The sequence below is a fragment of the Serratia sp. H402Y genome, assembly GCF_051172415.1.
GTDB classification, from domain to species: Bacteria; Pseudomonadota; Gammaproteobacteria; order Enterobacterales; family Enterobacteriaceae; genus Serratia; species Serratia ureilytica.
Window position 1 is genome coordinate 1 of sequence record NZ_JBPIYZ010000001.1, and the last position, 221,299, is coordinate 221,299.

Annotated in this window: 225 protein-coding genes, 3 tRNA genes, 1 rRNA gene, 1 other RNA gene and 1 other annotated feature (1 of these 231 cut by a window edge); of the genes, 148 read left to right on the forward strand and 82 right to left on the reverse strand. The window is 59.9% G+C overall.

All coding sequences use genetic code 11. From position 1 onward, the window contains the following. Positions 1 to 5: 5 nt before the first annotated feature. From rrf to dkgB, 3 genes are all read left to right on the forward strand, one after another. Positions 6 to 121 (forward strand): 5S ribosomal RNA (rrf, locus tag ACSBQS_RS00005). 94 nt (positions 122 to 215) lie between these two features. Continuing rightward, positions 216 to 292, forward strand: a tRNA-Asp gene (locus ACSBQS_RS00010). A 213-nt stretch (positions 293 to 505) separates the two neighbouring features. After that, a complete protein-coding gene (gene dkgB / locus ACSBQS_RS00015; protein ID WP_033650993.1) occupies positions 506 to 1,309 on the forward strand; it encodes a 2,5-didehydrogluconate reductase DkgB in 804 nt (267 codons plus the stop codon). 47 nt (positions 1,310 to 1,356) lie between these two features. Here the strand turns inward: dkgB and yafC are convergent, their stop codons facing one another. Beyond that, the gene (gene yafC, locus ACSBQS_RS00020) at positions 1,357 to 2,244 is read right to left on the reverse strand and encodes a DNA-binding transcriptional regulator YafC (RefSeq protein ID WP_004930183.1); all 888 of its coding nucleotides are present in this window, start codon (positions 2,242 to 2,244) and stop codon (positions 1,357 to 1,359) included. Between the two features lie 105 nt (positions 2,245 to 2,349). Here yafC and ACSBQS_RS00025 point away from each other — a divergent pair, with 105 nt between their 5' ends. Together ACSBQS_RS00025 and ACSBQS_RS00030 are read left to right on the forward strand one after the other, a co-directional pair. Then, positions 2,350 to 3,525: an MFS transporter gene (locus ACSBQS_RS00025; protein ID WP_033650994.1), complete on the forward strand. Its 1,176-nt coding sequence runs from the start codon at positions 2,350 to 2,352 to the stop codon at positions 3,523 to 3,525. A gap of 241 nt (positions 3,526 to 3,766) precedes the next feature. Beyond that, entirely contained in the window at positions 3,767 to 4,561 is a 795-nt protein-coding gene (locus tag ACSBQS_RS00030; protein WP_025160092.1) for an endonuclease/exonuclease/phosphatase family protein, read from the forward strand. Positions 4,562 to 4,613: 52 nt separating this feature from the next. Here ACSBQS_RS00030 and mltD read toward each other — a convergent pair whose 3' ends face one another. Together mltD and gloB are read right to left on the reverse strand one after the other, a co-directional pair. Continuing rightward, positions 4,614 to 5,996, reverse strand: coding sequence for a murein transglycosylase D (mltD, locus tag ACSBQS_RS00035; RefSeq protein WP_033650995.1), 1,383 nt, complete (start codon positions 5,994 to 5,996; stop codon positions 4,614 to 4,616). Positions 5,997 to 6,067: 71 nt separating this feature from the next. Beyond that, positions 6,068 to 6,823, reverse strand: coding sequence for a hydroxyacylglutathione hydrolase (gene gloB / locus ACSBQS_RS00040; RefSeq protein WP_197666173.1), 756 nt, complete (start codon positions 6,821 to 6,823; stop codon positions 6,068 to 6,070). A 44-nt stretch (positions 6,824 to 6,867) separates the two neighbouring features. Here gloB and ACSBQS_RS00045 point away from each other — a divergent pair, with 44 nt between their 5' ends. Next, entirely contained in the window at positions 6,868 to 7,587 is a 720-nt protein-coding gene (locus ACSBQS_RS00045) for a class I SAM-dependent methyltransferase (RefSeq protein ID WP_434989388.1), read from the forward strand. On the opposite strand, the gene rnhA is transcribed toward ACSBQS_RS00045, so the two are convergent. Then, a complete protein-coding gene (gene rnhA, locus ACSBQS_RS00050) occupies positions 7,584 to 8,051 on the reverse strand; it encodes a ribonuclease HI (protein ID WP_033641944.1) in 468 nt (155 codons plus the stop codon). The genes ACSBQS_RS00045 and rnhA overlap by 4 nt on opposite strands. Before the next feature lie 72 nt (positions 8,052 to 8,123). Between rnhA and dnaQ the strand changes: the two genes are divergently transcribed. Both dnaQ and ACSBQS_RS00060 read left to right on the forward strand, forming a co-directional pair. Further along, positions 8,124 to 8,867 (forward strand): DNA polymerase III subunit epsilon, encoded by a 744-nt coding sequence (gene dnaQ / locus ACSBQS_RS00055; protein WP_033641945.1) that lies wholly within the window; start codon positions 8,124 to 8,126, stop codon positions 8,865 to 8,867. A gap of 144 nt (positions 8,868 to 9,011) precedes the next feature. Beyond that, positions 9,012 to 9,088: transfer RNA gene (locus tag ACSBQS_RS00060), tRNA-Asp, on the forward strand. Positions 9,089 to 9,193: 105 nt separating this feature from the next. Here the strand turns inward: ACSBQS_RS00060 and ACSBQS_RS00065 are convergent. After that, positions 9,194 to 11,434, reverse strand: a complete 2,241-nt coding sequence (locus tag ACSBQS_RS00065; protein ID WP_434989391.1) for a TonB-dependent siderophore receptor — start codon at positions 11,432 to 11,434, stop codon at positions 9,194 to 9,196. A gap of 227 nt (positions 11,435 to 11,661) precedes the next feature. Between ACSBQS_RS00065 and ACSBQS_RS00070 the strand changes: the two genes are divergently transcribed. After that, complete coding sequence (locus ACSBQS_RS00070) at positions 11,662 to 12,540, forward strand: siderophore-interacting protein (protein ID WP_042783720.1); 879 nt, start codon at positions 11,662 to 11,664, stop codon at positions 12,538 to 12,540. Between the two features lie 48 nt (positions 12,541 to 12,588). On the opposite strand, the gene hpxZ is transcribed toward ACSBQS_RS00070, so the two are convergent. Genes hpxZ through ACSBQS_RS00090 form a run of 4 tightly spaced genes read right to left on the reverse strand, consistent with a single transcriptional unit; the run spans position 12,589 to position 16,175 of the window. Continuing rightward, positions 12,589 to 12,978, reverse strand: a complete 390-nt coding sequence (gene hpxZ / locus ACSBQS_RS00075; RefSeq protein ID WP_047025817.1) for an oxalurate catabolism protein HpxZ — start codon at positions 12,976 to 12,978, stop codon at positions 12,589 to 12,591. Between the two features lie 3 nt (positions 12,979 to 12,981). After that, positions 12,982 to 14,376, reverse strand: a complete 1,395-nt coding sequence (locus ACSBQS_RS00080; protein ID WP_047025816.1) for an AtzE family amidohydrolase — start codon at positions 14,374 to 14,376, stop codon at positions 12,982 to 12,984. Beyond that, positions 14,373 to 14,564 (reverse strand): oxalurate catabolism protein HpxX, encoded by a 192-nt coding sequence (gene hpxX, locus ACSBQS_RS00085; RefSeq protein WP_033651000.1) that lies wholly within the window; start codon positions 14,562 to 14,564, stop codon positions 14,373 to 14,375. Before hpxX ends, ACSBQS_RS00080 begins: the two co-directional genes overlap by 4 nt. 24 nt (positions 14,565 to 14,588) lie before the next feature. After that, positions 14,589 to 16,175: a gamma-glutamyltransferase family protein gene (locus ACSBQS_RS00090; RefSeq protein ID WP_033641951.1), complete on the reverse strand. Its 1,587-nt coding sequence runs from the start codon at positions 16,173 to 16,175 to the stop codon at positions 14,589 to 14,591. Positions 16,176 to 16,317: 142 nt separating this feature from the next. On the opposite strand from ACSBQS_RS00090, the gene ACSBQS_RS00095 reads away from it, so the two are divergent. The 7 genes from ACSBQS_RS00095 to hpxK all read left to right on the forward strand — a co-directional run bounded on the left by ACSBQS_RS00095 (position 16,318) and on the right by hpxK (position 22,755). Then, positions 16,318 to 17,157: a MurR/RpiR family transcriptional regulator gene (locus tag ACSBQS_RS00095; protein WP_197666305.1), complete on the forward strand. Its 840-nt coding sequence runs from the start codon at positions 16,318 to 16,320 to the stop codon at positions 17,155 to 17,157. A gap of 216 nt (positions 17,158 to 17,373) precedes the next feature. Further along, the gene (locus ACSBQS_RS00100) at positions 17,374 to 18,165 is read left to right on the forward strand and encodes a transporter substrate-binding domain-containing protein (RefSeq protein ID WP_434989393.1); all 792 of its coding nucleotides are present in this window, start codon (positions 17,374 to 17,376) and stop codon (positions 18,163 to 18,165) included. A 12-nt stretch (positions 18,166 to 18,177) separates the two neighbouring features. Beyond that, a complete protein-coding gene (locus tag ACSBQS_RS00105; protein ID WP_434989394.1) occupies positions 18,178 to 18,843 on the forward strand; it encodes an amino acid ABC transporter permease in 666 nt (221 codons plus the stop codon). Then, on the forward strand, positions 18,843 to 19,499 hold the full coding sequence (locus tag ACSBQS_RS00110; protein WP_033641953.1) for an amino acid ABC transporter permease: 657 nt from the start codon (positions 18,843 to 18,845) through the stop codon (positions 19,497 to 19,499). Before ACSBQS_RS00105 ends, ACSBQS_RS00110 begins: the two co-directional genes overlap by 1 nt. After that, positions 19,480 to 20,223: an amino acid ABC transporter ATP-binding protein gene (locus tag ACSBQS_RS00115; RefSeq protein ID WP_434989396.1), complete on the forward strand. Its 744-nt coding sequence runs from the start codon at positions 19,480 to 19,482 to the stop codon at positions 20,221 to 20,223. The genes ACSBQS_RS00110 and ACSBQS_RS00115 overlap by 20 nt, the downstream gene beginning before the upstream one ends. Before the next feature lie 46 nt (positions 20,224 to 20,269). Continuing rightward, positions 20,270 to 21,514, forward strand: a complete 1,245-nt coding sequence (locus ACSBQS_RS00120; RefSeq protein WP_033651003.1) for a pyridoxal-phosphate-dependent aminotransferase family protein — start codon at positions 20,270 to 20,272, stop codon at positions 21,512 to 21,514. After that, entirely contained in the window at positions 21,511 to 22,755 is a 1,245-nt protein-coding gene (gene hpxK / locus ACSBQS_RS00125) for an allantoate amidohydrolase (protein WP_342164374.1), read from the forward strand. Before ACSBQS_RS00120 ends, hpxK begins: the two co-directional genes overlap by 4 nt. Here hpxK and ACSBQS_RS00130 read toward each other — a convergent pair whose 3' ends face one another. Continuing rightward, entirely contained in the window at positions 22,756 to 23,529 is a 774-nt protein-coding gene (locus ACSBQS_RS00130; RefSeq protein WP_047025813.1) for an amidohydrolase, read from the reverse strand. Next, positions 23,517 to 24,677 (reverse strand): pyridoxal phosphate-dependent aminotransferase, encoded by a 1,161-nt coding sequence (locus ACSBQS_RS00135; protein ID WP_197666176.1) that lies wholly within the window; start codon positions 24,675 to 24,677, stop codon positions 23,517 to 23,519. The genes ACSBQS_RS00130 and ACSBQS_RS00135 overlap by 13 nt, the downstream gene beginning before the upstream one ends. Before the next feature lie 164 nt (positions 24,678 to 24,841). Here ACSBQS_RS00135 and ACSBQS_RS00140 point away from each other — a divergent pair, with 164 nt between their 5' ends. The 3 genes from ACSBQS_RS00140 to ACSBQS_RS00150 are packed head-to-tail and all read left to right on the forward strand — an operon-like array spanning position 24,842 to position 26,681. Continuing rightward, positions 24,842 to 25,456 (forward strand): methylthioribulose 1-phosphate dehydratase, encoded by a 615-nt coding sequence (locus tag ACSBQS_RS00140; protein WP_033651006.1) that lies wholly within the window; start codon positions 24,842 to 24,844, stop codon positions 25,454 to 25,456. Continuing rightward, positions 25,453 to 26,142 carry an acireductone synthase gene (gene mtnC, locus ACSBQS_RS00145; RefSeq protein ID WP_046688277.1) on the forward strand — a complete coding sequence of 230 codons (690 nt, stop codon included), beginning with the start codon at positions 25,453 to 25,455 and terminating at the stop codon, positions 26,140 to 26,142. The genes ACSBQS_RS00140 and mtnC overlap by 4 nt, the downstream gene beginning before the upstream one ends. Further along, entirely contained in the window at positions 26,139 to 26,681 is a 543-nt protein-coding gene (locus ACSBQS_RS00150) for a 1,2-dihydroxy-3-keto-5-methylthiopentene dioxygenase (RefSeq protein WP_033641961.1), read from the forward strand. The genes mtnC and ACSBQS_RS00150 overlap by 4 nt, the downstream gene beginning before the upstream one ends. Before the next feature lie 17 nt (positions 26,682 to 26,698). On the opposite strand, the gene mtnA is transcribed toward ACSBQS_RS00150, so the two are convergent. Then, positions 26,699 to 27,727 carry an S-methyl-5-thioribose-1-phosphate isomerase gene (mtnA, locus tag ACSBQS_RS00155; RefSeq protein ID WP_197666177.1) on the reverse strand — a complete coding sequence of 343 codons (1,029 nt, stop codon included), beginning with the start codon at positions 27,725 to 27,727 and terminating at the stop codon, positions 26,699 to 26,701. A 146-nt stretch (positions 27,728 to 27,873) separates the two neighbouring features. On the opposite strand from mtnA, the gene mtnK reads away from it, so the two are divergent. From mtnK to ACSBQS_RS00205, 10 genes are all read left to right on the forward strand, one after another. Then, positions 27,874 to 29,073 (forward strand): S-methyl-5-thioribose kinase, encoded by a 1,200-nt coding sequence (gene mtnK / locus ACSBQS_RS00160; protein ID WP_047572570.1) that lies wholly within the window; start codon positions 27,874 to 27,876, stop codon positions 29,071 to 29,073. Positions 29,074 to 29,584: 511 nt separating this feature from the next. Beyond that, the gene (locus ACSBQS_RS00165) at positions 29,585 to 29,887 is read left to right on the forward strand and encodes an urease subunit gamma (RefSeq protein ID WP_025160087.1); all 303 of its coding nucleotides are present in this window, start codon (positions 29,585 to 29,587) and stop codon (positions 29,885 to 29,887) included. A 55-nt stretch (positions 29,888 to 29,942) separates the two neighbouring features. After that, complete coding sequence (locus ACSBQS_RS00170; protein ID WP_033641965.1) at positions 29,943 to 30,389, forward strand: urease subunit beta; 447 nt, start codon at positions 29,943 to 29,945, stop codon at positions 30,387 to 30,389. A gap of 3 nt (positions 30,390 to 30,392) precedes the next feature. Then, entirely contained in the window at positions 30,393 to 32,108 is a 1,716-nt protein-coding gene (locus ACSBQS_RS00175; protein ID WP_042783732.1) for an urease subunit alpha, read from the forward strand. Between the two features lie 12 nt (positions 32,109 to 32,120). Beyond that, positions 32,121 to 32,717, forward strand: a complete 597-nt coding sequence (gene ureE, locus ACSBQS_RS00180) for an urease accessory protein UreE (RefSeq protein WP_047025806.1) — start codon at positions 32,121 to 32,123, stop codon at positions 32,715 to 32,717. Further along, on the forward strand, positions 32,714 to 33,400 hold the full coding sequence (locus ACSBQS_RS00185) for an urease accessory protein UreF (RefSeq protein WP_042783734.1): 687 nt from the start codon (positions 32,714 to 32,716) through the stop codon (positions 33,398 to 33,400). Before ureE ends, ACSBQS_RS00185 begins: the two co-directional genes overlap by 4 nt. A 19-nt stretch (positions 33,401 to 33,419) precedes the next feature. Continuing rightward, positions 33,420 to 34,055 carry an urease accessory protein UreG gene (gene ureG, locus ACSBQS_RS00190; RefSeq protein ID WP_033641969.1) on the forward strand — a complete coding sequence of 212 codons (636 nt, stop codon included), beginning with the start codon at positions 33,420 to 33,422 and terminating at the stop codon, positions 34,053 to 34,055. Continuing rightward, positions 34,052 to 34,999 (forward strand): urease accessory protein UreD, encoded by a 948-nt coding sequence (locus tag ACSBQS_RS00195; protein ID WP_047025805.1) that lies wholly within the window; start codon positions 34,052 to 34,054, stop codon positions 34,997 to 34,999. The genes ureG and ACSBQS_RS00195 overlap by 4 nt, the downstream gene beginning before the upstream one ends. A 19-nt stretch (positions 35,000 to 35,018) precedes the next feature. Further along, entirely contained in the window at positions 35,019 to 35,996 is a 978-nt protein-coding gene (gene yut, locus ACSBQS_RS00200; RefSeq protein ID WP_197666179.1) for an urea transporter, read from the forward strand. A gap of 40 nt (positions 35,997 to 36,036) precedes the next feature. Continuing rightward, a complete protein-coding gene (locus ACSBQS_RS00205; RefSeq protein ID WP_046688284.1) occupies positions 36,037 to 37,080 on the forward strand; it encodes a HoxN/HupN/NixA family nickel/cobalt transporter in 1,044 nt (347 codons plus the stop codon). A gap of 73 nt (positions 37,081 to 37,153) precedes the next feature. Here the strand turns inward: ACSBQS_RS00205 and ACSBQS_RS00210 are convergent, their stop codons facing one another. Then, positions 37,154 to 37,306 (reverse strand): Hok/Gef family protein, encoded by a 153-nt coding sequence (locus ACSBQS_RS00210; protein ID WP_434989403.1) that lies wholly within the window; start codon positions 37,304 to 37,306, stop codon positions 37,154 to 37,156. Positions 37,307 to 37,595: 289 nt separating this feature from the next. Then, positions 37,596 to 40,052: an acyl-CoA dehydrogenase FadE gene (gene fadE / locus ACSBQS_RS00215; RefSeq protein ID WP_060659917.1), complete on the reverse strand. Its 2,457-nt coding sequence runs from the start codon at positions 40,050 to 40,052 to the stop codon at positions 37,596 to 37,598. Positions 40,053 to 40,298: 246 nt separating this feature from the next. On the opposite strand from fadE, the gene lpcA reads away from it, so the two are divergent. Together lpcA and ACSBQS_RS00225 are read left to right on the forward strand one after the other, a co-directional pair. After that, positions 40,299 to 40,880 carry a D-sedoheptulose 7-phosphate isomerase gene (lpcA, locus tag ACSBQS_RS00220; RefSeq protein WP_004930220.1) on the forward strand — a complete coding sequence of 194 codons (582 nt, stop codon included), beginning with the start codon at positions 40,299 to 40,301 and terminating at the stop codon, positions 40,878 to 40,880. Positions 40,881 to 40,983: 103 nt separating this feature from the next. Then, a complete protein-coding gene (locus ACSBQS_RS00225; RefSeq protein WP_019454310.1) occupies positions 40,984 to 41,787 on the forward strand; it encodes a class II glutamine amidotransferase in 804 nt (267 codons plus the stop codon). On the opposite strand, the gene dpaA is transcribed toward ACSBQS_RS00225, so the two are convergent. Next, a complete protein-coding gene (gene dpaA, locus ACSBQS_RS00230; protein WP_434989409.1) occupies positions 41,722 to 42,489 on the reverse strand; it encodes a peptidoglycan meso-diaminopimelic acid protein amidase in 768 nt (255 codons plus the stop codon). The two genes, ACSBQS_RS00225 and dpaA, sit on opposite strands and share 66 nt — an antisense overlap. Positions 42,490 to 43,041: 552 nt before the next feature. Here dpaA and ACSBQS_RS00235 point away from each other — a divergent pair. The 9 genes from ACSBQS_RS00235 (at position 43,042) to ACSBQS_RS00275 (ending at position 50,747) form a co-directional block, all read left to right on the forward strand. Beyond that, entirely contained in the window at positions 43,042 to 44,391 is a 1,350-nt protein-coding gene (locus ACSBQS_RS00235) for a Na(+)-translocating NADH-quinone reductase subunit A (protein WP_069099962.1), read from the forward strand. A gap of 3 nt (positions 44,392 to 44,394) precedes the next feature. Further along, complete coding sequence (locus ACSBQS_RS00240; RefSeq protein ID WP_016928991.1) at positions 44,395 to 45,636, forward strand: NADH:ubiquinone reductase (Na(+)-transporting) subunit B; 1,242 nt, start codon at positions 44,395 to 44,397, stop codon at positions 45,634 to 45,636. After that, a complete protein-coding gene (locus tag ACSBQS_RS00245; RefSeq protein ID WP_033641975.1) occupies positions 45,626 to 46,420 on the forward strand; it encodes a Na(+)-translocating NADH-quinone reductase subunit C in 795 nt (264 codons plus the stop codon). The genes ACSBQS_RS00240 and ACSBQS_RS00245 overlap by 11 nt, the downstream gene beginning before the upstream one ends. Continuing rightward, positions 46,413 to 47,042 carry an NADH:ubiquinone reductase (Na(+)-transporting) subunit D gene (locus ACSBQS_RS00250; protein ID WP_004930232.1) on the forward strand — a complete coding sequence of 210 codons (630 nt, stop codon included), beginning with the start codon at positions 46,413 to 46,415 and terminating at the stop codon, positions 47,040 to 47,042. Before ACSBQS_RS00245 ends, ACSBQS_RS00250 begins: the two co-directional genes overlap by 8 nt. A 6-nt stretch (positions 47,043 to 47,048) precedes the next feature. Next, positions 47,049 to 47,645, forward strand: a complete 597-nt coding sequence (nqrE, locus tag ACSBQS_RS00255; RefSeq protein ID WP_004930235.1) for an NADH:ubiquinone reductase (Na(+)-transporting) subunit E — start codon at positions 47,049 to 47,051, stop codon at positions 47,643 to 47,645. A 15-nt stretch (positions 47,646 to 47,660) separates the two neighbouring features. Then, positions 47,661 to 48,884, forward strand: coding sequence for an NADH:ubiquinone reductase (Na(+)-transporting) subunit F (gene nqrF / locus ACSBQS_RS00260; protein WP_434989412.1), 1,224 nt, complete (start codon positions 47,661 to 47,663; stop codon positions 48,882 to 48,884). Further along, a complete protein-coding gene (locus ACSBQS_RS00265) occupies positions 48,885 to 49,916 on the forward strand; it encodes an FAD:protein FMN transferase (protein WP_099785063.1) in 1,032 nt (343 codons plus the stop codon). 7 nt (positions 49,917 to 49,923) lie between these two features. Then, positions 49,924 to 50,151: a (Na+)-NQR maturation NqrM gene (gene nqrM, locus ACSBQS_RS00270; RefSeq protein ID WP_016928987.1), complete on the forward strand. Its 228-nt coding sequence runs from the start codon at positions 49,924 to 49,926 to the stop codon at positions 50,149 to 50,151. A 176-nt stretch (positions 50,152 to 50,327) separates the two neighbouring features. Continuing rightward, entirely contained in the window at positions 50,328 to 50,747 is a 420-nt protein-coding gene (locus tag ACSBQS_RS00275) for a putative T6SS immunity periplasmic lipoprotein (protein ID WP_047572539.1), read from the forward strand. A 136-nt stretch (positions 50,748 to 50,883) separates the two neighbouring features. Here the strand turns inward: ACSBQS_RS00275 and ACSBQS_RS00280 are convergent, their stop codons facing one another. The 3 genes from ACSBQS_RS00280 to ACSBQS_RS00290 form a co-directional block, all read right to left on the reverse strand. Then, positions 50,884 to 51,093 carry a hypothetical protein gene (locus tag ACSBQS_RS00280; RefSeq protein WP_033651022.1) on the reverse strand — a complete coding sequence of 70 codons (210 nt, stop codon included), beginning with the start codon at positions 51,091 to 51,093 and terminating at the stop codon, positions 50,884 to 50,886. After that, complete coding sequence (locus tag ACSBQS_RS00285) at positions 51,090 to 51,608, reverse strand: type VI secretion system amidase effector protein Tae4 (protein WP_072022492.1); 519 nt, start codon at positions 51,606 to 51,608, stop codon at positions 51,090 to 51,092. Before ACSBQS_RS00285 ends, ACSBQS_RS00280 begins: the two co-directional genes overlap by 4 nt. 388 nt (positions 51,609 to 51,996) lie before the next feature. After that, the gene (locus ACSBQS_RS00290; RefSeq protein ID WP_033651023.1) at positions 51,997 to 52,893 is read right to left on the reverse strand and encodes a glycerophosphodiester phosphodiesterase family protein; all 897 of its coding nucleotides are present in this window, start codon (positions 52,891 to 52,893) and stop codon (positions 51,997 to 51,999) included. 183 nt (positions 52,894 to 53,076) lie between these two features. Here ACSBQS_RS00290 and dinB point away from each other — a divergent pair, with 183 nt between their 5' ends. Further along, positions 53,077 to 54,138: a DNA polymerase IV gene (dinB, locus tag ACSBQS_RS00295; RefSeq protein WP_042783740.1), complete on the forward strand. Its 1,062-nt coding sequence runs from the start codon at positions 53,077 to 53,079 to the stop codon at positions 54,136 to 54,138. Between the two features lie 42 nt (positions 54,139 to 54,180). Here dinB and pepD read toward each other — a convergent pair whose 3' ends face one another. Further along, complete coding sequence (gene pepD, locus ACSBQS_RS00300) at positions 54,181 to 55,641, reverse strand: beta-Ala-His dipeptidase (RefSeq protein WP_042783741.1); 1,461 nt, start codon at positions 55,639 to 55,641, stop codon at positions 54,181 to 54,183. 339 nt (positions 55,642 to 55,980) lie between these two features. Between pepD and gpt the strand changes: the two genes are divergently transcribed. The 8 genes from gpt (at position 55,981) to ACSBQS_RS00340 (ending at position 62,891) form a co-directional block, all read left to right on the forward strand. Further along, complete coding sequence (gpt, locus tag ACSBQS_RS00305) at positions 55,981 to 56,439, forward strand: xanthine phosphoribosyltransferase (RefSeq protein WP_033651025.1); 459 nt, start codon at positions 55,981 to 55,983, stop codon at positions 56,437 to 56,439. A 303-nt stretch (positions 56,440 to 56,742) separates the two neighbouring features. Further along, positions 56,743 to 57,990 carry an esterase FrsA gene (gene frsA, locus ACSBQS_RS00310; RefSeq protein WP_434989417.1) on the forward strand — a complete coding sequence of 416 codons (1,248 nt, stop codon included), beginning with the start codon at positions 56,743 to 56,745 and terminating at the stop codon, positions 57,988 to 57,990. 60 nt (positions 57,991 to 58,050) lie between these two features. Beyond that, on the forward strand, positions 58,051 to 58,452 hold the full coding sequence (gene crl, locus ACSBQS_RS00315; protein WP_033641981.1) for a sigma factor-binding protein Crl: 402 nt from the start codon (positions 58,051 to 58,053) through the stop codon (positions 58,450 to 58,452). A 116-nt stretch (positions 58,453 to 58,568) separates the two neighbouring features. Next, positions 58,569 to 59,672 (forward strand): glutamate 5-kinase, encoded by a 1,104-nt coding sequence (gene proB / locus ACSBQS_RS00320; RefSeq protein ID WP_033651028.1) that lies wholly within the window; start codon positions 58,569 to 58,571, stop codon positions 59,670 to 59,672. 9 nt (positions 59,673 to 59,681) lie between these two features. After that, positions 59,682 to 60,935 carry a glutamate-5-semialdehyde dehydrogenase gene (gene proA, locus ACSBQS_RS00325; RefSeq protein ID WP_342164351.1) on the forward strand — a complete coding sequence of 418 codons (1,254 nt, stop codon included), beginning with the start codon at positions 59,682 to 59,684 and terminating at the stop codon, positions 60,933 to 60,935. A gap of 191 nt (positions 60,936 to 61,126) precedes the next feature. Continuing rightward, positions 61,127 to 61,202 (forward strand) — tRNA-Thr (locus tag ACSBQS_RS00330). 261 nt (positions 61,203 to 61,463) lie between these two features. Further along, positions 61,464 to 62,243: an alpha/beta hydrolase gene (locus tag ACSBQS_RS00335; protein WP_089196618.1), complete on the forward strand. Its 780-nt coding sequence runs from the start codon at positions 61,464 to 61,466 to the stop codon at positions 62,241 to 62,243. Between the two features lie 429 nt (positions 62,244 to 62,672). Then, the gene (locus ACSBQS_RS00340) at positions 62,673 to 62,891 is read left to right on the forward strand and encodes a TM2 domain-containing protein (RefSeq protein WP_033641985.1); all 219 of its coding nucleotides are present in this window, start codon (positions 62,673 to 62,675) and stop codon (positions 62,889 to 62,891) included. A 50-nt stretch (positions 62,892 to 62,941) separates the two neighbouring features. Here the strand turns inward: ACSBQS_RS00340 and ACSBQS_RS00345 are convergent, their stop codons facing one another. Continuing rightward, positions 62,942 to 63,475 (reverse strand): hypothetical protein, encoded by a 534-nt coding sequence (locus ACSBQS_RS00345; RefSeq protein WP_033651031.1) that lies wholly within the window; start codon positions 63,473 to 63,475, stop codon positions 62,942 to 62,944. A 501-nt stretch (positions 63,476 to 63,976) separates the two neighbouring features. Here ACSBQS_RS00345 and ACSBQS_RS00350 point away from each other — a divergent pair. Then, the gene (locus ACSBQS_RS00350) at positions 63,977 to 65,074 is read left to right on the forward strand and encodes a hypothetical protein (RefSeq protein ID WP_047025794.1); all 1,098 of its coding nucleotides are present in this window, start codon (positions 63,977 to 63,979) and stop codon (positions 65,072 to 65,074) included. Positions 65,075 to 65,084: 10 nt separating this feature from the next. Here ACSBQS_RS00350 and ACSBQS_RS00355 read toward each other — a convergent pair whose 3' ends face one another. From ACSBQS_RS00355 to ACSBQS_RS00380, 6 genes are all read right to left on the reverse strand, one after another. Beyond that, the gene (locus ACSBQS_RS00355; protein ID WP_434989421.1) at positions 65,085 to 65,789 is read right to left on the reverse strand and encodes a hypothetical protein; all 705 of its coding nucleotides are present in this window, start codon (positions 65,787 to 65,789) and stop codon (positions 65,085 to 65,087) included. A gap of 16 nt (positions 65,790 to 65,805) precedes the next feature. Beyond that, positions 65,806 to 66,981: a hypothetical protein gene (locus ACSBQS_RS00360; protein WP_434989423.1), complete on the reverse strand. Its 1,176-nt coding sequence runs from the start codon at positions 66,979 to 66,981 to the stop codon at positions 65,806 to 65,808. After that, positions 66,978 to 68,264: a hypothetical protein gene (locus ACSBQS_RS00365; RefSeq protein ID WP_047025792.1), complete on the reverse strand. Its 1,287-nt coding sequence runs from the start codon at positions 68,262 to 68,264 to the stop codon at positions 66,978 to 66,980. The genes ACSBQS_RS00360 and ACSBQS_RS00365 overlap by 4 nt, the downstream gene beginning before the upstream one ends. Before the next feature lie 53 nt (positions 68,265 to 68,317). Then, a complete protein-coding gene (gene cybB, locus ACSBQS_RS00370) occupies positions 68,318 to 68,842 on the reverse strand; it encodes a cytochrome b561 (RefSeq protein WP_434990841.1) in 525 nt (174 codons plus the stop codon). A 277-nt stretch (positions 68,843 to 69,119) separates the two neighbouring features. Next, a complete protein-coding gene (locus ACSBQS_RS00375) occupies positions 69,120 to 70,721 on the reverse strand; it encodes an ABC transporter substrate-binding protein (protein WP_033651036.1) in 1,602 nt (533 codons plus the stop codon). Between the two features lie 128 nt (positions 70,722 to 70,849). Continuing rightward, positions 70,850 to 71,230 carry a winged helix-turn-helix transcriptional regulator gene (locus ACSBQS_RS00380; RefSeq protein WP_033651037.1) on the reverse strand — a complete coding sequence of 127 codons (381 nt, stop codon included), beginning with the start codon at positions 71,228 to 71,230 and terminating at the stop codon, positions 70,850 to 70,852. A gap of 84 nt (positions 71,231 to 71,314) precedes the next feature. On the opposite strand from ACSBQS_RS00380, the gene ACSBQS_RS00385 reads away from it, so the two are divergent. Beyond that, positions 71,315 to 72,082: an NAD(P)H-dependent oxidoreductase gene (locus ACSBQS_RS00385; protein WP_033651038.1), complete on the forward strand. Its 768-nt coding sequence runs from the start codon at positions 71,315 to 71,317 to the stop codon at positions 72,080 to 72,082. Here ACSBQS_RS00385 and ACSBQS_RS00390 read toward each other — a convergent pair. Beyond that, positions 72,079 to 72,327 carry a hypothetical protein gene (locus ACSBQS_RS00390; RefSeq protein WP_004940639.1) on the reverse strand — a complete coding sequence of 83 codons (249 nt, stop codon included), beginning with the start codon at positions 72,325 to 72,327 and terminating at the stop codon, positions 72,079 to 72,081. The two genes, ACSBQS_RS00385 and ACSBQS_RS00390, sit on opposite strands and share 4 nt — an antisense overlap. Positions 72,328 to 72,520: 193 nt before the next feature. Between ACSBQS_RS00390 and ACSBQS_RS00395 the strand changes: the two genes are divergently transcribed. The 3 genes from ACSBQS_RS00395 to feaR all read left to right on the forward strand — a co-directional run bounded on the left by ACSBQS_RS00395 (position 72,521) and on the right by feaR (position 74,839). Beyond that, positions 72,521 to 72,925 (forward strand): Exc2 family lipoprotein, encoded by a 405-nt coding sequence (locus ACSBQS_RS00395; protein WP_033651039.1) that lies wholly within the window; start codon positions 72,521 to 72,523, stop codon positions 72,923 to 72,925. A 233-nt stretch (positions 72,926 to 73,158) separates the two neighbouring features. After that, positions 73,159 to 73,800, forward strand: a complete 642-nt coding sequence (locus ACSBQS_RS00400; RefSeq protein WP_033651040.1) for a DsbA family protein — start codon at positions 73,159 to 73,161, stop codon at positions 73,798 to 73,800. 139 nt (positions 73,801 to 73,939) lie between these two features. After that, positions 73,940 to 74,839 (forward strand): transcriptional regulator FeaR, encoded by a 900-nt coding sequence (gene feaR, locus ACSBQS_RS00405; protein ID WP_033651181.1) that lies wholly within the window; start codon positions 73,940 to 73,942, stop codon positions 74,837 to 74,839. Positions 74,840 to 74,872: 33 nt separating this feature from the next. On the opposite strand, the gene ACSBQS_RS00410 is transcribed toward feaR, so the two are convergent. Then, the gene (locus tag ACSBQS_RS00410; RefSeq protein WP_047025790.1) at positions 74,873 to 76,372 is read right to left on the reverse strand and encodes an aldehyde dehydrogenase family protein; all 1,500 of its coding nucleotides are present in this window, start codon (positions 76,370 to 76,372) and stop codon (positions 74,873 to 74,875) included. Positions 76,373 to 76,531: 159 nt separating this feature from the next. Further along, the gene (leuE, locus tag ACSBQS_RS00415; protein ID WP_033641999.1) at positions 76,532 to 77,170 is read right to left on the reverse strand and encodes a leucine efflux protein LeuE; all 639 of its coding nucleotides are present in this window, start codon (positions 77,168 to 77,170) and stop codon (positions 76,532 to 76,534) included. A 237-nt stretch (positions 77,171 to 77,407) separates the two neighbouring features. Here leuE and ada point away from each other — a divergent pair, with 237 nt between their 5' ends. Both ada and ACSBQS_RS00425 read left to right on the forward strand, forming a co-directional pair. Then, positions 77,408 to 78,463: a bifunctional DNA-binding transcriptional regulator/O6-methylguanine-DNA methyltransferase Ada gene (gene ada, locus ACSBQS_RS00420; protein ID WP_342164393.1), complete on the forward strand. Its 1,056-nt coding sequence runs from the start codon at positions 77,408 to 77,410 to the stop codon at positions 78,461 to 78,463. Then, a complete protein-coding gene (locus ACSBQS_RS00425; RefSeq protein WP_342164342.1) occupies positions 78,460 to 79,173 on the forward strand; it encodes a 2OG-Fe(II) oxygenase in 714 nt (237 codons plus the stop codon). The genes ada and ACSBQS_RS00425 overlap by 4 nt, the downstream gene beginning before the upstream one ends. On the opposite strand, the gene tehB is transcribed toward ACSBQS_RS00425, so the two are convergent. Continuing rightward, positions 79,168 to 80,031 carry an SAM-dependent methyltransferase TehB gene (gene tehB, locus ACSBQS_RS00430; protein WP_353440020.1) on the reverse strand — a complete coding sequence of 288 codons (864 nt, stop codon included), beginning with the start codon at positions 80,029 to 80,031 and terminating at the stop codon, positions 79,168 to 79,170. The genes ACSBQS_RS00425 and tehB overlap by 6 nt on opposite strands. A gap of 178 nt (positions 80,032 to 80,209) precedes the next feature. On the opposite strand from tehB, the gene ACSBQS_RS00435 reads away from it, so the two are divergent. Next, a complete protein-coding gene (locus ACSBQS_RS00435) occupies positions 80,210 to 81,313 on the forward strand; it encodes a DUF1615 domain-containing protein (RefSeq protein WP_046897586.1) in 1,104 nt (367 codons plus the stop codon). A gap of 52 nt (positions 81,314 to 81,365) precedes the next feature. On the opposite strand, the gene ACSBQS_RS00440 is transcribed toward ACSBQS_RS00435, so the two are convergent. Then, positions 81,366 to 83,045: an alpha-keto acid decarboxylase family protein gene (locus ACSBQS_RS00440; protein ID WP_033642005.1), complete on the reverse strand. Its 1,680-nt coding sequence runs from the start codon at positions 83,043 to 83,045 to the stop codon at positions 81,366 to 81,368. Positions 83,046 to 84,092: 1,047 nt separating this feature from the next. Between ACSBQS_RS00440 and pagP the strand changes: the two genes are divergently transcribed. The 3 genes from pagP (at position 84,093) to ACSBQS_RS00455 (ending at position 85,613) form a co-directional block, all read left to right on the forward strand. After that, positions 84,093 to 84,683, forward strand: a complete 591-nt coding sequence (gene pagP, locus ACSBQS_RS00445) for a lipid IV(A) palmitoyltransferase PagP (protein WP_033642007.1) — start codon at positions 84,093 to 84,095, stop codon at positions 84,681 to 84,683. A 126-nt stretch (positions 84,684 to 84,809) separates the two neighbouring features. Then, complete coding sequence (locus ACSBQS_RS00450; protein WP_033642008.1) at positions 84,810 to 85,298, forward strand: DUF2501 domain-containing protein; 489 nt, start codon at positions 84,810 to 84,812, stop codon at positions 85,296 to 85,298. Positions 85,299 to 85,349: 51 nt separating this feature from the next. Beyond that, the gene (locus ACSBQS_RS00455) at positions 85,350 to 85,613 is read left to right on the forward strand and encodes a putative hemolysin (protein WP_019454261.1); all 264 of its coding nucleotides are present in this window, start codon (positions 85,350 to 85,352) and stop codon (positions 85,611 to 85,613) included. Between the two features lie 35 nt (positions 85,614 to 85,648). Here the strand turns inward: ACSBQS_RS00455 and ACSBQS_RS00460 are convergent, their stop codons facing one another. Both ACSBQS_RS00460 and ACSBQS_RS00465 read right to left on the reverse strand, forming a co-directional pair. After that, positions 85,649 to 86,266 (reverse strand): hypothetical protein, encoded by a 618-nt coding sequence (locus ACSBQS_RS00460; protein WP_033642009.1) that lies wholly within the window; start codon positions 86,264 to 86,266, stop codon positions 85,649 to 85,651. Between the two features lie 106 nt (positions 86,267 to 86,372). Continuing rightward, on the reverse strand, positions 86,373 to 87,062 hold the full coding sequence (locus ACSBQS_RS00465) for a hypothetical protein (RefSeq protein WP_033651048.1): 690 nt from the start codon (positions 87,060 to 87,062) through the stop codon (positions 86,373 to 86,375). 138 nt (positions 87,063 to 87,200) lie between these two features. Between ACSBQS_RS00465 and ACSBQS_RS00470 the strand changes: the two genes are divergently transcribed. Continuing rightward, positions 87,201 to 87,983 (forward strand): DeoR/GlpR family DNA-binding transcription regulator, encoded by a 783-nt coding sequence (locus tag ACSBQS_RS00470; RefSeq protein WP_033642011.1) that lies wholly within the window; start codon positions 87,201 to 87,203, stop codon positions 87,981 to 87,983. Positions 87,984 to 87,985: 2 nt separating this feature from the next. Then, the gene (locus tag ACSBQS_RS00475; RefSeq protein WP_033642012.1) at positions 87,986 to 88,369 is read left to right on the forward strand and encodes a VOC family protein; all 384 of its coding nucleotides are present in this window, start codon (positions 87,986 to 87,988) and stop codon (positions 88,367 to 88,369) included. Here the strand turns inward: ACSBQS_RS00475 and ACSBQS_RS00480 are convergent, their stop codons facing one another. Further along, on the reverse strand, positions 88,370 to 89,278 hold the full coding sequence (locus tag ACSBQS_RS00480; RefSeq protein WP_004940584.1) for a LysR family transcriptional regulator: 909 nt from the start codon (positions 89,276 to 89,278) through the stop codon (positions 88,370 to 88,372). It abuts the gene before it with no gap. Between the two features lie 125 nt (positions 89,279 to 89,403). Here ACSBQS_RS00480 and ACSBQS_RS00485 point away from each other — a divergent pair, with 125 nt between their 5' ends. From ACSBQS_RS00485 to ACSBQS_RS00505, 5 genes are all read left to right on the forward strand, one after another. Continuing rightward, positions 89,404 to 90,285 carry a pirin family protein gene (locus ACSBQS_RS00485; protein WP_016928920.1) on the forward strand — a complete coding sequence of 294 codons (882 nt, stop codon included), beginning with the start codon at positions 89,404 to 89,406 and terminating at the stop codon, positions 90,283 to 90,285. Positions 90,286 to 90,401: 116 nt separating this feature from the next. Beyond that, positions 90,402 to 91,028, forward strand: a complete 627-nt coding sequence (ycaC, locus tag ACSBQS_RS00490; RefSeq protein ID WP_004928476.1) for an isochorismate family cysteine hydrolase YcaC — start codon at positions 90,402 to 90,404, stop codon at positions 91,026 to 91,028. 151 nt (positions 91,029 to 91,179) lie between these two features. Then, a complete protein-coding gene (locus ACSBQS_RS00495; protein ID WP_042783760.1) occupies positions 91,180 to 91,509 on the forward strand; it encodes a hypothetical protein in 330 nt (109 codons plus the stop codon). Positions 91,510 to 91,584: 75 nt separating this feature from the next. Continuing rightward, positions 91,585 to 92,037: a thiol-disulfide oxidoreductase DCC family protein gene (locus tag ACSBQS_RS00500; RefSeq protein ID WP_342164330.1), complete on the forward strand. Its 453-nt coding sequence runs from the start codon at positions 91,585 to 91,587 to the stop codon at positions 92,035 to 92,037. An 86-nt stretch (positions 92,038 to 92,123) separates the two neighbouring features. Then, the gene (locus ACSBQS_RS00505; RefSeq protein ID WP_033642017.1) at positions 92,124 to 92,375 is read left to right on the forward strand and encodes a hypothetical protein; all 252 of its coding nucleotides are present in this window, start codon (positions 92,124 to 92,126) and stop codon (positions 92,373 to 92,375) included. Here ACSBQS_RS00505 and ACSBQS_RS00510 read toward each other — a convergent pair. From ACSBQS_RS00510 to ACSBQS_RS00520, 3 genes are all read right to left on the reverse strand, one after another. Then, complete coding sequence (locus ACSBQS_RS00510; RefSeq protein ID WP_046688330.1) at positions 92,366 to 92,914, reverse strand: GNAT family N-acetyltransferase; 549 nt, start codon at positions 92,912 to 92,914, stop codon at positions 92,366 to 92,368. The genes ACSBQS_RS00505 and ACSBQS_RS00510 overlap by 10 nt on opposite strands. Before the next feature lie 95 nt (positions 92,915 to 93,009). Further along, the gene (locus ACSBQS_RS00515) at positions 93,010 to 93,750 is read right to left on the reverse strand and encodes a DUF2076 domain-containing protein (protein ID WP_197749707.1); all 741 of its coding nucleotides are present in this window, start codon (positions 93,748 to 93,750) and stop codon (positions 93,010 to 93,012) included. Positions 93,751 to 93,857: 107 nt separating this feature from the next. Continuing rightward, complete coding sequence (locus tag ACSBQS_RS00520) at positions 93,858 to 94,661, reverse strand: helix-turn-helix transcriptional regulator (protein WP_047025784.1); 804 nt, start codon at positions 94,659 to 94,661, stop codon at positions 93,858 to 93,860. 117 nt (positions 94,662 to 94,778) lie between these two features. Between ACSBQS_RS00520 and ACSBQS_RS00525 the strand changes: the two genes are divergently transcribed. Beyond that, complete coding sequence (locus tag ACSBQS_RS00525) at positions 94,779 to 95,549, forward strand: class I SAM-dependent methyltransferase (RefSeq protein WP_089191238.1); 771 nt, start codon at positions 94,779 to 94,781, stop codon at positions 95,547 to 95,549. Between the two features lie 57 nt (positions 95,550 to 95,606). On the opposite strand, the gene aqpZ is transcribed toward ACSBQS_RS00525, so the two are convergent. Next, entirely contained in the window at positions 95,607 to 96,302 is a 696-nt protein-coding gene (aqpZ, locus tag ACSBQS_RS00530) for an aquaporin Z (RefSeq protein WP_033642023.1), read from the reverse strand. Between the two features lie 426 nt (positions 96,303 to 96,728). Here aqpZ and ACSBQS_RS00535 point away from each other — a divergent pair, with 426 nt between their 5' ends. After that, positions 96,729 to 98,090: an esterase-like activity of phytase family protein gene (locus tag ACSBQS_RS00535; protein WP_197749706.1), complete on the forward strand. Its 1,362-nt coding sequence runs from the start codon at positions 96,729 to 96,731 to the stop codon at positions 98,088 to 98,090. A 200-nt stretch (positions 98,091 to 98,290) separates the two neighbouring features. Here the strand turns inward: ACSBQS_RS00535 and ACSBQS_RS00540 are convergent, their stop codons facing one another. After that, complete coding sequence (locus ACSBQS_RS00540) at positions 98,291 to 99,466, reverse strand: low temperature requirement protein A (RefSeq protein WP_434989434.1); 1,176 nt, start codon at positions 99,464 to 99,466, stop codon at positions 98,291 to 98,293. Between the two features lie 310 nt (positions 99,467 to 99,776). On the opposite strand from ACSBQS_RS00540, the gene ACSBQS_RS00545 reads away from it, so the two are divergent. Both ACSBQS_RS00545 and ACSBQS_RS00550 read left to right on the forward strand, forming a co-directional pair. Further along, entirely contained in the window at positions 99,777 to 100,061 is a 285-nt protein-coding gene (locus ACSBQS_RS00545; RefSeq protein ID WP_033634035.1) for a YdgH/BhsA/McbA-like domain containing protein, read from the forward strand. A gap of 240 nt (positions 100,062 to 100,301) precedes the next feature. Beyond that, the gene (locus ACSBQS_RS00550; protein ID WP_033642027.1) at positions 100,302 to 100,859 is read left to right on the forward strand and encodes a class I SAM-dependent methyltransferase; all 558 of its coding nucleotides are present in this window, start codon (positions 100,302 to 100,304) and stop codon (positions 100,857 to 100,859) included. On the opposite strand, the gene ACSBQS_RS00555 is transcribed toward ACSBQS_RS00550, so the two are convergent. Beyond that, a complete protein-coding gene (locus tag ACSBQS_RS00555; protein WP_033642028.1) occupies positions 100,860 to 101,321 on the reverse strand; it encodes a GNAT family N-acetyltransferase in 462 nt (153 codons plus the stop codon). A gap of 216 nt (positions 101,322 to 101,537) precedes the next feature. On the opposite strand from ACSBQS_RS00555, the gene ACSBQS_RS00560 reads away from it, so the two are divergent. The 4 genes from ACSBQS_RS00560 to aroL all read left to right on the forward strand — a co-directional run bounded on the left by ACSBQS_RS00560 (position 101,538) and on the right by aroL (position 105,975). Further along, positions 101,538 to 102,653 carry an ABC transporter substrate-binding protein gene (locus ACSBQS_RS00560; RefSeq protein WP_163964527.1) on the forward strand — a complete coding sequence of 372 codons (1,116 nt, stop codon included), beginning with the start codon at positions 101,538 to 101,540 and terminating at the stop codon, positions 102,651 to 102,653. Then, positions 102,646 to 104,769 carry a TonB-dependent siderophore receptor gene (locus ACSBQS_RS00565; protein ID WP_434989437.1) on the forward strand — a complete coding sequence of 708 codons (2,124 nt, stop codon included), beginning with the start codon at positions 102,646 to 102,648 and terminating at the stop codon, positions 104,767 to 104,769. Before ACSBQS_RS00560 ends, ACSBQS_RS00565 begins: the two co-directional genes overlap by 8 nt. 53 nt (positions 104,770 to 104,822) lie before the next feature. Beyond that, complete coding sequence (locus ACSBQS_RS00570; protein ID WP_047572482.1) at positions 104,823 to 105,341, forward strand: GNAT family N-acetyltransferase; 519 nt, start codon at positions 104,823 to 104,825, stop codon at positions 105,339 to 105,341. A 109-nt stretch (positions 105,342 to 105,450) separates the two neighbouring features. After that, the gene (gene aroL / locus ACSBQS_RS00575) at positions 105,451 to 105,975 is read left to right on the forward strand and encodes a shikimate kinase AroL (protein ID WP_033642032.1); all 525 of its coding nucleotides are present in this window, start codon (positions 105,451 to 105,453) and stop codon (positions 105,973 to 105,975) included. Positions 105,976 to 106,011: 36 nt separating this feature from the next. Here aroL and ACSBQS_RS00580 read toward each other — a convergent pair whose 3' ends face one another. After that, a complete protein-coding gene (locus ACSBQS_RS00580; RefSeq protein WP_197666195.1) occupies positions 106,012 to 106,755 on the reverse strand; it encodes a helix-turn-helix domain-containing protein in 744 nt (247 codons plus the stop codon). A 96-nt stretch (positions 106,756 to 106,851) separates the two neighbouring features. Here ACSBQS_RS00580 and ACSBQS_RS00585 point away from each other — a divergent pair, with 96 nt between their 5' ends. The 3 genes from ACSBQS_RS00585 (at position 106,852) to ppnP (ending at position 108,068) form a co-directional block, all read left to right on the forward strand. Beyond that, positions 106,852 to 107,256 carry a nuclear transport factor 2 family protein gene (locus ACSBQS_RS00585; protein WP_047025776.1) on the forward strand — a complete coding sequence of 135 codons (405 nt, stop codon included), beginning with the start codon at positions 106,852 to 106,854 and terminating at the stop codon, positions 107,254 to 107,256. 47 nt (positions 107,257 to 107,303) lie between these two features. Further along, a complete protein-coding gene (locus tag ACSBQS_RS00590; protein WP_015376810.1) occupies positions 107,304 to 107,504 on the forward strand; it encodes a YaiA family protein in 201 nt (66 codons plus the stop codon). Between the two features lie 273 nt (positions 107,505 to 107,777). Beyond that, the gene (ppnP, locus tag ACSBQS_RS00595) at positions 107,778 to 108,068 is read left to right on the forward strand and encodes a pyrimidine/purine nucleoside phosphorylase (RefSeq protein ID WP_004940463.1); all 291 of its coding nucleotides are present in this window, start codon (positions 107,778 to 107,780) and stop codon (positions 108,066 to 108,068) included. A gap of 65 nt (positions 108,069 to 108,133) precedes the next feature. Here ppnP and rdgC read toward each other — a convergent pair whose 3' ends face one another. Continuing rightward, positions 108,134 to 109,045 (reverse strand): recombination-associated protein RdgC, encoded by a 912-nt coding sequence (gene rdgC, locus ACSBQS_RS00600; RefSeq protein WP_004940461.1) that lies wholly within the window; start codon positions 109,043 to 109,045, stop codon positions 108,134 to 108,136. Between the two features lie 216 nt (positions 109,046 to 109,261). Between rdgC and mak the strand changes: the two genes are divergently transcribed. The 3 genes from mak (at position 109,262) to ACSBQS_RS00615 (ending at position 110,895) form a co-directional block, all read left to right on the forward strand. Further along, positions 109,262 to 110,176, forward strand: a complete 915-nt coding sequence (gene mak, locus ACSBQS_RS00605) for a fructokinase (RefSeq protein WP_197749703.1) — start codon at positions 109,262 to 109,264, stop codon at positions 110,174 to 110,176. A gap of 102 nt (positions 110,177 to 110,278) precedes the next feature. Beyond that, on the forward strand, positions 110,279 to 110,512 hold the full coding sequence (locus ACSBQS_RS00610) for a type II toxin-antitoxin system Phd/YefM family antitoxin (RefSeq protein WP_004940455.1): 234 nt from the start codon (positions 110,279 to 110,281) through the stop codon (positions 110,510 to 110,512). Further along, positions 110,509 to 110,895, forward strand: a complete 387-nt coding sequence (locus tag ACSBQS_RS00615) for a type II toxin-antitoxin system VapC family toxin (RefSeq protein WP_033651066.1) — start codon at positions 110,509 to 110,511, stop codon at positions 110,893 to 110,895. The genes ACSBQS_RS00610 and ACSBQS_RS00615 overlap by 4 nt, the downstream gene beginning before the upstream one ends. Here ACSBQS_RS00615 and licT read toward each other — a convergent pair. The 3 genes from licT to sbcD all read right to left on the reverse strand — a co-directional run bounded on the left by licT (position 110,892) and on the right by sbcD (position 116,452). Continuing rightward, positions 110,892 to 111,740: a BglG family transcription antiterminator LicT gene (gene licT / locus ACSBQS_RS00620; RefSeq protein ID WP_042783774.1), complete on the reverse strand. Its 849-nt coding sequence runs from the start codon at positions 111,738 to 111,740 to the stop codon at positions 110,892 to 110,894. The genes ACSBQS_RS00615 and licT overlap by 4 nt on opposite strands. A 231-nt stretch (positions 111,741 to 111,971) precedes the next feature. Continuing rightward, the gene (gene sbcC, locus ACSBQS_RS00625) at positions 111,972 to 115,223 is read right to left on the reverse strand and encodes an exonuclease subunit SbcC (protein ID WP_197749702.1); all 3,252 of its coding nucleotides are present in this window, start codon (positions 115,221 to 115,223) and stop codon (positions 111,972 to 111,974) included. Further along, positions 115,220 to 116,452: an exonuclease subunit SbcD gene (gene sbcD / locus ACSBQS_RS00630; protein WP_172755600.1), complete on the reverse strand. Its 1,233-nt coding sequence runs from the start codon at positions 116,450 to 116,452 to the stop codon at positions 115,220 to 115,222. Before sbcD ends, sbcC begins: the two co-directional genes overlap by 4 nt. A 215-nt stretch (positions 116,453 to 116,667) precedes the next feature. On the opposite strand from sbcD, the gene phoB reads away from it, so the two are divergent. The 5 genes from phoB to proY all read left to right on the forward strand — a co-directional run bounded on the left by phoB (position 116,668) and on the right by proY (position 122,958). After that, on the forward strand, positions 116,668 to 117,357 hold the full coding sequence (gene phoB / locus ACSBQS_RS00635) for a phosphate response regulator transcription factor PhoB (RefSeq protein WP_004940438.1): 690 nt from the start codon (positions 116,668 to 116,670) through the stop codon (positions 117,355 to 117,357). A gap of 24 nt (positions 117,358 to 117,381) precedes the next feature. Beyond that, positions 117,382 to 118,698: a phosphate regulon sensor histidine kinase PhoR gene (gene phoR / locus ACSBQS_RS00640; RefSeq protein ID WP_004940434.1), complete on the forward strand. Its 1,317-nt coding sequence runs from the start codon at positions 117,382 to 117,384 to the stop codon at positions 118,696 to 118,698. A gap of 14 nt (positions 118,699 to 118,712) precedes the next feature. Further along, the gene (locus ACSBQS_RS00645) at positions 118,713 to 119,675 is read left to right on the forward strand and encodes a PstS family phosphate ABC transporter substrate-binding protein (RefSeq protein WP_197666200.1); all 963 of its coding nucleotides are present in this window, start codon (positions 118,713 to 118,715) and stop codon (positions 119,673 to 119,675) included. Positions 119,676 to 120,161: 486 nt separating this feature from the next. Further along, positions 120,162 to 121,478: a branched-chain amino acid transport system II carrier protein gene (gene brnQ, locus ACSBQS_RS00650; RefSeq protein WP_182074079.1), complete on the forward strand. Its 1,317-nt coding sequence runs from the start codon at positions 120,162 to 120,164 to the stop codon at positions 121,476 to 121,478. Positions 121,479 to 121,551: 73 nt separating this feature from the next. Continuing rightward, on the forward strand, positions 121,552 to 122,958 hold the full coding sequence (gene proY / locus ACSBQS_RS00655; RefSeq protein WP_197749700.1) for a proline-specific permease ProY: 1,407 nt from the start codon (positions 121,552 to 121,554) through the stop codon (positions 122,956 to 122,958). Between the two features lie 45 nt (positions 122,959 to 123,003). Here the strand turns inward: proY and ACSBQS_RS00660 are convergent, their stop codons facing one another. The 4 genes from ACSBQS_RS00660 to ACSBQS_RS00675 form a co-directional block, all read right to left on the reverse strand. Then, the gene (locus ACSBQS_RS00660; protein ID WP_025160069.1) at positions 123,004 to 123,291 is read right to left on the reverse strand and encodes a HigA family addiction module antitoxin; all 288 of its coding nucleotides are present in this window, start codon (positions 123,289 to 123,291) and stop codon (positions 123,004 to 123,006) included. Further along, complete coding sequence (locus ACSBQS_RS00665; protein WP_033651073.1) at positions 123,291 to 123,569, reverse strand: type II toxin-antitoxin system RelE/ParE family toxin; 279 nt, start codon at positions 123,567 to 123,569, stop codon at positions 123,291 to 123,293. Before ACSBQS_RS00665 ends, ACSBQS_RS00660 begins: the two co-directional genes overlap by 1 nt. Before the next feature lie 85 nt (positions 123,570 to 123,654). Further along, positions 123,655 to 123,924 (reverse strand): hypothetical protein, encoded by a 270-nt coding sequence (locus ACSBQS_RS00670; RefSeq protein ID WP_033651074.1) that lies wholly within the window; start codon positions 123,922 to 123,924, stop codon positions 123,655 to 123,657. 132 nt (positions 123,925 to 124,056) lie between these two features. After that, complete coding sequence (locus ACSBQS_RS00675) at positions 124,057 to 125,313, reverse strand: mechanosensitive ion channel family protein (RefSeq protein WP_016928882.1); 1,257 nt, start codon at positions 125,311 to 125,313, stop codon at positions 124,057 to 124,059. Positions 125,314 to 125,559: 246 nt separating this feature from the next. Between ACSBQS_RS00675 and malZ the strand changes: the two genes are divergently transcribed. Further along, complete coding sequence (gene malZ, locus ACSBQS_RS00680) at positions 125,560 to 127,383, forward strand: maltodextrin glucosidase (protein WP_342164315.1); 1,824 nt, start codon at positions 125,560 to 125,562, stop codon at positions 127,381 to 127,383. A gap of 53 nt (positions 127,384 to 127,436) precedes the next feature. On the opposite strand, the gene ggt is transcribed toward malZ, so the two are convergent. The 3 genes from ggt to ACSBQS_RS00695 form a co-directional block, all read right to left on the reverse strand. Continuing rightward, a complete protein-coding gene (ggt, locus tag ACSBQS_RS00685) occupies positions 127,437 to 129,200 on the reverse strand; it encodes a gamma-glutamyltransferase (RefSeq protein WP_072628292.1) in 1,764 nt (587 codons plus the stop codon). A gap of 235 nt (positions 129,201 to 129,435) precedes the next feature. After that, positions 129,436 to 130,038 carry a peroxiredoxin C gene (locus ACSBQS_RS00690; RefSeq protein ID WP_004940403.1) on the reverse strand — a complete coding sequence of 201 codons (603 nt, stop codon included), beginning with the start codon at positions 130,036 to 130,038 and terminating at the stop codon, positions 129,436 to 129,438. Positions 130,039 to 130,267: 229 nt separating this feature from the next. Then, positions 130,268 to 130,849: an ACP phosphodiesterase gene (locus ACSBQS_RS00695; RefSeq protein ID WP_033651078.1), complete on the reverse strand. Its 582-nt coding sequence runs from the start codon at positions 130,847 to 130,849 to the stop codon at positions 130,268 to 130,270. Positions 130,850 to 130,969: 120 nt separating this feature from the next. Between ACSBQS_RS00695 and queA the strand changes: the two genes are divergently transcribed. From queA to secF, 5 genes are all read left to right on the forward strand, one after another. Continuing rightward, entirely contained in the window at positions 130,970 to 132,040 is a 1,071-nt protein-coding gene (gene queA / locus ACSBQS_RS00700) for a tRNA preQ1(34) S-adenosylmethionine ribosyltransferase-isomerase QueA (RefSeq protein WP_033651079.1), read from the forward strand. Positions 132,041 to 132,112: 72 nt separating this feature from the next. Beyond that, positions 132,113 to 133,237, forward strand: a complete 1,125-nt coding sequence (gene tgt / locus ACSBQS_RS00705; RefSeq protein ID WP_016928877.1) for a tRNA guanosine(34) transglycosylase Tgt — start codon at positions 132,113 to 132,115, stop codon at positions 133,235 to 133,237. Positions 133,238 to 133,270: 33 nt separating this feature from the next. After that, a complete protein-coding gene (yajC, locus tag ACSBQS_RS00710; protein ID WP_004940391.1) occupies positions 133,271 to 133,603 on the forward strand; it encodes a preprotein translocase subunit YajC in 333 nt (110 codons plus the stop codon). Positions 133,604 to 133,627: 24 nt separating this feature from the next. Next, positions 133,628 to 135,475, forward strand: coding sequence for a protein translocase subunit SecD (gene secD, locus ACSBQS_RS00715; protein WP_342187014.1), 1,848 nt, complete (start codon positions 133,628 to 133,630; stop codon positions 135,473 to 135,475). A 10-nt stretch (positions 135,476 to 135,485) separates the two neighbouring features. Then, positions 135,486 to 136,454 (forward strand): protein translocase subunit SecF, encoded by a 969-nt coding sequence (gene secF, locus ACSBQS_RS00720; protein WP_019454209.1) that lies wholly within the window; start codon positions 135,486 to 135,488, stop codon positions 136,452 to 136,454. Between the two features lie 66 nt (positions 136,455 to 136,520). Here the strand turns inward: secF and ACSBQS_RS00725 are convergent, their stop codons facing one another. Beyond that, positions 136,521 to 137,081, reverse strand: a complete 561-nt coding sequence (locus ACSBQS_RS00725) for a DUF3251 domain-containing protein (RefSeq protein WP_353440026.1) — start codon at positions 137,079 to 137,081, stop codon at positions 136,521 to 136,523. Positions 137,082 to 137,257: 176 nt separating this feature from the next. Between ACSBQS_RS00725 and nrdR the strand changes: the two genes are divergently transcribed. The 6 genes from nrdR (at position 137,258) to pgpA (ending at position 141,374) form a co-directional block, all read left to right on the forward strand. Beyond that, positions 137,258 to 137,707, forward strand: a complete 450-nt coding sequence (gene nrdR / locus ACSBQS_RS00730) for a transcriptional regulator NrdR (RefSeq protein ID WP_004940387.1) — start codon at positions 137,258 to 137,260, stop codon at positions 137,705 to 137,707. A 10-nt stretch (positions 137,708 to 137,717) separates the two neighbouring features. Beyond that, positions 137,718 to 138,827, forward strand: a complete 1,110-nt coding sequence (gene ribD / locus ACSBQS_RS00735) for a bifunctional diaminohydroxyphosphoribosylaminopyrimidine deaminase/5-amino-6-(5-phosphoribosylamino)uracil reductase RibD (protein ID WP_033642057.1) — start codon at positions 137,718 to 137,720, stop codon at positions 138,825 to 138,827. Between the two features lie 107 nt (positions 138,828 to 138,934). Next, positions 138,935 to 139,405 (forward strand): 6,7-dimethyl-8-ribityllumazine synthase, encoded by a 471-nt coding sequence (gene ribH / locus ACSBQS_RS00740; protein WP_004940385.1) that lies wholly within the window; start codon positions 138,935 to 138,937, stop codon positions 139,403 to 139,405. A gap of 20 nt (positions 139,406 to 139,425) precedes the next feature. Then, the gene (nusB, locus tag ACSBQS_RS00745; RefSeq protein ID WP_004940384.1) at positions 139,426 to 139,842 is read left to right on the forward strand and encodes a transcription antitermination factor NusB; all 417 of its coding nucleotides are present in this window, start codon (positions 139,426 to 139,428) and stop codon (positions 139,840 to 139,842) included. A gap of 52 nt (positions 139,843 to 139,894) precedes the next feature. Further along, complete coding sequence (gene thiL, locus ACSBQS_RS00750) at positions 139,895 to 140,887, forward strand: thiamine-phosphate kinase (protein WP_033642058.1); 993 nt, start codon at positions 139,895 to 139,897, stop codon at positions 140,885 to 140,887. Then, positions 140,880 to 141,374 (forward strand): phosphatidylglycerophosphatase A, encoded by a 495-nt coding sequence (gene pgpA / locus ACSBQS_RS00755; RefSeq protein WP_033634010.1) that lies wholly within the window; start codon positions 140,880 to 140,882, stop codon positions 141,372 to 141,374. The genes thiL and pgpA overlap by 8 nt, the downstream gene beginning before the upstream one ends. 32 nt (positions 141,375 to 141,406) lie before the next feature. Here the strand turns inward: pgpA and ACSBQS_RS00760 are convergent, their stop codons facing one another. The 4 genes from ACSBQS_RS00760 to xseB all read right to left on the reverse strand — a co-directional run bounded on the left by ACSBQS_RS00760 (position 141,407) and on the right by xseB (position 145,579). After that, positions 141,407 to 142,381 (reverse strand): aldo/keto reductase, encoded by a 975-nt coding sequence (locus ACSBQS_RS00760; RefSeq protein WP_434989454.1) that lies wholly within the window; start codon positions 142,379 to 142,381, stop codon positions 141,407 to 141,409. Positions 142,382 to 142,489: 108 nt separating this feature from the next. Continuing rightward, on the reverse strand, positions 142,490 to 144,355 hold the full coding sequence (dxs, locus tag ACSBQS_RS00765; protein ID WP_033651082.1) for a 1-deoxy-D-xylulose-5-phosphate synthase: 1,866 nt from the start codon (positions 144,353 to 144,355) through the stop codon (positions 142,490 to 142,492). Between the two features lie 34 nt (positions 144,356 to 144,389). Further along, a complete protein-coding gene (ispA, locus tag ACSBQS_RS00770) occupies positions 144,390 to 145,310 on the reverse strand; it encodes a (2E,6E)-farnesyl diphosphate synthase (protein ID WP_033651083.1) in 921 nt (306 codons plus the stop codon). 5 nt (positions 145,311 to 145,315) lie between these two features. Continuing rightward, positions 145,316 to 145,579, reverse strand: a complete 264-nt coding sequence (gene xseB, locus ACSBQS_RS00775) for an exodeoxyribonuclease VII small subunit (protein ID WP_033642062.1) — start codon at positions 145,577 to 145,579, stop codon at positions 145,316 to 145,318. A gap of 160 nt (positions 145,580 to 145,739) precedes the next feature. Between xseB and thiI the strand changes: the two genes are divergently transcribed. After that, the gene (thiI, locus tag ACSBQS_RS00780; protein ID WP_033642063.1) at positions 145,740 to 147,188 is read left to right on the forward strand and encodes a tRNA uracil 4-sulfurtransferase ThiI; all 1,449 of its coding nucleotides are present in this window, start codon (positions 145,740 to 145,742) and stop codon (positions 147,186 to 147,188) included. Between the two features lie 66 nt (positions 147,189 to 147,254). On the opposite strand, the gene yajL is transcribed toward thiI, so the two are convergent. Further along, positions 147,255 to 147,845, reverse strand: a complete 591-nt coding sequence (yajL, locus tag ACSBQS_RS00785) for a protein deglycase YajL (protein WP_033642064.1) — start codon at positions 147,843 to 147,845, stop codon at positions 147,255 to 147,257. Continuing rightward, a complete protein-coding gene (gene panE / locus ACSBQS_RS00790; protein ID WP_033642065.1) occupies positions 147,808 to 148,719 on the reverse strand; it encodes a 2-dehydropantoate 2-reductase in 912 nt (303 codons plus the stop codon). The genes yajL and panE overlap by 38 nt, the downstream gene beginning before the upstream one ends. A gap of 182 nt (positions 148,720 to 148,901) precedes the next feature. Here panE and ACSBQS_RS00795 point away from each other — a divergent pair, with 182 nt between their 5' ends. Continuing rightward, the gene (locus tag ACSBQS_RS00795; RefSeq protein WP_004940373.1) at positions 148,902 to 149,393 is read left to right on the forward strand and encodes a YajQ family cyclic di-GMP-binding protein; all 492 of its coding nucleotides are present in this window, start codon (positions 148,902 to 148,904) and stop codon (positions 149,391 to 149,393) included. Positions 149,394 to 149,427: 34 nt separating this feature from the next. Here the strand turns inward: ACSBQS_RS00795 and ACSBQS_RS00800 are convergent, their stop codons facing one another. The 8 genes from ACSBQS_RS00800 to ACSBQS_RS00835 all read right to left on the reverse strand — a co-directional run bounded on the left by ACSBQS_RS00800 (position 149,428) and on the right by ACSBQS_RS00835 (position 158,344). Next, a complete protein-coding gene (locus tag ACSBQS_RS00800; RefSeq protein WP_025301760.1) occupies positions 149,428 to 150,792 on the reverse strand; it encodes an MFS transporter in 1,365 nt (454 codons plus the stop codon). A gap of 198 nt (positions 150,793 to 150,990) precedes the next feature. Then, positions 150,991 to 151,881, reverse strand: a complete 891-nt coding sequence (cyoE, locus tag ACSBQS_RS00805) for a heme o synthase (RefSeq protein ID WP_025301761.1) — start codon at positions 151,879 to 151,881, stop codon at positions 150,991 to 150,993. Between the two features lie 17 nt (positions 151,882 to 151,898). Then, a complete protein-coding gene (locus tag ACSBQS_RS00810; protein ID WP_031300021.1) occupies positions 151,899 to 152,246 on the reverse strand; it encodes a cytochrome o ubiquinol oxidase subunit IV in 348 nt (115 codons plus the stop codon). Next, positions 152,243 to 152,860: a cytochrome o ubiquinol oxidase subunit III gene (locus ACSBQS_RS00815; RefSeq protein WP_434989459.1), complete on the reverse strand. Its 618-nt coding sequence runs from the start codon at positions 152,858 to 152,860 to the stop codon at positions 152,243 to 152,245. Before ACSBQS_RS00815 ends, ACSBQS_RS00810 begins: the two co-directional genes overlap by 4 nt. Next, the gene (gene cyoB, locus ACSBQS_RS00820; protein WP_060659870.1) at positions 152,850 to 154,841 is read right to left on the reverse strand and encodes a cytochrome o ubiquinol oxidase subunit I; all 1,992 of its coding nucleotides are present in this window, start codon (positions 154,839 to 154,841) and stop codon (positions 152,850 to 152,852) included. The genes ACSBQS_RS00815 and cyoB overlap by 11 nt, the downstream gene beginning before the upstream one ends. A 3-nt stretch (positions 154,842 to 154,844) precedes the next feature. Continuing rightward, positions 154,845 to 155,795, reverse strand: coding sequence for a cytochrome o ubiquinol oxidase subunit II (gene cyoA / locus ACSBQS_RS00825; protein WP_434989460.1), 951 nt, complete (start codon positions 155,793 to 155,795; stop codon positions 154,845 to 154,847). 440 nt (positions 155,796 to 156,235) lie between these two features. After that, a complete protein-coding gene (gene ampG, locus ACSBQS_RS00830) occupies positions 156,236 to 157,714 on the reverse strand; it encodes a muropeptide MFS transporter AmpG (RefSeq protein ID WP_033642070.1) in 1,479 nt (492 codons plus the stop codon). Positions 157,715 to 157,765: 51 nt separating this feature from the next. Next, the gene (locus ACSBQS_RS00835) at positions 157,766 to 158,344 is read right to left on the reverse strand and encodes a lipoprotein (RefSeq protein ID WP_033642071.1); all 579 of its coding nucleotides are present in this window, start codon (positions 158,342 to 158,344) and stop codon (positions 157,766 to 157,768) included. Positions 158,345 to 158,658: 314 nt separating this feature from the next. On the opposite strand from ACSBQS_RS00835, the gene bolA reads away from it, so the two are divergent. The 9 genes from bolA to ACSBQS_RS00880 all read left to right on the forward strand — a co-directional run bounded on the left by bolA (position 158,659) and on the right by ACSBQS_RS00880 (position 169,297). Further along, positions 158,659 to 158,973, forward strand: coding sequence for a transcriptional regulator BolA (bolA, locus tag ACSBQS_RS00840; RefSeq protein ID WP_004940361.1), 315 nt, complete (start codon positions 158,659 to 158,661; stop codon positions 158,971 to 158,973). A 367-nt stretch (positions 158,974 to 159,340) separates the two neighbouring features. Next, positions 159,341 to 160,645, forward strand: coding sequence for a trigger factor (tig, locus tag ACSBQS_RS00845; protein ID WP_031300019.1), 1,305 nt, complete (start codon positions 159,341 to 159,343; stop codon positions 160,643 to 160,645). 438 nt (positions 160,646 to 161,083) lie between these two features. After that, positions 161,084 to 161,707 carry an ATP-dependent Clp endopeptidase proteolytic subunit ClpP gene (clpP, locus tag ACSBQS_RS00850; RefSeq protein WP_016928858.1) on the forward strand — a complete coding sequence of 208 codons (624 nt, stop codon included), beginning with the start codon at positions 161,084 to 161,086 and terminating at the stop codon, positions 161,705 to 161,707. Positions 161,708 to 161,850: 143 nt separating this feature from the next. Then, positions 161,851 to 163,122, forward strand: coding sequence for an ATP-dependent protease ATP-binding subunit ClpX (gene clpX / locus ACSBQS_RS00855; protein WP_004940354.1), 1,272 nt, complete (start codon positions 161,851 to 161,853; stop codon positions 163,120 to 163,122). Positions 163,123 to 163,316: 194 nt separating this feature from the next. Beyond that, positions 163,317 to 165,671 (forward strand): endopeptidase La, encoded by a 2,355-nt coding sequence (gene lon, locus ACSBQS_RS00860; protein WP_019454189.1) that lies wholly within the window; start codon positions 163,317 to 163,319, stop codon positions 165,669 to 165,671. A gap of 216 nt (positions 165,672 to 165,887) precedes the next feature. Then, on the forward strand, positions 165,888 to 166,160 hold the full coding sequence (hupB, locus tag ACSBQS_RS00865; RefSeq protein WP_004940351.1) for a nucleoid-associated protein HU-beta: 273 nt from the start codon (positions 165,888 to 165,890) through the stop codon (positions 166,158 to 166,160). 178 nt (positions 166,161 to 166,338) lie between these two features. Further along, positions 166,339 to 168,222 carry a peptidylprolyl isomerase gene (ppiD, locus tag ACSBQS_RS00870; RefSeq protein WP_129993221.1) on the forward strand — a complete coding sequence of 628 codons (1,884 nt, stop codon included), beginning with the start codon at positions 166,339 to 166,341 and terminating at the stop codon, positions 168,220 to 168,222. Positions 168,223 to 168,360: 138 nt separating this feature from the next. Then, positions 168,361 to 168,741, forward strand: coding sequence for a ComEA family DNA-binding protein (locus ACSBQS_RS00875; RefSeq protein WP_033642074.1), 381 nt, complete (start codon positions 168,361 to 168,363; stop codon positions 168,739 to 168,741). A 154-nt stretch (positions 168,742 to 168,895) separates the two neighbouring features. After that, positions 168,896 to 169,297 (forward strand): acyl-CoA thioesterase, encoded by a 402-nt coding sequence (locus ACSBQS_RS00880; RefSeq protein WP_033642075.1) that lies wholly within the window; start codon positions 168,896 to 168,898, stop codon positions 169,295 to 169,297. A gap of 47 nt (positions 169,298 to 169,344) precedes the next feature. Here ACSBQS_RS00880 and queC read toward each other — a convergent pair whose 3' ends face one another. Both queC and ACSBQS_RS00890 read right to left on the reverse strand, forming a co-directional pair. Then, entirely contained in the window at positions 169,345 to 170,043 is a 699-nt protein-coding gene (gene queC, locus ACSBQS_RS00885; protein ID WP_047575348.1) for a 7-cyano-7-deazaguanine synthase QueC, read from the reverse strand. Positions 170,044 to 170,137: 94 nt separating this feature from the next. After that, positions 170,138 to 171,874 carry an SgrR family transcriptional regulator gene (locus ACSBQS_RS00890; protein WP_434989467.1) on the reverse strand — a complete coding sequence of 579 codons (1,737 nt, stop codon included), beginning with the start codon at positions 171,872 to 171,874 and terminating at the stop codon, positions 170,138 to 170,140. 104 nt (positions 171,875 to 171,978) lie between these two features. On the opposite strand from ACSBQS_RS00890, the gene cof reads away from it, so the two are divergent. Further along, a complete protein-coding gene (gene cof, locus ACSBQS_RS00895; RefSeq protein WP_047025761.1) occupies positions 171,979 to 172,800 on the forward strand; it encodes an HMP-PP phosphatase in 822 nt (273 codons plus the stop codon). Positions 172,801 to 172,863: 63 nt separating this feature from the next. Here cof and ACSBQS_RS00900 read toward each other — a convergent pair whose 3' ends face one another. Continuing rightward, complete coding sequence (locus tag ACSBQS_RS00900; protein ID WP_033642080.1) at positions 172,864 to 173,904, reverse strand: PLP-dependent cysteine synthase family protein; 1,041 nt, start codon at positions 173,902 to 173,904, stop codon at positions 172,864 to 172,866. Positions 173,905 to 174,026: 122 nt separating this feature from the next. On the opposite strand from ACSBQS_RS00900, the gene ACSBQS_RS00905 reads away from it, so the two are divergent. The 5 genes from ACSBQS_RS00905 (at position 174,027) to amtB (ending at position 180,066) form a co-directional block, all read left to right on the forward strand. Further along, entirely contained in the window at positions 174,027 to 174,488 is a 462-nt protein-coding gene (locus ACSBQS_RS00905; RefSeq protein ID WP_004940330.1) for an Lrp/AsnC family transcriptional regulator, read from the forward strand. Between the two features lie 92 nt (positions 174,489 to 174,580). After that, on the forward strand, positions 174,581 to 176,356 hold the full coding sequence (gene smdA, locus ACSBQS_RS00910; RefSeq protein ID WP_033642081.1) for a multidrug efflux ABC transporter permease/ATP-binding subunit SmdA: 1,776 nt from the start codon (positions 174,581 to 174,583) through the stop codon (positions 176,354 to 176,356). Then, a complete protein-coding gene (gene smdB, locus ACSBQS_RS00915; RefSeq protein ID WP_033642082.1) occupies positions 176,349 to 178,127 on the forward strand; it encodes a multidrug efflux ABC transporter permease/ATP-binding subunit SmdB in 1,779 nt (592 codons plus the stop codon). The genes smdA and smdB overlap by 8 nt, the downstream gene beginning before the upstream one ends. A 278-nt stretch (positions 178,128 to 178,405) precedes the next feature. After that, complete coding sequence (gene glnK, locus ACSBQS_RS00920; RefSeq protein ID WP_004940327.1) at positions 178,406 to 178,744, forward strand: P-II family nitrogen regulator; 339 nt, start codon at positions 178,406 to 178,408, stop codon at positions 178,742 to 178,744. Between the two features lie 35 nt (positions 178,745 to 178,779). After that, positions 178,780 to 180,066, forward strand: coding sequence for an ammonium transporter AmtB (gene amtB / locus ACSBQS_RS00925; protein ID WP_033642085.1), 1,287 nt, complete (start codon positions 178,780 to 178,782; stop codon positions 180,064 to 180,066). A gap of 90 nt (positions 180,067 to 180,156) precedes the next feature. Here amtB and tesB read toward each other — a convergent pair whose 3' ends face one another. Next, entirely contained in the window at positions 180,157 to 181,020 is an 864-nt protein-coding gene (gene tesB / locus ACSBQS_RS00930; RefSeq protein WP_197749695.1) for an acyl-CoA thioesterase II, read from the reverse strand. A gap of 231 nt (positions 181,021 to 181,251) precedes the next feature. Here tesB and ACSBQS_RS00935 point away from each other — a divergent pair, with 231 nt between their 5' ends. Continuing rightward, positions 181,252 to 181,743: a YbaY family lipoprotein gene (locus tag ACSBQS_RS00935; RefSeq protein WP_033642087.1), complete on the forward strand. Its 492-nt coding sequence runs from the start codon at positions 181,252 to 181,254 to the stop codon at positions 181,741 to 181,743. A gap of 64 nt (positions 181,744 to 181,807) precedes the next feature. Here ACSBQS_RS00935 and ACSBQS_RS00940 read toward each other — a convergent pair whose 3' ends face one another. After that, entirely contained in the window at positions 181,808 to 182,122 is a 315-nt protein-coding gene (locus ACSBQS_RS00940; protein WP_033642088.1) for an MGMT family protein, read from the reverse strand. Positions 182,123 to 182,278: 156 nt separating this feature from the next. Here ACSBQS_RS00940 and ffs point away from each other — a divergent pair. The 16 genes from ffs (at position 182,279) to ACSBQS_RS01020 (ending at position 195,380) form a co-directional block, all read left to right on the forward strand. Continuing rightward, positions 182,279 to 182,375, forward strand: an RNA gene (gene ffs / locus ACSBQS_RS00945) — signal recognition particle sRNA small type. Between the two features lie 367 nt (positions 182,376 to 182,742). Next, positions 182,743 to 183,540, forward strand: a complete 798-nt coding sequence (locus ACSBQS_RS00950) for a winged helix-turn-helix domain-containing protein (protein WP_047025758.1) — start codon at positions 182,743 to 182,745, stop codon at positions 183,538 to 183,540. Continuing rightward, positions 183,525 to 184,019 (forward strand): FidL-like protein, encoded by a 495-nt coding sequence (locus tag ACSBQS_RS00955; RefSeq protein WP_147838724.1) that lies wholly within the window; start codon positions 183,525 to 183,527, stop codon positions 184,017 to 184,019. Before ACSBQS_RS00950 ends, ACSBQS_RS00955 begins: the two co-directional genes overlap by 16 nt. A gap of 398 nt (positions 184,020 to 184,417) precedes the next feature. Next, the gene (locus ACSBQS_RS00960; protein ID WP_033642091.1) at positions 184,418 to 184,897 is read left to right on the forward strand and encodes a winged helix-turn-helix domain-containing protein; all 480 of its coding nucleotides are present in this window, start codon (positions 184,418 to 184,420) and stop codon (positions 184,895 to 184,897) included. A gap of 30 nt (positions 184,898 to 184,927) precedes the next feature. Beyond that, positions 184,928 to 185,431: a type II secretion system protein N gene (locus ACSBQS_RS00965; protein WP_332107744.1), complete on the forward strand. Its 504-nt coding sequence runs from the start codon at positions 184,928 to 184,930 to the stop codon at positions 185,429 to 185,431. A gap of 51 nt (positions 185,432 to 185,482) precedes the next feature. Beyond that, the gene (gspD, locus tag ACSBQS_RS00970) at positions 185,483 to 187,447 is read left to right on the forward strand and encodes a type II secretion system secretin GspD (protein ID WP_084819342.1); all 1,965 of its coding nucleotides are present in this window, start codon (positions 185,483 to 185,485) and stop codon (positions 187,445 to 187,447) included. Next, positions 187,444 to 188,940 carry a type II secretion system ATPase GspE gene (gene gspE, locus ACSBQS_RS00975; protein ID WP_434989474.1) on the forward strand — a complete coding sequence of 499 codons (1,497 nt, stop codon included), beginning with the start codon at positions 187,444 to 187,446 and terminating at the stop codon, positions 188,938 to 188,940. The genes gspD and gspE overlap by 4 nt, the downstream gene beginning before the upstream one ends. Further along, positions 188,930 to 190,141: a type II secretion system inner membrane protein GspF gene (gene gspF / locus ACSBQS_RS00980; protein ID WP_080301926.1), complete on the forward strand. Its 1,212-nt coding sequence runs from the start codon at positions 188,930 to 188,932 to the stop codon at positions 190,139 to 190,141. Before gspE ends, gspF begins: the two co-directional genes overlap by 11 nt. Before the next feature lie 41 nt (positions 190,142 to 190,182). Further along, complete coding sequence (gene gspG, locus ACSBQS_RS00985; RefSeq protein WP_033644207.1) at positions 190,183 to 190,611, forward strand: type II secretion system major pseudopilin GspG; 429 nt, start codon at positions 190,183 to 190,185, stop codon at positions 190,609 to 190,611. After that, entirely contained in the window at positions 190,608 to 191,183 is a 576-nt protein-coding gene (locus ACSBQS_RS00990; protein WP_434989476.1) for a prepilin-type N-terminal cleavage/methylation domain-containing protein, read from the forward strand. Before gspG ends, ACSBQS_RS00990 begins: the two co-directional genes overlap by 4 nt. After that, positions 191,095 to 191,442 carry a type II secretion system minor pseudopilin GspI gene (gene gspI, locus ACSBQS_RS00995; RefSeq protein ID WP_047025754.1) on the forward strand — a complete coding sequence of 116 codons (348 nt, stop codon included), beginning with the start codon at positions 191,095 to 191,097 and terminating at the stop codon, positions 191,440 to 191,442. The genes ACSBQS_RS00990 and gspI overlap by 89 nt, the downstream gene beginning before the upstream one ends. Beyond that, positions 191,439 to 192,053: a type II secretion system minor pseudopilin GspJ gene (gspJ, locus tag ACSBQS_RS01000; RefSeq protein WP_033651097.1), complete on the forward strand. Its 615-nt coding sequence runs from the start codon at positions 191,439 to 191,441 to the stop codon at positions 192,051 to 192,053. Before gspI ends, gspJ begins: the two co-directional genes overlap by 4 nt. Further along, positions 192,050 to 192,952, forward strand: a complete 903-nt coding sequence (gspK, locus tag ACSBQS_RS01005) for a type II secretion system minor pseudopilin GspK (RefSeq protein ID WP_033651098.1) — start codon at positions 192,050 to 192,052, stop codon at positions 192,950 to 192,952. The genes gspJ and gspK overlap by 4 nt, the downstream gene beginning before the upstream one ends. Before the next feature lie 3 nt (positions 192,953 to 192,955). Continuing rightward, on the forward strand, positions 192,956 to 194,089 hold the full coding sequence (gene gspL, locus ACSBQS_RS01010; RefSeq protein ID WP_033651099.1) for a type II secretion system protein GspL: 1,134 nt from the start codon (positions 192,956 to 192,958) through the stop codon (positions 194,087 to 194,089). After that, complete coding sequence (gspM, locus tag ACSBQS_RS01015; RefSeq protein ID WP_197666209.1) at positions 194,086 to 194,550, forward strand: type II secretion system protein GspM; 465 nt, start codon at positions 194,086 to 194,088, stop codon at positions 194,548 to 194,550. Before gspL ends, gspM begins: the two co-directional genes overlap by 4 nt. A 14-nt stretch (positions 194,551 to 194,564) precedes the next feature. Continuing rightward, complete coding sequence (locus tag ACSBQS_RS01020; protein ID WP_049866650.1) at positions 194,565 to 195,380, forward strand: prepilin peptidase; 816 nt, start codon at positions 194,565 to 194,567, stop codon at positions 195,378 to 195,380. On the opposite strand, the gene gspS is transcribed toward ACSBQS_RS01020, so the two are convergent. Next, positions 195,377 to 195,739, reverse strand: a complete 363-nt coding sequence (gspS, locus tag ACSBQS_RS01025) for a type II secretion system pilot lipoprotein GspS (protein ID WP_197666210.1) — start codon at positions 195,737 to 195,739, stop codon at positions 195,377 to 195,379. The two genes, ACSBQS_RS01020 and gspS, sit on opposite strands and share 4 nt — an antisense overlap. A gap of 257 nt (positions 195,740 to 195,996) precedes the next feature. On the opposite strand from gspS, the gene gbpA reads away from it, so the two are divergent. Continuing rightward, positions 195,997 to 197,424: an N-acetylglucosamine-binding protein GbpA gene (gene gbpA, locus ACSBQS_RS01030; protein ID WP_142002003.1), complete on the forward strand. Its 1,428-nt coding sequence runs from the start codon at positions 195,997 to 195,999 to the stop codon at positions 197,422 to 197,424. A gap of 52 nt (positions 197,425 to 197,476) precedes the next feature. Continuing rightward, complete coding sequence (locus tag ACSBQS_RS01035; RefSeq protein WP_033651103.1) at positions 197,477 to 197,995, forward strand: cytochrome b; 519 nt, start codon at positions 197,477 to 197,479, stop codon at positions 197,993 to 197,995. A gap of 281 nt (positions 197,996 to 198,276) precedes the next feature. Here the strand turns inward: ACSBQS_RS01035 and ACSBQS_RS01040 are convergent, their stop codons facing one another. The 3 genes from ACSBQS_RS01040 to ACSBQS_RS01050 form a co-directional block, all read right to left on the reverse strand. Then, on the reverse strand, positions 198,277 to 198,480 hold the full coding sequence (locus ACSBQS_RS01040) for an HHA domain-containing protein (RefSeq protein WP_004940313.1): 204 nt from the start codon (positions 198,478 to 198,480) through the stop codon (positions 198,277 to 198,279). A 50-nt stretch (positions 198,481 to 198,530) separates the two neighbouring features. Beyond that, on the reverse strand, positions 198,531 to 198,899 hold the full coding sequence (tomB, locus tag ACSBQS_RS01045) for an Hha toxicity modulator TomB (RefSeq protein WP_004940312.1): 369 nt from the start codon (positions 198,897 to 198,899) through the stop codon (positions 198,531 to 198,533). A gap of 159 nt (positions 198,900 to 199,058) precedes the next feature. Beyond that, a complete protein-coding gene (locus ACSBQS_RS01050) occupies positions 199,059 to 199,412 on the reverse strand; it encodes a hypothetical protein (RefSeq protein WP_033642103.1) in 354 nt (117 codons plus the stop codon). 406 nt (positions 199,413 to 199,818) lie between these two features. Here ACSBQS_RS01050 and ACSBQS_RS01055 point away from each other — a divergent pair, with 406 nt between their 5' ends. The 3 genes from ACSBQS_RS01055 to ACSBQS_RS01065 are packed head-to-tail and all read left to right on the forward strand — an operon-like array spanning position 199,819 to position 202,290. Further along, positions 199,819 to 200,532: a metal ABC transporter ATP-binding protein gene (locus tag ACSBQS_RS01055; RefSeq protein ID WP_434989483.1), complete on the forward strand. Its 714-nt coding sequence runs from the start codon at positions 199,819 to 199,821 to the stop codon at positions 200,530 to 200,532. Then, positions 200,529 to 201,386, forward strand: coding sequence for a metal ABC transporter permease (locus ACSBQS_RS01060; RefSeq protein WP_047572431.1), 858 nt, complete (start codon positions 200,529 to 200,531; stop codon positions 201,384 to 201,386). The genes ACSBQS_RS01055 and ACSBQS_RS01060 overlap by 4 nt, the downstream gene beginning before the upstream one ends. Before the next feature lie 25 nt (positions 201,387 to 201,411). Then, complete coding sequence (locus ACSBQS_RS01065) at positions 201,412 to 202,290, forward strand: metal ABC transporter substrate-binding protein (RefSeq protein ID WP_169539416.1); 879 nt, start codon at positions 201,412 to 201,414, stop codon at positions 202,288 to 202,290. A gap of 105 nt (positions 202,291 to 202,395) precedes the next feature. On the opposite strand, the gene ykgO is transcribed toward ACSBQS_RS01065, so the two are convergent. From ykgO to sdeX, 4 genes are all read right to left on the reverse strand, one after another. After that, entirely contained in the window at positions 202,396 to 202,536 is a 141-nt protein-coding gene (ykgO, locus tag ACSBQS_RS01070) for a type B 50S ribosomal protein L36 (protein WP_004940304.1), read from the reverse strand. A gap of 12 nt (positions 202,537 to 202,548) precedes the next feature. After that, positions 202,549 to 202,803 carry a type B 50S ribosomal protein L31 gene (locus ACSBQS_RS01075; protein WP_004940303.1) on the reverse strand — a complete coding sequence of 85 codons (255 nt, stop codon included), beginning with the start codon at positions 202,801 to 202,803 and terminating at the stop codon, positions 202,549 to 202,551. Between the two features lie 186 nt (positions 202,804 to 202,989). Beyond that, on the reverse strand, positions 202,990 to 206,136 hold the full coding sequence (gene sdeY / locus ACSBQS_RS01080) for a multidrug efflux RND transporter permease subunit SdeY (protein ID WP_033651107.1): 3,147 nt from the start codon (positions 206,134 to 206,136) through the stop codon (positions 202,990 to 202,992). Positions 206,137 to 206,153: 17 nt separating this feature from the next. After that, the gene (sdeX, locus tag ACSBQS_RS01085; protein WP_033642108.1) at positions 206,154 to 207,341 is read right to left on the reverse strand and encodes a multidrug efflux RND transporter periplasmic adaptor subunit SdeX; all 1,188 of its coding nucleotides are present in this window, start codon (positions 207,339 to 207,341) and stop codon (positions 206,154 to 206,156) included. Between the two features lie 142 nt (positions 207,342 to 207,483). On the opposite strand from sdeX, the gene acrR reads away from it, so the two are divergent. The 3 genes from acrR (at position 207,484) to mscK (ending at position 212,001) form a co-directional block, all read left to right on the forward strand. Beyond that, positions 207,484 to 208,143, forward strand: coding sequence for a multidrug efflux transporter transcriptional repressor AcrR (gene acrR / locus ACSBQS_RS01090; RefSeq protein ID WP_033642109.1), 660 nt, complete (start codon positions 207,484 to 207,486; stop codon positions 208,141 to 208,143). A gap of 11 nt (positions 208,144 to 208,154) precedes the next feature. Further along, on the forward strand, positions 208,155 to 208,508 hold the full coding sequence (locus tag ACSBQS_RS01095; RefSeq protein WP_042783805.1) for a DsrE/DsrF/TusD sulfur relay family protein: 354 nt from the start codon (positions 208,155 to 208,157) through the stop codon (positions 208,506 to 208,508). Between the two features lie 100 nt (positions 208,509 to 208,608). Then, positions 208,609 to 212,001, forward strand: a complete 3,393-nt coding sequence (gene mscK / locus ACSBQS_RS01100; protein WP_060659857.1) for a mechanosensitive channel MscK — start codon at positions 208,609 to 208,611, stop codon at positions 211,999 to 212,001. Positions 212,002 to 212,032: 31 nt separating this feature from the next. On the opposite strand, the gene rsmS is transcribed toward mscK, so the two are convergent. Beyond that, positions 212,033 to 212,212, reverse strand: coding sequence for a pleiotropic regulatory protein RsmS (gene rsmS, locus ACSBQS_RS01105; protein WP_016928837.1), 180 nt, complete (start codon positions 212,210 to 212,212; stop codon positions 212,033 to 212,035). A gap of 108 nt (positions 212,213 to 212,320) precedes the next feature. Then, positions 212,321 to 212,857 carry a primosomal replication protein PriC gene (gene priC / locus ACSBQS_RS01110; protein WP_033642112.1) on the reverse strand — a complete coding sequence of 179 codons (537 nt, stop codon included), beginning with the start codon at positions 212,855 to 212,857 and terminating at the stop codon, positions 212,321 to 212,323. A 134-nt stretch (positions 212,858 to 212,991) separates the two neighbouring features. Between priC and ACSBQS_RS01115 the strand changes: the two genes are divergently transcribed. From ACSBQS_RS01115 to ACSBQS_RS01150, 8 genes are all read left to right on the forward strand, one after another. Further along, complete coding sequence (locus ACSBQS_RS01115; RefSeq protein WP_434989489.1) at positions 212,992 to 213,372, forward strand: DUF454 family protein; 381 nt, start codon at positions 212,992 to 212,994, stop codon at positions 213,370 to 213,372. A gap of 268 nt (positions 213,373 to 213,640) precedes the next feature. Beyond that, positions 213,641 to 214,192 (forward strand): adenine phosphoribosyltransferase, encoded by a 552-nt coding sequence (gene apt, locus ACSBQS_RS01120; protein ID WP_019454166.1) that lies wholly within the window; start codon positions 213,641 to 213,643, stop codon positions 214,190 to 214,192. A 92-nt stretch (positions 214,193 to 214,284) separates the two neighbouring features. Next, positions 214,285 to 216,243, forward strand: coding sequence for a DNA polymerase III subunit gamma/tau (dnaX, locus tag ACSBQS_RS01125; RefSeq protein ID WP_047025747.1), 1,959 nt, complete (start codon positions 214,285 to 214,287; stop codon positions 216,241 to 216,243). Beyond that, positions 215,576 to 215,640 (forward strand) — a sequence feature (DnaX frameshifting element). Its footprint overlaps the gene before it by 65 nt. A 41-nt stretch (positions 216,244 to 216,284) precedes the next feature. Beyond that, the gene (locus ACSBQS_RS01130) at positions 216,285 to 216,614 is read left to right on the forward strand and encodes a YbaB/EbfC family nucleoid-associated protein (RefSeq protein ID WP_004940264.1); all 330 of its coding nucleotides are present in this window, start codon (positions 216,285 to 216,287) and stop codon (positions 216,612 to 216,614) included. Continuing rightward, positions 216,614 to 217,219, forward strand: a complete 606-nt coding sequence (recR, locus tag ACSBQS_RS01135) for a recombination mediator RecR (protein ID WP_004940263.1) — start codon at positions 216,614 to 216,616, stop codon at positions 217,217 to 217,219. Before ACSBQS_RS01130 ends, recR begins: the two co-directional genes overlap by 1 nt. A gap of 142 nt (positions 217,220 to 217,361) precedes the next feature. Then, complete coding sequence (htpG, locus tag ACSBQS_RS01140) at positions 217,362 to 219,227, forward strand: molecular chaperone HtpG (protein WP_033651110.1); 1,866 nt, start codon at positions 217,362 to 217,364, stop codon at positions 219,225 to 219,227. A 202-nt stretch (positions 219,228 to 219,429) separates the two neighbouring features. Continuing rightward, on the forward strand, positions 219,430 to 220,074 hold the full coding sequence (gene adk, locus ACSBQS_RS01145; protein WP_004940261.1) for an adenylate kinase: 645 nt from the start codon (positions 219,430 to 219,432) through the stop codon (positions 220,072 to 220,074). Positions 220,075 to 220,240: 166 nt separating this feature from the next. Further along, positions 220,241 to 221,299, forward strand: partial view of a sugar diacid recognition domain-containing protein gene (locus tag ACSBQS_RS01150; protein WP_197666214.1) — the 5' portion only. It continues 75 nt past the right edge of the window; 1,059 of the gene's 1,134 nt are visible here — the first part of the coding sequence; it begins with the start codon at positions 220,241 to 220,243; its stop codon lies beyond the right edge, outside the window.

The following is a 221,299-nucleotide window of genomic DNA, read 5'->3' on the forward strand; positions in this document are numbered from 1 at the left end:
ATTTGCCTGGCGGCAATAGCGCGGTGGTCCCACCTGACCCCATGCCGAACTCAGAAGTGAAACGCCGTAGCGCCGATGGTAGTGTGGGGTCTCCCCATGCGAGAGTAGGACACTGCCAGGCATCAAATAAACGTTATCAGTGTGACGACTGGTAATGCGCAAGTCGCAGAGCGCGATATTGCCGGTATCGAAAGATACAACGTAAAAGAATCGGTGGAGCGGTAGTTCAGTTGGTTAGAATACCTGCCTGTCACGCAGGGGGTCGCGGGTTCGAGCCCCGTCCGTTCCGCCACTTAATTGATAAGCCCTGAGTCTCTGACTCAGGGCTTTTTCATATCTATATTTTGCGCTTTTCAGGCCGGAATTGTTCTTCCTTACAGCCTTATCTTCCAATATTGTTGCCTTTAGATCAAAAGTCTTATGCCGAACCAGGCGTTTTTGATCAATAAAAAAGTTGCCATAATCTTCCTCATACCACATTTACCCGTTAATGAGAGAAAACATTATGAGCATCCCTGCATTTGGTTTAGGTACTTTCCGCCTTCAGGATCAGGTTGTTATCGATTCTGTCAGCACCGCACTTGAGCTGGGCTACCGTACTATCGATACCGCACAGATCTATGAAAACGAAGCGGCTGTTGGCCAGGCTATCGCTGCCAGCGGCGTGAAACGTGAAGATCTGTTCATCACCACCAAGATTTGGATCGCGAACCTGGCGAAAGGCGCGCTGATCCCAAGCCTGCAAGAAAGCCTGAAAAAACTGCAAACGTCCTACGTTGATCTGACGTTGATCCACTGGCCGTCACCCCACGACGAAGTGCCGGTTGCCGAATTTATGGCTGAGCTGCTGGAAGCGAAAAAGCTGGGGCTGACCCGTCAAATTGGCGTATCTAACTTCACCATCGATTTGATGCAGCAAGCGATTGACGCGATTGGCGCCGATGAAATCGCCACCAACCAAATCGAGCTGTCACCGTTCTTGCAGAACCGCAAGGTGGTCGAATTTGCACAGCAGCACGGCATCGCCATCACCTCTTACATGACGTTGGCCTACGGCAAAGCGCTGCAGGATGAAACGATCAAAAGCATCGCTGCTCGTCACAATGCGACCCCAGCACAGGTGGTTCTGGCTTGGGCATTGAAGCTGGGTTATGCGGTGATCCCTTCCTCGACCAAGCGTGAAAATCTGGCGAGCAACCTATTGGCGCAGCAACTGACGCTGACCGACGAAGATATGGCGCAGATCGCCGCACTGGAGTGCAACGGCCGTCTGGTTAGTCCGGAAGGCCTGGCGCCAAACTGGGATTAATCATTCCTCGCCGTAGTCAGCATAAGGCGTCCATCGGGGCGCCTTTTTTATCGTTTCAGGTATTCACTCACAAAATCAATAAAGCTGCGCAGACGGTTGCTGACGGCGCTGTCGCTGTAGTAAACCGCGTTGATCGGCATGGCGACCGGCAGTGTCGCTTCCACCAGAATCGGGACCAAATCTCCACGTTTGATATCTTCGTCGCTCATAAAGTCCGACAGGCAGGCGATACCGTTGCCATGCAGACAGAGATGGCGCTGGGTTTCTCCACTATTGGTGGTCAAACCGGGGGTGATTTCCAACTGGCTGCCATCTGAACAAGCCAGTGGCCAGCGGTTCAAGCTGGGCAGGTCGTTGAAACCGATACAGCAGTGATGTGCAAGATCTTCTACCGTTAGCGGCGTGCCGTGCTGAGCCAGATAAGCGGGGGAGGCGAGCACATGTCGGTAGCTGGTCATCAATTTGCGTGCTTTCAGCGTAGAATCGGTCAGCTCGCCTACGCGGATCGCGATATCCACTTTTCGCTCGATCAGATTGATAAAGTTTTCCGAAGACACCAGCGATAACGACATTTCTGGATAACGTTCGCGGAACTCGGCCACTAAAGGCGTCAGCATATGCAGCACCACCGGCGTTGCCGCATCGACGCGCAGCAGGCCTTGCGGGCGCTGGCGGCTTTCCATCAGCGCATTTTCCGCCGCGGCCATGTCGTTCAGTACCTTCTGCACCTGGCGAAAGTAATTCTCTCCTTCCTGAGTCAGGCTGATTTGGCGCGTGGTGCGGTTGAGCAACGTTACGCCCAGTTTGCTTTCCAGTTTTTTCACCGTTCGGCTGACTACGGAGTTCGCTTGTTCCAGGCGTTCGGCCGCCCGGCTGAAGCTGCCGCTTTCTACGACGGTGACAAAGGTGATCAGCTCGTCAGAGTTTGCTTTCATTTTTGCTCCGATAGCAAAGTTAATTTGAAATTTTGAGCATTTTTATCATTTAAGCATAGGCCGATAATAGCCGTCATCAACTTGAATGCTATTTCGGAGTAAAAAATGCCACTCGCATTACTTGCCTTAACCATCAGCGCTTTTGCTATCGGCACGACCGAGTTCGTGATTGTCGGGTTGATCCCGACTATCGCGGAGCAGCTTGGGGTGACCGTACCGTCCGCTGGATTGCTGGTGACTATCTATGCCCTCGGCGTAGCCATTGGCGCGCCGGTGCTGACGGCCCTGACCAGCCGCATACCGCGCAAACTGCTGCTGGTTGGCCTGATGGTGCTGTTCACTCTCGGCAACCTGCTGGCCTGGCAGTCACCCAGCTATGAATCGCTGGTAGTGGCTCGGTTGTTGACCGGCCTGGCGCACGGCGTGTTCTTCTCTATCGGCTCCACTATCGCCACTAGCCTGGTGGCGAAAGAGAAAGCGGCCTCCGCCATCGCCATCATGTTTGGTGGCCTGACGGTGGCGTTGGTGACCGGCGTACCGCTGGGGACGTTCATCGGCCAGCAGTTTGGCTGGCGTGAGACCTTCCTGGCCGTTTCTCTGATTGGCGCTGTCGCCACGCTGGCCAGCGTTATTCTGGTACCGAGCAATATCAAGAACCAGGGCAGCGCCGGCGTGCGGGAACAGCTGAAAGTGCTGACTCATCCTCGTCTGCTGCTGATTTACGCGATTACCGCATTGGGGTACGGCGGGGTCTTCACGACCTTTACCTTCCTTGCGCCGATGATGCAGGAACTGGCCGGCTTCTCTGCTCCGACCGTGAGCTGGATACTGTTGGCTTATGGCGTCGCGGTGGCGGTGGGTAACATCTGGGGAGGCAAGCTGGCCGATCGTCATGGGGCCGTGCGTGCGCTGAGCTTTATCTTTGCCGCGTTGGCCGTTTTGTTGCTGGTGTTCCAGTTTACCGCCAGCCACAGTATTGCCGCGTTGCTGACGGTGATTGTGATGGGCGTGTTCGCTTTCGGCAACGTGCCGGGGCTGCAGGTGTATGTGGTGCAGAAAGCCGCGCAATACACACCAAATGCGGTGGATGTGGCGTCCGGTCTCAACATCGCGGCGTTCAACATCGGCATTGCGCTCGGCTCGGTGATTGGCGGCCAGACCGTTGCCTCACTGGGGCTGGCGCAGACCCCCTGGATTGGCGCGTTGATCGTGGTGGTTGCATTGTTACTGGTTAGCTTCAGCGGTCGCCTGGATAAAAAGTCTCAGCTGCAAACGGCTTAATACCTAAAACCCCTGCTGCCTGGCCCGCATTTTGCGGGCATTTTCGCATTTTTCACCTATTACCCCTCACCTTTACACAGCTATACCGTCAGAAGATTGAAATCGCTGCAGGCGGCCCCTATAACTGAAAAGGTGATGCCCGCAAAAGCCATGCCCTCTATGCAGGGTAGGCGTATAATCAATTCATCGTTGGCGAGTGTTCATCGCCAGTTTTCATGTTAATGGGTAATAGGCGAATCGCGTGCCGAAACGAACTTATGCAATGAGGTATGTTGCAGGTCAGCCAGTTGAGCGAATCTTTCCTGGTGCCGTTAACCAGCCGTTGCCGCCAGGGGCGGCGCTGCCGACGACCGGCGCCCTGCGCGTCATGGTATGGAATATTTTCAAACAGCAGCGAGCCGACTGGCTTTCGGTGCTGAAGAACCATGGCAAAGACGCGCAGCTGGTATTGTTGCAAGAGGCGCAAACCACGCCAGAGTTGGTGAGCTACGCTACCGCCAACTATCTGGCGGCCGATCAGGTGCCGGCCTTTGTGCTGCCGCAGCACCCTTCCGGCGTGATGACGCTGGCTGCCGCTCATCCTGTTTACTGTTGCCCGCTGCGCGAGCGAGAGCCGCTGCTGCGGCTTTCCAAGTCGGCCCTGATCACCGTTTATCCGCTGTACAACGGCGAGCTGTTGATGGTGGTGAATATCCATGCGGTGAACTTTAGCCTGGGTGTCGACGTCTACAGCAAGCAGTTGGGGCCGATAGGCGAACAGATCGCCAGTCACCGGGGGCCGGTGATTATGGCGGGGGATTTCAACGCCTGGAGCCGCAAGCGCATCAATGCGCTGTATGACTTTGCCGGAGAGATGGCGCTGCGCGAGGTGAGTTTCACCGACGACCATCGCCGCAAGGCCTTCGGTCGTCCACTGGATTTCGTATTTTATCGCAATCTGGGAGTGGTGGAGGCGTCGGTGCTGGTGACCAGCGCGTCGGATCACAACCCGCTGTTGGTGGAGTTTCATCCGGAGAAAGACTCGCCGGTATGGTGAATCGCAGCTAATAAAAAAGCACCCCGAAGGGTGCTTTTTTTGTGCCGAACATTTAAGTATCCGGCGTCATCTTGTTGCCGACAAACAGGGTCAGCTTCAGACCTGGCTGCAGGTTGCCTTTGGCGAGCGTTGAATTCCAACGCATCACGTCGTTAATATCGACGCCGTGACGACGTGCGATACTGGCGAGCGAATCACCTTTACGAACCTGGTAGGTGATACTGCTGTTACTGCCAGTATTGCTGGCCACTTGCAGGGTTTGCCCAACTTTTAAGGCGCTCTTGGCGCGTAAGTTGTTCCAACTCTGCAAATCGCTGGTCTTAACGTTCAGCCGCTTGGCTATGGCCGATAAGGTGTCGCCGGAGCGCACTTTATACGAACTGCCACCGGACAAACCGCTGTTCTTCGCCAACTGCGTCGTTGGCTGAGTCACGGCGATCTGGCCATCGGCCAGCGAGTCTTTCAGCTGATCGGCATGCCCTTTGGGAACCATGATGTAATGGGGCCCGTTGGGTGCCGTAACGCCTTTTTTGTAGCCTGGGTTATACGCTTTCATCTTGGTGACTGAAAGCCCAGCCATCTCAGCCGCCTGAGTCAGCTGGATCTGCTGCCCGACATCGATACGAGCCAGCGCACGGGTTTCATCCGTTTTCGGGAGTTTCACGCCGTACTTCTTGCTGTTCTTGATGATGTCGCTCAGCGCCAGCATTTTCGGGACATAGATTGACGTTTCACGCGGAAGCGACAATGCCCAGAAATTGGTTGGCTTACCCTGGCGTTTGTTTGCCTTCACCGCTTGCATCACGCGGCCTTCACCACTGTTATAGGCGGCTACGGTCAGTAACCAGTCGCCGTTAAACATGCGGTTCAAGCGCTGCATCATGTTAAGCGCAGCGGTTGTCGAGGCGACGACATCGCGTCGACCGTCATACCACTGATTGTTTTTCAAACCATAATTGCGACCCGTTTGCGGCACGATTTGCCATAGCCCTGCGGCGTTGGCACTTGACGTGGCGTGTGGGTCAAAAGCGCTCTCCACTATGGGTAGCAGTACCAGTTCCATCGGCATATTACGTTTCTTAATCTGCCCGACTATCCAGTACATGTACGGCTCTGCCCGTAATGTTACATCGTGGAGATAGCTCTTACTTTTTAAGTACTTTCTTTTCTGATCACGGATCCGGGAATTTTCCGGAACCTCCATCTTCAGCTCGTCGCTAATGAAGTTCCACAGGTCCTGTTGCGCGGCGGGACTGTTGTTATCCAACCACCGCGCCGAGCTCGCTCGGCCATTACCTGTGTACTCTCCTGCTTCACCATCTTGACCAGCCGAAGACAAACTCTGTGCATGCTGTTCTGGCGCCGGTGCGTCCTGCCTGGACGACTGGCAACCCACTAGCAAGACCGAGGCGAGAAATATCGCTTTAGCCTTCATGTGTGTGTCAATGTAGTTGCTTAAAAGACGAGCAATAATACTTTGCTTCGCCAAATAACACAACTAAAAGCTTAGAAGTTATCTTTCCGCAGGCGTAATTCGGAAAAAACTGAATGAAGGCTTTCCGGTGGTGAATTAAAGCCTAATTTATTTTGTAAATCAGTGTCATAGCAACGTAAAAACAGGTTAATTTTGCGCTCTAATTGCAATGTGGTCGGCACGCTAGCTTGGCCTTTTGCCCTTAACGCTTCAACATGTTGTTGATATGTTTCAATCTCTCGATCTTCCGGCAAAATAGCCCGCGCAAACTTAAGATTTGAAAGAGTATATTCATGCGCGCAGCAAATTAAGGTGTTATCGGGAAGTTGCGCGAGTTGTTGAAATGAGTCGTACATTTGTTTTGCGGTGCCTTCAAACAGCCTGCCGCAGCCGGCGGAGAAAATGGTGTCGCCGCAGAACAGATAAGGGGCACTATAGAATGCCACATGGCCCAGCGTATGGCCGGGAACGGCGATAGTCCTGTATTGGCGGCCATCGATATCAAAGGTGTCGCCGTCGTGGACGACGTGGTTGGCGCCTTTGCCAGCGGTTTCCTGCGGCCCGTAGACCGCCAGGCCCGGGTATTGTGAGACAATCTGCGCCACGCCACCGACGTGATCGTGGTGGTGGTGGGTCAGCAGGATCGCCGACGGCGCCAGCTGCAGGCGCTGCAGCGCCTCGAGCACCGGCCGCGCTTCACCCGGATCGACGATAATGCAGCGCCCCTGCCGGTCATCCAATAACCAAATGTAATTGTCCTGGAAGGCGGGAATGCTGATAAGATTCATGGTGTACCTCTCGTTGGCAACGGCTTGAAAGAAGATAATAAATCATGAAACCAGCCCATACTCTACAAAAGCTCACCGGCCCGCAGTCCTGGGCTGAGCTGCCGTGGGGGGAGTACTATCGTGAAGCGCTCGAGCGGCAGTTGCAACCCTGGTGGCCCAAGCTGTTCGGTTTCCATCTGCTGAAGATGGGCATGCTCAGCGCCGAGCTGGCCACGGATAAATGCGCAATCTCCCACCAGGTCAACGTAGGGCTGGAGGGGGAAGGGCTGCAGGTGATCGCCGACGCCTATCAACTGCCGTTCGCCGCCAAATCGGTGGATGCCTGCCTGTTGGCGCATACGCTGTCCTACGCGGACGATCCGCATCGGATGCTGCGTGAGGTGGATAGGGTGTTGATCGACGACGGCTGGCTGGTTGTCAGCAGCTTCAATCCGTTCAGCCTGCTGGGATTGTGCAAACTGGTGCCCGGATTGCGCCATCGTCAGCCCTATGTCAGCCGCATGTTTACCCAGATGCGGTTGTTGGATTGGCTCAGCCTGCTGAATTACGAGGTGTTGCACCAGGCGCGTTTTCACGTGCTGCCGTGGCACCGCAAGGGCGGCAAGTTTTTATGCACCCATTTGCCGGCGCTGGGCTGCATGAGCGTGATTGTGGCGCGCAAGCGCACCTTGCCGCTGACGCCCACGCCGATGAAACTGGGGGCGAGAAAGCCGTCTCTCAGCCGCGCGGTGGGCGCGACCAAGAGTTATCGCAAGCTGCCTTAGGCTTCCGGTTGGTAGCCGACGTCATCCTGCGTCGGTTTACCCGCCGCCTCGCGCGCCAGCTCGTCGCAGCGTTCGTTCTCCGGGTGGCCGGCGTGGCCCTTGACCCACTCCCATTTTACGGTGTGGCGCTGAATGGCCTGATCCAGCCGCTGCCACAGATCGACATTCTTGACCGGTTTTTTGTCGGCGGTTTTCCAACCGCGTTTCTTCCAGTTATGGATCCAGCTGGTAATGCCCTGGCGCACGTACTGGCTGTCGGTGCTGAGCGTCACGGCGCAAGGCACCGTCAGCGCTTCCAGCGCCACGATCGCCGCCATCATTTCCATGCGGTTATTGGTGGTCAGACGAAATCCTTCGCTGAAGGTTTTTTCCGTCTGCTTATAGCGCAGTATCGCGCCGTAGCCACCGGGGCCAGGGTTGCCAAGGCAGGAGCCGTCGGTGAAAATTTCTACCTGTTTGAGCATCTCTGGTAGACTCTTCCTATCAGTTTTATAAAAGCCAAGTCTGACATAAACGAGCGCTGTGAGCACTGCAATATGATCTCTACAACCACCAGACAGATTGTCCTCGATACCGAAACCACCGGTATGAACAAGCTTGGGGTGCACTACGAAGGGCACCGCATCATCGAAATCGGTGCGGTGGAAGTGATTAACCGCCGCCTGACCGGGCGCAACTTCCACGTATACATCAAGCCGGATCGGCTGGTGGATCCGGAAGCGTACGGCGTACACGGCATCAGCGACGACTTCCTGGCCGACAAACCGACCTTCGATCAGGTTGCCGACGAATTCCTCGACTTTATCCGCGGCGGCGAGCTGGTGATCCATAACGCGGCGTTCGATATCGGCTTTATGGATCACGAATTCCGCATGCTGCAGCAGGGGATCCCGAAGACCGAGACCTTCTGCACCATCACCGACAGCCTGATGATGGCGCGCCGCCTGTTCCCGGGCAAGCGCAACAACCTCGATGCCTTGTGCAGCCGCTATGAGATAGACAACAGCAAGCGTACGCTGCACGGCGCATTGCTCGATGCCGAGATCCTGGCGGAAGTCTATCTGGCGATGACCGGCGGTCAGACGTCGATAGCGTTCCAAATGGAAGGCGACACCCAGCAAAACGATGCCGCGCAAGAAATACAGCGTATCGTCCGCCCGGCTACGGCGATGAAAGTGGTCTACGCCAGCGACGAAGAAATAAAGGCGCACGAGGCGCGTCTGGATCTGGTGGCGAAGAAGGGCGGCAGCTGCCTGTGGCGCGGGGCGCCGGCGGAATAACGGCGTTTTTGCACGAAAAAAACGCACCGGGCGACCCTTCGTTGAAAAACTGTGCAAACGGTTCATTTGCGGAGAAAAAGGCGTTGACGGAACCGAGAGGCGTCCGTAATATGCGCCTCGTTCCCCCGCAAGAGGGAATGGCGCGGAGCGGTAGTTCAGTTGGTTAGAATACCTGCCTGTCACGCAGGGGGTCGCGGGTTCGAGCCCCGTCCGTTCCGCCACTATTCAGAAGCCCTGAGTTAGCGATAACTCAGGGCTTCGTCGTTTCCGCTCTCGGCAAAACGGTGCGGCCCAGGGAACGGGGCCGGCAGACCGGCCCCTTATCCTCAGAACAACACCGAGTAATTCAAACCGAAGGTGCGTCCGCGGCCTTTATAGCTGTACAGCTCAGGTGAGCCGTAGGTCGGGCTGTACAGGATCGGCGCGCGTTGGCCCCAAACGGTGGTGTACTCCTTATCCAACAGGTTTTCCACGCTGAAGCTGATTTTCCCCACCGGCAGGGCATAGCTGCCGAGGAAATCGAGGGTGTTGTAGCCATCTATTTTGCGGCCTTGGGGGGAGTTGGCCTTGGTATAATCGCCGTCGTCCGACACGTCGAAGGTTTGCTGCGACTGCAAGCGCAGATTCCAGTCGCCCGGCGCCCAGCCGACGTAAGCGGTGACTTTCGATGGGCTGGCGGTATCGACCACCAGCTTCTTCCATTCGCCGTTGACCTTGGTTTCAGAACGGATGAAGTTGAAGTTGGTGCCGGCGCTCCAGTCGCTGTCTTCGAAGAAGTAGTCCACCGCACCTTCCAGCCCATAGATGCGCCGCTTGTCCGCATTGACGTTAATGGTCATGTCGGTTTTGTTGATGGCGATGCTCTTGTCGGACAACGAGTAGTAGGCGGCGATTTGCGTGCGCAGGTTATCGCCGGTAAAGCGCCAGCCCAGCTCGTAGGCGTTGACCTTGATGCCTTCCAGCTTGGAATCGCCGACGTTGACGCTCTTCAGCAACTGGTAATGGCCGCCGTTCAACGCGTAGGTGCCGTTGCCGTAATACTTGCCCGGATCCGGGATCTCGAAGCCCTGAGAGAAGTTGAACCAGGTTTGCTGACGCTCGGTCAAGTGCGCCAACAGACCGGCGTTGAACAGCGCATTGTTGTAGTCGGTTTTCCCTCCCGGGATGGCGTCGGCGGAGGCGGCGGCGCCGGTGGCGATCGCCTGCTGCTGGTTATAGCCGACGAAGTCGTCGATCTTGTTTTCGGTGTACTGGTAACGCACGCCGCCGCTCAGGGTGAAGATGGGATTGATGTCGTAACTGGCCTGCAGGAACGACGCCAGGTTGCTGGTGGTATAGCTCGGGTAGCGGCCGGTGCCGTAAGCGTTCTCCAGCGTCATGCCGCCGGACTGTTGGGCCTTCGCCAGGTTGAAGAACTGCTGGTTGGCGTTGAAGCTTTCATGCTCGGCGTCGATGCCGTAAGTCAGCGTCAGCGCGTCGACAGGTTTGCTGTTTAACGTCAGTTTGCCGCCGTAAAAATCGGTTTTTTGCTGCGAAGCGCCAATGCTGCTGACGTAATAGTTCGGCGCTTTGCCCGCCAGCGTTGGGAAGGGGTAGAAGGTCAACGTTTCGTCGCGATAGTAGACCTGCGCCACCAGATCCTGGCCGAGGAAATCGGTGTTGGAATATTGCAGGTTGATCAGGTGGCGCTCGGTGCCGGGGATGCGATCGGAGTTTAAGTTACCGCTGTTGTACGCCTTGGCGTTGCCGGTCACCGCCGCGAAGTTTTCCCCCAGAAACAGGCCGTGATCGCCGTCGGACTGGCTTTTGTAGTATTGGGTGGTCAGCTGCAGCTGTTGATGATCGTCGATGTTGAGGGTGCCGGTGCCCATCACATCGAGGCGATTGGAATACTGCAGGCCGGTTTGAGTATTGTCGATCAGCACCTCGTTGCCTTTGCCGTCGTACCAGCCGCCGTAACGCTGGTAAGAAACGGACAGCCGCCCCGAGGCGTTGTCGTTGCCACCGCTGACCGCCGCCGCCACGTTCTCGTCGTGATCGTTATGGCCGCCGAAGCCGGTTTTGCCGCCGACCTGCAATTCGACCTGCTGCTCTTTCTGTCCTTTCTTGGTCACGATATTGATCAGGCCGCCGGTGCTGCCGCCGCCGTACAGTGCGGTCGCGCCGGAAATCACCTCAATATGGTCGATATTGAACGGGTCGATCGAATCCAACTGGCGGCTGTCGCTGCGCGACGAGTTCAGGCGTACGCCGTCGATCATCACCATCATCGAACGGCCGCGCATATTCATGCCGTAGTTGGTGCGGCCCTGGCCGCTGACGTCCATGCCGGGGATCAGCTGCGCCAACATGTCCTTGATCTCTTTGCCGCCCTGGACCTGCTGTTCGATCTCCTGACTTTCGATCACCCATGTCGTCTGCGCCATTTCCGCCGCGCTGCGGTGTGAACGGCTGGCGGAGACCACCACCTGCTCTTCGCTGCCGTTTTTCTGATCTTCTGCCCAGGCCGCCGGCGCAAGCAACGCCAGCAGACATGGGTTTAATACCCAAAGAGGTTTGCGTTTCATCGTTATTTCCCAGGTGATATTGTCGTTACGTTTTTTTGAGAATGCTTCTTTTATCAATAACGTTTCTTGTTATCAATAAAATCATGATATGATTTTTTGCGATGCATTAACGTAATTAATTAGTTTTATTAACATTTATCCGCTGCGCGATCGCGCGGCCACGCCGCCAACACGGCAGCCGATCGGTCATACGTAAAAGCGACAGCCGTTGCCGGAGAGTCGAGAACATGTCCGCCAGCTACAGAATTTTTGATATCACCCTGAAAAGCAAAACGCTGATTTCGCCCTCGCTGCTGCGCTGCGTGTTTGAAGGTGCGGATGTTCATCGCATGAAGCTGGAAGCGCCTGACCAGCGCATCAAACTGCTGTTCCCGGCGGCGGACGGCAAGATCACGCCGTTGGCCAACGGCCCGGACTGGTACGGCGATTACATGGCGCTCCCCAAAGAACAGCGTCCGGTAATGCGCACCTATACGCTGCGTGCGCTGCGCCGCGAGCAGAATCAGATGGACGTCGAGTTCGTGCTGCATGGCGTGAACGGCCCGGCTTCAGCCTGGGCGACCCATGCCGAACCCGGAGACACGATTCAAACGGTCGCCCCCAACGGTGACTTCGACGGCGACAGCGGCGGTTACGAATGGGCGCCGCCGGCGCAGTTGCAACAGGCGTTGCTGATCGCCGATGAGACGGCGGTGCCGGCGGCGATGGCGATTCTGGAACAGCTGGCGCAGCAGGCCAATCCGCCGCGGGTGCAGGCGTTTTTCGAGGTGCCGGTGGCGGCGGATTGCCTGGATTTGGCGCATTTCCCGTTCGCCGACGTTTATTGGCTGCCGCGCGACGTCGGCCGCCAGCTGGCGCACGGCACGCTGCTGGTGGAAGCGGTGCGCCAGCGGGTGGATATCCCCGCATCGGCCTGTGCGCAAGCGCAGTCCCTGGCGGAAAGCAGCCTGAGCGATGAGGTGTTGTGGGAGCGGGCGGCCGGCAGCAACGCTTTCTATGCCTGGGTGGCGGCCGAGTCTTCCGCGGTGAAAACGCTGCGGCGTTACCTGATTGGCGAACGCGATCTGGATCGCTCCACCGTTAACTTCATGGCCTATTGGTGCTGAGTCGGCCGCCGCCGTGCGCCTTCATCATGGGCTCTACCGCCTGGAGGCCTAAGGCGCGTCGAGCAGGCTGACGTGCGCCGCTACGATGCGCCAGCCACAGGGCAGCTTGACCCAGGTTTGCATTTGCCGCCCCCTGCGGTTGCTGCCCGGCCGATGAAATTCCGTGCTGGCCACCGCCATATCCTCACCAAAAGTCGTGATTTGGGTGTTTTCCAACAGCCGCTGCAGTCCGTTGGCCGGGCGCCGTTGACGAAAATCGCGGATCTCGTCGATACCGTAGAGGCTTTCGGTGGCGCCATAGCGCACCGTGCGCGCGTCGTGCCAGAACAACTCGTCCAGCACATCGATGTCATTGCTGATTAACGCCTGCTCATAGCGGTAAAAGGCGGCGTTGACCTCCGCCAGCACCGCCGGCCGATCGATATGTTCACTGTTCATTGATTACTCCTGTTTGCAGACGCAAGTGGCGATGCCGGCGCATTCCAGCGCATAGGCGGCGCGCAGCGCCAAATCTTCGCGCCACGGTGGGGCGATCAGTTGCAGGCCGATCGGCAGACCGGATGCGCTTTTCAAAGGAACCGTCACGACCGGCAGGCCAAGGAAGGAAATCGGCTGCGTCAGCATGCCCATACTGGCGCGGATCGGCAGATCGACGCCGTTGATGCGCATCGTTTCCTGGCCGATCGGCGTGGCGCTGCATGGCGTCGCCGGGGCGATCAAAATGTCCCAGTGCTTGAACAGCGGCGCGGCTTGCCGGCGAAACGCGTGACGAAAGCGTTGTGCCTGCAAATACCAGGTGGCGGGGAGCATGGCGCCGGCCAGCAGTCGTTCTCGCGACAGTGGCTCGAAGCGTTCGGGTTGGCTGCGCAACTGCGGCAGATAGCGATGGCCGCCCTCTGAGGCGCTGAGGATAAAGGCCGCCGATCGGGCCAGCTCGGCCTGCGGCAGCTCGACTTCGGCGCTGGCTGCCAGCGCTTGCGCCACCTGGTTGACTGCGGCTTTGGCGTCATCATTGCACCATTGCAGGAAATAGCCGCCTAACACGGCGCAGCGCAGGTTCTGGCTGCCCTGCGCCAGCAACGCTTCGGTGCGGGAAATCGGCCGATCGCTCTGGAACGGATCCTCGGTGTCGATGCCCTGCATCGCATCATACACCGTCGCGAGATCGTGCACCCGGCGGGCGAACGGGCCGATGTGATCCAGGCTGTCGACAAACGGCTGGCTGCCGCTGCGCGAAAGACGGCCGAAGGTCGGTTTCAGACCATAAATGCCGCACAGCGAGGCGGGCACGCGTATTGAGCCATTGGTGTCGCTGCCGAGCGAAAAGGTCACCAGGCCGGCCGCCACCGCTGCGGCCGAGCCGCCCGAAGAGCCGCCGGCGATGCGCCCGAGGTCATGCGGGTTTCGGGTGGCGCCGTAATGGCTGTTCTCGGTGGTGAAACCGTAGGCGTAGGCGTCCATGTTCAACATGCCGCAAAGCAACGCGCCTTGATCCGCCAGCCGGGAGACGCCCCAGGCGTCGCGGCCGGCCGGTGGCCGATCGCTGAACAGGCGGGCGCCGGCCAGCGTGGTTTCACCGGCGACGTCGAACAGATTTTTTACCGCATAGGGAATGCCGGCCAAAGCGGGCAGCGTTTGCCCAAGCGCGCGCGAACGGTCAAGGCGATCGGCTTCTTTTTGCATGCGTTCCCGGGTGATGTGCGTAAAGGCGTTCAGCGCGGGATTCTGACGGTCGATGTGATCGAGCGTATGCCGGACGATCTCGCGCGCCGAGAGCGCGCCGCGTTCAAGGGCCGTACGGATCTCGGCGAGCGACAGGGCGCTTAAGGGATTCATGGGCGATATACCCCCGCGATTTCCTGGCGCGGATCCAGCGGGAAGGCCATCAGCGGTTCGGCCAGCGCGGCGATGCGTTCGATCTGTTTCAACAGTTCCCGGCGGCGGACATCGTCCAGTTCCACGGCCAGCACGGTTTCCATCTGGTGGATATAGGCCGCCCAATCGGCGGCGTGTTGATTGTTCATAAACGATCCCGATAAATAAGAGAGTCAGAAGCCGGCGGCGCTGCCGTTGCTTCGCGGATCGAAAGCGCCTTCGAACATGCCGTTGGTGTGGCGTACGATGGCGCCGGCATGGCCGACCGTTTCGCTGAACGCCGGCAGCAGTTCAACGGCGTGGCCGCGCTGTCGCAGATAGTCGAGGGTCGCCGCGTTAAAGCGCCCCTCAAGCTTCAACGAGTCCGAACTTTCGCCCCAGGTTCGCCCCAGCAGCCAGCGCGGCGCGCTGATCGCCTGCTGCAGCGGCAACCCTTGCACCACATGCCGCACGAATAACGCCGCTTGAGTCTGCGGCTGGCCGTCACCGCCCATCGAGCCGTAGATCAGCGTGCGTCCGTCATACAGCCGGGCGGCGGCCGGGTTCAGCGTATGGAACGGCTGCTTGCCCGGCGCCAGCGCCAGCAGATGATCGGCGTCCAGGCTGAAAGAGGCGCCGCGGTTTTGCCACAGGACGCCGCTGTTCGGCAGTACCATGCCGCTGCCGAATTCGTGGTAGATGCTCTGAATGAAGGAGACCGCCAGCCCGCTGCTGTCCATCACCCCCATCCAGACCGTATCGCCGGGTCCTTTGCCCTGGCCCCAGTCGGCCGCTTTTTGGCCGTCGATGCGCCCGGCCAGCCTATCCAAATGGTCGGCCGCCAGCAGCGCCTGCGGATCCTGCGTCATGTGGCGCGGATCGGTGATGAAACGGTCGCGCAGATCGAACGCCAGCTTGGTGGCCTCGACCACGGCGTGCACCACGGCGCCTTCGCTCTGTCCGACCAGCGGCAGACGGTCGGTCAGCCCGAGGATGGCAAGCGACACCAGCCCTTGGGTCGGGGGAGCCAGATTGAATATTTCACCTTTTTGGTGTTCCAGGCGCAGCGGAGGACGGCGGCATGGCCGATAACTCGCCAGATCATGAGCGGTGAGCGGCATGCCCAACATCGCCATGTCCGCCGCCATGCTCTCAGCCAGCGGCCCGCGATAAAAACTGTCGAGCCCGTCCTCACTCAGTGCGATCAGCGTATCGGCCAGCTGCGGTTGGCAGAATCGTTGGCCGGCAAGCGGGATCTTTCCCTGCGGCAGGTAAATGCGGGCGAAGGGGGCGAACTCCTCCAGCTCGTGGCGTTTGCTGCGCGTCGCCGCCTCTTGGGAGGCGGTGACCGGAATGCCGTCGGCGGCGTAGCGTATGGCGTCGGCGAGCAACCGCGACAGCGGCAGCGGCGTTTCGCCCAGTTCGGCCGAATAGGCCAACGCCTCCTGCCAGCCGCCGACGGTGCCGGCCACGGTCAACGCCGCTTTTGGGCCGCGCTGCGGGATGCGGCTTTCTCCGGCGTACAGCGCCGGCGTCGCCAGCGAGCCGGCGGCGCCGCTGGCGTCGATGGTCAGCGGCTCGCCCTGCGGCGGCACGATCAGCCAGAAACCGTCACCGCCGATGCCGTTCATGTGCGGATAGACCACGGCGATGGTCGCGGCGGCGGCCACCATCGCCTCAATGGCGTTGCCGCCTTCGCGCAGCACCGCCAGCGCGCTTTCGCTGGCGAGATGGTGTGGCGTGACCGCCATGCCCTGTGGCGCGGTATTGCTGTTAATCATGTTTCTGCCCTTGTCTGAGGTGAGCGTTCGGGTAACAGAAGCAAGAGGCGTTCCACTTTTAATCAGGACGATTAATTGCTTGTCAGAGAGGGGCCGGGGCGTGCTATGTTCCGGTGAAACAAAAGTTACAGCGAGAGTGATGATGCAGCCCTTCGATGAACGCCTGCGCAACGAATATCCGCAATTGGCGCCGCAGGAACAGCGCGTCGCCGACTTTATCCTCGATCATTTCGATGACCTGATCAGTTACAACAGCGCCGAGCTGGCGCGCTTGAGCGGGGTTTCTAAAGCCACGGTCAGCAGGCTGTTCAAGCGGTTGGGGTATCGCAGCTACAAGGACATGCGCGCTGAGCTGCGCACCCTGCGCCAGAGCGGCATGCCGGTGACCGACGAGAGGCATGCGGTGCAGGGCAATACGCTGCTGGCGCGGCATTACAAGCAGGAAATGGCTAACCTCTCGCACTGGGTGAGCCATCTCGATGTGGAGCAATTCGGCGCGGTGATCGCCGCGTTGGCGCGGGCGCGGCGGGTCGCGCTGCTGGGATTTCGCAACAGCTATCCGATAGCCATGCATCTGCGTCAGCAGCTGATGCAGGTGCGGGAGCGGGTGCTGCTGATGCCGCAGCCCGGCCAGACGCTGGCGGAGGAGCTGGTGGATCTCGCGCCGCAGGATATGGCGGTGGTGGTGGCGTTTCGGCGCCGGCCGCATCAGCTCAAGGCGATACTGACGCAACTGCAAACTCGCCGGGTGCCGACGCTGTTGATCTGCGAACCGCAGGCGCAGTCGCTGATCCCGCTGGCGGACTGGCATTTGGCCGCTTCGCTGGACAGCGTCTCCGCCTTCGACAGCTATTCAGCCGCCATGAGCTTATGTAACCTGCTCAGTAACGCCCTGCTGCATGAGATGTTGGAGCAGGGGCGATCGCGTATTCATCATATTGCCGGTCTGTATCAGGATTTGGACGAACTGGAACCGCGCTAACCGGCGCTTTTTTGGTGCTGATGCACATTTTTAGTGCATCTCTGGCCTGCCTGCTTTCCCTTTCTCCGTCGCCGGCCCGCTGAGGCCGGCAGGTTTTTTCTCGTTAATCAGCGCCAGTTAAGGCATGGGTTCGACGTATCTTCGATTGGCACATTAGTTGCAGAGCCTGCGGTGTAAGAATCTTTTGTTTCATCTTTTCACCATCGGGGATACGCTATGAACATCAAAAAAACGCTGTGGACGGTTTTCACTGGGATCGCCTTGCTGGCGCAGGCCGCGCCGACCATGGCGGATCAATTGCAAGAGATCCGGCAGCGCGGCGTCCTGCGCGTGGCGGTGCCGCAGGATTTCCCGCCATTCGGCTCGGTGGGCACCGATCTGCAGCCCCAGGGTTATGACATCGATATGGCGCGTTATCTGGCCGATAAGATGAAACTTAAATTGCAGTTGGTGCCGGTCACCAGCGCCAACCGGGTGCCTTATCTGCAGACCAATAAAGTGGATCTGGTGATCTCCAGCCTGGGCAAAAATCCGGAGCGTGAAAAGACCATCGCCTTCAGCCGCGCCTATGCGCCGTTCTTCCTGGGGGTCTTTGGTCCTAAAGACGGCGCGTTGGCGGACATGGCGCAGCTCGATGGCAAGACCGTCGGCGTCACGCGCGGTGCGGTGGAGGATATGGTTCTGAGCGACGGCGCGCCTAAAGGGGCGCAGATCAAGCGTTATGAGGATAACAACACGACGCTGTCGGCCTATCTCTCCGGGCAGGTGCAGTACATCGCCACCGGTAACATGGTGGTGAGCGCCCTGACGCGCCAGAATCCGGACAAGGCGCCGGCCGCCAAGTTCATGTTGAAAGATTCGCCGTGCTTCGTGGGGTTGCGCCAGGGAGAACCGGCCTTGAAAGCGGCGGTGGATGCGCTGATTGGACAGGCGCTGGCGGACACGACGCTGAATGGCCTGTCGGAGAAATGGTTGAAGGCGCCGCTGCCCGATGGTTTTGGCGCATAACGGGAGCGGCGGATGACCTATCAGCTGAATTTCTCCGCGCTCTGGCCCTACATGCCTGAGCTGTTGGCGGGGTTACTGACGACGATGGCGCTGACGGCGCTGGCGACGTTGATGGGGGTTGCGCTGGGCATTTGCGGCGCGGCGATCCGCAGCGGCCGGGCCGGCGCGCTGAGCCGCCTCTGGGGCGTTTACGTCGAAGTGGTGCGCAACACGCCGTTCGTCGTGCAGTTGTTCTTCATCGTGTTCGGCCTGCCGAGCCTGGGCTGGAAACTGACGGCCGGGCAGGCGGCGCTGCTGGCGATGGTGATTAACCTTGGCGCCTACAGCACCGAAATTATTCGCGCCAGCATTCAGGTCACGCCGAAGGGGCAGTGGGAAGCGGGGCGCGTGTTGGGGCTCAGCCGCAGCCAGACCTTTTTACGCATCGTACTGCCGCCGTCGCTGCAGCGTATTTATCCGGCGTTGGTGAGCCAGTGCATCATCGTGATGCTGGGATCCTCGGTGGTGTCGCAGGTCTCGTTCGAAGAGCTGACCTTCGCCGCCAACCTGATCCAGTCGCGCACCTTCCTCAGCTTTGAAGTCTATCTGGTGACGGCGCTGCTTTATCTGTTGTTGTCGCTGTTGATGCGTCAACTGTTGCTGGCCGCCGGGCGGCGTTTTTTAGGGAGCCGGAACTGATGCTGACGTTTACCGATTGGGACATCGTGCGCAATCTGCTGTTGGCGGCTCGCTGGACGCTGCTGCTGTCGTTGACGGCATTTTTCGGCGGCACGCTGGTGGCGCTGCCGCTGGTGTTGATGCGCCTGAGCAAGCGCCGCTGGGCAATGCGTTTTGTCCGCGTTTACGCTGAACTGTTTCAGGGCACGCCGCTGCTGATGCAGCTGTTTTTGGCGTTTTTCGGTCTGGCGCTGTTCGGCGTCGACGTCAGCCCATGGACCGCGGCCGCGCTGGCGCTGACGCTATTCACCAGCGCTTTTCTGGTGGATATCTGGTCCGGCAGCATCGCCGCCTTGCCGAAAGGTCAGTGGGAGGCAGCCCGTTGTCTCGGGCTGAGTTTCACGCAGACACTGATGCGCGTCATCACGCCGCAGGCGGTGCGTATCGCCATTGCGCCGACCGTCGGTTTCTCGGTTCAGGTGATCAAGGGCACCGCCTTGGCGTCGATCATTGGCTTCGTCGAGCTGACCAAGGCCGGCACCATGCTGAACAATGTGACTTATCAGCCCTTCAAGGTATTTGGTCTGGTCGCGTTGGGCTATTTCCTGATGTGCTATCCCTTGTCGCGTTACAGCCATTATCTGGAGAAGAAATGCCATGCCGATCATCACCATTAATCAGGTTCAAAAATATTACGGTCAGAATCATGTGTTGAAGGGCGTGGATCTGGATATCGACATGGGGCAGGTGGTCTCGATCATCGGCCGCAGCGGGTCTGGTAAAAGCACGCTATTGCGCTGCATCAACGGGCTGGAAGGGTATCAGGAAGGGAGCATCAAACTGGGCGGCATGACCATCACCGATCGCGATTCGCAGGCGCGTGAAATCAGCCGCTCGATTGGCATGGTGTTTCAGAACTTTAACCTGTTCCCGCATATGACGGCGCTGGAAAACGTGATGCTGGCGCCGCGCCGGGTGCTGAAAAAAAACGCTGCCGAGTGCCGCGAGTTGGCCGAACAGATGCTGAACAAGGTGGGGTTGGGTGAGCGCATGCATTACGCGCCGGCCAACCTTTCCGGCGGGCAACAGCAGCGGGTGGCGATCGCCCGGGCGCTGGCGATGAAACCGAAGGTGTTGCTGTGCGATGAGATCACCTCGGCACTGGATCCCGAGCTGGTGGGTGAAGTCCTGAAGGTGCTGGAACAGTTGGCGCGAGAGGGCATGACGCTGATTCTGGTCACTCATGAAATGAGCTTCGCCCGCGAGGTGGGCGACCGGGTGGTATTTATGCACCAGGGCAAGGTGTGGGAGCAGGGAAATAGCCGCACGCTGTTCGCCAATCCGCAAACGCAGGAATTGAAACAGTTTATCGCTTCTGTGCGCGGGTTGTCAGAAGCCTGATTTCGGCAAATAAAATGACAAGTTATTAAGCTGGTAAGGAAATAACATGCTAACTACTCCGCAGTTCGAACAGATTAACCCGCCGGCGCGCCTGCTGATGGGGCCGGGGCCGATCAACGCCGATCCGCGCGTGCTGCGCGCCATGTCGAGCCAACTGATCGGCCAGTACGATCCGGCAATGACCGGTTACATGAATCAGGTCATGGCGCTGTATCGCGCGCTGTTCCGCACCGAAAACCGCTGGACGATGCTGGTGGACGGCACCTCGCGCGCCGGCATCGAGGCGCTGCTGGTTTCCGCCATTCGTCCGGGCGATAAGGTGCTGGTGCCGGTATTCGGCCGCTTCGGACATCTGCTGTGCGAAATTGCCCGCCGTTGTCGCGCCGAGGTACACACGATCGACGCGCCGTGGGGCGAGGTGTTCAGCGCCGATCGCATCGAAGACGCGATTAAGCGGGTGCGCCCGCGCCTGCTGCTGACGGTGCAGGGCGACACGTCCACCACCATGCTGCAGCCGCTGCATGAGCTGGGCGATATCTGCCGCCGCCACGGCGTGCTGTTCTATACCGATGCGACGGCGTCCTTTGGCGGCAACCCGCTGGAGACCGACGCCTGGGGGCTGGATGCGGTCTCCGCCGGGCTGCAGAAGTGCCTGGGCGGCCCTTCCGGCAGTTCGCCGGTCACCCTCAGCCCGCAGTTTGAAGAGATCGTGCGCCGTCGCAAATGCGTGGAGGAGGGGATCCGCACCGCCGAACATGCCGACGGCGACGACGAGATGATCTACTCCAACTATTTCGACCTCGGCATGATCATGGATTATTGGGGGCCGGAACGCCTGAATCACCATACCGAAGCCACCAGCATGTTGTTCGCGGCACGAGAATGCGCGCGGGTGATCCTCGAGGAAGGGCTGGATCAGGCCATTGCCCGCCACCGGCTGCACGGCGCGGCGATGCTGGCGGGCATCCAAGGCATGGGGCTGGCGGTGTTCGGCGATCTCGATCACCGTATGAATAACGTGCTCGGCGTGATGATCCCGCCGCAGGTGCACGGCGAGCAGGTGCGGCAGATGATGCTGAACGATTTCGCCATCGAAATCGGCACCTCTTTCGGCCCGCTGCAGGGCAAGATCTGGCGCATCGGCACCATGGGCTACAACGCGCGCAAAGATTGCGTGCTGCAAACGCTGGCGGCGCTGGAGGCGGTGTTGAACCGGTTGGGCTTCGCCACGCAACAGGGGGAGGCCCTCCAGGCGGCCTGGAACCTGTACGATGCAGGACGGCCAGAATGACGCCGCAGGAGGCGCAGCAGGCCGCCGCGCGGGTGATGGCGCGCTGTGACGAGCTGGCGGCGATCAGCGCGGAGCCCGGTAAACTGACGCGTCTTTATCTGTCTGTGGAACATCGGCGCGCCAACGTTCTGGTGGGCGAATGGATGCGCGAGAGCGGCATGCGGGTGTGGCAAGACAGCGTCGGCAATATCTGTGGCCGTTATGAAGGGCTAACGCCCGGCGCCCCCGCGCTGCTGCTCGGTTCGCATCTGGACACGGTGCGCAACGCCGGGCGTTATGACGGCATGCTCGGCGTGCTCACGGCGCTGGAAACGGTGGCGCAATACCACCGCCAGGGGCGTCGTTTGCCGCTGGCGCTGGAGGTGATCGGCTTTGCCGACGAAGAGGGCGCTCGCTTCGGCGTGACGTTGCTGGGCAGCCGCGGCTTGACCGGCCAATGGCCGCAGGAATGGCTGGCGCAGACTGACGCGGACGGAGTGAGCATCGCGCAGGCCATGCGCGACTTTGGGCTGGAGCCGACGGCGATCGCGCAGGCGCGCCGCGCGCCGCAGGAAATCCGCGCTTATCTGGAATTGCATATCGAACAGGGCCCATGTCTGGAGGCGGCCGACCTGGCGCTGGGGGTGGTGACGGCGATCAACGGCGCGCGTCGGCTTAACTGCGTCTTTAGCGGGGAGGCGGGCCATGCCGGTACGGTGCCGATGGGGCAGCGCAAAGACGCGCTGGCGGCCGCGGCGGAATGGATAGCGGCGGTTGAAACGTTGACCCGCGCCGCCGATCCGCATCTGGTGGCCACCGTCGGCTGCATCGAGAGCCTGCCGGGCGCGGCCAACGTGATCCCGGGCGAAGTGCGATTGACGCTCGACGTGCGCGGCCCGCAGGATGCGCCGCTGGCGGCGCTGTTGGCGACGTTGCTGGCGCAGGCGCAGACGATCTGCGCACGCCGCGGAGCGCGCTTCGCCAGCGAGGAATTCTACCGCATTGACGCCACCGCCTGCGATAGCGATCTGCAGCGCCGCTGGCAGGCGGCCGTCGAGCAGGTACAGGGGCAGAGTCTGGCGCTGCCGAGCGGCGCCGGTCATGACGCCATCGCCGTGGCGGCGCAATGGCCGGTCGGCATGCTGTTCGTGCGTTGCGCCGGCGGCGTCAGCCATCATCCGGCTGAAGCGGTGCGGCAGGCGGACGTAGCGCTGGCGATCCAGGCCTATTGCCTGACGATCGCCGGCTGGGACCGTGTTTAATCAATCAAGACGCAGAAAGCTGTCGGCATCGCGCCAGGCCGGGAAGGCGCTGCGGTAACTCTGCAGGGTTTCCAGCGACAGCTCGGCGTCCAGCCGCGCGGCTGCGCCGGGCTCGGCATCCGCCAGGATCTCGCCCTGCGGGCTGATGATCAGGCTGTCTCCGCTGTAGTTCAGGCCGTTCGGATCGTCGCCCACCCGGTTGCAGCCCGCCACATACACCTGATTTTCAATCGCCCGCGCCGCCAGCAGCGTTTGCCAATGGCGGCTGCGCGGCGCCGGCCAGTTGGCGACGTACAGCGCAAGATCGTAATCCTGCTGATAGCGCGCCCAGACCGGGAAACGCAGGTCGTAGCAGATCTGCGGCAGGATGCGCCAGCCGCGCCACTCGACGATTTCGCGCCGGTTGCCGGCCTGATAGTGCAGGTGTTCGCCGGCCATGCGGAACAGATGGCGTTTATCATAGGCATGCACCTGGCCGCCCGGCTCCACCAGCAGGAAGCGATTGACCGCGCCTTCGGTGGTTTTCAGCGCCACGCTGCCGCCGATCAACGCGTGGATTTTCACCGCCCAACCGTGCAGCCAATCGATCACCTGCTGTTCGGGCAGGGCGCTCTCGCCGGCATCCATGGCAAAACCGGTGGTGAACATTTCCGGCAAGACGATGAGATCGCGCCCGACGATCGGCGCCAGCAACGCGTCGAAGGCGGCCAGGTTAGCGAGGCCGTCGCGCCAGACCAGAGGTTGCTGCAACAGGGTAATTTTTAAAGTCGACATAACCGCTCCGCAGCTGCATCCAGCGTGGCGTCCTGTTTAGCGAAGCACAGCCGGATCAATTTATGGGGGAAAGGATCGGCACAGAAGACCGACAGCGGAATGGCCGCCACGCCCACGTGCTCGGTTAACCAATGGCAGAACGCCACATCGTCCAGATCGGAGATGGCGCTGTAGTCCGCCAGCAAGAAGTATGTACCGGCGCAGGGTAATATTTCCAGTCGGCTGTTCGCCAGCGCTTGCACGAAGCGGTCGCGCTTGGCGCGGTAGAATGCCGGCAGCTGTCGCCAGTGCTCCGGCTCGGCGCGCAGGCTATCCGCCAGCGCCAGCTGCGCCGGGGTGTTGACCGAGAAGGTCAGGTATTGATGCACCTTGCGCACCTCGGCGCTCAGCGCAGCGGGCGCCACGCAGTAACCCACTTTCCAGCCGGTCATGTGGAAGGTTTTACCGAAGGAGGACACCGCGATCGCCCGTTGGCGCAATTGTGGGTGGGCCAATACGCTGGCGTGCCCGCCTTTGGCGAAGCAGATATGTTCGTAGACTTCGTCGCTGAGCACGTAGATCTCGCGTTCGGCGATGGCGTGCCACAGCTGCTGCATGTCTTCCGCCTGCCAGGCGGTGGCGGACGGGTTGTGCGGCGTATTGACGATCACCAGGCGGGTGCGCGGCGACAGCGCGGCGGCGAACCGTTGCCAATCCACGGCAAATGCGGGCGGCTGCAGGGCGAGGCGTTTGAATACGCCGCCGGCCAGCGTCACCGCCGGCGCGTAGCTGTCGTAGCTCGGATCGAAACAGACCACCTCATCGCCGGAGCGCACCAGCGCGGTGATGGCGGCGAACAGCGCTTCGGTAGCGCCGGCGGTGACGGTCACTTCGCTGCCGGCATCCGGCTGCCAGCCATACAGCTCGGCGGTTTTGTCGGCGATGGCTTCGCGCAGCGCCGCCACGCCGGTCATTGGCGCATATTGGTTGGCGCCCTGGGCGACGTGCCAGGCCAGGCGTGCTTTCAGGTAGTCCGGCCCGTCAAAATCAGGGAAGCCCTGCGACAGGTTGATCGCCTGATGCTGCTGCGCCAGCGCGCTCATTTGGGTGAAGATGGTGGTGCCCAGGGCAGGCAGTTTACTGTCGGGAATCAATGCGGAAGTGCTCATAGCAGGTGAATACTCCAGGCGCTTATATTGCCGTCAATATAACACGATGCTAGTATTTGGCAATCAAGACGCTTAGATGGCTAAATGCGAAAAAGTGCTTAGCCTGTCGCGCAGCCGGCTAAGCCTCACCTGCTGACCGCTATACCGAACGGGAAACGATAACAATGACGGAGAATCCGCAACTTAACGCATTACTGGCGGCCTGCCACTGGATTGGCGACAAAGGCTGGTGTCCGGCGACCGGCGGCAACATGTCGCTGCGCCTCGACGAACGCCAGTGCCTGGTCACCGAGTCCGGCAAAGACAAAGGGAGTCTGAGCGCCGCCGATTTTCTGCGGGTGGATATCGCTGACAATCACGTGCCGAGCGGCCGTACGCCGTCGGCGGAAACCGGGCTGCATACGCTGCTCTATCGTTTGTACCCGCACCTTGGCGCGGTGTTGCATACCCATTCCGTCAACGCCACCGTGTTGTCGCGGGTGGAACGCGGCGATGCGTTGGTGCTGCAGGGGTACGAAATGCAAAAGTCGCTCGCCGGTCAGCGCAGCCACCTGGACAGCGTGGCGATCCCTATTTTCGATAACGATCAGGACATTCCCCGGCTGGCGTCGCGCGTCGCGGCCTATGCCGAGGTCACGCCGCTGCAGTACGGTTTTCTGGTGCGCGGCCACGGTCTCTATTGCTGGGGAAGCCAGGTGGCGGAAGCCCGCCGCCATCTCGAAGGGCTGGAATTCCTGTTCCAGTGTGAACTGCAACGTCGCTTGCTGGAGGCGAAATGATCCGCGCTATCGTGACCGATATTGAAGGCACCACCAGCGATATTCGCTTCGTGCATCAGGTGCTGTTTCCCTATGCCCGCGAGCGGCTGGCGGATTTTGTACGCCGTCACGCCACGGAGAGCGAAGTCGCCGCGCCGTTGGCGGCGCTGCGCGCTGAAATTGACCAGCCGCAGGCGGATCTCGATGCGCTGATCGCCGCGCTGTATCGCTTTATGGATGAAGATCGCAAATCCACCGCGCTCAAGGCGCTGCAGGGCATCATCTGGCGCAGCGGCTATCGCGAGGGCGACTTCCGCGGACATCTTTATCCGGAGGTCGCCGGGCAGTTGGCCGCCTGGCAGCGCCAGGGGCTGAAGCTTTACGTTTATTCCTCCGGTTCGGTGGAGGCGCAGAAGCTGCTGTTCGGCCACAGCGACGCCGGCGATCTGCAGCCGCTGTTCAGCGGCTATTTCGACACCCGCGTCGGCGCCAAGCGTGAAACCGCGTCGTACCGCAACATCGCGCAGGCTATCGGCATCGCGCCCGACGAACTGCTGTTCCTGTCCGATATTCACCAGGAGCTGGACGCCGCGCAGGCCGCCGGCTGGCATACCTGCCAGCTGATCCGCGATGAGGCGGACGCACAGAGCCGGCATCCGCAGGTCAGCCGTTTTGATCACATCGATTTAGGGGAGTTTGTCTCATGAGTGGATTGACCATTTTCAGTGATACAGCACCGCAGCAGCCGCTGTGGCAGAGCCGCGACGCGCAGGAAATCCAGCGCCAGCTGGCGCAGATCGGCGTGCGCTTTGAGCGTTGGCAGGCGGATCGCGAGTTGGGCGACAACCCGCAGCCGGAGGCGGTGATCGCCGCCTACCAGCATGAGATCGACCGGCTGGTGGCGGAAAAGGGCTACCAAAGCTGGGACGTGATCAGCATGCGGCCGGACCACGAGCAGCGTCAGGCGCTGCGCGAAAAATTCCTGTCCGAACATACGCACGGCGAGGATGAAGTGCGCTTTTTCGTTGAAGGGGCGGGGCTGTTTTGCCTGCATCTGGACGGCAAGATCTTCCAGATCCTGTGCGAAAAGAACGATCTGATCTCGGTGCCGGCCAACACCCGTCACTGGTTCGATATGGGCTCGGCGCCGCACTTTACCGCGATCCGGGTATTTGACAACCCGGAAGGCTGGGTGGCGCATTTCACCGGCGACACGATCGCCGATGCCTATCCGCGTCTGGACTGATCGTCAACCGGCGGGCGTTAACCCAGCGCCCGCTGGAAAATCCCCGCTTCAACCTGCTGCGGCGTGATCACGCCGCTGTCGAACACCCACCCGCTGATAAGCTTGGCCGGCGTGACGTCGAACGCCGGATTGCAGACCGGCGCATCGGCCGGCGCCCACTGGCAGGCGCCGAAACTGCCTGAAACGCCGGTGACTTCGGCCGTCGCGCGTTGCTCGATCGGGATGGCGGCGCCGTCCGGACAGTGCGGATCGTGGGTGGTATGCGGGGCAGCCACATAGAATGGAATGCCATGGTAGTGCGCCAGCACCGCCAGGCTGTAGGTGCCAATCTTGTTGGCGACGTCGCCGTTGGCGGCGATGCGATCCGCGCCGACCCACACCGCATCGACCTGGCCCTGCGCCATCAGGCTGGCGGCCATCGAATCGCAGATCAGACGATAGGGAATGCCCAGCTCGCCCAGTTCCCAGGCGGTCAGACGGCCGCCCTGCAGCAGCGGCCGGGTTTCATCAACCCATACCTGTTGCACTTTGCCCTGCTGGTGGGCGCGCAGCAGCACGCCGATGGCGGTGCCGACGCCGGCGGTGGCCAACCCGCCGGTATTGCAGTGGGTCAGCAGGCGGCTGCCGGGCTTGACCAGCCCAGCGCCGTGATCGGCGATGCGATCGCACAGCCGGCGATCTTCCTCCACCAGCCGCAGCGCTTCGTTCACCATCGCCGGCGCCCAGTCCGGCTCCGCCAGCGCCAGCTTCATGCGATCCAGATTGTTCATCAGGTTAACCGCCGTCGGGCGGGCGGCGCGTAGCGTGTGCAGCGCCTGTTCCAGCTCGGCGCGTGGCACACCGCGTTCCGCCAGCAGCGCCAACAGCAGGCTGGCGGACAGCCCGATCAGCGGCGCGCCGCGCACCCGCAGGCTGTGAATGTGCCCGACCAACTCCTCCACGCTGTCGCAGGCGCACCACCGCTTTTCCTGCGGCAGGGCTTGCTGATCGAGGATCCAAAGGCGGTTGTCCCGCAGGGACAAACTGGTGGTGTTAAGCGCTTGCATCGTCGGTTAATTCCTTGTTGCGAGGTTATTGCATCTGAAACGCTATTCTGCCAACATGACTTCCAGATGTATAGACGTCCAAATGCTTTTACGTCTAAATAAACAGAATCGCTGGGGGCAGCGAGAGAGAACAGAGGGGTTGGGGAATGTCGCTTTATCGTACGTTTACGGCTGCCGATGCCGTTGAATACGCCCGCCAATACGGGCAGGTGGCCGATCCGCAGGCGCTGGTCAGCGCCGACGAGATCGGCGACGGCAACCTGAACCTGGTGTTCAAGATCCGCGATCGCGAAGGCGTGAGCCGGGTGATCGTCAAACAGGCGTTGCCGTACGTGCGCTGCGTGGGCGAATCCTGGCCGCTGACGCTGGATCGGGCGCGCATCGAAGCGGAAACGCTGTTGATCCACGGCGGTTTCTGCCCGCGACATACGGTAAAAGTCCTGCACCACGATCCCGAGTTGGCGGTGATGGTGCAGGAAGATCTCTCCGATCATCGCATTTGGCGCAGCGAACTGGTGCAGGGGAACTATCATCCGCTGGCGGCCGGTCAGCTGGCGGAATACCTGGCGCAGACGCTGTTCCACACCTCCGATTTTTATCAGTCGGCGCAGCAGAAAAAAGCGGAAGTCAGCCGCTTCACCAACCCCGAGCTGTGCCAGATCACCGAAGATCTGTTCTTTACCGATCCCTATATCGACCATGAGCGCAATCAGTTCGAGGCGGCGCTGTTGCCGCAGGTGCAGGCGCTGCGTGAGGATGCGCCGCTGAAGCTGGCGGTCGCCGGCCTGAAACACCGCTTTCTCAGCAAGGCGGAGGCGTTGTTGCACGGGGATATCCACAGCGGTTCAATTTTCGTGGCGGAAGGGCGATTGAAAGCGATCGACGCTGAATTCGGTTTCTACGGCCCGATCGGTTTCGATGTCGGCACTGCGTTAGGCAATCTGCTGCTCAACTATTGCGGCCAGCCTGGGCTGTTCGGGCCGCGCGACGCCGCCGCCGGGCGCGAGCAGCGTCTGCAGGATGTGCGCGAGCTGTGGCTGATCTTTGCCGATCGTTTCCTGGCGCTGTGCCATCAGCAAAGCCGTGATGCGGCGCTGGCGACGCCGGGTTACGCCGAGCAGTTCCTGCAGCAGGTCTGGATTGATGCGGTAGGGTACTGCGGCACCGAGCTGATTCGGCGCACTATCGGCCTGGCGCACGTCGCCGATCTGGACAGCATCGCCGACGCCGACATGCGCCTCGACTGTCAGCGTCATGCGCTGGGTTTGGGGCGCACGCTGATCGTCAATGCGCCGCAGATCGAGCATATCGACGCGCTGTTGGCGCGCATTCGTCAGCAAGGCTGAAGAGCCCGACAGTAATGAGGCAAACCCGGCTGCGGCCGGTTTTTTTTTTAATAACTTATTGGCATCAGTAACAGAATAGATAAATTGTTTTTAACTAAAAAGGTATTTTTACTCGCGTCTTATTTGTAAATTTAATTATATTTTCTGACCGTTGGTTACATGTCTTTAATATTAATGCCATCCATAAGGATAGTGCTTATTTATCTGACTTTCATGACGGTAATTAAAATAAAAAAAAGCCATCCGTTCTTTTTTTGATCGTTTTATTGTGGGAGTGGGAAGATGAAAAAAGACTTTTTATCGATAAAAACTATCACGTCGCCGTTACTTTTTTAGGAAATGGGATAGCTCATGCTCGGGTTTGAATAAAGCAGCGGGTTGATTATCTCAATATTACCCCCTAGATTATTCGAGTGTCGGACAATCGTAAATAAATAACGCAAGGTTATTAACTATAAGTAACCTTTGGCCTCACTTTGTCTGATTATTTCTATCGAGATCGGAGTGCTCCATGCAATTAACGCCAAGAGAAATCGAAAAGCTGATGGTCTATACCCTGGCTGACGTCGCATTAAAACGAAAATCCAGAGGGATAAAGCTTAATTATCCCGAGGCGGTGGCCATTATTACCACCGCGGCGCTGGAGGGCGCCCGCGAGGGAAAAACGCTGGAAGAAGTCATGAACGACACGCGGCAGGTTTTGAGCCGCGATGACGTCATGGACGGCGTGGCGGACTTGATCCCGCATGTGCAGGTCGAGGCGATATTCAGCGACGGCAGCCGCCTGGTGACGGTGCACGATCCTATTCAATAAGCGCCGATGGCCTTCCTGAATCCCATGGACGAATCTTATCAGCACAGGTATTCCGATGAAAAAGCATGACAAAGAAAAGCACGTGCCGCCAGGCGGCTATATCCTGTCCGAAAGTCCCATCACCTTCAATGAAGATCGCGAGACGGTTATTTTAACGGTGCGCAATACCGGCGACAGGCCTATTCAGGTCGGCTCACACTTTCATTTCTTCGAAGCCAACAAAGCGCTGCAGTTCGATCGCGCCGCCGCCTTTGGCAAACGGTTAAATATCACCGCCACGACGGCGATCCGTTTTGAACCCGGCGATGAAATCGAGGTGGCGCTTATTGCCATCGGCGGCAAGCAAACGGTTTATGGTTTTAATAATCTGGTGGACGGTTGGGCGGGCGACAGCCCGGTAGCCGCCGGTGAAAGAGTAAAGAAAACTATAGATGTAAAGCGAGCTATTGAGCTGGGTTATAAAAACCGCGATCAGGCGCCCATCAAGACGGACGAGGAATAAAGCATGCCAACGATCTCCAGGCAGGAATATGCCGGGCTGTTTGGCCCGACCACCGGCGATAAAATTCGCTTGGGCGATACGCAACTGTTTATTGAAATAGAAAAAGATCTGCGCGGTTACGGTGAGGAATCGGTCTACGGCGGCGGTAAGTCGCTGCGCGACGGCATGGGCGCCGATAACCGATTAACCAGCGACAATGTGTTGGATCTGGTCATTACCAATGTGACCATTCTGGACGCCCGGCAAGGGGTGATCAAGGCGGACGTCGGCATTAAAAACGGCCTGATCGCCGGCATTGGCAAAAGCGGCAACCCGGCGATGATGAACGGCGTCACGCCCGGCATGGTGGTGGGGGTCAGCACCGACGCCATCTCGGGCGAACACCTGATCCTGACCGCCGCCGGCATCGATACGCACATTCATTTCATTTCGCCGCAGCAGGCCGCACATGCGCTCTCCAACGGCGTGACGACCTTCTTCGGCGGCGGCGTCGGGCCGACCGACGGTTCCAACGGCACCACGGTGACCGCCGGGCCCTGGCATATCCACCGCATGCTGCGCGCCTTCGAGAACATGCCGGTCAACGTGGGAATGCTCGGCAAGGGGCACGCTTCGCACGCTGCGCCGCTGGTCGAACAAATCGCCGCCGGCGTGGCCGGGCTGAAGGTGCATGAGGACTGGGGCGCCACCAACTCCGCGCTGCGCCACGCGCTGCGGGTGGCCGACGACATGGATATTCAGGTGGCGGTGCATACCGACAGCCTGAACGAGGGCGGCTACGTCGAGGACACCATCGACGCCTTCGAAGGGCGCACTATCCACACCTTCCACACCGAAGGCGCCGGCGGCGGGCACTCGCCGGATATCATCAAGGTCGCCGCGCAGATGAACGTCTTGCCGAGCTCCACCAACCCCACGCTGCCGTTCGGCATCAACAGTCAGGCCGAACTGTTCGATATGATCATGGTGTGCCACAACCTCAACCCCAATGTGCCGGCCGACGTGGCGTTTTCCGAAAGCCGGGTGCGGCCGGAAACCATCGCCGCGGAAAACGTGCTGCACGACATGGGCGTGCTGTCGATGTTTTCCAGCGACTCCCAGGCGATGGGGCGGGTTGGCGAAAACTGGCTGCGGGTGATGCAGACGGCGCACGCGATGAAAGCCGCGCGCGGCAAGCTGCCGGAAGATGCGGCGGAACACGATAACTTCCGCGTGCTGCGCTACGTGGCGAAGATCACCATCAACCCGGCGATCGCGCAGGGCATCAGCCACGTGCTGGGTTCGGTCGAGGTCGGCAAGATGGCCGATCTGGTGTTGTGGGAGCCGCGCTTCTTCGGCGCCAAGCCGAAGCTGGTGATCAAGGGCGGGATGATTAACTGGGCGGTGATGGGCGATCCCAACGCGTCGTTGCCGACGCCGCAGCCCACGTTCTACCGACCGATGTTCGGCGCCATGGGCAAATCGCTGCAGGAAACCTGCGTCACCTTCGTCTCCGGCGCGGCGTTGCATGACGGCATCAAAGAGAAACTGGGGCTGGAGCGGCAGGTGATGGCAGTGCATAACTGCCGCGCGATCTCCAAGCAGGACATGGTGCGCAACGCGGAAACGCCGCATATCGAGGTGGACCCCGAAACCTTCGCCGTCAAGGTCAACGGCGAACACGCCACGGTGAAACCGATCGCCACCGCCGTGCTTAATCAACGCTACTTTTTCAGCTAGGAACCGCCGCTCATGATCGTGATTGAAAAGATACTCGGCAATATCAAACGGGATGCCGACTGGCGTGAGCGCTTGCAACACGCCTCGCTGGACGTGCTGGCGCTCTCGCAGTGGGAGGCGCAGAAAAGCCGCTGCCGCAAAACCACCCGCGACGGCCAGGACCTCGGTATTTCCCTCGATCGTCACCAGGTGCTGGCCGACGGCGACGTGTTGCTCTGGGACGAAGCGAACCGTAGCGCGGTGGTGGTGCAGATGAACCTGCGCGATGTGATGGTAATCCATCTTGAGTCGCTGCTGGCGACCGATATAGCGACGGTGCTGAAGACCGCGTTCGAACTGGGGCATGCCCTGGGCAATCAGCACTGGAAATCGGTCATCAAAGGGAATCGCATCTTTATTCCGCTGACGGTGGCGACCAAGGTGATGGATTCGGTGATGAAAACCCACGGCTTTCATGCGCTGCCTTATTCGTTCGTGAAGGGCGAAAGCATTTTGCCGCATCTGACCCAGCCCGAAGCGCGCCTGCTGTTCGGCGGCGCGGAGGATTCCGCGACCCATGTGCATGTTGACAGCCCATTCCTCGGTCAGCATGTGATCAAATTGAAATGAACGCTGTTCAGCTGATTCGCATCCTGCAGTTTGCCGACTCGGTGCTGCCGGTGGGGGCGTTTGCCTTTTCCAATGGCGTCGAGTCGGCGATCCAGGCCGGCATCGTGCGCGATGTCGACACGCTGAAATCGTTCACCCGCACCGCTTTGCAACAGGCGGCGGGCGGCGACGGCCGGGCGGTCGCGGCGGCCTGCCGGGCGCTGCAGGGGGGCGATCGCGAGGCGGTTATCGGGCACGACTGGGCGCTGTTCAACCGCAAGCTGAATGAAGAAGGCCGCAGCATGGTGGTGAGGATGGGAAAGAAGCTGGCGGAAATGACGGCGGCCATCTGTGATGAGCCCCAGGTGGTCTGGTGGCTTGAGCAGATCAAAACCGGCCGCGCCGCCGGCACCTATCCGGTGACGCAGGCGGTAGTGATGACGGCGCTGGGCGCGGGGCCGCGCGAGGTGGCGGTGATGCATCAGTACGGCGTGGCGATGACCATTCTCAGCGCCGCCATGCGCCTGATGCGCGTCACCCATATCGACACCCAACGCATCCTGTTTCAACTCAACCGGGACATCGACGTTTTTTGTGACGAAGCCGAACGCGGCGGCGTTGAACAAATGGCCTCTTACGCGCCGGTGACCGACGTCCTGGCCGCGCTGCACGTCGGCGCATTTACCCGACTGTTCAGCAACTAATGATAAAGGAACGAGCAGAGTGAAGAAAATTACCCGCATTGGCATCGGCGGCCCGGTAGGCTCGGGCAAGACCGCGATTATCGAAGTCATTACGCCGCGTCTGATCGAACGGGGCATCAGCCCGTTAATCATCACCAACGACATCGTCACTACCGAAGACGCCAAACAGGTCAAGCGCACGCTCAAGGGGATCCTCGACGAGGAGAAAATTCTGGGCGTGGAAACCGGCGCCTGCCCGCATACCGCGGTGCGCGAGGATCCGAGCATGAATATCGCCGCGGTGGAGGAGATGGAGGCCCGTTTCCCGGACAGCGACGTGGTGATGATCGAGAGCGGCGGCGATAACCTGACGTTGACCTTCAGCCCGGCGCTGGCGGACTTTTACATCTACGTTATCGACGTCGCCGAAGGGGAAAAGATCCCGCGCAAAAACGGCCCGGGCCTGGTTCAGGCCGACATCCTGGTGATCAACAAAATCGATTTGGCGCCGTACGTCGGCGCCAGCCTGGCGGTGATGGAACACGATACGCGCGTGGTGCGCGGCGAGCGGCCTTATATCCTCACCAACTGCAAAACCGGCGAAGGCATCGACGAACTGGTGGATATGATCATGCGTGATTTCCTGTTCACCCACGCGCCGTCGGCGGCGGTATGACGGCCGTCAGCGAAGCGGCGAGGCGCGTGGCGCAACTCGGCGCCGACGCGCCGGAGTTGGCCGCCTACCAGGACGAACCGCCGCAGATGGCCAGCGGCGGCGTGGGCAAAACCGGCTATCTGCGGCTGGGGTTCGCGCTGAACGGGCATCGCAGCGTGCTGCGGCAAATGGAGCGGCGCGTGCCGTTTCTGGTGCAGCGGGCGCTGTATTGGGACGAGGCGCTGCCGCAGATGCCGTGCGTATTCGTCATCTCCACCTCGGGCTGCATCTTGCAGGGCGATCGCCTGACGCTCGAGGTGCAGGTCGCCCCCCGGGCCTGCGGGCATGTCACCACTCAATCGGCGACCAAGATCCACGCCATGGAAAATAACTACGCGGCGCAGATGCAGACGCTGACGCTCGAAGAGGGCAGCTATCTGGAGATGATGCCCGATCCGGTGATCCCTCACTGCGGCTCGCGCTTCATTACCGATACCCGCATTACGCTGCACCCCACGGCGACGCTGCTCTATGGCGAGATCCTGATGTCGGGACGCAAACACCATCAGGCGGATCGCGGTTTCAGATTCGACGTTTACTCTTCGCGCATCAGCGCCTGTCGCCCCGAGGGCAACACGCTGTTTGTCGAGCGCTATGTGCTGGAACCGCATAAACACCCGCTGAATGGGGTCGGCGTGATGGGGCCGTTCGATGTGTTCGGCAATGTGATCCTGCTGACGCCGCCCGAGCATCATCAGCGGATCCTCGATCGCATCGCGCCCCGCTATGACGAGGCTGAGGGGATCGCCAGCGGCGTCAGCCGGTTGCCCAATGAGTGCGGGCTGATCTTTAAGGCTTTGGGCAAAGAGGCGCGCCAGGTGAAGGCGGCGATTCGCGCTTTCTGGCGCATCGCCCGGGAGGAAATCCTGGGCGTGACGCTGCCCGAGCCTTTTATCTGGCGCTAGTCTGCAGCGGGAAGCGGTCATGACCACAAAGTGGAGTTGGGCGGCGTTGTGCGCCCGCAGCCGAATAGCGGCGGTGACGGATGCGGTGCTGCGCGGCTGTTCGCAGGTGATGTTTCAAAATAACCCGTTGACCGGATTATTTTTTTTCATCGCCATTTTCGTGGGCGCCTGGGAAGAGGGGCTGCCGCAGGTGGCCTTCGGCTGCCTGCTGGGCACGGTGGCGGCGACGCTCAGCGCGGCGTGGTTGGTGGACGATCGCACAGCGTTGCGCACCGGTCTCTATGGCTACAACGGCTGCCTGGTCGGCGCCGCGCTGCCGACCTTTTTGCTGCCCTCAGTCTGGCTGTGGATCGGCGTGATCTTCAGCAGCGCGATCTCGGTGATCGTCACCGTCGGCCTCAATCGGCTGCTGCGTACCTGGAAGATCGCGGCGCTGACCGCGCCTTTCGTGCTGACCACCTGGACGGTGCTGCTGGCCAGCTACCCGTTCAGCCATCTGCGGCATGTGCGGTTGCCGCCGGCGGCCATCCCGGCCGACGGCGCGGTGTTCAACCCGCATCCCGACCTGGCGGAGGTGTTGAGCGGTGCGTTGCACGGCGTCTCCCAGGTCTTTTTGTGCAGCAGCGTGAGCGGCGGCGTGCTGCTGTTGCTCGGGCTGGCGGTTTCGTCGCCGCGCGCGATGGCGCTGGGTTTTTTCGGCGCCTTGCTGGCGGTGATCACCGCGCTGGCGATCGGCGCCGATCCGCAGGCGGTCTTCGCCGGGCTGTATGCTTTCAGCGCGGTGCTGACGGCGGTGGCGCTGGGTTCCGTCTTCAACCCGCCCGGCCGGCGGGTGCTTATCTATACGCTGCTCGGCGTGATTTTCACGGTGCTGGTGCAGGGGGCTTTCAATACCTTGCTGGCTCCGCTGGGGATGCCGTCGTTGACCATGCCGTTCGTGATCGCGTCCTGGCTGTTTTTGAGCGCCAATCCGGCGGTGATCGCGGCGCGGCGCTAATCCATTGATTTCAACATAACGAGAAAACGGGAGTGTGGGTATGGCGGTAATTTCCGAAGGATTGCATGGCGCAGCCCGGCGGCGGGCGGTATCCCTGCTGCTGGGGCTGGTGGCGGTCAACGTCGTTGTCTGGCTGCTGGCGCTGGCGGTGTTCAAAGACAATGCGGCGCTGATGGGCACCGCATTGCTGGCCTACAGTTTTGGTCTGCGCCATGCGGTGGATGCCGATCACATCGCCGCGATCGACAACGTGACCCGCAAGCTGATGCAACAGGGCAAAACGCCGGTGGCGGTCGGCACCTTCTTCTCGCTCGGCCACTCGACCATCGTGGTGCTGGCCTCGGCCGCCATTGCCGCCACGGCGATGATGTTCAGCCGACAGATGGGCTGGTTTCACGAAACCGGCGGTTTGATCGGCACGCTGGTGTCCGCGCTGTTTCTGCTGACGGTGGCCTTTATCAACCTGCTGGTGCTGATCTCCGTGTGGCGCGCTTTCCGGCAGGTGAAGGCGGGCGAGCTGCCTGCGCATCAATCGCTGGATCTGTTGATGAGCGGCGGCGGTGCGCTGGCGCGCTGCTTCCGCCCGCTGTTCAGGCTGGTGAATCAGAGCTGGCACATGTACCTGGTGGGCTTCTTGTTTGGCCTGGGCTTCGACACCGCCACCGAGGTCGGGTTGTTGGGGATTTCGGCTGCCGGCGCCGGCCACGGCATGAACCTGTGGAGCATCATGCTGTTCCCGGCGCTGTTCGCCGCCGGCATGGCGCTGATCGACTCCATCGACAACTTCGTGATGATTGGCGCTTACGGCTGGGCGTTCTCCAAACCGATCCGCAAACTGTACTACAACATGACCATCACGGCGGCGTCGGTGATCATCGCGGTGTTTATCGGCGGCATCGAAGCGCTCGGACTTATCGCCGACAAGCTGGCGCTGTCCGGCCCGCTGTGGGACGCCGTCGCGCGGCTCAACGATCATCTGGGGGAGATGGGCTATTGGGTGATCGCCGTGTTCATTTTCTGCTGGCTGGTGTCGGTGGTGAATTACCGCCTGCGCGGTTATGACAAGCTGACGGTCAGCGGCTGAAAAGGCGGGTGCTCGTGGATCCTGCCTGACACCATCAGCCAACGGGCGGGGCGAACCCCGCCGTTGGGTTGCCTTACCGTTCGGATTCGTAAGCCAAAGTGGCCGCAACCTCCGAGTCTCCCAACCTGATGCGCAGTTCGCACAGCGAACCGCGGGTTAGCCAGATGAACGCTATCAGCGTCATACAGACGATCACCAGCTCAAGCACGACCCGTTTTTGCTGCATTTTTGACCTCCCTATCCTTGCCTTGCGGCGGGTAAGAGGCTAACCTGATGTTGCTAGGCATCAGAGTGGCCTCGGGTTGATAATATCGACTCGGGGCCTTTCTCTTTCTCTCCTTTGCCAAGGCGCCGGACAGAAAGATCCAGAGCACCCGCTGCGCAGTCTACCCGAACTTCCTTCCCGTGAAATTCGCCGTTGCGCCAACCTGCGGCGCGGTGCGCAGTTCGTGATGCAAGAAAAGAAAAAGGGGCGATGATGATCGCCCCTTGGATGCGTGGAGTAGGAATTGGCGTTAAGCCGCTTCGGTCTGCTGTTGGCGCTTAGACTGCGCCGCCGGCTTTTCCTGCTTGGCGGCCGCCAGCGCATCCGGCGCAAAGTCGTCCACGTTGATGGAGCGCAGACGGCTCTCTTCGGCTTTCACCAGGATCTTCGCTTCGTCGGCGCTGATCTTGCCTTCTTCCAGCGCGCGTTCCGCCAAACGATCCAGACGGGTGAACGGCAGGTTTTTGCCGGCCGCCTTGCACAGACGTTCGTGAATCGGCTCGGCGGCCATCACGTCGGCCAGCGCCGCTTCCAGCAGGCCGATTGGGTTATGCTCGCTCGGCGTCAGGTACTGGCCGCGCCCCAGACGGCTGCGGGTGGCGGAAGGCACCTGCAGGATCTTGGCCAGCTGATGATCCAGGCGATCGGACGGTGCGGTATGCACGCGTCCGAACGGGAAGACCACGAAGCGCAGCGCGCCGGCGATAAAGCGGTTCGGGAAGTTGCGCAGCAGATCATCCAGCGCCTGTTCGGCTTTATGCAGGCTGTCTTGCACGCCCCAATGCACCAGCGGCAGATCTTCTTTCTGACGGCCTTCGTCGTCAAAGCGTTTCAGCACGGCGGAAGCCAGGTACATCTGGCTGAGGATATCCCCCAGGCGAGCGGAGATGCGCTCGCGGCGCTTCAGGCTGCCGCCCAGCACGCCCATGGAAACGTCCGACAGCAACGCCAGGTTGGCGCTCAGGCGGTTCAACTGCTGATAGTAACGACGGGTCGCGTCCTTGGTCGGCGTGGCGCTGGTGCGGCCGTTGGTCAGGCCCAGCCAGAAGCTGCGTACCTTGTTGCTGCCGACGTGGCCCAGGTGGCCGAACAGCGATTTATCGAAGGCGTTCAGATCGTTGTTCTGCGCCGCCGCCATTTCATCCAGCACATAAGGATGGCAGCGGATCGCGCCCTGACCGAAGATCATCATGGTGCGGGTCAGGATGTTCGCGCCTTCCACCGTGATGGCGATCGGTGCGCCCTGATAAGCGCGAGCCAGGAAGTTGGATTCGCCCAGCATAATGCCTTTACCGCCGGCGATGTCCATGGCGTCAACGATCGACTGCTGGCCGCGGTGCGTACAGTGGTATTTGACGATGGCCGACAGCACGGCCGGTTTCTCGCCCTGCACCAGCGCGTAGGTGATCAGCGAAGCGGCGGCGTCCATCACATAGGTGTTGCCGGCGATGCGCGCCAACGGCTCTTCGATCCCTTCCATCTTACCGATGGAGATCTTGAACTGACGGCGAATGTGCGCGTAGGCGCCGGTCGCCAGGGCGATGGATTTCAGGCTGCCGGTGGAGTTGGACGGCAGGGTGATGCCGCGACCGACCGACAGGCATTCAACCAGCATGCGCCAGCCCTGGCCGGCCATTTTCGGGCCGCCGATGATGTAATCGATCGGCACGAACACGTCGGTGCCGCGGGTCGGGCCGTTCTGGAACGGCACGTTCAGCGGGAAGTGGCGGTTGCCGATTTCCACGCCCGGCGTGCTGGTCGGGATCAGCGCGCAGGTGATGCCCGGGGATTCGTTGTCGCTCAGCAGGCGGTTAGGGTCATGCAGTTTGAATGCTAAACCCAGTACGGTGGCGACCGGCGCCAGCGTGATGTAGCGCTTGTTCCAGGTCAGGCGCATGCCCAGCACCTGCTTGCCTTGCCATTCGCCCATGCACACGGTGCCGACGTCTGGAATGGCACCGGCATCGGAGCCCGCTTCCGGGCTGGTCAGCGCGAAGCAAGGAATTTCGTCGCCGCGCGCCAGGCCCGGCAGATAGTGGTTTTTCTGTTCTTCGGTACCGTAGTGCTGCAGCAGTTCGCCTGGGCCGAGGGAGTTCGGCACGCCGACGGTGATCGCCAGGATGCCGGAAACGCCGGCCAGTTTTTGCAGCACCATCGCCTGAGCGTAAGGTGAGAATTCCAGACCGCCGTACTCTTTCTTGATGATCATCGCGAAGAAACGGTGTTCTTTCAGGTACGCCCAGAGTTCAGGCGGCAGATCGGCCAGTTCGTGGGTGATCTGGAAGTCGTTGGCCATGCGGCAGGCTTCTTCCACCGGGCCGTCGATAAACGCTTGCTCTTCTTCCGTCAGGCGCGGTTTCGGGTAGCTGTGCAGCTTGTTCCAGTCCGGCGCGCCGCGGAACAGATCGCCTTCCCACCAGGTGGTGCCCGCGTCGATCGCTTCCTTCTCGGTGGTGGACATCGGCGGCATCACCTTGCGGAAGGCGCGCAGCGCCGGCGCGGAGAGCAGAGAGCGACGCACAGAGGAAAGGTTCAGCGGCAGCAGCACGATCGCCAGCGGCAGCAACAGCCAGAAGCTCCACAGGCCGATCGCGCCCATGGCGGCGGTGTACGCCACCAGGATCAGGCTGCTGAGGGTAAGGTTCACTCGGTGGTAGAACACCACGCCGAGGAGAGCCAGTAAAACGACAATACTAAGAACCATCATAAGAAGCTCCGAAGTAGTAAGAGGTCTGACCTGTTGTGTGTATGTAATAGGTTTTAGTACAAGGCAGAATTTTTATCAATGCGTTTACAGTTTAATTACAACTCAGGTCACAAACTGACAGCACCAATCATCAAAAACCTCTCCGCTTCCTTAACCGGCGCGCTGTTTGGCTGAGAATGCTTCTCGCTGTTTCCGCGATCCGGTACACTGCGGAGCGGAAGATTTGACGATAACAAGAGGTTCCTCATGTACCACGACCTTATTCGCAGTGAACTGAACGAAGCGGCTGATACCCTGGCGAAATTTATCAATGACGACGCCAACATCGACGCCATCCAACGCGCGGCGGTGCTGCTGGCGGACTCCTTCAAAGCCGGCGGTAAAGTGATCTCCTGCGGCAACGGCGGTTCCCATTGCGACGCGATGCACTTCGCCGAAGAGCTGACCGGCCGCTACCGTGAAAACCGCCCGGGCTACCCGGCGATTGCCATCTCGGACGTGAGCCATCTGTCCTGCGTCAGCAACGACTTCGGCTATGAGTATGTGTTCTCCCGCTATGTGGAAGCGGTGGGCCGCGAAGGCGACGTGCTGCTGGGCATTTCCACCTCCGGCAACTCCGGCAACATCATCAAGGCCATCGACGCGGCGCGCGCCAAGGGGATGAAAGTGATCACCCTGACCGGCAAGGACGGCGGCAAAATGGCGGGTTCCGCCGATGTGGAAATCCGTGTGCCGCACTTCGGCTACGCCGATCGCATTCAGGAAATCCACATCAAAGCGATTCACATCTTGATTCAGCTGATCGAAAAAGAGATGGTTAAGGCTTGATAGCCTTCGGGGGGGCTCCGGCTCCCCCAGGAATAAGACAGCGGGCGCCGCATGCATGCCGCGCCCGCACAGCGTATGTCAGTGTGGTTAAGGAGTGCTGGCGATGTGTGAACTGCTCGGGATGAGCGCAAACGTACCGACCGATATCTGCTTCAGCTTTACCGGCCTGGTACAGCGCGGCGGCCGCACCGGGCCGCATAAGGATGGCTGGGGCATTACCTTCTATGAAGGGAACGGCTGCCGCACATTCAAGGATCCGCAGCCGAGCTTCAACTCGCCGATCGCCCGCCTGGTGCAGGACTATCCGATCAAGTCTTGCGCGGTGGTGTCCCATATTCGCCAGGCCAACCGCGGCGAAGTGGCGCTGGAAAACACCCATCCGTTCACCCGCGAACTGTGGGGCCGCAACTGGACCTACGCGCACAACGGCCAATTGAAAGGCTATCGCCAGCTGGATACCGGCACGTTTCGCCCGGTCGGCCAGACCGACAGCGAATACGCGTTTTGCTGGCTGCTGCATCAGCTGGCGTTGAAATACCCGCGCACGCCGAGCCAGTGGCCGGCGGTGTTCCGCTATATCGGCCTGTTGGCGAGCCAGCTGCGCAAGAAAGGGGTATTTAACATGCTGTTGTCGGACGGGCGCTTCGTGATGGCCTATTGCTCCACCAACCTGTATTGGATCACGCGCCGCGCGCCGTTCGGCAAGGCGACGCTACTGGATCAGGACGTGGAGATCGATTTTCAGCAGCAGACCACACCGAACGATGTGGTCACGGTGATCGCCACCCAACCGCTGACCGCCAACGAAACCTGGCACAAGATTGAGCCAGGCGAGTTCGCGTTATTTCACTTCGGTGAGCGGCTTGTTCTGAGCGAAGGGATTGGTGTTGGGCGTCGGGCTGGTTGACGCGTACTGCGTCATCTGGCCGCTGCTCATCAACGGTTGACCCAGCACATACTGGCCGTTGTCCACGGTCATCATCGGCGGCTGGTGGTTCTTCGCGAAGTAGTCATAGCCCGGCTTCAGCTGGCGCCAGAAGGCGATATAGCTGGATGACGCATGGCGCTTCAGGTTCTGTTCGGTCATGCGGAACGGGTAGATGCTGATGTCGACGCGGCTTTGGCCATAGGCGAAGGCGGCTTCGACGTAGCGATAGATCTCATCCATATAGGTGTTGGTCATCGCGTAACAGCCGATCGATTTACATTCGCCGTGGATCATCAGATAAGCGCCGGAATAGCCCTGCGACTTATCGTACTCATTAGGGAAACCGATATTGATCGCCCGATAATACTTGCTGTCGGGTTTCAGATGGCGCGCGTCAACGCTATAAAAGCCTTCCGGACTTTTAAAGTCGCCTTCACGACGTTTAGGACCCAGCCCGCCGGAGAAATTACAGATCGGGAACGTATTGACCAAGCGGAATTCATTGCCCATTTTGGCATACAATTCCAGCTTGCGTTCCTCTTTGAAGATCTGAATATAGACCGGCGACCCCAATAATTGCTGTTTAACTACCGGCGCTTCGGGTACCTGCTCGCTGGCGCTGCAGGCCGTGATCATCGGCATAGAAACAAGCATCGCAAACAACAGCGCGATTTTGCTCATTATTATTCCTGCTTATATTTATCTGCCGGCGCAATGAGATTGGCCAGCGTGCCACTGATTATTGTTTTTACTGCTGCAAAACACCGCCAGATTACCAGCGCGTTTATTTTTAGCAATACGTGATATGTATAAAAAAACGACAAAGCTCGATAAAAGTGAAATGACCGGCAGATTTTAACGATAAGTAGTGAAAAACAGGCGAAATTTAATTGCGTTTGCTTGACACAAGTCACGACGGAACGCAGAACAATGTTGCGAACAATGTTAATATTCTCTCTTCAATTTAACGCGCTGTGGCGATTGAAGCGGCAAGAGTTATGGCATATAACCCGGCCGTTTTGATGGTTATTTGGCTACATGCCGTTAACACATCGACTGTCGCGCAAACAACGGAAGGGGGATTCAAGGGAATGCGCGTTACCCCAGTTTTTCACTGCGAGAAAGTTCATGTTGGGCGTGCCGTTGTGCGCACTGCCCGGCAATCCTGGCATCGTCAGCACCCGCCTCTGGGGCCGGTCAGACGTGTAAACCAAACTACATCGTATAAATCCTATGATTAAGATCAGAAAAGGGTTAGATCTGCCGATAGCCGGAGCCCCGGTTCAGGCGATCCAAGATGGCCCGAACATTCAGCATGTCGCCCTGCTTGGGGAAGAGTATGTCGGAATGCGTCCCTCCATGCTGGTGCAGGAAGGCGATACCGTTAAGAAAGGCCAGGCGTTGTTCGAAGATAAGAAAAACCCCGGGGTTTTCTTCACGGCTCCCGCCAGCGGCCGCATCGTCGCGATTAACCGCGGCGAGCGGCGCGTCTTGCAATCGGTGGTGATTGCGCTGGAAAACGGCGGCGACGATCAGCTCGAGTTTGCGCATTATCCGTTGGGTGAACTCAGCCAACTGCCGCGCGAACAGGTCGAAAGCGAACTGATCGCCAGCGGCCTGTGGACCGCGCTGCGCACCCGCCCGTTCAGCAAAACGCCAAGCCCCGGCAGCGAACCGCGCGCCATTTTCGTCACCGCGATGGATACCCAACCGTTGGCCGCCGATCCGCAAGTGATCATCGCCGAACAGCAGGCGGCGTTCAACGCCGGGCTGGTGGTCTTGGCGCGTCTGACGGCGGGCAAGGTGCACGTATGCCACGCCGCCGGCGCCTCGGTTGGCCAGCAGAGCGGCCCGCAGATCGCCTACAGCGAATTTGCCGGCCCGCATCCCGCCGGGCTGGCGGGCACCCACATTCACTTCCTTGAACCGGTCAGCCTGAAGAAAACCGTTTGGCACATCGGTTACCAGGACGCGATCGCCATCGGCACCCTGTTCACCACCGGTAAGCTCGATACCCAACGGGTCGTGGCGCTGGCCGGGCCGCAGGTGGCGCAGCCGACGCTGCTGCGCACCCGCCTGGGAGCCAGCCTCGATGAACTGACCGCCGGCCGCCTGAAAGAGGGCGAGAACCGGGTGATCTCCGGTTCGGTGCTGAACGGTATGCAGGCCGCCGGGCCGAACGCCTGGCTGGGCCGTTTCCACTCGCAGGTGTCGGTGCTGGAAGAAGGGCGCGACAAAGAGCTGTTCGGCTGGATCGTGCCGTCGCCGAACAAGTTCTCCATTACCCGCACCACGCTGGGCCACTTCCTGAAAAACAAACTGTTCGCCTTCTCGACCACCACTAACGGCGGCGAACGCGCCATGGTGCCGATCGGCAACTATGAGCGGGTGATGCCGCTGGATATTTTGCCGACGCTGCTGCTGCGCGATTTGCTGGCGGGCGACAGCGACAGTGCGCAGGCGCTGGGCTGCCTGGAGCTGGACGAGGAAGATCTGGCGTTGTGCACCTTCGTTTGCCCCGGCAAGTATGAGTACGCGCCGGTGCTGCGCGAGGTGCTGACCAAGATTGAGCAGGAAGGATAACCGATGGGCCTGAAGAATTATTTTGAGAAGATAGAGCATCACTTCACGCCGGGCGGCAAACTGGAAAAGTGGTACCCGCTGTATGAAGCGACCACCACGGTGTTTTATACCCCCGGCACGGTGACGCGCGGCGCTTCGCACGTGCGCGACGCCATCGATTTGAAACGCATGATGATCCTGGTGTGGCTGGCGGTGTTCCCGGCGATGTTCTGGGGCATGTACAACGTCGGCCAGCAGGCGATCCCGGCGCTGCACCATCTGTACAGCGGCGACGCGCTGCAACAGGTGCTGGCGGGCGACTGGCATTATCGCCTGGCGCAGTGGCTCGGCGCCTCGCTGGCGGCCGACGCCGGCTGGGTCAGCAAGATGGTGCTGGGCGCCTGTTACTTCCTGCCGATCTACGCCGTGGTGTTCGTCGTCGGCGGCTTCTGGGAAGTGCTGTTCGCCATTATCCGCAAGCATGAGGTCAACGAAGGCTTCTTCGTCACTTCTATTCTGTTCGCGCTGATCGTGCCGCCGACCCTGCCGCTGTGGCAGGCCGCGCTGGGCATCACCTTCGGCGTGGTGGTGGCCAAAGAGATCTTCGGCGGCACCGGGCGCAACTTCCTCAACCCGGCGCTGGCCGGCCGCGCCTTCCTGTTCTTCGCCTATCCGGCGCAGATCTCCGGTGACTTGGTGTGGACCTCCGCGGACGGTTTCTCCGGCGCGACGCCGCTGGCGCAGTGGAGCGCTGGCGGGGCGCACAGCCTGAGCAACGTGGCCACCGGCCAGTCCATCAGTTGGCTGGACGCCTTCCTCGGCAACATTCCCGGCTCCATCGGTGAAGTCTCCACGCTGATGATCCTGATCGGCGGGGCGATTATCCTGTTCGGCCGCGTGGCCTCCTGGCGCATCGTCGCCGGCGTGATGCTCGGCATGGTGGCTTCCGCCCTGTTGTTCAACGCCATCGGTTCGGACACCAACCCGATGTTTGCCATGCCGTGGTACTGGCATCTGGTGCTGGGCGGCTTCGCCTTCGGCATGATCTTTATGGCGACCGACCCGGTTTCCGCCTCCTTCACCAACAAGGGGAAATGGTGGTACGGCATTCTGATCGGCGTGATGTGCGTGCTGATCCGGGTGGTCAACCCCGCCTATCCGGAAGGCATGATGCTGGCGATCCTGTTCGCCAACCTGTTCGCGCCGCTGTTCGATTATCTGGTGGTGCAGGCCAACATCAAGCGGAGAAAAGCCCGTGGCGAATGAAGCGAAAAACGACGGCATCGGTAAAACGCTGCTGGTAGTGCTGCTGCTGTGTCTGGTGTGTTCAGTGGTGGTGGCGGGCTCCGCCGTCGGCCTGAAGTCCAAACAGCAGGAGCAAAAGCTGCTCGACAAGCAGCGCAATATTCTCGACGTAGCCGGCCTGTTGCAGCCGAAAATGGAGAGCGAGCAGGTCAAGCGCCTGTATAGCGAGCGCATCGAACCGCGCCTGGTGGATCTGAACAGCGGCGAATTTGTCGCCGGCAAGGCGGCGGCGTTCGATCTGGGCGCCGCGCTGCGCGACGACGCCAAAAGCGTGGCGTTGCCCGCGGGCGACGATCCGGCCGGCATCAAGCGCCGCAGCAACCAGGCGGAAATCTACCTGGTGCGCGATGAAAGCGGCCAGGTGAACAAGATTGTGTTGCCGGTATACGGCACCGGTCTGTGGTCGATGATGTACGCCTTCGTGGCATTGGATAACGACGGCAACACGGTCAAGGGCATCACCTACTACGACCAGGGGGAAACGCCGGGGCTGGGCGGTGAGGTCGAGAACCCGTCCTGGCGCCAGCAGTGGGTCGGCAAGCAGCTGTTCGATGACAACGGCCAGCCGGCGATCCGCGTGGTGAAAGGCGGCGCGCGTCAGGGGGACGTACACGGGGTGGACGGCCTGTCCGGCGCCACGCTGACCTCCAACGGCGTACAGCATACGTTTGATTTCTGGTTGGGCGAGCACGGCTTCGGCCCGTTCCTGAAAAAAGTTCGTGAAGGAGCGCTGAAAAATGGCTGATTCCAAAGAGATAAAGCGGGTCCTGCTGGGGCCGCTGTTCGACAATAACCCGATCGCCCTGCAGGTGCTGGGCGTCTGTTCGGCGCTGGCGGTGACCACCAAGCTGGAGACGGCGGTGGTGATGACCATTGCGGTGACGCTGGTGACCGCGTTCTCCAGCTTCTTCATCTCGCTGATCCGTCATCATATTCCCAACAGCGTGCGCATCATCGTGCAAATGGCGATCATCGCCTCGCTGGTGATCGTGGTCGATCAGCTGTTGCGCGCCTATGCGTTCGAGATCTCCAAGCAGCTGTCGGTGTTCGTCGGCCTTATCATCACCAACTGCATCGTGATGGGGCGCGCCGAGGCCTACGCCATGAAGTCGCCGCCGATCGAGAGCTTTATGGACGGCATCGGCAACGGGCTGGGTTACGGGGTGATCCTGGTGCTGGTCGGTTTCCTGCGCGAGCTGATCGGCTCCGGCAAGCTGTTCGGCGTTCCGGTGCTGGAAACGGTGCAGAACGGCGGCTGGTATCAGCCGAACGGCCTGTTCCTGCTGGCGCCGAGCGCGTTCTTCATCATCGGCCTGCTGATCTGGGTGCTGCGCACCCTGAAGCCGGCGCAGATCGAAAAGGAGTAAAGGCCGATGGAACACTATATCAGCCTGTTTGTGCGCGCGGTGTTCGTCGAGAACATGGCGCTGGCGTTCTTCCTCGGGATGTGTACTTTCCTGGCGGTGTCGAAGAAGGTCTCGACCGCCTTTGGCCTGGGCATCGCGGTGACCATCGTGCTCGGCATTTCGGTGCCGGTGAACAACCTGGTCTACAACCTGATCCTGCGCGACGGCGCGCTGGTGGAAGGCGTCGATCTGAGCTTCCTCAACTTCATCACCTTCATCGGCGTGATCGCAGCGCTGGTGCAGATTCTGGAGATGATCCTCGATCGCTTCTTCCCGTCGCTGTATAACGCGCTCGGTATCTTCCTGCCGCTCATCACCGTGAACTGCGCCATCTTCGGTGGCGTGTCCTTCATGGTGCAGCGCGACTACAACTTCGCCGAATCGGTGGTGTACGGCTTTGGTTCCGGCACCGGCTGGATGCTGGCGATCGTCGCCATGGCGGGGATCCGCGAAAAACTCAAGTATGCCAACGTGCCGGCAGGGCTGCGCGGTCTGGGCATTACCTTTATCACCACCGGACTGATGGCGCTGGGCTTCATGTCCTTCTCCGGTGTTCAGTTGTAAAGGCGGGAAGAATTTATGGAAATTATTTTAGGCGTAGCGATGTTCACCGCCATCGTGATGGTGCTGGTGTTGCTGATCCTGTTCGCCAAATCGAAGCTGGTGAACACCGGCGACATCGCGGTGGAAATCAACGGCGATCTGGATAAGAGCTTCCATGCGCCGGCGGGCGACAAGCTGCTCAACGTGCTCTCCAGCCAGGGGATCTTCGTCTCCTCGGCCTGCGGCGGCGGCGGCTCCTGCGGCCAGTGCCGGGTGGTGATCAAAGAGGGCGGCGGCGATATCCTGCCGACCGAGCTCTCGCACATCAACAAGCGCGAAGCGAAAGAAGGGTGCCGCCTGGCGTGTCAGGTGAACGTGAAGCAGAACCTGAAGATCGAGCTGCCGGAAGAGATCTTCGGCGTGAAGAAATGGGAGTGCGAGGTTATCTCCAACGATAACAAAGCCACCTTTATCAAAGAGTTGAAGCTGAAGATCCCCGATGGCGAAGACGTGCCGTTCCGCGCGGGCGGTTTCATCCAGATCGAAGCGCCGGCGCACGACATCAGTTACGCCGACTTCGACGTGCCGCAGGAGTATCGCGGCGACTGGGACAAGTTCAACCTGTTCCGCTACCGTTCGAAGGTGAACGACACCACGGTGCGCGCCTACTCGATGGCCAACTACCCGGAAGAGAAGGGCATCATCATGCTCAACGTGCGTATCGCCACGCCGCCGCCGAACAATCCGGACGTGCCGCCGGGCATCATGTCTTCCTATATCTGGTCGCTGAAGCCGGGCGACAAGGTGACCATCTCCGGGCCGTTCGGCGAGTTCTTCGCCAAGGACACCGACGCCGAAATGATCTTTATCGGCGGCGGCGCGGGCATGGCGCCGATGCGTTCACACATCTTCGATCAGCTCAAGCGTTTGAACTCGAAACGCAAGATCACCTTCTGGTACGGCGCGCGTTCGCTGCGCGAGATGTTCTATGAAGACGACTTCAACCAGCTGCAGGCGGAGAACGAAAACTTCACCTGGCACGTGGCGCTGTCGGATCCGCAGCCGGAAGATAACTGGACCGGCTACACCGGCTTTATCCATAATGTTCTGCTGGAGAACTACCTGAAGAACCACCCGGCGCCGGAGGACTGCGAGTTTTACATGTGCGGGCCGCCGATGATGAACGCCGCGGTGATCAAGATGCTCAAAGATCTGGGCGTCGAAGACGAAAACATCATGCTGGATGACTTTGGTGGCTAAATGCGCGCATTGGCGATGAAGAACTGGCTGACGGGCGTGGCGCTGAGCGCCACCCTGCTGCTGACCGGCTGCGGGCCGGAACAGGTGGACCTGACGGGTAAAACCATGGGCACCTCGTATTCGATCCGTTACGTGACCGGCGAAGATACGCCGTCGGCGCGCGAGATGCAGGCGGAGATCGACAAACGGCTGGAGCAGGTGAACGATCAGATGTCCACCTACCGGCCGGATTCCGAGCTGAGCCGCTTCAACGCCAGCCGCGACATTGACCGGCCGTTCCCGGTTTCGCCGGCCACCGCCGAAGTGGTGCGCGAAGCGCTGCGCATCAACCGCGTCACCGATGGCGCGCTGGACGTGACCGTCGGGCCGCTGGTCAACCTGTGGGGCTTCGGCCCGGAAGGGCGGCCGGACAAAGTGCCGAGCGAGGCGGAGCTGGAGCATCGCCGCGCCTGGACCGGCGCCGACAAACTTTCGGTGCAGGGCAGCGCGCTGGTGAAAAGCATCCCTGAGCTGTACGTCGATCTGTCGTCGATCGCCAAAGGGTATGGCGTGGACGTGGTGGCGGAATATCTGCAGTCCCGGCATGTGAAGAACTACATGGTGGATATCGGCGGCGAGGTGCGCACGCGCGGGCATAACGGCGAACAAAAGCCGTGGCGCATCGCCATCGAGCGCCCGACCGCCGGTACGCAGCAGCAGGCGCAGCTGGTGATCCAACCCGGAGAGATGTCGATCGCCACCTCGGGTGACTATCGCAACTACTTCGAGCAAGACGGGGTGCGCTATTCGCACACCATCGATCCGGTCACCGGGCGCCCAATCCATCATCGGTTGGTGTCGATCACCGTGCTGAGCACGACCTGCATGACCGCCGACGGCCTGTCCACCGGCCTGAACGTGATGGGGCCGGAGCGCGGCATGGCGCTGGCCAACCTGCTCGGCATCCCGGTGTTCATGATCGTGAAAACCGCCGACGGCTTTGAGGAGCGTTATTCAGACGCGTTCAAGCCCTATCTGAAAAAGCGTTCGTGAGGTTGCTATGTTGACGGTATTCGCCGCTACCTTCGTGTTGTTTCTGCTGATCGTCGGCGGCATGTCGCTGGGCTATGTGTTCAAACGCAAAAGCCTGCAGGGCAGCTGCGGCGGGATCACCGCGCTGGGCATGGAGAAAGTCTGCGACTGCCCGGAGCCGTGCGATGCGCGCAAAAAACGCGAAGCCAAAGCGGCGCAGCGGCGCGAGCAGTTGGAAAAGCACCGCATTCTGTAGCTGTAGCGAAAACCCGGCCTTGACCGGGTTTTTTATTTGAGGCCTTGCCGAAAGGCGCATGAACGTTTGGCTGGGTGCGATTAACAATGGCGTGAATTTTCAGGGCGTAACGGATAAAACGATCGCCAGAAAATACGAATATACGCTTTCTCAGTTTCTTAAGCAGAGGTAACAGGATGAACCGCATTATTTTGGTTGGAACGCTAACTTTGCTGCTCGCCGGCTGCATGCACATGAACGATCCGAGGCCAAAAAACTACGCGGCCAACGTCACTGTCGTTGATAACCACGTTTGTGTGCGGGTTCAACCTGAAGGGGACGAGCGGTTGGCCGGCGTTATTATCGAAGAAATCGGCAACGCCAACGCTATCTTCGGCAAGCACTTCACGGATAACGAGATGCCTGCGGTCACCGCGGCTACGTGCATTCCCGGCGATAATTATAAATTCGAAGACGGGAAGTCTTACGGGGTATCGGTGACGCTGTTGTCGCCGGATAAACGAAATAAAGGCCTTGAGCCTGCCGCCCGGCTATTCGGCGTTGGGTTTAGTGTTCGCAATGAAAATGGCTTCATCCAGGTAGTTCCTGCTCGCTAACGGATGTTGAAAGCCATACGGGCATAAGGTGGGATGTCGAACCGCCTTATGCCGTAGCCGGTTACTTATTTCGCCTTGCGGAAGCTTTTCGTATCGATGTAAGGCATCAGCGTTCAACGCATTCATTTATGAGGGGTTATTTACTTTTGGAATAGGCCAGGTTGCCGAGTGAACCTCCCACGAAACAGCACAACACCAGGCCAATCGCCAGCAACTCGAAGTTAGCCGACATCTGATCCTCGCCCTCAACGTGGCCAATAATCCAGTCTGAGAGAAAGGGAAAAGCCAGGAGCATGAGGCCGATACCTATTATCGCACCGGCAATAATTGCTGCTATCCGTTTCATATCACCTGCCAGAACCAGACTTCTTTTGATTTAAAAAAATCGCTAAAACGCCCATCCCAAGAAAGCCCCCATTGAATACGAAAATAGCTCGATAGTGTGGTTAAACGAGAACCGTTCCACAGATCTATATGATCTCCCGAGCGATTGCGAAAGTTTTCTTTCCCTCGCTGCCAGTAATCTTTAAAAAAGATAATGCCGGTTTTGCCTTTCAGCACCCGCTCAAACTGGTTGGGTGTGACTTTTACCATGCGTCCTAGCCCCGGTATCGGTGTTCGTGCTAAAGCATTTGCCAGTTCTTCAGCACGCAAAATATGGCCCTCACTTTTCTTGTGTAACCAACAAAAGTTCACGCCTGATAATTTACTGACATCATACCCACAATGAACCAAAGCTGCACCGATGCGTATAGCACACTGATCATCAAAGGCTTTATCACCATGGACAGTGCGGCATGGATACTCATCCCCATTGATTTGAGGATGTTTTTCCCAAAGTTTGTTAAAAGTTATCGACATATAATTCCTTTTAAATCATTCCATTATTCTCTAGCCCTCCGATGCCATAGCATATGTTGATACCCGTAGAGCTATTTAGATGAGTGGAGGTGCTATTTAGAAAAGTCTAAGAAAGACTGATTGTTGGCGTCTTTCCAAAGATGGCCAGATCCTAGAGTATTGCCGTCACTAATGGTGATGTTTTGTTCGAAAAATAGACGTTGATCGCATTATGAGAAGAGGATATTTATGCACCGAATATTATGTGGCTATACGTTTTATTTTTAATATATTTAATTGATAATAAATAAAATATTAATATTGATTGATTGTGAAATCCCGGAGAAATTCCCTTCATTGGGGAGCATGAGTATCCCCATTTCCTCAGATTTTCTCCGGTGTTCTATTGTTATTTCGCCTTGCGGAAGCTTTTCGCCTCGGCCGGGGAGTTAACCATCACGCCGTCGGCGCCCAGCGCCAGCGCCTGCTGATATTCCTGCGGCGAGTTGACCCCGAACAGGATGATGTGCGCCGGGCCCTGCGAGCGGAAACAGTCCATCGACTCTTTATCCCAGGTCAGAAACGCCTTCGAACGCCCTTCGCCGAGGGTATATTTCTCTACCACTTCCACCTCGCGTTTCAGCTCCAGCCCGTACCAGCGCGGCTGCCGGTTGTCCGGTTTGACGTCGCACTGGTGCGCCATGGTGACGTTGGCCAGCAGCGTGCGGGTCTCGTCGCGGCTTTCAAAGCGCGGGATGGCCGGCGGCAGCGCCTGCAGGTATTTGGCGTCGGTAGAGTAGACGCGGGTGCGGTTCAGGCTGTCGGTGCTTTGCAACGTCGCCAGCAGCGCCTGGCCAAACTGCGCCGGATCGGCGTCCGGGGATTTGATGTCCAGATAAAAGGTGACGTGCGGAAACGCCTTCAGCACGTCGTCGAGCCGCGGAATGCCGATGCCCTGGCCGCGGAACGGGTGGGCGTCACCCTTGGCGAAGGCCCAGCCGGCGTCGGTCTCGGCCAGCTGCGCGGCGGTATAGGCAGAGACCGGGCCCTGCCGGTTGGTCAACGCTTTCAGATCCGAGGGGCGATACAGCACGATGACGCCGTCTTTGGATTCTTGCAGGGTGATCCAAATGGCGTCGGCGCCGTTTTTCAATGCCGTTTCGATAGCGATGCGGGTGTTTTCCGGCGCATCGGCGGTGCCGCCGCGGTGGGCGACGATCGCCGGCGCATGACCGGCGGCGGCGCTGGCCGCCAGCGCGCTCAGCGACAGCGCGGAAGCCAGCAGCAAATGAGAAAATCTGATCATGTAGGATACCTTGTCGTTATCGTTGTGGAGAGCCGCACGGGATGGCGGAAATCATACTATTGAAAAATTAAGCTTTTTTAACAACGCGGAAATATCTGGCGGAAACGCCGCTTTCCTCGAGCTCCGCGGCCTTGAGCTTTCGGTATCTAACTGTATACTTATACAGTGTTACTGGAGGGTGCGATGCGTAAAATCATTCATGTCGATATGGACTGCTTCTTCGCGGCGGTGGAAATGCGCGACGATCCCAGCCTGCGCGATATTCCGCTGGCGATTGGCGGCAGCGCCGATCGGCGCGGGGTGATCAGCACCGCCAACTACCCGGCGCGGCGCTATGGCGTACACAGCGCCATGTCCACGGCGATGGCGCTCAAGCTGTGTCCGCATCTCACCCTGCTGCCGGGGCGCATGGCGGCCTATAAAGAGGCTTCGCTGCACATCCGCGAAATCTTCGCTCGCTATACCCCGCTGATCGAGCCGCTGTCGCTCGATGAAGCCTATCTCGACGTGACCGACAGCCCGCAATGCAACGGCTCGGCGACGCTGATCGCCCAGGAAATCCGTCAGGCGATCGCCGACGAGCTGAACCTGACCGCGTCGGCCGGCGTCGCGCCGATCAAGTTTCTCGCCAAAATCGCCTCCGAGATGAATAAGCCGAACGGGCAATACGTGATCACGCCGGCGCAGGTGCCGGCGTTTTTGCAGCAGCTGCCGCTCAGCAAGATCCCCGGCGTCGGCAAAGTGACCGCCAAACGGCTGGAGGAAGTGGGGCTCATCACCTGCGCCGACGTGCAGCAATACGATTTGGCGCAGCTGCTCAAGCGCTTCGGCAAGTTTGGCCGGGTGTTGTGGGAGCGGTGTCAGGGCATCGATCGGCGCGAAATCTTAGCGGAGCGGCTGCGCAAATCGGTGGGGGTGGAGCGCACGCTGGCGGAAGACATTCACGACTGGGAAGACTGCGAAACGCTGATTATCGACAAACTCTATCCCGAGCTGGAGATGCGCCTGCGCAAGGTAAAGCCGGATCTGCACATCGCCCGGCAGGGCGTGAAGCTGAAGTTTCAGGATTTTCAGCAAACCACCCAGGAGCACGTCTTCCCGGTGTTGAACCGGCAGGATTTGCTGGAGGTGGCGCGACAGGCGTGGCGCGAGCGGCGCGAAGGGCGCGGCGTGCGGCTGGTGGGGTTGCATGTGACGCTGCTCGATCCGCAGCTGGAGCGGCAGCTGGCGCTGCCTTGGGAATAAAAAAGCCGGCGAGTCGCCGGCTTTTTGCGTTAAGCGCGCAGATTACGCGCGCTCAGGGATCGCTTTCAGCAGCGAGGTCAGCAGCTTCCAGTACAGACCGACGCTTTCGATATGCACTTGCTCATCCGGCGAGTGCGGGCCGGTGATGGTTGGCCCGATCGATACCATATCCATGTTTGGATACGGCTTTTTGAACAGACCGCATTCCAGACCGGCGTGGATCACCATGATGTTCGGCGTCTTGTTGAACAGCTCCTGATACAGCTCGCGCACCAGGTGCATCACCGGTGAGTCGGCGTCCGGCTGCCAGCCCGGGTAGCCCCCCTTCGGCGCCACTTTGGCGCCGGCCAGTTGGCCCAGCGCGGTCAGCATCTCGACAACGTAATCTTTGCCGCTGTCGATCAGGGAGCGGATCAGGCAGATGATTTCCGCTTCGTTTTCGCTGGTGGTGACTACGCCGACGTTCAGAGAGGTTTCCACCACGCCTTTGACCGCGTCGCTCATGCGGATCACGCCGTTCGGCGTGCCGTTCAGGAGCGCCAGGAAGCGTTGCTGGCTGTCGGCGCTCAGCGCCTGCGAAGCGCTGGTGGTCGGCTCCAGCAGCACGGTGATGTTCTTCTCTTTGGCGGAGAGTTCGTTCTGCAGCACGGCCAGGAACTCTTGGCTCAGCGCTTTCAGCGCGTCGGCTTTTTCTGCCGGCACCGCTACCACCGCGGAGGCTTCACGCGGGATGGCGTTGCGCAGGGTGCCGCCGTTCAGGTCCAGCACGCGCAGGTTCAGCGCCTCCGCATGGGCGAACAGGAAGCGCGCCAGCAGTTTGTTGGCGTTGCCCAGCCCGACGTGGATCTCGGCGCCGGAATGGCCGCCTTTCAGGCCCTTGAGGGTCAGCTTCAGGGTTTGGTAACCGGCCGGCACCGCTTCGCGCTGCAGCGGCAGGGTAGTGATGAAGTCGATACCGCCGGCGCAACCCATGTAGATTTCGCCTTCTTCTTCGGAATCGGTATTGATCAGGATGTCCGCCTGCAGCCAGTTCGGCTGCAGCCCGAAGGCGCCGTCCATCCCCGCTTCTTCGGTCATGGTCAGCAGGACTTCCAGCGGGCCGTGCTCAACGCTGTCGTCGGCCAGCACCGCCAGGGCGGAGGCCATGCCGATGCCGTTGTCGGCGCCCAGCGTGGTGCCGCGCGCTTTCACCCACTCGCCGGCGATATAAGGCTGGATCGGATCCTTGGCGAAGTCGTGCACGGTGTCGTTATTCTTTTGCGGCACCATGTCCAGGTGCGCTTGCAGCGCCACCGGCTTGCGATTTTCCATGCCTTTGGTGGCCGGTTTGCGCAGCAGGATATTGCCGACCTGATCGCGCTCGGCGTGCAGGTTCTTTTCTTTGGCCCAGGTGAGGATGTGCTGCGCCAGCGCTTCTTCATGATAAGAAGGGTGCGGGATAGAACAGATCTTGGCGAAAATATCCCACAGCGGCTGTGGCGAAAGCTGAGACAATTCAGACACTATAAGTCTCCTGTGACGGCAAGCTCCGACAGGACGGGCGTGCCGCGCGGTTAAGGTGAGCGGGTATCTGTGCGTCGTGGCACGATCGTCAGAGAATATCACTTTATTTCCGGCGGTGCGCGCCCCGTATTGTGCGGTTTAAGCGCTTGATCACACGGCTTCGCTGCGGGAACGCTCGTTTTTTCAGCATCAATCACCGAAAAGCCGCCCGGCGGAAATCGCGAGGTTTTCCTCGGTACAGCTGGAATTCAACGCGGCCAGTCTCTATAATCTCGCGCAACCTTTTTTCCCCTGAACTATAAAGTAAGCCGCTTCACCAGCCGGCTGGGACACGATTCTATGAGCGAAAAATACGTTGTTACCTGGGATATGCTGCAAATACACGCACGCAAGCTGGCGCACCGCCTGCTGCCTGCCGACAAATGGACGGGCATCATTGCCGTCAGCCGCGGCGGCCTGGTGCCGGCGGGCCTGCTGGCGCGCGAGCTGGGCATCCGCTATGTGGATACCGTCTGCATTTCCAGCTATGACCATGACAACCAGCGCGAAATGAAAGTGCTCAAGCGCGCCGAAGGCGACGGTGAAGGCTTCATCGTGGTGGACGATCTGGTGGATACCGGCGGCACCGCGAAAGCGATCCGCGACATGTACCCGAAAGCGCATTTCGTCACCATCTTCGCCAAGCCGGCGGGCCGTCCGCTGGTGGACGACTACGAAGTCGACATCCCGCAGGATACCTGGATCGAACAGCCGTGGGACATGGGCGTCAGCTTCGTTCCCCCTATCGGCGGTCGCTAAGCCCAGCCAGTTCCAAGTCAACGCCCGGTTATGCCGGGCGTTTGTTTAATGATAAACGTGATGGCGTTGTCAGGCTTACCGAAGGCAAGATATAAAAAATAAGGAAAATCAATTTATTGCTTTTCGGCCGTTGACGACAAAGGAGGAAAAACCACGCTTTTTCCTCCTTTGTCAGCCGCCTGACGCCCGGTTATGCCGGGCGTTTGCGTTATCTTGGTTTATCCCGCCAGAGTTAGGTACACTACCTCCAGTTAAGTAGGCCTTTTGCGGCCTATCGCCAGATTTACGGAGGCTGTTGTTACCATGGCACAGGCCAACCTTTCTGAAATTCTTTTCAAGCCCAAATTCAAACACCCTGAAACCTCGACGCTGGTGCTGCGCGCGCGCAACAAAGTGAGCGCCGCCATGCATTCCGCATTGGAAGGCGACACCACCGGCAGCTGGTACCGCATGCTGAATCCGCTGCTGTGGGCCTGGCGCGGCGTCAGCCCGATCGAAATCCACGAAGTGTTGGCGCGTATCGCCGCCTCGGACGCCGAGCGCAGCAACCCGCAGCGGCTGGATACCGTGGTGGGCTACCGCAACGGCAACTGGATCTACGAGTGGATCCATCAGGGCATGCAGTGGCAGCAGCGGGCGACGGAGCAGCAGGATCCGCTGGTCGGCGGCGAGTACTGGCTGAAGGCCGCGAGCCTGTACAGCATCGCCGGTTACCCGCACCTGAAGGGCGACGAGCTGGCTGAACAGGCGGAGATGCTCGCCAACCGCGCTTACGAAGAGGCGGCGCTGCTGTTGCCGTATCAGCTGAAAGAGCTGGAGTTCCGCATCGAAGGCGGCGGCTGTGTCACCGGTTTCCTGCACATGCCCGAGAAGGGCGAAGCGCCGTTCCCGACGGTGCTGATGTGCGGCAGCCTCGATACGCTGCAGACCGACTATCACCGTCTGTTCCGCGACTACCTGGCGCCGCACGGCATCGCCATGCTGACGCTCGACATGCCGTCGATCGGCTCCTCCTGCAAGTGGAAGCTGACGCAGGACTCCAGCTACCTGCACCAACAGGTGCTGATCCAGCTGGCCTCGGTGCCGTGGGTGGATCATCAGCGGGTGAGCGCCTTCGGCTTCCGTTTCGGCGCCAACGTGGCGGTGCGATTGGCCTATCTGGAGCCGCAGCGGCTGCGCGGCGTGGCCTGCCTGGGGCCGGTGGTGCATCGCCTGCTGTGCGACAGCAGCACCCAGCTGAACGTGCCGGACATGTATATGGACGTGCTGGCCAGCCGCATGGGCATGGCCAATGCCTCAGACAACGTGCTGAAAGTGGAGCTGAACAGCTACTCGCTGAAAATGCAGGGGTTGCTGGGGCGCCGTTGCCCGACGCCGATGATCTCCGGCTACTGGGAGCGCGATACGCTCAGCCCGAAAGAAGAGTCGCAGCTGATCGTCACCTCTTCGGTGAGCGGCAAGCTGATCGCCATCCCGCGCACCCCGGTTTACGATAGCTTCCACCGGGCGTTGCTGCAGATGTCCGGTTGGCTGAAGGGTAAAATGCGTTAATTAGTTGCTAAATTTTAACAGTTTGTTAAAAAGAGTGGTCTACATTGAGGAGGTTAGAGAATGACGTTACCGAGTGGTCACCCTAAAAGCCGACTAATGAAACGTTTTGCCAGCTTGGGGCCGTATCTGCGTGAAGGGCAATGTGAAAACGACCGGTTTTTCTTTGATTGTTTGGCCGTCTGCGTCAATGTAAAGCCCGCTCCGGAGAAGCGTGAGTTCTGGGGCTGGTGGATGGAGCTGCAGGCGGAAGAGGCGCGCTTCACCTATTCGTACCAATTCGGCCTGTTCGACAAAGAAGGCGACTGGACGGCGCAAAACATTAAGGATGATGAAGTGAGCGCCAAACTGGAAGACACCCTGCGCGACTTCCATCGCCGCCTGGGCGAGCTGCTGGCGACCATGGAACTGGGGCTGGAACCCGCCGACGATTTCAAAGAAAAACTGATCAAACTCTCCGCCTGACCCCGTTTGACCACGTATTGTGCTGATTTCGCGTTGTGCCTGTTGGCATAACGCGTCTCTCCTGTTACAAAGACCTTTGCACTCTTCTTCTCATCATTACACACGGCAGAAATACTATGAACGGCAGCCAGACATTGGTTGTGAAATTGGGCACCAGCGTGTTGACCGGCGGATCGCTGCGTCTGAACCGCGCCCACATCGTCGAATTGGTGCGCCAGTGCGCGCAGCAACACGCCGCGGGCCACCGCATCGTCATCGTCACCTCCGGCGCCATCGCCGCCGGGCGCGAGCACCTGGGCTATCCCGAGCTGCCCGCCACCATCGCCTCCAAGCAGCTGCTGGCGGCGGTGGGGCAGAGCCGGCTGATCCAGCTGTGGGAACAGCTGTTCTCCATTTACGGCATCCACGTCGGGCAGATGCTGCTGACGCGCGCCGATCTGGAAGACCGCGAGCGCTTCCTCAACGCGCGCGACACTATGACGGCACTGCTGGACAACCGCATCGTGCCGGTAATCAATGAGAACGACGCCGTCGCCACCGCCGAAATCAAGGTGGGCGACAACGATAACCTGTCGGCGCTGGCGGCCATTCTGGCCGGGGCCGACAAACTGCTGCTGCTGACCGATCAGCAGGGCCTCTACACCGCCGATCCGCGCAACAACCCGCAGGCCGAACTGATCCGTGAAGTGCACGGCATCGACGACGCGCTGCGCGCCATCGCCGGCGACAGCGTCTCCGGTCTGGGCACCGGCGGCATGGGCACCAAGCTGCAGGCGGCCGATGTGGCCTGCCGCGCCGGCATCGACGTGGTGATCGCCGCGGGCAGCAAGCCGGGCGTGGTGGCGGACGTGATTGAAGGCAAACCGGTGGGCACCCGTTTCCACGCGCTGGAAACCCCGCTGGAAAACCGCAAGCGCTGGATCTTCGGCGCGCCGCCGGCCGGTGAGATCACCGTCGACGACGGTGCGGTGGAAGCGATGATGGCGCGCGGCAGCTCGCTGCTGCCGAAAGGCATCCGCGAAGTGAAGGGCGACTTCTCGCGCGGCGAAGTGATCCGCATCCGCAACCAGGCGGGGCGCGATCTGGCGCACGGCGTCAGCCGCTACAACAGCGACGCGATGCGCATGATCGCCGGGCACCACTCGCAGGAAATCAGCGAAATCCTCGGTTATGAATACGGTCCGGTGGCAGTGCACCGCGACGATATGATTGTCAGTTAAGGAGTGAGCATGCTGGAGCAGATGGGGAAGGCCGCCAAGCAGGCCTCCTGGCAGCTGGCGGTGCTGAGCACGGCGAAGAAGAATCAGGTGCTGTCGGTGATGGCCGACAGGTTGGAAGCCAACAGTGAAGCGATCCTGCTGGCGAACGAACAAGACATGGCGCAGGCGCGCGCCACCGGCATGAGCGATGCGCTGCTCGATCGCCTGTTGCTGACCCCGGCGCGGCTGGCGGCGATCGCCAACGACGTGCGCCAGGTATGCCGCCTGAACGATCCGGTCGGCCACGTGCTGGACGGCAACCTGCTGGACAGCGGGCTGAAGCTGGAGCGCCGGCGGGTGCCGCTCGGCGTGATCGGCGTGATTTACGAGGCGCGGCCGAACGTCACCATCGACGTCGCCAGCCTGTGCCTGAAAACCGGCAACGCAGTGATCCTGCGCGGCGGTAAAGAGACGCACAACACCAACCAGGCGACGGTGAAAGTGATCCAGCAGGCGTTGGAACAGTGTGGCCTGCCGGCGGCGGCGGTGCAGGCGATCGACAGCCCGGATCGCGCGCTGGTGAACGAACTGCTGCGCCTGGATCGCTACGTCGACATGCTGATCCCGCGCGGCGGCGCCGGCCTGCACAAGCTGTGTCGCGAGCAATCGACCATCCCGGTGATCACCGGCGGCATCGGCGTGTGCCACACCTACGTGGATGCCGACGTTGATTTCGACAAGGCGCTGACGGTGATTGAAAACGCCAAGATCCAGCGCCCGAGCGCCTGTAACTCGCTGGAGACGCTGCTGGTGAACCGCAGCATCGCCGCCGAGTTCCTGCCGGCGCTGAGCGCCAAAATGGCGGCGGCGGGCGTGACGCTGCACGCGGCGGAAAACGCGCTGCCGCTGCTGCAGGGCGGCCCTGCGACGGTGGTGCCGGTGAACGCGGAGGATTACGACGACGAATGGCTGTCGCTGGATCTGAACGTATTGCTGGTGGACGATATCGATCAGGCCATCGACCACATCCGCACTCACGGCACCAACCACTCCGACGCGATCCTCACCCGCTCGCTGAGCAGCGCCGAGCACTTCGTGCGCGCGGTGGACTCCTCGGCGGTGTACGTCAACGCCAGCACCCGCTTCACCGACGGCGGCCAGTTCGGCCTGGGCGCGGAAGTGGCGGTGAGCACCCAGAAACTGCACGCCCGCGGCCCGATGGGCCTGGACGCGCTGACCACCTACAAGTGGATTGGCTACGGCGACGATCTGGTGCGCAGCTAAGGCCGCATTGCGGTCATAAAGAGGTCAGGGCGCACCATGCTGCGCCCTGATTGTTTTTGGAAAAGGGGGACTGCACGACAGTCTGGTTGCTTGCAAAACAACCAAACGCCCCGGCGGGCTATTGACTCATTTCGCGCGCAGGTCTACCTTGTTCAACGCACTTCCGGCTTGCCCCGCAGGCCCGGCTCGATGCCGATATAGCTCAGTTGGTAGAGCAGCGCATTCGTAATGCGAAGGTCGTAGGTTCGACTCCTATTATCGGCACCATTTCAAGTTTCACTGCCTTCCTTGTAAAAATACGCAGCACTGGCGTCTGCAACGCTTGCGGTTGATATTTCTGCTTATCGCGACGTGGCAATGCGCTGCAAGGTATAATAAAAACGTGTTTGTTTAATCATTCACACAACCAGCAAGCGTCGTAAGCAGAATAATACGTTGCTACGGTTGAACCTCACCGTCTTTTCTTATCTGGGAAAAGACATTATCGCCAATGTTAAATCACTGGCTTATTTATAAAGTGAGGTTGTTATGTGTGGATGTTTGATTTCAAGAACGAAGGACTTTAACTTTAATGGTCAACGTTATAGGGTTTTTATTGCTCATGACAAGCAAGCGCATGGCGATTTAAAAGCGCTTTACTTTCTCGATGCCAATACTCAATTCTCCAAGCTGACCGAACGCCATCAGAGTAGAAACAACGACAATATTCTTTATGTGGGCATCGGCTATCAGGATGGAGTGGATATACTAAAAGCAAGAACCCGCGACTATACGGTTCCCTCTGATGATAAAGAGTTTATTGACGGTGGCGGAGCGCCGGCATTTTATCAGTTTATCACCGCATGCGTTAAGCCCTGGGTTGAGTCACGCTACTCAATCAATACAGACAAACAAACGCTGGCAGGTCATTCACATGGCGGGCATTTTGTACTTTATACGCTGTTGAACCATCCTGACGCGTTTCAAAATTATCTGGCGGCCAGTCCATCGATCTGGTGGGGGAATGGGGCGTTGCTTCCTGATGGCAAGTTAACAATCGCTGAAAGCGTTAATAAAATAACCCTGATGATTGGCGAGTATGAAGAAAAGGTTCATCCGCAAAGTAATGAAACTGAAAGAGGGCGGGTGACCAGAATTAATGCAACACCCAAATTGCGAGTCAGGCATCTGGCAAAAAAACTGATCGAAGATGAGCAACGCTGTGATTTTATTTTCTGCTCAGGGCGTCGTCACCAAGGGGTCATCAAGGATTATGCACTGATGGCGAATGCGATTGCGGCGCATAATACTCAACGTGATGGGCTTTAGCGTTGTGATATAGTCATTTTTTGAACACCTGCAAGTGAGCTGCTTTTAATCGTCTGCAGGCATTCACCAGGGAAACTAAAAATTATAACGATATGCCGATATCAGGCAATGAAAATCTGTTTTAACCTTATCTCTTACAATGACGGCTGCGGGATAATTTTCGCTCATCTATTATGCCGACGAGCTCCTGCGAGCGAGCGTGTTTTTTTGAGCCGAAACCGAGTATCTGTAGCCTCACTTTCCATGCATCCCCCTGCTTATCCTTTCGCCGGTTAAACAACCGTTTAATTAATCGCTGTTATAATTACCCCTGTTGAGCCTTGATGGATGAATGTTTTCCTCCTCAAGCATTGCGATGCGGCGCTCTGTGGAGCGGCATCCGTTTTTAGGCATGCCGGTGGTTCGGTGAGAAGTTAGGAGAAGTGAACTATGAGCAGAAAAGACAAGCTCGCGGCGGCCCTGTTGGCCATCTTCCTGGGCGGACTGGGCATTCACAAGTTTTACCTGGGGATGAAGTGGTGGGGGCTGTTCTACCTGCTGTTCTGCTGGACGGGGATCCCATCGATTGTCGGCTTTATCGAAGGCATTATTTATCTGTTCCAATCGGAAGAGAAATTCAACCAGAAATACAATCCTGGTCTGATTTAAGGCTTTTCTGACGGCGCTTCCTGCTAAGGGAAGCGCCGTTTTTTATTCCGTTACTGTTTCTTCATCATCATCTTGCCGCGCATCTCTTTGCTCATCATTTTATTCGAGCTGGAGATCACGCAGTTATATTGCTTGCCTTGGTTAATGATCATAAAGGTGCTGACCGGATTTTTAAAATCCTTGTCGATGGTGAAATAAATATAGGCCTGCGGCAATGCGGCCGGTTTAAAGGCGCCGAAGGCATACACATCCGCCAGGCCCAGCGCGGAGAGATCGACCGTCAGCTCCATGGGTTTCATGGAATCCGGCGATGGGAACATCGACTTGGCCGACATCATCATGGTGCTGCTGTTGATGGTGTAATCGGTTTTGACCTTCATGCCGATATATTTCGATTCCGGCATGGAAAGTTCTTTTTGGCAGGCGGCGTCGTGCTGCGGCGCCGGGCTGCCGTTTTCCATCACGGCGTGCACGTGTTCCAGCATCACTTCCGCGTTGCCGGTGGTAGGTTGTGCATCGGCCGCGTAAGCCGCGCCGCTGAAGGCGGCCACAGAGGTAAGGATAATGCCCGTAACGATTTTCATTGTCGGTCTCCGGAATGCTAATAATGATATTAATTGCGGTGTGTAGCCTATTGGCCTGATAAAACGCAAAGTGACCCGTTCCGTGGAGATAAAATATCCTCGGAATATTGCTGGAAAAGAGTTTTTCTTCCTCGCGGTAAGCAAGGTTGTGTTAATTTTTTAAGCGCCTTTCTGATTTTTTATTCGGTATTTTTTCCTGCATATAAATAGTATGTCTAAACATAGTCAATGTTTAGAATATGTACAAATTATTGCGATTTTTTCTCTTTACGCTTTCTGTTTTTTTAATCGAGCAATAAATATTTATTGAGATACAGAGAGTTATGTTTTTACGCTGGGACCACTCGGTGAAGCGTTATTTATGTGAACTTCATAGTCACAGAAATAACGCTGAAATTATTACCTTTCTATTTAACGGCTAATTATTCATGGCATAGGCTTCAACCCCACTAACCGCCTGAGCTAGAATCAGGCGGTTTTCTCTTCGAAAAGGATATCGCCATGGCCGCCTGGGCGCTTTTGATCGTCGGTTGGTTATTGATTTGGCAGGATCACCCGGTTTGGGGTGTGCTGTGCATCGCGCTGTTTGCCGCGCTGCAATGGGCGAAGTACGCCGCTAAAAGCGGGCAAGAACCCGAAGAAGCGGCAGAGTGGCGCAAGACCGACTGGCGTTCGCAGCCGATTGAGATGGCGCACGCCGGCGACAGCGACCGGCAGATTGGCGGCGTGGGGGAACTGGGCATGGGCGGCCCCAGCTTTTGGACGCTGCTGCTGCGCGACGGGGCGATTGTGCATGGCGCCTGTGCCGCGCCGCAGGACGTGGACGATGGCAAGCTGCGCCTGATACCGACCCGCAGCCGCGAGGGAGAGGAGCTGACGGTATACGAGCCCGCCGCCCGGGCGATGTATGCGCTGCCTGCGTTGACCGATCGCGAGCTGGGAGCCTTGGCCGCCGGTTCCGTTGAGGCGTTGGTGCGGCTGCGGGCGACGTGTCGGCAGGTGGAAGCCACGCCGTTGCACCTTGTGCGCGGTCTGTGGGTGCCGCAGTGGGTAGCGGATCCGGCGGATCGGCTGGAGATCACGTTGCCCAGCGGCCGCGTGCTGGCGGCGCGCGCGATGTTGCCGGCGGATCTGCGCCAGGCGGACGATCCTGCCGCGCTGCTGCACACGCCGCCTTATGAACTGTTGTTGGATAACAGGCCGACCGATCGCTTCGTGCGCGATCTCGAACGCGTGGCGGAATCCCCGTCGGGTGACGGTTTGAGCGTCGGCGGCTGCCAGTTCCGCGGCGAGCATATCGTCGATGGCCTATACCATCTCTACTTCGCCGGCGAGTGGTTCAGCCTGCTCTCTTATGCGCATAAACCGGCGGGCGGGCGCGGTTCGGACACCACCTTTTTCGTCGAGCGGGTCGAGCCGCAAGACGGCGGGGTGTTTGTGATTGAATGGGATGCCTACAGCGTGGGGCCAGGCGGGCGTGAGCCGCGCGTGCCGGCCCCGCCGGTATTGGTTATCGCGGTAAGTTGGCAGGAAACGCCGCTGCAGTTGCCAACGGCCAACAACCGCGTGACCGTGCGTTTGCCCAACGCCACGGCGTAAGGCGTAAGGCTTAAGGCAGCACCCTGACTTCGCCGTTGTGCAAGGTCAGCACCGCGATCGGGCTGCCGGAGAAGCACTCCCTAAAGATCCAGTCGCTGGGCCGAAACGCCGCCGCAGGCAGCCCGGCCTGCCACTCCTCCCACTGCGGGGTCGGCTTATCCGGCGGTAAAGAGAAAGAGACCAGCCAACCGGCTTCGCAGTGCACCGTTTGGCCGGTTGGACGGGTGAAGGTATGCGCACCTGCCAGCTCAATCACCGGCGGTAAAACCTCGAAGGCGATGATCGGCACGCCGGCCACGCTCTGCGGCTGAGGAAAACGCACGGCAGTCACGCCGTTCATCGTGATGGGGCTGTCTTCGGTGCCGGGCTGGCGCGGCTCCTGCCGGTTTACCCAGCTGCCTTTCGGCAGGGTGATTTCACCGAACGATTTTGCCGCCTCGAGCGTCAGGTAACTGCGCCGATTCCAGCGTTCTTCCGCCCGCTGGCTCTTGAGATCCTGAAGGGCAATGTCGATCAGCATCAGCGCGAACGCCACCGGGTAGATCGCCAGCGCCGAGGCCAACAGATAGCCGCCCCAGGAAAGCGGCGGGCGCGGGCGGCCGCAGCGGGCGGCGGCGTATCGCCAGCCCCACCAGGCGAGCAGGATGCCGGCGAGCAGCAGGGCCAATAACAGCGCCAGCAGGCCGGCGGCGCCGGCGCCATAACCTAACAGCATGGCAGGTTCCTTATGTTCACGGCGTGGTGGAGCGATAGCGAACGAAGTAGGGCAGCGCGGGGGTCTCCCCGTCATCGCCATAGTGGCTTTCCGGTTCGATCACGGTTTGGCGTGCGTCGTCGCGCCCGTTGTAGCGATACTCCAACGGCTGTCGGTAGCGCACTTCGGATGAACGCAGATCGAAAATCAGCGAAAGGCGCGCATCGCCGTTATCCGTTTGGGCGACCAGCTTGTCGTTGCCCGCCCACAGCTGATACAGCGATTTATCGCCGTTTTCCAACAGCACCGCCAACTGCCCGTCGGATTGATACCGCAGAAGCTGATACAGCCCTCTGTCCAGAGTTTGGGCGATCAGGTAGATGCCGCCATCCGGAGCCTGCGCGTTTTCCTTGACGCGCACCGTTAGCCAATGCAGTTCGGCCACCTCGCCGGTTTTGCCGTTAACGGCAATGTGCAAGGCGCCGGAACCGAGCACCGGGTTCATCCAAAACAGCACGCGATCGCCATCAACGGCGGTAAAGATCTCGGGCATGGATTTGCGCTTACCGGAGGCGTAAGCCGTCGGTGACTCCTCCTCGCCGCGCTCAAAGCCCAGCAGCTGTCGCTCATCCAACAGCGCCGGCAGATCCAGCGTCTGCCGCCAATGGGCGCCAAAGTCCGGGCTGTAGAATACGCCTTCGGTGCTGATGAAATACAGCGCGCGCTTTCCCGACAGCGCCACCAGTTTGCCGCCGATAAAGGAAGGCAGATTGTCGTCGCCCTCCGGCCAGGGGATCAGCGCCCCGATGGTGCCCCGTTGCACATCGACCAGCCGGCGCCCTTTGGACAGAAAAAGCATGCACTCCTGCTCGACGCAAACCGCATCGTAGATTGATTCGTCGAGTTGCCCCAGCATCTGCAACCCCTTCGGGCCGGTGAATAACACCTGGCTGAGGTAGTTGGCCGCCCAGCCGTAGAAGCTGTTGTAGGCGCTGGTCTCACTTCTTTTGCTGATGAGCAGCAGAGCGCCGTTCTGCGCCGGGTAGCTGTGGATGAGATCGTAACGGGCTATTGTCGGCAACGCCTCGTCGCTCTGGGTCCATTGCCACTGCGCATAGCGTTGTTCAGGGGCGAGGAAATAGACGCCCAGCGCGTTGGCCAAAAACAGCGTCAGGATAATAAGGGGTCTTTTATAAAGCGCTAGCGTCATCATTTCAGCTCCGTCACCTGTTCCTGCCGCCATAGCCTGCGGCGCAGATTGCGCAGGTATTTGAACGTCTTAAACGTGCGGTGCTGCTCAAAAGCGTAGAGGCGGCAGATCTGGGCGAAGCCCTCGATCAGCAGCGCCAGGCCGCTGACCATCAGCATCATCAGCAGCAGAATCGGCGGCAACTCACTGCCGAGGCGCTTCAGGGTCCAGGCATCCAGGTAAAAGCCCGCTGGGGTATCGGCGTTATCCCACACGATCAGACCGAGCATCAAACACATCATGATCGCGCCCAGGATGAAAACGACACGCGCGCTCAGGTTAAGGCCGGCTTCGGTGAAGTAGCGATTGCCGCCGATGAGATAGGTCTGGCGGTCGCGATGATTGATGATCCCGCGCACCGTAGGCAACTCGGGGACGGTGTCGTTCTCGCAGTACAACACCTGCAGCGGATCGCCCTTAGCGATGAAAAGCGGATGCTGCCGACGAAATACCGGATGCAGTTTGGTCGTGGGGACGTTGAGCGCACGGGTCGTCACCGCGAAGTGCGTCTCGTTCTGACGCCACGCGTAAGTGTCCAAATACTGCACCTGCCGCGGGATCTCATAGTGGCGAAGTTCGTAGCTCAGGGCGTTGACCGTCTCGATGCCGGAGGCCTCGACGCCGTCAGGAAGGGGAAGTGCGGTCTGCAGCGGTGCGGTCGTCGGCACGGCGTCTTTGCGGACGGCCCGGTATCTGATGCCGGGGATTTTCAGGCTGAGCGAATCGGGCGGCGTGACGTCTTGCCCCAGCAGCACGCGATCCAGCGCCCTGAGCAGGCGCCTGCGGCCGCGATGCCCGATCAGCAAGAGCTCTGAACCGACGAACAGCACCATGCCGATGCCGATGAGGCCGGCGATGATGGCGATAAAGAACAGGACAATGGTCAGCCAGGAATCTTCCCGGTCCATGATGAAAAAGGCGGCCGGGAAGCCACCGGCCAACGCGGCGCCCAGCACCAGCAGGGCGAAGTATTTCAGCTTGTATTTCAGCGTTCTGTCGGGTTCCAGCCGGCCTTTCGTGCCGTGCAGCAGCCAGTGCAGCCAGTAGCTGCCGTCACGCAGGCGGTGAGCGCCGATCTTCACCCGATCGCCGGCGGCGAGCGTGGCCAGCAGATTTTCGCTGTCGCTGAAGTCGTCACGGTAAAAAAAGAACGTCTGGCCGGAGGCGATGATCCTCACCAGGTTGTCGGGCGCCGTCTGCTGGCAGGCGCATTGTTCGACGGTCACATTAAAAAATTGGGTTTGCATGTCATTCCCTGTCAGCGGGCGTGGCCCGAAACGTCATCCCTGGTGCCGGGTATTCAGCGTTTTTTCATCGATGGCAGCATGCGCACCAGCGCATTGTCCTTGACGATGTAGTGATGGAACAGCGCGGCGGCGGCATGCAGGCCGATCAGCCAGTAGCCGAATAAGGCCAGCGTTTTATGCCAGCCGATAATCATCCGCGCCTGCGGCCGATCGGCCACGTCGGTGAACGGCATCGACAGGCCGAACAGATACCACTCCTTGCCGCCCAGATAGCGCGAATACACCCCCAGCACTGGCAGCGTCAGCAGCAGCAGATAAATCAGGGTATGCGTCAGGTGCGCCATGCCGGTTTGCCACTTCGGCGGTTTGGGCGCGATGGCGGGCGAGGGGCGGCGCCGGCGCAGGAACAGGCGGGCGATCATCAGCGCAAACACCGTCACGCCGCTGCTGAAGTGGGTGACAACCAGCGCGTACCACGGTGCGCTGCCCGGTTCGGCAAAGCCCCGCAGCTCGATGGTGACGCAGGTGATGACCAGCAGGATCGCCACCAGCCAGTGCAGGCGAATTTGCCACGGCATGTAGGTGTTCTGCACCGGGTTACCTTTTGATGTTAAAGGGTCTGTGCGCCGATGGTAACGAAATGTTACATCGGAGGAAAGCGCGTGCGCGCAATTTAGGCAAAACGCCAGGCTCAACTCACTTATTAAGCGATTGGTTTAGTGGGTTATGCGCCTGACGGCAGGGGAGGCCGTGAGCGTCGTAAGGTATGAAGTTAACAGGCGGTAGATTCCGAGGCCGGTAGCTTATTAAGCGATGACGCGGGTTGCGCCGCAGCCCTCGCTGCGGCGCCTGGGATCAGTTCAATTTGGCCTTGGCGAAATCGCTGCCGTTCACGTCCACCACGTAGCCGCTCAGGTTGCTGCGGGTGGCGTAGAACACTTTGCCGGTGGCCAGCGGCAGCCACGGCGCCTGTTTGGCGAAGATCACCTGCGCCTGTTGGTACAGCTTGGCGCGCGCCTGCGGCTGGTTCTCCTGGATCGCCTGCTGGATCAGCCGGTCGTAATCCTTATCGCACCAGCGCGCCACGTTGGCGCCGCTCTGCACCCCGGCGCAGCCGAGCAGGGTGGCGAAGTTGTCCGGATCGCCGTTGTCCGATACCCAGCCGTACAGCGCGCTCTGCTGCTCGCCTTTGCGCAGCCCGGCCAGATACTGGCCCCACTCCCAGGTGACGATCTTGGCCTTCACGCCCACCTTCGCCCAGTCGCTCTGGATCATCTCGGCGATGCGCTTCGAGTTCGGGTTGTAAGGGCGCTGTACCGGCATCGACCAGATGTCGGTCTCAAAACCCTGCTCCAGCCCGGCTTGCTTCAGCAGCTCGCGCGCCTTCTGCGGATCGTAGGCGTATTCCGGCAGCTTGTCGTTGTAACCCAGCATGCCCGGCGGCAGCAGCGAATTGGCCGGTGTGCCGCTGTCTTTGAACACCGCGGCGATGATCGCTTTCTTGTCCACCGCGTAGCTCAGCGCCTGACGCACCAGCAGGTTGTCGAACGGTTTTTTCTGGGTGTTGAACGCCAGATAGCCGACGTTCAGCCCGGTAATGTCGTGCAGCTGCAGGTTGCCGTCGGCCTTGATGGCGGCGAACTGTTCCGGCAGCGGCGCGGGGATGATCTGGCATTCGTTGGTTTTCAGCTTGGCCAGCCGGGTCTGCGGATCCGGCGTGATGGAGAAGATGAGGTGCTTGCTGGCCACTTCACCCTGCCAGTAGTGCGGGTTGGCGATGTAGCGGATCAGCGAATCCTGCTTGTACTGCTGCAGCGCAAACGGCCCGGTGCCGATCGGCCAGTTGTCGACGTATTCCGGCGTGCCCTTTTTCAGCATCGCGTCGGCGTACTCGGCGGACAGGATCGAGGCGAAATCCATCGCCCAGTCGGCGACGAAGGCGGCGTTGGGCTGGCTCAGCGTGAAGCGCACGTGGTGTTCGTCCACCGCTTCCACCTTGGTGATCAGCTTATCCAGACCCATGTCGGTGAAGTATTCATAGTTGCCGCCGGAGACCTTGTGATACGGGTTGGCGGGATCCTTCTGCCGCATCACGGTGAACACCACGTCTTCGGCGTTAAAGTCGCGCGTTGGGGTGAAGTATTTGTTGCTGTTGAATTTCACGCCCTGGCGCAGGGTAAAGGTGTAGGTCTTGCCGTCCGGGCTGACGCTCCACTCGGTGGCCAGCGACGGGGCGGGCGTTTTATCGCTTTCGCGCAGCGTCACCAAGCGGTTGTACAGCACCTGCGAGGTGGCGATAAAGGTTGGCCCGGAGCTGGAGAGCTGCGGGTTGAACGATTCCGGCGAGGCAACGGTGCAGTACACCAGCGCATCGGAAGCGGCCAGCGCGCCGCCCGCCGACAGCAGGCCGCAGCCGGCCAGCACCAGCGCGGCGATTGGGTGTTTTAAAAACGTCAAGGCAAGATCCTCAGGTGGAGTGGGCCGTTACCGGCGAATTGAATTAACTATAGATAACGGATGGCGAGACCGGGAACAAGCGTCTCACCTGCGCATTCTGTGCGCCGCGCGTTGCTTGCCAAACCGCTTTACTCGGTCTCGCGCTTGCGGTCGGCATCATAGCGCTCGCGGGCGGCGTCCAGCTCGGGGAAATGGTATTCCGCCCAGCGGTCCAGCGCCGTCAGCGTCTCGACCAGCGAGCAGGCGACGGCGCTGAGCCGATATTCCACATGCGCCTGATTCTTTTCACTTAAATCCAGCCGTTCAAGCAGCCCGTTGCGTTCCAGCTGGCGCAGCGTTTGCGTCAGCACCTTCTGCGAAATGCCGTCGATGCGGCGCAGCAGTTCGCCGTTGCGCATCGGGCGCTGCGCCAGCGCAGGCAGGATCAACATCACCCACTTGCCGGAGATCAGCGCCAGCGCATCGCGCGCGGAGCACTTGCTCGAATAGACGTCGCCGGGATAAGCCATTGGGGGTTACCTTCAGGTGCGTAATTGCCAAGGGTGCGATAAAGCCACAGCATAGCAGCACCACCTTACAACGGGAGAAACAGGATGAACGTGCTGATTGTGCTGGCTCACCCCGAGCCGCATTCCTTCAATGCTCATTTGGCCGAACAGGCGCGGCAGGCCTGCCTGGCGCAGGGGCATCAGGTGAAGACGGTCGATCTGTATCAGGAGGGATTTGATCCGCGCGAGGGCGCCGGCCATTACCCCAGCAGAAAGCAGGCGGACAGATTTGATGCGATGCAGGAGCAGCGCCATCACTGGACGACTCAGGCGCTGCCGGCGGAGATCCGGCGGCATATCGAGCTGCTGCACTGGGCGGATACGCTGGTGCTGCAGTTTCCTTTCTGGTGGTTCGGCGCGCCGGCCATCATCAAAGGCTGGATGGATCGGGTGTTCGTTTACGGCGGGATCTACGACAGCCGCCATCGCCATGAGAACGGCGTAATGCGCGGCAAACGGGCGCTGCTGACCGTCACCGCCGGCGCTTCCGCACAGGCCTGCGCGCCGAACGGGCGCGACGGCGATATGCGGCTGATGCTGTGGCCCATCATGCATGCGTTGCACTATATCGGCTTTAGCGTGCTGGAGCCGTTCCTGGTCTATGGCGTGCGCGGCGGGTTGGCGGGCGAGGCTCTGCAGGCGCAAAACGCCGCGTTGGCGCAGGTGACGCAGGCGTACCGGGACGGTTTGAACGCGTTTTCCGCCTGGCCGGCGGTGCCGTTCAACCGCAATGAAGATTTTGACGCCGATCTGGCGCTGAAGCCCGGCGCGCCGGTGTACAGCCCGTTCGTGCGGCATTGCGATCCGGATTAGAATCCGGCCTTCAGCAGTTCCTCGCGCAAATCGTCGATAATCGCCGGTTCGATGTCGGGGAACTGCTGCTGAATATCGGCGATGGCTTCGGCCACGCTCGGGCCGGCGAAGGTGCCGGAGAAGGGCAGCAGCGGCAGGTTCGCGTCGCTGTCCGGCAGTTCGCCGCGGATGGTGCCGGTGATCATGCCCGCTTTTTTTTCCGCCGTGAGGTCGTACTCCCCCACGCTTTTGTCGATCGGTTTCATTGGCCGCCTCGCTGTCGGTGAGTGTTTACCCTGTCTGTTAAAGCATAGTGTTTCAGGCAATGAATACCAATCAATGTATATAATATTAATATAAAACAAGGCGATGCGTGTTTTTGTCGTTTGACGTTCGCCGGGGGCTGGCGCTATGCTCTTGGCGCTAAAGGAACCTTCCTCACTGACAGGGACAGACGACATGAAAAGACTGAAAAGCGCGGCGCTGTTGTTGCCGCTGTTGGCGCTCAGCGCCTGCACCCATCACCTCAGCAGCGCCGAGCTGCATGCCAAGCACTACATTTATCAAACCCGCGACGATTTCGATCCGCAATTCCGCACCGATGTGAACGGCAGTATTAAGAACGCCGTGCCGATGTTCGAACAGTTCTACCAGCTGGGGAAAAAGGATCGCGCGGCAGGCGTGGCGCGCAGCGAGGCGCAGAAAAAGGCCGACTATCTGGCCAGCCCGGAATTCCAGCAGAACATGGAACACAAAACCATTTTCATCAACCGCACTTACAGCGGCTCCGACAACCCTAAACGCCGCCAGGTGTTCTCGCAGGAAGCGGTAGGCGCTTATTGGGACGGTTACGAAGGGCGCTGAACATAATCCCTCACAAATATACCCGTCATACTTGAAGCTGCATCTGTGTTGACTGCGAGCGCTCACCCCAGTCACTTACTTGAGTAAGCTCCTGGGGACTCCCGCTCTTGCCGCCGTGGTGCAACTCCAATTATTTAGGGTATAGAAGGTAATAAAAACTGGTCTTCTGGCGGTTATTTGATTATAAAAACCGCCGCTAAGGACGATGTTCATAGATGAAACCAGGAGTGTTTATGTTGGCAAAAGTTAAGCGTTCGTTCGCCGCCGCCGTCGTATTGATGTTGGCGCTGCCCGCGGTTCAGGCCGCGGATTACCGCGCGGGCGAGCAATACACCCGGCTGGATAAGCCGGTGGCCGCCGCGCCGGCGGTGGTGGAGTTCTTCTCCTTCTACTGCGGCCCTTGTTATCAGTTCGCCGAAACTTACCGTGTGGGCAGCACCGTGGCGCAGGCGCTGCCCGCGGGCGAGAAGGTCACCAAATATCACGTCAGCCTGATGGGCAAACTGGGCAATGCGCTGACCGAAGCCTGGGCGGTGGCGACGGTGCTGGGCGTGGAAGACAAGATTGAAGGGGCGATGTTCGACGCGGTGCAAAAACAGCGCGCCGTCAACAGCGCCGACGATATTCAGCGGGTGTTCACGGCGGCCGGCATCGATGCCGCCACCTATGAAAACGCGCGCCACAGCCTGCTGGTCAAAGGGTTGATCGCCAAGCAGAATGAAGCGGTGAAAGCGTTTGACGTGCGCGGCACCCCGTCGTTCTACGTGGCCGGCCAATACAAGATAGACAATGCCGGCATGGCCGCCACCAGTGTTGAAGGCTACGCCAAAGAGTACGCGGCGGTGGTGCGTTACCTGTTGGACAAACAGCCTTAAGGTGGTTCTCCCTTCGGCACCCGATGATCTGTGATCGCGGTGCCAAATCCCCCGCTCGCCATTGATTGTGTGTTAACGGATTGTTATGGTGATTTTCTGTTCAACGGCGCAGCGACGCCGGCGTTTGAAGGGAGAGATCATGACGGCATTGGCAACGCTCCGCGACGCCGGCTTCGAAGAGTGGCTGGGCAAAATCAACACCGCCTGCGGCAGGTTCTGCGCGAAAACGCTGGGGCCGGGTTTCAGCGGGGCGATGCAGGAGTTCCGCGCCCATGCGCTGCGTCTGAGCGTGGTCGACGTGGCCCAGGCCCGGCTGTATCGCACGCCGCGTGACATCGCCCGCAGCGACGGCGCACACTTTTTTACCGTCTTCCAGCTGCGCGGCAGTGCGTTGATGGAGCAGGGAGATCGCCAAACGATGCTCTCTCCCGGCGACATGACGCTGATCGACGCCTCACAGCCCAGCAGCTTCACCTTCCAGCGCGATTCGCGCCAAATCTCTTTGCTACTGCCGCGCGGCTGCCTGCCGCTGCTGCCGCCTTGCGCGCAGCGTCTGGGGGCGGAGCTGAGCGCGGTGCGCCTCAGCCGCCAGCTGGTGCTGAGCAGCATGCAGGATCCTCAGCTCGCCGCGGCGGAAAGCGAGGCGGTGCTGAATGCGCTGGCGGCGCTGCTGCGCCCGGCTCTGGCGCTCGAACAGGCGCGGCCGGAAGGGCAGCACCCGGTCTTTGACAAGGCGCTGGCGTTGATCGACAGGCATATTCAGTCGGCGCAACTGCGTCCTGAGTGGGTAGCGGCCGAGCTGGGGGTATCGTTACGCAGCCTGTATCGGCTGTTCGCCCGTCAGGGGCTGGTGGTGGCGCAGTACATCAGGAACCGCAGGTTGGATCTGTGCGCGCAGGCGCTGCGCAGCGCCGCCGGGCAGGAAAAGCTGGCCGGCATTGGCCTTGACTGGGGCTTCGCCGATCACAGCCATTTCTCGACCGCTTTCAAGCAGCGTTTCGGCATGTCGCCGAGCGAGTACCGTCGACAGTATCAATAAGTCAGGGCGCGGGCCAGGCCCGCGCCGCTGCACTCAATAGCGGATGCAGACCGATTTCGACTCGGTGTAGGCATCCAGCCAATCCGGGCCGAAATCACGGCCGCTGCCCGACTGTTTGAACCCGCCGAACGGCATGTTCGGGTCGATCAACGTATGGGTGTTGACCCACACGGTGCCGGCCTGAATGCGCGGCGTAAACGCCATCGCCTTTTGCAAGCTGGTGGTCCACAGGCTGGCGGTCAACCCGAAGTCGGTGTCGTTGGCTTTGCTCAGCGCCTCTTCGGCGCTCGCCACCCGGATCAGGTTGACCACCGGGCCGAACACTTCCTCGCGCGTCAGGTTCAGCCGGTCATCCGGGTTGATCACCAGCGTCGGCGGAATGTAGAAGCCGTTGGCGTCCGGGCCGGCCGCGCCGCCGATAAGCTCAGCGTTTTTCGCCCGGGCGTCGTCCAGGTAGGCCGCCACCTTGTTGCGGTGCGCGAGCGACACCAGCGGGTTGATTTGTGCCCCGGTATCCATCCCCGGCCCGACTGACAGCGATTTCACCGCCTGTTCGAATCCGGCCACCAACCGATCGTAAATCGGCGCTTCGATATAAATTCGCGAGCTGGCGGCACACACCTGCCCCTGGTTGAGGAAGCTGCCGAGCATCAGGCCTTCGATCACCTGCTGCGGATCGGCATCTTGCAGCACGATGGCCGGGTTTTTACCGCCCAGCTCGAGCGTCACGCGGGTCAGGCGATCCGCCGCCGCGCGCGCGATGCTTTTGCCCACCGGCGTGGAGCCGGTAAAGCTGACTTTGGCGATCAGCGGATGTTCGGTCAGTGCCTTGCCGCACACGGTGCCGCGGCCGGTGACCACGTTGAACACGCCCGGCGGCACGCCGGCTTCGCTCGCCAGTTCGGCGATGCGCAGCAGGGTGAGCGGGGTGGTTTCCGACGGCTTGATGACGATGGAGCAGCCCGCCGCCAGCGCCGGCATGACTTTCCACATGCCGATCATCAGCGGGAAGTTCCAGGGCACGATGCCGGCGACGACGCCGATCGGTTCTTTGCGGGTATAAACCTGATATTTGGCGCCCGGCGGCATCGGAATGGACACGTCCAGCGTCTGGCCGGTGATTTTGGTCGCCAGCCCGGCGGTGTAACGCATCCAGTTCAGGGTGCTGCCGACTTCGAAAGCGCGGGCGATGTTGATGGATTTGCCCTGCTCCAGGGTTTCGAGCTGCGCCAGCTCTTCGGCGTGCTGCTCCACCAGATCGGCGAAGCGCAGCAGGATGCGTTCGCGCTCGACCGGCAGACGCTGCGCCCAGACGCCTTCGCTGAAGGCTTTGTGAGCGGACTGCACCGCCTGCGCCACGTCGTGTTCGTTGGCGTCGGCAGTGGTGGCGATTTGCTGCCCATTGGCGGGGTTATACACCGCCAGGCGGCCTTCCGCGGCGGACGCGCGCCACTGGCCGTCGATATACAGCCCATGCTGACGATCGAGAAAACGCGACACGCTATCCAGCACGGCTACGGTATTGTCAGACATACATCCTCCGATCAGATTCATCAGGTTATCGTTAACCCTGAGAGTCTAGATCAGCGGTAAAGCGGCGGCTTTGCTCTGCCTGACATTCGATTTGTCCTGCGTGTCATTTTGCCGTGACGGAACAGTAAACCGCGGCCGGCGGGTGCCGGCCGGGAAGGATTACGAACTCAGGGTCGCCAGACGGGTGGCGAAACCGAGGAACAGCAGGCCGATCAGGCCGTTGCCGAGCTTCGCCAGGCCTTTCTTGTGGTTGAAGAAATGCGCCAGCATCGCGCCGGAGAAGATCAGCGTGCTCATGTAGATAAAGCTGACGGCTTCGAGGATCAGCGCCAGAATGGTGAACGACAGCCCGGTGTGCGCGTAGTTGAAATCGATGAACTGTACGAAGAACGACACGTAAAACAGAATAGCTTTCGGGTTGGTCAGGCTCAGCGTCAGCGATTTGCGCAGAATGCTGTTGCCGCCCTCAATCTGTTGCTGTTGCGCCTGCGCCTTCTGCACGAAGGTGGCGTAGAGGATTTTTGCGCCAAGGAACAGCAGGTAAATCGCGCCGAGAAAACGCACCAGGGTAAACAGGAACGGCGTGGTGCGGATCAGCGAAGCCACGCCGATATAGGCGCAAAAGATCAGGATCGCATCGCCGATAAACACGCCCAGCGCCGCGGTATAGCCGGCGCGCACGCCGCGCGATATGCCGGTTTTCAGCACGTACAGCGTATTCGGCCCCGGCAGAATGATGATGAAGACCACCCCGGCCAAATAGGTCCATAAATTCAGGACGCCAAAACTCTCTAACACAATAACCTCTCCATGCGCGCAACTAACAGGCAGAAACACTGGCCACGCCCGTGGCCGGCCGCGATCCTAACGCCGTGCAACCGGGTTGGCAACGTAATAAACTTCATGTTGTTGGTTAAAAATTGTCGAAAGATTGTTGAAAACGTCGGCGCCGAATTAAAAAGCAAGAGTCGGCGTGTTTCGCCAACGGCCCGTCACTATGCTGGTTAACATCGAAACCGCAGTGAGGAACGGATGATGAAAAACGTAATCGACAGCGCCGATCCGCGCTGGCTGGCGATTGTCAGCCGCGACAAGCACGCCGACGGCCGCTTTATCTACGCGGTGAAAACCACCGGCGTGTATTGCTCGCCTTCCTGCCCGTCACGCCAACCGAATCGGCAAAACGTGGAGCTGTTTGACGACGCGGAGCAGGCGGAGGCGGCCGGCTATCGGCCCTGTAAACGCTGCCGGCAGAGGCTGACGCCGCTGACGGAACAGCATGCGCGGCAGATAGCTGAGGCCTGCCGCTATATCGAGCAGGCGGAAAAAGCGCCGTCGCTGCAGACGCTGGCGCGCCACGTCGGGTTGAGCCAATACCATTTCCACCGGCTGTTCAAAGCGATCACCGGCCTGACGCCGAAAGGCTACGCCGACGCGCAGCGCAGCCAACGCTTACGCGCCGGTCTTACGCAGCGGGAAACGGTGACCGACGCGATCTTCGACGCCGGTTATGGCGCCAATGGCCGCTTCTACCAGCAGGCCAACGCTGCGTTGGGCATGACGCCGAAGGCCTATCGGGCGGGCGGCAAAGGCATGCGCATCCATTTCGCCGTCGGGCGCTGTTCGCTGGGCGAGATCCTGGCGGCCCAGAGCGAGGTGGGCATCTGCGCCATTCTGCTGGGGGACGATGCGCAGCAGCTGGTGCAGGATCTGCAGGACAAATTCCCCAACGCTGAGCTGATCGGCGGCGACGCGCAGTATGAAGCGCTGATGGCGCAGGTGGTGGGCCTGATTGAAGCGCCGGAGAACGGGTTGGCGCTGCCGCTGGATATTCGCGGCACCGCGTTTCAACAGCGGGTCTGGCGGGCGCTGCAGGCGATACCGGTCGGCGAAACCGTCAGCTATGCCGATATCGCTCGGCGCATTGGGGCGCCCAAAGCGGTGCGCGCGGTAGCCGGCGCCTGCGCCGCCAACATGCTGGCGGTGGCGATCCCCTGCCACCGGGTGGTGCGCAACGACGGCACGTTGTCCGGCTACCGCTGGGGCGTCGATCGCAAGAAAGCGTTGCTGGAAAAAGAGGCGCAGCGATGAGCGGCGCGCTGGCGACCCGGCTGGCCGAATTGGACTGGGCGGCAATTGAACGTGAACTCGATGCGCAGGGCTGCGCGCGTCTGCCGGGCGTGCTCAGCCAAGAGCTGTGCCGCGAGCTTTCGGCGCTTTACCCGCAGGATGCGCATTTTCGCAGCCGCATCGTGATGGCGAAGCACGGTTTTGGCCGCGGCGAGTACCGCTATTTCGCCTATCCGCTGCCGCCGCCGGTGGCCGAAGCGCGCAGCCTGATGTATGCGCGGCTGGCGCCGGTGGCCAACCGCTGGAACGCCTTGTTGGGGCTGGAGACGCGTTATCCCGTCGCACATGAAACCTACCTGGCGGAATGCCACCGGGCCGGCCAGCGGCGGCCGACGCCGCTGCTGTTGCGTTACGAAACGGGGGATTACAACTGTCTGCATCAGGACCTGTACGGCGAGCGAGTGTTTCCGCTGCAGGTGGCGTTTCTGCTCTCCGCCCCCGAGCAGGACTTCACCGGCGGCGAGTTCGTGCTGACCGAACAGCGGCCGCGGATGCAGAGCCGGGCAGAGGTGGTGCCGCTGCAACAGGGCGACGCGGTGGTGTTCGCCGTGCATCACCGGCCGGTGGCGGGGGCGAAAGGCTGTTATCGGGTCAATCTGCGCCACGGCGTCAGCCGAATACGCGCCGGCCAACGCCACTCGCTGGGGATTATCTTTCACGACGCGCTATAGCTTGCGCGCCAGCAGGGTGGCGAAGCGCAGCGAGATGCGGTTGCCGGCGGCGTCGGTCTTGTGCAGTTGCCCGACGTCTTCGTTGTATTTGAGGATCTCCCAGTCGCGATAATAATGCTTCAGCTCACCCGGCCGGAAGGTAAACGGGAACGGCAGCGGGCAGGGATAATCCTCGGTATCCATCGCCGCCACGATCAGGTTATGGCCGCCGCGCACGGTGCTGTCCTGCATGTCTTGCACGATATGCGGGATCTGTTGCCGCTCGAGGAACATCAAGACCACGGTGGACAGGATAAAGTCGTATTCGCCGCTGAAGCGGTGGGTGTTGAGATCCTGCACCCTGGCGCTCAGGCGGGTTAATTGCTCGGCGTCGACGATCTGATTGAGGCGGGCTATCGACGGCGCATGCTTGTCCCAGGCGGTGACATCGAAACCTTTCAGATTGAGATAGAGCGAATTGCGCCCGCCGCCGCAGCCCAGATCCAGCGCCTTGCCCGGCGCGATGCGCGCCGCCGCCTCAACCACTTCCGAGTGAGTGCGCGTCAGTTCGTATTTCTTGTGGTAGTAATCTTCCGGCGTGCAGTAAAACGCCAGCCGGCAGGTCATGTCGTCCGAAAAGGAAACGATGCGATGCCACTGCTGCGGCTCGATCAACGGCGGCTGGCTTTCAGGGCTAAACTGCCAGGTCTCGGTGGTGGCGCCGTCTTCGGTCATCATGGCGAACGTCAGGTTGCCGCTCAGCACGGTGAGCTTCGCCCAGGTGCCGCTCTGGGTGTTGTGGCGCTGACGAAAGGCTTCCGGCAGCGTGTCGCTGTTCCATTCCGGCAGGGTTTTATAGCAAAGCAACTGCTGCTCCATAGGGGGCTCCTCTGGCTGGGCAAGCAAAGTGATTTATATGATGTATATAAAATACATCTTTATGGTTCGTTTGAACATAGCAGCCTGAAGGAAAGGCGCGGGGAGATCTTTATACTGGATTGTGCGCGGCGGCTGGGCTAATTTCAGTGCTGTTTATGTCATCACGTTCAGGGAAAAGATGCCGATACGCCGTTTATGCCACCCGAAGCCCCTCCGTTTGCTGAGCCTGGCCGCGCTGCTGGCGCTGGCGGGCTGTACCAGCAAAACCACCACCACCTCGCCGGCGGCGCGCCCCGCCGACGTCAAAGCGCGACTGATGACGCTGATCCCGGCCAATGCCGGCGATCGTCAGGGTTGGGCCACCGATATCACCGCCGCGTTCGCCGCGCAGGGCATTGAGCCGAGCGATGAGAACCTGTGCTCGGTGCTGGCGGTGACCGAACAAGAGTCGACGTTCCAGGCTAACCCGCAGGTGCCGGGGCTGCCGAAGATCGCCTGGAAGGAGATCGACCGCCGCGCCGATCAGATGCACATCCCGAACTTTTTGGTGCATACCGCGTTGAAGATCTCGTCGTCGAACGGCCAGAGCTACAGCGAGCGCCTGGATAAGGTGCGCACCGAAAAGGATCTGAGCGATATCTTCGATGACATGATCGACCGCGTGCCGATGGGGCAGAAGCTGTTCGGTCATTTGAACCCGGTTCATACCGGCGGCCCGATGCAGGTGAGCGTCGCCTTCGCCGAGGCGCATGCCAAAGGGTATCCTTATCCGGTTGACGGTTCGATTCGGCGCGAAGTCTTCAGCCGACGCGGCGGCATGTACTTCGGCATTATGCATTTGCTGGGGTACCCGGCCGACTATAGCCGGCCAATTTACCGCTTTGCCGACTTCAACGCCGGCTGGTACGCCAGCCGCAACGCGGCGTTCCAAAACGCGGTCAGCCGGGCGAGCGCCATTCCGCTGGCGCTGGACGGCGATCTGATCGACTTTGGCAGCGACAAGCCCGGCTCCACCGAGCTGGCGGTGCGCACGCTCGGCAAGCGCCTGAACATGAGCGACAGCGCCATTCGCCGGGCGCTGGAGAAAGGCGACACGGCCGACTTTGCCGATACCGACCTGTATAAGAAGGTCTATGCGCTGGCGGGCGGCAAGCTGCCGCGCGAGATGCTGCCGGGCATCCAACTGGAAAGCCCGAAAATCACCCGCAAGCTGACCACCGCCTGGTTCGCCAAGCGGGTGGATGAACGCCGCCAGCGCTGCATGGCGCGCGCCGGCGGTTAACCCTAAAGAAAACGCCGCCGGCGGCCTGAGTCACCGGCGGCGCGATCGCGCATCAGGCGCTGCGGCGCGGGTTGGTCAGGCCGAAGTTAAAGCTGTTGCAACGGTTGCAGAACTCTTTCATCACCGGCGGCGTGTCCATCATCGGCACTTTCACCTCGATAAACGCCAGCCTATCCTGCCGCGAGGCGTGTTCCAGGGCCATTTCCAGCTGTTGCGTGGTTTCCACCGCCACGCTGAACGGCTGCGATCGAGTATTCAGCACCGCCGGCAGTTTGGCGTAGTCCCACGGGCTGATGTCGTTGTAGGACGAGCTTTCGCCGAGGATATAGCGTTCGATGGTGTAGCCGTCGTTATTGATCAGGAAGATGATCGGCTTTTGCTCGCAGCGCAGCAGGGTGGACACTTCCTGCGCGGTCAACTGGAAAGAGCCGTCGCCGATGAACAGCAGGTGGCGGCGTTCAGGGGCCGCCATCAGGGTGCCGAGCAGCGCCGGCAGGGTATAGCCGATCGAGCCCCAAATCGGTTGGTTGACCACCTTGACGCCGTCCGGCATGCGCATGCCGCCGATGGCCGCGCCGGAGGTGCCGTTTTCCACCACCACCACGTCATCCGCCCGGATGAAGCGTTGGATGCGCCGCCACAGATAGGCCTGGTCGATAGGCGCGTCGCTCGGCGTCGCCAGCTTCTCATGTGGGCTGGCCAACGGCGCCAGGGGCTGCGCCGGCGCGTCTTCGCTCAGATCCAACAGCGCCTGCAGCAGATCCGCCGTCGACACCGCCGGGTAGGAGGTGTTGTCCAGCTTCATTGAGAACGGTTGGATGTCCACCTGAGCGGCGGCGGGAATGTGCTGGGAGAAATAGCCGGTGGTGGAATCCACCAAACGCACGCCGAAGCTCAGCACGCAGTCCGAGTGGGCCATGTGTTCATACAGTTCGGGGCGCGACAGATTGCCGCTGTAGCCGCCCATCCAACCGGCGGTGTTTTCCGGGATAATGCATTTGGCGGTGGGCATATTGGTCAGCGGAATGGCGAAGCGGTGAGCGACCGCGATGACCAACTGCTGCAACTGGTAGCGATCCACCATTTGATCGACCAACATGATTGGGCGCTGTGCGCGTTTGATTTTGGTTAACAGCGCCATCGCCGCTAATTGCACATTGTATTTATCGCTGGCAGGTAATTGCGGTGCCGTCGCCGCCGCGGCGATTTCAATTTCCACATCGCAAATATCAGACGGCAGCTGTAAATACACCGGTTTCTTCTCTATCCAGGCGCGGGAAATAACGCGTGGGATTTCTTGTGCGGCATTTTCCGGCGTAATCAAGGCTTGCGCAACGGTGAATTGTTTAAAGCAGTTCATGACGTTGTCGAAATTGCCATCGCCCAGGGTATGGTGCAAGAGCTGGTGATTTTTCATCGCATGCAGCGGCGGCGTGCCGGCGATGCAGATAACCGGCGAAGATTCGGCATAGGCCCCGGCGATGCCGGACAGCGCGGCCAGATCGCCGACGCCGTAGGTGACGATCAGCGCGCCGGCGCCTTTCATGCGGGCGTAACCGTCGGCGGCGTAGGAGGCGTTCAATTCATTGCAGTTACCGACAAACGCCAGCCGCTCGTCGTTTTCCAGCAGCTCCAGCAGGCTGAGGTTATAGTCGCCGGGCACGCCATAAATACGATCGACGTTCAGGGCGTGAAGCTGTTGCAGAATGAATGACCCGATAGTTATTTTCATTGATTGCTCCGAATTATTTATCTTTATTTTGTCAGGCGAAAATCAGCAAAAATAAATTGCTGGCGATGTTGTGTCGTTAGCATTAACAGTTATTTAAAGTGTCGGCTTGTTCAAGACAGGCGTGGCAGCCGATGAATAGGCGGTTTGTATTCGGCGCTTTACGCGATTGAATAATGTATAAAGAGTGTGGTTATTATGCAGGAGGACAGTGCGGTATTTTTCCCTGGCGGTATATCGACAGAAAAATGGCGGCGTATTGGCATTTATCATGATGCAGGGCGAATCATCCGGTACTTTTGACGCCGCGTTAAATCCCATCGGGTGGCGTAACGCTACTTTGCTGGTAAATAAAGGCAGAAGCCGGCGCAAAGAGGCATTTTGGTGATCCGCCGCACGCTTATTTCATGAAACCATCGCGCAACCAATCAAAAACAAAAAATTAACAATGTCGCTTTTTTATTCGCGTCGTGTTGTCAGTTTTACTTTACGGGGCTGCAATGCGCGCCGCCTCGGGCCGGCGTAAAAAAGCGTCATTACGGGCGCTAATATAACGTGGCGACCATCACATTCCGTGGGGCCTATACGTAAACTTTTCTCTACGTGCGCCTGGATGGCGTATACCTACCAAAGGGCCTGCGTCCCAGCGGGGGTCGTCTGAGGGGGAAATAGCCATGAAAAGCTATCGACATGTGCTGGTGCTGATCCACGACGAGCGTGATGGGTTGCCGTTGCTGCGCGTCACCCTTCGGCGTTTTAAAATCGACTGTTCGGCCTTATTCTCTGGCGTTCGTGAACCGCCTCGATGTCGATGTGTTGGTCAAGCACCTGGCCCGCGAGTAGCGAACGACAAAGCGGACTTTTCCCACGGTTTTGCCGTCCGAAAGGCGCTAACATGCAGATGTCGGTGCAACCCGTTATAAACCAATGCGAATTTTCCGATGCTAAGCTTAACCAAGGCGAAACGGGCGTTGGATAAATTGGATACAGCTTGATCTTGCCTGGGCTATCGGTAAAAATCTTCGGCCGTATTTTTACAGGAGCTTTACCATGTTTCTCAAACGGACTCTGTTGGCATGTTCTCTGGCGTTGATATTTCCTGCACTGCCTTCTTACGCTGAGGTTAGTACAGAAAGTGGCAATACCGCGCAGGCCGAAAAACCGGGTCTATGGCAGCGCTTTACCCATAACGTGTCGGAGACCTGGAACAATTCGCCGAACCACGATCTCTATATTCCGGCCATCACCTGGCATAACCGTTGGACTTACGATGACGAACATATCGATAAGTACAACGAGCGCCCGTGGGGCGCCGGTTACGGCATCTCCCGCTACGACAGCGACGGTGACTGGCACGGCATCTACATCATGGCGTTCAAGGACTCCTTCAACAAGTGGGAGCCGATCGGCGGCTACGCCTACGAGAAGATCTGGCGTCCGTTGGATGACAAGGATTTCCGCCTGGGGCTGGGTTTCACCGCCAGCGTCACCGCGCGCGATAACTGGAAATATATTCCTATCCCGGCGCCGCTGCCGCTGGCTTCTATCGGCTATCAGCGGCTGACGTTCCAGGCGACCTACATTCCCGGCACCTATAACAACGGCAACGTGTTCTTCGCCTGGCTGCGCTGGCAGTTCTAAACTTCCTGAATTCCGAAAAACGGCGCGGCGGCGAGATAAAAGGAACTTGTCGCCGCAGGCGGCGTCGGAGAGGTATCCCGGCGCGCTGCGCCGATTGCATGCCGTTCTTACAGGAGTTTTATCACTATGATCACCAAACATCGTTTACTGCTGGCTTTGGCGCTGTCCGCGACCCTGGCCAGCGGCGCCACCCAGGCCGCCGGTCTGATGGATTCTCTCAGCAGCGCGGCGGGCGAACTGAGCAAGTCTGGCGGCGAAAGCGGCGGCGGCATGTCGCTCTCCTCGTTGACCGGCCTGCTGAACGGCGGCGACAAGGCGTTAAGCTCCAGCAGCATGACCAACGCCGCCGGCATCCTGCAGTACTGTGTGAAGAACAACGTGCTGTCGGCTAACGGCGCCGAAGGGGTGAAAGATCAGTTGCTCAGCAAACTGGGCATCACCAGCACTGAAAACGCCAAGAGCCAGGATTATCAGCAGGGCCTGGGTGGCTTGCTGCAGACCGGTGAAGGCAAGAGCCTGGATCTCAACAGCCTGGGCACCTCGCAGATCACCGAGAAGGTGAAACAAAAAGCCTGCGATCTGGTGCTGAAACAGGGCAAATCCTTTATTTCATGATCAACCCACGGCGGAGCGCTCCGCCGTGGGTATTTTGCATAAGCAGGAAAAATGAAAAAAACGTTGATGCTTTCCCTGCTGGCAGGGATGACGATGTTGCAGGGGTGTTCCGTGAAATCCAACGATGCGCCGCCACCGCCGCAGGTGAAACCGATCGGCATGGCGAACCCGGCCGACGTGTATTGCACCAAAATCGGCGGCAAGCTGAACGCCAAAGAAAACGCGGCGGGCCAGTATTCGACCTGTACGCTGCCGAATGGGCAGGAAATTGAAAGTTGGGAGCTGTTCCGCCGCGATCACCCGGTGAAAAAGTAACCTCTGCGGCGCCGGCGACTCTGCCCGGCGCCCGATCAGAATTGCCGATCGCCTATCGACTGCAGCTGCAGGCTGCCGTCCTTTTGCAGCGATAACGGTATGCGCCAATCGCTCCGTTTATCCAGGTTGAACGGCCGGGAGCGGAACATGCAGCCGGTCTTGATGTTCTTGATTTTCATCACGTGTTCCGCATCCGCATTCATTTTAACCTCGAAGCTGCCGGCGGCCGGAATAAAGACTTCCGCCAGCTGCTGCGGCGCGGCGGGCGTTTCCATTTTGACCAACACCGCGAAGTCGTTGCCTTGATTGTCCAGCGTCAGCCGATGCAGGCCGGTTGCGGGCAGGCCGGTCGGCTGATGCAGATAGCCGGCTGACGCGGGCCAGGGTTGCCCGGCATTATCGTGCAGCGGCCCGCCGCATTGCTCACGCGCTTCGCGCTGCGGCATTTCACGCTTGATGGCGCGGTTGTAATCGGTGGGGGCGGCGAGGCTGAATTCGTCGTCATACTGGTGGGTGAGCAGATAGCGCTTGACGCCGAGCACCCCGAGGGCGACCAGCATGAAGAACAGAAATACCCTCAGGCGATTTTTAAAAATCAGCCCAAACAGCTTCCCGGGTAATTGAAACAGCCATCTTGCGATCGTCAATAACATCGTTTTCCCTTTACGCCCAAGCCGTTACGTCTGCGGTAACTTCGCTTGCCTCAGTATAGCCAAAGCGTTGCCACCGGGCGGCATGCGCCATGAAATTCCTGTTTTTTTATCCTAAACCTTCTTCCAACAGCAACAGCAGCAAGAAGCCGGCAAAGAACATCGCGGCGGCGAACGGGGTTTCCTTTCCGCCTTCATGCGCTTCGACCAGCAGCTCTTCGGTCACCAGGTAGAGCAGGGCGATCAGGCCAAAGGCCAGAAAGGCGGTCAGCCAAAATGCGCCCAGCATGGCCACCGGCGCCCCCAGCAGGCCGCCGATGGGCAACAGCAGCGCCAGGCCAACTATCGCCGCCATGACGCGCAGCCGCCTGCCGAGAAAGTCTTGCAAATCGCCGACGATCGACAATCCCAGGAACAGCACTTCCAGCGTTAACGCCAGCGTCAACAGCAGGCCGGCTTTGGCGCCGGCCGCGAAGGCAATGCCCAGCACCAGCCCATCGATAAAGATATCGACGCCGACCGCGGCGATAAAACCGACCGGCCCCTGCGCTTTTTCGCCCAGCCGCCGAACCAGCAACATTAACAGCACCCCCACAGCGCCGCCCAGCAACACCGCCAAAGGCGACTGCTGTTTGAGATCGGGCAAGATTTCGGTGGCGGCGGCGGCGAACACGATGCCGGCGGTAAAGTGATGGATGACGCGCATGGCGGCGTCGCCGGGGCGGCGATAGAGCGCCACCGCTGCGCCGACGACGGTGGCTGCGGCGGGAAACAGCGTATAAAGCACGGCGGAGGTCATCGCGTCATAATCCCTTATCTGTGATGTCACTTTCAGTCTAGACGAGCGCCGCCGCTTGAGTGTTGCCAAAAAAGTGTTTGTTCGATTGTGTACGTTTGTGTACATTCATGATCACTTTAGCATCGCCGGATTGATATGATGTCCAAACTGTTACCGAATGAGCGCCATCAGGCCATTCTCGACACGCTCCGCCAACAGGGGCGAGTGCTGGCTCTGGAGATGGCGCAGCGGCTGAATACCACCGAAGCGACCATCCGCCGCGACCTGCGTCAGCTGGCGGCACAGAATCTGTGCAAACGCATCTATGGCGGTGCGCTGGCGCCGACGCCGGCCGAAGGCCCCGTTGCGGCACGCATTGCCCTCAGCGGTGATGAGAAGCTGGCGCTGGCACAGACCGCGCTGGGGGTGATCGGCGAAGAACAGCTGATCTTCCTTGATGCCGGCAGCACCCACCTGTATTTGGCGGATCTGTTGCCGCGCGATCGGCGTTTGACGGTGGTAACCAATGCGTTGAGCATCGCCGGCAAAATGCTGGAACGGCCGGGGATCCGCACCATCCTGATCGGCGGCGAACTGGATGCGCAGGTCGGCGGCTGCGTGGACGCCAAGGCGGCGGAAGAGATCGACGGATTTCATTTCGATCTGGTGTTCACCGGCATTTGCGCCTACGACCCGGCCGGCGGCTTCTCCGCGTTGAGTTACCAGGACGCCACGTTCAAAAAGCGGTTGCTGACGCGCGCCGGCAGCGTGGCGGTGCTGTGCACCCGCGATAAACTCAATACCTACGCCCCTTATCCCTTCCTGCCCGCCGGGCGGGTGGATCATCTGGTGACGGCGCGCGGCGCGCACCCGCAGCTTGAGCAGCAGGTGGCGCAGGGCGGCGGCCAGATCTGGCACAGCGATTTATCGACCGGAGAATGATGATGAAAATAGCCCATGTTGCCCTGTGGACCCGTGACATCGACGCGCAGCTGGCGTTCTGGCAGCGCTATTTCAACGGTGAAGCGGGGGAGGAGTACGTCAGCCGCAATCGGCCGGGGTTCGTTTCCCGCTTCGTCAGCCTGGCGGCCGGGCCAACGCTGGAGATCATGCGCGTGCCGACGTTGCTGCCGGCGCAGGCGCAGGAGGAGCGGGTGGGCTGGGCGCACATCGCGCTGTCGCTGGGGGATGAGCGGCAGGTCGATCGGTTGGCGCAGCGCGCACGGCAGGAGGGCATCTTGCTGTCCGCGCCACGCTGGACCGGCGACGGCTTCTACGAGGCGGTCATTCGCGATCCGGACGGCAACGCGATCGAAATCACCGCCTGATTACTCTTCTTCAATGCTGGCGAACTGCTCACCCAGATAGTCGAGCAGCAGCCGCACCGCCGGCAGCAGGCCGCGGCGCGACGGGTAGACCGCGTGCACCACGCCGCCCTGCGGCTGCCAGCCAGGCAATAGTTGCACCAGCTCGCCGCGCAGCATGTCGTCGCGCATCATCATCGCCGGCAGTTGTACGATGCCGGCGCCGGCGATGGCGGCGGTGCGCAGCATCAGCATGTCGTCGGTGACCAGCCGCGGCGTGTGCTCCCACTCCACCCGTTCACCCTGTGGGCCGGTCAGCCGCCATTGGTGCTGAGCGCGCGCCGGGCCGAGATCGAGCGTCGGGTATTTACGCAGGTCTTCCGGCGTTTGCGCCGGCCCGAGGGTGCGCACCAGCGCCGGGCTGGCGGCGACGCACCAGGTGCGCTGCGCGAGGATCTTCAGCACCAGATCGCTGTCCTCCAGCGGCGGCGGCCGCACGCGGATCGCCAGATCCAACCCTTCCCCCACCACGTCCACCCGGCGGTTGGTGGCCTCCAGATGCACCGTCACCTTGGGATAATCGGCCATAAAGGCCGCCACCATGCTGCCGACGCGAGTGTGCAGGATCGCCACCGGGCAGGACATGCGCACCGTGCCGCAGGGCTCGGCGCGGGTCTGCTCGATCGCCTGCTGCGCGGCTTCCGCTTCCACCAGCATCGCCTTGCAGTGCGCGTAATAGGTTTGGCCGACCTCGGTCACCGAGAAGCGCCGCGTCGAGCGCTGGATCAGGCGCACGCCCAACCGCTCTTCCAGCAGCGCCACGCGGCGGCTGAGTTTGGATTTGGGAATGCCCAGCGCCCGGCCGGCGGGGGCGAATCCCTGGTGATCGACCACGCTGGCGAAGAAAAACAGGTCGTTCAGATCGGTCAGCATCGCATCCCTTATCGTTCTACCAGTAGAACGCTGAGTGTACATCTTGCCTACTACTGCAGCAAACCCCGGCGGATTAAACTTCTGACATCAACTTAAGGCCGTGAGGTCTGAAACGGGAGTTCAAGATGAAAAAAATCCTCGGTATTCACAACAGCCCGGAAGCACATTGGGTCGGTAACGGTTTCCTGGTGAATTCGCTGTTCTCTTATAACGATTTGGGAGCGGAAATGAGCCCGTTCCTGCTGCTGGATCACGCAGCGCCAACCAAATTCCGCTCCGCCTCCGGCACCCGTGGCGTGGGTCAGCACCCGCATCGCGGGTTTGAAACGGTGACCATCGTCTATCAGGGCGAAGTGGAACACCGCGACTCGACCGGCAGCGGCGGGGTGATTGGCCCCGGCGACGTCCAGTGGATGACCGCCGCCTCCGGCATTCTGCACGAAGAGTTCCATTCGCGGGACTTCTCGCGCAAGGGCGGCACCATGGAAATGGTACAGCTGTGGGTCAACCTGCCGGCCAAGGACAAAATGGCCGAGCCGGGCTATCAGACGCTGCTGAACGCCGATATTCCGGTGGTTCCTCTGGCGGACGGCGCAGGGCAGGTGCGGGTGATCGCCGGTGACTTTGGCGGCCACGCCGGCCCGGCGCGCACCTTCAGCCCGCTTAACGTGTGGGACATGAAGCTGAATGCCGGCCATACCACCACGCTGACGGTGAAAGAAGGCCATACGCTGGCGCTGGTGATGCTGCACGGCGCGATCCTGGTTAACGGTGAAGACGTGGTGCGCGAAACCCAAATGGTGCGTTTCGACCGGGCGGGGGATTCGATCACCATCGAAGCCAACAACGACGTCGCGTTGTTGGTGCTGAGCGGCGAACCGATCGATGAGCCTATCGTCGGCTACGGCCCGTTCGTCATGAACAGCGACGCGGAAATCCAGCAGGCGTTCCGCGATTTCAACAGCGGCAAGTTCGGCAGCATGAACGCCGAAGCGAGCGCCGGTTGAACCTTGGCGCCTGGGGCGGACAGTGTTCCCCGGCTCAGGCGCTACACTTAAACCTCAACGCCCCGCCCTGCGGCGGGGCGTTTCATCCGCAACATCAACCCCACAGGAGTAAAACCATGACTGCAAATTACAAGCGCCTCGACAAAGACCAGGCCGCCGTATTGCTGGTGGATCATCAGGCAGGGCTGCTTTCGCTGGTGCGTGATATCGATCCCGATCGGTTTAAAAACAACGTGCTGGCGCTGGGTGATTTAGCGAAGTACTTCAACCTGCCGACCATTCTCACCACCAGTTTCGAAAACGGCCCCAATGGCCCGCTGGTGCCGGAACTGAAAGCCCAATTCCCCGATGCTCCCTTCATTCCTCGCCCTGGCCAGATCAACGCCTGGGACAACGACGACTTCGTCAAGGCGGTGAAAGCCACCGGCCGCAAGCAGCTGATCATCGCCGGCGTAGTGACCGAAGTGTGCGTGGCATTCCCGGCGCTGTCGGCGCTCAATGAAGGTTTCGAGGTCTTTGTGGTGACCGACGCCTCCGGCACCTTCAATGAGCTGACGCGTCAGTCGGCCTGGAGCCGCATGGAGGCCGCCGGCGCGCAGCTGATGACCTGGTTCGGCGTCGCCTGCGAGCTGCACCGCGACTGGCGCAACGACATCGAAGGCCTGGGCACGCTGTTCTCCAACCATATCCCGGACTACCGCAATCTGATGACCAGCTACAACACGCTGACGAACGGCAAGTAACGCAACGGCCCTTTACCCAACCTTTTGCCTCTCATCACGTTAAGTGCGTGTAAGCAAAGCGCAGCGGGGCGAAAAGGTAGCGAAAAGCGGCTTTCTCATGGGCCGGGGACGGGGTAGCGTAATCCCGAACCCGGCAAATGAGGCTAATTCAATGAAACAAGCAATCAAGATCCTGGCGCTGCCCTGCATGGGCATGGCGCTGTTGTTCAGCGCGAGCGCGATGTCTGCCCCCGAGGCGCCTGCGGCCAAAGCGTTGCCGCCTGTGGCGGATGAACCGATGCGCATGCCGCCTTTCCCGGGCGGGCACCCGCCCAAGCCGGGGTTCTGCCGCGGCGGTGAGCTGTTCTGCGCCACCTCGGCCAGCGACAATCCGGTGGAAACCATCAACAAACTGACGGCGGTGATCCCGGCGGGCAGCGCCAAACATTACGAAGTGCGCGTCGCGGTGGTGGCGGTGCCTGACGCACCGCCCGGGCCTTAACACGCCCCGTCATCCCGCTCTGGCCTGGGCGCACCAGGCGCGTTAGGCTAAGGCGAGCATTTTTCGGGAGGCGGGATGACCCCTTTATCACAGCTGCCTTATCTGCAGCCCGGCGATCGCGCGTTGTTGTTCGACGGCGAATGCAACCTGTGTCATGGGCTGGTGAGATACCTTGTTCGCGCCGATCGGCAGCGGCGCATTCTGTTGGCGACGGTGCAATCCGTCGAAGGACAGGCGATCCTACAGGCGCTGGGATTGCCGACCGACCGTTTCGATTCCGTGGTCTATGTGGAACAGGAGCGCTGTTGGCTGCGTTCGGCGGCGTTGTTTCGGGCGCTGCGCCAAGTGGGATGGCCGTACCGCGCGCTGGCGCTGGCGCGTTGCTTGCCGCCGCGACTGGCGGACAAGATCTACGATGCGGTCGCCGGCAATCGCTACCGGCTGTTTGGCCGCAACGACGGCAGCGGCCTGCCGGGTGCCGACCAGCCCGGGCGCTATCTGCCTCGGCGGCGGGAGCCGCCGGCCTGAGCTTTACGCTTCTTTACCATCCAACCGCTTGAAATATCAGCACTCCAGCTCCATATAATGGGTCATTCAGCCAACAAGGAGCGCGTATGGGAATCAGTGAAGAAGAGCACATCCGCCGTTTGACCCAAGAGAAAAACGACATGGGCAATACGGCGAAATGGGTGGCGATCGTTTCCGCCGTCTACTTTGCCTTGATGGTGTTTTATGGCCATCCAACCGGCGTATTGGCGATGTCGGGCGCGGTATTCATTGTCTCTACCGCCACCTGGTTGAAAAAGCGTCAGAAGGTCAAATCTTACCGCATGGCGTTGGCCAAAATCAGCGACGATCAGCCCTGATAGTCGCAGCGCTTTAGCGTATACACCAGGCTCGGCGCCGCGCCGGGCACGTCATCCAGCGTATCCACCCGCTGCATGCCGATCTTTTCCAGCACTCGCCACGAAGCCTGATTCTCCGCACGCACAATGGCGGAAATCTCCTCCAGCGCCAATCCGGCAAAACCGTATTGCAGCGATGCCCGCGCCATCTCGGTGGCCAATCCCATGCCCCAGACGCGAGTATCGAAGCGATAGCCGAGGTTCACGGTGCGCTGCGCCCCGAGCGGTTTCCGGGACAATCCGCCAAAGCCGATAATCCAATCCGGCCGTTCGCGCAGAGCGATCGCCCAGGAACCGTAACCCTGTTGTTGCCACCCGGAAATCCTCTCTTGCAGCGCCGATGCGGCCTGCGCTTCGCTGGTGAGTGGGCCGGCGGGATTGAAACGCTGCGTTTGCGGATCGCCGAAGATGGCGTAGAAACGCGCGAGATCCGCCATCACCGGTGGGCGCATCTGCAGGCGTTCGCTGAAGAAAGGAGTGGAAGGATTAAAGCTTGTCATCGTTTCTCTCTGCTGGATAAATGAACAGTGTTCACTGTAGACCAGAATGGCGAAACGGGAAATCCCCCTCTGCGGGTGAGAGGGGGCGAAGGGAATTACAGGAAGGAGTCGTCGTCGTCGCTGTAATCGTCGTCGGCGTAGTCCGTGTCGTCCTGATAGTTGGCGTTCTGGAAGCCGTTGTCCTGGTTGAGGAAGCTACCGCCATCGCCGTTGTTGAAGGTATCCAGGTTGTTGGAGGCGTCGAAATTGCGCATTGCGCTGTCGTCCAGCGGCGCCGGGGTTTCCTCGATAATATTTACGATTTCCTGTGGTTGCGAATGGCGGAACATGCCGGTCAGCATGTCGGCCAATACCACGCCACCGGCGACGCCCGCCGCCGTTTGCAAGGCGCCTCCCAGGAAGCCGCCGGCGCGTGAAGGCGCCGCCTGCTGCGGTGGGGCATAGGCCGGTTGCTGCGGCTGCTGTGGCTGCTGCGCGTTGTTCCAGGCCGCCGTATTTTGCTGCTGCGCCTGATACTGTTCGCGCGGGCTTGGCGTACTGCGGCTGCCGCCGCCGAACAGGCCGGCCAGGAAGCCGCCGCTGCTCTGCTGGCCGTTGGCGGTTTGCTGCAGCTGCGCCACCTGGGCCTCCAGCTCTTTGACCCGCTGATCCATCTGCTTGAGCGCCGCTTCCTGAATAATCATCGCCTGCGCCATGTAATAAGGGGCGGAAGGCTGCTCGCGAATATGCTGGTTGATTTGCTGCTCTGCCTGGAGATCCCGTGGGCCCGTCTTGGTCTCGGCTTCTTTCAGGCGGCCAAACAGACCATCGATAAGGCGTTGTTCTTCGGATTGCATAGGAGTACCTCAGGAGATAAATAACGGTGCTGGATGATCACTATCATCGGTATCAATTACCCTAGCGCGTTTACATGAACCAATAAATAAATGGCGGGTAAACCTGCCTATGAATTTGTTACCAATTGCGGCAGCGGGATCAGCATCACCAGCTTCAGACCGGCGTGCTCCGCAGGATGGAAGGTGAGTTGGCGATAGCGCAGCGCGCCTCGCTGAGGATGCTCGAACGCTCTTTCGCCGCCTTCGCGCGCCATGACGTCATGTTGCTTCCACCAGTGATTAAAGTCCGCGCTGTTGTGCGTCATGTTGCGCACGAAGGCGCGCATCTCTTCGGTATTTTGATGATGGCTGGTCTCGGCGCGAAACTCGGCCACCACGCGGCGCGCGCGCTCTTCCCAATCGCTGACCAGCGTTTTCGCCAACGGGTGGAAGAACATGAAGTGCAGCAGGTTGGGGCTGTTGGCCACATCCAGCCAGCCGCTGAACAGCGCCGCCGCCTGCGGATTCCAGGCGACGACGTTCCATCTCACGTCCAGCAGATAGCAGGGCACCGTCATCTGATGCACGCTTTGCAGCACCGCGTCATTGGCGGTTTCTCGGTGCGCTTCCTGCTCGGGGTCGGCGATACGCGCCAGGGTAAACAGGTAGTGGCGTTCGGCCGGGCCGAGCCGCAGCGCTTTGGCGATGCGCGCCAGTGTGAAAGGGGAAATGGACACCTCGCGGCCCTGTTCGATCCAGGTATACCAGGTGGCGCTGATGCCGCTGATTTGCGCCAACTCTTCGCGGCGCAGGCCGCTGGTGCGGCGGCGCGAAGAGCTGGGCAGGCCGATCATTTCCGGCGTGATGCGTTCGCGGTGCGCGCGCAGAAACGCGCCGAGGGCTTTTGGCCCGGATAAGGCTTCTGATGACATAGCATGGTACCTATTTATACCAGGATAACTGCTCATATTGTACCCGTATAGTAGCCTGATTATAGTAGCCGAAAGCCTTCAGGCACAGGCGCAAGCCGGATAATAACAGGAGCAAACATGAGCAACAGCAACAGCCATAACAATGCGGTAGACCGGCAGTTCGGCGAGCAGGCCAACGCCTATTTAACCAGCGCGGTGCATGCGCAGGGCAAGGATTTGCAACGTCTGGCGCAGTTACTGGCGCCGCACGCCGAAGCGCGCCTGCTCGATCTGGGCTGCGGCGCCGGGCATGCCAGCTTCACCGCGGCGGCCAGCGTAGCGCAGGTGGTGGCCTACGATCTGTCGGCGCAAATGTTGGCGGTGGTGAGGCAGGCGGCGGCGGAAAAAGGCCTGAACAATATTCAGCAGCAGCAGGGCGTGGCGGAGTCTTTGCCGTTTGAGGACGCCAGCTTCGATCTGGTCATCAGCCGCTATTCGGCGCACCACTGGCGCGATGTCGGCCAGGCGCTGCGCGAGGTCAGGCGGGTACTCAAACCGGGCGGCAGCGCGATCTTTATGGACGTGGTCTCGCCGGGGCACCCGCTGCTGGATATCTACCTGCAAACCGTGGAAGTGCTGCGCGACACCTCGCACGTGCGCAACTATGCGCCGGGCGAGTGGCTGACGTTGCTGACCGAGGCCGGGCTGGTGGTACGCGAGGTGACGGCGGATCGATTGACGCTGGAGTTCGGCAGTTGGGTGGCGCGTATGCGCACGCCGGCGCATTTCGTCACCGCGATCCGCGCGCTGCAGCAAAGCGTGTCGCAGGAGGTGGCGGAGCATTTCGCCATCCAGCCGGACGGCTCCTTCACCAGTGATATCATGATGTTTGAAGTGACGAAGGGCTGAAAGCAACGGGGCAGCCGATGAAGGCTGCCCCGTGAAACGCGATCGACTGCGATACGCTTATTTTTTGTCTTCCAGCAGGCAGCGGTAGATCAGGCCGCCGATAATGCCGCCGACCAGCGGCACCAGCCAGAACACCCACAGCTGCTGCAGCGCCCAGGTGCCCTGGAAGATCGCTACGCCGGTGCTGCGCGCCGGGTTGACGGAGGTGTTGGTCACCGGGATGCTGATCAGGTGGATCAGCGTCAGCGTCAGGCCGATAGCCAGCGGGGCAAAGCCTGCCGGCGCGCGCTTGTCGGTCACGCCATGAATAACGATCAGGAAGAAGGCGGTCAGCACCAGCTCAATCACGATTGCGGCTTGCAGAGAGTAACCGCCCGGTGAGTGTTCGCCGTAACCGTTGGAGGCGAAACCGCCTGCCGTGGCGTCGAAACCGGCTTTGCCGCTGGCGATCAAATACAGCACCGACGCTGCGGCGATACCGCCGATCACCTGTGCGATAACGTAAGGGATCACGTCTTTCGCCGCGAAACGGCCGCCGGCGAATAAGCCGACGGTGACCGCCGGGTTAAAATGCCCGCCGGAAATATGGCCGACGGCATAGGCCATCGTCACTACGGTCAGACCGAAAGCGAGCGCGACGCCGAGGAAACCAATACCCAGCTGTGGGAATGCCGCTGCCAATACTGCGCTACCACAACCACCAAACACCAACCAAAATGTGCCAAAAAATTCAGCAAAAAGTCGCTTTGACATAGATTCCATCCTGCGGAATAGACTAACGGGCGTTAGCACTAAAAACTATAGAACAGCTTTTTAAGTTCATGCAGATATTCTATAGAATTTTCTTAATGCACCTTGAATAACGGCGGTATTAAATCCCTGACATTTTATTTTGTCTATGAGAAAAACACCGTTTTTCGCCGTGTTGACGCGCGTTTGCCGATTTTTTTATCTTTGTTATAAGAATTTACCCTAAGCAAAACGACGGGCTATTTTCGGGCGGTTTTTTCCAGCGGTTTTCTCCATTCAATACGCTCAGGTTAATTGCTCATTTCTATTTGCCAGCCAACCTTATTGCCTGATGTGCATTTGACGAATTGCCTATTGTCATCTAAGTGTCATGCTAAATTAATATCGTCTTCTGCCTGACAACGCTTCATTTAACCTCGGGTAAAAAATATGAAAATAAAATCGCTCTCCCTGCTGTTGGCTTCACTGTTTCCGGTATTGGCTCACGCTGCCGACATTGAGGTGGCGCGTTATGTGGTCGGCTTCCCCGGCGGGGAACGCGTCGCCTATCAGGGGGCGTCCGCCAAGCATTTCCCGCAGGGATTGCCGGTAGGGATCGGCTCCGGGTTGATGTTCAACAAGAAGCAGGGCGACGATTTGGTGCTGACGACGCTGACCGATCGCGGTCCTAATGCCGATGCCCCGGCGGTAGGCAAGCAAGAGGCCAAGATTTTCGCCAATCCGCAATTCACGCCTCTGTTGATGGACATTCGTATCGGCGGCGGCAAGGCCGTAGCCGAGAATGCGCGGCCCTTGCACGACGAAAAAGGGCCGATCGGCGGGCTGCCGTTGCCGGGCGAGCTGATTGGTTCTACAAACGAAGTGGCGTTGAACGACGCGTTGCAGCCGCTGTCCGGCGATCGCCGCGGGTTGGATACCGAAGGGGTGACCGGTGACGGCAACGGCGGCTATTGGCTGTGTGATGAGTACGGCCCGTTTCTGATCCATATCGACGGCAAAGGTAAAATCCTCGCCAAATATGGCCCAACGCCGCAGGCCGGCGAACAGGCGGTGGCGGGCGGTTTGCCGAACATCCTGAAATGGCGTCAGCCCAACCGCGGTTTTGAAGGATTGACCCGGATGCCGGACGGGCGAATTCTGGCGGCGGTGCAGAGCACGCTGGATGTCGATGGCAAAAGCAAAAACAAGGCGCAGTTTACCCGGCTGGTGAGCTTCGATCCGCGCAGTGGCAAAACCGCCATGTACGGCTATCCCATCGATATCGACAGCTATAAAAAAGCCAAAGACGCCAAAATTGGCGATGTCGTGGCGTTGGACAACCAGCGCATCCTGTTGATTGAACAGGGAACCGGTAAAGATAAGTCGATGATCAACAAGATCTATCTGGTGGATCTCGCGCAGGCCAGCGATCTGAGCGCGTTTGACGGCCAGGGTAAAGCGCTGGAGTTCGACGATGCGAAAGATCTGGCTAAACGCGGCGTGAAGCTGGCGCAGAAACGGGAAGTGGCGGATCTGCGTCAGTTGGGCTGGCGCCAGGAGAAAGCGGAAGGGTTGGCGCTGATCGACGATCGCACGCTGGCGGTGATCAATGACAACGATTTCGGCTTGCAGGCCACGCTGGTGGAGGCGTCGCCAAAGAGCAAGAAAATCGGCGACTATCAGCTGGAGAAAGGAGGGCGGTTGAGCCTCGACGGTGACAAAACCGACGCCCGCATCGAATTGCGCCCTCTGGAGCAGCCGGAATCGCTGAGTGAGCTCTGGGTGCTCACCTTGCCGCAATCCTTGAAGTGACCGACATCGGGGGCGATTGCGCCCCCGTCAGACCGCTGACAAAGGAGGAAAAAACATGGGTTTTTCCTCCTTTGTGGCCATCAGCCGAAAATCAATAAATTGATTTTCCTTGTTTTTTATCCACTGCTCTCTGCAAACCCGGTAATGGCATGAGGTTTGTCATCAATCTCACAGCGGGGGCGATTGCGCCCCCGTTTGATTCAGGCTTGCGCGTGCCGCTGTGGCGCTTTGCCGCGCGAGATGCTCTCCCACGCCGCCACCACGACCATGATCAGCGTCGTCAGGCCATTGACCATCAGCAGGTCGGTTAAATAGGCGATCGGGGCCAATACCCCCAGCGCCAGCAGCCCGACCAGATGCGACAGCGGGAAGCGGCGATACACCAGCCGTTTGTACAGCGCGTTGGCGAACAGGTAAATTGCCGGGCCGAGCAGCAGCACCGCCGCCGTGGCGTGTTGGATGCGGCCGTCGGGATGGGCGATCACCAGCTCGTTGGCCACGGCGCAGACGATGATCGCCCCCACCAGCGCGACGTGCACATAATGGAAATAAGCGCCCAGCTGGCCGGGATTTTCCGCCTGGCTGATGGCGTGGCTGCCGGCTTTGCTGCTGGTGTCGAAGTAAACCCACCACATCGCCAGGCTGCCGAGAAAGGCCACCAGCGAAGCGATGAGCACCGGCAGGCTCCAGCTTTCCATTTCGCTCAGGGTGGCGCCGGTGATCAGAATGGTTTCCCCCAGCGCCACGATCACGAACAGCTGGCAGCGCTCCGCCAGATGGTGGCCTTCGATGCTCCATTCGCTGCTGCTGTCCGAGCGCCCCAGCACCGGCAGGCGAAAACCGAACATCGGCGAGACGTATTCGCACAAGACGGCGATCGCCCACAGCGCCAGGCGAACATGGCCTTCCGCCAGCCCGCCGGCGATCCAGAAGACGGCGGAGATGCACAGCCAGCCGAGAATGCGGCGAAAGTTTTGTTTTAACGGATGATCGGGCGCCAGCAGGCGCAATACCGTGGCGGAGCGCCCGACCTGAATGGCGACGTAGAACAGGGCGAAGATCAGACCGCGTTCGCCAAACGCCTGCGGCAACGCGGCGGCGGCGAACAGCCCCAGCAGCATGATCGCGAACAGCAACAGGCGGATCTGGCGGGTATCCGGATTGAACCAGTTGGTGACCCAGGCGGTGTATTGCCAGGCCAGCCAGACGGCGAACCACAGCAGCAGGGTTTCCAGCGCGCCGGTCAGCGTCAGGTGATGCAACAGATAGTGGGAAAGTTGGGTCACGGCGAAAACGTAGATCAGATCGAACAGCAGCTCGGAAAATGAGACCGACGCGCCCTGACCGTCACGCACGCGCAGCAGGTTTTGCGACATAAGCGTTCTTCCTTAAAAGGGTAAGCCACAAAATTCAGCGTAGCTCAGCGCGCTCCGGCGGGTAAAAAATCTTAAATAGACGCGGCGCGCATTCTTTATCACGCGCCGTCTTTAATTGTTCATCAAATAGGGGTAAGGTGAAGCCTATAAAGTCATTCTCGCCTGAAAATACACACCCGCTCTCACTTCCTCCTTATTCTCCTCACAATGATTGATGTTCTTTACGTTGCATGACGTCCGTTTTCATTGGCTAGCGGATAATTAACATCACTGACAACGAGCGAATAAACAAGAACACCTGGAGTCAATCATGAAACTTATCCCAAGCATCGCAGCCGTATTGATCGCCGCCGCTTCATTTTCCACTTTCGCCGCGCCGCTGTCGTCGGTAAAACAGGTCAACAGCGAGCAGGCCGCCAATCTGCAAAGCCTCGGCGTCGTGTCGGTTTCCGGCGTTAGCGGCTCACCGCATGACGCCATCACCGCCCTGAAAGAAAAAGCCGCGGCGGACGGCGCCAGTCATTATCGCATTATCGGTCTGGACACCCCCGGGGACTCCAGCAACTGGCGCGGCAATGCGGAAATTTATCGCTAAGCGTTAGCTTTTTACCCTCTGGCCGCGGCAACGCGGCCAAAAAAATAAACGGTCGCAATAATTATCTGAACGGTCGGCGCATAAACCGCTTATTCTCAGATCATTATTGCGACCGTTTTTCTTTGCGCGCCGCTGACAAGGTTGCATTTTATTACAACTGTGTCCGCCGCTTTCGGAATCATGTTAATGATTACTTAAGAAATTCGGCTCACATTGAGGGCTTAACCCAAGGAGGCCTCAATGTTAAATGCGACCCGACTGCAACTGATGAATCACTTCGCTTACCTGCAGCAATTTATGGCTTCACCGCGCACCGTCGGTACGCTGGCGCCTTCTTCCCCGTGGCTGTGTCAGGCGATGCTGAATCAGGTTGAATGGACCCGGGCGCTGTCGATCGCGGAACTGGGCGCGGCGGACGGCGTGCTGACCAAACGCATTCTGGGGCGGATGCGCGCCGATGCGGCGCTGGAGGCCTTCGAGATCCAACCCCATTTCGTGCATCGGCTGCGCGGGATTGACGATCGGCGGCTGCAGGTGATGGGCCATTCGGCGACCCGGATGGCCACGGATTACGACGTGGTGTTTTCCTGCCTGCCGCTGCTGTCGATCCCGGTCAGGATCAGCGTGCGCATTCTTCAGCAGGCCCGGCAGCGGCTGCTGGCGCGCAACGGCACGCTGGTGCTGTTCCAATACAGCCACCTGTCGGAAAAATTGCTGTCGCGCTATTTTCACTGGAAGCGCCTGCGGGTGGTGCGCAACTTCCCGCCGGCGCTGGTGTATGTCTGTACGCCGCGTTAGCTACAGTTTTTTCTCCATCACCACCACCTCTTCGTCATGCTGCCGCCGGCGCTCCAGAGGTTGCCAACCCCAGCCGGCGTACAGCGCTTCCGATTTGTCGGTAATGAGATGCAGAACCGAGTGATGGCGCTGCCGCGCCGCCTCGACGATGGCCATTTCAAGACGGCGGGCGATGCCCTTGCGGCGGTGATCGGGATGCACGAAGACGCCGGCCAGCCACGGGGTGAGATCCTGGCGCTGATGGTCGTCGCTGGGCCATAGGCTGGCCATGCCCACCGGACGATCGCCGTCGATCATCATCAGCGTCAGGTGGTCGTCGCCCGGTCGGCTGCATTGGGCGAAACGCAGCTGGGTGCGCTCCAGCGAGCCGCCGCGCTGTGAACCCCACTGGCCGAATGCCCAGGCGGCGCATACATCGGCAAACTGCGGGCAATCCGACAGCGGAATGATGCGTTGAGTCATGGAGGTCTCCCGGTTTTTAGCTGTTTCCCCGTTCTATTTAACCGATTTCCCCGCCATTTTTTTAACTTTTTAAAGCCGTTATTTTAGCGGTTTCGCCGTGTTTGCCGCACGCCCGGCGCCGTTTCCCGGATTTCTTTTGGCAATGGCGGCGCGGGATTGCAAGTGCTAATGAGAGTGATTATCATGCGCACATTATTTCCCCCTTTCGGCTCAATCATGCGCAATTTCCTCATTTTACTGCTGCTTTCTCTGTGGTTCGGCGTGTTCTCCGCCCAGGCGAAGACGGTGACCGATATCACCGGCCGTCAGGTTGTGGTGCCGGACAATCCGCAGCGCATCGTGGTGGGGGAGAGCCGCATGTTGTATACGCTGGCGCTGCTGGAGCCGGGCAACCCGGCGCAGCGCATCGTCGGCTGGCCGGCGGATCTGGCGCGTTTCGATGCGCAAAGCTGGCAGCTTTATACGCAGCAGTTTCCGCAGATAGCCCAGATCCCCGTCATCAGCGGCAATAACTTTCGCCAGGTCAATGTCGAAAGCCTGCTGCAGCTGAAACCGGATCTGGTGATCCTGGCGCGCTATGCGCGTGAAGACGGCGACAACGATCGGTTGGTTTCTGCGTTGAACAAGGCCGGCGTGGCGGTGATCTACGTCGATCTGCGCATCGATCTGCTGAACAACACCGTGCCGAGCGTGCGGCTGCTGGGCGACGTGCTCAATCGCCGGCAGCGCGCCGAGCAGTTCATCCAGTTTTATCAGCAGCACATGGCGGTGATTCAGCAACGCCTGGCGGGCTATCAGGGGCCGAAGCCCAAAGTGATGCTGCACCTGCATCTGGGGCGGCGCGAGACCTGTTGCACCACCGCCGCGCACGGCAACCTCGGCGATCTGCTGACCTTCGCCGGCGGCGACAACATCGCCAACGCCAGCGTCAAAGGGGTGTATGGCGAGCTGAACCCGGAAACCATTCTGAGCGCCAATCCCGACGTGTACCTCGCCACCGGCATGGCCGGGCCGCAGGGCAAACGGCTGTCCGATCTGCGCCTCGGGCCGCAGGTCAGCCGCCAAGAGGCCGCCGACAGCTTCCGCCGGCTGATCGCCAAACAGCCGATGCTGACCAACCTGCAGGCGGTGAAAAACCACCGCGCCTGGAGCGTCTGGCACAACTTTTACCTCAGCCCGTACCACGTGGTGCTGGTCGAGGTGTTCGCCAAAGCGTTTTACCCGGATCTGTTCGCCGACATCAACCCGCAGCAGACCTTCCAACAGCTTTATCAGCAGTTTTTGCCGTTACCTTTTTCAGGGACCTATTGGAGTCAGTTAGATAATGAATAACAACAAACGCGGCTGGTGGTGCGCATTGCCGTTGGCGGCCTGCGCGACATCGCCGACGTGGGCGGCGGAAAAAACCGCGTCGCAGGAAGAAAACCTGGTTGTGATCGGCCGCAAAGACGCCGACGGCGTGCAGAGCTATCAGCCGTTGACCAGCGTCACCGGTACCCGCAGCGAAACCAACCTGCTGAACGTGCCGCAGGCGATCGACGTGGTGCCGCAACAGGTGATTACCGATCAGGCGGTCAGCAGCCTGGACGAAGCGCTGTACAACGTCAGCGGCATAACCCAGGCCAACACGCTCGGGGGCACCCAGGACGCGGTAATGAAACGCGGCTTCGGCGACAACCGCGACGGCTCCATTCTGCGCGACGGCGTGCGCTCGGTGCAGGCGCGCAACTTTACGCCGACCACCGAGCGGGTGGAGGTGCTCAAGGGGCCGGCTTCGATGCTGTACGGCATGGGGGAACCGGGCGGCATGATCAACATGATCACCAAAAAACCCCAGCTGCAGCAGCGCACTCATGTGGAAGGCTGGGGCAGCAGCTTCAACGGCGGCGGCGGCCAGCTCGACGTCACCGGGCCGCTCGGCACGTCGGGATTCGCCTATCGCATGATCGTCGATCACGATGAAACCGACTACTGGCGCAATTTCGGCCGCAACCGCCAGACGGTGATCGCGCCCTCGTTGATGTGGTATGGCGAGAACACCACCGTGCGGCTGGCCTATGAACATATGGAATATCGGGTGCCGTTCGATCGCGGCACCATTATCGATTCGCGCACCGGCAAACCGGTGAATACGCCGCGCGATCGCCGTTTCGACGAAGCCTATAACGCCACCCGCGGCGATCAGGACAGCATTACCCTGCAGATCGATCAAACGCTCAACGAACGCTGGAAAAGCTCGCTGACCTACGCCTACAGCCGCAACAGCTACAGCGACAACCAGGCGCGCGCCACGGCGCTGAATCCGGTGACCGGCGTGTTGACTCGCCAGGCCGACTCGACCGCCCATGCCGTCAGCCACGCCAACGCGGTGCAGTTGACGCTCAATGGCGACGTGGACTGGGGGCGTATCAACCACCAGATGCTGTTCGGCTTCGATTTTGAAGATAACCGCACCTACCGCGGCGACATGATCCGCGGCAAAAAGAACAGCGATTTCAATATCTACCATCCGGTATACGGCCTGATGCCGCCCTCGACCGCGGTCAGCGCCAAAGACAGCGATCAGCGGGAAAATCTCACCAGCTACGGCTGGTTTATGCAGGATTCCATCCAACTGACCGATAAATGGCTGGTGATGGGTGGGCTGCGCTACGACGCTTTCGACGTCTATGCCGGCAAGGGGCGGCCGTTCCAGACCAATACCGACAGCTCGGACGGCAAGCTGGTGCCGCGCGCCGGGGTGGTGTACAAGCTGACGCCTTACGTGTCGCTGTACAGCAGCTATACCGAGTCGTTCAAGCCCAACTCCTCCATCGCCACCCAAATTGGTTCGCTGCCGCCGGAGCAGGGCAAGTCGTGGGAAGTCGGCGGCAAGCTGGCGCTGCCGAACGGCGTCACCGGCACGTTGGCGCTGTTCGACATCACCAAGCGCAACGTCATGGTCAATGAGCTGGTGGAGGGCGAAACCGTAACGCGCACCGCCGGGCGCGTACGTTCGCAGGGCGTGGAGCTGGACGTGGCCGGCAATCTCACCGACTCGCTGAGCCTGATCGGTTCCTATGCGTATACCGACGCGCGCGTGGTGGACGATCCGGACAACAAGGGCAAAGAGATGACCAACGTGGCGCGCCATACCGCCTCGCTGTTCCTGACCCAGAACCTGGGCAGCCCCGGCCTGTACAGCGGTGATGAGATGCGTATCGGCGCCGGCGCGCGCTACGTGGGCCGCCGCCCGGGCGATGCCGCCAACAGCTTCAATCTGGATAATTACACCGTTGCCGATGCGTTCGCCGCTTACACCATGCCGATCAACGGCTATCGGGTGAAATGGCAGCTGAACGTGAAGAACCTGTTCGATAAAACCTATTACCCGTCCAGCGGCGGCAATTTGCGCGTGGCGGTGGGGGAACCGCGTGAGGTGGTGCTGCGCGGCAGTATCGATTTCTGAGCCGCGGGCGGTGAAATTTGCTTAAATAACCGCCCCAACGTTAAGGAGAACCCATGAGCCTGCAAATTCGTTTGGCGCAGCAGCGGGATATCGCGCATCTGATGGCGGTTGAACGCTCGGCGGCGCAGCTGTTTCGCCAGCAGCCGGCGTGGCGCTTTATCGCCGAAGGCGAGGTGATGAGCCCGCAACAGCACGCCGCGTTTATCGTCGAACGCCGTGAATGGCTGGCCGAAAGCGACAACGGCGAGTGCGCCGGTTTTATCGCCGTGCAGGCTCAGGGGAAAGACTGGCATATCGCCGAATTGTCGGTCGCCGGCGCCTGGCAACGGCAGGGCGTCGGCCGCCGCCTGATCGGGGCGGTGGCGGAAGAAGCCAAACGCCAGGGCGCCGCTCGCCTGACGCTCACCACCTTCATTGACGTGCCGTGGAATGCGCCTTATTACCGGCGGCTGGGGTTCCGGCCGCTCGACGACGCGCGGCTCACGGCCGCCTTGCGGCGGCATCTGGATGAGGATCTGGCGCACGGCTTTGCCGCTGGCAGTCGCTGTGCCATGGAATTTACACTATCGTAAATATTGAAATACAGAGCGGGCGGGGTATGATGCTGCCACCACGCCATCGCACCCGCTCGGTATTTTGGTATGCAATGCACTCAAGTCACCGCATAAGGGACAACCCGTAATGACACAAACCCTGTTCATGATAGGCGCTCGCGGAGCCGGCAAGACCACGGTAGGCAGCGCATTGGCGCTGGCGTTGGGCTATCAGTTCGTCGATACCGATCTGTTTATGCAGCAGGCGGCGCAGATGAGCGTGGCGGAAATGGTCGAGCGCGAGGGCTGGCTGGGGTTTCGTCGCCGCGAGACCATCGCGTTGCAAACCGTGACTAAGCCGTCAACTATAGTTGCCACCGGCGGCGGGGCGATCCTGGCGGAGGAAAACCGCCAGTTTATGCGCCAGCATGGCACCGTTATCTACCTGCGCGCGCCGGCCAGCGTGTTGGCGCAGCGGTTGGAAGAGTACCCGGAAGATGCGCAGCGCCCGACGCTCACCGGCAGGCCGATCGCCGAAGAGATGCTCGAGGTGCTGGCCGCGCGTGAAGCGCTGTATCAGGATGCCGCGCATTACGTGATGGACGGCGCCGCCGATCCTCAGCGGGTGGTGGAACAAATCCTCGCGGTGCTGCCGCGCGAGACGGTGAAATAACCTTTTCTTCTCTTCGGGCGCTGGGCGCCCGTTTTCTTATTCCCTTTGCCGAGCGGCCGCAAAGTACGCGCCGGGCGTGACGCCGAAGCGGCGGCGAAAGGCGGCGATGTAGGCGCTGACGTTGTCGTAGCCGCAGGCGTCGGCCACCTCGCCGACCGCTTCGCCGCGTGATAATCCCTCCAGTGAACGCAATACCCGCGCCTGTTGGCGCCACAGCGCGAAGCTGATGCCGGTTTCCTGCAGAAAGCGGCGGCTCAGGGTGCGTGGGCTGAGCCCGGCCCAGGCGGCCCAGTCGCGCTGGCTTTGCTGGCTGGCGGGATCGTTCAGCAGCGCCCGGGCGATGTTCAGCAACCGGGCGTCCTGCGGCAGCGGCAATTGCAACGGCGCGCGGCTTGCCGTGTGCATTTCATCCAGCAGCACCTGCAGCAGCCGCCGTTGCGGCGCGCTCATCGGGCCGGCGGAGAACTGCGCGATGCGTTCCACCAGGGCCTGCAACAGCGCGGAGGCGGTGAACAGCTGCGGCTGCGGCGGCATCTCCGGCGCGCTTTCCACCGGCAGATACAGACTCCAGCCCGCCACATCGCCACAGGCCAGCGCCTGATGGGGGCACCCCGGCGGCAGCCAGCCCAGCGCACCGCCGGTGATCGCCCATTGCCGGCCAGGCAGTTCCAGCGCCAGCATGCCGCGCGTCAAGAGATAGATCTGGCCGCCGTCGTGCCGGTGCCAGGGCGTCAGGTGCTTTCTTTCATGTTGAAGGCGTTGGCTGCGGATCTGCGTCATGTTGGCCGTTTAACGTTATTGAAAGTCTTAATGCGGTTATTATGCCATCGCCTGGCCGGGATAGGATCGCCATTCCCCCCATTTCGGAGAAACGTGATGACTCAACTTACCCCGCTGAACCTGGTGCTCGATACGCTGCAGCAGGTGGTCGCCAGCCCGGAGCATCGGCCGACGCAGCTCGCCGCCCGTTTCAGCGCAGGCTACCGCCAGCAGGTGGATGGCAAGGTGCTGAACTTCGAGCAGTTTGAGCAACATATGGCGATGCTGAAACGGCAAACCCGCCGCATGACGCTGAAGGTGCTCGCGGCGGCGGCGCAGGATGAGTCGGTGCTGACCCACCATCTGGTCGAGGTGGAAAAGCGTGACGGCACCTGCAGCCGCGTGCGGGTGCTGGCGCACTTCACCGTGCGTGAAGGCCGCATTTGCGCCTGCGATGAACTGACCGAGCTGTTGACGGGCGCCCCCGGCGATCGCGATCTCGGCTCGCGCGTGCCGGAATGAGGGCGGCTGCTATACTTGCTACTGTGTGAAACACACGGGAGAACGGCATGCGCGAAAATGATCAACCTGCTTATCCACGGAGCGCCCGCGTCGTAGAGGTGTTTCGAGGCGACCCGAACCTGCATCTGCGCCGTTTTGAGGTGCGCACCGACGACATTGAGCCGAATACGTTGCTCAGTGAACATGAAACCGAGCAGGAAGCGCTCGACGCCAAGCACCGCTATGAGGACGAGGCGTTAGAGCATTGACCTGCAGCCCAGCGGAAACCGGCGTCAGGCCGGTTTCCTGTTTATGGTTTGGAAATCGACGCCCTTGCTCTCTTTCCCGCGCGGATCGCACCGCTTGTCCCGCCAGACGCTGCGCACCGACTCTATTATGCTGTCCGCCCATTTGCCGGTAAGCGTCCCGGCAGCAGTTTGCTCTGCGCCGCGATCGCATTTCGCGTGAAAAACCAGTGACAGATCAACCGCAATCCCCCAATATGGATTTTCCATACAAGATGATGACGCGGGTGCCAGTCTATGCTGAAAGTGAATGAGTATTTTGCCGGAAAAGTGAAGTCTATCGGTTTTGACAGTAGCAGCATCGGTCTTACCAGCGTGGGTGTGATGGAAGAGGGCGAATACACCTTCTCCACCGCGCAGCCGGAAGAAATGACGGTGATCACCGGGGCGCTGAAAGTGCTGCTGCCGGGCGCGCCGGACTGGCAGGTGTTTACGCCGGGCGAGAAATTCTTCGTGCCGGGGCACAGCGAGTTCAACCTGCAGGTGGCTGACGCAACCGCCTATCTGTGCCGCTACCTGAGCAAATAAAGGTTGCTCGTTAGGGGAACGCAGGGCTCAGCGAACGCTGGGCCCTGGTCGTTTCTGAGGCGGGATTAACGCTGGGCTTCGCCGCCGAGCGCTTCGATGGTGTTTTTGATCAACGCCGCCAGCTCACTCGTCATCAGGATAAAGTCGGCGTCAAAGCGCTGGGCGAAGTCGTCGCGATCGATGTCGTCGTTCTGCTCGCGCAGCGTGTCGGCAAACTTCAGACGTTTTAATGAACCGTCGTCCGACAGCATCAGCTGAATGCGCTCCTGCCAATCCACCGCCAGCTTGGTCACCAGTTTGCCGGCTTCGATGTGCACCGCGATTTCGTCGCTGATCAGATTCTGTTTTTTGCAGCGGATCACGCCGCCTTCTTCCAGAATCGCTTTCAATTCCGCTTCATCCTGAATGGCGAAGCCGGCCGGCATCTCGCCGGAACGCACCCATTCGGTCAGCGTCAGTTCGATCGGGCTTTCCATCGTCAGCGGCACCACCGGCAGCGAACCGAGGCTTTTGCGCAGCAGCGCCAGCGTATCTTCGGCGCGTTTGGCGCTGGCGGCATCGACCATGATCAGATCGTTGACGGTGTCGATCCACATGAAAGTCTGGTTGAAGCGGCTGAATGCGCGCGGCAGCAGGCTGTGCAGCACTTCATCCTTCAACGCGTCCTTCTCGGTTTTCTTCAGTTTGCGGTGTTGTTCCGCCTCCAGGCGCTCAATCTTGGCCTGCAGCTCTTGCTTGATGACCGGCGACGGCAGGATTTTCTCTTCCTTGCGCGCGCAGATGACGATTTGGCCGTTGACCGCGTGCGTCAATGCATCGCTGTGCGAACCCATCGGGGAGACCCAGCCGGTCTTCGCCATGTCCTGGCTGCCGCACGGCGTGAAGGCGAACGCGCTGAGTTGTTTTTCCATTTCATCCGCGTTTAGCGCCACTTCGCGGCTCAAACGGTAAACCATCAAATTCTTAAACCACAGCATAATGTTATCCCAGGCTGGGCGTGCGTTCGGCACGCTGATTCGTCAAAAGCAGGGCGGCATGATAACGAATTGACGCTGAAAAATCGCCCCATTCTCTCTGAATTGCGTCGCTTTACGCAGCGAGAAAGGACGCGACGGAGGGTGGGAAACAGGTGATTCATTCGCGCGCTTACATTAGGCTGTGGCAACGCTGCGCGGCATCGAGGAGAAAAATACGTGCGCATTGGCATCGATTTGGGTGGAACGAAAATTGAAGTGATTGCGTTGGCGGACGACGGGCGGGAGCTGTTTCGCCATCGTATCGCCACGCCGCGCCATGACTACCGGCAAACTCTGGCGGCGATCGCCGGGCTGGTGAAACTGGCCGAGGATCATACCGGCGAACGGGGATCGGTCGGGATCGGCATTCCCGGCACGCTGTCGCCGTTTACCGGGCGGGTGAAAAACGCCAACTCGGTGTGGCTCAACGGCCAACCGCTGGACGAGGATCTGTCTGCGCTGCTGACGCGAGAGGTGCGCATCGCCAACGACGCCAACTGTCTGGCGGTGTCGGAAGCCACCGATGGCGCCGGCGCCGGCGCGAAAACCGTGTTTGCGGTCATCATCGGCACCGGCTGCGGCGCCGGCGTGGCGCTGAACGGCCAGGCGCATGCCGGCGGCAACGGCATCGCCGGTGAATGGGGGCACAATCCGCTGCCGTGGCAGGATGACGATGAGCTGCGTTACGCCCGCGAAGTGCCGTGTTACTGCGGCAAGCCGGGTTGCATCGAAACCTTTGTTTCCGGCACCGGTTTTGCCACCGACTATGCGCGCCTGAGCGGTAATGCGCTGCAAGGGCATGAGATCATGGCGCTGAGCGAGCGGGGCGATGCGTTGGCGGAGCAGGCGATTGGCCGCTACGAAATGCGGCTGGCGAAATCGCTGGCGCACGTGATCAACATGCTGGATCCGGATGTGGTGGTGCTCGGCGGCGGTATGAGCAACGTGGATCGTCTGTATCGCACGGTGCCGCAACTGGTGAAAGGCTGGGTGTTCGGCGGCGAGTGTGAAACGCCGATCCGCCAGGCCGTTCACGGCGATTCCAGCGGCGTGCGCGGTGCGGCCTGGCTGTGGCCGCAACAGCAGCGCTAAGCGTTGCAACAAAGCGCGAGGCTGCTCGCGCTTTAAACCCTTCACTGTACAAAAACTGGACGGCGCTTTATGCTTTAGCTAACTTAGCTAAGGAGGACACGTATGCCGATTCAGGCCAATATGCACGAAGCCAAATCCAATCTGAGCCAGTTGGCGGACAGAGCCGCGGAGGGAGAAACCGTGATTATTGCAAAAGCAGGGAAGCCGTACGTACAGCTGGTCGCCATCAAGGGGGAAGCGCGCCGCCCTGGCGCCGCCAAGGGCAGGTTCACCGTGCCGGCGGATTTCAACGCCGGGGATGCGGCCATTGCGGCGTTGTTTGAGGGCGATGAATGAAGCGCCTGTTGCTGGATACCCACGCGCTGCTGTGGTGGCTGATCGACGACGCCTGCCTGGGCGTGAACGCCAAAAGGCAGATCGCCGATCCGGGCAATGCGGTGTACGTCAGCGCGGCCAGCATTTGGGAGATCTCGATCAAGCAGGCGCTGGGCAAACTGGCGCTGCCGGAAGACATCTTTGCGATCATCGAGGCCGAGGATTTTCTGTCGTTGCCGATGGACGCCTTTCACTGCCAACAGGCCGGGCAGCTGCCGCCCCATCATCAAGATCCTTTCGATCGCATGCTGATCGCACAGGCGCAGGCCGAGGGGCTGACGCTGATCTCCGCCGACGCGGTGTTTCCGCAGTACGGCGTGCGGGTGGCGGACGCCCGCCGTTAAGCCGGCTTTTCCTCGCTTTCGCTGCGCACCCGTTCGATATGAATGGTCAGAAACATCATCTCTTCCGTGGTGAGCTGATGCTGATAGTGTTTTTCGATGTGGCGGTTGATCTTACCGGCGCAGGCGAATGACTCGCGGTACTTCTCTTTCACCACCTGATACAGCGAATCATCGTCGCTGTCGACGTAGTTTTTCCCCAGCAGGCGCTGGGCGAAGAACTTCAAATGGGTGACGAAGCGGTGGTAGCTCAGGGATTCCTCGTTGTAATCAAAGCGGAAATGGTATTTGACCAGGTTGAGGATCTCTTGCATCACGCGGGTAATGTGCAGCGTGTTGTGCATCTCGTCGTTAAGCTGGGCGTTGACCAGATGCAGGGCGATAAATCCGGCTTCGTCCTCCGGCAACGCGGTATCCAGCCGCTGTGCGATCAGGGCCAGCGCCTCCAGCCCGACGGCGAATTCGGCCGGATAGAGTTTTTTAATCTCCCACAGCAGCGCATTTTTGATATCCAGCCCTTGCGCATGGCGCTGCAGGGCGAAGTGGATGTGATCGGTCAGCGTGATGTAGACGATGTTATGCAACTTGCCCGGCAGGCGTTCGCGGGCGAGGGTGATGATTCTGTCGGCGGTGGTGACGCAGGCCAATGGGATCTCGGCGAGCAGCTCTTTATAGCGCTCGGCGATTTCTCCGCCGTTATGGGTGAAGACCTTTTCGATCAGGCTTTCGTCCAGCGTATCGCCGGGTTTCTTTTTAAAGCCGATTCCTTTTCCCATCACCACCGTCTCTGCCTGACGGTCGTCCAGCGTAATCACCACGTTATTATTGAGTATTTTAGCGATTTTCATGGTTTTTCCCGGTGTTTCAGCATCCTGAAAACGAAAAAACCTGACGCCCGGAAGCGATCCCGGGCGTCAGGTTTTGCCTGTATTTTATCTTTCTGCCCTGCGGCCTGAGCGGCGGAGGGGATACAGTAACAATCCTGTTATGCTGGCATAATAACCCGTGCCCGCCGCGGCTCAACGCTTTTCACCGCGGAGTGCCGCCGCGGTCACACTTCTGCGCCGCGAGCCGCGGGATCATTCCAGCCTGAAGTGCGCCTCCAGCCGGCTGACGCCGAGCCCGTTGACCTTTTTCACCTTGATCTGCACCGGAATGCGTTCTTTCATCGCCTCGACGTGGCTGATCACGCCGATGGTTTTGCCGGAGGCGTTCAGGCTGTCCAGCGCATCCAGCGCGGTGTCGAGGGTTTCGGCGTCCAGCGTGCCGAAGCCTTCGTCGAGGAACAGCGAGTCGATGCTGGTTTTATGGCTGACCAGATCGGACAACGCCAGCGCCAACGCCAGGCTGACCAGGAAGCTCTCGCCGCCGGACAGGGTGCGGGTATCGCGCAGCGCGTCCGCCTGCCAGGTGTCCACCACCTGCAGCTCCAGCGCATCGCTGGTCTTGCGCTGCAGCAGGTAGCGCCCGTGCAGCCGGCCGAGCTGCCGGTTGGCCAGATAGACCAGATGATCGAGCGTCAGCCCCTGAGCGAAGCGGCGGAACTTGTCGCCTTCTTTCGAGCCGATCAGCTGGTTGAGGTAGCTCCAGTCGTCGTAGTCTTGCTGGCTGCGGGCGATTTGCTCGAACAGCGCCTGCTGATTGAGGCGACGAGCGGCATCGCTTTCCAGCTGATTGCGCAGTTCGCCCTGACGCAGCTGCAACGTTTTCAACTGCTGTGCCAGCTCGGCCAGCGATTGGGTGAGCGCATCGATATCCGCATTGGCTTCATCCAGCCCTTCAGGGCGGCACTGCCGATGCTGCTCCAGCGTTTGCGTCGCCTGTGTCAGCAGGGCGGCGGCCTCCACCTGTCGCTGTTGCAGCCGCTCTTTGCGCTGCTGCAATTCGCGACGCAGGGCGTCGTCCAGCAGCGCGGCGGCGAAGGCGGTTTCATCGGCGAACTCGCTGTCGGCCAGCGCCTGCTGCCACTGCTGCTGCGCCTGCTGCAGCCGCTCCTGCATCTGGGTGAGCTGTTGTTGCAGCCCGGCCTGCTGGCCGGCCAGGCGTTCGCGCAGTTCCTGCGCCTTTTGCCACTGCTCGGCGGCCTGAATGCTGGCCTGTTCGCAGGCGATTTGTTTGGCGCGCAGCTGTTCGCGCACCAGGGCCACCTGCTGTTCGCCGAACAGCGCCAGCCGTTGCGCACGTCGTTCAGCGAGGGTTTTCTCGCCTTCTTGCCAGCGTTGTTGCAGCTCTTGCTGCTGTTGCAGGCTGTCGGCGTGGGCTTTCTGCAGCAGCGTAAAGCGTTCTTCGAGCAACGCCAGCTGTTGCTGCGTCTGCTGCTGCTGCGTTTGCAGAGCGATGAGCGCGTCTTTCGCCTGCTGTACCGCCTGCGCCGCCTGTTCATGCTGCTGCAGCGCCTGTTGCCCGCGCCGTTCTTCGTCGTCGCAGCCGTTCAGCCAGGCGCTGAGCTGCTCGCCATCCGCCAACGTAAAGTCGAACGCCAGCGGTGCGCTGAGCTGCCGCCACTGCTGCTGTTGGGCAGCCAGCTGCTGTTCATCCTGCGCGATGGTTTGCTGTTGGCGCTGTTGTTGTTCCTGCAGGCCTTCGCAGCGGGTACGCAGCTCGGTGCCCTGGGTTTGCAGTTTCTCGGCGAGGGTACGCATCTCGACCAAACGCTGTTCCGTGGCCGAAGGCTGCACCGCCTGATACTGCTCTACCGCCGGATGGCTGGTGGAACCGCACAGTGGGCAGGGGGCACCGCTTTGCAGCAGGGCGCGCTCCGCTTCCAGACTGACGATGCGTTTTTCCAGTTCGTGGATCCGCTCCACTTCCTGCAGCTGCGCCTTGTGCTGTTTGAATTGCTGACGCGCGCTCTCCAGCTGTTGTTGCAACCCGGCGAGCTGCGTTTGCCGCTCGGCATGCTCCGCCTGTTGCCGGGCCAGACGCTCGCGAGTCTGACGGTGAAGGGACGTCAGAGTAAATAGCTGCTGGCGCGTTGGGCGCAGGTCTGCCAGGGCGCTCAGGCGCTGGCGCAGCGGGGCCAGCGGCGTTTTCGCCTCCAGTGCCTGCTGCTGTTGCTGTTGAGCGGCCAGCGCATCACTCAGCGCATTCAACTGCTGCTGAAACTGTGCGGCCTGCGTCGTCAGCTGGCTGCGCTGAGCGGTGAGCTGCTCCAGCGTAGTTTGCTGCTGGGCGCACTGCTGCGCGGCGGCATCGCCGGCCTGTCGCCGCTCGGCCTGGGTCGATAGCAGTTGGGCTATCTGGTGATCGAGCGGGGCGACCTGCTCGTCGATCAGCTGTTGCTGTTGCCGCATATGCTCGGCATGGGTTTGCTGCGCCTGGCGGGTTTTCTCCACCGCCTGCTGCAGCGGGGTCAACTGCGCTGACTGCTGTTCCTGCTGCTGCGCCAACAGAGCCGCTTGCTGCTGTATCGTCTGCAGCTCGGCGCGGCAGCGATCGCGTTCACCGCGCAGCGGCCGCAATTTCTCGGCCGGCTCGCTGAGCGTCAGCCGCTGCAGCTGTGGGGCGGCCTCTGCCTGCTCGCGCTGGGCGGTGTCCAGCCGCAATTGCCCCTCGTTTTGCTGTTGCCGGAGGCGTTGCCATTGTTGCAGCCAGCTCAGCGCCTGTTGCTGCCGCTGGGTTTGCTCGCCGAGGGCGCTTTCCTGCGTGCTCAGCGCCGCCAGCTGTTCGGTCAGAGACTGGCGCTGCTCGTCGTTCAGCAGTTCGATGCCGCTGGCGCGTTGGTGCAACGCATCCAGGTCAGTTTTGGCCTGCTTGTGCGACTCGAACACCTGCTCGGACAGCCGCCCATAGATTTCGGTGCCGGTCAGCTCTTCCAACAGCTCGGCGCGATCGTTGGCGTCGGCGTTGAGGAAGGCGGCGAACTGCCCCTGAGACAGCATCATCGATTTGGTGAAGCGGCCGAAGTCCAGCCCGGTGATGGCGGCGGTGAGCTCCAGCTTGTCGCGCACTTTGTCCGCCAGGATCTTGCCGTCCTCGCGGCGCGCCAGTTCGACCTTCGGCGCCTGCAGGTTGCCGTCCGGCGCATTTTTGGCGCGGCGCTGGCTCCAGAAGGCGCGATAGCCGACGCCCTTGACCTCAAACTCGACCTCCGCCAGCGACTCGGCGGTGTGGCGGGTCATCAGCTCATTCTGGCTCGGGGTGACGTTAAGGCGCGGCGTTTGGTGGTACAGCGCCAGGCAAATGGCGTCCAGCAGGGTGGTTTTGCCCGCGCCGGTCGGGCCGGTAATGGCGAACAGGCCGTTGCTGGCGAAAGGCTCGGCGGTGAAGTCAATTTTCCATTCGCCCTGCAGCGAGTTGAGGTTTTTTAACCGCAGGCTGAGGATCTTCATGAATTCGTCTCCTCGGCGTTGTGCTGCACCGCCTCGACCACCTGGCGGAACATCTGGCGCATCCGCTGTTGGCGCGTTTCGGGCATCTCAGCCTCCTGCGCCAACCTGCGCTCGAACACCTCGTTGACGCTCAGTTCGTTCAGCGTTTCCTTATCCTGCTGCGCAATCGCCTGGCGGCGCTGCTCTTTGCTGCGCCGCAACAGCACTACTTCCACCGGCAGCTCATCCGCCAGCAGCTGGATGCGGCGCTGGATGTCGCTGAGGTAGTCCTGCGTCGCCACTTCGATATCCAGCCACACCGGCCGCTCGCCGGCATAGTCGGCAAATTGCCGCAGCTGCCGTTCGATCTCGGCCAGATCGCCTTTGATCAGCTGCATGGGCTGGAACTGTGGGATCGTTAACGCGTCAACCCGCTGCAGGGCGCCGTCGGCGAAATCCACCAGGAAGACGCTTTTGGCTTTGCCCAGCTCATCGAAGCTGAGCGGGATCGGCGAACCGCTATAGCGAATATGCTCCGATTTGGCTACGTTCTGCGCGCGGTGAATGTGGCCCAGCGCGATATAGTCGGCGGGCGGGAAGGCCTGCGCCGGGAAGGCGTCGAGGGTGCCGATATAGATGTCGCGCACCGAGTCGGAGGTGGTGACGCCGACGGTGGTCAGGTGGCCGGTGGCGACGATCGGCAGCGGCAAGCCCAGCTGGTCGCGGCGCTCGCAGGCCGCCTGATACAGCGTCTGATAATGTTCGGCGATGGCTTCCTGCAGCGCCTGCTGTTTCTGTGCGCCGGATTCGCCGGCGCGGCTGGTGAGCAGATCGCGCGGCCGCAGGAACGGAATGGCGCACAGCACCGCGCCCGGCTGGCCGTCGCGCCGGTTCAGCACTACGATTTGCTGTTCCGGAGCGCCCTGCGCGCTGGCGATCACCGTGGTGTTCAGGCAGGAGAGCAGCTCCCGCGATTCGTTCAGCGTCGCCACCGAGTCGTGGTTGCCGCCCAGCACCACCAACTGGCAGCCGGTGCGCTGCAGTTCCACCACGAAGCGGTTGTACAGTTCGCGGGCATAGCTGGGCGGTGAGCCGGTATCGAACAGATCCCCGGCGACGATCAGCGCATCCACCTGCTGCTGTTCGACCTGTTCGATCAGCCAGTTCAGAAAAGCCTGGTGCTCGGCGGCGCGGCTTTTGGTGAAAAAGTACTGGCCAAGGTGCCAGTCAGAGGTGTGGATCAGTCGCATGACACTCTCGGATGCAAAGATAATGGCGATGATTATAAAGGCCGCGGCGGCGGCTGTCCCGGCGCAATGATGATGACAACCGGATGATTTTTCTTTACTGCAGGAAATAATCGCTATGCTTACTGCCTATAACAGCCGGTTTTTTTCATAAAAGTGTCACAAAACTGACGCATAATGGCGCCCGAAAAGTCGCTAACACATTGGCAGGATTGACGATGGCAAGACGCATACTGGTGGTGGAAGACGAAGCGCCGATCCGTGAGATGGTGTGCTTTGTGTTGGAACAAAATGGTTACCAACCGTTGGAAGCCGAGGATTATGACAGCGCCGTGACGCGTCTGTCTGAGCCGTTCCCTGATTTGGTGTTGCTTGACTGGATGTTGCCCGGGGGTTCCGGCATTCAGTTTATCAAACATATGAAGCGCGAAGCGCTGACCCGCGATATCCCGGTGATGATGTTGACCGCGCGCGGCGAAGAAGAAGACCGGGTGCGCGGCCTGGAAGTGGGGGCGGATGATTACATCACCAAGCCGTTCTCGCCCAAGGAGCTGGTGGCGCGCATCAAGGCGGTCATGCGACGCATTTCACCGATGGCGGTGGAGGAGGTGATTGAAATGCAAGGGCTGAGCCTGGACCCGTCCTCCCACCGCGTGATGGCGAACGATCAGGCGCTGGACATGGGGCCGACCGAGTTCAAGCTGCTGCACTTCTTTATGACCCACCCGGAGCGGGTTTATAGCCGTGAGCAGTTGCTTAATCACGTCTGGGGCACTAACGTTTATGTGGAAGACCGTACCGTTGACGTGCATATCCGTCGGCTCCGCAAGGCGTTAGAAACCAGTGGGCATGATAAAATGGTTCAAACCGTTCGGGGCACCGGCTACCGGTTCTCAACGCGCTACTGATCGCGCCGCGCTGGAGAATATGCCGTGTTAGAACGTCTGTCGTGGAAGAGGCTGGCTCTGGAGCTGGCTCTTTTTTGTTTGCCCGCCTTACTGCTGGGGCTGATTTTCGGTTATCTGCCCTGGTTCCTGCTGGCCTCCGCGCTGGCTGCGCTGGTGTGGAATTTCTACAACCAGCTCAAACTCTCCCATTGGCTGTGGATCGACCGCAGCATGACGCCGCCGCCCGGCCGCTGGAGCTGGGAGCCGCTGTTTTATGGCCTGTATCAGATGCAGCAGCGCAACCGCCGCCGCCGGCGCGAGCTGGCGCTGCTTATCAAGCGTTTTCGCAGCGGGGCCGAATCGCTGCCTGACGCGGTGGTGATGACCACCGTCGAGGGCAACATCTTCTGGTGCAACGGGCTGGCGCAGCATCTGCTCGGCTTCCGCTGGCCGGAAGACAACGGCCAGCACATCCTTAACCTGCTGCGTTATCCGGAATTCAGCCACTATCTGCAACAGCAGGAGTTTTCGCGTCCGCTGACGCTGCAGTTGAACAACGAACACTACGTCGAATTCCGCGTGATGCCGTATTCCGAAGGGCAGTTGCTGATGGTGGCGCGCGACGTCACCCAGATGCGCCAGCTGGAGGGCGCGCGGCGCAACTTCTTCGCCAACGTCAGCCATGAGCTGCGCACGCCGCTGACGGTGCTGCAGGGCTACCTGGAGATGATGGGCGACGAAGAGCAGGACGGTTCGCTGCGCAGCAAGGCGCTCAGCACCATGCAAGAGCAGACCCGCCGGATGGACGGGCTGGTCAAGCAACTGCTGACGCTGTCGCGCATCGAGGCGGCGCCCAATGTCGACATGAACGAGCGGGTGGATATCCCGCTGATGCTGCGGGTGTTGCAGCGCGAGGCGCAATCGCTGAGCGGCGGCAATCATGAGATCACCTTCCGGGTTAACGAGCAGCTCAACGTGTTCGGCAATGAAGACCAGTTGCGCAGCGCGGTGTCTAACCTGGTGTACAACGCGGTCAACCACACGCCGAAGGGCACCCATATCGAAGTGAGCTGGCAACAGACGGCGCACGGCGCGCAGTTCCAGGTCAGCGACAACGGGCCGGGCATCGCCGCCGAACACCTGCCGCGCCTGACCGAGCGTTTTTACCGCGTCGACAAGGCCCGCTCGCGCCAGACCGGCGGCAGCGGGCTGGGGCTGGCGATCGTCAAGCACGCGCTCAGCCATCACGACGCGCGGCTGGAGATCCTCAGCGAACCGGGGATCGGCACCCGCTTTATCTTTACCTTGCCCAATCGGTTGATTGTTCCCGCCGCTTTATCAGAGAATGCGGTGAAAAATTAACGCGAGACACCGGTATGACCCGAATAACCCGAGGGCTGTTGCTTTGCCTGGCGCTGCTGGCCGGACGCGGCGCGCTGGCGCAGCCTGACGGCATGTTGGCGGGCAACCTGTCCAGCGTCGGTTCCGACACGCTGGCGAATCTGATGGCGCTGTGGGCGCAGGATTTCAGCCAGCATTATCCCAACGTCAACCTGCAGATCCAGGCCTCCGGCTCCTCGACCGCGCCGACCGCCTTGGCCGCGGGCGCCGCGCAGCTCGGCCCGATGAGCCGGCCGATGAAGGCGGCCGAGATCTCGGCATTCGAACACCGTTACGGCTATGCGCCGCTGGCGGTGCCGGTAGCGGTGGATGCGCTGGTGGTATTGGTGCATCAGGATAATCCGCTGCGCGGCCTCAACCTGCAGCAGCTCGACCGCATTTTCTCCGCCACCCGGCGCTGCGGCGAAAGCCAGCCGCTGACGCGCTGGGGCGAGCTGGGTCTGCGCGGCGACTGGGCGTCGCGTTCGCTGCAGCGCTTTGGCCGCAACTCGGCGTCCGGCACCTATGGCTACTTCAAACTGCGCGCGCTGTGCGGCGGCGATTTCATGCCGCGCGTCAATGAGCTGCCCGGCTCGGCCTCGGTGGTGCAGGCGGTGGCCGGTTCGCTCAACGGCATCGGCTACGCCAGCATTGGCTTTCGCGCCAGCGGCGTGCGGCTGCTGCCATTGGCGGAGTCGGGAGAGGACTATGTCGCGCCTACCGCCGCCAACGTGCGCAACGATCGCTACCCGCTGTCGCGCTATCTGTATATCTACATCAACAAAGCCCCCCATCAACCGCTGGAGCCGCGGACCGCCGCGTTTCTCGATCGCGTGCTGTCGACACCAGGCCAAAGCCTGGTCAACCACGACGGCTATCTGCCGCTGCCGCCGGCCACCCTGCAGAAGACCCGTCAGGCGCTGGGGTTGCCACCGCTCGCGCCGGCCATGGCGCAATAAACGACAAAAAACGGCGTAATTTTCACCTTTTTTTATGGCGAAACGAAGCTCATACCACGCGAAAATCGGCTTTTTATTGGCGATTTCGAGCGGTAAAGCGATATATGCTTCACGTTTTGTGAATTCATTGTTCAAAAATGATACAAATCATGTAGTGTATATTTATTGATAGCCAATATGATCGACTGGTGGCTAAAGTTTATATGGTCGATAGCTCTGCTTTTCGCCGTGCGTCTTGCCTTGAAGCGCTATAAACGTTTACCTTAGCCTTCGTTGTCGGATTAAACCTCCATTTTTATAACTCCTAAAATTTTGCCCATCTTTTATGAGCGGCCACTTTCGAATAGGGACATAAACGCCGGATCGACTGCGTTTAGGGTGCTTATTTGGCGCGGCGACGATCGGGCATGCCGGCAACCGGGTGGGGCGTCACGCCACCACGCTATCGGACCCTTTTTTTCATTTGAACAGGCAACACGACATCGTATGAGTCATCGTTTAACGTCAAAAGATATCCTGGCACTGGGCTTTATGACCTTTGCCTTATTCGTCGGGGCCGGGAACATCATCTTCCCGCCGATGGTCGGTTTGCAGTCCGGTGAACACGTCTGGACTGCGGCGCTGGGCTTCCTGATCACCGCCGTGGGCCTGCCGGTCATCACCGTCATCGCGCTGGCGCGCGTCGGCGGTGGCATCGACGCCCTCAGTTCGCCAATCGGCCGCGGCGCCGGCTTGCTGCTGGCGACAGTCTGCTACCTGGCCGTCGGCCCGCTGTTCGCGACGCCGCGTACCGCCACCGTGTCCTTCGAAGTGGGCATCGCCCCGCTGACCGGCGACGGCGCCATGCCGCTGTTCATCTACAGCCTGGTGTACTTCGCGCTGGTGATCGGCATCTCTCTGTATCCGGGCCGCCTGCTCGATACCGTCGGCCATGTGCTGGCGCCGCTGAAGATTGTCGCGCTGGCCGTACTGGGCATCGCCGCGCTGCTGTGGCCTGCCGGTGCGCCGATTCCGGCGACGACGGCTTATCAGAGCGTGCCTTTCTCCTCCGGCTTCGTTAACGGCTATCTGACCATGGATACGCTGGGCGCGCTGGTGTTCGGCATCGTTATCGTCAACGCGGCGCGTTCGCGCGGCGTGAAAGACGCCGGTTTGTTGACCCGCTACACCATTCTGGCCGGTTTGATCGCCGGCGTGGGCCTGACGCTGGTGTACCTGAGCCTGTTCAAACTGGGTTCCGGCAGCGGCGCGCTGGTGCCGAACGCCACCAACGGCGCGGTGATCCTGCACGCTTACGTTCAGAACACCTTTGGCGGCCTCGGCAGCTTCTTCCTGGCGGCGCTGATCTTCATCGCATGTATGGTGACCGCAGTGGGCCTGACCTGCGCCTGCGCCGAGTTCTTCGCGCAATACCTGCCGTTCTCTTACAAGACGCTGGTGTTTATTCTGGGCCTGTTCTCGATGGTGGTGTCCAACCTCGGCCTGAGCCACCTGATCCAGATCTCCATTCCGGTGCTGACCGCGATTTACCCGCCGTGCATCGTGCTGGTGGTGCTGAGCTTCACCCTGCGTTGGTGGCACAGCGCGCCGCGCATCATCGCGCCGGTGATGCTTGTCAGCCTGTTGTTTGGTATCCTTGACGCGGTGAAAGCGTCCAGCTTCCAGCAGCTGCTGCCGGCCTGGACCACTCACCTGCCGCTGGCGGAGCAGGGGTTGGCATGGTTGCCGCCTTCGCTGCTGATGCTGGCGCTGGTCGCGATTTATGATCGGGTGTGCACGCGTTCCCAAGTGACCGCGCACTGATAATCCCCCGGCTTAATCTAGGGCCACGGACATGTCCGTGGCTTTTTTACGTTTAAAACTATGGGTCATTTTCATGCAACAACAGTCACCCACCACTGTCCCCGACAATAAGCTGAAACGCGGCCTCAGCACGCGTCATATCCGCTTTATGGCGTTGGGGTCGGCCATCGGCACCGGCTTGTTCTACGGCTCGGCGGACGCCATCAAAATGGCCGGCCCGAGCGTGCTGCTGGCTTACCTGATCGGCGGCATTGTGGCCTTCATCATCATGCGCGCGCTGGGGGAGATGTCGGTCAACAACCCGCAGGCCAGCTCGTTTTCCCGCTACGCGCAGGACTACCTCGGCCCGATGGCGGGTTACATCACCGGCTGGACCTACTGCTTTGAGATCCTGATCGTCGCCATTGCCGACGTGACCGCCTTCGGCATTTATATGGGGGTCTGGTTCCCGGAAGTGCCGCACTGGATCTGGGTGCTGAGCGTGGTGTTGATCATCGGCGCCATCAACCTGATGAGCGTCAAGGTGTTCGGCGAGCTCGAGTTCTGGTTCTCGTTCTTCAAGGTCGCCACCATCATCATCATGATCGCGGCCGGCATCGGCATCATCATCTGGGGCATCGGCAACGGCGGGCAACCGACCGGCATTCATAACCTGTGGTCGAACGGCGGCTTCTTCAGCAACGGCTTTATCGGCATGATCCTGTCGCTGCAGCTGGTGATGTTCGCTTACGGCGGCATTGAAATCATCGGCATCACCGCCGGCGAAGCCAAGGATCCGAAAAAATCGATTCCGAAAGCCATCAACTCGGTGCCGTGGCGCATTCTGGTGTTCTACGTCGGCACGCTGTTCGTCATCATGTCTATCTACCCGTGGAACCAGGTGGGCACCAACGGCAGCCCGTTCGTGCTGACTTTCCAGCATATGGGCATCACCGTGGCGGCGGGTATCCTCAACTTCGTGGTGATCACCGCTTCGCTGTCGGCGATCAACAGCGACGTGTTCGGCGTCGGCCGCATGCTGCACGGCATGGCCGAGCAGGGCCATGCGCCGAAGATGTTCAGTAAGGTGTCGAAACGCGGCATTCCCTGGGTGACGGTGGTCGTGATGATGCTGGCGCTGCTGCTGGCGGTATACCTCAACTACATCATGCCGGAGAGCGTGTTCCTGGTGATCGCCTCCCTGGCGACCTTCGCCACCGTGTGGGTGTGGATCATGATCCTGTTCTCGCAAATCGCCTTCCGCCGCAGCCTGAGCAAAGAGCAGGTGAAGCAGTTGGCGTTCCCGCTGCGCGGCGGGGTGTTCACCTCGGTGGTGGCGATCGTGTTCCTGGTATTCATCATCGGTCTTATCGGCTACTTCCCGACCACGCGCGTCTCGCTGTACGCCGGCCTGGTCTGGGTAGTGTTGCTGTTGGCGGGGTACTGGTTCAAGGTCAACCGCCAGAAAAAACGCGCGCTGCTGGCGACGTCGCAAGACTAAATGGAAAAACACCGGCTGAGGCCGGTGTTTTTTTAGGGGCAGGCGTCAAGCAAAGTCCAGCTTGCGTAGTTTGGAAACGTCTATGGACTGCCTGGCCTGCCACAGATCGTAAGCATCTTGCATTCCCATCCAGACCTGTTCGGAACTGCCTATTACGATGGACAGGCGGATGGCCATTTCCGGCGAGATATCGGATTTACCGCTGATCAGGCGTTGAACCGTAGACGGCGCGACGTCCAATGCTTTGGCCAGCGCGCGCGCGCTGAGATTCAGCGTTTCCATGGTTTCTTTGATCAACTCACCAGGATGAGGAGGATTATGCATGCGGTTCATTAGTGATAGTCCTCATAATTCACGATATAAACATCACCCTCGACCAGTTCAAACGTGATGCGCCAGTTACCGGTCACGGTGACGGACCATTGCCCATTGCGAGCGCCCGTTAGCGGATGCAAGAAGAAGCCGGGTAAATCCACGTCATCAATCACTTTCGCTAAATCCAGCACGCTCAGCCGCAGCGCGATTTTTTTCGCCTGTTTGGCGTCGATACCTGCTGTTGAACCGGTTTCGAAAAACTTTTTGAGTCCCTTATGCTTGAAGCTTCTTATCATCCTGATGGCTCCATGAGTGTTGCGCTATACGCATCATAGTAGGGCGTTGCGTATCACGCAACAAATTGGGGCGTTTTTTAACCCACTATGTCTGGCGTTTGTCCTCCGCTTCCTCATCCCCGGCGGCGCGGGCTTCGATGCGTATGCCGCCGTCGTTCAGGCGTTCCTCCTCTTCCTCGCCGGCGCAGCGCGCCAGCACTTCGCGAATGTCCTGCAGGTTGCTGCTGAGGGCGCTCAGCGAAGGTTGCAGATTGCGGGGCATGCGGCTTTCATCCAGCAAAGCGTTGTGCAGGCAGCCGATAAACAACAGGGTGGCCATCAGGGTAAACAGCCGATGACGTATCCGTTTCAGCAAGGGCTTTCCCTCTCGGTGGTGAAGGTGAGGGCGCATTAACGCCGTTTTCGCCGGGGAAAAGAAGGGGATGGAGATATCTGCTGGCAATTGAAAGCGAATAATTACCAGCAGACACAGTTACGTCAGCCGACGTCAGGAAGCGTTCGCGCTTTGTCGCAGCATGCCGCGCAGGTCGTTGCCGGTCGGCGTCTGATGCACGCGCAGGCCGAACTCGTCGATCACCGCCAGGATATGGTCGAAAATATCCGCCTGAATGCTTTCGTACTCCGCCCAGACCGTGGTGTTGGTGAAGGCGTAGATTTCCAGCGGCAGGCCTTCCGGCGTCGGTGCCAGCTGGCGCACCATCAGGGTCATGTTCTGGTGAATGCGCGGGTGAGCGCGCAGGTAGGCTTCCAGATAGGCGCGCAGCGTGCCGAGGTTGGTCAGGCGGCGGCCGTTGAGCGGCGAGGCCAGATCGACGGCGATCTCCTGGTTGTGCTGGCTCAGTTCCTGGGTCTTGACGTTCAGGTAGCTGTGCAGCAGCGGGTTGCGCTGCAGGCGGCGCTGTTCCTCTTCCGACAGGAAGTGCACGCTGCCGGTGTCGATATTCAAACTGCGCTTGATGCGGCGCCCGCCGGATTCCGACATCGAACGCCAGTTTTTGAACGAGTCGGAGATCAGCGCGTAGGTCGGTATGGTGGTGACGGTGTTGTCCCAGTTACGCACTTTGACCGTGGTCAGGCCGATGTCAGTGACCGCGCCGTCGGCGCCGTATTTCGGCATTTCCAGCCAGTCGCCGATCTTCAGCATGTCGTTGGCGGAGAGCTGAATGCCGGCCACCAGCCCGAGGATCGGATCCTTGAACACCAACATCAAGACCGCCGTCATGGCGCCCAGGCCGCTGAGCAGCAACAGCGGCGATTTGCCCATCAGCAGCGAGACGATCATGATGCCGATCAGGATCGCCGCCACCAGTTTCAGGCCCTGGAAAATGCCGCGCAGCGGCAGCTGATTGGAAATCGGGCTTTGGCGCAGCAGCGCCAGCAGCGTATCCAGCAGCGAGAACAGCGACAGCAGGGTGAAGGCGAGTATCCACACCTGCGCGGCGGTGACGATCACCGCCTGGGTCTGGCTGCCGCTCTGCAGCCACAGCGTCGCCTGGATGCTGATGATCACCCCTTGCAGCAGCAGCGCCACGCGCTGGAACAGTTTGTATTGGGTGATGGCCTGTTGCCAGACACGCTGCGACTGCTGGCCGCGGCGCTGAAGAGCAGCCAACACCACCCGATGGAGCACCAGGTGGATCGCTACCGAGATCAGAACAATCAACCCCAATACCATCAACAGCGACATCACTCCGCCGAATTCCAAACCAAACTGTTCCAGCCAGCGCGTTATCTGTTGTTGCATTACCGCTCCTTAAAAAATGCGCAAAAAATATCCTGTAAACTTAAAACACGTTAGCCTAAGGGGTAACGTGCAGGATTTGTGCCTGTTTACCTTTTTTTACATCAAGTTAGCGCTATTTTTCGGTCTCCGCCCCCCGGCTCATCCCCGGGTTTTGCGGCCAGAGAGGAGGGGGAGTTGCACTTAACGTGGCATTGTTCGTTTCTTGAAGAACGCCGTCGATTTCGTTTGGTACAGCAGGAGAACAGTATGCTTAACGCCTGGCATCAACCGGTCCCGCCTTTTGTGGTGAAGCAAGGGCAACGTTTGGATATCACGCTGTGGTTACAAGGGGATGAACTGCCGGAACGGGTGTTTTTGCGCGCCGAACCGGACAACGAAGAGTGGCTGCTGGTGATGAAAGCGCAGCGCCACGAGGGGATGCGGCGCTACCAGGCCAGCCTGACGCTGAATGAGGGCGAGCCGACGCGGCGATACTGCTTCAAGCTGCTGTGGGCCGATCGCCAACAGTGGTTCGGCCCGCAGGGCTGGTCGCCAACGCCGCCGGGCCAGCTGGCGCAGTTCGCCGTCGACGATCCTGACAATGGCCCCGAGTGGGTGGCGGATCAGCTGTTCTACCAGATTTTCCCCGATCGCTTCGCCAGCAGCGGTGGCGAGCACGGCATCCAGAGCGGCAGCTATCGCCATCATGCGGCCGGCGCCGAGGTGATTCGGCGCGACTGGCAGCACCCGTTGGAGGATCGCCACGCCGCCTCGACCTTTTACGGCGGCGATCTGGACGGCATCAGCGGCAAACTGCCGTACCTGCAGCAGCTGGGCGTGACGGCGTTGTACCTGAACCCGATTTTTACCGCGCCGAGCGTGCATAAGTACGATACCGAGGACTATTACCAGGTCGATCCGCACTTCGGCGGCAACGCGGCGCTGCAGCGTTTGCGAGTAAGCACTCACAAGGTAGGCATGAAACTGGTGCTGGATGGGGTATTCAACCACACCGGCGATTCGCACCCGTGGTTTGACCGCCATCGTCAGGGCGAAAACGGCGCCTGTCACCACCCCGATTCGCCGTATCGCGGCTGGTTCAACTTCTACCCGGACGGCCGCGCGCTCGACTGGAAGGGTAACGCCAGCCTGCCGAAGCTCAACTTCGCCGAGCCGCAGGTGGCGGAAGCGATCTATCGCGGGGAAGGCAGCGTGGTGCGCCACTGGCTGCGCCCGCCGTACAGCATCGACGGTTGGCGGCTGGATGTGGTGCATATGCTGGGGGAGAACGGCGGCGCTGCCGGCAACCTGCGTCACCTGGCGGGCATCTATCAGGCGGTGAAGCAGGAGAATCCTCAGGCCTACGTAGTGGGCGAGCACTTTGGCGACGCGCGTCGCTGGCTGCACGCCGGCGTGGAGGATGCGGCGATGAACTACATGGGGTTCGCGCTGCCGGTGCGGGCGTTTTTGGCGGGGCTGGACGTGGCCTATCACCCGGTGCGGCTGGACGCCGCCGGATGCGTGCAGTGGATGGACGGCTACCGCGCCGGGTTGCCGCACGGCCGCCAGCTGATCCAGTTCAACCAGCTGGACAGCCACGATACCGCGCGTTTCCTCACGCTGTTGCAGGGGAACGCGGCGCGCATGCAGATGGCGGCGGTGTGGTTGCTGAGCTGGATCGGCGTGCCTTGCCTCTATTACGGCGATGAGATTGGTCTGGACGGCGGCAACGATCCGTTCTGCCGCAAGCCGTTCCCGTGGGACGTCGGCGACTGGGATCGGCCGCTGCTGGCGCTGTTCCAGCGCATGGCGGCGCTGCGTAAACAGAGCCTGGCGCTGCGTCGCGGCGGCTGTCAGGTGCTGTACGCCAGCGGAGAAACGCTGGTGTTCGTGCGCCTGTATCAGCAGGAGCAGGTGCTGGTGGCGCTGCAGCGTGACGGCAGCGGCCAGGCGCAGCTGCCGCACAACCCGCTGTTGGCCCGAGGCCCGTGGCGGCGCGTGGAAGGGCGGGGAGAGTTGAGCGAAACGGCCGGCGGGCTGCGCCTGCAGCTGGCGGAAGAATCGGCCACCGTGTGGCGCTGTGAAGGCTAAGGGAACTGCGGGGGCCGAAGGGCCCCCGCGATTAAGGTGAGTGGGCGTTTACATCAGTAACCGACCGCGGAGCCTGCCGGGCGACGCACGTCGTTGGCGCCGTACAGGTAACCTTCGCGCACTTTGCCGGAAACCGCCGAATCGTTGCCGGAGTTGGCCGGGCTGACGCCCGCCGCGCCAGGCAAACCGACCAGAATCAGTTCGGCGGCGCCCCACGGCGTTTGTTCGACCATCTTATAGCCCATGCCGCTCAGCAGTTTTAGCGTATCGGCGGAAACGCCGCGCTGTTCGTAGTACACCTCATCCGGCAGCCATTGGTGATGGATGCGCGGCGCGTCCACCGCTTCCTGTGGCGCCATGCCGTGGTCGATCACGTTCAACGCGGTCTGCAGGGTGATGGTGATGATGCGCGAACCACCCGGCGAGCCCAGCACCATAAAGATCTTGTTGTCCTTGGTTACCAGCGTCGGGCTCATTGACGATAGTGGGCGCTTACCGGGGGCAATGCTGTTGGCGGTGCCCTGCACCAGCCCGTACAAGTTTTTCTCGCCCACTTTGACCGTAAAATCGTCCATCTCATCGTTGAGGAAGAAGCCGGTGCCCGGTGCGATCACCACGGCGCCGAAGCGGCCGTTGACGGTATAGGTGGTGGAGACCGCGTTGCCGTCATGGTCGACGATCGAATAGTGGGTGGTTTCCGGCTTCTCATGCGGTTCCATGCCGGGCTGCACATTTTCCGACGGCGTGGCCTTGTCCGCGACGATTTTCTTGCGGATCTGCTCGGCGTAGCTCTTGCTCACCAGCCGGTCGATCGGGTTCTTGATGAATTCCGGGTCGCCGAGGTAGGTGTTGCGGTCCATGTAGGCATGGCGCATCGCCTCGGTCATGGTGTGAATGGCCGCTGCCGAGTTGAAGCCCATGCTTTTCAGGTCATAGCCTTCCACCACGTTGAGGATTTCGCACAGCGTCACGCCGCCGGAGCTGGGAGGCGGCGCCGACACGAACTTGTAGCCGCGATAGCTGCAGGTGATCGGTGGGGTTTCGGTGACTTTATAGTTGGCGAAGTCGGCCGCCGTTAAAATGCCGCCGCCCTGTTTGGCCGCCGCCTCTACCGCCTGCGGGATCTTGCCTTTGTAGAAGGCGTCGGTTCCCCCTTTGGCGATGGCTTCCAGCGTATTGGCCAGATCGGTTTGCACCAGTTTGTCTCCCGGCTGCAGCGGGCTGCCGTCCGGGCGCAGGAAGATTTTGGCCGACTCGGGATCCTGTTTGAAACGTGCAACGGTGGTGTCGAGAATATCGGTATCAGCGCGGGTCAGCACAAAGCCTTCGCGCGCCAGCTTGATCGCCGGCGCCAGCACCTGTTCGCGGCTCAGTTTGCCGTACTTCTCACGCGCGGTTTCCATTCCCAGCACGGTGCCCGGCACGCCCGCCGCCAGATAGCCGTACAGGCTGGCGTCTTTCTTCACCTTGCCGTCGGCGTCCAGATACATGTTGGCGCTGGCCGCCGCCGGCGCGGTTTCGCGGAAGTTGATGAAGGTGTCGGTGCCGTCCGCCAGGTGGACGGTCATAAAGCCACCGCCGCCGATGTTGCCGCAGCAGGGATTCACCACCGCCTGCGCGTAGCCGACCGCCACGGCGGCGTCGATGGCGTTGCCGCCCATTTTCAGGATATCCACCCCGACCTGCGAAGCCAGATGCTGCGAGGTGACCACCATGCCGTTTTTGGCCTCCACCGCCGGATTGGACGCCGCATGCAGGCTGCCGCTGACCAGCAGCGCCGCCATGGTCAGGGGTTTGCTCCATTTCTGTAAAAACATAGTTATTCCTACCCTGTCAGTTTTTTATTGTGTTGTGTTTGCTTGGCTGTTGTTCACTTGCAAAGCGCGAGCCAGCGTTATTGATAGTAGCCGCAGATGGGCGCACGCGCGGCGAGCAGGGTGGGAAATGTGAGCGGAAACAGGGAAATAAAGCACTGAAGGCGGGCGTGTTGCCCCAAAAAGGGGCATAAAAAAACCGGCCGCGGAGGCCGGTTGATTCACTATCAGGCTGAAATTACAGCTTGGCAGCGTTTTCAGACAGGTATTTTGCCACGCCGTCTGGGGAAGCGCCCATACCTGCTTTGCCTTTTTCCCACTGAGCCGGGCACACTTCACCGTGCTCTTCGTGGAATTGCAGCGCGTCAACGGTACGGATCATTTCGTCGATGTTACGGCCGATTGGCAGGTCGTTAACAACCTGAGCACGCACGATGCCGTCTTTGTCGATCAGGAAGGAGCCGCGCAGCGCAACGCCGGCTTCCGGGTGTTCGATGCCGTAAGCTTTCTGGATTTCACGCTTAACGTCAGCAACCATTGCGTATTTCACTTCACCGATGCCGCCTTTGTCGACAGGGGTTTTACGCCATGCGTTGTGGACGAACTCTGAGTCGAAGGAAACGCCAACCACTTCAACGCCACGCTTCTGGAACTCTTCATAGCGGTGATCGAAAGCGATCAGCTCGGAAGGGCATACGAAGGTGAAGTCCATTGGCCAGAAGAACAGGACGGCCGGTTTGCCGTTCAGGTGCTTCTTCAGGTTGAAGTTTTCAACGATTTCGCCGCTACCCAGTACGGCAGCTGCAGTGAAGTCAGGGGCTTGACGAGTTACCAGGACCATAATTACTCCTGTAATAGGTGTTAAAGGGTGGATGTAAAAACAAGGGCCAGTATAGGGGCCGCGACGTGGTGAATAAAGGGCAAAAGACCAATCGCTGAGATAGCTTTTACCTATTAAATTCACTAATTAAATTTGACAGGCTTTAAAAATAACCTTTTCCCACAAAAGGGCAAGCGGCAAAACGTAAATTCTTGCAAGGCGCTGCAATTTCAAACGCTTGGGCTTGACCTCACAGCGTTTTTTCCTTCGCCTGCTGCATCATTTGCGGATAAAACTGCCAGAATTGTGTTTCAAGCTGATGATAATGCCGCTCGACGTCGGCGAACGAGCCGGCCAGGGCATCGAGGCGCGGACGGCGGCTGGCCATGCCCTGCAATACCCGGGCGATGAACGGCAATTCGGCGTAGCGTTCCAGCCAGCGTTCCGGCCACAGATAGCCGTTCAGGTTCTGAAAACGCGGCGGCGTGAGCGGCAGGTAAGGTTCGATCTGGCTGCGGGCTTCCTGGGTAAACTGGTGCAGGTCGCGTGAAGGCTCCAGCTGCTGCCAGTGGCGCGCCAGAAAATGGTCCCACACCACGTCGAGGGTGATCGGCGCTACGCGGCGGTAGGGGGCGCTGAAATAGTCGCGGCAGGCTTTCACCTGCGGCAGGCTGTCGGTCAGCACGTCGACGCGGCGGTGCATCATGATGCCGGCTACGACCTCGGGCTGATAGTCGGCGGCGGGGTTGCCGCGCACGAAATCGGCCAGCAGGTTGCCCAGCAGCGAGCTGTCCGCCAGCATGGCCAGGTGAAGATGAGCGAGAAAATTCATCCCTCAACTATACCCGAAGTCAGGCAAATCCTCCTTATTTCTTGCCGCTGACCGCCCCCGGCTTTAGACTAGGCCGCCTGTTTTTTACCAACCAGCCTTAAATTGAAGAAGTGAATACCCATGCGCGTCGCTGATTTTTCGTTTGAACTTCCCGAATCCCTGATTGCCCACTATCCCCAGGCCGAGCGCAGCGCATGCCGCCTGCTGCAGCTGGACGGGCCGAGCGGGGCGCTGACGCACGGCGTATTCACCGATCTGCTGGACAAGCTGGAAGCCGGCGACCTGCTGGTGTTCAACAATACCCGCGTGATCCCGGCGCGCATGTTCGGCCGCAAGGTCAGCGGCGGCAAGATTGAAGTGCTGGTGGAGCGCGTGCTGGACGACCATCGCGTGCTGGCGCACGTGCGCGCGTCGAAAGCGCCCAAGCCGGGCGCCGAGCTGCTGCTGGGGGATGACGAGAGCATCGCCGCCACCATGGTGGCGCGCCACGAGACGCTGTTCGAGCTGCGCTTCAACGACGAACGCGATGTCTTCACCCTTCTCAACGCGGCCGGCCATATGCCGCTGCCGCCTTATATCGCTCGCCCGGATGAGGACGCCGACCGCGAACTGTATCAGACGGTCTACAGCGAGAAGCCGGGCGCGGTCGCCGCGCCGACCGCCGGTCTGCACTTCGACGAACCGCTGCTGGCGGCGCTGCGCGCCAAGGGCGTTGAAATGGCGTTCGTAACGCTGCACGTCGGCGCCGGCACCTTCCAGCCGGTGCGCGTGGAAACCATCGAAGATCACGTGATGCACGCCGAATACGCCGAAGTGCCGCAGGAGGTCGTGGATGCGGTGCTGGCCTGTAAAGCGCGCGGCAAGCGCGTGGTGGCGGTGGGCACCACCTCGGTGCGTTCGCTGGAAAGCGCCGCGGCGGCCAGCAAAGAGGCGCTGATTGCGCCGTTCTTCGGCGACACCAGCATCTTTATCTATCCGGGTTACCACTATCAGGTGATCGACGCGCTGGTGACCAACTTCCACCTGCCGGAGTCCACCCTGATCATGCTGGTGTCGGCTTTCGCCGGCTACAAAAATACCATGAACGCCTATCAGCAGGCGGTGGCCGAGCAGTATCGCTTTTTCAGCTACGGCGATGCGATGTTCATCAGCCGTAATCCGCAGGCGGAAAACGAGTCCGTCGGCGGTTAATTTCCCGGGCTGCGCCCACGGCGCGGCCCCGTTTCAACGACATCAGACTGTTTCTCTGATGCTGGAGGCTTTGTGAAGTACGAACTACAAACTACCGATGGCCGCGCACGCCGCGGCCGCCTGATTTTTGACCGCGGCGTAGTGGAAACCCCGGCCTTTATGCCGGTCGGTACCTACGGCACGGTCAAGGGCATGACGCCGGAAGAAGTGAAAGAGACCGGCGCGCAGATCCTGCTGGGCAACACCTTCCACCTGTGGCTGCGCCCTGGCCAGGAGATCATGAAGCTGCACGGCGATCTGCACGATTTCATGCAGTGGCCGGGCCCGATCCTCACCGACTCCGGCGGTTTCCAGGTGTTCAGCCTGGGGGCGATGCGCAAGATCAAAGAGGAAGGCGTGTACTTCCGCAACCCGATCAACGGCGACAAGGTGTTCCTGAGCCCGGAAAAATCGATGGAAATCCAGTATGACCTGGGTTCCGACATCGTGATGATCTTCGATGAATGTACGCCGTACCCGGCCGACTGGGACTACGCCAAGCGTTCGATGGAAATGTCGCTGCGTTGGGCGCAGCGCAGCCGCCAGCGTTTCGACGAGCTGGAAAATAAAAATGCGCTGTTCGGCATCATTCAGGGCGGCGTTTACGAAGATTTACGTGATGTTTCAGTAAAAGGGCTGGTGGATATCGGCTTTGATGGGTACGCTGTGGGCGGCTTGGCTGTAGGCGAGCCGAAAGAGGATATGCATCGCATTCTTGAACACGTTTGCCCGCAAATTCCGGAAGATAAGCCACGCTATTTGATGGGCGTCGGCAAGCCGGAAGATTTGGTGGAAGGCGTGCGCCGCGGCATCGACATGTTCGACTGCGTCATGCCGACCCGCAACGCCCGCAACGGCCATTTGTTCGTGACTGACGGTGTGGTAAAAATCCGTAATGCCAAGCACAAGGATGATACTTCTCCGCTGGATAAAGACTGTGATTGCTACACGTGTCGCCATTACAGCCGCGCCTACTTGCACCATCTCGACCGTTGCAACGAAATATTGGGTGCTCGACTGAACACAATTCATAACCTGCGTCACTACCAGCGCCTGATGGCGGGTTTACGCCAGGCTATCGAAGAGGGTAAATTAGAGCAGTTTGTTGCGGATTTCTATGGTCGGATCGGCAAGCCGATTCCGCCTTTAAACGCTTGATCTAATAATTGATAACTTAATGAGGGAATTTCAATGAGCTTTTTCATTTCTGACGCCGTCGCATCCGCAGGGGCTCCGGCTCAGGGAAGCCCGTACTCTCTGATCATTATGCTGGTGGTGTTCGGCCTGATCTTCTACTTCATGATCCTGCGCCCACAGCAGAAACGCGCGAAAGATCACAAGAAGCTGATGGACTCCATCGGTAAAGGCGACGAAGTGCTGACCACCGGCGGCCTGATCGGTCGCGTGACCAAAGTGGCCGACACCGGCATCATCGCCATCGCGCTGAACGACACCACGGAAGTGATGATCAAGCGTGACTTCGTGGCGGCCGTTCTGCCGAAAGGTACCATGAAGGCCCTGTAATCTTTTTTCCCGAAGGGAATTGCCGTGCTAAACCGTTATCCTTTGTGGAAGTATCTGATGTTGATCGTCGTGATCCTCGTCGGTTTGCTTTATGCGCTTCCCAACATCTACGGTGAGGATCCGGCCGTACAAATCACTGGCGCGCGCGGCGTCGCCGCCAGTGAAACTACGCTGGACCAGGTCCGTACCGTATTAGAAAAAGACAACATCGCGAGCAAGTCGATTGCGCTGGAAAATGGCGCCATCCTGGCTCGCTTTAAAGATCCTGACGTTCAGCTGCGCGCCCGCGAAGCGCTGGTGACCGAGTTGGGTGACAAATTCGTCGTGGCGCTGAACCTGGCGCCGGCCACGCCGAACTGGCTGGCCATGCTGGGCGCAGAGCCGATGAAACTCGGTCTGGACCTGCGCGGCGGCGTGCACTTCCTGATGGAAGTGGACATGGACACCGCGTTGAGCAAGCTGCAGGAACAGACCATGGATACCCTGCGCAGCGAGCTGCGCGAGAAGGGCATTCCTTACGCGTCTATCCGCAAGCTGGACAACAACGGCGTGGAAGTTCGCTTCCGCGACGATGCGGCCCGTGACCAGGCCATCAGCTACATCGGCCCGCGTCAGCGCGATCTGGTGCTGTCCGCCAATGGCGCCAACACCATGAAAGCCAGCCTGACGGACGCCCGTCTGAGCGAAGCGCGCGAATACGCCGTACAGCAGAACATCACTATCCTGCGTAACCGCGTCAACCAGCTCGGCGTCGCCGAACCGCTGGTGCAGCGCCAGGGATCCGACCGCATCGTGGTTGAGCTGCCGGGCATTCAGGACACCGCGCGCGCCAAAGAAATTCTGGGCGCCACCGCGACGCTGGAATTCCGTCTGGTGAACACCAATGCGGACGCCACCGCGGCGGCCAACGGCCGCGTGCCGGGCGATTCCGAGGTGAAATACACCCGCGACGGCCAGCCGATCGTGCTGTACAAGCGCGTGATCCTGACCGGTGACCACATCACCGACTCCACCTCGAGCACCGATGAATACAACCAGCCACAGGTTAACATCTCGCTGGACAGCGCCGGCGGCACGTCGATGTCCAACTTCACCAAGGACAACATCGGCAAACCGATGGCGACCCTGTTCGTGGAGTACAAGGACAGCGGCAAGAAAGACGCCAACGGCCGTGCGGTGCTGGTGAAACAGGAAGAAGTGATCAACGTGGCGAACATTCAGTCGCGTCTGGGTAACAGCTTCCGCATCACCGGCATCGGCAACCCGAACGAAGCGCGTCAGCTTTCGCTGCTGCTGCGTGCGGGTGCGCTGATTGCGCCGATTCAGATCGTTGAAGAGCGCACCATCGGTCCAACCCTGGGTCAGCAGAACATCACCCAAGGTCTGGAAGCCTGTCTGTGGGGCCTGGTGGCGTCCATCGTCTTCATGGTGGTCTGGTACCGTAAGTTCGGCGTGATCGCCACCACGGCGCTGGTCGCCAACCTGGTGTTGATCGTCGGCGTGATGTCCCTGTTGCCGGGGGCGACGCTGACCATGCCGGGCATTGCCGGGATCGTGTTGACGCTGGCGGTGGCGGTCGACGCCAACGTACTGATTAACGAACGTATCAAGGAAGAGCTGAAGAACGGCCGGTCCGTTCAGCAGGCGATCCATGAGGGCTATAAAGGCGCGTTCTCCAGTATCGTCGACGCCAACATCACCACCCTGATCACCGCGGTCATCCTGTACGCAGTCGGCACCGGTTCGATCAAGGGCTTTGCGATCACCACCGCTATCGGTGTGGCGACGTCCATGTTCACCGCGATTGTCGGTACCCGTGCCATCGTCAACCTGCTTTACGGCGGCAAACGCATTAACAAGCTGTCTATCTGAGGAGTGCGTTGTGGCACAGGATTATACTGTTGAGCAACTCAACTACGGCCGTAAAGTCTACGACTTTATGCGCTGGGACTACGTGGCTTTCGGCATCTCGTTGGTGCTGTTGGTCGCGTCGATCGCCACCATGTCGGTGCGCGGCTTTAACTGGGGTCTGGATTTCACCGGTGGTACGGTGATTGAAATCAACCTGGAGAAGCCGGCTAACCTCGACCTGATGCGCGACACGCTGGAGAAGGCCGGGTTCCAGGATCCGATTATCCAGAACTTCGGCAGCAGCCGCGACGTGATGGTGCGCATGCCACCGGCGACCGGCACCGCAGGCCAGGAACTGGGCAATAAGGTGATCGGCGTGATCAACGACTCGGTGGATAAAAACGCCACCGTGAAGCGCATTGAGTTCGTCGGCCCGAGCGTGGGCAGCGAGCTGGCGCAAACCGGCGGCATGGCGCTGCTGGTGGCGTTGATCTGTATCCTGATCTACGTCGGCTTCCGCTTCGAATGGCGCCTGGCGCTGGGGGCGGTTATCGCGCTGGCGCACGACGTGATCATCACGCTGGGCGTGCTGTCGCTGTTCCACATCGAGATTGACCTGACCATCGTCGCGTCCCTGATGTCGGTTATCGGTTACTCGCTGAACGACAGCATCGTGGTCTCCGACCGTATTCGTGAGAACTTCCGCAAGATCCGCCGCGGCACGCCTTACGAGATCATGAACGTGTCGTTGACCCAGACGCTGAGCCGTACGCTGATGACTTCCGGGACCACCCTGATGGTGGTGCTGATGCTGTACATCTTCGGTGGCGCGATGCTGCAAGGCTTCTCGCTGGCGATGCTGATCGGCGTGTCGATCGGTACCGTTTCCTCTATCTACGTCGCGTCCGCGCTGGCGTTGAAGCTGGGGATGAAACGCGAACACATGCTGCAGCAAAAAGTGGAAAAAGAGGGCGCGGATCAGCCTTCGATTCTGCCTTAACCGCCGCAGTATTCAGCGAAATGAGAAGGAGCGCCTATCGGCGCTCCTTTTTTTTTGCCTCGGATTTCAGTGTTGCTGCACCACCGCCGGCTGGGCGGTGGCCACCAGGCTGTGCAGACGGATATAGCCCAGCTGTTCCGGCGTCAGGCCGCTGAAGCGCAGCTCGAAGTCCTGCCCGGGTTTCGGCAGCAGCGAGTCGGCGCTGGCGATCGGTTGCGACAGCGCCTCGGCGGTCAGCGGCCGGCCGGTGGCCGCGTCCAGTTGGCCCCATTCCACCACCGCTTTAAACGGCGGCAGCGTGGCCTGTGAGAGGATGCGCATATGCAGCTGCGCCTGGGCACCGTTGGCTTCGCTCTTGATGTGGCTCAGCGAAACGCTCAGTTCGCCGATGCCGCTTTGCAAACGGGCGGCGCTCCGCGCCGCCGGCAGCAGGTAGACGCCGTTGTCGGAGTGCTGATTGAGCTGGTTTTGCCGCTCCAGCGCGGTGGCCTGATCGGTCAATACGCTCACTTTTTGGTTCAGTGCGGCGACCTGATGGCGCAGCTGAGGCACGGCGGCGTTGTGCGCGCAGCCAGTGAGCAACACGGCGGCGGCGAGCAGGGTGATTTTGGGGTAACGGGTTGTCATGACGGCGATTTCCTATGCTGAATCTCCTGCTATCAAGCTTAGCCCGCATGGCGGTGAAAGTCATATCGGCGCCGCCTGCCCGCCGCTTATCGCAACAAATGGCTGACGCCCTTTGTTGTGGCTTCACTTCGGGTTAAACTGCATTTATCTATAAAAAACGTTTATCAGGACGTGTTATGCATTGCCCTTTCTGCGCCGCCGTTGATACCAAAGTCATTGATTCCCGCCTGGTGGGGGACGGTTCGCAAGTACGCCGTCGTCGCCAGTGTCTGGTATGCAATGAACGCTTCACCACCTTCGAGGTGGCCGAGCTGGTGATGCCGCGAGTGATTAAAAGCGATGAGGTGCGCGAGCCGTTCAACGAAGACAAACTGCGTCGCGGCATGCTGAAAGCGCTGGAGAAGCGCCCGGTCAGCTCGGACGACGTGGAAAACGCCCTTAACCATATCAAATCCCAACTGCGCGCCACCGGCGAACGCGAAGTGCCGACCAAGTTAGTCGGCAATCTGGTGATGGACGCGCTGAAAAAGCTGGATAAGGTCGCCTACATTCGCTTCGCGTCGGTGTACCGCAGCTTCGAAGACGTGCGCGAGTTCGGCGAAGAGATTGCCCGCCTGCAAGACTAAAGGATCTTTCATGCATCACGACGAATTTTACATGGCGCGCGCCTTCGAGCTGGCGCGGCTGGGGCGTTTCACCACCGCGCCCAATCCGAACGTCGGCTGCGTTATCGTGCGCGACGGCGAAATTGTCGGTGAAGGCTATCATCTGCGCGCCGGCGAGCCGCACGCGGAAGTGCACGCGCTGCGCATGGCGGGCGACAAGGCGCGCGGCGCCACCGCCTATGTGACGCTCGAGCCGTGCAGCCATCACGGCCGCACGCCGCCCTGCGCCGATGCGCTGGTGGCCGCCGGCGTGACGCGGGTGGTCGCGGCGATGCAAGATCCCAATCCTCAGGTGGCGGGGCGCGGCTTGTACAAGCTGCAGCAAGCCGGCGTCGAAGTACGTCATGGCCTGATGCTGGCCGAGGCCGAAGCGGTCAACCTGGGCTTCCTCAAACGCATGCGCACCGGTTTTCCCTATGTGCAACTGAAGCTGGGCGCGTCGCTGGACGGCCGCACGGCGATGGCCTCCGGCGAAAGCCAGTGGATCACCTCACCCGAAGCGCGTCAGGACGTGCAGCGACTGCGTGCGCAGAGCGCCGCCATTCTCAGCACCAGCGCCACCGTGCTGGCGGACGATCCGTCGCTGACGGTGCGTTGGGATGAGCTGGATGCCGAGACCCAGCGCCTCTATCCGCGCGAAAATCTGCGTCAGCCGCTGCGCATCCTGCTCGACAGCCAAAATCGCATTACCCCACAGCACCGCGTGGTGCAGCAGCCGGGCGCCACCTGGCTGGCGCGGCTGCAGGCGGATGAACAGGCCTGGCCGCAAGACGTTGAGCAGTTTATCTGCCCGGCGCACGGCGGCGGCGTCGATCTGGTGGTGATGATGATGCTGTTGGCCAAGCGCCAGGTGAATTCAATCTGGGTGGAGGCGGGGGCGACGCTGGCCGGCGCGCTGCTGCAGGCCGGCCTGGTGGATGAGCTCATTTTGTACATCGCGCCAAAACTGTTGGGCGATAATGGCCGCGGCCTGTGTCATTTGCCGGGCCTTGAGCGTCTGGCCGACGCACCGGAATTCGTCTTTAGCGACGTGCGCCAGGTTGGCCCCGATCTGCGTTTGCGCCTGCGGGCGAAACACTGAATCTCGCGCCCGCGCGCCGGTTTTACAAAAGCGCCGCGCAGGCGATGAAAGAATATGATAGAATCCGCCCCCCTGCGGGGTATTGAACCCATTTTTAAGGAAAGCCCATGAAAGTTATCGAAGGTGTTGTTGCTACTCCAAATGCCCGTGTGGCGATCGCAATTGCACGTTTTAACAATTTCATCAACGACAGCCTGCTGGAAGGCGCCATCGACGCGCTGAAACGCATTGGTCAGGTTGCTGACGACAACATCACCGTTGTCTGGGTCCCGGGCGCTTACGAGCTGCCGCTGACGGCGAGCGTATTGGCCAAAACCGGCAAATACGACGCGGTTATCGCGCTGGGCACCGTTATCCGTGGGGGCACCGCGCACTTCGAATATGTGGCGGGCGAAGCCAGCTCCGGCATCGGCAACGTTGCGATGAATGCCGAAATCCCGGTTGCCTTTGGCGTGCTGACTACCGAAAGCATCGAACAAGCGATCGAACGCGCCGGCACCAAAGCGGGCAACAAGGGCGCTGAAGCCGCGTTGACCGCACTTGAAATGATTAATGTTATCAAAGCTATTAAAGCCTGAATTTAGTTAAGGGGAATTCCGTGAAACCTGCTGCTCGTCGCCGCGCTCGTGAGTGCGCTGTTCAAGCGCTTTACTCTTGGCAGTTGTCTAAAAACGACCTTGCCGATGTTGAACACCAGTTCCTGACGGAGCAGGATGTCAAAGATGTTGACGTCGCCTATTTTCGCGAGTTGCTGTCCGGCGCGGCAGTGAATGCAGGTATGCTGGACGAACTGATGGCGCCTTACCTGTCGCGTCAGCTCGAAGAGCTGGGCCAGGTGGAACGCGCGGTGCTGCGCGTCGCGCTGTTTGAACTGAAAATGCGCGAGGATGTCCCTTACAAGGTGGCGATCAACGAAGCGATCGAGCTGGCGAAAACCTTCGGCGCGGAAGACAGCCACAAGTTTGTGAACGGGGTGCTGGATAAAGTGGCGCCAACCCTTCGCAAGAAAAAGTAAAAACATTAAGGCCGGCATTCCCGGCCTTAATTTCTTCTAGTGGAATATCGATATGGCATGCGGCGAATTTGACCTCATTGCCCGCTATTTTGACCGGTTTAAGCGCGTGCGCCGGGATGTACAGTTGGGCATTGGAGATGACTGCGCACTGCTGGCAGTGCCGGAAAAACAGCTGGTGGCCGTCAGTACCGATACGTTGGTCGCGGGCATTCACTTCCTGCCGGACATCGATCCGGCCGATCTCGGGTATAAAGCGCTGGCGGTCAATCTGAGCGATCTGGCGGCGATGGGCGCCGATCCGGCGTGGCTCTCGCTGGCCCTGACGCTGCCGGAGGTGAACGAACCCTGGCTGAAGGCGTTCAGCGACAGCCTGTTCGATCAACTCAATTATTACGGCATGCAGCTGATCGGCGGCGATACCACGCGCGGCCCGCTGAGCATGACCTTGACCATTCAGGGGCTGATCCCGGCCGGCCGGGCGTTGAGCCGCAGCGGCGCGCGCATCGGCGACTGGATCTATGTGACCGGCACGCTGGGCGACAGCGCCGCCGGTTTGGCGATCCTGCAGGATCGCCTGGCGGTGACGGATAGCGCGGCGCGCGATTATCTGGTCGCTCGCCATCTGCGTCCGCAGCCGCGGGTGCTGCAGGGGCAGGCGCTGCGCGATCTGGCCAGCTCGGCAATCGATCTTTCCGACGGCCTGATTTCCGATCTGAAGCACATCCTGAAGGCCAGCGACTGCGGCGCGCGCATCGTGCTGGACGAGCTGCCGATGTCGCAGGCGCTGAGCAGCCATGCCGATGCCGAACAGGCGCTGCGTTGGGCGCTGGCGGGCGGCGAAGACTACGAGCTGTGCTTCACCGTGCCGGAGATCAACCGCGGCGCGCTGGACGTGGCGCTGAGCCACCTCGGGGCCGATTACACCTGTATCGGCCAGATTGGCCCGCTGTCTGAAGGCATTCGCTATTACCGCAACGACGAGGCGGTGGTGCTGGACTGGGCCGGGTTCGATCATTTCAACGCGGAGCCGGGCACCCATGGATGAAGCCAAGCGTCGGCTGCGGATGAGCAATCCGTGGCACCTGCTGGCCACCGGTTTTGGCAGCGGTTTGTCGCCGGTGATGCCGGGCACCATGGGATCGCTGGCGGCGATCCCGTTCTGGCTGCTGCTGATCCAACTGCCGTGGCAGCTCTACTCGCTGACGGTGATGTTCAGCATTTGCATCGGCGTCTATATTTGCCACCGCACGGCAAAAGACATGAAGGTGCACGATCACGGCAGCATCGTCTGGGATGAGTTCGTCGGCATGTGGATCACGCTGATGGCGCTGCCGGTCAACGATTGGCGCTGGGTCGCCGCCGGTTTCGTCATCTTTCGCATTCTGGATATGTGGAAGCCGTGGCCGATCCGCTGGTTTGACCGCAACGTGCATGGCGGCATGGGCATCATGGTCGACGATATCATCGCCGGCGTGCTGTCTGCGGGCATCATCTACCTGATTGGGCACCACTGGCCGATCGGGCTGTTCTGACAGCCGGGCGCGGTTCTTCGCGCCCGCTTTTCTTATTCAAATCCCGTCACCCGATGCGGCACGTAAGCCGTTTCCAACTCCGCCACCTCTTGCGGCGACAAACTCAAATCGACCGCGGCAATGGCGTCGTCCAACTGCTCGCTGCGTGACGCGCCAACGATCGGCGCGCTGACCGCCGGCTTGTTCAGCAGCCAGGCCAGCGCGATCTGCGCGCGTGGCACGCCGCGTTCCTCCGCCAGGCTGGCGACGCGCTCGGCGATAATGGCGTCGATGCCTTCGGTTTCATCGTACAGGCTCTTGCCGAACTGGTCCGAGACCAGGCGGGCGGTGGTTTCGCCCCAGGGGCGGGTCAGGCGGCCGCGCGCCAGCGGGCTCCACGGCAGTACGGCGATGCCTTCGGCGGCGCACAGCGGGTGCATCTCGCGCTCTTCTTCGCGCTGGATCAGGTTGTATTGATCCTGCATGCTGACGAAGCGCGTCCAGCCGTGCAGATCGGCGGTATACAGCGCCTTGGCGAACTGCCAGGCGTACATGGAAGAGGCGCCGATGTAACGTGCCTTACCGGCTTTCACCACGTCGTGCAGCGCTTCCAGCGTCTCTTCCAGCGGCGTTTCGTAATCCCAGCGATGGATTTGCAGCAAATCGACATAGTCGGTGCCGAGACGGCGCAGGCTGTCGTCGATGGACTGCATGATCTTGGCGCGCGACAAACCGCGCTCCAGGTTGCTCAGCGGGAAATAAACCTTGGTGGCGATCACCACCTCCTCGCGGCGTGCATAGTCGCGCAGCGCCCGGCCGAGGATCTCCTCGCTGCTGCCGTCGGAATAGCTGTTGGCGGTGTCGAAAAAGTTGATGCCGGCTTCCAGCGCCTGTTTCAACAGTGGGCGGCTGCTTTCTTCCGGCAGCGTCCAGGCGTGATTGCCGCGGCTCGGTTCGCCGTAGGTCATGCAACCCAGGCAGATGCGCGAGACGTTCAGAGCGGTGTTGCCCAGTTTGAGATATTTCATGCTTGCCTCCCATTCACAGCTCAGACAGTAACTGTAGCGCGGATCCCGGAGGGCGGAAATGAAAACGCCCCCGAAGGCGGAGGCGTTTTATCAGGCGCGAGTGGCGAATTACTGCGCCAGCCAGGTTTCGATTTGACGCTGAATGCCGGCGGCGTCCAGTCCCAGATCGGCGCGCAGTTCTTCCTGGGTGCCCTGTGAGACGAAGCTGTCCGGCAGGCCGAGGTTCAGCACCGGCACCGGACGGCGTTTGGCCATCAGCAGTTCGTTGACGCCGCTGCCGGCGCCGCCCATGATGGCGTTCTCTTCCAGCGTGACCAGCGTTTCATGGCTGGCGGCCAGTTCGAGCACCAGCTGCTCGTCCAGCGGTTTGACGAAGCGCATGTCGACCAGCGTGGCGTTGAGCGCTTCCGCCGCCGCAGCGGCCTCCGGCAGCAGGGTGCCGAAGTTGAGAATGGCGATCTTTTCCCCCTGGCGGCGCACCACGCCTTTGCCGATCGGCAGCAGGCTGAGCGGCTCCAGCACAGCGCCGGTGCCGGTGCCGCGCGGATAGCGCACGGCGCTCGGGCCGTCGTTGTAGTGATAGCCGGTATACAGCATCTGGCGGCATTCGTTTTCGTCGCTTGGCGTCATGATCACCATGGTCGGGATGCAGCGCATGAACGACAGATCGAACGCCCCCTGGTGGGTCTGGCCGTCGGCGCCGACGATGCCGCCGCGATCGATGGCGAACATCACCGGCAGGTTTTGGATCGCCACGTCATGGATCAGCTGATCGTAGGCGCGTTGCAGGAAGGTGGAATAGATCGCCACCACCGGCTTGTAGCCGCCGATCGCCAGCCCGGCGGCGAAGGTGACCGCGTGCTGCTCGGCGATCGCCACATCGAAATATTGCTGCGGATAGTCGCGCGAGAACTGCACCATGCCGGAACCTTCGCGCATCGCCGGCGTGATCGCCATCAGTGAGCTGTCTTTGGCGGCGGTTTCACACAGCCAGTCGCCGAAGATTTTCGAATAGGTCGGCAGACCGCCGGCGCTTTTCGGCAGCGTGCCGCTGGCGGGATCGAACTTCGGCACCGCGTGGAAGCTGATCGGATCCTTCTCCGCCGGCGCGTAACCGCGGCCTTTCTTGGTCATGATGTGCAACAGCTGCGGGCCTTTCAGATCGCGCATGTTTTTCAACGTGGCGACCAGGCCCTGTACGTCGTGCCCGTCTACTGGGCCGATGTAGTTGAAGCCCAGCTCTTCGAACAGCGTACCCGGCACCACCATGCCTTTCAGGTGCTCTTCGGTGCGTTTCACCAGCTCCTTGATCGGCGGCACGCCGGCCAGCACTTTCTTGCCGCCTTCGCGCAGGGTGGAGTAAAGCTTGCCGGACAGCAGCTGTGCCAGATGGTTGTTCAGCGCGCCGACGTTTTCCGAGATCGACATCTCGTTGTCGTTCAGCACCACCAGCATGTCCGGATTGATGTCGCCGGCGTGGTTCATCGCTTCGAACGCCATGCCGGCGGTGATGGCGCCATCGCCGATCACGCACACCGTGCGGCGGCCTTTGCCTTCACGCTCTGCCGCCACCGCCATGCCGAGGCCGGCGCTGATCGAGGTTGACGAATGGCCGACCGACAGCACGTCGTATTCGCTTTCGGCGCGCCACGGGAAGGGGTGCAACCCGTTCTTTTGCCGGATAGTGGCGATCCGGTCGCGGCGGCCGGTCAGGATTTTGTGCGGGTAGGCCTGGTGACCGACGTCCCACACCAGATGATCGAACGGCGTGTTGTAGACGAAATGCAACGCCACCGTCAGTTCGACGGTACCCAGCCCGGAGGCAAAGTGGCCGCTGGAGCGACTGACGCTGTTCAGCAGATATTGCCGCAGCTCATCGCACAGCTTCGGCAAGCTCTCTTTGGGCAGTGAGCGGAGTTCCTCGGGGTTTTCCGCTAGCGCCAGGGTTGGGTATTTGGCTATATCAAGACTCATTCGATACTCATATCAGAGGAGTTAACGTCACACGTTAATTGTCGCGTTCAATAATGAAGCTGGCTAACGCTCGCAATGGCGCTGTGTTATAAGATTGCGCTGCCAAAGTGTCTAATGCAGCTAATGCTTCCTGATAGAGATCCCACGCTTTTGCTTTCGCGCTGTCAAGCCCGAGTAACGCCGGGTAGGTACTCTTTCCGTGTTGTTGGTCCGCTCCCTGGCGCTTGCCGATCTTTTCAGTCTCGCCGACAACGTCCAAAATGTCATCCTGCACCTGGAACGCCAGGCCGACCGCAGCGGCGTAACGATCCAACTGCGGCAGCGCCGCTCGTCCTGCTTCGCCGGCGCTCAGCGCGCCCAGACGCACCGCGGCACGGATCAGCGCACCGGTTTTGTGGCGGTGGATCTGCTCCAGCGCCTGCAGATCGACGCGCTTGCCTTCGGCCTCCAGATCCAGAGATTGGCCGCCGCACATGCCGGCGACGCCGCTGGCTGCCGCCAGTTCGGAGACCATCGCCAGCCGATCGCGCAGCGCCACGTCGGGCATTTCGGCATCGGCCAGGATCGAAAACGCCAGCGTTTGCAGCGCATCGCCGGCCAGGATCGCGTTGGCTTCGCCGAATTTAATGTGGCAGGTCGGCTGGCCGCGGCGCAGATCGTCGTCGTCCATCGCCGGCAGATCGTCGTGGATCAGCGAGTAGGCGTGAATGCATTCTACCGCCGCCGCCGGCGCGTCCAGGTTGGTCAGCGATACGCCGAACATCTGGCCGGTGGTGTACACCAGGAACGGGCGCAGGCGCTTGCCGCCCAGTAAGGCGCCATGACGCATCGCCGCCACCATGTTGCCGTCGTTGAACGGCAGCGGGGCGATGAAATCCAGCAGCGCGCGATCGGCGCGCCGGCGGAAAATCTGCAGTTGATCGGCAAAAGCGGCCGATGGGACGATCTCAGACATGTCGGTTACTCGGTATCCGGTGTGAAAGGCGCCAACGCCGCGTCGTCGGCGCTGTCGTTAAGGAGGATCTGCACACGCTGTTCCGCCTGTTGCAGTTTCTGCTGGCCTTGACGCGCCAGCTGCACGCCGCGTTCGAATTCGTTCAGCGCGTCTTCCAGCGGCAGTTCGCCCGACTCCAGACGCGTCACGATGCTTTCCAGCTCGCCGAGGGCGCTTTCAAAGCTGGCTGTTTGCTCTGTACTGGCTGATTGTGCTGGTTTTTTCGGCATAATTTTCTTTTTACGTCATCATGTGAACCGTGGCGCCAGAGCCTATCCTAGCGGATCTTGATTAGCAAATCATGGCGCTCATGTGTGGTTTTGTGCGCAGAGCACGGCGATATGGTGATATACTCCGCGCCGTAATTCTTATCTGACAACAAAGACCGCCATGAAGTTTATCATTAAATTGTTCCCGGAAATCACCATCAAGAGCCAATCTGTGCGCTTGCGCTTTATCAAGATTCTCTCGACCAATATTCGCAACGTCCTGAAGCAGTATGATGAAACGCTGGCGGTCGTCCGTCACTGGGATCATATCGAAGTTCGCGCCAAAGATGAAAACCAGCGGCCGGTCATCGCCGACGCGCTGACGCGGATCCCCGGCATCCACCATATTCTGGAAGTGGAAGATCGCGCTTATACCGATATCCACCACATCTTCGAGCAGACGCTGGAAGCCTACCGCGCCCAGCTGGAAGGCAAAACCTTCTGCGTGCGCGTCAAGCGCCGCGGCAAACAGGCGTTCAACTCGCAGGACGTGGAGCGCTACGTCGGCGGCGGTCTGAACCAGCATATCGACAGCGCGCGCGTTAACCTGACCCGCCCGCAGGTCACGGTAAACCTTGAGATCGAAGACGACAAGCTGATGCTGGTTAAACGCCGCCTCGAAGGCATCGGCGGTTACCCGGTCGGCACTCAGGAAGATGTGATGTCGCTGATTTCCGGCGGTTTCGACTCGGGCGTGTCCAGCTATATGCTGATGCGTCGCGGCTGCCGCGTGCACTTCTGCTTCTTTAACCTGGGCGGCGCCGCGCATGAGATTGGCGTGAAGCAGGTGGCGCACTATCTGTGGAACCGTTTCGCCAGTTCGCACAAGGTGCGCTTCGTCGCCATCGACTTCGAGCCGGTGGTGGGCGAGATCCTGGAGAAAGTCGACGACGGCCAGATGGGCGTGGTGCTCAAGCGCATGATGGTGCGCGCCGCTTCGCAAGTGGCCGAACGCTACGGCGTGCAGGCGCTGGTAACCGGTGAAGCGCTGGGGCAGGTGTCCAGCCAGACGCTGACCAACCTGCGCTTGATCGACAATGCGTCCGATACGCTGATCCTGCGTCCGCTGATCTCGCACGATAAAGAGCACATCATCAAACTGGCGCGTGAAATCGGCACCGAAGACTTCGCCAAAACCATGCCGGAATACTGCGGCGTGATTTCGAAGAGCCCGACGGTAAAAGCCGTCAAGGCCAAGATTGAAGAGGAAGAAAGCCACTTCGATTTCAGCATTCTCGATCGGGTGGTGAGCGAGGCGAAGAACGTCGATATTCGCTCCATCGCCGAGCAGGCGCAGGAGCAGGTGACCGAAGTGGAAACCGTCGCGGCCTTCGGCGCCGACGAGGTGATCCTGGATATCCGTTCCAACGACGAGCAGGAAGAGAAGCCGTTGCAGCTGGAACAGGTTGAAGTGAAAGCGCTGCCGTTCTATAAGCTGAGCACCCAGTTCGGCGATCTGGATCAGAGCAAAACCTATCTGCTGTACTGCGAGCGCGGCGTAATGAGCCGCCTGCAGGCGCTGTACCTGCTGGAGCAGGGCTTCAGCAACGTGAAGGTTTATCGCCCGTAACGCGGGCAGCGGCGTAAATGAGAGGGGCTGAACCGGTGTTCAGCCCTTTTTTTATCGGCAAGCCGCTCAGTCGCGGAAATCGTACATCCCAGGGATCAGCACCAGCTGCGCGGCGATCTCCGCCGCTTTGGCCTTGCCGAGCAGCAGGTCTATCAGCTTCAGTGCAAACTCCATCGCGGTGCCCGGCCCCTGGCTGGTGAGCAGGTTGACGCGCGCGTCGTACACCACGCGGCGCTCCATCCATTTATCCGCCGGTATCCGATCTTTCAAACCCGGGAAACCGGTCATGTTGCCGATCGGGAACAGATCGTGGTGCTGCAACACCAGCGCCGGGGCCGCGCAGATGGCGGCGACGATGTGGCCCTGCAGATGCATCTGCCGCACTTTTTCCACCAGCAGCGGACTGTCGCGGAAGCATTCCGCCCCCTGCAGGCCGCCGGGCAGCACGATGGCGTCGAAAGGCTCATCGACGATCGCCACCAGCGGCGCGTCGGCCAGCAGCTTGACGCCGCGTGAACAAACGATAGTCAGCTCGCCGTCGCCGGCGACGCTGGCGGTAGTGACTTTAACGCCCGCCCGCACCAGCAGATCGATGGTGGTGACGGCTTCGGTTTCTTCGCTACCAGGTGCCAGGCAGACCAGCGCCGATACGCTCATATTCATTTTCCTTTCGTTTAATCAATTCAAACAGCCGCGCATTCTCCGGCAGCGTGAGGCCGTGGCTGCGCGCGCGGCGCAGCAGGTAGCCGGTGATGTAGTCGATCTCGGTATGCCGCTGGCTGCGGATATCCTGCAGCATCGACGAAACGTTGTCGGCGGTGCTGTGGATCACGTCCATCACGTATTGCATCAGGCCTTCGCAGGAGGTGTGGTAACCCTCCATGGCCATCACGCTGGCGACTTCACGACACAGCGCTTCGATCTGCTCCGGGTAGCGCTGCAGATCGCCGTTGCGGCAGCCGTACAGCGCCGTCAGCGGGTTGATCACGCAGTTGACCGCCAGCTTGCGCCAGTTGGCCGAGGCGATGTTGTTGTGCCAGGCGACGTCGGGCAGCGCCTGATGCAGCACTTCCGCCAGGTGGCTGAGGTGCTGGGCGGCCGGTGAGGTGGGGCCGATGTGGGTGATGCCGGTGGCGACGTGGATAATGGTGCTGCCTTCGTGGCGCGCGGCGTGGGTGGTGGTGCCCTGCAGGATGGGCTGGCCATTCGGCGGCAGCTCCTCCTGAGTGCCCATGCCGTTGTGCAGCAGCAAGATGGCGCAGCGGGGGCTCAGCTTCGGCAACAGCGCGCTGACCGCGCTGGATACCTGCCAGGCTTTCAGCGTCACCAGCAGCAGCTCGCTTTGCGCGAGGTGCTCCGGATCGTTGGTGGGCAAATTGCGATTAAACGAGACGCCTTCCGGCTCTATCACGTTCACGGCGCAAAAAGGCTGCGGCACTCTTAGCCATCCCTGTACATCGTGGCCCTGCTGATACAGCCGGGAGAGCCACAGTTGTCCGAGCGCGCCGCAACCAAGAATGGTTATTTTCATTCAGTCTCCTTGGAAACACGGGAATACCGCTCAATTACCGTGATCTAACTATAGGCTTTATGGCAGCCTGAAGCGCTATCCCTGCGTGCGTTCAGCAGATTTTGTCTGAGGCGGCAAAGCGGTTATCATGCTCGGCATCAAAATCGCCTAAGCTATTAGGCACTCATTCAGGAGGAAGAAGTATGCCATCTTTCGACATCGTTTCCGAAATTGATATGCAGGAAGTGCGTAACGCCGTTGAGAACGCCACCCGCGATCTCGGCACCCGCTGGGATTTTCGCAACGTGCCGGCCAGCTTTGAGCTAAACGAGAAGAATCAAAGCATCAAGGTTGCCACCGAGTCTGATTTCCAGGTGCAGCAGCTGCTCGACATTCTGCGCGAAAAGCTGAGCAAGCGCAGCATCGACGGCGCTGCGCTGGAGATCCCGGAAGAGTTTACCCACAGCGGTAAAACCTACAGCGTGGAAGCCAAGCTGAAGCAGGGGATTGAAACCAGCGTGGCGAAGAAAATCGTCAAGCTGATCAAAGACAGCAAGCTGAAGGTGCAGGCGCAGATCCAGGGCGAAGAAGTGCGGGTGACCGGCAAGTCACGCGACGATTTGCAGAGCGTGATGGCGCTGGTGCGCGGCGGCGATCTGGGGCAGCCATTCCAGTTCAAGAATTTCCGCGATTAATCTCGACGGGGCCGGCATTGCCGGCCCCGTTTCTTTACAGCGAATTGACCAGCGCTTCCAGCTGACCGCGGTTGGTCTGCTTGGTATCCACCTTGACGTAGGCGCTGCGCTCTTCCGGCACGACGATCGCCTCGGCCACGCCGGGCTGCGCCTTCAGGCGGCTTTCCAGCGCTGAATCCTTCACCGCCAGTTCCGACAGCGTAATGCGCAGGCTGCTGACATACGGCGGCTCTTTCATGGTGCTGCTGACCAGGAACCAGACGGCGGCCAATACCGCGCCGGCGATAAACACCAAGCCTGCCCCCTGCAAACCGTACAGCCAGCCGCCGAGGCTGCCGCCGATCGCCACGCCGATAAACTGGCTGGTGGAGTACACCCCCATCGCGGTGCCTTTGTAGCCGGCCGGCGATTCTTTGCTGATCAGCGAAGGCAGGATGGCTTCCATCACGTTGAAGGCCATAAAGAACAGCTGCACGCCGGCGATGATGCCCCATAGATGAGCGCCGGAGAGCCACAGCAGCACTTCGGCGCAGAACAGCACCGCCACGCAGCCCATAAACACCTGCTTCATACGGCGATATTTCTCGGCATAGATAATGAACGGCACCACGGCGGCGAACGACACCAGCATGGTCACCAGGTAGACGATCCAGTGTTCGCTGGCCGCCAGCCCGGCTTTTTCCATCGCCAGCGGCAGCGCCACGAAGCTCGACATCAGCAGAATGTGCAGACACATGATGCCGAAGTTGAGTTTCAACAGGCGCGAGTTGCTCAGCACTTTGCGGAAGCTGCCGCGCACGATGCTGGACTCGCGGTTCAGCAGATGGGTGTCGGCGGAAGGCACCACCGCCAGGGTGATGACGATGCCGGCCAGTGCCAGCACGGCGATCATCCAGAACAGCGCGTGCAGGCCCAAGGCGTGAGTGATGATAGGGCCCAGAACCATGGCGATGGCGAAGGTGATGCCGAAGCTGACGCCGATAAACGCCATCGCTTTGGTGCGGTTCTGCTCGCGGGTCAGATCGGAGAGCAGCGCCATTACCGCGGCGGCGATGGCGCCGGAGCCTTGCAACGCGCGGCCGAGGATCACGCCCCAGATAGAGTCAGTGACGGCGGCGATCACGCTGCCGAGGGCAAAGATCAGCAGGCCGCCGACGATCAGCGGCTTGCGGCCGATGCGATCGGACACCAGGCCGAACGGGATCTGAAACACCGCCTGCGCCAGGCCGTAAATGCCGATGGCGATGCCGATCAGCGCTTCGCTGGCGCCGTTGAGCGCCATGCCGTAGGTGGTCAACACCGGCAATACCATAAACATGCCGAGCATGCGCAGGGAGAATACGGTGCCCAATCCCCAGGTGGCGCGGCGCTCCTGCGGGGTCATTGAATTATCGTTCACATCAAACCTCGGTAAAAACCATGCCATCAGACGTTGAGACAGCGCCTGATGGCATGATTTCTGTAAAGCTGCGTCATTTTAGTGTGCAGGGCAGGGGGGGTAAATCGAATGTTGTTTAACAGATATTACAGTTTGGCCGCTTTTCGGCGTGACAAATAAAATGGGCCGCATACGCGGCCCATTGACAGATGATTTGGCTTACCAAACGTAGGTCACCAGCGCTTCAGGCGCCGCCGTGGCGCTGAAGTCGATCGACATCATCACGCTCAGCGAGGTGATGGCGACGATGGAGAACACGAACAGTTTACGCGCCCAGACGCTGTCGTTTTCGGTTTTGTAACCGCGCAGCGCCATGCCCAGCCACCATACGCTCACCGCCGCAGCGACGATCAGGTATTTGTAGCCGGCGTAGCCCACCAGGGTCAGCATCAGCGTGGCGATCATAAACGCCAGGATGTAGACCGTGATGTGGTTCTTGGCGACGGAAATGCCTTTCACCACCGGCAGCACCGGAATGTTGGCCGCCTGGTAATCTTTAAAGCGGAAGATAGCGATCGCATAAGAATGCGGCATCTGCCACAGGCTAAAGATAGCCAGCAGGATCAACGCGCCGGCGTCGAACTCGTTGGTGACCGCGCAGTAACCGATAACCGGCGGCGCGGCACCCGACAAGCTGCCGATCAGCGTGCCGTAGACCGAGTGGCGCTTCATGTACAGGCTATAAACGCCGACATAAACCACGAAGCCCATCACCGCCAGCCACATGGCCAGCGGGTTGGCCGCGATATACAGCAACGCGAAGCCCACAATACCCAACGCGGTCGCATAAACCAGGGTGACACTCGGCGCGATCAGGCCTTTTACCAGCACCCGATTCTTCGTTCTCTCCATCTTCTTGTCGATGTCGCGGTCGATGTAGTTGTTAAACACACAGCCCGACGCGACCACCAACGAGACACCCACCAGGGTGGCGAGAAACAGGGGATAGTCGATGCTCCCTTTGGAAGCGAGCAGGAATCCCCCAACGACAGAAATTAAATTGCCGAAAATAATTCCTGGTTTAGTGACTTGCAGGTATTGCTTAATCATCACGTGCAGCTCAGCTCTTAATCGACCATCATATTGATGTTGAGGTTGTACATAATCCAGAGTGAACCTACAACAACGATACCGATGATCATAGCGGTGAACAGCAATGCCACCAGGTTCCAGCGCTCTTCCGATGAGGTGTTCATGTGCAGGAAGTAAACCAGGTGAACAATCACCTGGATAACCGCCATACCGACAACAACCGCCAGGATGGTGGAGTGGGAGATGCTGCCATCGTTCCCGTACATTACCATCGCAAATGGAATTACCGTCAGGATGATCGACAGGATAAAGCCGATCAGGTATGATTTCACGCTGCCGTGGCTTGCGCCGCCGTGAGAGGTTTCATGGGATGAATGACTCATGACATAGCCCCCAGCAGGTAGACAACGGTAAATACGCAGATCCAGACCACGTCCAGGAAGTGCCAGAACAGGCTCAGGCACATCAGGCGGGTTTTGTTGGTCGCGGTCAGGCCGAACTTGCTCACCTGAATCATCATCACGATGATCCAAATCAGGCCGGAAGTCACGTGCAGACCGTGGGTGCCGACCAGCGCGAAGAAGCTGGACAGGAACGCGCTGCGATCCGGACCGTAGCCTTCGGTGATCAGTTTGTGGAATTCAAAAACTTCCATTCCAACAAAGCCCAGACCAAACAGGAAGGTCAGGAACAGCCAGAGATTGACGCCCGCCACTTTCCCCTTGTTCATGGCGATCATCGCCATGCCGTAGGTGATGGAGCTGAACAGCAGCAGGAAGGTTTCAACCAGGACGAAGTCCAGGTCAAAAATGTTTTTGCCTGCAGGGCCGCCGGCGGTCCCGTTCACCAGGACTGCATAAGTCGCGAACAAGCTCGCAAACAAAATACAGTCGCTCATCAGGTAGATCCAGAATCCGAAGACCTTGGTCCCACCCGCGTCGTGGTGCCCATGCTCTGCATGGGCTGCGTTATGATTGGTCAGAGTATCAGTTGACATGGTTCACGCCTGCTTTACGGATTTGTTCGTAGTGTTGGTTCTCAATGCGCTCGATTTCATCAACCTGCACATAGTAGTCAACATCGTTATCGAAGCTCTTGCCGATCCAGACAACGATCATACCGATGAAGCCGGCCAGAGCCATCCACCAGATTTCCCAAATCATTGCGAAACCGAATACCAGGCTGAAGAAGGCGATGATAACGCCGGCGCCGGTGTTCTTAGGCATATGAATCGGTTCGTACTTAGCCGGTTTCTTATAGGCTTCGCCTTTTTCTTTCATGTCCCAGAACTCGTCACGGTCATGAATCTGCGGCACTACGGCAAAGTTATAGAACGGCGGTGGAGAAGACGTTGACCACTCCAGAGTACGAGCGCCCCATGGGTCACCGGTCAGATCGCGGTTCTGTTCGCGGTCACGGATACTGACGAAGATCTGGGTCAGCTGGCACAGGATGCCGCAGGCGATCAGCGCCGCACCGCCGGCTGCAACCAGCAGCAGAGGGTGGAACTCAGGGTTGATGTTCTGGCTGATACGACGGGTCATGCCCATAAAGCCCAATGCGTACAGCGGCATGAAGGCGGTGAAGAAGCCGATGATCCAGAACCAGAACGCGCGGATGCCCCATTTTTCGTTCAGCGTGAAGCCGAAGGATTTCGGGAACCAGTAGGTCAGGCCCGCGAAGCAACCGAACACCACGCCGCCGATGATGACGTTGTGGAAGTGCGCGATCAGGAACAGGCTGTTGTGCAGCACGAAGTTCGCGCCCGGCACCGCCAGCAGAACGCCGGTCATACCACCCACGGAGAAGGTGATGATGAAGCCAACGGTCCACAGCATTGCGGAGTTGAGCTTGATGCGGCCCTGATACATGGTGAACAGCCAGTTGAAGATTTTCACCCCGGTCGGGATGGAAATGATCATGGTGGCGATACCGAAGAAGGCGTTAACGTTCGCGCCGGACCCCATGGTGAAGAAGTGGTGCAGCCAGACGATGAACGACAGAACGGTGATCGCGATGGTTGCCCATACCAGTGAGGTATAGCCGAACAGGCGTTTTCTGGAGAAGGTCGCGGTGACTTCGGAGAACACGCCGAACACCGGCAGAACCAGAATGTACACCTCTGGGTGACCCCAGGCCCAAATCAGGTTGATGTACATCATCATGTTGCCGCCCATATCATTGGTGAAGAAATGGGTGCCCAGATAGCGATCCAGGGTCAGCAGCGCGATGGTGACGGTCAGAATTGGGAAAGAAACGATGATCAGGACGTTGGTACACAGCGCCGCCCAGGTGAACACCGGCATCTTCATCATAGGCATGCCAGGGGCACGCATCTTCAGAATGGTGGCGAAGAAGTTCACGCCGGTCAGCAGGGTACCCAGACCGGAAATCTGCAGACTCCAAATCCAGTAATCGACCCCGACGCCAGGACTGTACTCTTTACCCGACAGCGGCGGATACGCCAGCCAACCGGTCTGAGCGAATTCACCGACCCCCAGGGAGATGTTGATCAGCACAACGCCCACCACGAAGAACCAGAAGCTCAGGGAGTTCAGGAACGGGAAGGCGACGTCGCGCGCGCCGATTTGCAGCGGCACCACGACGTTCATCAGGCCGACCACGAAAGGCATCGCCATGAAGAAGATCATGATGACGCCGTGCGCGGTGAAGATCTGGTCGTAGTGGTGCGGCGGCAGGAATCCGGCTTCGCCGGCGGACGCCAACGCCTGCTGGCTACGCATCATGATGGCGTCGGCGAAGCCGCGCAGCAGCATGACCATCGCCACGACGATATACATGATACCAATTTTTTTATGGTCGACCGAAGTCAGCCATTCGCTCCACAGCCACTTCCATTTGCCGAAATAGGTCAGCAGCGCCAGCACTGCCAGGCCCCCGACGATAATTGCGGCTACGGTGACCATGATGATCGGTTCGTGGTACGGAACCGCATCAAGTGTTAATTTTCCCAACATCAGTTATTCCTCGGCTCCGGCGTGAGCAGCATGTTCACCCATGTCCATACCTTGGCTCATGTCCATGCCTTCGTGCGCGCCAGCGCCCTTGTGCATATCCATGTCGCCCATGAATTTGGCAATTGTTTCTTTGAACAAATTCGGTTTGACAACGGCAAAGTACTCGACCGGGTTGTTTTCACTCGGCTCTGCCAGTTTGTTAAAGTCGTCGGTGGTGTTCAGGTTTTTAGGCGATGCCTTCACCTTGGCCACCCACTGATCGAAGTCGCCTTCGGTCGGGGTAACGATCGCGGTGAATTTCATACCGGAGAAGCCTGCGCCGCTGTAGCTGCTGGAGATGCCCTTGTAGGCACCGGCTTCGTTGCCGATCAGGTGCAGTTTGGTCTGCATGCCGGCCATCGCATAAATCTGTCCACCCAACTGCGGGATAAAGAACGAGTTCATTACCGAGTTAGAGGTGATCTTGAATTCGACTGGAACATCTTTCGGGAAAGCCAGCTCATTAACGGTCGCAATGCCTTGTTCCGGATAGATGAACAGCCATTTCCAGTCGAGCGACACCACTTCGATCGTCATCGGCTTCTTGTCGGTGACAATCGGCTTGAACGGGTCGAGTTCGTGGGTAGTCTTCCAGGTAATGGTGCCAAGGATGGCGATGATAATGATAGGAATGGTCCAGACGACCGCTTCGATCTTGTTGGAGTGGGCCCAGTTCGGACTGTACTTGGCGTCTTTGTTGGAAGCGCGATACTTCCAGGCAAAGGCGAACGCCATGAAGATAACTGGCACCACCACGATCAACATCAACGCGATTGCAGTGATAATCAGTGTCCGTTGCTCAACACCAATTGCTCCTTTGGGATTCATCAAAACCATATCGCAGCCACTGAGCAATACAGTGCCTGCAATTAATGACAGCATCCCAATACTTTTATTGTATTTCTTAAGTCTCATCTAACGACCTCAATAACAAAGGCTCAATTGTCGTTTCATGTGTGCGGGCATTTTACGGGAAGGTTGCAGTACTGTAAACATGCTTAAGGGAGTGTCAGCGGCTTGTTGACACTTTCTGTTAAGGGGGTCACAGATGTAACCCTGCGTGACAATTTACCAATGACAACAACGCGTTGGCACGCTGAATCGTGACGAGCAGTCCGTATGTTAAGGAAAACTAAAGGTATGATGAATCTGGCGAAGAAATGCGCGGCGGGGAAATACGCAGAAAAGGTTTATTTAATGTAAAATAATTGTGTCTTAAAGGTGAATTTAATTTTATTTCCGAGCGCCGCAGTCGGATAAAAAAATAATTTTCTCGCTGATTATCTTTTTTTAACGAAATAAATACACCCCCGGATCGCTTTTTTTTCGGCCGACAAAATCGCCGGCCGGTCGGGTTACGCCAAACGAGCGCGGCGCAGCGCCAGATAATCCAGCATGCTGCCCATCGCGACGCCGAGCAGGCTCAATGCGGCGCCGATCTGCAGCAGCCGGTCGGCCAACAGCGGCGCCTGCGTCCAGTCGAGCGCATTGGCGATCAGCAGCAGCAACCACAGCCCCAGCAGCGAGCAGCCCAGCGTCAGCAGGCGCAGCGCCCAGCGGTAAGCCTGGGTAAACGCGGTGCGCGGCATAAAATCGCCATGCTGCTGGGTGTGTTCCAGCGTCTGGCGGCAGACGCCGAGCAACAGCAAGCCCGGCAGCGCGGCGGCGATCGAGAACAGATAGAACAGCGGCCAACCATGGGCTTCGACGAACCAGCCGGCGATCGGCCCGACATAAACGCGACCCACGGCGGACAGCGCCGACAGCAGCGCGAACTGGGTGGCGGAGAACGAACGGTTGCACAGCGTCATCAGCAGCGCGACGAAGGCCGCGGTGCCCATGCCGCCGCACAGGTTTTCAAGGAAGATGGCGCTGCCCATGGTGAGCAGGTTCTTGTCGGTCACCGCCAGAATCCAATAGCCGAGATTGGATACCGCCTGCAGGACGCCGAACAGCATCAGGGCGCGGAACAGGGTGAGACGCTGCATCAGCACGCCGCCGAACAGAGCGCCGACGATGGTGGCGAACAGCCCGAGGGTTTTGTTCACCAGCCCCACTTCGCCGGCGTCGAATCCCACGCCGCGGATCAGGAAGGTGGTGCTCAGGCTGCCGGCGAAGGCGTCGCCCATTTTGTACATCACGATCAGCAGCAGGATCAGCCAGGCGTTGTTGCGGCCGAAGAAATCGCGCAGCGGCGCGACGACCGCCTGTTCCATGGTGCGCGGCGCCGGGATGCTTTCATCCGGTTCCGGCGCCATCAGCGTGGCAGCCACGCCGATCAGCATCAATCCGGCCATCAGCCAGTAGGTGGCTTGCCAGCCGAAATAGCGATCCGCCAGCCACAGCGCCAGGCCGCCGGAAACCAGCATCGCCAGCCGATAACCCAGCACCGATATCGCCGCGCCCGCGCCGCGTTCTTCGGCTTTCAGCAGGTCGGTTTTATAGGCGTCGAACACGATATCTTGCGAGGCGGAGCAGAACGCCACCAGCACCGCCAACGCCGCCAGCCACCACAGGTGCTGCGCGGGTTGCATAAAGCCCATCGCCACGATCGCCGCCACCAGCAGCAGTTGGCTGATCAGCAGCCAACCGCGCCGCCGCCCGAGGAACGGCGGGGTATAGCGATCCATGAAGGGCGACCAGAGGAATTTGAAGACGTAGGCCTGGCCCACCAGCGAGAAGATGCCGATGGTTTTCAGATCGATGTTTTCGACGGTCATCCAGGCTTGCAGCGTGCCGGAGGTCAGTGCCAGCGGCAGACCCGACGCGAAGCCCAGCAGCAGCAGAATGGCGGAGTTACGCTGGGTGAAGATGTTAAGATAGTGTTTCGACATGAGTTCCCTGTCTGCGCCGCCCGATCCGCCGGGCGGCGCCAGGCGCGCCGATTAGCGCGCGTTTTGCTTGATAAAGTCGTTGACGCTGGTGTCCTGCGCCATGTCGGCGATCACGTCGCCCAGCACGGAGTTGACGGCGTCGGTGATCTTGTCGTTGGTCGCCGTGAAGGCGCCCTGCACGTTATAGGTCGAGCGGTAGTTTTTCACCTGCTTGTTGCCGTTCTTCGCCTGGGCGATGATCGAGATGTCGGCTTTGGTGGTGATGTTGTAGCGCAGGTTGCCTTCGGATACGTCCGCGTACAGATTATTGACGACCACCTGCAGCGCGACCGGGCCGTCGGCGCCAATCATGTAACCGCGGGCGCCCATTTGTTTCTCCAGCACTTCCTGCAGCAGGAAACGCAGATCGCGCGACGGCGTCAGCGTGACCAGTTGGCCGTCGCGGTTCACCTTGGCCAGCGCCTGATCGGTGCGCTGATCCGCGCCGTTGATGCTGATGGTGATGCCCTGCAGGGTCGGATCCTGCTGCGGCAGAACGATTTTCGGCGTGACGTTCAGGGTGTTGCTGCTGGTCGCGCAGCCGGCCAGCAGCAGGGCGGTCAGCAAAGGAAGACAAAGTTTCTTTAACATGTTTTCTGTCTCATTCTCGATGGATTTAGCAATAATCAGAGCGGGATAGCCGACAACGAATTGCCGACATCATAGCATCGCCGCCGTGCGGTGGAAGCGCGGAAGGCGCCTGAGTGACAAATTTTTACCTGCCGTTGATAAAAACACGCTTTTTTGGCCCGCTCAATCGGATAATCCCCCAAGCGGCGGGGATGACGCTCATCCTCTGACCGCAGAAAAGAGAAATTTGTCCAGGCGATGGTCTAAACGGGGGAAAACCGGCTAATATTGAACTAGATGGGCACGGTCCTCTGCCGGTGTTGTAAGGAGATCCTATGATTCGCGAGCAAATAGAAGCAAAGTTAAGGGCGGCGTTTGAGCCCGCGTATCTGGAAGTCGTTGATGAAAGCTATCGTCATAACGTTCCGGCGGGTTCAGAAAGTCATTTCAAAGTGGTATTGGTCAGCGATCGCTTCGTCGGCGAACGGTTTTTGACGCGTCACCGCTCCATCTACGGGGTATTGTCGGAAGAGTTGGCCGATGGCGTACACGCGCTGGCGCTGCACACCTATACGCTCAAAGAGTGGGAAGGGTTGCAGGATACCGTGCCGGCCTCGCCGCCGTGCCGCGGCGCCGGGACGCTGGCCTGAGGGGGAAATTTTCAGGTATCAGTGGAACTTTGCCCTCGAATTAGGGTATTACTACTGACGAATTTTGAAACGGCCTGCGGGCCGTTTCTGTTTTTGACGACGACACGGCCGATGCGCAATATGGTCAACGTTCGGTCTGTTTTGGCGGCCTTTTGGCGATCGAATCGACAAAAGTGTGATTTTTAGCGCGCCTGCGCCGCCTAGCTTTCCTCGACTCGCCATGCATGCGCCGCTATAATGTCGCGTCTTATTTTTCCGGAATGGTTTCGGGACGCTTCTGTCATCAGGGAACTCGGTTCTTATTTGTAGCCGTCCTGGTTCTTGGAACGGAGTTGACCGAGCACTGTGATTTTTTTGAGGTAACAAGATGCAAGTTTCAGTAGAAACCACTCAAGGCCTTGGGCGCCGTCTCTCTATTACTGTACCGGCTGATACTATCAAGCAGGCGGTGAAGAAAGAGCTGATCAACGCAGCGAAAAGCGTGCGTATCGACGGCTTCCGCAAAGGCAAAGTGCCGATGAACATCGTGGAACAGCGTTACGGCGCCTCTGTTCGTCAGGACGTGCTGGGCGAAGCGATGCAGCGCAGCTTCGTTGACGCGATCATCAAAGAAAAGATTAATCCGGCCGGCGCACCAAACTACGTGCCGGGCGAGTACAAAGAAGGCGAAGACTTCACTTTCGCCGTTGAATTCGAAGTGTATCCAGAAGTTGAGCTGAAAGGCCTGGAAAACATCGAAGTTGAAAAACCAGTAGTGGAAGTGAACGACGAAGACGTCGACGCGATGCTGGACACTCTGCGCAAGCAGCAGGCGACCTGGAAAGAAACCGATCGCGCGGCGGAAGCTGAAGATCGCGTGACCGTTGACTTCACCGGTTCTATCGACGGTGAAGAGTTCGAAGGCGGCAAAGCGTCCGACTTCGTGCTGGCAATGGGCCAGGGCCGCATGATCCCAGGCTTCGAAGAAGGTCTGGTCGGTCACAAAGCGGGCGAAGAGTTCTCCATCGACGTGAACTTCCCGGAAGACTACCACGCGGAAAACCTGAAGGGCAAAGCGGCCAAATTCGCTATCGTGCTGAAGAAAGTTGAAGAGCGCGAGCTGCCGGAACTGACCGAAGAGTTCATCAAGCGTTTCGGCGTGGCGGACGGTTCCGTTGCCGGTCTGCGCACCGAAGTTCGCAAGAACATGGAGCGCGAGCTGAAAGGCGCCGTGCGTAACCGCATCAAGTCTCAGGCGATCGAAGGCCTGGTGAGCGCGAACGAAATCGACGTGCCTGCTGCGCTGATCGACGGCGAAATCGACGTGCTGCGTCGTCAGGCTGCACAGCGTTTCGGCGGCAACGAGAAGCAAGCGCTGGAACTGCCACGCGAGCTGTTCGAAGAGCAAGCCAAACGCCGCGTAGTGGTTGGCCTGCTGCTGGGCGAAGTGATCAGCACCAACGACCTGAAAGCTGACGAAGACCGCGTGAAGACGCTGATCGAAGAAATGGCCTCCGCCTACGAAGATCCGAGCGAAGTCATTGAGTTCTACAGCAAAAACAAAGAGCTGATGAACAACATGCGCAACGTGGCTCTGGAAGAGCAAGCGGTTGAAGCCCTGCTGGCAAAAGCGAAAGTGACTGAAAAAGCCACTACCTTCAGCGAGCTGATGAACCAAACTCAACAGGCGTAATGCCTGCGTGCCGGGCGCGATGAACGGCGTCCCCGGTTTCGCCTGGCGAACCGGCGCACGATGAAAAAGCCCGCAACCTCAGGTTGCGGGCTTTTCTTTTTGCCACGTTGCTGATTAATCTCAGGTTAAGCGGGGCAATATGCACTATATTTACCCTGTTGCCTGGGGAACTGGCTGGCATGATAACGGTCAGAATAACGGCATCGTTTCCGGCGCGCGGAGAAAATCGGCCTCTGGGCTTGAAATCGCGCCGGGCTCCCCCAATCTGTAAAGAATAATTCTGGGGCTGTTTGCCAAAGTGCGCGGGATGAAATAACCGTCGGGTACGTGTGGCGCGGGTCGAATGCTTGAGCATAGTCATCATGGCCGTTCTCAAGTAGAATCGGCGTATTAGGGTGACACCCTGGCCGCCAAGGCAATTTCTATTAGGAGACGGTAATGTCATACAGTGGCGAACGAGATCAATTTGCACCGAACATGGCGCTGGTGCCGATGGTGGTAGAGCAGACTTCACGCGGGGAGCGTTCTTACGACATCTATTCCCGCCTGCTGAAAGAGCGCATCATTTTCCTGACCGGCCAGGTGGAAGATCACATGGCCAACCTGATCGTGGCGCAAATGCTGTTCCTCGAAGCGGAAAGCCCGGAAAAAGACATTTTCCTCTACATCAACTCGCCGGGCGGGGTGATCACCGCGGGCATGTCGATTTACGACACCATGAAGTTCATCAAGCCGGACGTCAGCACCATCTGTATGGGGCAGGCGTGCTCGATGGGCTCCTTCCTGCTGACCGCGGGCGCCAAAGGCAAACGTTTCTGCCTGCCGAACTCGCGCGTGATGATTCACCAGCCGCTGGGCGGCTACCAGGGCCAGGCGACGGACATCGAAATCCACGCGCGTGAAATCCTCAAGGTGAAAGCGCGCATGAATGAACTGATGGCCGAGCATACCGGCCAGCCGCTGGAGCAGATCGAGCGCGATACCGAGCGCGATCGCTTTATGACCGCGGAAGAAGCCGTGGAATACGGCCTGGTTGACGGCATTCTGACACACCGCAGCTAGAACCACGCGGCGCCGATGGACTATAGTAATCAGAGTGGGCAGGGGCTCGCTCTGTTGTAGCCTCCCGGCGTTCCCGATATGAGTTTGGGCGCACTGCCGCCGTGATTTTCCTGCGGGACAAGACTAAAGAAGAGGTTTGACTGATGACAGATAAGCGCAAAGACGGTTCAGGAAAGCTGCTGTACTGCTCTTTTTGCGGCAAAAGCCAGCATGAAGTGCGTAAGCTGATTGCCGGGCCGTCAGTGTATATCTGCGATGAATGTGTCGATCTGTGTAACGACATTATTCGCGAAGAGATTAAAGAAGTTGCCCCGCATCGTGAGCGCAGTGCGCTGCCGACGCCGCACGAAATCCGCCACCACCTGGATGACTACGTCATCGGTCAGGAGCAGGCGAAGAAAGTGCTGGCGGTTGCGGTGTACAACCACTACAAACGCCTGCGCAACGGCGATACCAGCAACGGTATCGAGTTGGGCAAGAGCAACATCTTGCTGATTGGCCCAACCGGCAGCGGCAAGACTCTGCTGGCGGAAACGCTGGCGCGCTTCCTGGACGTGCCGTTCACCATGGCCGACGCCACCACGCTGACCGAAGCCGGTTACGTGGGCGAGGACGTGGAAAATATTATCCAGAAGCTGTTGCAAAAATGTGACTATGACGTGCAGAAAGCGCAGCGCGGCATCGTTTATATCGATGAAATCGATAAGATTTCCCGCAAGTCCGACAACCCGTCTATCACGCGTGACGTTTCGGGTGAAGGCGTGCAGCAGGCGCTGCTGAAGCTGATTGAAGGCACCATCGCCGCGGTTCCGCCGCAGGGTGGGCGCAAGCATCCGCAGCAGGAGTTCCTGCAGGTCGATACCTCCAAGATCCTGTTTATCTGCGGCGGCGCATTTGCCGGCCTGGATAAGGTGATCGGTCAGCGCGTCAACACCGGCTCCGGCATCGGCTTCGGCGCGACCGTCAAGGGCGAGTCCGAGAAGGCCACTGAAGGCGAACTGTTGCTGCAGGCCGAACCGGAAGACCTGATCAAGTTCGGTCTGATCCCTGAGTTCATCGGCCGTCTGCCGGTGGTGGCGACCCTGAGCGAGCTGAGCGAAGACGCGCTGATTCAGATCCTGAAAGAGCCGAAGAACGCTCTGACCAAGCAGTATCAGGCGCTGTTCAACCTGGAAGGCGTGGAGCTGGAGTTCCGTGACGAAGCGCTGAACGCCATCGCCAAGAAAGCCATGGCGCGCAAAACCGGCGCCCGCGGCCTGCGTTCCATCGTGGAAGGCGCGCTGCTCGATACCATGTACGATCTGCCGTCGATGGACAGCGTGGACAAAGTGGTGATAGACGAGTCGGTGATCGCCGGTCAATCCAAACCGCTGCTGATTTACGGCAAGCCGGAAGCCCAGGCATCTGGCGAATAATTAGCCAGTTAAACCAGCGCGTTATCAGCAAAATGGGGGATTTCATCCCCCATTTCTTTTTCCTGCATTCTTGCCGTTGAATGTAAGAGATTCATCCCCATATACTCATTAACCAGATTTTATGAAACGTTAGATGCTTGCGTCTCATGAGATTCCCCCTCAACCTGGCGGAAATTAAACTAAGAGAGAGCTCTATGAACCCTGAGCGTTCCGAACGCATTGAAATCCCCGTTTTGCCATTGCGCGACGTGGTGGTTTATCCGCACATGGTGATCCCGTTATTTGTTGGCCGGGAAAAATCGATTCGGTGCCTCGAAGCCGCAATGGATCACGATAAGAAGATCATGCTGGTGGCACAGAAAGAGGCCTCAACGGATGAACCTGGCATTAACGACTTGTTCTCGGTTGGCACCGTAGCGTCGATCCTGCAGATGCTGAAGCTGCCGGACGGCACGGTAAAAGTGCTGGTCGAGGGGCTGCAGCGCGCACGCATCACTACGCTGTCCGACAGCGGTGAGCATTTTGCCGCGCAGGCGGAATACCTTGAATCGCCGGCTATCGACGAGCGCGAACAAGAAGTGCTGGTGCGCACCGCGATCAATCAGTTTGAAGGCTATATCAAACTGAACAAAAAAATCCCGCCGGAGGTGCTGACGTCACTGAACAGCATCGACGACGCCGCGCGCCTGGCGGACACCATCGCCGCCCACATGCCGCTGAAACTCAGCGACAAACAGTCGGTGCTCGAGATGTCCGACATCACCGAGCGTCTGGAATACCTGATGGCGATGATGGAGTCGGAGATCGACCTGCTGCAGGTTGAGAAACGCATCCGCAACCGCGTTAAGAAGCAGATGGAGAAGAGCCAGCGCGAGTACTATCTGAATGAGCAGATGAAGGCGATTCAGAAAGAACTGGGCGAGATGGACGACGCGCCGGACGAGCACGAAGCGCTGAAGCGCAAGATCGATGCGGCGAAAATGCCGAAAGAGGCGCGCGAGAAAACCGAAGCGGAACTGCAAAAGCTGAAGATGATGTCGCCGATGTCGGCGGAAGCGACCGTGGTACGCGGCTACATCGACTGGATGCTTCAGGTGCCGTGGAACGCGCGCAGCAAGGTGAAAAAAGACCTGGTCAAGGCGCAGGAAGTGCTCGATACCGATCACTACGGCCTGGAGCGCGTCAAGGATCGCATCCTCGAGTACCTCGCGGTGCAGAGCCGCGTCAGCAAAATCAAAGGGCCTATCCTGTGTCTGGTTGGGCCGCCGGGCGTGGGTAAAACCTCGCTGGGGCAGTCGATCGCCAAAGCGACCGGGCGCCAGTACGTGCGCATGGCGTTAGGCGGCGTGCGTGACGAAGCGGAAATCCGCGGTCACCGCCGTACCTACATCGGATCGATGCCGGGCAAACTGATCCAGAAAATGGCCAAGGTTGGGGTGAAGAACCCGCTGTTCCTGCTGGATGAGATCGACAAGATGTCTTCCGACATGCGCGGCGATCCGGCTTCCGCTCTGCTGGAGGTGCTGGATCCGGAACAGAACGTGGCGTTCAACGACCACTACCTGGAAGTGGATTACGATCTGTCCGACGTGATGTTCGTCGCCACCTCCAACTCGATGAACATCCCTGCGCCGCTGCTGGACCGTATGGAAGTGATCCGTCTGTCGGGTTATACCGAGGACGAAAAGCTCAACATCGCCAAACAGCACCTGCTGCCGAAGCAGCTTGAGCGCAACGCGCTGAAAAAAGGCGAGCTGACGGTCGACGACAGCGCCATCATCGGCATCATTCGCTTCTACACCCGCGAAGCCGGGGTGCGCAGCCTGGAGCGTGAAATCTCCAAACTGTGCCGTAAAGCGGTGAAAACGCTGCTGATGGACAAGAAGCGCAAGCACATCGAGATCAACGGCGACAACCTGAAGGACTACCTGGGCGTGCAGCGCGTCGATTACGGCCGTGCGGATACCGAAAACCGCGTGGGCGAAGTCACCGGGCTGGCGTGGACGGAAGTGGGCGGCGATCTACTGACCATCGAAACCGCCTGCGTGCCGGGCAAAGGCAAGCTGACTTACACCGGCTCTCTGGGTGAAGTGATGCAGGAATCGATTCAGGCGGCGCTGACCGTGGTGCGCGCGCGCGCGGAGAAATTGGGCATCAACGCCGATTTCTACGAGAAGCGCGACATCCACGTGCACGTGCCGGAAGGGGCGACGCCGAAAGACGGCCCAAGCGCCGGTATCGCGATGTGCACCGCGCTGGTCTCCTGCCTGACCGGCAACCCGGTACGCGCCGATGTGGCGATGACCGGCGAGATCACGCTGCGCGGCCAGGTATTGCCGATCGGCGGCCTGAAAGAGAAACTGTTGGCGGCGCATCGCGGCGGCATCAAAACCGTGCTGATCCCTTACGAGAACAAGCGCGATCTGGAAGAGATCCCGGACAATGTAATCGCCGATCTGGAGATTCATCCGGTGCAGCGAATCGATGAAGTTTTGAACATTGCGTTGCAAAACCCGGCCTTCGGCGCACTGCCGGTAGCGGCAAAATAGTGACGAATCGCAAAAACCATTGATAAAACTTATACTGGCAAGCCATTTCGGACTTGCCAGTATTTTTTTGTACCGCTAAGTTAGATCTCTGTCGGCCCACGTTTTGCCACGCAGTCGGTGGCTTGCCAAGGTTCGATGGGATTGATATAACAGCTGCGCTGTCGCAACCGTAGGGATTTTTCGGTGCGACGATAGAATTCTAGAGGGGATGATAGAGTGAATAAGTCACAACTGATCGACAAGATTGCCGCAGGTGCTGATATTTCCAAAGCGGCAGCTGGACGTGCTTTAGACGCAGTAATCGCTTCCGTTACCGACTCTCTGAAAGCTGGGGATGACGTGGCTCTGGTTGGTTTCGGTTCCTTCACCGTGCGTGAACGTTCGGCTCGTACCGGCCGTAACCCGCAAACCGGTAAAGAAATCAAGATCGCGGCAGCCAAAGTGCCGGCCTTCCGTGCAGGGAAAGCGCTGAAAGACGCTGTAAACTGATTTGGCGTCTAACCGTTTAGCGTAACAGGGTTTTGTAATAAACAATCACCTGACGCAGCGGTGCTGGTAAGGTAAGATACAAGGCGCATCGGACTGATGCGCTTTTTTTATTTTTGTCGCAGGGAACGCGCCTGCACAAGGGTTGTTAATCCACATCACAGCGGAGTGTTGTCACACTATGATGGACAATTTACGCGCGGCTGCCAATCACGTCGTGCTCAAAATCATCCTGGCCCTGATCATCCTGTCATTCGTCCTGACCGGGGTGGGTAACTACCTGATCGGCGGCTCCGGCGATTATGCTGCGAAAGTAAATGGTCAGACGATCGAACGCGCTCAGCTGGAACAGGCTTTCCAAAGCGAGCGTAGCCGCATGCAGCAGCAGCTGGGTGACCAGTTCTCTGCGCTGGCCGGCAACGAAGGCTACATGCAGCAGATGCGCCGTCAGGTGTTGTCCCAGTTGATCGACAACATGCTGCTCGACCAATACGCCAAGAAGCTGGGCCTGGCGGTCAGCGACGATCAGATCAAGGACGCCATCCGCAAGGCGCCTTATTTCCAAACCAACGGCCAGTTCGATAACGCCAAGTACCTCGACCTGATCGGCCGTATGGGCTACACCGCCGACAACTTCGCGCAGTCGATGCGTCAGCAGCTGGTCAATCAGCAGCTGATCCAGGCCTTCGGCGAATCCGGCTTCGTGCTGCCGTCCGAATCGCAAGCCATGGCGGCGTTGGTGCTGCAGGAGCGCGACGTGCGTCTGGCGACTATCGATCTGAAGGCGCTGCAGGCGAAACAGAGCGCCGGCGACGACGAACTGAAGGCGTATTACGATCAGAACAAGAACAGCTTCATCGCCCCGGAGCAGGTGAAGGTGAGCTATATCCCGCTGGACGCCGCGTCCATGCAGGATAAGGTGAAAGTGAGCGAAGAGGACATCAGCGCTTACTACGACCAGCACAAGAGCAGCTACGGCCAGCCGGAGCGTAAAAACTACAGCGTGATCCAGCTGAAAACCGAGGCGGAAGCCAATGCGGTGCTGGACGAGCTGAAGAAGGGCGCCGATTTCGCCACGCTGGCGAAAGAAAAATCCACCGACATCATCTCACGCCGTACCGGCGGTGAACTGGGTTGGCTGGAGCCGGAAACCACCGCCGACGAGCTGAAGCAGGCTAACCTGACTGAAAAAGGGCAGCTGTCCGGCGTGGTGAAATCTTCCGTCGGCTACCTGATCGTGCGTTTGAACGACATCGAACCAGAGAAACTGAAGCCGCTGAGCGAAGTGCATGACGCTATCGCCAAGCAGGTGAAGCAGGAGAAAGCGGTAGATGCGTATTACGCGCTGCAGCAGAAGGTGAGCGAAGCGGCGACCAGCGACAACGAATCCCTGGCCTCGGCTGAAGAAGCGGCCGGCGTGAAAGCGGCGCAAACCGACTGGTTCACCCGCGACAACATCCCTGCGGCGCTGAACTTCAAGCCGGTGGTGCAGGCGATCTTCGACGGTTCGCTGATCGGCGAGAACGGCGCGCCGGGCAGTAACTCCGACGTGATCACCGTAGACGGCGACCGCGCCTTCGTGGTGCGCGTGAGCGGCCACAAGCCGGAAGGCATCGAGCCGTTCGACCAGGTAAAAGACCGCGTGGCGGATCTGGTGAAGCGCAACAAGGCGGTGCAGGAAGCGAAACTGCAGGGCGAGAAGCTGTTGGTTGAGCTGAAGCAGGGCAAGGGCGACGAGGCGATGAAAGCCGCCGGCCTGAGCTTTGGCGCCGTGCAGAAGATGGCGCGCGCGCCGGAAGACAGCCAGCTGGTGGAGAGCGTGTTCGCGCTGCCGCACCCGCAGGACGGCAAACCGGTGTACGGCATGTCGCAGGATCGCCAGGACAACGTGGTGCTGATCGCACTCGATGCGGTGAAGCCTGGCACGCTGCCGGAAGACGAAATGAAAACCTTCGTCGGCAAGATGGAAGAGGGCGCGACCGGCGTTTCCTTCGATTCGTTGCTGGCGAGCCTGCGTAAAGAAGCCAAAATTAAAATGGGCGCCGCTGAGCAACAGCCGCAGTAATCGCCGCATTTTTCTGCAACGCAGTGCAACAAACAAAGGCCGCTTTCGCGGCCTTTTCCACATCTGATATCCGCCGATTGCTGAATATCTGCCGCCGCGGCAAGGTAGCCGTGCTGTCACACACAAGGAGGATACAGCATGCAACATACAGAGAAAAAAACGTTATCAGGTTACCGTCATCACGTTAAAGCCGCGCTGGCCGCGCTGTTGTTATGCCTGGCGGTGCCGGCCGCCGCGGCGGATAAAGCCGATGCGCCGGCGCCGATGCTCTCAACCCCGACGAGCAATGGCGGGCAACAGGCGATGACCAAGGCGGCCGAAGAGACGGCGGTCAGCATCAATCAGGCCACCGCCGAACAGCTCGCAGCGGCTTTGAGCGGTGTCGGTCTGAAGAAGGCGGAAGGCATTGTGCGCTATCGCGAACAGAACGGGCCATTCACCCAGGTTGAGCAACTGCAGGAGGTGCCGGGCATCGGGCCGGCGCTGTTCGAGAAGAACCGCACTCGGCTGAAAATGTGATCCCGGTCGCGGCTGCGCGGCAAAATGCCGCTGAGGCAATGGCGACTCTGCTACATTTTACAGGTCTTACCAGTTTGGCGCGTTGACCAAACGGGCGAGGGAGCCCACGCGGCTCCCTCTTTCTGTAATCACCAGGCAGGAGCGATCGTTCCCTATGCAAACCTTTATCAAAGTTCGCGGTTATCACCTTGATGTTTACCAGCACGTTAACAACGCCCGCTATCTGGAGTTTCTGGAAGAGGCGCGTTGGGAGTGGTTGGAGAACGAAGCCGGGTTCCGCTGGATGACGGAAAACAACATCGCTTTCATCGTGGTGAACATCAACATCAATTACCGCAGCCCGGCGGTATTGGGGGATAAACTGCGCATCGACAGCCAGATGGTGCAGCTCAACGGCAAAAGCGGGGTGCTGAGCCAGAAGGTGACGCAGGATCCGGCGGGGACGCCGGTGGCCGACGCGCTGCTGACTTTCGTGTGCGTCGATCTGAAAACGCAGCGGGCGCTGCCGATTGAAGGGGAATTGCGCGAGCACCTGGAAGCGCTCACGCCCAAATAACATTCGCAGTCAGCTCACCGGCGGCGGAGGCTGCCGCCGTCGCTGCCTCAGGCCAGACTGGCCTTCTGTTTCAACGCCGCCATCACTTCCGCCTGGTTGGCGCGATATTGCGTCAGGCCATTGGCGCGCAGGTTGCAGGCGGCGCATTCGCCGCAGCCGTCACCCTTGATGCCGTTGTAGCAGGTCAGCGTATCCTGACGCACCCGATCCAGCTGCTGGTAATAGTCCGCCAGTGCCCAGGTTTCGGCCTTGTTCAGCCACATCAACGGCGTTTCGAAGCGGATATCGCGGGCGATGCCCAACACCACCGCCTGGTTCAGCGCTTTGACGAACTCGTCGCGGCAATCCGGGTAGCCGGAGAAGTCGGTTTCACACACGCCGGTGATCACCGCCTCCGCTTCCACCTGGTAGGCGTAGATCGCCGCCAGCGTCAGGAACAGGATGTTGCGGCCCGGCACGAAGGTGCTCGGCAGCGCGTTTTTCTGGTTGGGATCGTAGGCGGGAACCGGAATATTGTCGCGAGTCAGGCTGCTGATGGCCAGCTCATTGAGCAACGTCACGTCCAGCACCTTGTGCGCCTTGGCGCCGAGGGCCTCCGACAGCTCCTGAGCCACTTCAATTTCGGCGCGATGGCGCTGGCCGTAATCGAACGTGACGCAGTGAACTTCGTCATACTGTTGCAATGCCTGGATCAAGCAGGTCGTGGAGTCTTGTCCACCGCTGAAAACGACAACCGCGCGTTTCATAAAATCACCTTTTTGGGCTTTGGCCATTCCCGATACACATTCGGGCGGCAGGATAAAAATTGCGTTGCGGCGACAATAGTAGCAGAAAGGGCCGTCAGGCGCAGGGCGGTTCGGCTCCGGTCGGTGCCTCATCCACCGGCGGCGGCAGCCACGCCTGGCAAAAATCGAACCAGCCATGGGCGGTCAGCGTCACGCCATGCATACGCGGCGGCGCGCTGATCTGATACTGGTAGTGGAACAGCGGCGTGATGATGGCGGCGGCCATCAGCTGTTGATAATAGGCCTGCAGCCGTTCGAAGCGCAGTGGCTGCGCCTGCAGCTGCTGGATCTCCCGCAGCGTCTCCTGCTGCTGCTGCCAGCGGCTTGCCGTCAGGATACCGCGCCACAGCGAATCCTGCCGCAGCCAGCTCTCCAGCGTCGCCTCAGGCGCCTCGCCGATCAGGTTGTCTGCCAGCAGCAGGTCGGCCTGGGCGATTTGCGCCTCGCTTTGCCAGCGCTTGCCGGCGTAGTAACGCACTTCCAGCTCGCAGCCGTGCTGCGCGAGCAGCCGCTGTAGCGCGACCGTCACCGTTTCCAGCTCGACCGGCGGCCGATACAGCAATGTTAGCCGAGCGGGCAGCGGGACATTTTCTTCAATCCGTTGGCTGGGGATGCGCCAGCCGGGCAGCATTTCATGGCTGGGGGTGATCACGCTGTTGGGGATCGGCAGATGGCTGAGCAGGCCGGACTGCTGGATCAGCATCAGCAGCTTTTGCCCCTGGGCTTCGCTCAGCACGCCGTGGCGCAGGTTCAGCGCCAGATAACACCAGCCCAGGCTCATGCTGCGCTGCACCGGCCGGGCCTGCGCCAAATCGTCTTGCTGACCGATGGTGATGCGCACCGGATGCCGGCAGCTGGCGTCGGCGCCGGTGATGGGCAGATCGGGCGTGATCCAGTATTCGATGGTGTCCAGATACGGATGCTGCAGATGGTAACCGGCATGCTGTTCCAGCCTCACCAACTGCGGTTCATTCAACGCCAGTTTAAATGGGCCGGCGCCGATGGCCGGCAGTTCGGGGTGCGTCATCAGACAAGGCAGCTCCGCCAGCCGGTGTGCCAGCCAATAGTCCGGCAGGTGCAGGTCGAACTGAATGCACAGCGGATGCGGCAGGCTGACGTTCGCGACGCTGCTCAGGCTGGGTTGGCTGCGCGGATGGCCCAGCAGTTTTTCCAGCGTTTGCAGCAGTTGCTGGCCGGTCAACGGTTCGCCGTTGTGCCAGCGCAGCTGGCTACGTAAAAAGAATCGCCAGCGCAGGCCGCCATCGCTTATCTGCCAGTGGTGCGCCAGATCGGGCTGCGGCTCCGGGTTACCGGTCATCAGGCGCGTCAGCCCGGCGTGCAGGGTCGACACCAGATGTTGCTCGGCGCGGCCGGTCAGCGTGAGCGGATCGAGCGCCTCCAGCGTACGGTAATAGGGAATGCGCAGCGTCGGGCTGCCGGCCTGCCATTGCCCGCCGAGGTGCGGGCTGAGCAGATCCTGCAGGTGTTGCGGATCGAGCTGCGCCATCTCCAGCGCCCCCTGATGATTGCCCTGTTGCAACAGCTGCTGCAACAGCTGCGCGCGCAGCTCATCCGGGGTTTTCAGGCAATGCAGGCTGGCGCGTTTGCCGCGGCCGGGCTGAGAATGCCAGCTCAGCCAGCCCTGATCCTGCAGCTGCTGCACCAGCGTGCGGGCATGGCGTTCGCTGCAGTAGAACATTGCCGCCAGCTCGCCGATGGTCACGGCGACCGGCGCGTTGCCGAGCTGTTGATACAGGCGTTGATATTGGCTGAGACGGTGAACCAGGCGCATGAGCAGAAATCCGGAACAGTTTTCCCAAATTGTTCACTATTACTTCCGCAAATACCATCCCATACTGCACTGATTGTAATCGCGTTCACATTCATGAGGTCTTTATGTATCGCCTGGCGGCTTTCGATATGGACGGTACGCTGTTGATGCCGGATCACCGGGTTGGCCCGGAAACGCTGGCGGTGCTGAACCAGCTGGTGGAGCGGGAGATGGTGGTGACGTTCGCCACCGGGCGGCACTACCTCGATGCGCAACCGATCATGGCGCAGCTGGGGCTGCAGGGCTATCTGATCACCGGCAACGGCACGCGGGTGTATGACAACCGTGGCCAACAGCTGCACGCCGCCGATCTGCCGGCGGAGATCGCCGAAGAGGTGCTGCATCATCATTGGCGCACCCGCGCCAGCATGCACGTGTTCCGCGACGAAGGTTGGCTGACCGAGTTCCCCGCGCCGGAAGAGATGCTGCAGGCGCACCACCTGAGCGGCTTTCGTTTCCAACTGGCTGACGTGCGCCGCTTACCGGCGTTCGGCAACAGCAAGGTGTGCTTTGTCGCACCGCATGAGGAGTTGCTGGAATTGCAGGTGCAGCTGCGGGCGCAGCTGGGCGGCGAGGCCGATCTGTGTTTCTCCGCTTACGATTGCCTGGAGGTGCTGCCACTCGGTTGCAACAAGGGCGCGGCGCTGGATCGGCTGAGCCGTCACCTGGGATTGACGATGGCCGACTGCATGGCGTTCGGCGATGCGATGAACGACAAAGAGATGCTGGGCGCGGTGGGACACGGCGTGGTGATGGGGAACGCCCTGCCGCAGCTGAAATCCCTGCTGCCGCAGCTGCCGGTTATCGGCCACTGCCAACAACAGGCGGTAGCTCATTATTTACAACATTGGCTGCGTTCACCTTGCCTCACCTATTCCCCCGAATAATGAGGTTCTCCTTACAGCCGGCCGGGTATGACTACCCGGCTTTTTTTTACGTTGCGCCCGGCGTTACAAATCCGCCAGCTGCGCCAGATACGGTTGCAGATCGCCAATGTTGTTGCTGACCCACTCCGGGTTGTAATAGGTATCGAGGTAGCGCTCGCCGCTGTCGCACAGCAGGGTAACGATCGCCCCTTGCTCGCCGTTTTCCCGCATCTGCTTCGCCAATTGCAGCGCGCCCCAGACGTTGGTGCCGGTGGAGGCGCCGACCTTGCGGCCGAGCACGGCCTCCAGCCAGTGAATGGTGGCGACGCTGGCGGCGTCCGGCACCCGCAACATGTTATCGACCACCGAAGGGATGAACGACGGCTCGGCGCGTGGGCGGCCGATGCCTTCGATACGGCTGCCGCAGCTGCCGATCAGGGTGCGATCACCGTGGTGGAAGCAGTCATAGAACACCGAGTTTTCCGGATCGACCACCGTCAACCGGGTGTCGTGCCCCTGATAACGGATATAGCGCCCCAGCGTGGCGGAGGTGCCGCCGGTGCCGGCGCTCATCACGATGTGTTTCGGCACCGGGAAAGGTTCGCGCGCCATCTGGCGGAAGATGCTGTCGGCGATATTGTTGTTGCCGCGCCAGTCGGTGGCGCGCTCGGCGTAGGTGAACTGATCCATATAGTGGCCGTTCAGCTCTTTCGCCAGCTGTTCGGAAGCGGCGTAGATCTGGGCGGCGTGATCGACGAAGTGACAGCGGCCGCCGTAAAAGGCGATCTGTTCTACCTTGCGGCGTGCGGTGCAGGACGGCATCACCGCGATGAACGGCAGACCGATCAGCCGCGCGAAGTAGGCTTCGGACACCGCCGTGCTGCCGGAAGAGGCCTCGATGATGGTGGTGTTCTCGGTGATCCAGCCGTTGCACAGGCCGTAAAGGAACAGCGAGCGCGCCAGGCGGTGTTTCAGGCTGCCGGTCGGGTGGGTGCTCTCATCTTTCAGGTACAGGCAGATGCCGGGAAACGCCGGCAGGTTCAGGCGAATCAGGTGCGTATCGGCGGAGCGTTGAAAATCCGCTTCTATTTCACCGATAGCATATTTTACCCAAGAGTTTGTCATGATTTGGCCTCAGAATAGGGGGCTGATTTATGGCGTAGCATAGCCTGTCGGCAGGAAAAAAGGATTGCCATTTTCCCTGTTTAATCGCCTAATGGGAGAAAATTTTTCTCCAGGTGGCCGCTATGTTAGATAAAACAGACCGTAAGCTGCTGTGCATGCTGCAGCAAGATTGCACCCAGTCGCTGCAGGCGCTGGCCGATGCGGTTAATTTGACCTCTACGCCGTGCTGGAAGCGCCTGAAGCGTCTGGAAGACGAAGGCTATATCCGCGGCCGGGTGGCCTTGTTGGATAACGAAAAGCTTGGCCTGGGGCTGACGGCGTTCGTGCTGATCAAGACCCAGCAGCACAGCAGCGAGTGGTATCAGGCGTTTGTGCAGCTGACCAGCCAGATGCCCGAGGTGCTGGCGTTCTACCGTATGGCGGGAGAGTACGACTACCTGATGCAGGTCGAAGTGGCGGACATGAAAAGTTACGACGGTTTTTACAAGCGCCTGGTGAACGGCGTGCCGGGCCTTATCGACGTCACCTCGAGCTTTGCCATGGAAAAAATCAAATACACCACCGCGCTGCCGGTGCCGGAGTGAAAAGTTCACCGGACGAGCGGCTCAACGGTGGTATCCTGCTCCGTTGAAGCGGAAAAAGAGACAAACCTCATAAAACCCTGGAATCAAACTGCGTGAGATTATTTGCACAAATCGGCTGGTACTTCCGCCGGGAGTGGCGCCGCTACCTGGGCGCGGTGGTATTGCTGATCGTCATCGCCATCCTGCAACTGCTGCCGCCTAAACTGGTCGGCATCATCGTGGACGGCGTCACCGAAAAACAGATGTCTACCGGCGTGCTGTTGGCCTGGCTTGGGCTGATGATCGGCACCGCGATCGTCGTTTACCTGCTGCGCTATGTGTGGCGGGTGCTGCTGTTCGGCGCTTCCTACCAGCTGGCGGTCGAGCTGCGCGAAAACTTTTACCGTCAGCTCAGTCGGCAGAACCCGGCGTTCTACCTGCGCCACCGCACCGGCGATCTGATGGCGCGCGCCACCAACGACGTGGATCGCGTGGTGTTCGCCGCCGGTGAAGGCGTGCTGACGCTGGTGGATTCGCTGGTGATGGGGTTGGTGGTGCTGGTGGTGATGAGCACCCAAATCAGCTGGCAGCTGACGGTGTTGGCGTTAATCCCGATGCCGCTGATGGCGATCGCCATCAAATATTACGGCGATCAGCTGCACCAGCGCTTTAAATCGGCGCAGGCGGCGTTTTCCAGCCTCAACGATCAGGCGCAGGAAAGCATGACCAGCATCCGCATGATCAAGGCCTTCGGGCTGGAAGATCACCAATCCAACCGCTTCGCCGACGTCGCGGCGCAGACCGGCGCCAAGAACATGCACGTGGCGCGGGTGGATGCGCGCTTCGATCCGACCATTTATATCGCCATCGGCGCCTCTAACCTGCTGGCCATCGGCGGCGGCAGCTGGATGGTGGTGAACGGTTCGCTGACGCTCGGGCAACTGACCAGCTTTGTGATGTACCTCGGCCTGATGATCTGGCCGATGCTGGCGCTGGCCTGGATGTTCAACATCGTCGAGCGCGGCAGCGCGGCCTACAGCCGTATCCGCAGCCTGCTCGACGAGGCGCCGGCGGTGCAGGACGGCCCGCAGGCGTTGCCGGCCGGGCGCGGCGTGCTGGAGGTGGATATCCGCGCGTTCCACTACCCGGAAAACCCGCACCCGGCGCTGCATGACGTGGCGCTGACGTTGAAGCCGGGGCAGATGCTGGGGCTGTGCGGGCCGACCGGGGCCGGTAAGTCGACATTACTGTCGCTGATCCAGCGTCAGTTCGACGTCGACCAAGGGCAGATCCGCTATCACGGCCTGCCGCTTCCGCAGGTCAGGCTCGACGACTGGCGTTCGCGCCTGTCGGTGGTGAGCCAGACGCCGTTCCTGTTCTCCGATACCGTGGCGAACAACATCGCGCTGGGCCAGCCGGGGGCGACGCAGGCGCAGATTGAACAGGCGGCGCGGTTGGCCAGCGTCCATGAGGACATTCTGCGGCTGCCGCAGGGCTATGACACCGAAGTGGGCGAACGCGGCGTGATGCTGTCGGGCGGCCAGAAACAGCGCATCTCCATCGCGCGCGCGTTGCTGCTGGATGCGGAGATCCTGATCCTCGACGATGCGTTGTCGGCGGTGGACGGCCGTACCGAGCACCAGATCCTGCACAACCTGCGCAGCTGGGGGCAAGATCGCACGGTGATCATCAGCGCGCACCGGCTGTCGGCATTGACCGAAGCCAGCGAAATCCTGGTGATGCAGCACGGCGGCGTGGCGCAGCGCGGCGATCCGGCGGCGCTGGCGGCGCAGCCGGGCTGGTATCGCGATATGTACCGTTATCAGCAGCTGGAAGCGGCGCTGGACGAAGCGCCGGAAAACGGCGAGGAGGCGTTGGCCGATGAATAAAGTGCAAAAGCTGTGGCCGACGCTGAAGCGGCTGCTGGCCTACGGCTCGCCGTACCGCAAACCGCTGGGGGTGGCGGTGCTGATGCTGTGGGTGGCGGCGGCGGCGGAAGTCGCCGGGCCGATCCTGGTCAGCTATTTTATCGATAATTACGTCGCCAAAGGGCAACTGCCGCTGATGATTGTCGGCGGGCTGGCGGCGGCCTACATTCTGCTGGAGCTGCTGGCGGCGGCGCTGCACTACTTCCAGGCGCTGCTGTTCAACCAGGCGGCGGTAGGCGTGGTGCAGCGGCTGCGTACCGACGTGATGGACGCCGCGCTGCGCCAGCCGCTCAGCGCCTTCGACACGCAACCGGTCGGGCAATTGATCTCGCGCGTCACCAACGACACCGAAGTGATCAAGGACCTGTACGTGATGGTGGTCTCCACGGTGCTGAAAAGCGCCGCGCTGATCGGCGCCATGCTGGTGGCGATGTTCAGCCTCGACTGGCGCATGGCGTTAGTGGCTATCTGTATCTTCCCGGCGGTGTTCGTGGTGATGGGCATCTATCAATATTACAGCACGCCGATTGTGCGCCGGGTGCGCAGTTATCTGGCGGACATCAACGACGGTTTCAACGAAGTGATCAACGGCATGGGCGTGATCCAGCAATTCCGCCAGCAGGTGAGGTTCGGCGAGCGCATGAGCGCCGCCAGCCAATCGCACTATCTCGCGCGCATGCAGACGCTGCGGCTCGACGGTTTTCTGCTGCGGCCGCTGCTCAGTCTGTTTTCGGCGCTGGTGCTGTGCGGTTTGCTGATGTTGTTCGGCTTCAGCGGCGAAGGCGTGATTGGCGTCGGCGTGCTCTATGCCTTCATCAACTACCTGGGGCGTTTGAACGAACCGCTGATCGAGTTGACGTCACAACAGTCGATCCTGCAGCAGGCGGTGGTGGCCGGCGAACGTATTTTCGAACTGATGGATCGCAGCCAGCAAAGCTACGGCGCAGACGATCGTCCGTTGGCCGGCGGCAGCATCGACATCACCGATCTGAGCTTCGCCTACCGTGCGGATAAAAAGGTGCTGCAGCATATTTCGCTGGCGGTGCCCTCACGCGGCTTCGTGGCGCTGGTCGGCCATACCGGCAGCGGCAAGAGCACGCTGGCTAACCTGCTGATGGGCTATTACCCGGTCAGCGAAGGGGAAGTGCGTCTCGACGGCCGTCCGCTCTCCAGCCTGTCGCACCGCACGCTGCGCCAGGGCGTGGCGATGGTGCAACAGGATCCGGTGGTGATCGCCGATTCGGTGCTGGCCAACGTGACGCTGGGGCGCAACATCGATGAAGAAGCCGTCTGGCGGGCGCTGGAAACGGTGCAGCTGGCGAGTCTGGTGCGCGGCTTCCCGCAGGGTATCCATACCCGGCTGGGGGAGCAGGGCAATAACCTGTCGGTCGGACAGAAACAGCTGCTGGCGATGGCGCGGGTATTGGTGCAGGCGCCGCAGATCCTGATCCTCGACGAGGCGACCGCCAACATCGACTCGGGCACCGAGCAGGCTATCCAGCGGGCGCTGCGCGTGATCCGCGAGCACACCACGCTGGTGGTGATCGCTCACCGCCTCTCGACGATCGTCGATGCCGATTCCATTCTGGTGCTGCATCGCGGCCAGGCGGTGGAGCAGGGCAACCATCAACAGCTGCTGGCGCAGCAGGGGCGCTACTACCAGATGTATCAGCTGCAGCTGGCGGGCGAGCAGTTGGCGGAAGCGGTGCGCGACGAGAGCCAACCCGCCTGATCCCACGGGCCGCGATCGCGGCCCTTATTTTTCCCAACGCACCACAAGCAGGCAACTCCGCCAGGCTACGCCCCCTTTCTGCACTTTTTCGACGCGACGCGCACCAAATCAGTGCGCATTATTTAACCCATTCAAGGTATCGGTACTGCACCGCGCCGCGGCGGCGCCCGCGTGCCCGCTAATCCGCTGAATCGCCATGCAAAATAAAATTTGGCACAGCCCTTGCTACATATGAGGCGTACCGGGGTGAGTTTGGGCTTAATTCGTGGAGAGGCAATATGAAGCTGGTGACCGTGGTAATCAAACCGTTCAAGCTGGAGGACGTGCGCGAGGCCTTGTCCTCCGTGGGCATTCAGGGGTTGACCGTAACCGAAGTGAAGGGCTTTGGCCGCCAGAAAGGGCACGCCGAGCTGTATCGCGGCGCCGAATATAACGTCAACTTCCTGCCCAAGGTCAAAATCGATATCGCCATCGCCGACGATCAGTTGGATGAAGTGGTTGATGTCATTAGCAAAGCCGCCTACACCGGCAAAATCGGCGACGGCAAAATTTTCGTTGCCGAATTGCAACGCGTGATCCGTATTCGCACCGGCGAAACCGACGAATCGGCACTGTAACCGCGAACTCAGTTAAGTGATGGGGATGATTGATAATGAAAAGACTGTTATCCATGTTGGGCCTGAGTTCGGTAACAATGGTTCCTTCTTTGGCCCTGGCCGCCCCGGCGGTCGCCGATAAGGCCGACAACGCCTTTATGATGATCTGCACCGCGTTGGTGCTGTTCATGACGCTGCCCGGCATTGCGCTGTTTTACGGCGGCCTGTTGCGCGGCAAAAACGTGCTGTCGATGCTGACGCAGGTCACCGTCACCTTCGCGCTGGTCTGCGTGCTGTGGGTGCTGTATGGCTACAGCCTGGCGTTCAGCGAAGGCAATGCGGTGTTCGGCGGATTCCAGACGGCGATGCTGAAAGGCATCGGCATCGACAGCGTCACCGGCAGCATCAGCCAGATGATCCACGTCGCTTTCCAGGCCTCCTTCGCCTGCATTACCGTGGCGCTGGTGGTGGGGGGCTTCGCCGAACGCATTCGCTTCTCGGCGGTGCTGATCTTCGCGATCCTGTGGTTCACCCTGTCTTACCTGCCGATCGCGCACATGGTGTGGGGCGGTGGCTATCTGGCTACCGACGGCGCGCTGGACTTCGCCGGCGGCACCGTGGTGCACATCAACGCCGCCAGCGCCGGGCTGATCGGCGCCTATCTGCTCGGCAAACGCGCCGGCTTCGGTAAAGAGGCGTTCAAACCGCATAACCTGCCGATGGTGTTTACCGGCGCCTCCATCTTGTATATCGGCTGGTTCGGCTTTAACGCCGGTTCCGCCAGCGCGGCTAACGGCATTGCGGCCTTGGCATTCCTGAACACTGTGGTGGCTACTGCGGGCGCCATTCTGTCCTGGACCTTTGCCGAGTGGGTGCTGCGCGGCAAGCCTTCGTTGCTGGGCGCCTGCTCCGGCATGATCGCCGGGCTGGTTGCCGTTACGCCGGCGGCGGGCACCGTGGGCGTGGGCGGCGCGTTGATCATCGGCCTGGTGGGGGGCGTCGCCGGCCTGTGGGGCGTAGTGACGTTGAAGAAATGGCTGAAAGTGGACGACACCTGCGACGTGTTCGGCGTGCACGGCGTGTGCGGCATCGTCGGCTGTCTGCTGACCGGCGTGTTCACCGCTTCTTCCCTCGGCGGCACCGGCTATGCCGAAGGGGTGACGATGGGGCATCAGGTGTGGATCCAGCTGCTGAGCGTCGTGATTACGCTGGTGTGGTCAAGCGTCGCCGCCTTTATCGCCTTCAAGATCGCGGGCGCGATGGTGGGGCTGAGAGTGCCGGAAGAGCAGGAGCGCGAAGGGTTGGACGTCAACAGCCACGGCGAGAGCGCCTACAACCAGTAAGACTCGAAGCAGGGCAGTGCGCTAAATACGAAAATAATGATGAAGCAAAAAGGGGCGATGGAAACATCGCCCCTTTCTTTATGCCGCAAATCAGGCGTCGCGTTGGCGAATCACCCCTTCCTGTACGGTGGTGGCGACCAGCACGCCGTCGCGGGTGTAGATCTGGCCGCGCACAAAGCCGCGTGCGCCGGAGGCGGAGGAGCTTTCCACCGCGTACAGCAGCCAATCATCCATGCGGAACGGGCGGTGGAACCACATCGAATGGTCGATGGTGGCCACCTGCATGCCCGGCTCGAGGAAGCCGACGCCGTGCGGCTGTAGCGCCGTCGGCAGGAAGTTAAAGTCCGATGCGTAGCCCAGCAGATATTGGTGGATGCGCGCATCGTCCGGCATGCTGCCGTTGGCGCGGAACCACACGTAGCGATGCGGTTCTTCCACGCTGCCCTTCAACGGGTTGTGGAATTTCACCGGGCGCATTTCGATCGGCTTCTGACCGATAAATTTTTCGCGTACTTTGGTCGGCAACATCGGCGCCAGCTTCTGAGCAATCTCTGATTCGGACAGCAGCCCTTCCGGCGGCGGCACGTCCGGCATCTGGTTCTGGTGCTCGAAACCTTCTTCCGAGCTCTGGAAGGAGGCGGTCATATAGAAGATAGGTTTGCCGTGCTGGATGGCGCTGACGCGACGGGCGCTGAAGCTGTTGCCGTCGCGCAGGGTTTCTACGTCGTAGACGATCGGCTTGCTGCTGTCGCCCGGACGCAGGAAGTAGCTGTGGAACGAGTGCACGCTGCGCTCGTCCGGCACCGTCTGTTTGGCGGCGTACAGCGCCTGGCCGACCACTTGCCCGCCGAACACCTGACGCAGCCCCAGATCTTCGCTTTGGCCGCGGAACAGCCCTTCTTCGATTTTCTCCAGATCCAACAGATCGAGGAGGTTTTGCAATGCCTGGCTCATAAAATTGTTACCTTTCTAATAATCATTTTGCGCAGTGTGCGGAATATCACGGCGCGGCGTCAATATCTTGCGTTAAAGGGCCGATGAGAATGCTCTTAATAGTGAGCGCATTGGGCTGGCTAAGTGATTAATAGGCGGGGCAAAGTGGATTTATCAGTGTTTTGTGCTAAGTTTAATGAGTGAGGTGGTGAAAGCCACCAACGTGTTGATAATAAAAAAGGAGACCGATCCATGAAACTCTGGCAAATCGTAGGCGGTGCCGCAGCACTGACGATCACGCTGGCAGGATGCGCGCAAAAGAGTGCTGATGTGCCTACACCGGCGGCCGGCAACCCGGCGGCTGCGCAAACGCAGATTCAGGGGCCGGCGGTGACAGGTTCGGTTAATATACGTCAGCGCATTGCGCTGCCGCCGGACGCCGTACTGACTGTCACCCTCTCTGATGCCTCGCTGGCGGATGCGCCGTCCAAAGTGATTGCACAGCGCGCGATACGTACCGAAGGGCAACAAGCGCCGTTCAACTTTACGCTGCCGTACAACCCGTCTGATATCCAACCGAATGCGCGCATCATTCTGAGCGCGGCGGTGACGGTCAACGGGCGACTGATGTTCATTACCGACACGATCCAGGAAGTGGTTAACCGCAACGGCACCCGCGCCGATCTGCTGCTGGTTCCGGTGCAGGGCGTGCCGATGCAGGCTGCGCCAAGCGCGATGCAGTAATTCTGCTGCGGTACGGCAAGACCCAATCAACAGCCTTTGCGCTTCGGCCAAAGGCTGTTTTGTTTTACCAGCGCCAGCCGTAGCGATCGAAATCGACCGTGCTGTGCGGGCCGAAAATAATCCCCTCCGCCAGCAATGCCTGCCGTTGCCGTTGAAAATCCTCCCCCTGTTGCGAGATTTGCCCGTGCCGGTTGATTACGCGGTGCCACGGCAGCGTGCTGCCTTCCGGCAAACGCCGCAGCACGCCGCCGACCTGACGCGCGGCGCGCGGCGAACCGGCCAGACGGGCGACTTCACCGTAGGTGGTGACTTTGCCGTACGGAATAGCGGCCACGATATGGAATACCCGCTGGCTGAAAGAGGCGTCTTCTGGTTGCATGTTGCAGTTCCTGCGCGAGTCAAAACCCAGGCGGAGAGTGTGCCACAATGCAGGTGGGCAAGAAAACAGCGGTTGGCCCGGGTTGGCTTGCTATTTGATGGGGCATCGCCGATAATGCCCACCGCTTCGGAGTACAGAAGCCGTCAATGGGGGCCCTGTTGGTTCTCCCGCAACACTAACTTGTGAACTCGGTCAGGTCCGGAAGGAAGCAGCCGCAGCAGGTGACGTGTGTGCCGGGATGTAGCTGGCAGGGTCCCCACCCATTTGCGTCCCGCAAAACGCTCTTCCCCATTATTCATCAAGTCGATACGCTGAACAGGCGTTACTTGCGCACCTCGCGATCGCGAAGCGTGTCCTCTGCACCGTTTTAGCCTTTATCCCCCTGATAGAAATGTATTGTTGCCAACAGATCCGATGACGGCGAAAAAATAACGCGTATACCGCCATTTGTGGGACAAATAAGGATGGAGAGATGGGGAAAATTCTTAAAGTTGCGCACCTGTTGGGATGACGTTAGTATTGTTTTTTCTCTGTGCAAAAAAACTATCCGCGCTTAGCGGCGGTCGTCGAACTGGCTCAATAAGTTTAAATAATAACCCGTGTGCGCTGTCAGGCTAAACATGATTTATATCATTGATAAAGATATTACATTTAATACTGAAAACGGTTCATTGAAAAGTTTAAAGAAGGGGCGGGAAGTTTTCTTATCCAGCGTCAATGCCAGAGTATTCAAATGCTTGCTTGAACACGGCCATGAGACGGTGAGCCGCGAGACGCTGTTGCAGCAGGTTTGGACCGATCACGGCTTGAGCGCCTCTTCCGCGACGTTAAATCAATATATCAGCCTGACCCGACGCGCATTGACGTCTGTCGGTTTCAACGAGCGCCTCATCGTTACCCTATCCAAAAAGGGGTATAGACTTAATCGAATAATACCTGTCGACCGACTGCGGATTGATTTACCCGAGCCCCCTCAGCTTGCCGATGCCACGGTGACGTTGGCGTCACCTGCCGCAACGACAAAAAACACCTATCATTATTTTTTTATTCTGCTGCGCAGTTTATCGATCGTCGTACCCTTATCTTTTCTGGCGCTGTGCTTCATCTATTACAAGCACCATCGCGACAGTGAAAAGAAGCAGGTATTGTCCTACGTCGGCACGGTGAACGGTTGCCCGATCTACTATGCCGGCCATTTTTTGGCGAATCACCAGGACGGTTACTTGCAGTTTCTGGTCAGGAAAGATTTGTATGGCCGACATTGTCGATCCGGCGAGGTCGTCATTACCAAGGTTAACCGTTCTCAAAATGCCAATGAAGACAGCGGACGCCAGTTTATCGCCAAATGCACGAAGGACAGTGCGGCTGTTTTGCATAACTGTGAGAGCGAGTACATTCGGGCATGGAAAAAAAGTTAAATATTCTGTCAGCCACGCTGGTCGGCCTGTGCGTGTTGACCGGCAGCGTGATGTATTCCCTGATACGCAGCCATCATGACTTCAGTGATTTTTCCTGTGAAGCGAACGCCACGTTCAATTATTTCAATTCACTGGACGCGCAGGCGGCTCATAACGACATTCAGCTGTCGCTGAAAATAAACTACATCTTTTTGTCCGGCGATAAGGGCGTGATGGTCCTGTCGGGGTTAGCCAACGACGGTGAAAAGAAATACTTCGTCAATCGGCGGGTTAACTTCAGCTATGTTTCGCAGGGGAGTTTTTATCGCTTTCAGTATGGCGAGGTCAACTATTCGCCGCGTGATACCTTGCCGGAAGAGATTTATACCTACTTTTTCAGCAATGAGTCGACGTTTTATCATGTTCGCAGCATTGATAAAAACACGTTGATGTTTAGCAATGCCTATTCGCCGATGTTCTTATGCAATATTGAATCCTGACGTTTACTTTATTGCCCCTCCGATAAAGATGTATTTTATTTGCCGTTTATAGCGTTCCGCCGTCTTTTTAGCGCACAACTAATAACATGAGTTATTATCGGTCATTGTCTATTTTTCGCATCACTAATCGAATTTAATGGCGGTTCACTTATTTTATAAATTCTTCTATCACCATGTTTTTAAATGACTTAATGGCTTTAGGCTTGTGTTGTTTTGTTAGATTAATTTTATATTGTTTATTTTAAATAAATAAGTTGCATGAATATTTTTAACATGATTAATTGAGCCGGCTCTTAACACGGCGAATCACTTATTTGCGTTGAAAATGCATCTGCCGCATGCGTGCAAAGGTAATGGCACAGGGAGCCTTTGGACTTCATTAAACTGATAGGCGAGAGATGGACATACATAGCATTGCCCTGAACGAGACTCTGTTGGAAAATGAGTTGGTGATCTTAAACAACAATGAAAAGACGCTGTTATTTAAAAAAGAGAATGTGCTCATCGAAATGACCGAATTGCAGCGGCGTTTCATGCTGTGCCTGTTGAGTGGCATCTATAAGAAAAATGACATTATTCGCGCAGTCTGGTTCTGCAACCATGAGACCATCAGCGACAATAACTATTATCAAATGATATTCCAATGCCGCGCTTTGCTCTCCCGCCACGGTATTCCGGGCGAGGTGATCAAAACCATTCCCCGATTTGGCGTGATGCTGAGTTTCCAGGCCTGCGAACGCGCGAATACGCGGGAGCAATGCTTGGCGCCGGCGGCTAATAAACAGCGGCGAACGTGGCTGGACGCCGTGAATTATAAAGTGGCGCTGGCCATCACGCTGCTGTTTTCCGTGGCGATGGTGTTGGGCATTTCCGCTTAGCGTTGGCGCCGTTGAATAACCGGGGGGCCAGTGAGCAAGCGGTTGATAGACTTTTTTATTCTACTTTTCTTCCTGGCTAATTTGACGTTCATGCTTTCTCAGGTGTGGCGAATGATAACCGTGAATAACGAACCCGTTGAGCCGCACCTTGAAAGTGGGCGTGAGCAAGTGCGCCATGGCGTCTTTCCCCAGGAAGATGACATCGAGAAAATTAACGACGCAAACTGGTTTGGCCGCTATCAGGCGGCGAAAAGCGGCGAAAAGGCGCGCGGGTATAAGGTCGGGGAGTGGGCGATCGGCGCCGAGCTGCTGGCTAACGCGCCGGAGGCCGCTGCGCTCGGCAAGATAACCGGTCTGCTGTTCAGTGATAACGCCGAAAAAAGCCTGGTTATCGTGGAACATGGCGGTAAGCAAACCGGGTATGGCGTTGGCGATCGGCTGGTCGGCAGCAATGCCGTTATCGTGCGGATATTAAAAAACAAAATACTGCTCGATGAAAACGGTTATTACGCCGCGCTGACGTTTAAAGAGTAGCCGGCGCGCCGCTTCGGCGTGGGGTGTTTTACAGCATAAGGCAACACTGTGATGACGCATTTTATTTTTCGTTCCCGCGCAGGCTGGAGCGCCGGTTTATGGCGCGCGTTAGCGGCGGTGGCCGTCATGATTGCCCTGGGGGGCCTGGCGCGTGCGGAGCAATTCTCCGCCAATTTCAAAGGCACGGACATTCAGGAATTTATCAATACGGTCAGTAAAAACCTGAGCAAGACCATCATTATCGATCCGGCGGTGAAAGGTAAGGTTACGGTGCGCAGCTACGAACAGCTCGACGAGAAGCAATATTACCAGTTCTTTCTCAATGTGCTGGACGTCTACGGCTATACGGTCATCGGCATGCCCAACAATGTCCTGAAGGTGATCGCCGCCAAAGAGGGAAAAAGAGCCGCGCTGTCGCAAAGCGGCGGCGAGGCGATCGCCGAAGGGGATGAAGTGGTGATGCGCGTGGTGCCGCTGCGCAATATCGCGGCCAAAGACGTTTCGCCGATCTTGCGCCAGCTTAACGACAGCATCGGCGTGGGCAGCGTGGCGCATTACGAGCAGGGCAATGCGCTGTTGATCACCGGCCGAGCCGGGGTAGTCAACGGCCTGCTCGACCTTGTGAGGGAGATGGATCAGGACGACGGCAATCAGGTTGAGACCTTCGCGCTGAAGCATGCGGCGGCGCCGGAGATCGCGCGGATGGTGAACGAACTGTTTCGCGAAGAGGGCAAACGGCGTATGGCCGGGGCAGGCTCGCTGCGGCTGGTGGCGGATGAGCGCACCAACAGCGTGATGATCGCCGGGGACGATCGGGCCCGCGAACACGCCAAAGAACTGATTGAGCAGTTGGATAACAAGAGTGTCACCCAAGGCAATACCCAGGTCATTCCGCTCAAATACGCCAAGGCGCAGAGCCTGGTCGAGGTGCTGACCGGCGTGAGCGCGGGCCTGCAAAACGAGAAAGAGAGCGCCGCCGCCAACGTGGCGCTGTTGAAAAATGTGGTGATCAAGGCCGATGAGCAGACCAATGCGCTGATCATCACCGCCGCGCCGGACGTGATGCGCGATCTGGAGGCGGTGGTCGCCAAGCTGGATGTACGGCGCGCGCAGGTGCTGGTCGAAGCGGTGATCGTCGAGGTGCAGGATGGGCAGGGGCTGAACATCGGCGTGCAGTGGGCCAACAAATACGGCGGCGGCACGCAGTTCGCCGGCCAGGCGCCCGGCATCTCGGCGGGGTTCGAAAACGGCATGAGCGATGTGTTCGGCAAGGCCAACGGCCTGATGACCGGTTTCTACAGCGGCAACTGGGGCGTATTGCTGTCCGCCATCGCCAGCAACAATCAAAACAATATCCTGGCTACGCCGAGCATCGTTACGCTCGATAACGCCGAGGCGGAGTTCAGCGTCGGGCAGGATGTGCCGATCCTCACCGGTTCGCAAACCACCAACAGCGATAACGTCTTCAATACCGTGTCGCGCAAAACGGTGGGCATCAAGCTCAAGGTCAAACCGCAGATCAATCAGGGCCAGTCCGTGCTGATGCAGATCGAGCAGGAGGTCTCCAGCGTTGCCGACAGCGCCGGCGCCACGCCGGATTCGCTGGGGGCGACCTTCAATATCCGCACGGTCAACAATACGGTACTGGTGGACAGCGGTGAGACCGTGGTGGTGGGCGGACTGCTGGACAAGTCCAACTCGGAGCTGGAGAGCAGCGTGCCGATCCTGGGCAAGATCCCGCTGGTGGGGGCGCTGTTTCGCTCGAACGCCTCCAAAGCGAGCAAGCGTAATTTGATGCTGTTTATCCGCCCGACCATCATTCGCAGCTCCGAGGGGTATGCCCGGCAGAGCCAACGCAAGTTAGGCAAGTTCGACGCCGAGCAGCAGGACGATCGTGAGCTGAATAACGCACTGCGCAGCGAGATCGCCGGCGATAAGAAGGCGATCGACAATCGGGCGTTCCTCGCCACCGTCGCGCGTATCGAGGCGTTTTATTCGCGCGGAGCGCGCCCGTGAAGCCCCGTTCTGCGGGGCCGCGGCTGCCTTTTGGCTGGGCGCGGCAGCATGGCGTGCTGGCCGTCGACGGGCAGAGCGGCATTCAACTGTATTGTCATCCCGAGACCCGCCACGCCGCGTTGATGGAGGCGTACCGCTGCCTGCCCGGTGAGCCGACGCTGGCCCGGCTGGACACGGAGGCCTTTGAACAACGGTTGGTGGCGCACTATCAGCGGGAAAGCGGTCAGGCGCAGAAAATGATCGACGATCTGGGCGGCGAACTGGATTTCTATGCGTTGGCGGAAGAGCTGCCGCAGCAGCAAGACCTGTTGGACGAACAGGACGATGCGCCGATTATCCGCCTGATTAACGCCTTGCTGAGTGAGGCGATCAAAGAGCGCGCCTCCGATATTCACATCGAAACCTACGAGAGTGAGCTGGTGATCCGTTTTCGCATCGACGGCGCGCTGCGCCGCATTCTGGCGCCGCAGCGCAAGCTGGCGGCGCTGCTGGTGTCGCGCATCAAGGTCATGTCGAAGCTGGATATCGCCGAGAAGCGCGTGCCGCAGGATGGGCGCATGGCGCTGAAGGTTGGCGGACGGGCGATCGACGTGCGGGTGTCGGTGATGCCGGCCAGCCACGGCGAGCGCGTGGTCATGCGCCTGTTGGATAAACAGGGCGTGCGGCTCGAACTGCCCAGCCTGGGCATGGCGGCGGCGCATCAACAGGCGTTGCTGCGCCTGATCCGCCAGCCGCACGGCATTATTCTGGTCACCGGCCCGACCGGTTCGGGCAAGAGCACCACGCTCTATACCTTGCTGAACCAGATCAATGACGAACAGCGCAACATCATGACGATCGAAGATCCCGTCGAGTATGAACTGGCCGGCATCGCGCAGACGCAGGTGAACCCCAAGGTGGACATGACCTTCGCGCGCGGGCTGCGCGCGCTGCTGCGTCAGGATCCCGATGTGGTGTTGATCGGCGAGATCCGCGACGGTGAAACGGCGCAGATCGCGGTGCAGGCCTCATTGACCGGGCATCTGGTGCTGTCGACCCTGCATACCAACACGGCGATCGGCGCCGTGACCCGGCTGCGGGACATGGGCGTTGAACCGTTTTTGCTTTCCAGCTCGCTGAGCGGCGTGTTGGCGCAGCGCCTGGTGCGCCGGCTTTGCCCGCACTGTCGCGAGCCTTATGCGCTGCCTGACGCGCAGCGGCGCCAACTGGGGCTGGCGTCGACGCAGGCGCTGACCTGTTGGCGCCCGATAGGATGCGAGGCCTGCGGCGGGCAGGGCTATCGCGGCCGAATCGGTTTGCATGAACTGTTGGTGCTGGATGAACCGATGCGCAGGGCAATCCACCGTAGCGACGGTGAGCTGGACATCGCCAGGCTGGCCGGGGAGCGCTATCAGCCGCTGTGCCAGGATGGGATCGCCAAAATGTGCGCCGGAGAGACCAGCCTGGAAGAAGTGTTGCGGGTGACGCGCGAAGGGGATGGCGATGAAGTTTGATTATCGCGCCTGCGATCGTGAGGGGCGCGCCCGGCGTGGCGTGTTGGAGGCGGATTCTCTGCGCCAGGCCCGAGATCGGTTGCGTGAGAAGGGGTGGCAGGTGCTGGCGGTGCAGGCGCGCAGGCGATCCGCTCTTGCCGGCCTGCTCGCCGGCCGTTGGATGGGCGGCGTGAGCAGCGGCGATCTGGCGCTGCTCACCCGGCAACTGGCGACGCTGCTGTCTGCCGCGCTGCCGCTGGAAGAGGCGCTGATGGCGGTGGCGCGGCAAACGGAGAAAAAAGGCCTGCAGGCGGCGTTGACTCAGGTGAGGCAGCGCATTCTGGAGGGTTTCCCGCTGGCGCAGGCGCTGGGGCAGTATCCGCAGATTTTTGACCGTCTCTATTGCGCCATGGTGGCGGCCGGTGAGATTGCCGGCCATCTGGGGCCGGTGCTGGAACGGCTGGCTGACTATGTCGAACAGCGCCAGCACATGAAGAACAAGATCGTGCAGGCGTTGGTGTACCCGATGGTGCTGACGGCGGTGGCGATTGGCGTGGTGGCTATCTTGCTGACGGCAGTGGTGCCGAAGGTGATCGAACAGTTTGTGCATATGAAGCAGACCTTGCCGCTGTCGACCCGGATGCTGCTCGGCGCCAGCGACGGATTGCGCCAATGGGGGGCGGCGGTGTTGATGGCGGCGCTGGCGGGCCTTGGCGCTTTCCGTTATCGCCTGCGGGATCCGGCGCGGCGCGCACGCTGGCATGCGTTCATCCTGCGGCTGCCGGTGGTCGGCAAGCTGTCGCTGGCGGTGAATACCGCGCGCTACGCCAAAACGCTGAGCATTTTGAACGCCAGCGCCGTGCCGTTGCTGGAGGCGATGCGCATCAGCGCCGGCGTGTTGGGTAACGAGGCCGCCCGTGAGCGCCTGCTGGCGGCGATGGAGCGAGTGCGAGAGGGGGAAGGATTGTCGCCGTCGCTTGAAGGCACCGCGCTGTTCTCGCCGATGATGCGACACATGATCATGTCCGGCGAGCGCAGCGGCGAACTGGACATGATGCTCGAACGGGCGGCGGCGATGCAGCAGGAGGCCTTCAGCCGGCAAATCACGCTGGCGCTGGGGCTGTTTGAGCCTTTATTGGTGATCGCGATGGCCGGTTCGGTGCTGTTTATCATTCTGGCCATCCTGCAGCCGATATTGCAGCTCAATAATATGGTCGGCTAATCATGCCGTTAATGGAGAGTAAAGTGAGTCATATCAGCAATATGCGCAGGTCCCGGCAGCGTGGGTTCACGCTGCTGGAAATCATGGTGGTGATCGTCATTCTGGGGCTGTTGGCCAGCCTGACCATCCCAAGCCTGATGGGTAACAAGGAGAAGGCCGATCGGCAAAAGGCCGCCAGCGATATCGTCGCGCTGGAGAACGCGCTGGATATGTACAAGCTGGATAACGGCCGTTATCCCAGCGCGGAGCAGGGGCTGGCGGCGTTGGTGACCCGGCCGACGCTGGCGCCGATCCCAAGGAATTATCCCGAAGACGGTTATATCCGCCGCTTGCCGCAAGACCCCTGGGGGCAAGCGTATCGTCTGCGCAACCCGGGGCGCCATGGCAAGCTGGATGTGTTCACGCTGGGGCCGGACGGCGTCGCTGATACCGATGATGACATCGGTAACTGGGTGGCCGACGCGCCATGAGGCGCATACGCGGTTTTACGCTGCTGGAGACCATGTTGGTATTGCTGCTGCTGGGGGTGACCAGCGGCCTGGTGATGCTGAGTTTTCCGGCGGATGAGAAGCCGTTGGCGCAGCAGGGAGAGCGATTGAGCCATTGGCTGAATGCCCTCGCCGAGCGGGCCGAGCGCGAAGGGGTGAGGTATGGCGTGGCGTTCGATGATGGCGGTTGGCGCAGCGTCGCCGAAGCGGGGCGGGAGAGCCGGGAGCAGTACGCTCTGCCGGACGGCGTCGCGCTGCGGCTGAGCGTTGAAGGGCAAACCGTCGCGCTCGCCGCAGAGGCGGCGCTGCCGCAGGTGTGGCTGTATCCGGGGGGCGATACCACGGCATTCAGCGTGGAGCTATCCCAGGGCAAGTGTCTGTGGCGATTGCAGGCGCCCGGTTACTTTGTATTTGAAACGACGGACATTCGTTGCGATGACGCGGAAAATGAGACGCCAGCAGGGCATGACGCTGCTGGAAGTGATGGTGGCCATGATGATCTTCGCCATCGGCTGTCTGGCGCTGATCAACAGCACCGGCGGCCAGGTGCGTAGCCTGAGCGCGATCGAAGCCAAGACCGTGGCGCTGTGGGTGGCGGACAACCAGCTGACGCTGCTGCAGCTCGATCCCCGCCCACCGACGCTGGCCTGGCATTCGGGCACCACGGTGATGGCCGGTGAAACCTGGCACTGGCGCTATCGCGGGCGGGAGACCAGCGACGCCGGGATGCGGGCGATCGCGATTGAAGTCAGGCGCGACCCGCAGGATCGCAATGCGCTGGTGGAGATGCTCGCCTACAGGGCGTTGCCGTGAAGCGCGCTTTGCAACGGGGTTTTACGCTGGTGGAAATGCTGTTGGCCATTGCCCTGTTCGCCATGCTGTCGCTCACCGCATTGACGGTCTTCAGAGGCGTGCTGAAAAACGACGAAATCACCCAGCGCAAATCGACGCAGTTGACCCAGCTGCAACGGGCGCTGGCGATCGTCGAGCGCGATTTGACGCAGGCGCAGGCGCGCGTGCCGACCGGCGATAAACGCTGGCCGGCGGCGCCGGAGTTTGCGGTGCTGCAGACGGCGGGAGAGGAAGGCGGCGATTTTCAGCTGCTGCTGATCCGAAACGGCTGGCCGAATCCCCAGGCCCGATTGCCGCGCGCCACGCAGGAGCGGGTGGCGTATCGCTACCGGCAGGGGCGGCTCGAACGCCTCAGTTACCCGAATTTGAGCAGCCCGCAGGCGGCGGCGCGCAGCGTGCTGCTGCTGTCTGAGGTGACGCGGTTCCAACTGCGTTTTTACCGGCAGGGCGAATGGTTGACGGCCTGGCGCGCCGGCGGGCTGCTGCCGCAGGCGGTGGAGATCGTCATCGACACCCCCGCGCTGGGGGAAGTCCGGCGCATCGTCACGTTGCCTGCCGCGAGGCCATTATGAATAAACAACGCGGTATGGCGCTGTTGATGGTGTTGCTGATGATGTCGCTGATGGCGATCGTGGCGGTCAATATCAACGATAACTGGCAGCGTTCGCTGGCGCGCACCCAGTCTCAGCAGGATCGGTTGCGGGCGAAATGGTTGCTGCTGGGCGGCGAGAGCTACGCCCGGCAGCGGCTGCAGCAGGCGGGAGAGCAGCGGAAGGCGTGGGGGGCATCAGGGGTGACCTTCAGCATGCGCACCGAAGAGGGGGAAGTGGCGATACGTCTGCGCCGCGTTGACGCCTGTTTCAACCTCAACGCCCTGATCCGCGCCGCCGGCCCGGCGGATGTCGGCGATAGCGAGGGGGGAACCCCCAATAAGGAGAGGCGAATATTCATGCTGCTATTGAACAATCAGGGGATCGCCGCTGCCCAGGCGGGCGCGATTGCCGATGCGATCGTCGCCAGAGCCTATGGCGAAGGGTATCTGATGGGGGATGTCAGCGAGCTGCGGGAGCTGGCCGGCATCGACCGCGAGCTTTATCTGCGTCTTGCGCCGCTGCTTTGTGCGGCGCCGGATGCCGAGCTGCGCCTCAATCCGGACGCCGTGAACGAAGCTCAGCTGCCGCTGCTGCGGGCGATGTTGATGAACGCGCTGAGCGATGAGCGGATGCGGGGGCTGCTGGCGGCCCGCCCGCCGCAGGGCTGGCAGACGCTGGCGTTTTTGTCGCAGGAAAAAGCGCTGCAGGCGCTGGGCGAGGATGACCTTGGCGAGCGACTGATTTTCGACGATAACCGCTGGATTGCGCAGCTGCAGCTTAGGCTGAACGACGGGCGCTATCGGCTGGTCAGCGCGTTGCAGCCGGGCCCGTCAGGTGTCACGGTCAGCGGACGTCGGTTCGACAGAGGGGAAGGGTAAACGATGGCGAACACCATCCTGCTTATCGCGCTGGACGATGATGCGATGGCCGATGTGCGCTGGGGCCGCGTCGGCGAGACGCGCTGCCGCTTTGCCGCCCGCCTCGATCTGGCCGAAGGCGGTAGTGAGTTGGCGGCTATGGCGCAGGGTAGCCGGGTCGTGGTGCTGGTGCCTGCCCGTCATGTGGTGCTGAGACAAACGACATTCCAGGGCAAGGCCCGGCAGGCGACGCCGCTGGCGCTGGCGTACTCCCATGAGACCGGATTGTTGACCGATGTCGAGCAGATGCATTGGGCGGTGCTGGGCAAGGTGCAGCGCGATTTCACTATCGCCGGCGTTGCGCTGGCGCAGATGCAAGGGTGGGTTGATAGCCTCAACGCCTGCGGCATTCGCGTCGATGCCCTGCTGCCCGACGTGCTGGCGTTGCCGTTGCCGAACCAATGCAGCGCACTGCGCTGGCGCGGACACTGGCTGCTCCGAACGGGGGGCATGCAGGGCATGCAGTTGCCCGATGCCTGGGGGGACAGCGTCCCGTGGCCGACGCCGGATTGGTGTCTGCACAGTGGCGGAGAGGTGCCGGCGGGCTGGGAAACGGCGCGTATCGATGAGGATCCGCTGTGGCGATTGGCGGAAGAGGCCTGGAACAGCACATCCACGCTGTTGCAGGGGCGTTTCAAACCGGGCGTGCGCTGGCCGCGCCGTCTGCCCGATAAGACCGCCTGCGCGATGCTGTTGCTCAGCGGTTCGCTGCTGGTGGGGGGCTTGCATCACCAATTAATGGCCAGACAGAGCGAAAGCCAGATAACGGCGCTGACTCAGCGCCTGCTGCCGAGTGGCGAGACCGCGCCGGCGTTCGCCGAACGGGCGGCGCAAGCGTGGGCACGGCGTATGCAAGACACCCTGAATGCGCCGCAGCTGTTCAGGCTGTTGCCCTACGCGGCCGAGGCGCTTGCTGTCTGGGAACCTCCGCAGTTGCAGGCGCTGGCTTTCGACGCCGCCGACGATCGTTTGGTGGTGACGGTAAACAGAAACGACGCGCCGCTGCCGGCGCCGGTCAACGACGGTGGCGTCAGCATGACGTTCAGCGAGGGAAGCGCGCCTAACCAGGCGATCCTGACGGTGAGAGGTGAGCGATGAACATCGGTTGGCGCGATAAGGCGCTGCGGCGGGCAGTGCTGTTAAGCCTGTTGATGCTGATGGCCTGCGGCTACTGCCTGTATCAATTTTCACAGGCGCAAAAAAACGCACAACGGCTGGCGGCGCTGCGGGAGCAGGCGCGCGTCATCCAACAATTGCAGGCGCGTTTGCCGCAGAGCGCCGCCGCGCGCGAGCAACTGCCGGAGCGACTGCGACAGAGTGCGCTGGCATATCGCATCGCCATCGCCGAACTGACGGAAAGTGAAGCGGATGTGCGGGTCACGCTGCCGCCCGTGCCGTTTGAACGCCTGTTGCCGTGGCTGGCCGCCCTGCAACGCGAGCACGGGATCCGCGTGCTCGCGCTCGCCGCAGAACGTGCGGGGCAGGCGCCGGGCGTGGTGCAAATCAGCCAACTGCGGGTAACGGCGCAACCGGCGATGTCATCCACGCGACGACAATGAGGATCCAGAGAACCATGCTATCCGCAATAAACGCAGTAGCCGATGAACACTGGCTGCTATTTAGCGCCGTGTTGAGCCTGTGCATCGGCAGTTTTATCAATGTGGTCGTTTATCGGCTGCCTGTCATGCTTGAGCGCGAAATGGAAATGGCGCAGGCCGAACGATTTAATCTCTTTTTGCCGCGTTCATTCTGCCCGTGTTGCACAATGAAAATATCGGCGCTCGATAATATTCCTTTATTAAGTTGGCTGCTGTTGCGCGGTCGCTGTCGTTATTGTCGCACGCCTATTTCCATCCGTTATCCACTGGTGGAGCTATTGCTGATGCTAATGGGAATAACGCTGGCCTGGCGCGTCGGCATCGGTGTGGATTGGTTTTTCATGTTGGCGTTTGCTGCATTGCTGCTGGCCTTGGCGGCGATCGACAGCGAGCGTCAGCTGTTGCCGGATTGCCTGACGCTGTCGCTGCTGTGGGCCGGGCTGTTGTGGCATTGCCTGGCGCACCCGGCATTTTTGCCGACGGCGGTCATCGGCGCGCTGGCGGGGTATTTGACGCTGTGGCTGCTGTATTGGGGATTTCGTCTCGCGACCGGCCGCGAGGGGCTGGGATACGGCGATTTTAAACTGCTGGCGGCGCTCGGCGCCTGGGGCGGCTATGCCGTTTTGCCGTCGATTCTGCTGTTTGCCGCCACCGGCAGCCTGCTGTGGCTACTGCTGCGGGTGTGGCGCGGCGGCGATGGGGCACAGCCCCTGCCTTTCGGCCCGGGGTTGGCGGCGGCGGGCGCCGGCGCGGTAGCCTGCCAGTGGCTTGCGCTACCGCTGGCGGGTTAACGGAGCAGGGCTAAAAACGGCGCCAGCGTTCGGTTGAGTCCGCTGCACTTCTCTTGCAACGGCGTGGCGTCGGCCTCCAGCTGCGCGGCGACGTTTTTGCCTGCATCAAGTAACTGGGTGCGATTAAGCGCCGGCGCCCAGCCTTTTCTCTCCGCCGCCTGCAACGCCGCCGCCGCGAGTGGGTCGTTGGTCGGGATATCGGCGCGGTTGCAGCGTTCTCTCAGAAACTGGCCGGCGCCGACCAGCGATGACAGCTGGTCGCGCTGGATGGCGGCGTCAGGGGCCGATTTGGCGGCGTGCTGACAGCCGGATAACAGCAGGCATGCCATGAACGCCGTGGCGATGTTTTTCAATGTCACGTTATTTTCCCTGTGGAATTAATTGGCGCGGTGTCGGTATTTTCTTGCGCCGCATGGCGGCGCTTTACGAGGTCAGGAATATTTTAACCCTTTATCATGCGGTTTAATATTCTGACGGCATTAGGTTTTATTATTTTAATGCATTCTAAGTGCCGGGCGTTCAGGGCTTCTACTTATTATTCCTCTCGCGGTATCGCCGCATCTCTTTGAGTTTCTTCTCACTCAGTTGGAATCCAATAAATTTAACTGGAGTCGTAATGAAATTATCCAAAATCGCCCTGATGATGGCAGCGCTCACTGCCTCCTCGGCCGCCTGGTCGCACGGTTATATCGAAGTGCCCGAGAGCCGCGCCTACAAGTGCAAGCTGGGCAGCAACACCGACTGCGGCCGAGCGCAGTGGGAACCGCAGAGCGTCGAGCAGGTTTCCGGCTTCCCTGGCGGCGCGACGCCGCGCGACGGCCAGCTGGCCAGCGGCGGGGTGGGCGGTTTCGAGCCGCTGGATCGTCAGGGCGTCAACGTCTGGGCGTTGAACACCATGAAACCGGGACCGCAGACGTTCACCTGGTACCACACCGCCAAGCACAAAACCAATAACTGGCGTTATTACATCACCAAACAAGACTGGGACGTGAATAAGCCGCTGTCGCGCGAGGCTTTCGAAAAAGAGCCGTTCTGTGAAGTCGATGGCCATGCTCAGGCGCCAAAAGATCGCGAAGTGCACCAGTGCGTGGTACCGGAGAGAACCGGCTATCAGGTGATTTATGGCGTGTGGGAAATCAATGACACGGTGAACAGCTTCTATCAGGTGGTTGACGTCAACTTCGAGGACGACGGCGTCGTGTCCGAATGGCGCAAGCAGCTGCAAGGCTCTCTCTCCGGCAAAAACCTGCAGGTTGGCGACAAGGTGATCGCCCGCTTCTTCGATGCGGACGGTGAAGTGCTGACGATGAAAACCGAGCTGGCGATCGACAGTGAGGCGCTGACCGACAAAAACCGCTGGAGCCACGCGTTGGCCAGCAAGATCAACGCCGAACAGAAAGCGGTGCGTGCCGGGGTGAAAGACGGTAAAGGCAACGTCAATCCGGTGTTTGGCAATAATGCGGTCTTCGCCAAACAAGGCAGCACGATGAAGAGCGTGGTGATCTCCTATGAGGAAGAAACGCCGGCTATCACCGAAGAGATCCGCATCGGCAACCTGTCCAGCACCAAGATCAAGGACGGTAAAGCTCAGCTGACCTTCAATGCCGAGGTTAAAGGCAAATTGACCGTTGAAGCGCGCGTTTACGATCACGGCCAGACGGAAAAAGGCTACGTGAAAGAGACGCTGGAAGACGCCAGCCAGCCGCTGACCGTCGCGCTGAACAACGTCAGCGAGGGCCATCACATGCTGAAAGTGATCGCCAGCAACGACAATGGGCAGAGCATTCAGCCGGATATCGAAAACTTCAATCTGGAAGCTGAATCCACCGGCGGTGGCGGCAATGGCGACTACAACTTCGTCTTCCCGAACGCGCTGAGTAAATACACCGCCGGCACCACGGTGCTGCAACCGAAAGACGGCAAGGTTTATCAGTGCAAACCTTTCCCTTACAGCGGTTACTGCATGCAGTGGAACAGCGGCGCGACTCAGTTTGAGCCGGGCGTGGGATCCAACTGGCAGGACGCCTGGGTCGTGAAAAAGTAAGTGCGAATCGGATAGTCAAGCGGCCAATGATGGCCGCTTTTAAAGGAGCTTTATGTCACACGAACCTGCCCGTTACGATCTTTTCAGTCGGTTACTGCATTGGGGCATTGCCGCCGTGATGATCTACGTCATGATCGTGGGTTATTCACTGCATTTTATGACGGATGCGCGCATCTTCGCCTTTTTCTCCGTGACCAATATGTCGTTGGCCTTGGTGCTGACACCGCTGATGGCGGCGCGCTTTATCTGGCGTTTTTTCCGGCCTAAAGTGCCTTATGGCGATATGCTGCAAGGGCGCGAGAAGGGGTTGGTGCATTTGCTGCACGAAATATTCTACCTGCTGATTTTCGTGGTGTTGCTGAGCGGCTTTCTTATGCTGGAGCACGGCTTTGCGGTTTTCGGCGCGATCGATTTTCCCCGTCCGATTGCGAATCTTGAGGTTAATCGTTTCTTTTTCGCCGTGCACCGTTATTCATGCATCGCGCTGTCGGCCATGATTGTGCTGCACATCGCGGCGGTGATTAAGCATCACTGTTTCGCCCGGCGGGCGATTTTGCGCCGTATGCTCTGAGCCTGGCGGTGATGGTTCACGCCGCCCGGCGCGGCGGCGTGGCAGCGATGGCCTCAGGGATATTCGCCGCGATGTGCACCACACAGGCAATGTGAGGCGAGCGTCTTCACGCGTGAATAGCGTTAAGGCGTAATACCCCGGGCATTAACCGAGAATTGTTGCTATTTATTATTAACGGCAAAGATGAGTGTAATTAACATTTCGTTGTCAATAGGAAAATGACCTATTCAACTTGAACATTGAAGCCGATAAAAGCATCGGCTCAACGCGTTGGGGGCTGATTATCTGACATATTTCCAAACGGAGGTGGGGATTTTGTCATACAGCTTGTTCATGGTCAGCTCCGCCAAACGATGATCGGCGGCTGAGTAAAACAGCTCCAGTTCATCATCGGAAAGCTCGTACTTATTTTTTTCAATAACACGTTCGAGAGTATCAATCGTGGTGCATTTACGTAAACGCATCAGATAGTCGGTTTTAGTCATGGTGGCCTTTTAGTTTAATAACCGTAAAATAGCTCGGGAATAATTATCCCCTAAGTTTTCATTGTCGTACAGATGTCCTCTCCTGAGAACATTCTGAATAATCTCGCCTTGGTTTTTTGCCAGCGGCGCAGGTCGGAATCATTGATACCGTAGCTGCTGAACAGCGTATAGGTATCGTCGAGATATTCCTCGACTAACTCCGACAAATCGGATTCGTCCATGTATTTAATTTTATAACTCATCACAAACGAAGCGATATGTTCGATCAACTCATTAAGCTGAAGGTTGACGGAGGATGTCGGATCGTTGACCCACCCGTGGTGGCTGTCTCCCAGGGTGGCGATACCTTCATCATACAAATTTTCGCACAAGAATTTGAGTTGAGCAATGTCGTGTCGCTTAGGCGAATACTCATCCATATCATCCCCTCCGTAAGTCTTAATGGCGGTGTTGATAACACTATGTGAGTAAGCTGATTTACATCATGAACGGAGGCAGCTTAACGGTGGTTAAATAAACTTCCCGTAAAATGAATATAAATCATTTTTTCGCGTTTGGCCTGCAGTTATTACGTAAACTTACAATTCATCCGCGGTTGATGGGCGTGAGTTATCAATGATGTCGAAGATTAAACCCCGTTGCGCCACACGGAACCGGACGCTATCGCTGATCGTGTCTTCGCTGTTGATATCCAGGCAAGCATTAAAAATGCCCCACTTATAGCGATAACTCATTGAATAATCGCTGTCACCTTGTTGCACTATATCAAGTATTTCTAATGAATCTTCGGCATAGCGTGCGCTTTCAGAATAAAAACTGAGTCCGCTGGTCAGCGACGGCACTAACTCCGCAATATTGTCATTAATCACTTTCTTTAATTTTTTAACAGAAAGTGCGTTGACGTCCTGGTTACAGGCAAGGGTAACAAGCATTAATCTCGGCCAACAACAATGTTATCTGCTCATCTTACTCCTTTTCCACTCGCGCCGGTAAATTTTTCGATTTACCGCTGTTTTTTTACCTTCCGCCAACATTTGCGTCGAACGGGAATATCCCTGAGTTTGATAAGGGGGCGAGGGGGGGACCTGCTGCGCGACGAGCTGTTACGTTCCGTTGCATTAATGAGTCCGGCAACGCTTGAGACATACCATTAATTGTGATGTTATATTGTAACTATAAATCTGCTGCTTTGGTTATTCCCTTGATTCCCACTTCGCAAAATGACGCCGCGTCGTCACTGAATTCGTTGTTCACCACCTCCGCGGCCGTGCGCTGTGTGGGCGCTATCGTTTTGTTGACTCTGCTGTGGCTCGGCATTTTTTGGGCGGTGTCGCTGCCATGATTTCATTACGTCAGCTGGCGATAGGCTATGGCGCCACGCCGCTTTTCCCGCCGCTGAGCGGGCAGTTTAGCGCCGGTTCGTTAACCGCGGTGGTGGGCGTCAACGGGGCAGGGAAATCGACGTTGCTGAAAACGCTCGCCGGTTTGTTGCCGCCCTTGGCGGGTCGCCTGGACTTTAGCGGTGAAAAGCCGCCGCGCAAGGCTTATTTACCGCAGCAGGCGGAGCTGGATCGGCAATTCCCGATCGCGGTGAGCGATCTGGTGGCGATGGGATGTTGGCCGCAAAGCGGCATGTTCGGCGGTATGAATCAGCGTGCGGCGAGCCAGGTTAATGAGGCGCTGGCGAGCGTCGGCATGAGCGCGCTGGCGCACAGTCCGGTGGGCGAGCTCTCCGGCGGCCAGCTGCAGCGGGTGCTGTTTGCGCGCCTGCTGGTCCAACAGGCGCCGTTGATCCTGCTGGATGAACCCTTCACCGGCATCGACAGCGCCACTACGCAGATCCTGCTGCAGGTGATCGCGCAGCTGCACCAGCAGGGGAGAACGGTGATCGCCGTCCTGCATGACATGTCGATGGTCGCCGAGCATTTTCCGCAGGTGCTGTTGCTGACCCCGCAGGCGTGTCATTGGGGCGCGGCCGAGCGCGTGCTGGAACAGGTGCCGCGGTATCTCGCCGCCGAACGGCAGCTGGGCCTACGGGTGGTGGCGCCATGATGCTGTTGCATGGGCTTATCGACCCTTTTCTCTCTTTCGGTTTTATGCGACGCGCATTGATGGCGTGTCTGGCGCTGTCGCTCAGCGCCGCCCCGCTGGGGGTGTTTCTGTTGCTGCGCCGCATGAGCCTGGTGGGGGATGCATTGTCCCACGCGGTGTTGCCCGGCGCGGCAATCGGTTATCTGATTTCCGGCATGTCGCTGGTGGCCATGGGCGTGGGCGGCTTTATCGCCGGGCTGGCGGTGGCGATGTTGTCCGGCCTGGTGAGCCGCCGCACGCCGCTGAAAGAGGACGCCAGCTTCGCCGGATTCTATCTGGGGTCGCTGGCGCTCGGGGTCACGTTGGTCTCGCTGCGCGGTTCCAGCGTGGATCTGCTGCACGTGCTGTTCGGTTCGATTCTGGCGGTGGATGCGCAGGCGATGCTGATGGTCGGTGCGATCGCTACGGTGTCGCTGCTGGCGCTGGCGGCGCTGTACCGCGCGTTAGTGATCGAATCTTTCGACGTCACTTTCCTGCGCGTTAACGCGCCGCGCCGGTTGGCGCTGATCCACGGCCTGTTTTTGGCGCTGGTGGTGGTCAATCTGGTGGCGGGGTTCCAGATCCTCGGCACCCTGATGTCGGTGGGGCTGATGATGCTGCCCGCCGCCAGCGCACGCTTCTGGGCGCGCAATCTGCCGCAGACGCTGGCGGTGGCGATGGGCATCGGCGCGCTGTCCAGCCTGATTGGGCTGGTGTGGTCCTATTATGCGTCATTGCCTGCCGGCCCGGCGATCGTGCTCAGCGCCAGCGTCATCTTTTTCGTCTCGATCCTGTTTGGAACGCGCGGAGGCATTTGCGCCTTCGCGCGCCGTTGAGAAGTGCCCTTTGCAAGGAGAAAGTATGAAACGTTTACCTATATCGCTGGCGGTTGCTGCTCTGCTGGCCAGCCCATTGGCGATGGCGAAGACCGTCGACGCCGTCGCCAGCTTTTCCATTCTGGGCGATATCGTCAAACAGGTGGGAGGCGATCACGTCAAGGTCAGCACGCTGGTGGGGCCGGATGGCGATCCGCACAGTTTCGAGCCTTCGCCGCAGGACGGCAAGAAGCTGGCTCAGGCTGATGTGGTGTTCGTCAGCGGCCTGGGGCTGGAAGGGTGGATCGATCGCCTGGTCAGCGCTTCGGGTTATAAAGGGCAGGTGATCACCGCTTCACAGGGGATCAACACCCGCCAGATGGAGGAGGACGGCAAACCGATTACCGATCCCCACGCCTGGAACAGCATGAAAAACGGCGTGCAGTACGCCACCAACGTGATGAACGCCCTGATCGCCGCCGATCCCGAGGATGCCAACTATTTTCGCCAGCGCGGCGCCGAATACATTCAGCAGTTGCAAAAGCTGGATCTGTGGGCCAAAACCCAGTTCGCCGCTGTGCCGCCGCAGAAACGTAAGGTGCTCACCAGCCATGATGCCTTTGGTTACTTTGGGCAAGAGTATGGCGTCACCTTCCTTGCGCCGGTCGGATTTTCCACCGAGGCCGAAGCCAGCGCCAGCGATGTGGCCGGCCTGATCAAACAAATCAAACAGGAAAAAGTTAACGCTTACTTTATCGAAAACCAGACCGATCCGCGGCTGGTGAAACAGATTGCCGCCGCCACCGGCGCCAAGGCGGGCGGCGAGCTGTACCCTGAAGCGCTCTCGCGCGCGGGCGGCCCGGCGGCCACCTATGAGCAGGCGTTCAAGCACAATGTCGACGCGCTGCTGAGCAGCATGAAGTAATCTCCGCCCCCGCTTGCCGGCGGGGGCAGCTTGTAGGCACTTTCTCGCCATAAAAAAAGCCCCGTTGAGCAGCAACGGGGCTTTGCGACAGATGACACTTTGGAGTTAACGCTTTTTCTTACGTCCCTGTACCGCTTTGAATCGCGGATTGCTTTTACAGATCACATAGATGCGGCCACGACGACGCACGACTTTGCAATCCGGGTGGCGATTTTTCGCCGAACGCAATGAACTCAATACCTGCATGGGGGTTCCTTGTTACTTATTGCCGATAAAGCGGCCAAAGCGCTGCTGGAAGCGCGCCGTGCTGCCTTCTTTGGAATAGTCTTTCTGCTTGCCGGTGTAATACGGATGCGAAGCGGAAGAGACGTCGAGGGTGACATACGGCCAGCTTTCGCCGTCCAGCTCGATTGTGCGATCGGTTTTGATGGTCGATCCTACTTTGAAGTAGGCGTTGGCGCTGACGTCGTGGAACACCACGGTGCGATAATCGGGATGGATGCCGGGTTTCATAATGGCTCTCTCGTGTAATGTTATACTATAACAACAATTATGCGCCGACCGGGCATCACGATCAAGCGTAAATTGCACACACGAGTGAATTAATGAGAACGGTTTGCATTAAGCAACTGAAGCAAAAGAAAAAGGCCGCATGCGCGGCCTTTTCGATTATCGGGTAGAAATCTCTTCACTGAACGATCAGTGATGCTCTACCGGGTGGCTGTGTTCCAGGTCTTCGTTCTTCTTGCTGAAGCGGCGGCGAACCACCACGAAGAACACCGGTACGAAGAAGATCGCCAATACGGTCGCGGTGATCATCCCGCCCATTACGCCGGTACCTACCGCGTTCTGTGCGCCGGAGCCTGCGCCGCTGCTGATTACCAGCGGCAGAACCCCGAGGATGAAGGCCAGGGACGTCATCAGGATTGGACGCAGACGCATACGCACCGCTTCCAACGTCGCTTCGATCAGACCTTTGCCTTCTTTCTCCATCAGATCCTTGGCGAATTCCACGATCAGGATGGCGTTCTTCGCCGATAGACCGATGGTGGTCAACAGCCCCACCTGGAAGTACACGTCGTTATTCATGCCGCGCATCGTCGCGGCCAACAACGCACCGATAACCCCCAGCGGCAATACCAGCATGACCGAGAACGGCACGGACCAGCTTTCATACAGCGCCGCCAGACACAGGAACACCACCAGAATCGAGATGGCGTACAGCGCCGGCGCCTGGTTGCCCGACAGACGTTCCTGATAGGACATGCCGGTCCAGTCGTAACCGATGCCGCTTGGCAGTTTGGACGCCAGCTGTTCCATCAGGTTCATCGCTTCACCGGTACTCTTGCCCGGTGCAGCCTGGCCCAGAATTTCCATCGACGGCAAGCCGTTATAGCGTTCCAGACGCGGTGAGCCGTATTCCCATTTCGCCGAAGAGAAGGCGGAGAATGGCACCATCTGGCCGCTGGTACCGCGCACGTACCACTTGTTGATGTCTTCCGGCAGCATGCGGAACGGCGCTTCGGCCTGTACGTACACCTTCTTCACACGACCGCGGTCGATGAAGTCGTTGACGTATGAACCACCCAGTGCGGTGCTCAGCGTGCTGTTGATGGTGGTGATGCTCACGCCCAGCGCCTTGGCTTTCTCCTGATCGACGATCAGTTTGAACTGCGGCGTATCTTCCAGGCCGTTCGGGCGCACGCCCACCAGCACGTCCGGATGCTGAGCAACCATGCCCAACAGCTGGTTACGCGCTTCGGTCAGTTTTTCGTGCCCCAGGCCGCCCTGATCAATCAGCTCGAAGTCGAAGCCGGTTGCGGTACCGAGTTCGATGATCGCCGGCAGGTTGAACGGGAACACCAGGCCTTCTTTAATCTGCGAGAAGGCGCCCATGGCGCGACCCGCGATCGCTTCCACCTTGTTCCCGGCCCCTGGACGCTCGCCCCAGTCTTTCAGGCTGACGAATGCCAGGCCGTTGTTCTGGCCGTTACCGTTGAAGCCGAAGCCCGCCACGGTAAACACCGAAACCACGTTGTCCTTTTCCTTGTTCAGGAAGTAGTCGGAGACTTCTTCCAACACCTTGTTGGTGCGGGATTCGGTGGCGCCGGCAGGCAACTGCACCATGGTCAACAGGATGCCCTGATCTTCGTCCGGCAGGAACGAAGAGGGCAGGCGCAGGAACAGCAGGCCCATGCCAACCACGATCAGCAGGTAGATGATCAGGTAGCGGCCGGTGCTGCGCAGGATGTTGCCCACGCTGTCGGTATAGTGATGCGTGCTCTTCTCGAACATGCGGTTAAACCAGCCGAAGAAGCCCGTTTTAACCCCGTGATCGCCTTTCGGGATCGGTTTGAGCAGGGTGGCGCACAGCGCCGGCGTCAGGATCAAGGCCACCAGCACCGACAGCGCCATCGCGGACACGATGGTGATCGAGAACTGACGATAGATGGCACCGGTTGAACCGCCGAAGAACGCCATCGGCACGAATACCGCCGACAGCACCATGGCGATACCCACCAGCGCGCCCTGGATCTGGCCCATCGATTTACGGGTAGCTTCTTTCGGCGGCAGCCCCTCTTCGGACATGACGCGCTCGACGTTTTCCACCACCACGATGGCGTCATCCACCAGCAGGCCGATCGCCAACACCATGCCGAACATCGTCAGGGTGTTTATCGAGAAGCCGAACGCCGCGAGTATCGCAAAGGTCCCCAGCAACACCACCGGCACCGCGATGGTTGGGATCAGCGTCGCGCGGAAGTTCTGCAGGAACAGATACATCACCAGGAATACCAGGATGATGGCTTCGATCAGCGTTTTCACCACTTCGTTGATGGAGATCTTAACGAATGGGGTGGTGTCGTACGGATAAACCACTTTCATCCCTTGCGGGAAGAAGGGCGCCATCTTGGCCAGCTCGTCTTTCACACCTTTAGCGGTGTTCAAGGCGTTGGCGCCGGTCGCCAGTTTGATACCCAGGCCGGCGGCAGGCTTGCCGTTATAACGCGCGGTAACGGCATAGCTTTCCGCGCCGCGCTCGATGTGAGCGACGTCGCGCAGGCGCACCTGGGAACCGTCGGTATTGACCTTCAGCAGGATCTTGCCGAACTCTTCCGGCGAAGTCAGACGGGTCTGCGCGATGATCGAGGCGTTCAACTGCTGCCCCGGCACCGGCGGCAGGCCGCCCAGCTGGCCTGCGGCGATCTGGTTGTTCTGCTCGGTGATGGCGGAGGTCACGTCCGTGGTCGTCAGCTGGTAGTTATTCAGCTTGTTCGGATCCAGCCAGATGCGCATCGCGTACTGGGCACCGAACAGCTGCACTTCACCCACGCCGGACGAACGGCTGATCGGGTCCTTGATGTTGGACGCCACGTAGTCCGCAATATCGTCCTGAGTCATGTTCGGATCGTCGGAAACGAAGCCGGCCACCATCAGGAAGCTGCTGCTGGATTTTTCTACTTTCAGGCCCTGCTGCTGAACTTCTTGCGGCAGCAGCGGAGTGGCCAGCGACAGTTTGTTCTGGACCTGAACCTGTGCGATGTCAGGATCGGTGCCGGACTCAAACGTCAGGGTAATGGTGACGCTACCAGAGGAATCACTGGTGGAGGACATGTACATCAGGTTATCGATACCGTTCATGTTCTGTTCGATAATCTGTGTGACGGTATCCTGCACCGTTTTGGCATCTGCGCCCGGGTAGTTGGCGGAAATACTCACCGCCGGCGGTGCAATAGTGGGATACTGCGCGATTGGCAGTTTCATTATTGCAAGCACCCCCGCCAACATGACGATGATGGCGATTACCCAGGCGAAAATTGGGCGGTCTATAAAGAACTTAGCCATGTATTACAGGCTCCTTTTTATGACTTCTGCGCTTCAGACTGCGGCTGTTTTTGCGCCTGAGTGTCAACTTCCTGCACTTTTACCTGCGCGCCCGGATGCACTTTCATCAGGCCGGTGACGATGACGCGATCGCCGGCTTTCAGGCCATCGGTAACCAGCCATTTGTCGCCAATCGCCTGGTCCGCCTTCAGCGTGCGCAGCTCAACTTTGTTGTCTGCCCCTACCACCAACGCCGTCGCGTCGCCGCGCGGGTTGCGGGTGACGCCCTGTTGAGGCACCAGCAACGCATCGCTGCGTACGCCTTCGTCCAGACGGGCGCGCACGAACATGCCAGGCAACAGCGTATCGTTCGGGTTAGGGAACAGGGCGCGAATGGTGATGGAGCCGGTGGTCTCATCGACGGTGACGTCGGAGAACTCCAGCGTGCCTTCCTGTGCGTATTCGGTGCCGTTTTCCAGCATCAGTTTCACTTTGGCCTTGCCGTTTTCCTGCTTCAGCGCGCCGCTGGCCAGTTCTTGCTTCAGGCGCAGGAAGTCGGTGCTCGACTGGGTGACGTCGACATACATCGGATCCAGCTGCTGCACGGTGGACAGGGCGGTTGCCTGGCCGTTGCTGACCAGCGCGCCTTCGGTCACGGCAGATTTGCCGATGCGGCCGGAGATCGGAGAGGTCACCTTGGTGTACGCCAGGTTGATGCGCGCGGTTTCCACGGCGGCCTTGGCGGCCACCACGGCGGCATCCGCTTGCTGCAGCGTGGACACGGCGTTGTCATAGTCCTGCTTGCTGATGTAGCTGGTGCCCAGCAATGGCTTGTAGCGGTTTACCGTCACGCGCGCGATGGAAGCGCTGGCCTGCGCTTTGGCCAAATCGCCTTTCGCGCTGTCGTAGCTGGCCTGATAGGTCGCGGGATCGATTTGGTACAGAGACGTCCCGGCCTTGATATCGCTGCCTTCAACGAAGTTACGCTTCAGGATGATGCCGCTGACCTGAGGGCGAACTTCGGCGATGCGATACGCAGCGGTGCGGCCAGGAAGATCGGTAGTGATATTGAGAGGCTCGGCCTTCAAAGTGACTACGCCCACTTCAGGAGCCTGCTGTTGGGCGCCTTGCTGTTGGGTTTCTTTATCGTTACATCCTGTTAGCACTAAGCTGCCTGAAAGCATCAGAACGGCCGCCAGAGGCGTTAACCCTCTGTTTTTGTTCATAGAAAAACCTCAAGTGTCCGATTTCAAAATGATCAATGGATCACAAGCTTTAAAACCCATTGCTGCGTTAATTATATGTGCGTGCTATGGTACATACATTCGCGAATGTATGTAAATCACACTCCCCCTAAATAACAATGCCATGGCACGAAAAACCAAACAGCAGGCGCAAGAAACCCGGCAGCAAATCCTCGATGCTGCGGTGAGAGAGTTCTCTGAACGTGGCGTTGCTGCAACGTCACTGACAGATATTGCCACCGCTGCCGGGGTTACGCGTGGAGCCATTTACTGGCACTTCAAGAATAAGGTAGACCTGTTTAATGAAGTTTGGGAATCTACCGAGCCGAAAATTGACCAGCTCGAAACAGAGTATCAGGCAAAGTTTCCCGATAATCCACTGCGGGTTATCCGGGAAATTCTGATTTACATTCTGACGTCTACGGTTGAAGACGGCCGCAGGCGGGCGTTGATGGAGATTATATTCCACAAATGCGAGTTTGTCGGTGAAATGATGCCGCTGCTGGATTCGCGCAAGGTGCTGTACCTCGCCGGCTACGAACGCATCGAAGCGGTGCTGTATAACTGCATTCACCACGAGCAATTGCCCGCCGATTTGCATACCCGCCGTGCGGCGATCATCCTGCGCGGTTATATCACCGGCCTGATGGAAAACTGGCTGTTTATGCCGGAAAGTTTCGATCTGCGGGCCGAAGCCGAAGCGCTGGTCGATGCGTTTTTGGAGATGCTGCAGTTTTGCCCCACCTTGCGCCTCAACCCCGACGTCGACCGCCTTCCTTTATAAGGAGAGATTTCATGTCATCAGTTGTTCTTATTGCCAATGGCGCCGCCTATGGCCATGAATCCTTGTTCAATGCGCTGCGGTTGGCCATCGCGCTGAAAGAGCAGCAAAGCAGTCTCGACCTGCGGCTGTTTCTGATGTCCGACGCGGTGGTGGCCGGGCTGGCAGGACAGCAGCCGCACGAAGGATACCATCTGCAGCAGATGCTGGAGATCCTCACCGCGCAGCAGGTGCCGGTCAAGCTGTGCAAGACCTGCGCCGACGCGCGCGGCGTCAGCCGCTTGCCGCTGGCGGACGGCGTGGAGATCGGCACGCTGGTCGAACTGGCGCAGTGGACGCTGGCGGCGGAGAAAGTGCTCACTTTCTGATTTCGCGACAACGGGACATCATCGGCAACGTTTTTGTTGTTCGTTGCCCGCCGGCGATCGTGATAATCTTCAGGCTTCTTAACCGATCCGAAGCTAAATCATGCATCGCTGGTTGACTCTGCCCTCTCTGACGCCGCGCTCGTTTGTCGGCGCATGCCGGCGGCGCATCGCCGCCGCGACACTCCTTTTCCTGATTTGCGCGCTGAGCTCGCCGGTGCAGGCGGCGCTGAACGGCGATTTGCCGCAGCGCAGCGAAGTGCAAAGCCAGCTGGAAGCGCTGAACAAGCAAAAAGCCCTGACGCCGGTCGAAAAGCTGTCCCAACAGGATTTAACCCGCACGCTGGAGCTGCTGGACGCCATCGAGCGCAACCGGCAAGACGCCGCACAGCTTAAACAGCAGGTGCAGCAGGCGCCGGCGAAGCTCAATCAGGTGACCGCCGAACTGGATGCGCTGAAGCAGCCGGTAGACAATGCGGCGGCGCGCGCCGCGCTGTTGCCGCTGTCGCTGCGTCAGCTGGAAAGCCGGCTGTATCAAACGCTCGACGAGCTGCAAAGCGCGCAGGAGAGCCTCTCTACTTACAACAGCCAACTGGTGTCGCTGCAAACCCAGCCTGAACGAGTACAAAGCACCATGTACGCCGCTTCGCAGCGCCTGCAGGAGATCCGCAGCCAGCTCAGCGGCCAGACGCCGGGGCAAGATTCGCTGCGCAACAGCCAGCAGGTGATGCTGACCACCGAGCAGGCGTTGCTCAACGCGCAGCTGGAGCTGCAGCGCAAAAGTCTGGAAGCCAATACCACGCTGCAGGATCTGCTGCAAAAACAGCGTGATTACACCACGGCGCATATCGACGCGCTGGATCGCTCGGTACAGTTGCTGCAGGAGATCGTCAACAGCAAACGTTTGACGCTGTCTGAAAAGACCGCCAAAGAGGCGCAGAACCCGGAAGACGCCACCGATATTCAGCACGATCAGCTGGTCAGCAAGCAACTGGACGTCAACCGCCAGCTGAGCCAGCGGCTGATCGCCGCCACCGAAGAGAGCAACACCCTGTTCCAGCAGAACATTCGGGTCAAAAACTGGCTCGACCGCGGGCTGCAGGCGGAGCGTAACCTGAAAGAACAGATCCAGGTGCTGAAGGGCAGCCTGGTGCTGTCGCGCATCCTGTATCAGCAGCAGCAGAGCCTGCCGCAGGGCACGCTGTTGGCGGATATGGACACGCGCATCGCCGATTTGCGGCTGGAGCAGTTCGATATCAATCAGCAACGCGACGATCTGTTCAAGGGAGAGGATTACATCAACCAGCTGGTGGCCGAAAGCAAGGAAAAGGCCGGCCCGGAGGTGATCGACGCGTTAAACGAGATCGTCGATATGCGCCGCGAACTGCTGGATCAGCTGAACAAGCAGCTCAGCAACCAGCTGTCGCTGTCGATCAACCTGCAGATCAATCAGCAGCAGCTGACCAGCGTTTACGGTTCGCTGCAAGATACGCTGACCCAGCAGATTTTCTGGGTTAACAGCAACAAGCCGGTCGATCTGGCGTGGCTGAAGGCGATGCCGGAGGCGGTGCGCGATCAGATTGCCGGTCTCGATCTCAAATTCGACGGCGGCAAGCTGGTGCAGGGCGGGCTGAATGCGCTGGTGTTCCTGATCCCGATGCTGTTGGCGATCGGGGTATTGCGCTGGCGCTACCGGCTGATCGACGGCCATTTGCAAAAGCTGGCCAACGACGTGGGGCAACTTAAGCGCGACGGCCAACTGCACACGCCGAAGGCCATCGCGCTGACCTTGCTGAAAGTGTTGCCCGGCGCCGCGTTACTCCTCGGCGTCGGTTTCTGGATGTATCGCGCGGATTTCGGCATCAGCGACTTTATATGGGCATTGTCGCAGCAGCTGGCGCTGTCGTGGCTGGTGTTCGGCTTCAGCTATCGCATGCTGAAACCGGGCGGCATCGCCGAGCGGCATTTCAACTTCGGCGCCAACCTGTGCGCGCATTACCGCCGTCAGACGCTGCGGCTGGGGTTGGCGCTGCAGCCGTTGATCTTCTGGTCGGTATTGGGCGAGAAAGCGCCGCTGCGTCTGGTGGAAGACGTGATCGGCCAGATCGTGGTGATGTTGACGCTGGCGCTGCTCACGGTGCTGGTGTTCCCGCTGTGCCGCGACAGCTGGCGTGAAAAGGGCTCGCACGCCGTGCGGCTGGTGGTGGTCACCGCGCTGGCCGCCACGCCGCTGATCCTGCTGGGGCTGATGTTCGCCGGTTACTTCTATACCACGCTGCGGCTGGCCAGCCGCTGGATAGACAGCCTGTATCTGTTTTTCCTGTGGAATATCGTATACCTGACCGCGCTGCGCGGCCTGAGCGTGGCGGCGCGGCGTCTGGCTTACCGGCGCGCGTTGGCGCGGCGGCAAAACGTGGCGAAAGAAGGAGCCGAAGGCGGCGAACCGGTGGTGGAAGAGCCGCCGCTGGCGCTCGATCAGATCAACCAGCAGTCGCTGCGCCTGACCACCCTGGTGCTGTTCGCCATCTTCGCCAGCGCCTTCTACGCCATTTGGTCGGATCTGGTGACGGTCATCGCTTATCTGGACAGCATCACGCTGTGGCATTACACCAGCACCGTGGCGGGCAGCAGCGTGTCGCAGGCGGTGACGCTGGGCAACATGATGGTGGCGATCGCCGCAGTGATTGTCGCCTACGTGCTCACCCGCAACTTGCCCGGTTTGCTGGAGGTGGTGGTGCTGTCGCGGTTGCAACTGCGGCAGGGGGCGTCTTACGCCATCACCACCGTGCTCACTTACCTGATTACCGCCGTGGGCGCCGTGGTTGCGCTGGGATCGCTCGGCGTATCCTGGGACAAACTGCAATGGCTGGCCGCCGGTCTGACGGTCGGGCTGGGCTTCGGCCTGCAAGAGATCTTCGCCAACTTCGTCTCCGGCCTGATCATTCTGTTCGAACGCCCGATCCGCATCGGCGATACCATCACCATCGGCACCTTCTCCGGTTCGGTCAGCAAGATCCGCATTCGCGCCACCACCATTACCGACTTCGATCGCAAAGAGGTGATCATTCCGAACAAGGCGTTTGTCACCGAGCGTCTGATCAACTGGTCGCTGTCCGATACCATCACCCGCGTGCTGATCAAGGTCGGCGTGGCCTACGGCTCTGATCTCGACAAGGTGAAAAAGGTGCTGCTGCAGGCGGCGCACGACAACCCGCGGGTGATGACCGATCCCGAACCGCAGGTGTTCTTCCTCAACTTCGGCGCCAGCACGCTGGATCACGAACTGCGGCTCTATGTGCGGGAACTGCGCGATCGCAGCTACACGGTGGACGAACTGAATCGCTCAATCGACCGCTTGTGCCGGGAAAACGGCATCGACATCGCCTTCAACCAGCTGGAGGTGTATCTGCATAACCAGCAGGGCAATGAAGTGCAGGAAGTGAAAAGAACGCTGTCGCCGGACGATGGCGGCCAGACGGCGGCGGATAAGCAATGAGAGGCGAAAGGGACAGCGGCGCTGTCCCCGGTTACTGTCCGGCAGGCAGATAGGGAGAGGTGACGCCGGCGCGCTGCAGCTTTTCCTGATAATCCCGTTTGACGATATCCAGCGCCGCCAGCGCGGTGGCCGGATCGATCTCGTTGCATTCCAGCAGGTAAATCAAGTCTACCGCCAGCTGCAGTTCGGGTGAGGCGTTTTCCAGAGACATAGCACCTGCGCTTATTTAATTAATGGGATGAATAACTCGGGTATCGGCAGAGTATAGTGAACCCGGCGCGCAACCGGGGAATAATCATTAAAATATTGTGATAAATCTTCAAAAACCGTTTTCTTTGCGCTCGATATTGCGCTCGATGCGCGCCAACGCCTGACGACAGCGCATCAGCCGCCCCTCCAGCGCCGCCAGCTCGTGCTGCAGCTTTTGCTGCGCCGCCAGCGTGGTCTGGCGCCCCAGCAGGCTTTCCCGATCCTGAATCATGGCGATCAGCCGGCGTTCGTAATCCTGATGCTCGGCCAGCTTGTGGTAGAGATCGACCTCAGGGGCTTCCTTCGGCTGATTCTTGCGCCGCAGCGCCTGGGTCGCCAGCTCGCGCTGCAGGGCGGCGATCTGAGCCACCAGTTTTTCGGCCAGAAAAGCCACCTGGCTGGCGCGGCTGTCGTTAGCGGCGTTTTGCAGCTGGGCGAAGTTTTTCTCCACTTCGGCCAGGTAGTCGCGCAGCCGCGTGCCGCGGTTGGCGAACAGGGCGGCGTCGAACCGCGCCTGCGGGATCGGGGCGTCGCCGCGCGGGCTGACTTCGGCCGCCAGCGCCGCGATCTGCTGTGCCAACACCTGTAATAGACGCTGAGTACTCACATAAGCTCCCTCTTGATTTCAACAGGCGTAAGCTTGCCCGCGATGCCGTCCTGAAACAAGCGTCGCATGCATATTCCGCCGGCGCGGCGCCGATGCTACAGTAAGCCGCAACCGATTGAGGAGCGAAGAATCGCATGACGCGTGGGTTATTGATCATTTTGGGCTGGTTGGCGGTGGTGCTGGCGACGTTGGGCGTGGTGTTGCCGCTGTTGCCGACCTCGCCGTTCCTGCTGTTGGCCGCCTGGTGCTTCGCCCGCTCTTCGCCGCGCTTTCATCACTGGCTGCTGTACCGTTCCTGGTTTGGCCCTTATCTGCGCCATTGGCAGCAGCATCGCGCGCTGCCGCCGGGGGCGAAGTGGAAAGCGGTGCTGGTGATCGTGCTGACCTTCGCCTGTTCGCTGTGGCTGGTGAAAATCTGGTGGGTGCGCGGGCTGTTGCTGCTGATGTTGGCCATTTTGCTGACCTTTATGCTGCGCCTGCCGGTTATTGATCTGCCGCAACAAAAACAGCGCTGATTGTACCTTAAACTCCTCAATAGCTTTCAAGCCGCAGCCAGGCGACAAACGCAGGCATCCCCGGGAGCTTACTTAGGTAAGTAATGCGTGCGGTCAACAACGCTGCGGGTTGAAAGATGCAGGGGAGAGTTGCATTTGTCCGCCAGTTTGCATAGATTTGGGCGTTTTCGTGCGCGGATCGCCTGCCATTTTTTCTCCGGTGTGTTTCACCCGGGGGCGGCGGGTGAGCGGCGCGCCGGTTTTCAGGCAGTTTTATCAGGCAACAATTATGACCGCTACTGCGCAGCAGCTTCAGTTTATTAAAGACAGTATCAAAACCATCCCGGATTATCCGAAGCCGGGCATCCTGTTCCGCGACGTGACCAGCCTGCTGGAAAACCCGTTGGCCTACGCCGCCAGCATCGAGCTGCTGGTTGAGCGCTATCGCGAAGCGGGCGTGACCAAGGTGGTGGGTACCGAAGCGCGTGGTTTCCTGTTCGGCGCGCCCGTCGCGCTGGCGTTGGGCGTCGGTTTCGTGCCGGTGCGCAAACCGGGCAAACTGCCGCGCGCCACGCTCAGCGAAAGCTATGAGCTGGAGTACGGCACCGACAAGCTGGAGATCCACACCGACGCCATCACCGCGGGCGACAAAGTGCTGGTGGTGGACGATCTGCTGGCGACCGGCGGCACCATTGAAGCGACCACCAAACTGATCCGCCGTCTGGGCGGTGAAGTGAAAGACGCCGCGTTCATCATCAACCTGCCGGATCTGGGCGGAGAAGCGCGTCTGAACAAGCTGGGCATCGACTGCTACTGCCTGGTGGACTTCGCCGGTCATTGATGCGGCATCGCCCCTTGGGCACAACGGCCTCGCGGATTGCCGCGGGGCTGTGTTAGCATGACCCTCCAGATTACTCGACTTCTCCGGTATTAATGAGCTATCAGGTTCTCGCCCGTAAGTGGCGCCCTCAAACGTTCGCAGACGTGGTCGGCCAGGAACATGTCCTGACCGCGCTGGCCAACGGCCTCTCGCTGGGGCGGATCCATCACGCCTATCTGTTCTCGGGCACGCGCGGCGTGGGGAAAACCACCATCGCCCGCTTGCTGGCCAAAGGCCTGAACTGTGAAACCGGCATCACCGCCACGCCTTGCGGCCAATGCGACAACTGCCGCGAGATCGAGCAGGGGCGTTTCGTCGATCTGATCGAGATCGACGCCGCTTCCCGAACCAAGGTGGAAGATACCCGCGATCTGCTGGACAACGTTCAGTACGCGCCGGCGCGCGGCCGCTTCAAGGTCTACCTGATCGATGAAGTGCACATGCTCTCGCGCCACAGCTTCAACGCGTTGCTGAAGACGCTGGAAGAGCCGCCGCCGCACGTCAAATTCCTGTTGGCCACCACCGATCCGCAAAAATTGCCGGTGACCATTCTTTCCCGCTGCCTGCAGTTTCACCTCAAAGCGCTGGACGTCGATCAGATCCGCCAGCAGTTGGAAACGGTGCTGACGGCGGAGCAGATCACCAGCGACGCCCGCGCGCTGCAGCTGCTGGCGCGCGCCGCCGACGGCAGCATGCGCGATGCGCTGAGCCTGACCGATCAGGCGATCGCCATGGGGCAGGGGCAGGTGACCGCCGCCACCGTCAGCCAGATGCTCGGTACGCTCGATGACGAGCAGCCGCTGGCGATCCTCGAAGCGCTGGTCAGCGCCGACGGTGAAAAGGTGATGGCGCAGGTCGCGCAGGCCGCTTCGCGCGGCGTGGATTGGGAAAACCTGCTGGTGGAGACGCTGGCGTTGCTGCACCGCATTGCGATGGTGCAACTGCTGCCTTCGATGCTCGACAACCACTACGCCGCCGTGGAACAACGGCTGCGTGAGCTGGCGCGCACCCTGCCGCCGGCCGATGTGCAACTCTATTACCAGACGCTGTTGGTGGGCCGCAAAGAGCTGGCCTATGCGCCGGATCGCCGCATGGGGGTTGAGATGACCCTGCTGCGCGCGCTGGCGTTTCACCCGAAAGCGGTGATCCCGGAGCCGGTGGCGTTGGTGCAGACCGCGCCGACGCCGATGGCGCAGCCGCAGCAGGCCGCATCGCCACAGCCGCCGCAGTTTCAGGACGCGCCGCCGCCGCTAGGGCAGCCGGCCGCGCCGCAGCGACAATCATCGACCCCTTTACCGGATGCCACCGCCCAGCTGTTGAAAGCGCGGTCCCAGCTGCAACGGCAGCAGGGAGCATCCACACCAAAAAAGAATGAGCCGGCGGCGCCAGGAATAGCGCGGCCGGCAAACTCGGCGCTGGGGCGTTTGGCTTCCGTGACCGAGCGCAGCCAGCAGCGCCTGGCGGAGAAGAAGGTGCCGGAAAAACCGGCGAAACCGGAAGCCTATCGTTGGCGCGCGCAGACCGAGCCCGAGGCGGCGCCGGAACCGCTGGCGACGCCGAAAGCGCTGCGCACGGCGTTGGAGCACGAGAAAACGCCGGAGCTGGCCGCCAAGCTGGTGGTGGAGTCGCTGGAGCGCGACGCCTGGGCGGCGGAAATCGATAAGCTGAAGATCCCGAAACTGGTGCAGCAGCTGGCGTTGAACGCCTTCAAGCAGCAGCCGGAGCCGGGCAAGATTAGCCTCCATCTGCGGTCTTCGCAGCGCCATCTGAATTCGCCTTCGGCGCAGAAGACGCTGGCCGACGCGCTCGGTGAGCTGTACGGCAGCCCGATCGAGCTGACCGTGGTGGAGGACGATAATCCGGCGGAGCGCACCCCGCTGGAATGGCGACAAGCCATCTATGAGGAAAAGCTGGCGCAGGCGCGCCAGTCCATCGAAGCGGATACCAACATTCAGACGCTGCGCCGATTCTTCGACGCGGATCTGGATGAAGAGAGTATTCGCCCCCTTTAAACGCTGCGCGATGTGCGCGGCCCTAGCGACGAGAGACGACTATGTTTGGTAAAGGCGGTCTGGGCAACCTGATGAAGCAAGCCCAGCAAATGCAAGAAAAAATGCAGCAGATGCAGGAAGAAGTCGCCAAATTGGAAGTGACCGGCGAATCTGGCGCCGGCCTGGTGAAAGTCACCATCAATGGCGCGCACAACTGCCGCCGCGTGGAAATCGATCCAAGCCTGATGGAAGACGACAAAGAGATGTTGGAAGATCTGATCGCCGCTGCGTTTAACGACGCCGCGCGCCGCATCGAAGAGACCCAGAAAGAGAAAATGGCCTCCGTCTCCAGCGGCATGCAGTTGCCGCCTGGCTTCAAGATGCCGTTCTGATGCAAACCAGCCCGCTCCTTGAATCCCTGATGGAGGCGCTGCGCTGCCTGCCGGGCGTCGGCCCGAAATCGGCGCAGCGCATGGCGTTTCAGCTGCTGCAGCGCGATCGCAGCGGCGGCATGCGCCTGGCGCAGGCGTTGACGCGCGCGATGTCGGAGATCGGCCACTGCGCCGATTGCCGCACCTTCACCGAGCAGGACGTCTGCACCATCTGCGCCAATCCGCGCCGCCAGCAAAACGGCCAGATTTGCGTGGTGGAAAGCCCGGCGGATATCCACGCCATCGAGCAGACCGGCCAGTTCGCCGGGCGCTACTTTGTGCTGATGGGGCATCTGTCGCCGCTGGACGGCATCGGGCCGGGCGATATCGGTCTGGATCGCCTGGAGCAACGGCTGGAAAAGGAAAGCATCACCGAAGTGATCCTCGCCACCAACCCGACGGTGGAAGGGGAGGCGACCGCCAACTATATCGCCGAGATGTGTGGCCAGTATGGCGTGCTCGCCAGCCGCATCGCCCACGGCGTGCCGGTGGGCGGCGAGCTGGAGATGGTCGACGGCACCACGCTGTCGCATTCGCTGGCGGGGCGCCACGCCATCAAGTTCTGATGTTTTCCCGGATGGGGCCGCCCGGCCCCATTGTTTTTTGCCAAAAATTTCCCGCCGTCCGCTTGAAAAACAAGACCCTGACCCTCATCTGATCCTCATTGTTCGATTTTGGTAGCCATTGTCTTTGAGGTAATCAATGAGTATGAAAGGTCAAGAAACCCGCGGGTTCCAGTCTGAAGTAAAACAGCTGCTTCATTTGATGATCCATTCGCTGTACTCCAACAAAGAAATTTTTCTGCGCGAGCTGATCTCCAACGCCTCTGACGCCGCCGACAAGCTGCGCTTCCGCGCTCTGTCCGCGCCGGAGCTGTATGCCGGCGACGGCGAGCTGCGCGTGCGTTTGTCCTTCGATAAAGAGCAGCGCACCCTGACCATTGCCGACAACGGCATCGGTATGCGCCGCGAAGAAGTGATCGAAAACCTCGGCACCATCGCCAAATCGGGCACCAAAGCGTTCCTGGAATCCATCGGTTCCGACCAGGCGAAAGACAGCCAACTGATCGGCCAGTTCGGCGTCGGTTTCTACTCGGCGTTCATCGTGGCGGACAAAGTGACCGTGCGCACCCGCGCGGCCGGCGCCGCCGATGACGAGGGCGTGTTCTGGGAGTCCGCCGGTGAAGGCGACTACACCATCGCCGACATCACCAAAGAGACCCGCGGCACCGAAATCACCCTGCATCTGCGCGAAGGCGAAGATGAGTACCTCGACGCCTGGCGCCTGCGCTCGGTGATCGGCAAATATTCCGATCACATCGCCTTGCCGGTAGAGATCGAAAGCAAGAACGAAGAAGACGGCACCGTCACCTGGGAGAAGATCAACAAGGCGCAGGCCCTGTGGACCCGCAGCAAGGCTGACGTGACCGACGAAGAGTACAAAGAGTTCTACAAGCACATCGCCCACGATTTCACCGATCCGCTGAGCTGGAGCCACAATCGGGTGGAAGGCAAGCAGGAATATACCAGCCTGCTGTATATCCCGGCGCAGGCGCCGTGGGACATGTGGAACCGCGATCACAAGCACGGCCTGAAGCTGTACGTGCAGCGCGTGTTCATCATGGACGACGCCGAGCAGTTCATGCCGAACTATCTGCGCTTCGTGCGCGGCCTGATCGATTCCAACGATCTGCCGCTGAACGTATCGCGCGAGATCCTGCAAGACAGCCGCGTGACGCAGAACCTGCGCGGCGCGCTGACCAAGCGCGTGCTGCAGATGCTGGATAAGCTGGCCAAAGACGACGCCGAAGGCTACCAGAAATTCTGGCAGCAGTTCGGTCTGGTGCTGAAAGAAGGCCCGGCGGAAGATAACGGCAACCAGGAAGCGATCGCCAAACTGCTGCGCTTCGCCACCACCCATGGCGACAGCTCGGCGCAGACCGTGTCGCTGGAAGAGTACGTCGGCCGCATGGCGGAAGGGCAGGAAAAGATTTACTACATCACCGCCGACAGCTACGCCGCCGCCAAGAGCAGCCCGCATCTGGAGCTGTTCCGCAAGAAAGGTATCGAAGTGCTGCTGTTGTCCGATCGCATCGACGAGTGGATGATGAGCTACCTGACCGAGTTCGACGGCAAGCCGTTCCAGTCGGTCAGCAAGGCGGATGAAACGCTGGATAAACTGGCGGATGAAACCGAAGAGCAGAAGGCGGCCGAGAAGCAGTTGGAACCGTTCATCGAACGCGTGAAAACCCTGCTGGGCGACCGCGTGAAGGATGTGCGTCTGACGCACCGCCTGACCGATACGCCGGCGATCGTGGTGACCGACGCCGACGAGATGAGCACCCAGATGGCCAAGCTGTTCGCCGCTGCGGGCCAGCAGGCGCCGGAAGTGAAGTACATTTTCGAGCTTAATCCTGAGCATGCGTTGGTCAAACGCGCATCCGACGTGGGCGATAACGAACATTTCGCCGAGTGGATAGACCTGCTTTTGGATCAGGCGCTGTTGGCTGAACGCGGCACGCTGGAGGATCCGAACCTGTTCATCCGCCGCATGAACAAGTTGCTGTCCGCCTGAAGTTGATTATATGCGCCCTTAACGGCACCGTTAGGGGCGCATTTCCGGTTTTTCCCCGCATTTTCCCCTCTTTTGTTCGCTTGAATTTTTGCATGTTCCGCAATCGATTTCCTTCGCGCGCCTTGAGCCTGCCCCCCCTGAAATGGTATCGTTGAGCGTTTTCGCAATTTTATAAAAACTACATAGCAAGGGGATTTACGCAATGCGTATCATTCTGCTGGGCGCTCCGGGCGCTGGTAAAGGTACTCAGGCTCAATTCATCATGGAGAAATACGGCATTCCGCAAATCTCCACCGGTGATATGTTGCGCGCAGCCGTGAAGGCCGGCAGTGAACTGGGCAAGCAGGCGAAAGAGATCATGGACGCCGGCAAGCTGGTGACCGATGAGCTGGTGATCGCGCTGGTCAAAGAGCGCATCGCTCAGGAAGATTGCCGCAAGGGCTTCCTGTTGGACGGCTTCCCGCGCACCATTCCGCAGGCTGACGCGATGAAAGAAGCCGGCATCAACGTTGACTTCGTGCTGGAGTTCGACGTGCCGGACGAGCTGATCGTTGACCGCATCGTTGGCCGCCGCGTGCACGCGCCGTCCGGCCGCGTATACCACGTGAAGTTCAATCCGCCGCAGGTGGAAGGCAAAGACGACGTGACCGGCGAAGAGCTGACCACGCGCAAGGACGATCAGGAAGAGACCGTGCGCAAGCGCCTGGTGGAATACCATCAGATGACCGCGCCGCTGATCTCTTACTACAGCAAAGAAGCGGCAGCGGGCAACACCCAATACCGCAAAATCGACGGCACCCGCAAGGTGGCCGAAGTGAGCGCAGAGCTGGCGACTATCCTCGGTTGATAGCAAGCTGGCTGTGCATGACGTCGGGCCTGTGGCCCGGCGTTTTTTTTTGCCGTTTTCCCGTTAAATTGTGATCGCGGCGGCTTGTTGCGGCCGTGACCGTTAATCGCCCGCGCCAAATGGCGTATAACAAGCCTGCGTTTTCATCCTCAGCAGGGAGCCGGGCATGCTCAGACAGACCAAACTTCTGGCGGAAGCCACCGCGCGCCAGATCGTCCAGCGGGCGATGGGCATCATCAGCCATTCCGTCAACGTGATGGACAGCAACGGCGTGATCATCGCTTCCGGCAACCCACAGCGTCTGTTCCAGCGTCATGAAGGCGCGGTGCTGGCGCTGGCGGAGAATCGGGTGGTGGAAATCGATCGCGCCACCGCCGAACACCTGAAGGGCGTGCGGCCCGGCATCAACCTGCCGTTCAGCTTTCGCAATCAGCGGGTGGGAGTGATCGGCATTTCCGGCGAGCCGGCCGAGGTGCGCGCCTACGCCGAGTTGGTCAAAATGGCGGCGGAGATGATGGTGGAGCAGGCGGCGCTGCTGGATCAGCACCAGTGGGAAAAACGCTACCGGGAAGAGCTGGCGAACCAGCTGTTGCAGCCGCAGCCGAACACGGCGTCGCTGGAAGCGATGGCGGCGTATCTGGGATTGGATCTGCGCCAGGCGCGCATCGTCTGGATCGTCGAGCTGCAAGAGGCGCAGCCGCACCTGCTGCGCGAACTGCTGGCTGAGCTGGAGGCCACCCAGCGCGATGCGTTGATCGCCATTACCGGCTTCAATGAAATGACCCTGCTGCGCCCGGCCAGCATGGCGCAAGGCGAGTGGAGCCTGAAGCTGGAGCGCCAACAGGCGCAGCGTCTGCAAAACCAGCTCAAGCACCGCTTTCGGGTGCGGCTGATCGTCGGCGGTTTCTACGACGATCCGCAAAGCGCCCACCGCTCCAGCCTGACCGCGCGCGCCACCCAGGCGATGGCGCAGCGCCTGAAATTGCGTCACGCCACGCTGTTCTACCACGACTATCCGCTGCCGTCGCTGCTGTGCGATCTCGGGGAGGACTGGCGAGCGCAAGAGCTGGGGCGCCCCTGGCGGACGCTGGAGGAACAGGATGAAAAAGGCGTGCTGCGCGCCACGCTGCGCCACTATTTTTCGCAGAATTGTGATCAGACGCAGGCCGCCGCGCAGCTGCATATTCACGTCAATACCCTGCGCTATCGCCTGCAGCGCATCGAA

Excerpts from the sequence above, each read along its gene's own strand:
- yajC (WP_004940391.1), top strand. The coding sequence starts at position 133,271 with ATGAGCTTTTTCATTTCTGACGCCGTCGCATCCGCAGGGGCTCCGGCT.
- ACSBQS_RS01095 (WP_042783805.1), top strand. The coding sequence starts at position 208,155 with ATGTCATCAGTTGTTCTTATTGCCAATGGCGCCGCCTATGGCCATGAA.
- ACSBQS_RS00590 (WP_015376810.1), top strand. The coding sequence starts at position 107,304 with ATGCGCGAAAATGATCAACCTGCTTATCCACGGAGCGCCCGCGTCGTA.
- mtnA (WP_197666177.1), bottom strand. The coding sequence starts at position 27,727 with ATGCAAGCGCTTAACACCACCAGTTTGTCCCTGCGGGACAACCGCCTT.
- ACSBQS_RS00080 (WP_047025816.1), bottom strand. The coding sequence starts at position 14,376 with ATGAATCCCTTAAGCGCCCTGTCGCTCGCCGAGATCCGTACGGCCCTT.
- gspK (WP_033651098.1), top strand. The coding sequence starts at position 192,050 with ATGAATAAACAACGCGGTATGGCGCTGTTGATGGTGTTGCTGATGATG.
- ACSBQS_RS00960 (WP_033642091.1), top strand. The coding sequence starts at position 184,418 with ATGGACATACATAGCATTGCCCTGAACGAGACTCTGTTGGAAAATGAG.
- mltD (WP_033650995.1), bottom strand. The coding sequence starts at position 5,996 with ATGAAGGCTAAAGCGATATTTCTCGCCTCGGTCTTGCTAGTGGGTTGC.
- ACSBQS_RS00500 (WP_342164330.1), top strand. The coding sequence starts at position 91,585 with ATGACCCCTTTATCACAGCTGCCTTATCTGCAGCCCGGCGATCGCGCG.
- ACSBQS_RS00065 (WP_434989391.1), bottom strand. The coding sequence starts at position 11,434 with ATGAAACGCAAACCTCTTTGGGTATTAAACCCATGTCTGCTGGCGTTG.
- aqpZ (WP_033642023.1), bottom strand. The coding sequence starts at position 96,302 with ATGTCAAAGCGACTTTTTGCTGAATTTTTTGGCACATTTTGGTTGGTG.
- hpxX (WP_033651000.1), bottom strand. The coding sequence starts at position 14,564 with ATGAACAATCAACACGCCGCCGATTGGGCGGCCTATATCCACCAGATG.
- ACSBQS_RS00875 (WP_033642074.1), top strand. The coding sequence starts at position 168,361 with ATGCAACATACAGAGAAAAAAACGTTATCAGGTTACCGTCATCACGTT.
- ACSBQS_RS00205 (WP_046688284.1), top strand. The coding sequence starts at position 36,037 with ATGGCGGTAATTTCCGAAGGATTGCATGGCGCAGCCCGGCGGCGGGCG.
- ACSBQS_RS00235 (WP_069099962.1), top strand. The coding sequence starts at position 43,042 with ATGATTAAGATCAGAAAAGGGTTAGATCTGCCGATAGCCGGAGCCCCG.
- ACSBQS_RS00150 (WP_033641961.1), top strand. The coding sequence starts at position 26,139 with ATGAGTGGATTGACCATTTTCAGTGATACAGCACCGCAGCAGCCGCTG.
- ppiD (WP_129993221.1), top strand. The coding sequence starts at position 166,339 with ATGATGGACAATTTACGCGCGGCTGCCAATCACGTCGTGCTCAAAATC.
- ACSBQS_RS00550 (WP_033642027.1), top strand. The coding sequence starts at position 100,302 with ATGTTAAATGCGACCCGACTGCAACTGATGAATCACTTCGCTTACCTG.
- ACSBQS_RS00475 (WP_033642012.1), top strand. The coding sequence starts at position 87,986 with ATGAAAATAGCCCATGTTGCCCTGTGGACCCGTGACATCGACGCGCAG.
- ACSBQS_RS00610 (WP_004940455.1), top strand. The coding sequence starts at position 110,279 with ATGCCGATTCAGGCCAATATGCACGAAGCCAAATCCAATCTGAGCCAG.
- phoB (WP_004940438.1), top strand. The coding sequence starts at position 116,668 with ATGGCAAGACGCATACTGGTGGTGGAAGACGAAGCGCCGATCCGTGAG.
- thiI (WP_033642063.1), top strand. The coding sequence starts at position 145,740 with ATGAAGTTTATCATTAAATTGTTCCCGGAAATCACCATCAAGAGCCAA.
- frsA (WP_434989417.1), top strand. The coding sequence starts at position 56,743 with ATGGCACAGGCCAACCTTTCTGAAATTCTTTTCAAGCCCAAATTCAAA.
- ACSBQS_RS00440 (WP_033642005.1), bottom strand. The coding sequence starts at position 83,045 with ATGAAAATAACTATCGGGTCATTCATTCTGCAACAGCTTCACGCCCTG.
- ACSBQS_RS00905 (WP_004940330.1), top strand. The coding sequence starts at position 174,027 with ATGTTAGATAAAACAGACCGTAAGCTGCTGTGCATGCTGCAGCAAGAT.
- nqrE (WP_004930235.1), top strand. The coding sequence starts at position 47,049 with ATGGAACACTATATCAGCCTGTTTGTGCGCGCGGTGTTCGTCGAGAAC.
- ACSBQS_RS00890 (WP_434989467.1), bottom strand. The coding sequence starts at position 171,874 with ATGCGCCTGGTTCACCGTCTCAGCCAATATCAACGCCTGTATCAACAG.
- gbpA (WP_142002003.1), top strand. The coding sequence starts at position 195,997 with ATGAAATTATCCAAAATCGCCCTGATGATGGCAGCGCTCACTGCCTCC.
- cyoE (WP_025301761.1), bottom strand. The coding sequence starts at position 151,881 with ATGATTAAGCAATACCTGCAAGTCACTAAACCAGGAATTATTTTCGGC.
- ACSBQS_RS01060 (WP_047572431.1), top strand. The coding sequence starts at position 200,529 with ATGATGCTGTTGCATGGGCTTATCGACCCTTTTCTCTCTTTCGGTTTT.
- amtB (WP_033642085.1), top strand. The coding sequence starts at position 178,780 with ATGAAAAGACTGTTATCCATGTTGGGCCTGAGTTCGGTAACAATGGTT.
- bolA (WP_004940361.1), top strand. The coding sequence starts at position 158,659 with ATGATTCGCGAGCAAATAGAAGCAAAGTTAAGGGCGGCGTTTGAGCCC.
- yut (WP_197666179.1), top strand. The coding sequence starts at position 35,019 with ATGACCACAAAGTGGAGTTGGGCGGCGTTGTGCGCCCGCAGCCGAATA.
- ACSBQS_RS00540 (WP_434989434.1), bottom strand. The coding sequence starts at position 99,466 with ATGTCGCAAAACCTGCTGCGCGTGCGTGACGGTCAGGGCGCGTCGGTC.
- tig (WP_031300019.1), top strand. The coding sequence starts at position 159,341 with ATGCAAGTTTCAGTAGAAACCACTCAAGGCCTTGGGCGCCGTCTCTCT.
- ACSBQS_RS00225 (WP_019454310.1), top strand. The coding sequence starts at position 40,984 with ATGTGTGAACTGCTCGGGATGAGCGCAAACGTACCGACCGATATCTGC.
- ACSBQS_RS00335 (WP_089196618.1), top strand. The coding sequence starts at position 61,464 with ATGTGTGGATGTTTGATTTCAAGAACGAAGGACTTTAACTTTAATGGT.
- tehB (WP_353440020.1), bottom strand. The coding sequence starts at position 80,031 with ATGGAGCAGCAGTTGCTTTGCTATAAAACCCTGCCGGAATGGAACAGC.
- ACSBQS_RS00210 (WP_434989403.1), bottom strand. The coding sequence starts at position 37,306 with ATGCAGCAAAAACGGGTCGTGCTTGAGCTGGTGATCGTCTGTATGACG.
- panE (WP_033642065.1), bottom strand. The coding sequence starts at position 148,719 with ATGAAAATAACCATTCTTGGTTGCGGCGCGCTCGGACAACTGTGGCTC.
- apt (WP_019454166.1), top strand. The coding sequence starts at position 213,641 with ATGACCGCTACTGCGCAGCAGCTTCAGTTTATTAAAGACAGTATCAAA.
- ACSBQS_RS00665 (WP_033651073.1), bottom strand. The coding sequence starts at position 123,569 with ATGATAAGAAGCTTCAAGCATAAGGGACTCAAAAAGTTTTTCGAAACC.
- mtnC (WP_046688277.1), top strand. The coding sequence starts at position 25,453 with ATGATCCGCGCTATCGTGACCGATATTGAAGGCACCACCAGCGATATT.
- ACSBQS_RS01075 (WP_004940303.1), bottom strand. The coding sequence starts at position 202,803 with ATGAAACCCGGCATCCATCCCGATTATCGCACCGTGGTGTTCCACGAC.
- ACSBQS_RS00460 (WP_033642009.1), bottom strand. The coding sequence starts at position 86,266 with ATGTTATTGACGATCGCAAGATGGCTGTTTCAATTACCCGGGAAGCTG.
- rdgC (WP_004940461.1), bottom strand. The coding sequence starts at position 109,045 with ATGCTGTGGTTTAAGAATTTGATGGTTTACCGTTTGAGCCGCGAAGTG.
- ACSBQS_RS00560 (WP_163964527.1), top strand. The coding sequence starts at position 101,538 with ATGCGCAATTTCCTCATTTTACTGCTGCTTTCTCTGTGGTTCGGCGTG.
- ACSBQS_RS01055 (WP_434989483.1), top strand. The coding sequence starts at position 199,819 with ATGATTTCATTACGTCAGCTGGCGATAGGCTATGGCGCCACGCCGCTT.
- ACSBQS_RS00815 (WP_434989459.1), bottom strand. The coding sequence starts at position 152,860 with ATGTCAACTGATACTCTGACCAATCATAACGCAGCCCATGCAGAGCAT.
- brnQ (WP_182074079.1), top strand. The coding sequence starts at position 120,162 with ATGAGTCATCGTTTAACGTCAAAAGATATCCTGGCACTGGGCTTTATG.
- gspL (WP_033651099.1), top strand. The coding sequence starts at position 192,956 with ATGGCGAACACCATCCTGCTTATCGCGCTGGACGATGATGCGATGGCC.
- cof (WP_047025761.1), top strand. The coding sequence starts at position 171,979 with ATGTATCGCCTGGCGGCTTTCGATATGGACGGTACGCTGTTGATGCCG.
- ACSBQS_RS00570 (WP_047572482.1), top strand. The coding sequence starts at position 104,823 with ATGAGCCTGCAAATTCGTTTGGCGCAGCAGCGGGATATCGCGCATCTG.
- yafC (WP_004930183.1), bottom strand. The coding sequence starts at position 2,244 with ATGAAAGCAAACTCTGACGAGCTGATCACCTTTGTCACCGTCGTAGAA.
- ACSBQS_RS00045 (WP_434989388.1), top strand. The coding sequence starts at position 6,868 with ATGAAACCAGCCCATACTCTACAAAAGCTCACCGGCCCGCAGTCCTGG.
- ACSBQS_RS00935 (WP_033642087.1), top strand. The coding sequence starts at position 181,252 with ATGAAACTCTGGCAAATCGTAGGCGGTGCCGCAGCACTGACGATCACG.
- ACSBQS_RS00425 (WP_342164342.1), top strand. The coding sequence starts at position 78,460 with ATGAGCGGCGCGCTGGCGACCCGGCTGGCCGAATTGGACTGGGCGGCA.
- ACSBQS_RS00675 (WP_016928882.1), bottom strand. The coding sequence starts at position 125,313 with ATGCAACAACAGATAACGCGCTGGCTGGAACAGTTTGGTTTGGAATTC.
- gspM (WP_197666209.1), top strand. The coding sequence starts at position 194,086 with ATGAACATCGGTTGGCGCGATAAGGCGCTGCGGCGGGCAGTGCTGTTA.
- ACSBQS_RS00435 (WP_046897586.1), top strand. The coding sequence starts at position 80,210 with ATGCCGATACGCCGTTTATGCCACCCGAAGCCCCTCCGTTTGCTGAGC.
- ACSBQS_RS00265 (WP_099785063.1), top strand. The coding sequence starts at position 48,885 with ATGCGCGCATTGGCGATGAAGAACTGGCTGACGGGCGTGGCGCTGAGC.
- queC (WP_047575348.1), bottom strand. The coding sequence starts at position 170,043 with ATGAAACGCGCGGTTGTCGTTTTCAGCGGTGGACAAGACTCCACGACC.
- malZ (WP_342164315.1), top strand. The coding sequence starts at position 125,560 with ATGCTTAACGCCTGGCATCAACCGGTCCCGCCTTTTGTGGTGAAGCAA.
- ACSBQS_RS00505 (WP_033642017.1), top strand. The coding sequence starts at position 92,124 with ATGGGAATCAGTGAAGAAGAGCACATCCGCCGTTTGACCCAAGAGAAA.
- tomB (WP_004940312.1), bottom strand. The coding sequence starts at position 198,899 with ATGGATGAGTATTCGCCTAAGCGACACGACATTGCTCAACTCAAATTC.
- ACSBQS_RS00880 (WP_033642075.1), top strand. The coding sequence starts at position 168,896 with ATGCAAACCTTTATCAAAGTTCGCGGTTATCACCTTGATGTTTACCAG.
- hpxK (WP_342164374.1), top strand. The coding sequence starts at position 21,511 with ATGACGCCGCAGGAGGCGCAGCAGGCCGCCGCGCGGGTGATGGCGCGC.
- ACSBQS_RS00355 (WP_434989421.1), bottom strand. The coding sequence starts at position 65,789 with ATGCTGTTAGGTTATGGCGCCGGCGCCGCCGGCCTGCTGGCGCTGTTA.
- gspI (WP_047025754.1), top strand. The coding sequence starts at position 191,095 with ATGACGCTGCTGGAAGTGATGGTGGCCATGATGATCTTCGCCATCGGC.
- dnaX (WP_047025747.1), top strand. The coding sequence starts at position 214,285 with ATGAGCTATCAGGTTCTCGCCCGTAAGTGGCGCCCTCAAACGTTCGCA.
- mtnK (WP_047572570.1), top strand. The coding sequence starts at position 27,874 with ATGTCGCTTTATCGTACGTTTACGGCTGCCGATGCCGTTGAATACGCC.
- ribH (WP_004940385.1), top strand. The coding sequence starts at position 138,935 with ATGAAAGTTATCGAAGGTGTTGTTGCTACTCCAAATGCCCGTGTGGCG.
- queA (WP_033651079.1), top strand. The coding sequence starts at position 130,970 with ATGCGCGTCGCTGATTTTTCGTTTGAACTTCCCGAATCCCTGATTGCC.
- nqrF (WP_434989412.1), top strand. The coding sequence starts at position 47,661 with ATGGAAATTATTTTAGGCGTAGCGATGTTCACCGCCATCGTGATGGTG.
- crl (WP_033641981.1), top strand. The coding sequence starts at position 58,051 with ATGACGTTACCGAGTGGTCACCCTAAAAGCCGACTAATGAAACGTTTT.
- ACSBQS_RS00485 (WP_016928920.1), top strand. The coding sequence starts at position 89,404 with ATGAAAAAAATCCTCGGTATTCACAACAGCCCGGAAGCACATTGGGTC.
- feaR (WP_033651181.1), top strand. The coding sequence starts at position 73,940 with ATGACGGCATTGGCAACGCTCCGCGACGCCGGCTTCGAAGAGTGGCTG.
- ACSBQS_RS00395 (WP_033651039.1), top strand. The coding sequence starts at position 72,521 with ATGAAAAGACTGAAAAGCGCGGCGCTGTTGTTGCCGCTGTTGGCGCTC.
- adk (WP_004940261.1), top strand. The coding sequence starts at position 219,430 with ATGCGTATCATTCTGCTGGGCGCTCCGGGCGCTGGTAAAGGTACTCAG.
- ACSBQS_RS00810 (WP_031300021.1), bottom strand. The coding sequence starts at position 152,246 with ATGAGTCATTCATCCCATGAAACCTCTCACGGCGGCGCAAGCCACGGC.
- ACSBQS_RS00070 (WP_042783720.1), top strand. The coding sequence starts at position 11,662 with ATGTCCGCCAGCTACAGAATTTTTGATATCACCCTGAAAAGCAAAACG.
- gspD (WP_084819342.1), top strand. The coding sequence starts at position 185,483 with ATGACGCATTTTATTTTTCGTTCCCGCGCAGGCTGGAGCGCCGGTTTA.
- ACSBQS_RS00115 (WP_434989396.1), top strand. The coding sequence starts at position 19,480 with ATGCCGATCATCACCATTAATCAGGTTCAAAAATATTACGGTCAGAAT.
- ACSBQS_RS00345 (WP_033651031.1), bottom strand. The coding sequence starts at position 63,475 with ATGAAAATCGTTACGGGCATTATCCTTACCTCTGTGGCCGCCTTCAGC.
- ACSBQS_RS00515 (WP_197749707.1), bottom strand. The coding sequence starts at position 93,750 with ATGCAATCCGAAGAACAACGCCTTATCGATGGTCTGTTTGGCCGCCTG.
- sbcC (WP_197749702.1), bottom strand. The coding sequence starts at position 115,223 with ATGAAGATCCTCAGCCTGCGGTTAAAAAACCTCAACTCGCTGCAGGGC.
- ACSBQS_RS00795 (WP_004940373.1), top strand. The coding sequence starts at position 148,902 with ATGCCATCTTTCGACATCGTTTCCGAAATTGATATGCAGGAAGTGCGT.
- ACSBQS_RS00380 (WP_033651037.1), bottom strand. The coding sequence starts at position 71,230 with ATGGCTTATCCCGGCGACGTCTATTCGAGCAAGTGCTCCGCGCGCGAT.
- gspF (WP_080301926.1), top strand. The coding sequence starts at position 188,930 with ATGAAGTTTGATTATCGCGCCTGCGATCGTGAGGGGCGCGCCCGGCGT.
- smdB (WP_033642082.1), top strand. The coding sequence starts at position 176,349 with ATGAATAAAGTGCAAAAGCTGTGGCCGACGCTGAAGCGGCTGCTGGCC.
- ACSBQS_RS00140 (WP_033651006.1), top strand. The coding sequence starts at position 24,842 with ATGACGGAGAATCCGCAACTTAACGCATTACTGGCGGCCTGCCACTGG.
- nqrM (WP_016928987.1), top strand. The coding sequence starts at position 49,924 with ATGTTGACGGTATTCGCCGCTACCTTCGTGTTGTTTCTGCTGATCGTC.
- ada (WP_342164393.1), top strand. The coding sequence starts at position 77,408 with ATGAAAAACGTAATCGACAGCGCCGATCCGCGCTGGCTGGCGATTGTC.
- ACSBQS_RS00835 (WP_033642071.1), bottom strand. The coding sequence starts at position 158,344 with ATGTTAAAGAAACTTTGTCTTCCTTTGCTGACCGCCCTGCTGCTGGCC.
- ACSBQS_RS00090 (WP_033641951.1), bottom strand. The coding sequence starts at position 16,175 with ATGATTAACAGCAATACCGCGCCACAGGGCATGGCGGTCACGCCACAC.
- xseB (WP_033642062.1), bottom strand. The coding sequence starts at position 145,579 with ATGCCGAAAAAACCAGCACAATCAGCCAGTACAGAGCAAACAGCCAGC.
- ppnP (WP_004940463.1), top strand. The coding sequence starts at position 107,778 with ATGCTGAAAGTGAATGAGTATTTTGCCGGAAAAGTGAAGTCTATCGGT.
- ACSBQS_RS00280 (WP_033651022.1), bottom strand. The coding sequence starts at position 51,093 with ATGAAACGGATAGCAGCAATTATTGCCGGTGCGATAATAGGTATCGGC.
- ACSBQS_RS00135 (WP_197666176.1), bottom strand. The coding sequence starts at position 24,677 with ATGAGCACTTCCGCATTGATTCCCGACAGTAAACTGCCTGCCCTGGGC.
- proB (WP_033651028.1), top strand. The coding sequence starts at position 58,569 with ATGAACGGCAGCCAGACATTGGTTGTGAAATTGGGCACCAGCGTGTTG.
- ACSBQS_RS01115 (WP_434989489.1), top strand. The coding sequence starts at position 212,992 with ATGACGCGTGGGTTATTGATCATTTTGGGCTGGTTGGCGGTGGTGCTG.
- ACSBQS_RS00585 (WP_047025776.1), top strand. The coding sequence starts at position 106,852 with ATGACTCAACTTACCCCGCTGAACCTGGTGCTCGATACGCTGCAGCAG.
- lon (WP_019454189.1), top strand. The coding sequence starts at position 163,317 with ATGAACCCTGAGCGTTCCGAACGCATTGAAATCCCCGTTTTGCCATTG.
- ACSBQS_RS00545 (WP_033634035.1), top strand. The coding sequence starts at position 99,777 with ATGAAACTTATCCCAAGCATCGCAGCCGTATTGATCGCCGCCGCTTCA.
- thiL (WP_033642058.1), top strand. The coding sequence starts at position 139,895 with ATGGCATGCGGCGAATTTGACCTCATTGCCCGCTATTTTGACCGGTTT.
- rnhA (WP_033641944.1), bottom strand. The coding sequence starts at position 8,051 with ATGCTCAAACAGGTAGAAATTTTCACCGACGGCTCCTGCCTTGGCAAC.
- ACSBQS_RS00400 (WP_033651040.1), top strand. The coding sequence starts at position 73,159 with ATGTTGGCAAAAGTTAAGCGTTCGTTCGCCGCCGCCGTCGTATTGATG.
- ribD (WP_033642057.1), top strand. The coding sequence starts at position 137,718 with ATGCATCACGACGAATTTTACATGGCGCGCGCCTTCGAGCTGGCGCGG.
- cybB (WP_434990841.1), bottom strand. The coding sequence starts at position 68,842 with ATGCCGTGGCAAATTCGCCTGCACTGGCTGGTGGCGATCCTGCTGGTC.
- ACSBQS_RS00455 (WP_019454261.1), top strand. The coding sequence starts at position 85,350 with ATGAAAAAAACGTTGATGCTTTCCCTGCTGGCAGGGATGACGATGTTG.
- cyoB (WP_060659870.1), bottom strand. The coding sequence starts at position 154,841 with ATGTTGGGAAAATTAACACTTGATGCGGTTCCGTACCACGAACCGATC.
- ycaC (WP_004928476.1), top strand. The coding sequence starts at position 90,402 with ATGACTGCAAATTACAAGCGCCTCGACAAAGACCAGGCCGCCGTATTG.
- ispA (WP_033651083.1), bottom strand. The coding sequence starts at position 145,310 with ATGTCTGAGATCGTCCCATCGGCCGCTTTTGCCGATCAACTGCAGATT.
- proA (WP_342164351.1), top strand. The coding sequence starts at position 59,682 with ATGCTGGAGCAGATGGGGAAGGCCGCCAAGCAGGCCTCCTGGCAGCTG.
- clpX (WP_004940354.1), top strand. The coding sequence starts at position 161,851 with ATGACAGATAAGCGCAAAGACGGTTCAGGAAAGCTGCTGTACTGCTCT.
- ACSBQS_RS00495 (WP_042783760.1), top strand. The coding sequence starts at position 91,180 with ATGAAACAAGCAATCAAGATCCTGGCGCTGCCCTGCATGGGCATGGCG.
- ACSBQS_RS00990 (WP_434989476.1), top strand. The coding sequence starts at position 190,608 with ATGAGGCGCATACGCGGTTTTACGCTGCTGGAGACCATGTTGGTATTG.
- ACSBQS_RS00350 (WP_047025794.1), top strand. The coding sequence starts at position 63,977 with ATGGCCGCCTGGGCGCTTTTGATCGTCGGTTGGTTATTGATTTGGCAG.
- proY (WP_197749700.1), top strand. The coding sequence starts at position 121,552 with ATGCAACAACAGTCACCCACCACTGTCCCCGACAATAAGCTGAAACGC.
- pagP (WP_033642007.1), top strand. The coding sequence starts at position 84,093 with ATGTTTCTCAAACGGACTCTGTTGGCATGTTCTCTGGCGTTGATATTT.
- ACSBQS_RS00165 (WP_025160087.1), top strand. The coding sequence starts at position 29,585 with ATGCAATTAACGCCAAGAGAAATCGAAAAGCTGATGGTCTATACCCTG.
- ACSBQS_RS00725 (WP_353440026.1), bottom strand. The coding sequence starts at position 137,081 with ATGACAACCCGTTACCCCAAAATCACCCTGCTCGCCGCCGCCGTGTTG.
- ACSBQS_RS00195 (WP_047025805.1), top strand. The coding sequence starts at position 34,052 with ATGACGGCCGTCAGCGAAGCGGCGAGGCGCGTGGCGCAACTCGGCGCC.
- ACSBQS_RS00095 (WP_197666305.1), top strand. The coding sequence starts at position 16,318 with ATGCAGCCCTTCGATGAACGCCTGCGCAACGAATATCCGCAATTGGCG.
- ACSBQS_RS00170 (WP_033641965.1), top strand. The coding sequence starts at position 29,943 with ATGAAAAAGCATGACAAAGAAAAGCACGTGCCGCCAGGCGGCTATATC.
- ACSBQS_RS00760 (WP_434989454.1), bottom strand. The coding sequence starts at position 142,381 with ATGAAATATCTCAAACTGGGCAACACCGCTCTGAACGTCTCGCGCATC.
- ACSBQS_RS00385 (WP_033651038.1), top strand. The coding sequence starts at position 71,315 with ATGAACGTGCTGATTGTGCTGGCTCACCCCGAGCCGCATTCCTTCAAT.
- ACSBQS_RS01050 (WP_033642103.1), bottom strand. The coding sequence starts at position 199,412 with ATGCTTGTTACCCTTGCCTGTAACCAGGACGTCAACGCACTTTCTGTT.
- sbcD (WP_172755600.1), bottom strand. The coding sequence starts at position 116,452 with ATGCGACTGATCCACACCTCTGACTGGCACCTTGGCCAGTACTTTTTC.
- ureE (WP_047025806.1), top strand. The coding sequence starts at position 32,121 with ATGATCGTGATTGAAAAGATACTCGGCAATATCAAACGGGATGCCGAC.
- ACSBQS_RS00285 (WP_072022492.1), bottom strand. The coding sequence starts at position 51,608 with ATGTCGATAACTTTTAACAAACTTTGGGAAAAACATCCTCAAATCAAT.
- acrR (WP_033642109.1), top strand. The coding sequence starts at position 207,484 with ATGGCACGAAAAACCAAACAGCAGGCGCAAGAAACCCGGCAGCAAATC.
- ACSBQS_RS00390 (WP_004940639.1), bottom strand. The coding sequence starts at position 72,327 with ATGAAACCGATCGACAAAAGCGTGGGGGAGTACGACCTCACGGCGGAA.
- ACSBQS_RS00250 (WP_004930232.1), top strand. The coding sequence starts at position 46,413 with ATGGCTGATTCCAAAGAGATAAAGCGGGTCCTGCTGGGGCCGCTGTTC.
- gloB (WP_197666173.1), bottom strand. The coding sequence starts at position 6,823 with ATGAATCTTATCAGCATTCCCGCCTTCCAGGACAATTACATTTGGTTA.
- ACSBQS_RS00955 (WP_147838724.1), top strand. The coding sequence starts at position 183,525 with ATGGAAAAAAAGTTAAATATTCTGTCAGCCACGCTGGTCGGCCTGTGC.
- ACSBQS_RS00525 (WP_089191238.1), top strand. The coding sequence starts at position 94,779 with ATGAGCAACAGCAACAGCCATAACAATGCGGTAGACCGGCAGTTCGGC.
- ykgO (WP_004940304.1), bottom strand. The coding sequence starts at position 202,536 with ATGCAGGTATTGAGTTCATTGCGTTCGGCGAAAAATCGCCACCCGGAT.
- ACSBQS_RS00520 (WP_047025784.1), bottom strand. The coding sequence starts at position 94,661 with ATGTCATCAGAAGCCTTATCCGGGCCAAAAGCCCTCGGCGCGTTTCTG.
- hpxZ (WP_047025817.1), bottom strand. The coding sequence starts at position 12,978 with ATGAACAGTGAACATATCGATCGGCCGGCGGTGCTGGCGGAGGTCAAC.
- ACSBQS_RS00185 (WP_042783734.1), top strand. The coding sequence starts at position 32,714 with ATGAACGCTGTTCAGCTGATTCGCATCCTGCAGTTTGCCGACTCGGTG.
- clpP (WP_016928858.1), top strand. The coding sequence starts at position 161,084 with ATGTCATACAGTGGCGAACGAGATCAATTTGCACCGAACATGGCGCTG.
- ACSBQS_RS00535 (WP_197749706.1), top strand. The coding sequence starts at position 96,729 with ATGAAAATAAAATCGCTCTCCCTGCTGTTGGCTTCACTGTTTCCGGTA.
- ACSBQS_RS00410 (WP_047025790.1), bottom strand. The coding sequence starts at position 76,372 with ATGTCTGACAATACCGTAGCCGTGCTGGATAGCGTGTCGCGTTTTCTC.
- ACSBQS_RS01020 (WP_049866650.1), top strand. The coding sequence starts at position 194,565 with ATGCTATCCGCAATAAACGCAGTAGCCGATGAACACTGGCTGCTATTT.
- ACSBQS_RS00130 (WP_047025813.1), bottom strand. The coding sequence starts at position 23,529 with ATGTCGACTTTAAAAATTACCCTGTTGCAGCAACCTCTGGTCTGGCGC.
- ACSBQS_RS00480 (WP_004940584.1), bottom strand. The coding sequence starts at position 89,278 with ATGCTGACCGATCTGAACGACCTGTTTTTCTTCGCCAGCGTGGTCGAT.
- ACSBQS_RS00450 (WP_033642008.1), top strand. The coding sequence starts at position 84,810 with ATGATCACCAAACATCGTTTACTGCTGGCTTTGGCGCTGTCCGCGACC.
- htpG (WP_033651110.1), top strand. The coding sequence starts at position 217,362 with ATGAAAGGTCAAGAAACCCGCGGGTTCCAGTCTGAAGTAAAACAGCTG.
- ACSBQS_RS00025 (WP_033650994.1), top strand. The coding sequence starts at position 2,350 with ATGCCACTCGCATTACTTGCCTTAACCATCAGCGCTTTTGCTATCGGC.
- rsmS (WP_016928837.1), bottom strand. The coding sequence starts at position 212,212 with ATGTCTCTGGAAAACGCCTCACCCGAACTGCAGCTGGCGGTAGACTTG.
- sdeX (WP_033642108.1), bottom strand. The coding sequence starts at position 207,341 with ATGAACAAAAACAGAGGGTTAACGCCTCTGGCGGCCGTTCTGATGCTT.
- ACSBQS_RS00275 (WP_047572539.1), top strand. The coding sequence starts at position 50,328 with ATGAACCGCATTATTTTGGTTGGAACGCTAACTTTGCTGCTCGCCGGC.
- ACSBQS_RS00365 (WP_047025792.1), bottom strand. The coding sequence starts at position 68,264 with ATGCAAACCCAATTTTTTAATGTGACCGTCGAACAATGCGCCTGCCAG.
- dkgB (WP_033650993.1), top strand. The coding sequence starts at position 506 with ATGAGCATCCCTGCATTTGGTTTAGGTACTTTCCGCCTTCAGGATCAG.
- aroL (WP_033642032.1), top strand. The coding sequence starts at position 105,451 with ATGACACAAACCCTGTTCATGATAGGCGCTCGCGGAGCCGGCAAGACC.
- ACSBQS_RS00615 (WP_033651066.1), top strand. The coding sequence starts at position 110,509 with ATGAAGCGCCTGTTGCTGGATACCCACGCGCTGCTGTGGTGGCTGATC.
- dxs (WP_033651082.1), bottom strand. The coding sequence starts at position 144,355 with ATGAGTCTTGATATAGCCAAATACCCAACCCTGGCGCTAGCGGAAAAC.
- ACSBQS_RS01130 (WP_004940264.1), top strand. The coding sequence starts at position 216,285 with ATGTTTGGTAAAGGCGGTCTGGGCAACCTGATGAAGCAAGCCCAGCAA.
- ACSBQS_RS01035 (WP_033651103.1), top strand. The coding sequence starts at position 197,477 with ATGTCACACGAACCTGCCCGTTACGATCTTTTCAGTCGGTTACTGCAT.
- ACSBQS_RS00470 (WP_033642011.1), top strand. The coding sequence starts at position 87,201 with ATGTCCAAACTGTTACCGAATGAGCGCCATCAGGCCATTCTCGACACG.
- yajL (WP_033642064.1), bottom strand. The coding sequence starts at position 147,845 with ATGAGCGTATCGGCGCTGGTCTGCCTGGCACCTGGTAGCGAAGAAACC.
- mscK (WP_060659857.1), top strand. The coding sequence starts at position 208,609 with ATGCATCGCTGGTTGACTCTGCCCTCTCTGACGCCGCGCTCGTTTGTC.
- recR (WP_004940263.1), top strand. The coding sequence starts at position 216,614 with ATGCAAACCAGCCCGCTCCTTGAATCCCTGATGGAGGCGCTGCGCTGC.
- ACSBQS_RS00510 (WP_046688330.1), bottom strand. The coding sequence starts at position 92,914 with ATGACAAGCTTTAATCCTTCCACTCCTTTCTTCAGCGAACGCCTGCAG.
- ACSBQS_RS00580 (WP_197666195.1), bottom strand. The coding sequence starts at position 106,755 with ATGACGCAGATCCGCAGCCAACGCCTTCAACATGAAAGAAAGCACCTG.
- ACSBQS_RS00690 (WP_004940403.1), bottom strand. The coding sequence starts at position 130,038 with ATGGTCCTGGTAACTCGTCAAGCCCCTGACTTCACTGCAGCTGCCGTA.
- ACSBQS_RS00175 (WP_042783732.1), top strand. The coding sequence starts at position 30,393 with ATGCCAACGATCTCCAGGCAGGAATATGCCGGGCTGTTTGGCCCGACC.
- dpaA (WP_434989409.1), bottom strand. The coding sequence starts at position 42,489 with ATGAGCAAAATCGCGCTGTTGTTTGCGATGCTTGTTTCTATGCCGATG.
- tesB (WP_197749695.1), bottom strand. The coding sequence starts at position 181,020 with ATGAGCCAGGCATTGCAAAACCTCCTCGATCTGTTGGATCTGGAGAAA.
- ACSBQS_RS01040 (WP_004940313.1), bottom strand. The coding sequence starts at position 198,480 with ATGACTAAAACCGACTATCTGATGCGTTTACGTAAATGCACCACGATT.
- dnaQ (WP_033641945.1), top strand. The coding sequence starts at position 8,124 with ATGATCTCTACAACCACCAGACAGATTGTCCTCGATACCGAAACCACC.
- dinB (WP_042783740.1), top strand. The coding sequence starts at position 53,077 with ATGCGTAAAATCATTCATGTCGATATGGACTGCTTCTTCGCGGCGGTG.
- ACSBQS_RS00900 (WP_033642080.1), bottom strand. The coding sequence starts at position 173,904 with ATGACAAACTCTTGGGTAAAATATGCTATCGGTGAAATAGAAGCGGAT.
- pgpA (WP_033634010.1), top strand. The coding sequence starts at position 140,880 with ATGGATGAAGCCAAGCGTCGGCTGCGGATGAGCAATCCGTGGCACCTG.
- ACSBQS_RS00120 (WP_033651003.1), top strand. The coding sequence starts at position 20,270 with ATGCTAACTACTCCGCAGTTCGAACAGATTAACCCGCCGGCGCGCCTG.
- ACSBQS_RS00565 (WP_434989437.1), top strand. The coding sequence starts at position 102,646 with ATGAATAACAACAAACGCGGCTGGTGGTGCGCATTGCCGTTGGCGGCC.
- ACSBQS_RS00950 (WP_047025758.1), top strand. The coding sequence starts at position 182,743 with ATGATTTATATCATTGATAAAGATATTACATTTAATACTGAAAACGGT.
- ACSBQS_RS01065 (WP_169539416.1), top strand. The coding sequence starts at position 201,412 with ATGAAACGTTTACCTATATCGCTGGCGGTTGCTGCTCTGCTGGCCAGC.
- licT (WP_042783774.1), bottom strand. The coding sequence starts at position 111,740 with ATGAAAATCGCTAAAATACTCAATAATAACGTGGTGATTACGCTGGAC.
- cyoA (WP_434989460.1), bottom strand. The coding sequence starts at position 155,795 with ATGAGACTTAAGAAATACAATAAAAGTATTGGGATGCTGTCATTAATT.
- ACSBQS_RS00105 (WP_434989394.1), top strand. The coding sequence starts at position 18,178 with ATGACCTATCAGCTGAATTTCTCCGCGCTCTGGCCCTACATGCCTGAG.
- glnK (WP_004940327.1), top strand. The coding sequence starts at position 178,406 with ATGAAGCTGGTGACCGTGGTAATCAAACCGTTCAAGCTGGAGGACGTG.
- ACSBQS_RS00645 (WP_197666200.1), top strand. The coding sequence starts at position 118,713 with ATGACCCGAATAACCCGAGGGCTGTTGCTTTGCCTGGCGCTGCTGGCC.
- gspG (WP_033644207.1), top strand. The coding sequence starts at position 190,183 with ATGCGCAGGTCCCGGCAGCGTGGGTTCACGCTGCTGGAAATCATGGTG.
- fadE (WP_060659917.1), bottom strand. The coding sequence starts at position 40,052 with ATGATGGTTCTTAGTATTGTCGTTTTACTGGCTCTCCTCGGCGTGGTG.
- ACSBQS_RS00340 (WP_033641985.1), top strand. The coding sequence starts at position 62,673 with ATGAGCAGAAAAGACAAGCTCGCGGCGGCCCTGTTGGCCATCTTCCTG.
- ACSBQS_RS00555 (WP_033642028.1), bottom strand. The coding sequence starts at position 101,321 with ATGACTCAACGCATCATTCCGCTGTCGGATTGCCCGCAGTTTGCCGAT.
- ACSBQS_RS00660 (WP_025160069.1), bottom strand. The coding sequence starts at position 123,291 with ATGAACCGCATGCATAATCCTCCTCATCCTGGTGAGTTGATCAAAGAA.
- ACSBQS_RS00360 (WP_434989423.1), bottom strand. The coding sequence starts at position 66,981 with ATGATGACGCTAGCGCTTTATAAAAGACCCCTTATTATCCTGACGCTG.
- sdeY (WP_033651107.1), bottom strand. The coding sequence starts at position 206,136 with ATGGCTAAGTTCTTTATAGACCGCCCAATTTTCGCCTGGGTAATCGCC.
- ACSBQS_RS00290 (WP_033651023.1), bottom strand. The coding sequence starts at position 52,893 with ATGATCAGATTTTCTCATTTGCTGCTGGCTTCCGCGCTGTCGCTGAGC.
- ggt (WP_072628292.1), bottom strand. The coding sequence starts at position 129,200 with ATGTTTTTACAGAAATGGAGCAAACCCCTGACCATGGCGGCGCTGCTG.
- ACSBQS_RS00940 (WP_033642088.1), bottom strand. The coding sequence starts at position 182,122 with ATGCAACCAGAAGACGCCTCTTTCAGCCAGCGGGTATTCCATATCGTG.
- ACSBQS_RS00100 (WP_434989393.1), top strand. The coding sequence starts at position 17,374 with ATGAACATCAAAAAAACGCTGTGGACGGTTTTCACTGGGATCGCCTTG.
- lpcA (WP_004930220.1), top strand. The coding sequence starts at position 40,299 with ATGTACCACGACCTTATTCGCAGTGAACTGAACGAAGCGGCTGATACC.
- ACSBQS_RS00695 (WP_033651078.1), bottom strand. The coding sequence starts at position 130,849 with ATGAATTTTCTCGCTCATCTTCACCTGGCCATGCTGGCGGACAGCTCG.
- nrdR (WP_004940387.1), top strand. The coding sequence starts at position 137,258 with ATGCATTGCCCTTTCTGCGCCGCCGTTGATACCAAAGTCATTGATTCC.
- ACSBQS_RS00240 (WP_016928991.1), top strand. The coding sequence starts at position 44,395 with ATGGGCCTGAAGAATTATTTTGAGAAGATAGAGCATCACTTCACGCCG.
- ACSBQS_RS00465 (WP_033651048.1), bottom strand. The coding sequence starts at position 87,062 with ATGACCTCCGCCGTGCTTTATACGCTGTTTCCCGCCGCAGCCACCGTC.
- ACSBQS_RS00110 (WP_033641953.1), top strand. The coding sequence starts at position 18,843 with ATGCTGACGTTTACCGATTGGGACATCGTGCGCAATCTGCTGTTGGCG.
- ampG (WP_033642070.1), bottom strand. The coding sequence starts at position 157,714 with ATGTCGAAACACTATCTTAACATCTTCACCCAGCGTAACTCCGCCATT.
- gpt (WP_033651025.1), top strand. The coding sequence starts at position 55,981 with ATGAGCGAAAAATACGTTGTTACCTGGGATATGCTGCAAATACACGCA.